Origin of the sequence: Actinomycetospora lutea (assembly GCF_028737205.1) — a bacterium.
In the GTDB taxonomy this organism is placed as follows: domain Bacteria; phylum Actinomycetota; class Actinomycetes; order Mycobacteriales; family Pseudonocardiaceae; genus Actinomycetospora; species Actinomycetospora lutea.
This window is the reverse complement of sequence record NZ_JAQZAL010000002.1, coordinates 112,442-333,685: the sequence shown is the minus strand read 5'-3', so window position 1 is coordinate 333,685 and position 221,244 is coordinate 112,442. Positions and strand designations below refer to the sequence as shown.

Below are 221,244 nucleotides of genomic sequence, written 5' to 3'. Positions count from 1 at the left end.
GCGTCTGGCGGTCGGCGTCTGGCGGTCGGCGTCTGGCGGTCGGCGTCTGGCGGTCGGCGTCTGGCGGTCAGCAGAGCCGGGCGCGGTGGACGAACGCGTCCGCCGCGTCGCCCGACCAGGCCGCCGCGCCGGTGGCCGCGAGCGACTCGGCGCGGCGCCGGCCCGCGAGCAGGAGCAGCAGCGCGTCGGCGTCGATGTCGACGACGTCCGGCTCGGCGTCGCCGGGCCCGGTGCAGCGCCCGCCGACCACGTGCACGGTGCGCTCGAGCGCGGGGCGCCGCCCGGCGTCGGGGCGGCGGACCACGAGGCGCACCGTCGCGTCGCGCGCCCCGAGGGCGGACACGAGCAGGCGCGGCGCCATGTCGATGACCAGCCGGCAGGCCTCCACGGTGGCCGTCGCGTGGTCGGCGAGGTCGACGGGCGCGGCCAGCGCGGTCGTGAGGTCGTGGGCGTGCAGGCACAGGTCCAGGCAGTGCGCACCGAGCACGCGGTCGCCCGCCGCGCGCCCCTCGAGCAGGAGCGCGGTGTGCCGCCGGGCGCCGGCGAGGGAGGCCCGCAGCTGGTCGGGGCCGGCGTAGTGGACGCCGAGGTGGATGCCGGCGAGGTGGGTCACGAGGTCGCCGACCGTCGGTTCCGGGCCGGGGGCGGGGCGCGTCCAGTCGGCGACGGCCAGCCCGTCGACGGCCTCCTCGGCGACGTCCCAGAGCTCGAGCACGGCCCGCGTCGCGTCGTCCATCGGCCTCGCCGCCCTACCGCATCGCTTGTCGGACCGCTCGCTCCGGAGGACACTATGTGACCGTCACCACACGGGCAACGGTCCCTCCACCACCCTGGGGACCGGGGCGGGGGGTCGCCATGGGCGAATGCGAGCCGCGGAACTTCCTCCGACCCTGTCTGCTGCTCCTCCTGCAGGAGCGTCCCGCGCACGGTTACGACCTCGTGGAGCGCCTGCACAGCTCGTTCATCGACGACACCGACGCCGGCGGCGTCTACCGCACGCTGCGGTCGTTCGAGCGCGAAGGTCTCGTGTCGTCCTCCTGGTGCCTGTCGGCGTCGGGGCCCGCTCGGCGCACGTACGCCCTGACCGCGGACGGCAAGGAGGCGCTGCGCCACCAGGTCGAGACCCTCGAGGCGACCCACCACCTCGTGCACACGTTCCTCGAGCGGTGCGGGGCGCTGCCGGCGGGGTCGCGGTGACCACCCGCGCCTGCGACGGCAGCGACGACGGGGACGTCTGCCTGACGTGCTCGGACGAGGCGCTGCCCGGGACGGTGGTCGCCGTGGACGGCGACCTCGCCCGGGTCGACACCCGCGACGGGCGGGCGGAGGAGGTCAGCATCGCCCTCGTCGACGCGGGCGTCGGCGACGTCGTGCTCGTGCACGCCGGGGAGGCCATCGCCCGGCTCGACCGGGGCGCCACGCCGTGACGCTCGCCGCCGGGACGGTGCGCGCCCGCCTGGCGGTGACCGGGATCGTCCAGGGCGTGGGCTTCCGCCCGTTCGTCCACGCGCTGGCCCACAACCTCGGCCTGGCGGGATTCGTCGGCAACGACGCGGCGGGGGTGGTCGTCGAGGTGGAGGGTCCGCCCGCGGCGGTCGACGCCCTCGCCACGGCGCTGCGGGAGGGCGCCCCCGCCCTGGCGACCGTCGAGACCGTGGTCCGGGAGGACCGGGCGCCGACGGGCCGGGACGGCTTCACGATCGCCCGCAGCGACCCCGCCGCGCCCGGACCGCGCACCCTCGTCCCGCCCGACACCGCACCGTGCGCCGACTGCCTCGCCGAGCTCACCGACCCCGCCGACCGCCGGTACCGCCACCCGTTCGTCAACTGCACGAACTGCGGCCCGCGGCTCTCCATCATCGGCGACGTCCCCTACGACCGGGCGACGACCACGATGGCCGGCTTCGCGATGTGCCCGGCCTGCGCCGCCGAGTACCACGACCCGGCCGACCGCCGCTTCCACGCCCAGCCGGTCTGCTGCCCCGACTGCGGCCCGCGCCTGCGCCTCGACGGGACGACCGACGACGCCCTGGGCCGCGCCGTGCGCAGGCTCGCGGCCGGGGAGATCCTCGCCGTGAAGGGCCTGGGCGGCCACCACCTCGCCGTGCGCGCGGACGACGAGGCGGCGGTGGCGCGGTTGCGCGCGGCCAAGCACCGCGAGGACAAGCCGTTCGCCCTGCTCGTCGCCGACCTCGCCGCCGCGGAGCGCCTCGTGCACACCGACGCCGTGGCGCGCGACGTGCTCGCCGGCCGGCGCCGCCCCATCGTGCTGCGGCCGCGCCGGTCCGGGGCGCCGGTGGCGGCGTCGGTGGCGCCCCACACGCGGGAGCTCGGGGTCATGCTCCCGGCCACTCCGCTGCACCACCTCCTGGCCGCCGACCTCGGGCACCCGCTCGTGCTCACCAGCGGCAACGTCTCCGACGAGCCGATCGCCCACCGCGACGACGACGCCGCGACCCGCCTCGCCCCGCTGGTCGACGGCTTCCTCGGCCACGACCGGGCCATCCGCACGCGCGTCGACGACTCGGTGGTGCGCACCGCCCGCGGGCGGGTCGTGCCGGTGCGCCGGGCGCGCGGGTACGCCCCGGAACCCGTGCCCCTCGGCGTCACCGTGGGACGCCCGGTGCTGGCGTGCGGGGCCGAGCAGAAGGTGACGATCACGCTCGCGTCGGGCCGGCGGGCCGTCGTGTCGTCCCACATCGGCGACCTGGAGAACCTCGCCACCCTCCGCGCCTTCCTCGACGCGATCGACCACCTCGGCCGGCTGTCCGGGATCACGCCCGAGGTCGTCGCCCACGACCTGCACCCCCAGTACCGCTCCACGGCGTACGCACTCGACCGGGACGACCTCGAGCCGGTCGGCGTCCAGCACCACCACGCGCACGTCGCGGCCTGCCTGGCCGAGCACGGGTGGGGGCGCGACGACGGGCCGGTGCTCGGGGTGGCGTTCGACGGCACGGGCTGGGGCACCGACGGCACGGTGTGGGGCGGCGAGCTGCTCCTGGCCTCGCTGCGGGAGTCCCGCCGCGTGGGGCACCTGCGCACCGTCGGGCTGCCCGGCGGCGCCGCGGCGGTCCGGGAGCCGTGGCGGATGGCCGCGGCCTGGTGCGCGGCGCTGGGTCTCGACGCCGGGGCCCTCGCGCGGCGGCACGCGCAGCGGTGGGAGCCGGTCGTGGCGCTGGCCCGCGCGCCCTCGACGCTCGTGACCTCCAGCGCCGGGCGGCTCTTCGACGCCGTGGCCGCGCTGCTCGGCGTGCGGGACACCACCACCCACGAGGGTCAGGCCGCGGTCGAGCTCGAGCAGTGGGTCGACCCCGACGAGCGCTCCGCCTACCCGGTCCCGGCCGCCCGCGCCGGGGTGCTGGCCGTCGACGCGCTGATCGCCGGTGTGGTCGAGGACCTCCGCGCCGGGATCGACCCCGGCCGGATCGCCGCCCGGTTCCACCACGGGCTCGCCGACGCGACGGTGGCCGCGGCCGCCGCGGCGGCGCAGGAGCACGGCGTCGGCACCGCGGCGCTGTCGGGCGGGGTGTTCGTCAACCTCGTGCTGCTCGAGCGGGTCCGCGCGGGCCTCGAGGCCGCCGGGCTCCGCGTGCTCGTCCACGAGCGGGTGCCCTGCACCGACGGCGGGATCAGCCTCGGTCAGGTCGCTGTCGCGGCGAGCCGCACGTCACCCGAGGGGGAGCGATGAGCACACTGACCCGGCAGGACGCCATCGACGCGTTCGCCCGGCGCCGGGCCGCGACGCGCGCGCTCGCGGACGACGCCGACCGGATCGCCGCCGCCTGCCACGACGTCGCGGCGCGGTTCCACCGCGGCGGCCGACTGATCACCTTCGGCAACGGGGCGGCCACCGCCGACGCGGCGCACCTCGCCGTGGAGTTCGTGCACCCGGTGGTCGTCGGCAAGCGGGCCCTGCCCGCGATCTCGCTGGTCACCGACCCGGCCACCCTGACCGGGATCGCGCGGCGCACCGGCTTCGACGACACGTTCGCCGCGCAGCTGCGCACCCAGGCCCGTCCCGGCGACATCGCGGTCGGTCTCTCGGTGGACGGGCACTGCGCCAACGTGGTCCGCGCGCTGGCCGAGGCCCACGAGCGGGGGCTGCTCACCGTCGCGCTGGTCGGTGGGGACGGGGGAGCGGTGGCGGACGTCCCGGGGCTCGACCACCTCCTGCCGGCCCGGTCGTCCGACCCGGCGGTGATCAAGGAGATCCACGTGACGACCTACCACGTGATGTGGGAGCTGGCGCACGTCTTCCTGGAGAGGCCGGGCGCGCTCGGCGGGGGAGGCACCCCGTGAGCGGCCTGGAGGCGCTGTACCCCTTCCTCTACGGGGACGGCGACGACGGTGCCGACGGGCACGTCCTCGAGGAGGTGCGCCGATCCACCCGGGAGAAGGTCGCGGAGATCGCCGCGCTGCGCGAGCAGGTGATCGCGACCCATGCGGAGGCGCTGGTCGCGTGCGCCACGGCGATGGCCGGCGCGTTCGCGGCCGACGGGCGGGTGTTCGCCTTCGGCAACGGGGGCAGCAGCACCGACGCCCAGGCCGTCGCCGCGATGTTCGCCGCGCCCGAGGACGGGGGCGCCGGGCTGCCGGCGATCGCGCTGACCGCCGACGTCGCCGTGCTCACCGCGCTGTCCAACGACGTCTCGTTCGACGTCGTCTTCGCCCGGCCGATCGCGGCGGCCGGACGCCCCGGCGACGTCGCCCTCGCGCTGTCCACCAGCGGCAACTCGACCAACGTCCTGCGGGGACTCGCCGAGGCGCGCCGGCGGGGGATGCTCACCGTCGGCCTCGCCGGCTACGACGGCGGGGCGATGGCCGAGACCGGCGCCGTCGACCACCTGTTCGTCATGCCCTCGACCTCGGTGCACCGCATCCAGGAGGCGCAGACCACCGTCTACCAGGTGCTCGGCGAGCTCACCCGCCGCGTCCTCGCCGGGTGAGACGGGTCCACGGCTCGTCTCAGCAGATGCGCGGCAGGGGGTCGCCGACGAGCAGGTCGACGATCCGGGTGCCGCCGAACGTGGTGCGCAGCAGCACCATCCCGGGCGGGTCCTCGGCCACGTGCCCCACGACGGCGGCACCGGCGCCGAGCGGGTGGGCGTGCAGCGCGGCCATCACCGCACCGGCGCGCGACGGGGCCACGACGGCGACCAGCCGGCCCTCGCACGCCACGTAGAGCGGATCGATCCCGAGCAGCTCGGAGGCGCCCACGACCTCGTCGCGCACCGGGACCGCCGCCTCGTCGACCACCACCGCCACCCCGGAGCTGCCCGCGATCTCATTGAGGATCGTCGCGACGCCGCCTCGCGTCGCGTCACGCAGCACCCGGACCCCGTCGCCGCCGGCGTCGAGCAGGTCGGCCGTCACGCCGTGCAGCGCGGCGGTGTCCGAGACGATGTCGGCCTCGATGTCGAGCTCCCCGCGCGCCAGCATGACCGTGATCCCGTGGTCGCCGATCGGGCCGGACACGATCACGGCGTCGCCGGGCCGGGCGGAGGCCGCGCTCAGCGTGATCGGTCGCTCGCGGACGCCGATCCCGGCCGTGGTGACGAAGCAGCCGTCGGCCTGGCCGCGGCGCACGACCTTGGTGTCGCCGGTGACGATCTCGACGCCGGCCGCGGCGGCGGCGCGGGCCATCGAGGCGGCGATGCGTTGCAGGTCCGCGACCGGGAACCCCTCCTCGAGGATGAACGACGCCGAGAGGTGCCGCGGGCGGGCACCGCACATCGCCAGGTCGTTGACGGTGCCGTTGACGGCGAGGTCGCCGATGTCGCCGCCGGGGAAGAACAGGGGCGACACGACGAAGGCGTCGGTGGTGAACGCCAGCCGCGCGCCGCCGGCGTCCAGCGCGGCGCCGTCCTCGAGGGCCTCGAGCACCGGGTTGCGGAACGCCTCGAGGAAGACCGCCTCGATGAGGGTGTGCGTGGCCTTGCCGCCGGCGCCGTGGGCGAGGGTGATCCGGTCCTCCCGCACACGCGGGCGACGGCGGCGGGTGCGCTCGATGCGTTCGAGCACCTGCTCCTCGCTGCGCAGGTGCTCCGCGCCCGCGTGCCGGGCCACGGCGTCCTCGGCCCAGCCGGCGCTGCGGGTCCCCCCGCCGGCGTGCTCCCCGTCCAGCGCGGTCATCGCGGCATCACCGGGTCGGCCAGCGGCGTCGGGCCGGTGGCGCCGGCGCGCACGCGTTCGCGGCTGAAGCGCCCGAAGTTGTAGTAGGCCGCGCAGGCGCCCTCGCTGGACACCATGCATGTGCCGATCGGGGTCTCGGGCGTGCACGCCGTGCCGAAGACCTTGCACTGCCAGGGCTCAAGGACCCCCTTGAGCACCTCGCCGCACTGGCAGGCCTTCGGGTCGGCGACCCGCACCCCGGGGACGGCGAAGAGGCGCTCCGCGTCGTAACGGGCGTACGCCTCGCGCACCTGCATCGCGGAGTGGGAGATGAACCCCAGCCCGCGCCACTCGAAGTAGGGGCGCAGCTCCATGACCTCGCCGATGACCTCGAGCGCCCGCCGGTTGCCGTCCCACGGCACGACCCGGCTGTACTGGTTCTCGACCTCGCAGCGCCCCTCGGCGAGCTGGAGCATCAGCTGGTACACCGACTGCAGGATGTCGAGCGGCTCGAAGCCGGCGACGACGAGCGGCTCGCCGTGGCGGGCGGCGATGAACTCGTAGGGCCGGCACCCGATCACGGTCGACACGTGCCCCGGGCCGAGGAAGCCGTCGAGGCGCAGGTCCGGGGAGTCCAGGATGGCCTTGATCGCCGGGATGATCGTGACGTGGTTGCAGAAGATCGAGAAGTTCTCGATCCCCTCCCGCGCGGCGCGCAGGACCGTCATCGCGGTCGAGGGCGCGGTGGTCTCGAAGCCGATCGCCATGAACACCACGCGCCGGTCGGGGTTCGCCCGGGCGATCTTGAGCGCGTCGAGCGGCGAGTAGACCATCCGGATGTCGGCGCCCGCGGCCTTCGCGTCGAAGAAGGACCCGTCGCCTCCCGGGACACGCATCATGTCGCCGAACGCGGTCATGATCACGTCGGGCTGGGCGGCGATGGCGATGGCGTCGTCGACGCGGCCCATCGGCAGCACGCAGACCGGGCAGCCGGGCCCGTGCACCAGGCGGATCGCGTCGGGCAGGTGGTCCTCGAGACCGTGCTTGTAGATCGTGTGGGTGTGCCCGCCGCAGACCTCCATGAAGGCGTAGCGGCGCCCGGGCTCGCACAGCGCGGCGATGCGGGCGGCCAGCGCCCGCGCGGTGTCGGCGTCGCGGAACTCGTCGACGAACCTCACAGCCCCTCCCTCCCGACCGCCGAGCCGGTGAAGTCGGCGAGCTCCTGGTCGTAGGCCGGTCCGAGGCCGTGGAGCATCTCCAGGGCCGCCTGCGCCTCGGCCTCGTCGATCTTGGCCAGCGCGAAGCCGACGTGGATGAGGATCCAGTCGCCGACGGCGAGATCCTCCTCGTCGGTGAGCAGCCCGACGTTCACGCGGCGCCGGACCCCGGCCACCGAGACCAGCGCCAGGTCGGTCTCGTCGACCGGCATCTCGACCAGCTCACCCGGGATGCCCAGGCACATCAGCGCACCTCCTGCGCGTCGGTCACCGTGATCGATTCCAGGACGAGGTCGTCGCCGCGCACGAGCTCGAGGTCGTGGCCCCGGCAGCGCCCGCACGCGACGACCAGCTGGTCGGCCGTCGTGGTGGCGTCGCAGTCGCGGCACCGGACCTCGACGGGCACCTCGACGACCTCGACGCTCGCCCCGTCCGCCACCCCGCCGCCGCCGACGAGGGCGAAGGCCTGGTCGAAGACCGGACGGTCGAGGCGCTGCAGGGCGCCGACGTGCACGCGGACGCACCGCACGGCGCGCCCGGCGGCACGAGCCTCCACGGCCTCGAGCACCGCGGCGGCCACCCCGAACTCGTGCACCGGGACCTCACATGTCCCGGATGCGGCGGTAGCGCGCGATGTCGTCGCGGGAGCTCTTCCAGGCCACCCACGCGCCGCCGCCGAGCGCGGCGAGGATCAGGATCTTCATCATCGGACGGCTCCGCTCTGCGTGACGGCGGTGAAGGGTTCGTCCGCGCGCAGGCGGGCGACGATGCGGGCGACCGCCTCGACGGCGTCGTCGACGGCGGCGGCCACGGGCGGGCTGAGCCCCATGCCCGCCCCGGTCCCGGCGGGCTCGCAGCCGAGCACGAGGACCCGGCGCAGCTCGTGGGCGCCGACCCCGCGCGCGAGCGCGCCGATCAGGTCGAGGACGGCGTCGGGCTCCATGCCGTGCGGGTCGAACGCCGCCCCGGCCCCGGCGGCGGCCCCCGCGTCGGCCATGTCGTGCTCGAGCAGGCAGAGCGTCCCCGGCGCCCGTCCGCCCGCGTGGGTGTCGACGAGGAGGAGCACGTCGTAGCCGTCGAGGACCCGGTAGGCGAGGTGCATCCCGCGGATGCCGACGTCGACGACCTCGACGTCGGGGGGCAGGCGGCGCGCGCCGAGCAGCCGGCGGGCCACCTCGGAGCCGAAGCCGTCGTCGGAGAAGAACACGTTGCCGACGCCGGCGACGAGGATCCTGCTCACCGGATCACCTCCAGCTCGTCCGGCCGGAAGTAGCGGTGGCGGCCGTGCGTGGCCTGGAGGTCGGCGCCGGGGTCGTCGTCGAGGGAGACCGCGACGTGGGTGCCGCCGTCGACGTCGCGCAGCACGGCCTGCACGGTCGCGGTGGCGCCGGCGAGGAAGGCGTCCTGGGCGTCGCCGCCCGGTCCGGGGCGCAGGACCACGCTGCTGCCCCGCGCCACCGGCGTACCGCCGACCAGCGCGGTGTCGGTCGCCGGGTCGACCGAGGCGTCGGCGCCGGGGTCCCACCAGGGAGTGCCCGGGGCGAGGAAGCGATCGGAGGAGCACGCCGAGAGGGGCGCTCGACCATCGGGAGGCGTGGTGAGGGTCGGGATCGGGTCGGCGGCGCGCCCGTCGGTGCGGAACGTCCCGTGCAGACGCTCGAACATCGCCGGGCCCATGGCCTCGAGGGCGTCGAGGAGCTCGGCGGCGCGCGGGTCGGTGGCCCGGGCCTCGCGCTTCTCGGCCTCGGTGAGCGCGAGGGTGCGCAGGCTGAGGATCTCGTCGTTCTCGGTGCCGTCGAACAGGTCGGTGGTGCTCTCCGGCGCCAGCTGCGGGTGGTCGGAGAGGATGATCGGCGACGCCAGGACGAGCCGGGCGGTGCCCGGCGGGCCGGCGAGCACCGGCCAGCTGTGCTCGTTGACGCACCCGGCGACCGCGGGCGCGGCCCACTCCGGGGGATCGGCGCTGGAGAGGAACGCGCCCGTGTCGAGGCCGAGGACGGTGTGCGCGGCGACCATGGCGGTGTGCAGTGCCGTCGTCCGCGGCAGGCCGGGCGGGCCCGGGGTGTCGTTGACGACGTCGAGGCGCAGGCGCAGCGCGCCGTACGGCCCGGGCACCGGCTGCGCGGTGAGCCGGGCGTGCCCCGCGATCGCCCGGGTGCGGCGCAGGTAGGCCCCGTGCGCGGTGCCCTGCGCGTCGACGATCGGTGTGCGCGTCTCCGCGGCCGGGCCGGTGATCGAGAGGGTGATCGGGTGCCGGGCGAGCTCGTCGACGGGGATCGCGGCGTGGACCTCCCGCACCACGCCCTCCTCCCAGCCGAAGTGCGGGACCCCGTCGACGGTGATCTCGTCCCGGACCCGGCCGGCGGCGTCGACGAGCACCCGCTCCTGGACCTGCAGGAACCGGACGCGGACGCGCAGCACGGCTCGCGGCCGCGGCTCCAGCAGGAGCTCGGTGCGGCTGCGCGACGGCTCGGCGAGGTCCTCGGCGGCGGCCGGGGGCACGAGGACGCCGAACTGCCAGCGCAGGGCGTTCTTCTGCGCCGACGCCCGGTAGGGGTAGAGCAGGTAGCCCTCGAAGAGCACGGCGTCGGCGACGGCGGTGACGTCGGTGAAGGGGTCGGTCGGCGCGGTCACGGCCCACGCTCCTCGGCCGCCGCGAGCAGCGCCGCGACGGTCTGTTCCCAGCTCGGCAGGGCGTGGGCCGCGCGCCAGGCCGCCAGCGCGGCGTGGGTGTCGGCGGGGAGCCGCACCCAGACCGTGCCGCCGAAGTGGGCCTCCATCATCGAGGTCCACACCGCCAGCGGGAGCCGGAACGCCGCTTCCGAGCTCCACGGCACGAGCCCGACCTGCACCCCGGGCTCGCCCTCGTAGAAGACGGTGCCGCTGAAGAGCAGCAGCAGCGGCACCTCGCCGCCGTCCAGGCCGCGGAAGTAGCGGGTCGCGGCGATGTCGGCGTCGGCGGTCAGCGGGACCTCGAGGACGAGCTCGTGCGCGCCGGTGAAGCCGGGGGTGGTGCTCGCGACCGTGGCGAGCTGCATCGGGTTGAGCGTGCGGCCCCAGCGCTCGGGCTCGCCGAAGAGCTCGACGAGGCGGGCCTGCTCGTCGGGCGCGTAGCGGCGGCGGCCGGGTTCGATCCGGATCTGCGTCCGCAGGGCCAGCGCGTGGACCCGGGTCCCGGTGGTCTCGGCGACCGCGACGTGCAGCCGCAGGGTGGGCGCGAGCGCCGACGGGTCGTGGTCGGCGCCGGTGACGGTGAACCGGAACGCGGGGCCGGGCGCGGCGCGGGGGAAGGGCAGGGTCACGGGCGCACCTCCCGGGCGCGGGCGCGCAGGTCGTCGAAGAAGCCGTCGATCCGCTCCCACGCCTCGGCGCCGCCGTCGAAGCCGCGCCAGTACCGGCGCACGAGCCCGACCAGCCGGTAGCAGGCGTCGACGGGCACGAGCAGGCACTCGGTCCCGGCCCCCCGCCGCACGAGCAGGGCCTCGACGTCGGGCTCGAGCACGGCGGCGAGGCGGCCGGCGCCGACGCCGTCGGACCAGTGCGCGAGGTCGAGCTCGCTCTCGGTGGCGCCCGCGGGGCTCGGGTAGCAGGCGAGGACGCCGCCGACCGTCGTGCTGTGCAGGAAGAACGCCAGACCCACCGGGATCTGCAGCGAGTCCCACTGCGCGTCGGTGAGGACGAAGCCGGGATCGCGCAGGTACCGGTCGGGGACGGTGCGGTGGCCGTCCTCGCGGTCGGTGAACAGCAGCGCGCAGGCCCGGCAGGCGCAGCGCAGGGAACGGTCGCCCGTGTGCACGAGGTGCGGGTGCTCGGGCGGCACCTCCTGGGCGCAGAGCTCGCAGCGCTCGGCCGGCGCGGGGGTCGGGTCGGCGCGCGGGGTGAGGAACCGGCGCAGCCCCGCGACGGTCATGAGCCCGCCGCCGGCTCCGGGGGCCGGATGCCGAGCTGCAGCAGGGTCGGCCCCGGCTCGGGGGCGGCGAACTCGACGGCCGCGATCTCGGGCGCCAGCTCGGCGACGGCGGAGCGGACGACGTCGCGGACGGTCTCCGACCCCGCGCCGCACCCGGTGGCGAGCGTGACGTGGACCGTCCCGGTGTGGGTGTCGACGCGGTCGAGCGCGATCCCGGCGCCGTGGTGGCCCAGGCGCCGCCGGGCGGTGTCGAGCGCGTGGCCGACCCGGGTGGGCAGGTCGACGGGGTGCAGGCCGTGCAGGGCCAGCAGCGCGGCGACGAGCGGGTCGGCGCCGAGCCGGTGCACGAGCGCGTCCCCGGCGCCGAGCCGGACGATCGCCACCATCTGCGCGAGGCCCGCGCCGTAGAACTCCATGAGCACGCGCACCAGGTCCTCGCCGACCTCGCGCGCGGCGGGGTCGGCCGCCAGCTCGTCGAGCAGCACGGCGATGCTCTCGGCGACGGCGCCGGGGTCGGTGGCCGCCGCCTCCGGCGGCGCCATCAGGGCAGGTTCAGCTGGGTCGGCGAGGTCTCCTTGTGCACCTGTCTGCCGTTGCCGAGGTACATGTGCACCCCGCAGGGCAGGCACGGGTCGAAGCTGCGGACCGCGCGCATGATGTCGATGCCCTTGAAGTCGTCCGGGCCGTTCTCCTCGAAGATCGGCGTGTTCTGCACCGCGTCCTCGTACGGGCCGGGCGTCCCGAACTTGTCGCGGACGCTGCCGTTCCACGGCGTCGGCGGGTAGGGGTGGTAGTTCGCGATCTTCCCGTCGCGCACCACCATGTGGTGCGACAGCACCCCCCGCACGGCCTCGGTGAACCCGCAGCTCACCGACTCGTCGGGGACGACGAACGACTCCCAGGTCTTCGAGTGACCGGCCCGGACCTCGGCCAGCGCCTTCTCCAGGAAGTGCAGCGCGGCCGCGGCGGCGTAGGCCTGGAAGTAGGTGCGGGCCCGGTCGCGCTCGATCGCGTTGGACAGCGGACGTCCCTGCCCGTCCGTCGGCGGGGTCCAGGTGAACGTGCGCTCGCCCCGGTTCACCGTGCGCGGCAGGTTGATGTCGACGCTGTGGCCGGTGGCCCTGACGTAGCCGATGTCCACGAGCCCGGCGAGCGCGGTCGCCCAGAGCCGGGCGATCGGTCCGCCGCCGGTGTCGAGCGGGAGGTGGTCGGTGCCGTCGAACCAGCGCGGCGACATCGTCCACGAGTACTTGTCGTCGAAGTCGCGCTTCTGCGGGGCGGGGATCGTGTGCTGGTTCCACGGGTGGTCCTGCGAGACCGGGTTGCCGAGCGGGTCCTGCCGCACGAACACCGGCTGGTCCTCCCAGCCGCGGTAGAACGAGCTGCCGAGCAGGATGCGGATACCGAGGTTGATCTCCACCAGATCCGTGGTGACGAGCTCCCCGTCCACCACCACGCCCGGGGTGACGAACATCCTCCGGCCCCAGTCGGTCATGGTCCGGTAGTCGAAGTCGCAGTGCTCGGGGTCGTTGAGCGAGCCCCAGCACCCGAGCAGCACCCGCCGTCGTCCCACTTCCTCGTAGCCGGGCAGCGCCTCGTACATGAAGTCGAACAGGTCGTCGTGCATCGGCACGACGCGCTTCATGAACTCGACGTACCACATGAGGCGCGTCATGTAGTCGGTGAACAGCTGGATCGTCGCGACCGTCCCGACTCCGCCCGGATAGAGCGTGGAGGGGTGCACGTGACGGCCCTCCATCAGGCAGAACATCTCGCGCGTGTAGCGGCTGACCTGCAGCGTCTCGCGGTAGAACTCGCCGGTGAACGGGTTGAGCGCCCGCATGATGTCGCCGATCGTGCGGTAGCCGTGCTCGGCGGCGCCGCGGGCCTCGGTGCGGTTCGCGAGCTCGAGGACGCCGGGATTGGTCTCCGCGATCATCTTCTCGCAGAAGTCCACGCCGACCAGATTGTCCTGGTACAGGTTGTGGTCGAACATGTACTCGGCGGCCTCGCCGAGATTGATGATCCATTCTCCGAGGTGCGGCGGGCGCACCCCGTAGGCCATGTTCTGGTTGTAGACCGAGCAGGTCGCGTGGTTGTCCCCGCAGATCCCGCAGATGCGGCTCGTGATGAAGTGCGCGTCGCGCGGGTCCTTGCCCTTCATGAAGATGGAGTAGCCGCGGAAGATCGACGACGTGGAATGGCACTCGACCACGCGCTTCGCGGCGAAGTCGATCTTCGTGTAGATGCCCAGGCTGCCGACGATCCGCGTGATCGGGTCCCACGCCATCTCGACGAGGTCGGTCTTCCGGCCCGTGCTCTGCTTCGGCGCTGTGGCGGTCATGGCTGCGACCTCTCAGGGCTGTCGGGGTCAGAAGGCGGTGGGCTGGTAGCCGGTGCGCAGCTGGCGGCCGGGTGTGCGCCAGCGCGGTTCCTTGTCGACGGTCTTCGCGGTGATGTCGCGCAGCTTGCGGATCGCCACGCCGTAGGCGCCGCTGGCCGCGCCGGAGATCTTGCTGCCGGGCGGGGCGTCCATGAACGGCATGAACTTGTCCGGGAAGCCCGGCATGGTGCAGCCGATGCAGATGCCGCCGACGTTCGGGCAGCCGCCCACGCCGTTGATCCAGCCCCGCTTGGGCACGTTGCACTTCACGACCGGGCCCCAGCAGCCCAGCTTGACCAGGCACTCGGGGGAGCCGTACTCGGAGGCGAACTGGCCCTGCTCGTAGAAGCCGCCGCGGTCGCAGCCCTCGTGCACCGTCATGCCGAACAGCCACGTCGGCCGGCCCGCCTCGTCGAGCGGGATCATCGGCGCCGACCCGACGGCCTGGTAGAGCAGGTAGAGGATCGTCTCGGAGAGGTTGTCCGGGTGCACCGGGCAGCCGGGCACGTTGACGATCGGCAGCCCGGCCGACGATCTCCAGTCCCGGCCGAGGTAGTCCGCGACGCCCATCGCCCCGGTGGGGTTGCCGGCCATGGCGTGGATGCCGCCGTAGGTCGCGCACGTGCCCACGGCGAGGATGCCCAGCGCCTTGGGGGCGAGGCGGTCGATCCACTCGCTGGTGGTCATCGGCTGACCGGTCGCGGGGTTGTTGCCGAAGCCGCACCAGTAACCCTCGGCCTTGATCGCCTCGTTCGGGATCGAGCCCTCGATGACCAGCACGAACGGCCCGTCGAGCTCGCCCCGCTCGGCGCGGAAGAACCACTCGATGAAGGTGTCGGCGCCCTTGTCCGGGCCCGACTCGAAGTCGATGAGCGGCCAGTGCACGGCGACCTTCGGCAGCCCGGGCAGCGCGCCGAGCGCGATCTCCTCGATGCTCGGCTGGGTGGCCGCCGTGAGCGCGACCGAGTCGCCGTCACAGCTGAGCCCGGCGTTGATCCAGAGGATGTGGACCGTCGTGTCGTCGTGCGAGGCGAAAGTGCTCACCGCTTCCCCCGACCGCTCCACGGCGGTAGGGCAGGTGGTGGTCCGCCGAGGTCAGCCAATCTGCCAGCGGGGTGTGGGCCCGGTAAGTGACCCGATCACGTAGGAGCCCGGCGCAGTGTGGACACCCTCAATTCCCCGGGGTGGCCCTCGTCGCCGGGGGCTGTCCAGGGGGCCGCGCGGGTGTAGGGGTGGGGCATGAGCACCGCTGACAGAGCAGCTGAACTCCGCCGGTTGCACGAGGCCCCCGACCTGCTCGTCGTCGTCAACGTGTGGGACGCGATCACGGCGACCACGGTGGCGAACACGCCGGGCACGAAGGCCCTCGCCACCGCGAGCCACGGTATCGCCGCGTCGCGCGGCTACCCGGACGGCGAGGTGATCCCCCGCGACGAGATGATCGGCGAGGTCGGGCTGATCGCCCGGCAGACCGAGCTACCGGTCACCGCCGACCTCGAGGGCGGCTACGGCGACCCGGGCGGCACGATCGCCCGCGCCATCGACGTGGGGATCGTGGGCGCGAACCTCGAGGACCAGCTCAAGCCGCTGTCCGAGTCGGTGAAGGCGGTCGAGGCGGCCGTCGCCGCCGCGGAGAGGGCCGGCGTGCCGTTCGCGCTCAACGCCCGCACCGACGCCTGGGTGCGCGGCGGCGACCGCGACCCGCAGGTGATCCTCGACGACGCGATCGAGCGCGGCCGCGCCTACCTGGAGGCGGGCGCCACCAACGTCTTCGTCCCCGGCAAGCTCTCCGAGGAGACGATCCGGGCCTTGGTCGCGGCGCTCGGGGAGCGCAAGGTCAACGTCATCGGCGTGCCCGGGATGCCCGGGACGGGCCGCCTGGCCGAGCTGGGCGTGGCCCGCTGCTCGTTCGGGCCGTGGAGCCAGAACGTCGCGCTCACGGCCCTGGCCCGGCTCGCCGAGGACGCCTACGCGGGCGGCGGCCTGCCCGAAGGCACCCGCAAGCTGAACTGAGCCGTCCGGAGTCCGTGAGCGGACTTCGGGGCCATAGCCCCGAAGTTCGCTCACGTACGGGCGGCGAGGAAGCGGCCCATCCGCTCGAGGGCCTCCTCGAGCAGGGGGAGCGCGGTGGCGTACGAGCAACGGACGTGGCCCTCGCCGGACGGGCCGAACACGTCGCCCGGGACCACGGCGACCTTCTGCTCGCCCAGCAGTTGCTCGGCGAAGTCCTGCGACGACAGCCCGCTGGCCCGGATCGACGGGAACGCGTAGAACGCGCCGCCGGGCTCCGGGCACGTCAGCCCGAGCTCGTCGAGGCCCTTGACGAACAGCCGCCGGCGCCGGTCGTAGTCGGCGACCATCTCGGTGACGTCCGGCTCGGCGCTGCGCAGGGCCTCGATCGCCGCGACCTGGCTGACGTGCGGGGCGCAGAGCATCGTGTACTGGTGGATGCGGTGCATCAGCGCCGCCAGCGGCTCCGGCGCGCACACGTAGCCGACCCGCCAGCCGGTCATCGCGTAGGCCTTCGAGAACCCGTTGAGCAGCACCGTCCGGTCCCAGGCGCCCGGGATCGCCGCGGTGCTCGTGTGGGTGCCGGTGTAGGTCAGGCGGTCGTAGATCTCGTCGCTGACCAGCCAGAAGTCCTCGCGCTCGGCCAGGGCCACCAGCGCGGTGAGGTCCTCGGCCGACTGCGCCGCGCCCGTCGGGTTGGACGGTGAGCCGAACAGCACCGCCTTGGTCCGCGGCGTCACCGCCGCCGCGATCCGGTCGGCGTCGAGCCGGTAGCCCTCCGCCGGATCCATCGGCACCGGCACCCCGACACCGCCCGCGAACGCCACGCACGGCTGGTAGGCGACGTACGACGGCTCGGGGACGATCACCTCGTCACCCGGGTTGACCAGCGCGCGCAGCGCCAGGTCGAGGCCCTCGGAGACCCCGGAGGTCACCAGGCACTCGTCGGCCGGGCGGTAGGTGGTGCCGTTCCGCGCGGCGAGGTCGGCGCAGATCAGCTCGCGCAGCTCGAGCAGCCCCGAGTTGCCCGTGTACGTCGTCGCGCCGCGGGTCAGCGCGTGGATCGCCATCTCGCGCACGCCCCACGGCGTCGGGAAGTCGGGCTCGCCGACGCCGAGCGTGATCACGCCCTTCATGGTCTGCGCCAGGTCGAAGAACTTGCGGATGCCCGAGGGCGGGCAGGCCTCGACGACCCGCGACAGCGGCTTGCGGGAAGGTGCCATCAGGGCATCACCGACAGGCGCTGGTCGGGCTCGGGGTCGGTGAGCAGCTGGCCGTCGTCCTTGTAGCGGCGCAGCAGGAAGTGGGTGCTCGTCGCGGTCACGCGCTCGACGCCCGAGAGCTTCTGGGCGACGAAGTCCGCGACCTCCTTCATCGAGGAGCCCTCCACCTCGACCCGCAGGTCCTGCGCCCCGCTCACCAGGTGCACGGCCCGGATCTCCCGGAACCGCGCGATCCGCTCGGCCACGTCGTCGAAACCGCGACCCCGCTCCGGCGCGACGGTGACGTCGACGAACGCCGTGACGCGGTCCTCGCCGAGCCGGTCGCGGTCGATCACCGTCTTGTACCGGCGGATGACGCCGTCCGCCTCCCACGCCGCGATCGCCGCGCGCACCTCGTCCTCCGCGATCCCGGTGAGCGCCGCGATCCGTTCGGGGGTCGCACGGGCGTCGGACTCGAGCACGCTGAGGATCTCGCGCATGGGGGAACCCTAGTCGTCGACCGCCGTGGTCGTCGGGAGGAGCAGTCGTGACCAAGGAAATCTTCGTCGCGTTCGGGGTGGACGTGGACGCCGTGGCCGGCTGGCTCGGCTCCTACGGCGGGCAGGATTCGCCCGACGACATCTCGCGGGGCCTGTTCGCCGGCGAGGTCGGCGTGCCCCGGCTGATCGAGCTCTTCCGCCGGTACGGGCTGACCCAGACGTTCTTCTGGCCCGGCCACTCCGTGGAGACCTTCCCCGCCGAGTTCGACGCGTGCGTCGCGGCGGGCCACGAGACCGGCGTCCACGGCTACAGCCACGAGAACCCGCTCGCGATGAGCCGCGAGCAGGAGGAGACGATCCTCGACTACTGCGTCGACCTCATCGAGCGCCGCAGCGGGACCCGGCCCACCGGCTACGTCGCGCCGTGGTGGGAGTTCAGCCGGGTCACCAACGAGATCCTGCTCGACCGCGGCATCCGCTACGACCACTCGCTGATGCACCGCGACGTCACGCCCTACTACGTGCGGGTGGGCGACTCGTGGACGCCGATCGACTACGACCGGCCCGCGCAGACGTGGATGAAGCCGCTGGTGCGGGGCACGGAGACCGACCTCGTCGAGATCCCGGCGAACTGGTTCCTCGACGACCTGCCGCCGATGATGTTCATCAAGGGCAGCCCGAACAGCCACGGTTTCGTCAACCCGCGCGACATCGAGCAGATGTGGCGCGACCAGTTCGACTGGACCTACCGCGAGTGCGACGACGCGGCCTTCACGATGACGATCCACCCCGACGTCTCCGGCCGCCCGCAGGTGCTGCTCGCCCTCGAACGGCTCATCGAGCACATCAACGGCCACGACGGGGTGCGCTGGGCGACCTTCGACGAGATCGCGCAGGACTTCGTCGCGCGGCACCCCCGCCACTGATGGACGCCGTCTGATGTGCGGGGCCTGCGGGTCCGGCCGGGTGCGCGCGCCGTGGGAGGACACCCTCGGCCCGCCCGACCCCGGCGCGGCCCGGCGCCGGGCGGCCGCGCTGACCCGGTGGCTCGCCCCGCGGCGCTGGCGGGTCGCGGCCTGGGCCGGCGGCTACACCGTCGCCGGCCCGCACGGCGCGCTGCCACCCGCCGGATGCGTCGACGAGATCGTGGCGCGCGCGGGCGGGACCCCGCCGGTGATCGACGGGGACACCCTGGCCGACGCGATCGTCCGCCTCTCGGTCGCCGCGTTCCACGACGCCTCGCCGCTCGTGCTGGCCGGCCCCGACCCGGGCGCCCCGCGGCGGCTCCTCGTGCACGGCACCGTGCCCCTCGACGTCGTCCCGGTGGCCGCGTCCTGCTGGCGGGTGACCCGTCGGCCACATCAGGAACGTCGGGGGGCGTCAGTACCGTTCGGGGCATGAGCGAGGAGGGCCTGTTCGAGGTCGCGGCGCCGGAGCCCGTCCCCGAGGGCCCCGACCCCGGCCCGGAGGAGTTGCGCAGGCCGGTGACGCGCGGGGTCGTGGAGGACCGTCCGGCGCCCACGAGCGGCGTCGCGGCGCCGCTGGCGGTCCGGATGCGCCCGGCGAGCCTCGACGAGGTGGTCGGGCAGCAGCACCTGCTCGCGCCCGGTGCCCCGCTGCGCCGCCTGGTCGAGGGCGCCGCGCCGGCGTCGGTGCTGCTCCACGGCCCGCCCGGCACCGGCAAGACCACGCTCGCGCGCCTCATCTCGCAGGCCACCGGCCGCGCGTTCGAGGCCCTCAGCGCCCTGAACGCCGGCGTCAAGGAGGTGCGCGGGGTCATCGAGGTCGCGCGCCGCCGCCTCGCCGCGAGCGAGCCTCGGCGCACCGTGCTGTTCATCGACGAGATCCACCGCTTCTCGCGCACCCAGCAGGACGCCCTGCTCGCCGCGGTCGAGGACCGCGTGGTGCTGCTGGTCGGCGCGACCACCGAGAACCCGTCGTTCTCCGTGGTGGCGCCCCTCCTGTCGCGGTCGTTGGTGCTCGGCCTGCACGCCCTCGACGACGAGGCCGTCGGCACCCTGCTCGACCGCGCCGTCGCCGACCCCCGCGGCCTCGGCGGCGCGGTGACGCTGCACGAGGACGCGCGCGCCCACCTCGTCCGGCTCGCCGCGGGCGACGGGCGCCGCTCGCTGACCGCCCTGGAGGCGGCCGCCGACGCGGTGGGCGGGCAGGGCGGGAGACGAAGCGAAGCGGAGCTCGACCATCGGGTACCGATCACGCTCGCCGACGTCGAGCGCGTCGTCGACGAGGTCGCCGTGCGCTACGACCGCGCCGGCGACCAGCACTACGACGTCATCTCGGCGTTCATCAAGTCGATCCGCGGCTCGGACCCCGACGCCGCCCTGCACTACCTCGCCCGCATGATCGTCGCGGGGGAGGACCCGCGGTTCATCGCCCGGCGGCTGGTGGTGCACGCCAGCGAGGACATCGGGCTCGCCGACCCCACCGCGCTGCCCGCCGCCGTCGCCGCCGCCCAGGCCGTGCAGCTCATCGGGCTCCCCGAGGCGCGGATCAACCTGGCCCAGGTGACCATCCACCTCGCCACCGCGCCGAAGTCCAACGCGGTGATCACCGCGATCGACGAGGCGATGGGCGACGTGCGCTCCGGCGCGGCCGGGCCGGTGCCGCCGCACCTGCGCGACGGGCACTACGCGGGCGCCCAGGCCATGGGCAACGCCGTCGGCTACGTCTACCCGCACGACGACCGCGCCGGGGTCGTCACCCAGCAGTACCCGCCCGACGAGCTGGTCGGGCGCGACTACTACCGCCCGGGCGGGCGCGGCGACGAGCGCGACCGCGCCAACCGGCTCGCGCGCCTGCGCGAGGTCGTCCGGGGCGGCGGCGGGTAGGGGCCGGCCGGAGGCGGGGCGGCGCGGGGAGGGGTGCCGCGGGCACGCCCCCCGGCTGCCCGCGGCACCCCGCTCGCGGGGCCACCGCCCCCCGACGGTCCGGTGGCCTCGTCCGCATCTTCGTGTGCGGCACCGACGGGGTTTCCGGGGACGCGTCCGCGGATGTCCGGAGGCCGTCCGGGCGCCGTCCCGGACAGCGGCCGGACGGCGGCTGGGCATCGGGCCCGCCGTGCCGGACGATCACGCGTGGGGTCCGGGGGGACCACAGGGGTACCTGAGGGGGACGTCATCGACGGCGAGGGTGTGGCACCACAGGCGGGGGAGCCCGGGGGACGGGACTCCCCGGCGCGCTTCTGCACCGACTTCCGCGAGACGTTGCGCGCGCACGACGTGTCCTTCCGGCGCGCCGAGGAGCTCTCCGGGTGGGGCAAGTCGACCATCGCCGCGGCGACGCGGGGACCCGGGCTGCCCAACGCCGACCTCGTCACCGACGTGCTCGGCGCCATCGGGCTGACGTCCGACGAGGTGGCGGCGTGGCGGGCGCGGCACGACCGGCTGCGCGAGCCCGGGACCCCGCGCGCGGAGCCGCTCCCCACCCCGGCCGCCGTCCCGGCCACCACCCCGGCCACCACTCCGGCCACCACTCCGGCCCCCGTCGCGCCCGCGCCCGTGCCGCACCGCTCCACCCGCCGCCGCGTCGAGATCGTGGCGTTCGCCGTGCTCCTCGCCCTCGTCGCGGCCCTCGCGACCGCCCTCGTCGTGGTCCTCGACGCCGCGCCGGACCCGCCGGCCGTGCGCACGGTCGTCGTCCAGAACCGGGTGGCGATCGGCGACGGGGCGCTGGTCGAGGACCGGACGCCGTCGTACCTGTCGTCCCGGCCGGTCGCGCGCTGCGCGAGCATCCCCGGCTGCAAGATCCCGGGCACCGACGTGGCCAGCGGCTTCACGTTCCTCGCGGTCTGCCAGCTCACCGGCGAGGTCATCACCAACGCCGACGTCACCTCGACCAACATCGGGCAGAACCCGAACGCCGCGGTGTCCGCGCTCTGGCTCGGGGCCCGCGCCCCCGACGGGCGGATCGGCTACATCTCCGAGGTGTACCTCGCGCCGGCCTACCGCGGCGGGCTCGGGCTCCCGGCCTGCTGATCGGAACCGGCCTGCTGATCAACAGTGGGCGCCCGGGGTCGGACGAGGGCCGGATGGCGCACGGTAACCTGCCGCCACCTGCGCCAGGTGTCGTCCGCGACGCCGCCTTCACCGGTGGTGTCGCCGGGCGTCGGTCCGGGGACCTGCACCGCATCCAGCACTTCGAGGAGGACCCGTGTCGGTCGGCCAGATCGCGGCGATCGTCGCCGCGGTGGCGTTCGTGATCCTGGTGGTGCTGCTCGCCATCCCGTTGATCAAGCTCGGACGCACGCTCGACGAGGCGACGATCGCGATCCGCAAGGCCCACGAGGGCACCGAGCCCCTGCTCTCCGACGCCGGGGTCACGCTCACCACCGTCAACACCCAGCTCGAGCGGGTCGACGGGGTCACCTCCAGCGCCCAGGCCGTCGCGGCCAACACCAAGGCGCTGAGCACGCTGTTCACGGCGACGCTCGGCGGGCCGCTCGTCAAGGTCGCCGCGCTGTCCTACGGGCTGCGCAAGGCCCAGCAGGCCCGCCGGCTGAAGAACGCGCCGCCCCCGAAGAGCCGGAAGTCGAAGCGGAGTGTGCGCGCATGAGACGTCTGTTCTGGGTCGGCGTCGGTGTCGCGGTCGGCGTCACCGCCACCCGCAAGGTCAACGAGCTGACGCAGAAGGCCACGCCCGCCGGCATGGGCGCGAGCCTCGGCGAGGGCCTGCGCGAGCTCGGCGCGGGGCTCGGGGCGTTCGGCGCCGAGGTGCGCGCCGGAATGAACGAACGCTCCGAGGAGCTGTACGCGATGGTGGAGGACACGACGGAGATCCCGGTGCGGCCCGAGTCGCCGTCGTCGGCCCGTCACGCGCGAGCGCCCCGGCGGGGAGACTCGCACGCACGCTGAGCACGTCCCCGCGCCTCGCGCCCCCTACCCGCACCTCCTCCCGAGCAGGACACCGTGCAGACCCACGAGATCCGCCGCCGCTTCCTCGCACACTTCGAGGACGCCGGCCACACCCCCGTCCCCAGTGCCTCGCTGATCCTCGACGACCCGACGCTGCTGTTCGTCAACGCCGGGATGGTGCAGTTCAAGCCGTACTTCCTCGGCGACGCGCCGGCCCCGTGGCACACGGCCACGTCGATCCAGAAGTGCGTGCGCACCGGCGACATCGAGAACGTCGGCCACACCACCCGCCACAACACGTTCTTCCAGATGGCGGGCAACTTCTCGTTCGGTGACTACTTCAAGGAAGGCGCGATCCGCCACGCCTGGAAGCTGGTGACCGGCAGCGTCGAGGACGGCGGGTTCGGCTTCGACCCCGACCGCATCTGGGTCACCGTCTACGAGAACGACGACGAGGCCGAGCGCATCTGGCGCGACGAGGTCGGGCTGCCGGCCGAGCGCATCCAGCGCCGCGACGGCCGCGACAACTACTGGGACATGGGCGTGCCCGGCCCCGGCGGCCCCTGCTCGGAGATCTACTTCGACCGCGGGCCGGAGTTCGGGCTCGAGGGCGGGCCGGTCGCCGACGAGGACCGCTACCTCGAGATCTGGAACCTCGTGTTCATGCAGGACGTGCGGGGGGACGAGAGCCCGAAGTACGGCGCCGCCCCGATCGGCGAGCTGCCCCAGAAGAACATCGACACCGGGCTCGGCATCGAGCGCGTCGCCTTCCTGCTGCAGGGCGTGGAGAACGTCTACGAGACCGACCTGCTGCGCCCGACGATCGACCGCGTCCAGGAGCTGTCGGGGCGCTCCTACGACGGGGGCACCCCCGAGGACGGCGTGCGCTTCCGCGTCATCGCCGACCACATCCGCACCGGCACGATGATCATCGGTGACGGCGTGACCCCCGGCAACGAGGGCCGCGGCTACGTCCTGCGGCGCCTGCTGCGCCGCGTCGTGCGCAACGCCCGGCTGCTGGGGATCACCGAGCCGGTGCTCGCCGACCTCACCGCCGTGGTGCGCGACGCGATGGGGCCGTCGTACCCCGAGATCGTGTCCGACTTCGATCGCATCGTCTCGGTGATGCGCGCCGAGGAGGACGCCTTCCGCAACACCCTGACCACCGGCTCGCGGCTGTTCGACGACGCCGTGGCCACCACGCGCGCGGCGGGGAGCTCGGTGCTCTCGGGCGAGGACGCCTTCACCCTGCACGACACCTACGGCTTCCCGATCGACCTCACCCTCGAGATGGCCACGGAGGCCGGGCTCGACGTCGACGAGGGTGCCTTCCGGTCGCTGATGGACCAGCAGCGCGCCCGGGCCAAGGCCGACGCCGCCAGCCGCAAGCAGGGCAGCGCCGACCACTCGGTCTACCGGCGCCTGCTCGAGGAGCACCCGCCCGGCGAGTTCCTGGGCTACACCGACCTCCAGGCCGCCGCGCGCATCGTGGGGCTGCTGGTCGACGGGCAGCCGGTGCCGGTGGCCCGCGAGGGCGACGTCGTCGAGGTCGTCCTGGACAACACCCCGTTCTACGGCGAGTCGGGCGGCCAGCAGGCCGACACCGGCACGATCCGCACCGGCGACGGGACGATCCACGTCGACGACGTCCAGATCCCCGTGCCCGGCCTGCGGATCCACCGCGGCGTCGTGACCGGCGGGACGGTCGCGGTGGACACGGCCGCCGACGCCGAGGTCGACGTCGCGCGCCGGACCGCCATCGCGCGCGCCCACACCGGCACCCACCTCGTCCACGCCGGGGTGCGCAACGCGCTGGGCCCGGCCGCGGCCCAGGCCGGCTCGCTCAACGCGCCCGGGCGCCTGCGCTTCGACTTCACCTCGCCGTCGGGGGGCATCCCGCCGGCGCTGCTGCTCGAGGTCGAGGACGAGGTCAACACGATCCTGCAGGAGGACCGCGACGTCGACTGGTACGTGACGTCGATGGACCGGGCCCGCGAGCTCGGCGCCATGATGCTGTTCGGCGAGAAGTACGGCGACCACGTCCGCGTCGTCGACATGGGGGAGTACTCCCGCGAGCTGTGCGGTGGCACCCACGTGGCCCGCACCGGCGAGCTCGGCATGGTCAAGGTCATCACCGAGGGGTCCATCGGCTCCGGGGTGCGCCGTGTCGAGGCCCTCGTCGGCCTGGACGCCTTCCGCCACCTCAACCGCGAGCACGTGCTGGTCAACCAGCTCGCCGAGCAGCTCAAGACGCCCAGCGAGGAGCTGCCCGAGCGCGTCTCGGGCATCGTCGAGCGCCTGCGCGCGGCCGAGAAGGAGCTCGAGACCATCCGGGCCCGCGAGGTCCTGTCCTCGGCCGGGTCGCTGGCCGACGGCGCGCAGGACGTCGACGGCGTCGCGCTCGTCGCGGCCCGCACGCCCGAGGGCGTCGGCGGCGGCGACCTGCGCTCGCTCGCGGGCGACGTGCGCGGGCGCCTGCAGGCCCGTCCCGGCGTCGTGGCGCTCTTCGCGCCCGACGGCGACAAGGTGTCGTTCGTGGTCGCCACCACCGAGGCCGCCCGCGAGCGGGGCCTGGGTGCCGGCGACCTCGTCAAGGCGTTCGCCCCCGCGGTGAACGGCCGCGGCGGCGGCAAGCCCGACCTCGCCCAGGGCGGCGGGAGCGGGGCCGCCGGGATCGACGACGCCATCGCCGCCCTCCGCGCGGAGGTGGCCCGCGCTGGCCGGTGACTCTTCTGCCGTGCCGGGGCGGCGTCTCGGCGTCGACGTCGGCAGCGTGCGGGTGGGCGTGGCGCTCTCGGATCCGGCCGGGGTGCTCGCCTCCCCGCTCGTTACGCTCGCTCACGATGATGCCGGCACCGACCTGGGCCGGCTGGTGGCGCTCGTCGACGAGCACGAGGTGGTCGAGGTGGTCGTGGGGCTCCCCCGGACGCTCGCCGGTCGCGACGGCCCGGCCGCGCAGACCGCGCGTGCCTACGCCGAGGCCCTCACGGGGCGGCTCGCGTCCCGCGAGGTGCCCGTCGTCCTGTCCGACGAGCGCCTGACCACCGTCACGGCCGCCCGGACGCTCTCCGACCGCGGGGTCAAGGGCCGCAAGCAGCGCCGGGTGATCGACCAGGCCGCCGCCGTGGAGATCCTGCAGGGATACCTCGACACCCGCCGGGCGCGCCGGACGCCCGACACCGCGGAGGACTCGTGACCGGACGTCACCCCGGGCGCGGTCGGCCCGACGGTCGGCAGCACGGCGGACGCCGGGTCATCCGGATGTCGGCGACGACCGGGCGGTCCGTGGCGGGGTCGGGGTCCTCGGGATCCTCGGGGTCGTCCGTGTCGCGGGACCGGTACGTCGCGCACCCCGACGCCGAGACCGACCGGCACTACGCGGCCGCGTGGCGCGTCCCGGCGGCCGAGGCGCCGGACCCTGCCCCGCCGTCGACGCCGCGGGAGGACACCCCGGAGGCGGACCCCGGGTGGCTGCTCGGGGACGACGAGCCGAGCCGCGGCGGCGACGCCGTCACCGAGGCCCTGCCGCAGGGCCGGCCGCCGCGCCGCCGCCGCTGGCTGTGGCCCGGGGTGGCCGCGGTGCTCGTGCTCGCGCTGGTCGGCGGGGTGTTCTTCGCCCGCGACCTGTGGCCGGTCCTCTTCCCGCCCGACTACGACGGCCCCGGCACGGGCCGGGTCGTCGTCGAGGTCGCCGACGGCTCGTCGACCCGCGCGATCGGCGAGGAGCTCGTGGCCGCCGACGTCGTCGCCTCGGCCCGGGCGTTCGGCGACGCCGCGGAGGAGAACCCGAACGGGCGCGCCATCCAGCCCGGCTTCTACGAGCTGCGCCGCCAGATGTCCTCGGCGGGCGCGGTCGCGGCCCTGCTCGACCCGGCCACCCGCGTCGGTCGCCTGGACATCCGCAGCGGCACCCAGCTCGACGACACCGTCGGCGTGGGCACCGAGGTCGTGCCGGGCGTCCTGTCGCAGATCGCGCGGGCCACCTGCACGGTCGACGAGTCGGGCGCGGAGCGCTGCGCGACGGTCGACGAGCTGCGCGCGGCGATGGCCGGCACCGACCCCGCCGAGCTCGGGGTGCCCTCGTGGGCGCAGGAGGGCGTCAGGCGCGCCGAGCCGAACCGCCGCCTCGAGGGCCTGCTGGCCCCCGGGCCGTACGACATCGCGCCGGGCACCGGCGCCCGCGAGGCCCTCGAGGCCGTCGTCCGGGCCTCGGCGCCGCGCCTCGAGGCCGGCGGGCTCGTCGAGGAGGCCCGCGCCGCCGGCCTGCAGCCCTACGACGCGCTCATCGTCGGTTCCCTGGCCGAGCGCGAGGGCGTGCCGGCCGACTTCGGCAAGGTCACGCGGGTGATCGTCAACCGGCTCGCGGTGCCCATGCGCCTGCAGTTCGACTCGACGGTCAACTACCCCCTCGACCGCCAGACGCTGCTGACCAGCCCGTACGACCGGGCGCGCCCCGGCCCGTACAACACCTACCTCAACCTCGGGCTGACCCCGACCCCCATCGGCGCGGTCAGCCCGGACGCGCTGCGGGCCGCGCTCGACCCGGAGCCGGGGCCGTGGGTGTACTTCGTGAAGTGCCAAGCGGACGGCATCTCGTGCTTCGCGGTGACGCCCGCCGAGCACGACGCCAACCGGCGGCTGGCGCAGGAGCGCGGGGTCTACTGAGGCCGTGTCGACGGGTCGAGCTCCCCTCCCGGCGTGCTCCGGTGCACGCCGCGTCCCCCGTCGCGCCGCCGTCCTGGGCTCGCCGGTCGCGCACTCGCGCTCGCCGGTGCTGCACCGCGCCGCCTACGCCGCGCTCGGGCTCGACGGGTGGACCTACGAGGCCGTCGAGTGCACCGCCGAGGAGCTGCCGTCCTTCGTGCGCGGCCTCGACGGGTCCTGGGCGGGGCTGTCGGTGACGATGCCGGGCAAGCGGGCCGCACTGGAGACGGCGTCCTCGGCCTCGTGGCGCGCGCGGCGCGTGGGGGCGGCCAACACGCTGGTGCCGCGCGAGGGCGGGTGGGTCGCGGACTGCACCGACGTGGACGGCGTCGCGGGGGCGCTGCGCGCGGCGGGGGTGCGGGACGTTCCGCCGACCGTGTCCGCCGCCGACGCGGTGGTCCTGGGCAGCGGGGCGACGGCGTGCGCGGCCCTCGGCGGGCTCGACGACATCGGCTGCGAGGGGGTGACGCTCGTGGTGCGCGACGCGCAGCGGGCGGCCGGCACCCTCGCCGTCGCCCGGGACTTCGGGCTCGCGCGACGCGCGGTGACCTGGGCCGACCTCGCCCCGCGCGACCTGGCGGACGCCAGGGCACTGGTGAACACGACGCCGGCGGGGTCGATCGACGCCGAGCTGGCGGACCGCCTCGTGGCGGACCTGCCCTCGTTCGCGGTCGTGCTGGACGCGGTCTACCACCCGTGGCCGACGCCGCTGGCCGCCGCGGCCGCGACCCGGGGGCTCACCGTGGCGACGGGCCTCGACATGCTCCTGCACCAGGCGTTCGGGCAGGTCGAACAGTTCACCGGCCTCCCGGCCCCGCGCGAGGCGATGCACCGCGCCCTCGCGGCCACCACCGACACCCCGCTCCTGCCCTTGCCCGTGCCCCTGCTGTGAGGTCGCCGAGGTTCGAGCGATGCGGCATCGCTGGCGTGTGACGCCAGGATCGCCACATCCTCGCCGGCGCGACACGCCGGGGCGGGCATGGTGCGGGGTGCTGTCAGCGTGGCGGCCACGGCGGCGTTCAACGCCAAGAAATCCGCCGGCCCGATCCGGCCGTCGCGGCGTCCTGGCCCGTTCGCCGTCCCCATCGACCGGATGCGTCCACAGGCTCACGAGGACGTGCGTGACGGATCGCTGCTGGTCGGGCCACCCTCGAGCACGTGGTCAGGGACGTGGTGCTCGCCGCGACGGCGGGCGGGGGAGCGGGCGCGCTCGCCGGGTGCGCGATCCGCGCGTGGCTGGCGCGCCTGCGGCGTGGCGCGCTGGTGTCCGCGTCGTGGTGCGCGGGATCGTCGGCGGCGCTCTGGGCGCTCGCCGCGGCGCTCGTCGCGGGGGCGGCGGTGCCGGTGAGCTGGCTGCCCGCGCTGCTCGTGCTCGGCGCGCTCGTGGTCGCCGGGAGCGCGGTGGACCTCGCGACGGGCCGGCTCCCGAACGCGCTCACCGGGCCGGCGGCGCTGGCCTCGCTCGCCGGCCTGCTCCCGCTCGGGGCGCCCGCGGTCGCCACGGGAGTGGTGGGCGCGCTCGTGATCGGCGGGTCCTTCGCGGCGGTGCACCTCGCCGTCCCCACGGCGCTCGGCGCCGGCGACGTCAAGCTGGCTCCCGCGCTCGGTGCGCCCCTGGCCGCCGCCTCCTGGACCGCACCGGTGCTCGCCGTCCTCCTGGCGGCGCTCGGCGTGCTCGCCCTCGCCCTCCGCCGGCGCGCACGCCGTGTCCCGTTCGGGCCTCCGCTGCTGGTCGCGGCGTGGGTGATCCTCACCGTGTCCCTGACGGGCGGGTGAGGGGAGGTGACGTGGAACGATGGACGCGTGTTGCGGTGGCTGACGGCGGGAGAGTCGCACGGGGCGGCGCTCACGGCCGTGCTCGAGGGCATGGTCGCAGGCGTGTCGGTGAGCTCGAAGGAGGTGTCGGCCGAGCTGGCGCGGCGTCGCCTCGGGTACGGGCGTGGTGCCCGGATGGCCTTCGAGGCCGACGAGATCGAGCTCTCCGGCGGTCTGCGCCACGGCGTGACGCTCGGCAGCCCGATCGCCATCCGGATCGCGAACTCCGAGTGGCCGAAGTGGGAGACGGTCATGTCGGCCGATCCCGTCGACCCCGCCCTCATCGAGGGCCGGGCGCGCAACGCGCCGCTCACGCGTCCCCGCCCCGGCCACGCCGACCTCGCGGGCATGACGAAGTACGACTTCGACGAGGCCCGCCCGGTGCTCGAGCGGGCCAGCGCGCGCGAGACGGCCGCCAAGGTGGCGCTCGGCGCCGTCGCCAAGGCGTTCCTCGCGCAGGCCCTGGGGGTCGAGGTGCTCTCCCACGTGGTCAGCCTCGGCACCGCCGAGGCCACACCCGGCGCGATCCCGATGCCCGGCGACGGCGAGCGCATCGACGCGAGCCCGGTGCGCGCGGTCGACGACGCCTCGACGCAGGCGATGGTGGCCGAGGTCGACGCCGCCAAGGAGGACGGCGACACCCTCGGCGGCGTGGTCGAGGTCGTCGCCCACGGTCTCCCGGTGGGGCTCGGGTCCTACGTGCAGGCCGACCGGCGCCTCGACGCCCGCCTGGCCGGCGCGCTGATGGGCATCCAGGCGATGAAGGGCGTCGAGATCGGCGACGGGTTCACCACGGCCCGGCGTCGCGGGTCTGCCGCCCACGACGAGATGCACGTCGCCGAGCCCGGCATCAGCCGCGCCTCCAACCGTGCCGGCGGCATCGAGGGCGGCATGACCAACGGCGAGCCGCTGCGGGCCCGCGTGGCCATGAAGCCGATCTCGACGGTGCCCCGCGCGCTCGCGACCGTCGACACCGCGACCGGCGAGGCCGCCGTCGCCCACCACCAGCGCTCCGACGTCTGCGCCGTGCCCGCGGCCGGGGTCGTCGCCGAGGCGCTGGTCGCACTGGTGCTCGCCGACGCGGCGCTCGAGAAGTTCGGCGGCGACTCGCTGCGCGAGACCGCCCGCAACCTCGAGGCCTACCGCGGCGCGATCGACCCGCACCTGCTGCGGAGCGAGCCGTGAGCCCCGTCGTGGTCCTCATCGGTCCGCCGGGGGCGGGCAAGTCGACGGTCGGCGAGCTGCTCGCGCAGCGCCTCGGCGTGCCCTTCACCGACAGCGACACGATCGTCGAGGCCGCCCAGGGCCGGGCGATCAGCGACATCTTCCTGTCCGACGGCGAGGCCGCCTTCCGCGTCATGGAGCGCGAGGCGGTGGCGAGCGCGCTCGCCGAGCACGACGGCGTCCTCGCCCTCGGTGGCGGAGCCCCGATGACCGAGGGCGTGCGCGCCGACCTCGAGGGCCACCCGGTCGTCTTCCTCGCGGTCGGGCTCGCCGCCGGCGTCCGGCGGGTCGGCCTGTCCACGGCCCGTCCGCTGCTCGCCGGCGTCAACCCGCGCGCAACGTTCTCGGCGCTGCTCCAGGAACGCCTGCCCGTGTACCGGGCGGTCGCCCGCCACGAGATCAGCACCGATCACCTCGAGCCCGAGGCCGTCGTCGACGCGGTGCTCGCCGCGCTCTCCCCGGAGGCCGACCGTGCCGGCCGGTAGCCCCGTCACCGAGCAGCGGCTGCACGTCGCGAGCGCGTCGCCCTACGACGTGGTCGTCGGCCGCGGGGTCACCGGCGCGGTCGCGGAGACCCTCGCCGGCACGGCCACGGTCGTCGTCTGCCACCAGCCCGCCGTCGCCGGCGTCGCGACGGCGATCCGCGACGAGCTCGACGCCGCCGGCACCCGCACCCACCTGCTCGTCCTGCCCGAGAGCGAGGACGGCAAGGACCTCGCCACCGCGGGCGCGTGCTGGGAGGAGCTCGGGCGGCTCGGCGTCACCCGCTCCGACGCCCTCGTGGCGGTCGGCGGGGGAGCGGCCACCGACCTCGTCGGCTTCGTCGCCGCGGCCTGGATGCGCGGGGTCCGGGTGGTGCACGTGCCGACCACGCTGCTCGCGATGGTCGACGCCGCGGTCGGCGGCAAGACCGGGATCAACACCGGCGCGGGCAAGAACCTCGTCGGCGCGTTCCACGAGCCCGCCGCGGTGGTCGCCGACCTCGACACCCTGGCCACCGTCAGCCGCCCCGAGCTCGCCGCCGGCATGGCCGAGGTGATCAAGACCGGCTTCATCGCCGACCCGACGATCCTCGACCTCGTCGAGGCCGACCCCGACGCGGCCCTCGACCCGGCGAGCGACGCCCTGGGCGAGCTGGTGCTGCGGTCGGTGCGGGTCAAGGCCGACGTGGTGGCCGCGGACCTGCGCGAGTCCCACCTGCGCGAGATCCTCAACTACGGCCACACGTTGGGCCACGCCGTCGAGCGCCGCGAGGACTACCGCTGGCGCCACGGCGAGGCGGTGTCGGTGGGCCTGGTGTTCGCCGCCGAGCTCGCCCGCCGCGCCGGGCGCCTCGACGACCCGACGGCCGACCGCCACGCGGCGACCCTGCGCTCCGTCGGGCTCCCGACGACCTACCCCGCCGACGCGTTCGACGACCTCGTCGCCACGATGCGCCTGGACAAGAAGTCGCGGGGCGCCCTGCTGCGCTTCGTCGTGCTCGACGGCCTCGCCGTCCCGGGCCGTCTGGAAGGCCCGGACCCCGCGGACCTCGCCGCGGCCTACGCCGCGCTCGCGAGCTGACCCTGCGAGCGAAGATCAGGAGTGCGCTGAGCACCTCCGACCGACCCGCGAGGCGATCTCCGCGCTCCTGATCTCCCGGGGCCGAGACCCCCGGCACGCGCACAGGAGCCGCGCGAGGTCGACACCCCGAGGTCGGCGCCCCGAGGTCGGCACCCCGAGGTCGGCACCCCGAGGTCGGCGCCCCGAGGTCGGCGCCCCGAGGTCAGCGTCCGTGCCCCGCGGAACGAACGGCGCCCTCGCTGCTTCCGGAGCAGCGAAAGTGCCGGTCGTTCGTCCCGCCCACGCGCGCCCGACGCCCGGAGCCCGTGCGACAGGAGCAGACAGCGCGCCGGAGTCAGCCCTTCGGGCGGCGCAGCCCGAACTTGCGCCGCGGCCCGCGCTCCGGCTCCTGGTCACCGGGTGCCGCGACATCGGGCTCACCGAGCGCGTCCGGGTCGACGGCGGGCTGGGATCCGGTCGGGTCGAGCGGTCCGCCGGGGCGCGGGAACGCGGGCAGCACGGCGACGACCGGCGGCTCGAGCGACTCCGGCACGTCGCCGGCCGGCTCGGGCGAGGTGTCCGTCCCGAACGGCGAGGACACCGGCTCCGGAGGCGGCGCCGCCGGCCGCACGGTCGACGCCCGGCGATGGCCCGCCAGCCGCGACGCCTCGGGCATCCTCTCGCGCTCCGCGACCTCCGGCCCGCCCCCGGGCACCGTCTCGGGCACGCGCTCCGGCGAGCGGCGCCGCGGCGTGCGGACGCCTGCCACCGCCGGCTCCGCGGCCGGGACGACGCGCGCCGGCACCACCACGCCCACCCGGGCGGCGGCGCGCGCCGCGGACGGGGCGCGCTCCTCGGCGACCTCGCGGGCCACCTCGTCGTCGTCGGCGTCGAGCATCGGGTCGCCGGCGCCCTCGCCGTGGCGGCGCATCGACAGCCAGCCGAGGCGGTTGCCGACGAACACCGACGCGAGGACGAGCAGCGCGGTGAACGAGGCGCGGCCGAAGAGGGCCGCCTGGAGGTCGGCGACGCCGGTGCCGTCGACGAGCAGGGCCAGCAGGATCCAGCTCAGCAGCCCGGCGGCGGGGGCCGTGACCAGGGCTGCGAGGAACCAGGTCCACTCCGGCGGCCGCCGGTCGAGGACGATCTCCGCGCCCACCCAGCCGATCACCACCGCGACCACGACGAGCAGGAGCACGATGCTCCAGAGCCCCATGAGGTCGGGCGACCAGGACCGCAGGGCCACGAACAACGCCTGGGCGACGCCGTAGACCGCGGTGAGGACGAGGGCACGCAGGACCCACGGACGCGGAGCGAAGCGGAGCCGGACCGAGGTGTCGTGGAGGGGAGCACGCCGATAGGCCACCCCGACACCGTACGACCCCCCGTCTCCTACGCTCACGGGTGTGGAGCCCACCCGCCCGGAGCGCGCGCCCGGCGGGCACGCGCGGCGCCGCGACGCGCTGCGTGACCTGCTGCGCGAGGCCGGACTGGACGCGCTGCTCGTCACCGATCTGGTCAACGTCCGGTACCTCACCGGCTTCACCGGCTCCAACACCGCGCTGCTCGTCGACGCCCGCGACGACGCGGACCGGGGCGAGGACCGCACCGTGCTCGCCACCGATGCCCGCTACACCACGCAGGCTGCGACCCAGACGCCCGATCTCCCGGTGCTCGTCGAGCGGGCCTGCGCCCCGGCGCTCCTGGACGGCCGCGCGGGCGCGGTCGGCTTCGACAGCGCGCACGTCACCGTCGACGGCCACACCGACCTCGTCACCGCCCTGCCGCACGGGGAGCTGCGGCGGGCCCCCGGCCTCGTCGAGACCCTGCGCGCGGTCAAGGACGCCGGCGAGATCGACGCGCTGCGCCAGGCGTGCGCCGTCGCGGACCTCGCGCTGACCGGGCTCCTCACCGCGGACGGGCTGCGCGCCGGCCGCACCGAGCGCGAGGTCGCGCGCGAGCTCGAGGAGCGCATGCGCGAGGCCGGCGCCGAGGCCCCGTCGTTCGACACCATCGTCGCGGCCGGCGCCCACGCGGCGATCCCGCACCACCACCCGACCGACGCGCCGCTGGCCGACGGCGACCTGCTGACCATGGACTTCGGTGCGCTCGTCGACGGCTACCACTCGGACATGACGCGCACCCTGGTCGTCGGCACGCCGGCCGACTGGCAGCGCGACCTGCACGCCCTCGTCGCGGAGGCGGCCGCGGCGGGCCGGGCGGCGCTGGCACCGGGCACCGCGACGCGCGACGTCGACGCCGCCGCGCGTGACGTCATCACCGCCGCGGGTTTCGGCGAGCAGTTCGTGCACGGCCTCGGGCACGGGGTCGGCCTCGTCATCCACGAGGCTCCGGCGGTCTCCGCGACGGCGACCGCTACCCTGGAGGCGGGCATGACGGTCACCGTCGAGCCGGGGGTCTACCTGGCCGGGCGGGGCGGGGTCCGGATCGAGGACACGCTCGTCGTCACCGACGGCGGGGCCGTGCCCCTCACGCAGAGCCCCCGGGACCTCGTTCCCGAGTCCCGAGACGAGAAGTAGGAGAGAGCGCTCCCGTGGCGACGACGAACGACCTGAAGAACGGCCTCGTGCTGCGGATCGACGGCAACCTCTGGACCGTCACCGAGTTCCAGCACGTCAAGCCCGGCAAGGGCGGCGCCTTCGTCCGCACGACGCTGAAGAACGTCATGACCGGCAAGGTCGTCGACAAGACCTTCAACGCGGGCACCAAGGTCGAGACCGCGAACGTCGACCGCCGCGACATGACCTACCTCTACCGCGACGGCGACGACTTCATCTTCATGGACGCCGCCGACTACGAGCAGGTGCCGGTGCCGGCGGCCACGGTGGGCGACCAGTCGCGGTTCCTCCTGGAGAACCAGGAGGTCCAGGTCTCCTTCAACGACGGCGCGCCGCTCTACATCGAGCTGCCGGCCTCGGTCGAGCTGGAGATCACCCACACCGACCCGGGCGTCCAGGGCGACCGGTCCACCGGCGGCACCAAGCCCGCGACGGTGTCGACGGGTGCGGAGATCCAGGTCCCGCTGTTCCTCGAGACCGGCACCAAGGTCAAGGTCGACACCCGGGACGGGCGCTACCTGGGTCGCGTGAGCGGCTGACGTGAGCGGCCCTGCCTCACCCGCGACCCCGCGCAAGGGGTCACGCTCCAAGGCCCGCAAGCGGGCCCTCGACATCCTCTTCGAGTCCGAGGCCCGCGCCGAGGACGCGCAGGAGGTGCTCGCCCGGCGCATCGCCGGCGCGGACGCCCCGCCGGTGTCGGACTTCGCGGCCTTGCTCGTCGAGGGCGTCGTCTCCCACCGCGAGGAGATCGACGAGATCATCTCGTCCTACGCGCGCGGCTGGACGATGGAGCGGATGCCGGCGGTCGACCGGACGATCCTGCGGATCGGCGTGTTCGAGATCCGCTACTCCGACGACGTGCCGGACCCGGTGGCCATCGACGAGGCGATCGACCTGGCGCGCGAGCTGTCGACCGACGACTCGCCGCGGTTCGTCAACGGGGTGCTGGCCGGCGTGTCCTCGGGGCGCCCGGGCACGGTCGCGCCGCCGAGCCCCGACCGCGTCGACCTCCCGGCCGGTGTGGAGCTCGCGCCGGGGCAGGACGAGCCGAGCGGCGGCTGAGGCGGCGCCCGAACGCGGAGTCCGTGCGCCGAGATGCAGCGAGCAGCCGTCCGGACCCGGTCCCGGGTCCCTACTCGTCCATCGCCCGGGCGACGCGCGCCTCGGGCGGGAGGACACCCCAGTCGACGAGCTGGTCGGACAGCTCGCCCGGGCTCATGTCGTAGATGATCGCGAGCGAGCGCAGGTCCTCGTTGCGGATCGAGAGGACCTTGCCGTTGTAGTCGCCGCGCTGGCTCTGGATGGCGGCGGCGTAGCGGGCCAGCGGGCCCGCCTTCTCGGCGGGCAGCTGCTGCAGCCGCTCGAGGTTGATCACGATCTTGGCGGCGGGCTCCGAGCCGGAGGGCACGCGGCCCTCGGGGAGCAGCTCGGCCACGGGGACGCCGTAGAAGTCGGCGAGCTCGGCGAGCTTCTGCACCGTCACGGCGCGGTCGCCGCGCTCGTACGACCCCACGACGACGGCCTTCCACCGCCCGCCCGACTTCTGCTCGACCCCGTGCAGTGACAGACCCTGCTGCTGGCGGATGCCCCGGAGCTTCGACCCCAGCGCCTTCGCATAGTCACCCATCTGGCGGACACCCGTCCTCTCGCGTCGCCCGGCTCGCCCCGCCCGTGCACTCAGCGAAGTCGATACGGAGAGTGATGATGCGCCCAGTGACGTCGCATGGTCAAGCCGGGATCCGTACGGATCGTCGCCGGTGTGGCCCGTCGCACTCCGTCCGGACACGGACCACTGCGCGTAGTGCCGTGCCCGGAGCAGCGCGATGACGACCGTCACCCGGGCGCCGCCGGACCGGCGTGTCGTCGCTGATAGTGTCGGCGCGAGTCCTGACCGACATCCTTTAAGAGCCGTCCGGCGAGGCGGAGAAGGAGGGTCTCCCCGTGCCGTCGAGGCGCCGGGGCGAACCCGGGTCGGGTGGCGCGAGTGCCGAGGGTGAGCGCGAGCTCCTCTCGGCGGCCGACCTCGCGCGCACCGTGGCCCGCGTCGCCCACGAGATCATCGAACGCACGACCCCGGACGGCGGTTCCGCCCCGGTGGTCCTCCTCGGGCTCCCGACCCGGGGCACCTATCTGGCGCGGCGGCTCGCCGAGCGCATCACCGAGATCACCGGGGCGGTCGTGCCCACCGGAACGCTCGACCCCACGCTCTACCGCGACGACCTCCGCCTGCGCCCGACACGCGCGCTCGCGGAGACGGAGCTGCCGCCCGGCGGCATCGACGACGCGGTCGTGGTGCTGGTCGACGACGTCCTGTTCTCCGGGCGCACCGTGCGGGCCGCCCTCGACGCCCTGCGCGACCACGGCCGGCCGCGGGCGGTGCAGCTGGCGGTCCTCATCGACCGCGGGCACCGCGAGCTGCCCATCCGCGCGGACTACGTCGGCAAGAACGTGCCGACCAACCGCTCCGAGGACGTCGCCGTGCGCATGACCGAGGTCGACGGCGAGGACGGGGTGAGCCTGCGATGACCGGCGCGACGGACACCGGCATCGGCCTGCGCCACCTGCTCTCCACCGAGGGGCTGCGCCGCGAGCAGGCCGAGGCGCTGCTCGACACCGCCGCCGGTATGGAGCAGGCGCTGACGGGACGGGCGGTGCGCAAGCTGCCCACGCTGCGCGGGCGCACCGTGGTGACCCTGTTCTACGAGAACTCCACCCGCACCCGGGTGTCGTTCGAGGTCGCCGGCAAGTGGATGAGCGCCGACACGATCAACGTCAGCGCCTCGGCCAGCTCGGTCAGCAAGGGCGAGTCCCTGCGCGACACCGCGGCGACGCTGGGCGCCGCCGGCGCCGACTGCCTGATCGTGCGCCATCCCGCGTCGGGCGCGCCGCACCGCATCGCCGCCTGGCTCGACCGCGTCGGGCACTCCCACCTGGGACGGGAGGGGCACGTCGCGGTGGTCAACGCCGGCGACGGCACCCACGAGCACCCCACCCAGGCCCTGCTCGACGCGGCGACCCTGCGGGCGCGGCTCGGGCAGGTCGAGGGCACGCACGTCACGATCGTCGGCGACATCCTGCACAGCCGCGTCGCGCGCTCCAACGCGCACCTGCTGGCCACGCTCGGCGCGCGGGTGACGCTGGTGGCGCCGCCGACGCTGCTGCCGGTCGGGGTCGGCGACTGGCCGGTGACCGTGTCCCACGACCTGGACGCGACCCTGGCGACCGGGCCGGACGCGGTGATGATGCTGCGGGTGCAGGCCGAGCGCATGCACGGCGGCTTCTTCCCCTCGGCGCGCGAGTACGCGATCCGCTTCGGGCTCTCCCAGGACCGTGCCGACCGCCTGCCCGACCACGCGGTGGTCCTGCACCCGGGCCCCGCGGTGCGCGGCATGGAGATCGCGAGCTCGGTCGCCGACTCGAGCCGCGCCGCCATCGCCGAGCAGGTCACCGCCGGGGTCCACGTGCGGATGGCCGTGCTCTACCACCTGCTCGCCGGGGAGGACGTGGCATGACCACCACCCGGGAGACGAAGCGGAGCGAGAGCTGGACCATGAAGACGATCAGGATCCGTCATGTCCGGCCCTACGGCGAGGACCCGACCGACCTCCATGTCCGCGACGGGGTGCTGGTCGATCCCGTGAGCGACCCCGACGAGACGATCGACGCCGACGGGCTGATCGCGCTCCCGGGCCTCGTCGACCTCCACACCCACCTGCGCGAGCCGGGCGGCGAGGAGGCCGAGACCGTCGGGACGGGGTCGGCCGCGGCCGCGCTCGGCGGCTACACCGCCGTGTTCGCGATGCCCAACACCGACCCGGTGGCCGACTCCCCGGTGGTCGTCGAGCACGTGTGGCGGCGCGGGCGCGAGGTCGGGCTGGTCGACGTCCACCCGGTCGGCGCGGTCACGGTCGGGCTCGAGGGCGCCAAGCTCGCCGAGATGGGGATGATGGCCGCCTCGCCCGCCGGGGTGCGGATGTTCTCCGACGACGGCCGCTGCGTGAACGACCCCCTGATCATGCGCCGGGCGCTCGAGTACGCCCGCGCCCTCGGCGCCGTCGTCGCGCAGCACGCCGAGGACCACCGCCTCACCGTCGGCGCGCAGGCCCACGAGGGCCCGGTCGCGGCACGGCTGGGGCTCGCGGGCTGGGACCCCACGGCCGAGGAATCGATCATCGCCCGGGACGTGATGCTCGCCGCAGCGGCGGGGGCGCGCCTGCACGTGTGCCACCTGTCGACGGCCCGCTCGACGGAGATCCTGCGCTGGGGCCGCGAGACGCTGGACGCCGCGAACGGGTTCAGCGTGTCCGCGGAGGTCACGCCGCACCATCTCCTGCTCACGGACACGGCGGCCGAGGACTACGACCCGGTGCACAAGGTCAACCCGCCGCTGCGACCGGCGGCGGACACCGAGGCGCTGCGCCGCGCGCTGGCCGACGGGACGCTCGACTGCGTCGCCACCGACCACGCGCCGCACGCCGTGGAGGCCAAGGACTGCGAGTGGTCGGCCGCGCGGCCCGGCATGCTGGGTCTGCAGACCGCGCTGCCGGTGGTGGTGACGACGATGGTCGCCACGGGCCTGCTCGACTGGCGCGGCGTGGCGCGGGTGTGCAGCGAGGCCCCCGCGCGGATCGCCGGGCTGACCGACCAGGGACGCCCGCTGGTGGCGGGCGAGCCGGCGACGCTGACGCTCGTCGACCCGGACGCGGAGTGGACCGTGCGGGGCGCGGCGCTGGCGAGCCGGGCGGACAACACCCCGTACGAGGGGATGGAGATGCCGGTCTCCGTGGTGCACACCATGCTCCGGGGCCGGTGGACGGTGCGGGACGGAAAGGTAGTGGGCAATGAGCGATGACGCGGTCCTCGTGCTCGAGGACGGCAGCGTGCACCGCGGCGAGGCCTTCGGGGCCCGCGGGCGAACGCTGGGCGAGGCGGTCTTCGCCACCGGCATGACCGGCTACCAGGAGACCCTGACCGACCCCAGCTACCACCGCCAGATCGTCGTGGCCACGGCGCCGCACATCGGCAACACCGGCTGGAACGACGAGGACGACGAGTCGCGCCGCATCCAGGTCGCCGGCTACGTCGTGCGCGACCCCGCGCGCCGGCCGTCGAACTGGCGCTCGCAGCGCGACCTGACCGACGAGCTCGCGCGTCAGGGCGTGGTCGGTCTCGCCGGCGTCGACACCCGGGCGATCACCCGCCGCCTGCGCGAGGCGGGCTCGATGCGCGCCGGGATCTTCTCCGGCGACGCGCTGAGCGACGCGACCTCGATGCGCGCCACGGTCCTCGACAGCCCGGAGATGACGGGGGCGGACCTCGCCGGCGCGGTGACCACCCCCGAGCCGTACACGGTCCCGGCGATCGGGGAGACGCGCTTCCGCGTGGCCGCCCTCGACCTCGGGATCAAGGCCAACACGCCCCGGATGCTCGCCGAGCGCGGCATCGAGACCCGCGTGCTGCCCTCCACCGCGTCGATCGAGGAGCTCCTCGAGGGTGGGCCGGACGGCGTGTTCCTCTCCAACGGCCCGGGCGACCCGGCGACGGCCTCGCACGCGGTGGCCCTGACCGGCGAGGTGCTGCGTCGCGAGGTGCCGCTGTTCGGCATCTGCTTCGGCAACCAGATCCTCTCCCGCGCCCTCGGGCTCGAGACCTACAAGATGCGCTACGGGCACCGGGGGATCAACATCCCGGTCGTCGACCACACCACCGGCACGGTGGCGATCACCAGCCAGAACCACGGCTTCGCGGTCACGGGAGAGCCCGGCGCGCGCGTCGCCTCGCCCGTCGGCACGGTGCACCTGAGCCACTCCTGCCCGAACGACGGCACCGTCGAGGGCGTCACCTGCGAGGACGTGCCCGCGTTCAGCGTGCAGTACCACCCGGAGGCGGCGGCCGGTCCGCACGACGCCGCGGGCCTCTTCGACCGTTTCGCGGACCTGATGGGAAGCCGCTGATGCCGCGCCGCGAGGACATCCGCCACGTGCTGGTCATCGGCTCCGGGCCGATCGTCATCGGCCAGGCCGCCGAGTTCGACTACTCCGGCACCCAGGCGTGCCGTGTGCTGCGGGAGGAGGGCCTGCGCGTCTCGCTGGTCAACTCCAACCCGGCGACGATCATGACTGACCCCGAGATCGCCGACGCCACCTACGTCGAGCCGATCACGGTCGAGCACGTCACCAAGGTCATCGAGGCCGAGCGCCCGGACGCACTGCTCGCCACCCTCGGCGGCCAGACGGCGCTGAACACCGCGATCGCCCTGCACGACGCCGGTGTGCTCGAGCGCTACGGCGTCGAGCTGATCGGCGCCGACATCGACGCCATCCAGCGCGGCGAGGACCGGCTGAAGTTCAAGGAGATCGTCCGCTCGATCGGCGGCGACGTCCCGCGCAGCGAGGTCTGCCACTCGATGGACGAGGTGCGCGCGACCGTCGCCGAGGTCGGGCTGCCCGTCGTCATCCGGCCCAGCTTCACCATGGGCGGGCTCGGCTCGGGGCTGGCCTACACCCACGAGGAGCTCGAGCGCCTGGCCGGTACGGGCCTGTCCGCGAGCCCGGTGCACGAGGTGCTGATCGAGGAGTCGGTGCTCGGCTGGAAGGAGTTCGAGCTCGAGCTCATGCGCGACGGCAAGGACAACGTCGTCGTCGTGTGCTCGATCGAGAACGTCGACCCGATGGGCGTGCACACCGGGGACTCGGTGACGGTCGCGCCGGCGATGACGCTGACCGACCGCGAGTACCAGGTCATGCGCGACACGGGCATCGCCGTGCTGCGCGAGGTCGGCGTCGAGACCGGCGGCTGCAACATCCAGTTCGCGATCCACCCGACCACCGGGCGCCTCGTCGTCATCGAGATGAACCCGCGCGTGTCGCGGTCGTCGGCGCTGGCGTCCAAGGCCACCGGCTTCCCGATCGCGAAGATCGCCGCCCGGCTCGCCGTCGGCTACACGCTCGACGAGATCACCAACGACATCACCGGCGAGACCCCGGCGAGCTTCGAGCCGACGCTGGACTACGTCGTGGTCAAGGTGCCGCGGTTCGCGTTCGAGAAGTTCCCCGGCGCCGACCCCACCCTGACCACGACGATGAAGTCGGTGGGCGAGGCCATGGCGCTGGGCCGCAGCTTCCCCGAGGCGCTGAACAAGGCGCTGCGCTCGGCGGAGACCACGGCGCTCGGCTTCTGGACCCGCCCCGACCCCGAGGGGGAGACCCTCCAGGAGGCGCTGCACCAGGCCTCGCTGCCGCGGGACGGGCGGCTCTACGCCGTCGAGCGCGCGCTGCGCCTCGGCGCGAGCGTCGAGCAGGTCACCGAGGCCTCGGGCATCGACGGCTGGTTCGTCGAGCAGGTCGAGGGCCTGGTCGCACTGCGCACCGAGCTGGTCGACGCGCCGGTGCTCGACCAGGTGCTGCTGCGCCGGGCCAAGCGCGCCGGGCTCTCCGACGCCCAGATCGCGGCCGTGCGCCCCGAGCTCGCCGGCGAGGCGGGCGTGCGGGCGCTGCGCCACCGCCTCGACGTCCGCCCCGTCTACAAGACCGTCGACACCTGCGCGGCCGAGTTCGCCGCCCGGACGCCGTACCACTACTCGGCCTACGAGTCCGACCCCGCGGCCGAGACCGAGGTGGAGCCACAGACCGCGCGGCCCAAGGTGATCATCCTGGGCTCCGGGCCGAACCGGATCGGGCAGGGCATCGAGTTCGACTACTCCTGCGTGCACGCGGCGTTCAGCCTGCGCGCCGCCGGGTTCGAGACCGTCATGCTCAACTGCAACCCCGAGACGGTCTCGACCGACTACGACACCTCCGACCGCCTGTACTTCGAGCCGCTGACCGAGGAGGACGTGCTCGAGGTCGTGCACGCCGAGCAGGTCTCCGGTCGCGGCGGGCCCGGTCTCGTCGGGGTCGTCGTGCAGCTCGGCGGGCAGACGCCGCTCAAGCTCGCGGCCGGGCTCGAGGCGGCCGGGGTACCGGTGGTCGGCACGCCGCCCGCGGCGATCGACCTCGCCGAGTCCCGCGGCGCGTTCGGCCGGGTGCTCGACGACGCCGGGCTGCCGGCCCCGCCCTACGGCATGGCCACCAGCTTCGACGGCGCCCGCGAGATCGCCGCGTCGGTCGGCTACCCGGTGCTCGTGCGCCCGTCGTACGTCCTCGGCGGGCGCGGCATGGAGATCGTCTACGACGACGCGACGCTGGCCGACTACATCGCCCGCGCCACCGAGGTCACCCCCGACCACCCGGTGCTCGTCGACCGCTTCCTCGACGACGCCATCGAGATCGACGTCGACGCGCTGTGCGACGCCGAGGGCGACGTCTACGTCGGCGGCGTCATGGAGCACATCGAGGAGGCCGGGGTGCACTCCGGCGACTCGTCGTGCGCGCTGCCGCCGATCACGCTCGGGGTCGCCGAGCTCGAGACCGTGCGCGAGTCGACGGTCGCGCTCGCCCGCCGCCTCGGCGTGCGCGGCCTCATGAACGTGCAGTACGCGCTCAAGGACGACGTGCTGTTCGTGCTCGAGGCCAACCCGCGCGCGTCGCGCACCGTCCCGTTCGTCTCCAAGGCCACGGGCGTCCCGCTGGCCGGGGCGGCGTCGCGGGTGATGCTGGGCGCGACGGTCGCCGAGCTGCGCGCCGAGGGCGTCCTGCCCGCGACCGGCGACGGCGCCGAGCTGCCCCGCGAGCACCCCGTCGCGGTGAAGGAGGCGGTGCTGCCGTTCCACCGGTTCCGCCGCCCCGACGGCCGCGGCGTCGACTCCCTGCTCGGCCCGGAGATGAAGTCCACCGGCGAGGTCATGGGCATCGACCACGCCTTCTCGACGGCCTTCGCCAAGGCGCAGGCCGCGGCGTCGGGCCCCCTGCCGGTGAGCGGCAGGGTGTTCGTGTCGGTGGCCAACCGCGACAAGCGCTCGCTGATCTTCCCGGTGAAGCGGCTCGCCGACCTGGGCTTCGCGATCCTGGCGACGGCGGGCACGGCCAGCGTCCTCGAGCGCAACGGCATCCCGTGCGAGGTCGTGCGCAAGCACTTCGAGGGCCCGGACAACATCGTCGACCGGATCGCCGCCGGCGAGGTGTCCCTGGTCGTCAACACCCCGGTCGGGCACGCGGGCCCCCGCGTCGACGGCTACGAGATCCGCGCCGCCTGCCTCGACGTCGGCGTGCCGTGCGTGACGACCGTGCAGGGCGCGGCGGCCGCGGTGCAGGCGGTCGAGGCCGCGATCCGCGGGGAGGTCGCGGTGACGCCCCTGCAGGTGTTCCACGAGCGGCTGGCCAAGGCGCGCGCCCAGCTCGGGGCGAGCGAGCCGGTCGCGCTGGCGGGGTCGTGAGCCGGGCCCCGTTCCGCGCGCGGCTCGCCGACGCCGTCGCCGCGCACGGGCCGCTGTGCGTGGGCATCGACCCGCACCCGGGCCTGCTCCGGGCCTGGGGGCTCGACGCGGACGTCGCGGGGCTGGAGTGGTTCACGCGCCAGGTCGTCGAGGCGATGGCCGGGCACGTCGCCCTGCTCAAGCCGCAGGTGGCGCTGTTCGAGGCGTTCGGGTCCGCGGGGATCGGGGTCCTCGAGCGCGCGCTCGCCGACGCGCGGGAGGCCGGGGTGCTGACCCTCGCCGACGCCAAGCGCGGCGACATCGGCTCCACGATGGCGGCCTACGCGCACGCCTGGCTCGCCGACGACGCCCCGCTGGCCGCCGACGCGGTCACCCTCTCGCCCTACCTCGGCGTGGGGGCCCTGGCGCCGGCCCTCGACCTCGCGGTCGCCACCGGGCGCGGGGTGTTCGTGCTCGCCCGCACGTCCAACCCCGAGGCCGCCGGCGTGCAGTCGGCGCAGGCGTGGGTGGCCGGGTCGGGAGGCGCTCCCCGCGGGATGCGGGAGGTGGCCCAGTCGGTGATCGACGCCCTGGCCGACCACAACGCGGCCCACGCCGGCGGCCCGGGGGAGGGCACGGCGGGCGCCGTGGTCGGGTTGACCCGGGGCACGACGGGCCGCGACCACGGTCTGGACCTGTCCGCGCTCGGCGGTCCGGTGCTCGTGCCGGGGCTCGGCGCGCAGGGCGGCACGCCCGCGGACGTGGCCGCGGTGTTCGGCGCGCCCGGTCCGTCGGGGGCAGGGTCGGGGGCAGGGTCGGGGGCACTGGGCGCTGACGGGGGACCGGTCGTGCCCGTGAGCGCCCGCGAGGTCCTGACCTCCGGCCCCTCCCTCCGAGCGCTGAGAGCTGCGGTCGATGCGCTGAACGGGACGCTGACGGGGTAGCCGGGTGCGGGAGGCGCCGATGATCCGCGAACACGCTCCGGTGGGCGCGACCACCGGGGGTCACGTGCTCGGGCGCTCCCGGTGTGACGGGGCCCCGACCTGCGGACATCCCCGCCCCACGGACTGTCGGTGTCGGGCTCGCGCGGTACGTTCGCACCACTGGTCACCGATCGCCACCACGGGCCGGTCTCCTCGGAGCCGACCCGTCGTCACGACCCCCGGAGGAGAACGTGGCATTACCCGAGCTGACCGAGGAACAGCGGGCCGCGGCGCTCGAGAAGGCCGCCGCCGCTCGCCGTGCCCGGGCCGAGCTCAAGGAGCGCCTCAAGCGGGGAGGCACCAGCCTCTCCGAGGTGCTCGAGCAGGCCGACTCGGACGAGGTGCTCGGCAAGATGAAGGTCTCGGCGTTGCTCGAGGCCATGCCGGGCGTGGGCAAGGTGCGCGCCCAGCAGATCATGGAGCGCCTCGAGATCGCCCCGAGCCGCCGCCTGCGCGGCCTGGGCGAGCGCCAGCGCAAGGCTCTGCTCGACGAGTTCTCCGGCGAGTGAGCCCGTGAGTCCTTCCCCCGCCCGAGGGCCCGGCCGGCTGATGGTGCTGGCCGGTCCCTCGGGAGTCGGGAAGAGCACGGTGGTCGCCGAGCTCCGGCGCATCCACGCACCCCTGTGGTTCAGCGTCTCGGCGACCACCCGGGCCGCCCGGCCCGGGGAGGTCGACGGGCGCGACTACCACTTCGTCTCGGCCGCCGAGTTCAACCGCATGATCGCCGAGGGTGAGCTGCTCGAGTGGGCGGAGATCCACGGCGGGATGCACCGGTCGGGCACTCCGCGCGCCCCGGTGGACGAGCACCTCGCCGCCGGGGAGGCGGTGCTGCTCGAGCTCGACCTCGCCGGCGCGCGGGCCGTCCGCGGCCAGCGCCCGGACGCGCTGTTCGTGTTCCTCGAGCCCCCGTCGTGGGAGGTCCTGGTCGACCGGCTGATCGGCCGGGGCACCGAGGCCACCGAGGTCGTCGACCGCCGGCTGGCCACCGCGCGCGACGAACTGGCCGCGGCCAGCGAGTTCGACGTCACCGTCGTCAACCACGACATCGGGGAGACCGCACGCCGATTGGTAGAGTTGAGCGTCGGTCCCCCCGACGAACACGGCGGTCGGGCGGCCGACCCACCGACCTCATCCATGGCGACGGGCCGTTCTGCGTCCGGCGCGACCTCTGCAGGAGCGAGCGAGTGAGCATTCCCACCGGGCGGACCGGCAGCGTTCTCGAGGGGCCCGAGGGCATCACCAACCCCCCGATCGACGAGCTGCTGGAGACGGTGAGCTCCAAGTACGCGCTGGTCATCTACGCGGCCAAGCGCGCCCGCCAGATCAACGACTACTACGCCCAGCTGGGCGAGGGCCTCCTCGAGTACGTCGGCCCGCTGGTCGAGCCCGGCCCGCGCGAGAAGCCGCTGTCGGTGGCCATGCGCGAGATCCACTCCGGCCTGCTCGAGCACACCGAGGGCGAGTGACGACCGAGCGGGACACGCAGCATTCGAGGGAGCACGCCGATAGGGGAGCTGGACCCGTCGACGCTGCTCCCCGGGAGATCGTCCTCGGGGTCTCGGGCGGCATCGCCGCCTACAAGGCCTGCGAGGTGCTGCGGCGCCTGCGCGAGGCCGGCCACCACGTGCAGGTGGTGGCCACCCGGTCCGCGCTGGAGTTCATCGGCGCGGCCACCTTCGAGGCGCTCTCCGGGCGCCCGGTGCTCACCGGGGTCTTCGAGAACGTGTACGACGTCGAGCACGTCGCCCTGGGGCGGCGCGCCGACCTCGTGCTGCTCGTGCCCGCGACGGCCGACCTGCTGGCGCGGATGGCCCAGGGTCGCGCCGACGACCTGCTCACCTCCACGCTGCTCACCGCGCGCTGCCCGGTGCTCGCCGTGCCCGCGATGCACACCGAGATGTGGGAGCACCCCGCCACGGTCGACAACGTGGCGGCCCTGCGCCGGCGCGGCACGGTCGTGCTCGAGCCCGCGTCGGGGCGCCTGACCGGCGCCGACACCGGCCCCGGGCGCCTGCCCGAGCCGCCCGAGATCGCCGAGTTCGCCCGCCTGCTGCTCGAGTGGGGCGGCACCGGCGGCGCCGAACCGTTCCCGCTGCCCCGCGACCTCGAGGGCCGGCGGGTCGTCGTCTCGGCGGGCGGGACGGCCGAGCCGCTCGACCCGGTACGCACGCTGGGCAACCGCTCGTCGGGGCGCCAGGGCTACGCGCTGGCCCGCGTCGCCGCCCAGCGCGGGGCCGACGTGACGCTCGTCGCGGGCACGATCGCCGACCTCGACCCGCCCGCCGCGGTCGACCTGCGGCGCGTGCAGACCACCCGCGAGATGCGCGACGCCGTGCTCGACGCGTCCAAGGCCGCGGACGTCGTCGTGATGGCCGCCGCGGTGTCGGACTTCCGGCCGAAGGCGCTGTCCGCCGGAAAGATCAAGAAGGGCGAGGAGCCGCCCTCGATCCCGCTCGAGTTCAACCCCGACATCCTGCGCGAACTGGTCATCGAGGACGTCCCGCGCCGGCTGGTCGTGGGCTTCGCCGCGGAGACCGGGGACGAGCACGGCAGCGTGCTCGACTACGGGCGCGCCAAGCTCGAGCGCAAGGGGTGTGACCTTCTCGTCGTCAACGCCGTGGGGGCGGGCAAGGCCTTCGAGATGGAGGACAACGAGGGGTGGCTCCTCGGGGCCGACGGGTCGTCCTCGCGGCTGCCCATGGGATCGAAGGCTGCGCTGGCCGCGCGGGTGTGGGACGCCGTCGCCGAGCGGTTGCGCTGAATCGTTGCGCTGATCGGTGCATTCTCACGATTCGGCGGTGAGCACAACCGCTCTGTGACACGCTTGGCATTCAGCCAGGTCAGCCCCCTCGCGGCACCGCGAGATGCCGTTAGTGTGGACGGGTCCCATTGTCGAGGCAGGGAGTGATTGTGCCCGCTAGGCGTTTGTTCACCAGTGAATCCGTCACCGAGGGCCACCCAGACAAGATCTGTGACGCAGTCAGCGACGGCATCCTGGACGCCCTGCTGGCGCAGGACCCGAAGTCGCGCGTCGCGGTCGAGACGATGGTCACGACGGGGCAGGTGCACGTCGCCGGCGAGGTGACCACCAACGCCCAGGTCAACTACGTGGACGTCGTCCGCAAGACCATCCTGGACATCGGCTACGACTCGTCGGCCAAGGGCTTCGACGGCGAGAGCTGCGGTGTCTCGATCTCGATCGGTGCGCAGTCCAAGGACATCGCGCAGGGCGTCGACGAGGGCTACGAGTCCCGCGTCGAGGGCTCCGAGGACGAGATCGCCAAGCAGGGTGCCGGCGACCAGGGCCTGATGTTCGGCTACGCCGATGCCGACACCCCCGAGCTGATGCCGCTGCCCATCGGGCTGGCGCACCGGCTCGCCCGCAAGCTGACCGCGGTCCGCCGCGACGGCACGCTGCCGTACCTGCGGCCGGACGGGAAGACCCAGGTCACCATCGCCTACGACGGCGACAAGCCCGTCGGCGTCGAGACCGTGGTGCTGTCGACGCAGCACGCCGCCGACATCGACCTGGACAACCTGCTCGCGCCGGACATCCGGTCGAAGGTCATCAACCCGGTGCTCGAGGGGATCGACCTCGACTCGTCGAACACCCGCGTCCTGGTCAACCCGACCGGCCGCTTCGTCACCGGTGGCCCCATGGGCGACGCCGGCCTCACCGGCCGGAAGATCATCGTCGACACCTACGGCGGCTACGCCCGCCACGGCGGCGGCGCCTTCTCGGGCAAGGACCCGTCGAAGGTCGACCGGTCCGCGGCGTACGCGATGCGCTGGGTGGCCAAGAACGTCGTGGCCGCCGGCCTGGCCAAGCGGGTCGAGGTCCAGATCGCCTACGCGATCGGCAAGGCCGAGCCCGTGGGCGTCTTCGTCGAGACCTTCGGCACCGCCCAGGTCGACCCGGCGAAGATCGAGAAGGCGATCCACGAGGTCTTCGACCTGCGCCCCGGCGCGATCGTGCGCGACCTGCAGCTGCTGCGCCCGATCTACCAGCCGACCGCGGCGTACGGCCACTTCGGCCGCGACGACCTCGACCTCCCGTGGGAGCGCACCGACCGCGCCGACGCGCTCAAGTCGATCGCCGGCTGAGGTCCCGCGTACGAGCGATGCGGCATCGCTGGCGATCCAGCACAGCACGCATAGGGCCAGGATCGCCACGTCCTCGCCAGCACGACACGCCGGCCCGGCTGCCCCGTTCGCGGGGCGGCCGGGCCGTGCGCGTTCTCGGGGTCGTGTCAGCGCGCCGGCCACGCCGGCGCTCGGTCACGCGTGCGGTGCCCCGGAGATCAGCAGGTCGCCAGGCACCGCGACGGGCCCTCGGAGGTGCCTTTCCGCCTGCTGATCTCCGGGCGGCGGCGCGCACGCGCGTGGGTGGAGATCAGGAGCACGTCATCGGCCCGCGCATGCGCCCGGAGGTGGATGACGTGCTCCTGATCACTGCGCGGTCGCGGGCGGCCGGCCGGTACCGACCGAAGGGGCCCTTCGCCCGGATCGGGCGGCGGCGAGCGGCCGGGTCCTGGTGATCGCCCACCGGGGCGTCGCGGGGCTCTGGTAGACCGGGGCGCGTGGGCGAGACGGACGAGGCGCTGTTCGCGGCGCCGCCGCCCGTGGAGAAGGCGCCCGCGACGTCCCCCGCGACGTCCCCCGGGAAGAAGGCCGGCCCGAGGAAGCCCCACCGCAACGAGCGCCTCCCCGCCGAGGAGCGCCCGGTCGCGCGGGTGGCCGTGGACGTCAACCTCGCCCACCTCGACCGCGCCTTCGACTACCAGGTCCCCGAGCAGCTCTCCGCCGACGCCGTGCCCGGCGCGCGGGTGCGGGTCCGGTTCGCCGGGCGCCTGGTGGACGGGTTCGTGCTCGCGCGCGAGGACACGAGCGAGCACACCGGCCGCCTGGGCTGGCTCGAGAAGGTCGTGTCGCCGGAGCCGGTGCTGAGCCCCGAGCTCGCCGGCCTCTGCCGCGCCGTCGCCGACCGCTACGCCGGGACGCTCGCCGACGTCCTGCGCCTCGCGGTGCCCCCGCGCCACGCCCGCGTCGAGGCCGAGACGCCCCCGGAGCGCCCGGAACCCCGCGCGCCGGCCGGGCACGGCTGGGGCGCCTACCCCCGCGGACCCGCGCTCCTCGAAGCGCTGCAGCAGGGCCGCGGCGCCCACGCCGTCTGGCAGGCGCTCCCCGGTGAGGACTGGCCCGCCCGCCTCGCCGAGGCCGCCGCGACCACGGCCGCGGGCGGGCGCAGCGCCGTGCTCGTGGTGCCCGACCGCCGCGACCTCGACCGCGTCCAGGCCGCGTGCGAGGCCGTCGCGGGCGAGCAGGCCGTCGTCGCGCTCGCCGCCGACCTCGGCCCCGCCGAGCGCTACCGCCGCTGGCTCGCGGTGGCCCGCGGGCAGGCCCGGATCGTGGTCGGGACGCGGGCCAGCGCGTTCGCCCCGGTCGCCGACCCCGGGCTGATCGTCGTGTGGGACGACGGCGACGACTCGCACGCCGAGCCGCGCGCGCCCTACCCCCACGCGCGCGACGTCGCGATGACCCGCGCGCACCGCGACGGCGCCGCCCTGCTCGTGGCCGGGTTCGCGCGCACGGCCGAGGCCGCCCTGCTCGTGTCCAGCGGCTGGGCGCACGACGTCGTCGCCGACCGCGCCACCGTCCGCGTCCGCGGGCCACGCGTCACCGCGATCGGCGAGGACGACCGCCAGCTCCTGCGCGATCCCGCCGCGCGCGCCGCCCGCGTGCCGTCGGTGGCCTTCGAGGCCGCCCGCGCCGCGCTGACCGCCGGCGCGCCGGTGCTCGTGCAGGTGCCCCGCAAGGGCTACCTGCCCGCCGTGGCGTGCGCGCACTGCCGCGAGCCCGCCCGCTGCCGCCGCTGCGCCGGCCCGCTCGCCCTGCCGGGGAGGGGCGACGCCGCCCCCACCTGCCGCTGGTGCGGGCACCCCGACGCCGCGTACCGCTGCGGCGCCTGCGGGTCGACGAAACTGCGCGCGCTCGCCGTCGGGTCGGCGCGCACCGCCGAGGAGCTGGGCCGCGCGTTCCCGCAGACGGTGGTGCGCAGCTCGGGCGGCGGCGCCACGGTGCTCGACCACGTGCCCGGCGACCCCGCGCTCGTCGTCGCCACGCCGGGCGCCGAGCCGGTGGCCGACGGGGGCTACGGCGCGGCCCTGCTGCTCGACGGCGCGGTGCTGCTCGCCCGCCCCGAGCTGCGGGCGGGGGAGGAGACGCTGCGCCGCTGGTTCGGGGCCGCGGCCCTCGTCCGCCCCGCGGGCGAGGGCGGACGCGTGGTGGTCGTCGCCGACTCGTCGACCCCGGCCGTGCAGGCGCTCGTGCGCTGGGACCCGGCCGGGTCCGCGGCCACCGAGCTCGCCGCCCGCGACGAGCTCGCCCTGCCCCCGGCGATGCGCATGGCCGCCGTCGACGGGGCGCCGCCCGCGGTCGCCGACCTCCTCGCCGCCCTGCCCGACACGGTCGAGGTGCTCGGCCCGGTCGAGCTGCCCCCCGGCACCAAGCTGCCCGGCGCCGAGGAGCGCACCGAGGGCGCGGAGCGCTGCCTCGTGCGCGTCCCCCGCACGCAGGGCCGGACGCTGGCGAGGGAGCTGCACGCCGCCCAGGCCGTCCGCTCGGCCCGCAAGGAGCGCGAGCCCGTCCGGGTGCTGCTCGACCCCCTCGACCCGCTCTAGACACCGCCTCACCCTCCTGCCATTATTCAACCAACAGGTTGAGCAAGGAGGCGCACCATGACCGAGACCCCCGCCGACCGCCACCGCCGGGTCGCCGCCGGCTTCACCGAGCGCGTCCGCGGCACGCGCGACTGGGACGTCCCGACGCCGGTCCCGGAGTGGCGCGCCCGGGACGTCGTCGGTCACCTGACGGGCTGGTCGGCGGGGTTCCTGGCGGGCTCGGCCGGGGTGACGCTGCCGCCCGGCCCGGACGTGGCGGACGACCCGGTGGGCGCCTGGGAGCACCACGCCGCCGCGATCCAGGCCCTGCTCGACGATCCCGAGACCGCCGGGCGCGTCATCGACAACCCGCACATGGGCGCGATGGAGCTGGCGACGATGGTGGACAAGATCTACACCGCCGACGTCTTCATGCACACCTGGGACCTCGCGCGGGCCACCGGCCAGGACGACACCCTCGACCCCGGCTTCAGCGCCGCGCTGGTCGAGGGGATGGAGGGCATGGAGGAGGTCATCCGCGGCTCGGGTCACTTCGGCGTGCGGGTCCCGGTGCCCGACGACGCCGACGCCCAGACCCGGCTGCTCGGCTTCATCGGGCGGGATCCGGCCTGGCAGCCGTCGGTGGCGCGCCGGCCCTAGAGTGGACGGTCGAACGCCCACCCGGGAGTGAGCGCTCCCGCCCCGAGGGTCGAGCTCCGCTGCGCTACGTCTCCCGTCCCGAGGGTCGAGCTCCGCTGCGCTACGTCTCCCGCCGAGAGAGGACCGATGACCGTCCAGCCGTTGCGCCTGTTCGGCGACCCCGTCCTGCGGACGAAGGCCGACCCCGTCGTCGATTTCGACCGGGAGCTGCGCACCCTCGTCGCCGATCTGCACGAGACCATGCGCGAGCAGGGCGGCGCGGGCCTCGCGGCGCCGCAGATCGGCGTGGGGCTGCGGGTGTTCACGTTCCGCGCGGACGGCGTCGAGGGCCACATGGTCAACCCGACGTGGAACGCCGCGGACGACACCGAGCAGTTCGGCCCGGAGGGCTGCCTGTCCATCCCCGGGCTGCGCTTCGACTGCCGGCGCTTCGAGCACGTCGTGGCCACCGGGTGGGACATGCACGGCGAGCCGCAGACCGTCGAGGGCACCGCGCTGATCGCCCGGGCGATCCAGCACGAGACCGACCACCTCGACGGCGTGCTCTTCCTCGACAAGCTCGACCCGCAGACCCGCCGCGAGGCGATGAGGGCCATCCGCGAGGCGCCCTGGTTCGACGCGGGGGCACCGCCGACCGTGAAGACGAGCCCGCACCCGCTCTTCGGGCGAGCCCTGTAACCCGTGCGCGTCGTGTTCGCGGGGACGCCCGAGCCCGCCCTGCCCTCCCTCCGGCGCCTGCTCGACAGCGCGCGCCACGAGGTCGTCGCCGTCGTCACCCGGCCCGACGCGCCCGCCGGGCGCTCGCGCACGCCCCGGCGCAGCCCCGTGGGCGCGCTGGCCGACGAGGCGGGGATCCCCGTGCTCACCCCGGTGAGGGCGAACGAGCCGGACTTCCTCCAGCAGCTGAAGGACCTCGCCCCCGACTGCTGTCCCGTCGTCGCCTACGGCAACCTGCTGCGGCGCGAGGCCCTCGACGTCCCGCGCCACGGCTGGGTCAACCTGCACTTCTCGCTGCTCCCGGCCTGGCGCGGCGCCGCGCCCGTGCAGGCGGCGATCCGCGCCGGCGACGAGATCACCGGCGCGAGCACCTTCGCCCTGGAGGAGGGCATGGACACCGGACCGGTCTACGGCACGGTCACCGAGGAGATCGGCCGCCACGACACGGCCGGCACGCTGCTCGAGCGTCTCGCGGCGTCGGGCGCGGCCCTGCTGGCGAGCACGCTCGACGGCATCGAGGACGGCGAGCTCGTCCCCGTGCCCCAGCCCGCCGACGGCGTCTCGTACGCCCCGAAGATCACCGTCGACGACGCCCGCGTGCCCTGGACCCACCCCGCGCCCGCCGTCGACCGCCTCATCCGCGCGGTCACGCCCGCCCCGGGCGCCTGGACGACGTTCCGCGACGCCCGGCTCAAGCTCGGCCCCGTGCTGACCACCGGCGAGGGCGGCCTGGAGCCCGGCTCGATCCGCGTCGAGCGGGCCCGCGTGCTCGTCGGCACCGCGGGCGCCGCCGTCGCCCTCGGCGACGTCCAGCCGCAGGGCAAGAAGGCCATGCCCGCGGTCGACTGGGCCCGCGGCGTGCGTCCCGGGTCGGGGGAGCGGTTCGGGTGAGCGGGGCGAGCGAAGCGACGGGACACCGATGACCGACAGCTCCGTCCCGCCCGGCGGGCACCGCTCCGGGCGTGGTCCGCGCCGCAAGGGCGACCGCAAGGGCCGCAGCGGGCCGCCCCGCGGACGCCAGGGCCCGGCGCGCCCGCCGAGCGGCGACCCGGCGCGCGAGGCCGCCCTCGACACCCTGCGGGCGGTCCGCGAGGACGCCGCGTACGCCAACCTCGCCCTGCCCGCGCTGCTGCGCGAGCGGCGGATCACCGGGCGCGACGCGGCGCTCGCCACGGACCTCACCTACGGCACCTGCCGGGCCCAGGGGCTGCTCGACGCCGTCCTCGCCGCCTGCTGCGACCGCCCGCTCGACGAGCTGGACGGGGTGGTCCTCGACGCCCTGCGCCTCGGCGCCCAGCAGCTGCTGCGCACCCGCATCCCCCCGCACGCGGCGGTGAGCGCGGTGGTCGAGCTCGTGCGGTCCCGCGCCGGCTCGCGGCCCACCGGGTTCGTCAACGCCGTCCTGCGCCGGGTCGCCGAGCGCGACGAGGCGGCGTGGGTCGCGCGGCTCGCCCCGCCCGACGACCTCGGCCGCCTCGCGCTGACCCACGCCCACCCGCGGTGGATCGCCGAGGTGTTCGCGCGGGCACTGGGAGGCGAGGAGGAGCTCGCGGCGGCGCTCGCCGCCGACGACGCCCGCCCCGCGGTGCACCTCGCCGCGCGCCCCGGGGAGATCTCCGCCGAGGAGCTCGCCGCGATCACCGGCGGCGACGAGTCCCCGTACTCGCCGTACGGGGTCCTGCTCACCGAGGGCGGCGATCCGGGCGAGCTGGCCCCGGTCCGCGAGGGCCTCGCCGTGGTCCAGGACGAGGGCAGCCAGCTGGTCGCGCTGGTCGCTTCCCGGGCGCCGGTGGAAGGGTCCGACACGCGCTGGCTCGACCTGTGCGCGGGCCCCGGCGGCAAGGCGGTGATGCTGGGGGCGCTCGCCGCGATCGAGGGCGCCACCCTCGACGCCGTGGACCGCGCGCCGCACCGGGCGCGGCTGGTCGAGCAGGCCACCGAGGGCCTGCCGGTGCGCGTGCACACCGGGGACGCCCGGGAGATCGCCCTGCCCGAGGAGACGTACGACCGCGTCCTCGTCGACGCCCCCTGCACCGGGCTCGGCGCGCTGCGCCGCCGCCCCGAGGCCCGGTGGCGCCGGCAGCCCGAGGACGTCGCCGAGCTCACCGAGCTGCAGCGCGCCCTGCTGCGCGCCGCCCTGGAGCGCACCCGGCCCGGCGGGGTCGTCACCTACGCGACGTGCTCCCCGCACCCCGAGGAGACCACCGCCGTCGTCGCCGCCGTCGCGGCCGAGACCGGCGCCGAGGTGCTCGACACACCAGCGCTGCTCCCCGAGGTGCCCGACACCGCGGTGCCGCCCGGGCGACGCAGCGAGGCGGAGCCCGATCCGGAACACGGCCCCGGCGTCCAGCTCTGGCCGCACCGTCACGGCACCGACGCGATGTATGCCGCCGTCCTGCGGAGGTCCTGACACCGGACCACTACCATGCGTCACGTGGCGCGCGCCCCGATGATCGCTCCGAGCATCCTGTCCGCCGACTTCGCGCGCCTGAAGGACGAGGCGGACGCGGTCCCCGGCGCGGACTGGCTGCACGTCGACGTCATGGACGGGCACTTCGTCCCCAACCTGACGCTGGGCCTGCCGGTGGTCGAGGCGCTGGAGCGGGCCACCGACATCCCGCTCGACTGCCACCTCATGATCAACGATCCGGACCGCTGGGCGCCGGGCTACGCCGAGGCGGGCTCGCGGAACGTCACCGTGCACGCCGAGGCGGCGCACGACCCCCGCCGGGTCGCGCGCGACATCCGCGCCGCGGGGGCGCTCGCCGGCCTCTCGGTCAAGCCGCGCACCCCGCTCGAGGACTGGGTCGAGGTCCTGCGCGACTACGACACGCTGCTCGTGATGAGCGTCGAGCCGGGCTTCGGCGGGCAGAAGTTCATGCCCGAGGTGCTCGACAAGGTGCGCACCGCGCGGCGGCTGGTCGACACCGGCCACCTCCACGTCCTCGTCGAGATCGACGGCGGGATCAGCCGGGAGACGATCGAGCAGGCCGCCGAGGCGGGCGTCGACTGCTTCGTGGCGGGCTCGGCGGTGTACGGCGCCGACGACCCCGAGCGGGCCGTCGAGGCGCTGCGCGAGCAGGCGGTCCGGGCGTCCGCGCACCTCGGGCAGGGGTGAGAGCGGCGTCACGACGGTGGTGCTGCCGCCGGGGCGCGTCGTGAGGATGATGGCGGTCGGGTACGGGAGCCCCGGCAGCCCGGCAGGGCCGCGGGTGACGGAGCGCAGCGAGAGCTCGACCCAGGAGAGCTGAGGAGACCGCAGTGTTCACGGGGATCGTCGAGGAGGTCGGCGAGATCGTCGACGTCGTCGCCCAGGAGGACGCCGCGCGTCTGCGCGTGCGCGGCCCCGTCGTCACCTCCGACGCCCGCCCCGGTGACTCCATCGCGGTCAACGGCGTCTGCCTCACCGTCGTCGACCCCGCCACCGGCGAGTTCGGCGTCGACGTCATGGGCGAGACGTTGCGGCGCTCGTCGCTGGCGGGTGCGACCGCGGGCACGCGGGTCAACCTCGAGCGGGCCGTGGCCGCCGGCGACCGGCTGGGCGGCCACATCGTCCAGGGTCACGTCGACGGCACCGCCACCGTGGTCGAGCGCACCGAGCACGACCAGTGGACGACCGTGCGCTTCCGGGTGGACAACGACCTGACCCGGTACGTCGTGGAGAAGGGCTCGATCGCCGTCGACGGGGTCAGCCTGACGGTCACCGAGGTCGACGACGAGTCCTTCGCCGTCGGGCTCATCCCGACCACACTGCGCGAGACGACCCTGGGGGAGCGGACCGTGGGATCCACGGTCAACCTCGAGGTCGACGTGGTCGCCAAGTACGTCGAGCGCCTCGTGGGAGCCCACACCGCGGGCACGTCACAGGGGAAGTAGGAGCAGGTGGAGGGCTTCGAGCACATCGAGCGGGCGATCGCCGACATCGCCGCGGGCAAGGCCGTCGTCGTCGTCGACGACGAGGACCGCGAGAACGAGGGCGACCTCGTCTTCGCCGCGGAGTGCGCGACGCCGGAGCTCGTGTCGTTCATGGTGCGCTACACGTCGGGGTACATCTGCGTGCCGCTGACCGGCGAGACGTGCGACCGGCTCGACCTGCCGCCCGCGCACTCGATCAACCAGGACCGGCACGGCACCGCCTACACGGTCTCGGTCGACGCCCGCGAGGGCATCGGTACCGGCATCTCGGGCACCGACCGGGCGCACACCATCCGCGTGCTCGCCGACCCGGACTCGGCGCCCACCGACCTCTCGCGCCCCGGACACGTCGTGCCGCTGCGCGCCCGCGACGGCGGCGTCCTGCGCCGCCCCGGGCACACCGAGGCCGCGGTCGACCTGGCCCGCCTCGCCCGGCTGTCCCCGGCCGGCGCCATCTGCGAGATCGTGTCGCAGAAGGACGACGGCGACATGGCCCGCTTCGACGAGCTGCAGGTCTTCGCCGACGAGCACGAGCTCACGCTCATCACGATCAAGGATCTGATCGCCTACCGGCGGCGCTCGGAGAAGCAGGTCGTCCAGGTCGCGCACGCCAACATCCCGACCGACCACGGCACGTTCGTCGCGTACGGCTACGACTCGGTGCTCGACGGCATCGAGCACATCGCGCTGGTGCACGGCGAGATCGGTGACGGCGAGGACGTGCTCGTGCGCGTCCACTCCGAGTGCCTCACCGGCGACGTCCTGCGCTCCCGGCGCTGCGACTGCGGCCCCCAGCTCGACGCCGCGATGGCCGCGGTGGTCGCCGAGGGCCGCGGCGTCGTGCTCTACGTGCGGGGTCACGAGGGCCGGGGGATCGGCCTGATCCACAAGCTGCAGGCCTACCAGCTGCAGGACGCGGGCGCGGACACCGTCGACGCGAACCTCGCGCTCGGCATGCCCGCCGACGCGCGCGACTACGGCACCGGCGCGCAGATCCTCGCCGACCTCGGCATCACGTCCATGCGCCTGCTGACCAACAACCCCGAGAAGCGCGCAGGGCTCGAGGGCTACGGCCTGGAGATCCTCGGCCGCGTGGCGCTGCCGGCGCGCGCCACGCCGGAGAACCTGCGCTACCTGCGCACCAAGCGTGACCGCATGGGCCACGACCTCGAGGGCCTCGACACCGAGCAGGACGGCGTGGTCGCCCAGCCCCCGCAGGACGGCACCGCGGTCGGCGGGACCCGGGCGTGAGCGGCGAGGGGCGCCCGGAGGCCGAGGTCCCCGACGCGGCGGGCCTGACGCTCGGCATCGCCGTGACGCGCTGGAACGCGACGATCACCGACGTGCTGCTCGAGCGCGCCCGCGACGCGGCCGCGAAGGCCGGGGTGGCCGAGCCGACGGTGGTGCGCGTCGCGGGCGCCATGGAGCTGCCGGTGGTCTGCCAGGGCCTCGCCGAGCGCCACGACGCGGTCGTCGGGCTCGGCGTCGTCATCCGCGGCGAGACCCCGCACTTCGACTACGTGTGCGACGCCGTCACCGCCGGCCTGCTGCGCGTGGGCCTCGACGCCCGCACGCCGGTGGGCAACGGCGTGCTGACGGTCAACGACGAGGCGCAGGCGTGGGCGCGCGCCGGGACGCCGACCTCGAGCGAGGACAAGGGCTTCGAAGCGACCGTGGCGGCGCTGGACGCGGCGCTGACCCTGCGGGGGATCGCGCGATGACCGGGCCCGTCGTCCCGCCCGAGGCCCTCGACCTCGGCGAGGTGGAGCTGGAGGTCCGCCCGGTGCGCATCCGCTGGGTGGCCTGGATCCTCGCGGTCTTCCTGTTCGCGTTCTTCGGCTTCGGCGCACTGCTGGTCTTCGTGGAGGGGTCGGGGTTCAACTTCCGGCCCGCCGACCAGATCGCGATGGTCGTGCTCGGCACGATCCTTGCCGGCTGCGCGCTGCTGTTCACGCGTCCGCGCCTGCGGGCCGGGTCCGGCGGGGTCGAGGTGCGCGCCACGATCCTCATCCGCCGCGTGCCGTGGTCCGAGGTGCTGGCGGTGAGCTTCCCCGACGGCGCCCAGTTCGCCCGCCTCGAGCTGCCCGACGACGAGTACCTGACGATCTCGGCGCTGCAGGCCGTCGACCGGGGCCACGCGGCCCGCGGGGTGAGCGCGCTGCGCCGCCTGCACGCGCAGTACCACCACGCGAGCTGATGGGCGCCTACGAGCAGCTGTTCCGCCACGTCGCGACGCGGGTGCCCGCGGAGCTGACCCACCGCGTCGGCGTCACCGCGCTGCGCGCGGCCGCCCCGGTGCTGTCCGGCGCCGCGCTCGCGTCCCGGCCGGTCGAGGCGATGGGCCTGCGGTTCGCCAACCCGCTGGGCGTGGCCGCGGGGTACGACAAGGACGCCGAGGGCGTGCTCGGGCTCGCCCGCCTGGGGTTCGGCGCGGTGGAGGTCGGCACGGTCACCGCGCGCCCCCAGCCGGGCAACCCGCGCCCGCGGCTGTTCCGCCTGCCCGCCGACCGGGCGCTGGTCAACCGGATGGGCTTCAACAACGCCGGCGCCGACGTCGTCGCCGCCCGGCTCGCGGCGCTGCGGGAGCGGGGCGCCGGGACCGTCGTCGGGGTCAACATCGGGCGCTCGAAGACGGCCACCGACGCGGTCGCGGACTACCGGTACTCGGCGCGGATCCTCGGCCCGCACGCCGACTACGTCGTCGTCAACGTCAGCTCGCCGAACACGCCCGGCCTGCGCGACCTGCAGGGCGTCGACGCGCTCGAGCCGCTGCTCGCCGCGGTGCGCGCGGAGGTCGGCGCCACCCCGCTGCTGGTGAAGATCACCGCCGACCTCGACGGCGACGGCGTCGACGCCGTGGCGGACCTCGCGGTCGCCCAGGGTCTCGACGGCATCGTCGCCACCAACACGACCGTCGCGCGCACGGGCCTCGCCTCGCCCGCGGACGTCGTCGCGGCGGCCGGGTCCGGCGGGCTGTCCGGCGCGCCGCTGGTCGGCCCGGCGCGCGCGGTGCTCGCCCGCCTGCACGAGCGGGTGGGGGACCGGCTGACGATCGTCTCGGTGGGCGGGATCGACTCCGGCGCCGAGGCCCGCGCCCGCCTCGAGGCCGGCGCCACGCTGGTCCAGGCGTACACGGGGTTCGTCTACGGCGGCCCGGCATGGCCGCGCCGGGTGCTGCGCGAGCTGGACGGCGGCTGACGGGGCACGCTGTACGCCGTGACCGTCCCGCTGCGCGCCCCCGCCCGCCGGCCCCAGGTCGTGCTCTTCGACCTCTTCGAGACCTGCCTGCAGCTCGAGGGCCTGCAACCCCGGTTCGCCGCCCTCGGGCGCCCCGAGGACGAGGTCTGGCTGTTCTTCGCCCGGCTGCTGCACCAGGGGATGGCGATGACCCTGGCCGGCGAGGCGCCGCCGTTCGCGGTCGTGGCCGCCGACATGCTGCGCCGCACCAGCGGGCGCGACCTCACCGACGAGCAGGTCGCCTCGGTGCTCGACGGCTTCCGGGAGCTGCCCGTGCACCCCGACGTGGCGCCGGCGCTGCGCCGCCTCGCCGAGGCCGGGGTCCCCGCCTACGGGTTCACCCACGGCTCGGCGGAGGTCGCGGGCGCCGCCCTGGAGGCCGGCGGCGTCCGGGACCTGCTCGCCGACGTGATGTCGTGCGCCGAGCTGAAGCAGTTCAAGCCGCCGCCGACGGTCTACCACTGGGCGTGCGACCGGATCGCCACCGCGCCGGCGCGCACCGCGCTCGTCGCCGTCCACTCCTGGGACGTGCACGGCGCGGTCTCGGCGGGCATGGTCGGCGGGTTCTGCGAGCGCCTCGAGGGCCGGATCCCCGACGCGGTCGCCGTCCCGCACGTCACCGGCCCGTCGCTCGACGACGTCGTCGAGGGCCTCCTCGCCCTGCCGCTGGAGCCGTCGCCCTGACCCGTGTGAGCGGACGTCGGGGCCATGGCCCCCGACATCACCCGCAGACGCCCACGGGCAGACTGGGCGGTCCCACCACGATCACGGAGGTGTCGGTGCCCACCACCACCGGTCCCACCCGTCGCACGGTCCTGTGCGGGCTCGCGGTCGCCCTGACCGCCCCCGGCGCGCTCGCCGCGTGCTCCTCGGGCGGGACACCGAGCGGCGGTGCCCCCGCGCCCGCGCCGCCCCCCGGCCCGGCGACCTCGCCGACCTCGCCGACCCCGCCGCCGGCCGGCGGCGGCACGCCGATCGCGCAGATCCCGGTGGGCGGCGGCACGATCACCACGGTCGGCGACCGCCCGATCCTGCTCGTGCAGCCGACGGCCGGGCAGGTCAAGGCGTTCGACGCGTCGTGCCCGCACCAGGGCACCACGGTCGACCCGCCCGAGAACGGCGTCATCACCTGCCCCAACCACTTCAGTCAGTTCGACGCCGCCACCGGCGCGCTGCGCAAGGGCCCGGCGGACGCCGGGCTCACCGAGGTGCCCGTCAGCGTCGTGGACGGGACGGTGCAGGTGTCCTGACCGGCGCGCTCGCCCTGCACGCCCTGTGGTCCCCGGGGCGCGGCGTCTGTCTGTGGGCCGAGGACCCCGAGCTCCCGGCCCGCAGCACCAGCCGCGCCCGCCGGGGCGCCCGCCCGCACCCGTTCGCGGTGCCGGCCGAGCGCCTCGCCGCCGTGTGGGACGCGCCGACGGCCACCGCGGGCGTCGCGGTCCTCGCCCTGCCCTCGGACCCGGACGCCCCGCGCGACTCCGACGACCTCGACCGCGGCGAGGTCGCCCCCGGGCCGGGCGCGCCGGTCCTCGCCGACTGGAGTGTCCCTGTCCTCGAGCTCCCGCCCGGCATCGGGCCGCCGGCGCCACCGGACGGGACGCGGGCGAGCCCGTCGGTCGCCGCCCTGCGCGCCGTCGACGCGCTCGCCGCCGACCTCGTCACGCGCGGCCGGCTGCTGCCCGCCCCGGATGACGAGGACGGCGCGCTGGTCTGGCGCCCCGTGCTCCAGGGCCCCGACCTCGTCGCCGCCGACACCCTCGCCGCCGCCCTGCCGCCCGTGTGCCGGTGCGAGCGCGTGCCGGGGGAGGAGACGGCGAGCGCCTCGGCGGTCGTCGAGGCCGCGCTCGGCGCCGCGGTCGACGCGCACGCCCGCGCCCGGATCACCGGCAGCGAGGAGCTCGCCGCGGCCCCGGACTGGGCGCACGCCCTGGGCGACGCGCCGGTGCTCGGCGACCCCGCCCCCTCCGACGCGCTGGCCGCGGGGCTGCGCCGCTGGGCCGTCGTCGGCGCCCCGCACGCCGGTCCCGCACGCGCGTCGTTCCGCCTCGACGAGGTGATCGTCGACCAGCTGGGGCACGCGCTCGAGGAGCCCGAGCCGGTGTTCCGCCTGACCTTCGCGCTGCAGTCCGCCCAGGACCCCAGCCTCACCGTCGACGCCGACACCGTGTGGCGCGACCCCACCGCCCTGCGCCGCTGGCTCGACGACCCCGCCGAGGTCCTGCTCGGCGAGCTCGGGCGCGCCGCCCGCGTCTACCCGGAGCTCGGCGACGCGCTGCGCGTGCCGCGCCCCGGCGGGATGGACCTCGACCTCGCCGCCGCCCACCACTTCCTCGCCCACGTGGCCGCCGACCTCGACCGTGCCGGGTTCGGCGTCCTGCTGCCCGCGGGGTGGCGGGCAGGCCCGGCGCGGCTCGGGCTCGCCGGCGCCGGGGGACAGGCCCGCCCCGACGGCGTCGTCGACACCGGCGCGAAGATCGGCAAGGACGATCTCGTGGACTTCTCCTGGCGCCTCGCGGTCGACGGCGAGGAGCTCACGAACGCGGAGATGGACGCGCTGGTGCGCGCCAAGGCGCCGCTGGTGCGCCTGCGCGGCCGCTGGGTCGCGCTCGACCCCGACCGGCTGCGCGACGGGCTCGCCTTCCTGGCCGAACGGCGCGACCGCCCGACCGTCGGCGACGTGCTCCACCTCGCCACCACGCACCCCGACGACGTCCCCGCGCCCCTGCCCGTCGAGTCGCTGCGCCTCGACGGCGAGCTCGGCGACCTCCTCGCCGGCGGCAGCACCCTCGAGCCCCTCGACACCCCGTGCGGGGTGCGCGCCACCCTGCGGCCCTACCAGCGTCGCGGGCTGTCGTGGCTCGCGTTCCTCGCGGGCCTGCGGCTCGGCGGGGTGCTCGCCGACGACATGGGGCTCGGCAAGACCCTGCAGGTCCTGGCCCTGGAGGCCCACGAGCGCGCCGGGCAGGACCCGGGCCCGACCCTGCTCGTCTGCCCCACCTCGGTGGTGTCGACGTGGAGCCGCGAGGCCGCCCGGTTCGTCCCGGAGCTACGGGTCGCGGTGCACCACGGCGCCGCGCGCCGCGACCCCGCCGCGGCGGCCGCCGACGCCGACCTCGTCGTCACGTCCTACGGCACCCTCGTGCGCGACACCGACGCGCTCGCGGACGTCGCCTGGCACCGGGTCGTGCTCGACGAGGCGCAGATGGTCAAGAACAACCGCTCGCGCGGCGCGAAGGCCGTCCGCCGCCTCGACGCGCAGCACCGCCTCGCGCTGACCGGCACGCCGGTCGAGAACCGCCTCGCGGACCTCTGGTCGATCATGGACGCGGTCAACCCCGGCATGCTCGGGAGCGCCACCGCCTTCCGCGAGCGCTACGCCGTGCCCGTCGAGCGCCACGGCCGCACCGACGTCGCCGAGGACCTGCGCCGACGCACCCGCCCGTTCCTGCTCCGGCGCCTCAAGACCGACCCCGCCGTCGTCGACGACCTCCCCGAGAAGATCGAGACCGTCGAGCGCTGCGGGCTGACCGGCGAGCAGGCCTCGCTCTACCGCGTCGTCGTCGACGAGATGCTCGAGCGCCTCGACGACGTCCAGCCGGGCATCGAGCGCCGGGGCAAGGTGCTCGCCGCGATGACCAAGCTCAAGCAGATCTGCGACCACCCCGCCCTGCTCCTGCACGACGGGTCGCCGATCGGGCGGCGCTCGGGGAAGATCGCGCGCCTCGAGGAGATCCTCGCCGAGGTGCTCGCCGCGGGCGACCGGGCGCTGCTGTTCACGCAGTTCGCGGCGTTCGGCGACATGCTCGCCCCCCACCTCGCGGCCCGCTTCGACACCGAGGTCGCCTGGCTGCACGGCGGGGTGTCGCGGCGCGCGCGGGACACCATGGTCGAGCGCTTCCAGTCCGCCGGGAGAGATGGATCGAGTGGGCCCTCGCTCTTCCTGCTCTCGCTGCGCGCGGGCGGCACGGGGCTCACGCTGACCGCGGCCCAGCACGTCGTGCACCTGGACCGCTGGTGGAACCCCGCCGTCGAGGACCAGGCCACCGACCGCGCCTTCCGCATCGGCCAGCGCCGCACGGTGGGCGTCCGCAAGCTCGTCTGTGCGGGCACGCTGGAGGAGCGGATCGACGACCTGCTCGCCGACAAGCGGGCGCTGGCCGACCTCGCGGTGCGCGACGGGGAGGACTGGCTCACCGACCTGTCCACCGACGAGCTCGCGAAGGTCCTGCGCCTGGACGCGGAGCCCGAGGAGCTGGGGGAGGACGACGACGATGGTGCGTGAGACGCGCTCCGGTCCCCGGTTCTCCGAACGCTTCCCCGAGTTCGGCAAGCGCAAGCCCGTCGAGGACGGCATCGTCGCGCGCAGCCGCCGCGGCGACATCGGCGAGTCGTGGTGGTCGGGGCGCTTCCTCGCCGTGCTGCAGTCGCTCGGCGTCGGCGGGCGTCTCACCCGCGGCAAGACCTACGCGCGCGCCGGGCAGGTCGTCGACCTCGTCATCGAGCCCGGGGCGATCACCGCGACCGTCCAGGGCAGTCGCGACGAGCCCTACCGCGCCCGCCTCGGCCTGCGCACCTTCGCCGACGAGGCGTGGGACGCGGTGCTCGACGCGCTCGCCGCCGACTCCTGGTACGCCGCCGCCCTGCTCGCCGGGGAGGTCCCCGACGACCTCGAGGACGTCCTCGCCCGGGTCGGGCTCTCGCTCTTCCCGCAGGGCTCGGCGGAGCTGCCGATGGACTGCACGTGTCCCGACTGGTCGGTGCCCTGCAAGCACCTCGCCGCGGTGGCCTACCTCGCCGCCGAGGAGTTCGACGTCGACCCGTTCGCCCTGCTGCGCTGGCGCGGCCGCGACCGGGCGACCCTGCTCGCCGCGCTGCGCGACCGCCGCGACGCGGGTGCCGGTGCGCCCACGGCCCTCGCGGAGCTGCTCGACCGCTTCCACCGCCCCGGCGTGCCCGTGCCGGGCCCGCCGGAGCGTCCCGCGTCGGCGCCCGCGCCCCCCGTGGACGCCCTCCTGGACGAGCTGCCGCCCCTGGCCCTCGACGACGGGACCGACGCCCGGGAGGTGCTGCGCCCGCTCTACCGGCGCCTCGCCGAGCCGTCCGACCGGGGGTTGGGGTAGGACTGGAGGGGTGGAGCCCGATCAGACCCCTCAGGCCGATCAAGCCACCGACTCCCTGACGATCCTGATGATGGTCGCGCACCCCGACGACATCGACTTCGGCAACGGCGGATCGGTCGCCACCTGGACCGAGGAGGGGCACCGCGTCGTCTACTGCCTCATCACCGACGGCGACGCCGGCGGCTTCGACGAGGAGGTCAGCCGCACCGACATGGCGACGATCCGCCGCGAGGAGCAGCGCGCGGCCGGCGCGATCCTCGGGGTGGACGAGTTCCACTTCCTCGGCTGGCCCGACGGCCGCCTGTACGTGAGCCACGAGCTGCGCCGTGACCTCGCGCGCGTCATCCGGCGGGTCCGTCCCGACCGGGTGGTCACCCAGTCGCCGACGCGCAACCTGCGCTCGATGTACGGGAGCCACCCCGACCACACCGCGGCCGGCGAGGCCGTGATGTGCGCGGTCTACCCCGACGCCCGCAACCCGTTCGCCCACCCCGAGCTCCTCGCCGAGGAGGGCCTGGCGGCGCACACGGTGCCCGAGGTGTGGATCAGCCACATGGGCGAGGGGGCCGACCACTACGTCGACACCACCGCGGCCTTCGAGCGCAAGGTCGACGCCCTGCGCGCCCACAAGAGCCAGACCGCCCACATGGACGACCTGCGCGGGCGGATGTGGGGGTGGGGCCGTTCGCAGGCCAAGGCGGCGGAGTTCGGCCAGGACCGTCTGGCCGAGGGCTACGTCGTGCTCGACACCCGGTAGGGCGCGGCCGACCGGGTGATCCGCCCGACGAGGTGAGCTACACGACGTCGCCCGCTGTTTACCCACGGTGCGCGAGCGGTCAGCCTGGAGGAGCCGCGAGGGGCCGATGACGTTCCCACCTGAGCACGTCGGCACCGCTCCCCGGCCGTAGAGGAGAACCTCATGAGCGACCTCCAGTGGCTCGGCAACCGCGTCCAGGTCCAGGACATCGACGACACGGACCTCACCTACCTCCAGTGGCGGCGGCCCTGGCACGGCTCCCTGCGTGGCTACCTCGTGGTCAGCTCGCAGGAGCGCGCCCTGGTCGAGGCCGCGGTCGAGGAGGCGGCCGACGGCCGCCGCGACCACCCCCGCCTCGACGCCGCCGGTCGGCCCACCGACCTCGAGGCGTTCTTCACCGAGGTCCTCGGCCGACGTCCCGGCGAGCCGGCCCCGGTCGACGCCGCCCCGTCGGCCTGACCCGCACACGCACGTCACGGCCCGCGAGCCCCTCGGCTCGCGGGCCGTTCCTCTGCCGAGAACGCTTCGAGCTCCGGAGCGTTCTCGCCGACGCGACGACCTCCCCTCCGCAATCCCGGACACCGCGCGGCGCCGTGGACGTCCGGACACACGGCGTTCGAACCTGTACTCCAGTATTGATTCGGATCACGAGCTGGCCTAGGTTCCGGTGCTGAATCCGTACCCGAGTACGGGTTCGGAGACTCCCGGGAGAGGACGGCCGTGAGCGACCTGGACTACCGCAGAGGACTCCACGACCTCGGCGACGGCTGCCACGCGTGGCTGCAGCCCGACGGCAGCTGGGGCTGGAGCAACGCCGGTCTCGTCACGGGATCGGGGACCTCGCTGCTCGTCGACACGCTGTTCGACCTCCCGCTGACCCGGGAGATGCTCGAGGGCCTGCGGCCGGTCACCGACACGCACCCGCTGGGCACGCTGGTCAACACGCACTCGGACCCCGACCACATCAACGGCAACGAGCTCGTGGCCGCGCGGGACGTCGAGATCCTGGCGTCGGCCGCGGCCGCGGAGCTGATCACGCAGGAGACCGTCGACGCGGTGGCGCAGGTGGTGCGCCTCGACGGCACGCTCGGCGACTTCGCGCGCCACATCTTCGGGCCGTTCGCGCTGGACGGGATCACCGCGACCGGTGCCGACCGGACCTTCACCGGCGAGGAGAGCGTCGACGTCGGGGGGCGGGAGGTGCGGCTGATCCAGGTCGGGCCCGCGCACACGCCGGGCGACGCGATCGTCCACGTGCCGGACGCCCGCCTGCTCTACGCCGGCGACATCCTGTTCGTGGGTGGCACGCCGATCGCCTGGGCCGGGCCGATCGACCGCTGGATCGCCGCCCTCGACCTCATCCTCGACCTCGACGTGACGGTCATCGTCCCGGGCCACGGGCCGGTGAGCGGGAAACCGGAGGTCTCGCTGATGCGCGAGTACCTGGTGACGGTGCAGACCCAGGCCCGGCAGCGCTACGAGGACGGGCTCGACGTCGACGCGGCGATCGCGTCGATCGAGCTCGGCGAGTTCGCCGAGCTCCCGGAGCACGGCCGCCTCGCGCAGAACGTGCTCAACGTCTACCAGCAGCTCGACCCGTCGGTCCCGCGGCCGGACCGGCTGACGGTGCTCACCAAGATCGCCGCGCTCGAGGGCTTCGCGCCCGACACGTTCACCCAGGCCACGGCCTCCCCGACCTCCTGACCCGAAGGGCCCGACCATGACCGTGCGAACGACCCACGTGGGCAGCCTGCCCCGGCCCGAGGCACTGACCCGCCTGATGTACCGGCACCAGGAGGGCACGGGGGACGCCGCGGAGCTCGAGGCCGCGATCACCGACGCCGTGCACGACGTCGTGGCCATGCAGCACGGCGCCGGCATCGACGTCGTCTCCGACGGCGAGATGGGCAAACCGGGCTTCGTCAACTACGTCGGCGAGCGGCTCGCGGGGTTCGGCGGGCAGGCCGGGGCCTGGAGCATCGACGACCTCGAGGCCGCGCCCGAGCTGGCGATCGCGCAGTACGGCGGGGAGGCCGGCGCGCACATCATGCCGGCCAACTGCGAGGGCCCGGTGAGCTACGTCGGCGCCGCGGCCGTGCAGCGCGACATCGACACCCTGAAGATCGCGCTCGACAAGGTCGGCCACACGGGCTCCGGCGGCGCGTTCATGCCCTCCGCCTCGCCGGGCTGCATCGCGACCTGCAGCCCGAACCTGCACTACCCCGACTACGACGGCTACCTCGACGCGCTCGCCGACGCGATGGCGCAGGAGTACCGGGCGATCGTCGACGCGGGGCTGATCCTGCAGCTGGACTGCCCGGACATCCCCATGGCGGGCCACACGCAGTTCTGGTGTCGCGACGAGGTCCAGCGCCGCGGGCTGGTCGGGTTCGCCGAGCGCCACGTCGCCGCGATCGACCGGGCCCTCGAGGGCATCGACCCCGCGCGCGTGCGGCTGCACCTGTGCTGGGGCAACTACGAGGGCCCGCACCACCACGACGCCCCGCTCGCCGAGCTGCTGCCCCCGGTCCTCGCGGGCCGGCCCACGATGATCTCCTTCGAGGCCGCCAACCCGCGCCACGAGCACGAGTGGGCGGACGTCGCGACGCTCGCGATCCCCGACGACAAGGTGCTGCTGCCCGGGGTCGTGGACACGCTCAACAACATCGTCGAGCACCCCCGGCTCATCGCCCAGCGCCTCGAGCGCTACGCGGAGGTCGTCGGGCCCGAGCGGGTCGTCGCGAGCACCGACTGCGGCTTCGGCACCTTCGTCGGCTTCGGCCGTGTGGGTGCGCAGGTCGCCGAGATGAAGCTGCGGGCGATGGCGGAGGGTGCCGCCCTGGTGCGGGCCTGACGCGATCACGCGTCGTCGTGGCGTCCGCCGGTGGACACGGGCGCCACCACGGCGACACGCCGTGACACGCCAGCAACGACGCGAGACACGCCGCGCGACACGCCGATTCCACCCATCCGGGTGCACGCCGAACAGCCGGACGGACGCGCCTACGCTGGGGTCCATCATGGCCGACCCGCAGACGTACCGACCCGCGCCGGGGAGCATCCCGGAGGCGCCCGGCGTGTACCGGTTCTCCGACGAGGCCGGGCGCGTCATCTACGTCGGCAAGGCCAAGAGCCTGCGCAGCAGGCTGAACTCCTACTTCGCCGACGTGGCCGGGCTGCACCCGCGGACGCGGCGCATGGTCACCACCGCGGCCGCCGTGCAGTGGACCGTGGTCCACACCGAGGTCGAGGCCCTCCAGCTCGAGTACAACTGGATCAAGGAGTTCGACCCGCGGTTCAACGTCCGGTACCGCGACGACAAGACCTACCCGGTCCTCGCGGTGACCCTGAACGAGGAGTACCCGCAGCTGCGGGTCTACCGCGGCCCGCGCCGCAAGGGCGTGCGGTACTTCGGCCCCTACGCCCACGCCTGGGCGATCCGCGAGACGGTCAAGCTCCTGACGCGGGTGTTCCCGGCGCGCCAGTGCTCGGGCGGGGTGTTCAAGCGCCACGGCCAGATCGGGCGCCCGTGCATGCTCGGCTACATCGACAAGTGCGCGGCGCCCTGCGTCGGCCGCGTCAGCGCCGAGGAGCATCGCCAGATAGTCATGGACTTCTGCGACTTCCTGGGCGGCCACACCGATCAGCTCATCGGCCGCATCGAGAAGGACATGCAGGTCGCCGCGGCCGACATGGACTTCGAGAAGGCCGCCCGGCTCCGTGACGACGCCGGCGCGCTCAAGCGGGTGGTCGAGAAGCAGGCGGTCGTGCTCGGCGACGGCACCGACGCCGACGTCGTCGCCTTCGCCACCGACGAGCTCGAGGCCGCGGTCCAGGTGTTCCACGTCCGCGGCGGGCGCGTGCGGGGCCAGCGCGGCTGGGTGGTCGAGACCGAGGCCGACGCCGAGGTCCCCGACCTGGTCGGCCAGTTCCTCTCGCAGTTCTACGGCGAGCAGGCCGCGCTCGCGGGCTCGGCCGACGACGCCGCGCAGCCCGTGCCGCGCGAGGTGCTCGTGCCCGCCCTGCCCCCCGACGCCGCCGCGATCTCCCAGTGGCTCTCGGAGCTGCGGGGCTCGCGGGTGTCGCTGCGCGTCGCCCAGCGCGGCGACAAGCGCACGCTCGCCGAGACCGTCGAGCGCAACGCCACCGAGGAGCTGACCCGGCACAAGCTGCGGCGCGCCGGTGACCTCACCGCCCGCAGCGCGGCCCTCGAGGAGCTCCAGGAGCAGCTGGGCCTCGACACCGCGCCCCTGCGCATCGAGTGCACCGACGTCTCGCACGTCCAGGGCTCCGACGTCGTCGCGAGCCTCGTGGTGTTCGAGGACGGGCTCGCGAAGAAGGCCGACTACCGGCGCTACTCGATCCGCGGCGGGGCCGAGGGCGGCGACGTCGCGGCGATCGCCGAGGTGGTGCGCCGGCGCTTCGCCCGCTACCTCAAGGAGACCGCCGAGGACGCGCCCGACCACACCGACACGGCGTGTGCGGGGGAGACCAGCGACGGTTCCCCGGCGACGGGCGAGATCGACCCCACCGACGACGGGCCGCTCGCCCCCGATGGATTCCGGCACGGCATCGACCCGACCACCGGGCGCCCGCGGAAGTTCGCCTACCCGCCGAACCTGCTGGTCGTCGACGGCGGCGCCCCGCAGGTGGCGGCCGCGGCCGAGGTGCTGAGCGAGCTCGGCATCACCGACGTCGCCGTGGTCGGGCTGGCCAAGCGCCTCGAGGAGGTCTGGCTGCCCGGCGAGGAGGACCCGGCGATCCTGCCGCGCCAGAGCGAGGCGCTCTACCTGCTCCAGCGCATCCGCGACGAGGCGCACCGTTTCGCGATCACCTACCACCGCCAGAAGCGCTCGACGCGGATGACCGCGTCCGCGCTCGACGGCGTCCCCGGGCTGGGCGAGGCCCGCCGCACCGCCCTGCTCAAGCACTTCGGCTCGGTCAAGAAGCTGCGCGCCGCCTCGGTCGAGGCGATCACCGAGGTGCCCGGCGTCGGTCGGCGCACCGCCGAGGCCGTGCTGGCGGCGCTGGGGGACGACCAGGGGAGCACGCCGATAGGGGAGCGGAGCTCGACCACGAGCACCGAGGACGGGGGGACGACATGACCGGACGCGCGGACCTGCACCCCGCGCACCCGGGCGGGATCGAGGTCGCGATCGTCTCGGGTCTCTCGGGGGCCGGGCGCAGCACGGCCGCCAAGGTGCTCGAGGACCTGGGCTGGTTCGTCGTCGACAACCTGCCGCCCGAGCTGATCGAGACCATGGTCGACCTCGGCGCCCGGTCGTCGGGGCAGGTCACGCGCATCGCGGTGGTGATGGACGTGCGCAGCCGCGCGTTCACCGCGGACCTCGGCGCCGTCATCAAGGAGCTGGACGCGCGGGGCCACCGTCCGCGGGTGCTGTTCCTGGACGCCTCGGACGCCGTGCTGATCCGGCGCTTCGAGGCCAACCGCCGCTCGCACCCGCTGCAGGGCGACGGCCGCATCAGCGACGGGATCCGTGCCGAGCGCGAGCTGCTCGCCCCGCTGCACGACCAGGCCGACCTCGTCGTCGACACCTCGAACCGCTCGGTGCACCAGCTGCGCGGGGCCATCGAGGCGGCGTTCGGCGACGCCGCGGTCGACGTCGGCCACAGCGTCACGGTCGTCTCCTTCGGCTACAAGCACGGTCTGCCTCCCGACGCCGACCTGGTCGTCGACATGCGCTTCCTGCCCAACCCGCACTGGATCCCCGAGCTGCGCGAGCACGACGGTCGCGAGGCCGTCGTGCGCGACTACGTGCTCTCCCAGGAGGGCGCCGAGGAGTTCCTCGACCGCTACCTCGAGCTGCTGCGCCTCGTGGGCGCGGGCTACCGGCGCGAGGGCAAGCGCTACCTGACCGTCGCGGTGGGCTGCACGGGCGGCAAGCACCGCAGCGTCGCGGTCGCCGAGGAGCTCGCCCGCCGGATGTCCGGCGAGGACGGCGTGAGCGTGACGGTGTCGCACCGCGACGTGGGGCGCGAGTGAGCCCGCCGGGACCGTCGAGGCCGCTGCGGGCCGTGGCGCTCGGCGGGGGCCACGGGCTGCACGCGACGCTCTCGGCGCTGCGCCGGCTGACCGACGACATCACCGCGGTCGTCGTGGTCGCCGACGACGGCGGCTCGTCGGGGCGGATCCGCCGCGAGCTCGACATCCTGCCGCTGGGCGACCTGCGGATGGCCCTGGGCGCGCTGTCCGGGCAGGTGGACGCGGGCCCGGAGAACACGCTGTGGCAGCGGGTCTTCGAGCACCGCTACGGCGGCCACGGGGCGCTCGCCGGCCACGCCGTCGGCAACCTCGTGCTGGCCGGGCTGCTGGAGGTCCTCGACGACCCGGTGGCCGCGCTCGACCAGGCCTGCCGGCTGCTCGGGGTCAGCGGGCGGGTGCTGCCGATGAGCACGCAGCCCGTCGACATCGAGGCCGACGTCACCGGCATCCAGCCCAGTCGACCGGGTCCGAGCGGCGGCGATCAGGACCGCGACGTCGCCCACCGCATCCGCGGCCAGGTCGCGGTGGCGACCACGCCCGGCCGCGTGCAGCAGGTGCGCCTCGATCCCCGCCGGCCCAAGGCGTGCCCGGAGGCCTGCGAGGCACTGCGCGCCGCGGACGTCATCACCCTCGGACCGGGCTCCTGGTTCTCCAGCGTGCTGCCGCACCTGCTGGTGCCGGAGCTGTTCAGCGCGCTGGTCGAGAGCGAGGCCCGCCGCGTCCTCGTGCTCAACCTCGCCCCGCAGCCCGGCGAGACGGCGGGCTTCTCGCCCGAGCAGCACCTCGAGGTGCTCGCCGCGCACGCGCCTCGCCTGCGCCTCGACGTCGTCGTCGCCGACACCGCCGCGGTGCCCGAGCCCGACCTGCTGCGCCGCGGGGCCGAGGCCTTCGGCGCCGACACGCTGCTCACCACCGTCGGCACGCCCGACGGCAGCCCGAAGCACGACCCCGATGCCCTCGCCTCGGCCCTCGCCGACGCCGCCCACCACCGGGTGGACCAGACGCCGGCCGGTCCGACCGCCGGCCCGATGACGAACGGCGTGCACGACGGTGTCGCCGTCCCCGGGGCCGGCTCCGCCCACGACCCTGCCCGCCCGCACCAGGAGGAGGACCGAAGGTGGCCATGACCGCTGCGGTCAAGGACGAACTCAGCCGGCTCGCGGTGACGAAGACCTGTTGCCGTCGCGCCGAGGTGGCGGCCCTGCTGCGCTTCGGCGGGGGCCTGCACATCGTCGGCGGCCGGGTCGTCGTCGAGGCGGAGCTCGACACCGGCGCGGGCGCCCGCCGCCTGCGCGGCGAGATCCACGACCTCTACGGGCACAACCCCGAGGTGCACGTCCTGTCCCAGGGCGGCCTGCGCAAGGGCACCCGCTACGTGGTCCGGGTCGCCGCGGACGGCGACTCGCTGGCCCGCCAGACCGGCCTGCTCGACCCGCGCGGGCGCCCGGTGCGCGGCCTGCCGCCCCAGGTCGTCTCGGGCGGCGTGTGCGACGCCGAGGCCGCGTGGCGCGGGGCGTTCCTGGCCCACGGCTCGCTCACCGAGCCCGGCCGCAGCTCGGCGCTCGAGATCACCTGCCCGGGCATGGAGGCCGCGATGGCGCTGGTCGGCGCCGCCCGCCGGCTCGGCGTGGTCGCCAAGGCCCGCGAGGTCCGCGGGGCCGACCGGGTGGTGGTGCGCGACGGCGACGCGATCGGCGCACTGCTGACACGCCTGGGCGCCCACACCTCGGTGCTCGCCTGGGAGGAGCGCCGGATGCGCCGCGAGGTGCGCGCGACGGCCAACCGCCTGGCGAACTTCGACGACGCCAACCTGCGCCGCTCGGTCAAGGCGGCCGTCACCGCGTCCGCGCGCGTGAACCGGGCGCTGGAGCTGCTCGGCGACGAGGTGCCCGACCACCTCATCACCGCCGGGCGCCTGCGCGTCGAGCACGAGCAGGCCTCGCTGGAGGAGCTGGGCCAGCTCGCCGACCCGCCCATGACCAAGGACGCGGTGGCCGGGCGCATCCGGCGTCTCCTGGCGATGGCGGACAAGAAGGCCAAGGACCTCCGGGTGCCCGACACGTCCTCGGTGGTGACCGAGGAGATGGCGGAGATGGCGGACACCTGACAGAAAACGGTCTCACTAGTCCATCCGCGTCACTCTTCTTTCATCGGTCGCCCGCCGTTCTTACTCTGCGTAGATGGAGCTCGTTCTCATCTGCGTTGGGGGAACCGATGTTCGACGCGGCGCCGTCTGGTCAGCTCACGCTCGAGATCGTTCCCGGCGAGGATGAGTGGGGCACCCGTTCCGACGACCGATGGCGTGCTGACCTCCTCGGCCTGCGTCGGGAGATCGAGCGTTCTGTCCCGAGCGCAGTGGTTCCGCCGGCCGCGGCACCGGGCACCAAAGGTGTCGAAGTCCTGGACGTCATCGTCACTCTGGGTACGGCGGGGGTCTTCACCGCAACGGTCGAGGCATTTCGCGCGTGGCTCCAGCACAAGCCCGGTCGCCGGAGCATCGTCGTTCGCTGGACGAGCCGGGACGAGGACGGTCGCCTCCGGAGCGGAACCACCACGGTCACGGGGGAGAACGTCGACAGCAACGACCTCTCCGTGGTGAGCAGCGAGGTCTTCAAGGGTTCGCCGTGAGCGCGGCTCGGCGACACCGCGCCCTGCTCATCGGTAACTGGACCTACGACGATCGAGATGGTCGACTCGTCGGCCTCGACGGCCCGAAGCACGACGTCGCCGTTCTCCGCGAGGCCCTCACCGACCCCGACTTCGGACTGTTCGACGACGACCGTGTGCAGGTCGTCACCAACTGCACGTCCGGCGAGATGGCGGCCGAGGTCTACCGCTTCATCAAGCAGGCAGAACGAGATGATGATCTGCTCTTGTACTTCTCGGGGCACGGTGAGCGCGTCGCCGGAGGACGGCTCGGTCTCTGCGGCACCGACGTGCAGTACAGCGACTTCATCGCCACGTGCTTCAACAGCCACTCCATCCGGGAATGGCTCGACGAGTTCGGTCGAGCGCGCTCCACTGTGATCGTCTTTGACTGCTGCTTCGCAGGTCAGTTCAAGAGCGCGGACGTCGTGGAGACAGAACTCCTCTTCCGGTCTCTGGGGGAAGGCACGGCTGTCCTGAGCAGCTCCGGCAATGAGCCGAGTCGGGACAGCAGTGTCCCGGGGCAACCGAGTCCCTTCACCGGTGCTCTGAGCCGAATCCTCTGTGACCCGACGTTGGTCGGCAGCGACGGTGCACTCACCGTCGACCACGTCTTCGACGCCCTGGTCTCCGAGAGGCTTCCGACCCGTCCTGTGAAGAACATCCGGGATACAGGAGATCTCGCGCTCGCCCGCCGTAGACCGATCGAGTCGACGACCGAGACCCGATCACTGCGGGGTTGGAGCGAGCACGTGACGTTCAGGACGGTCGAGATCGCCGTGCGTGACGGGCGGATCGAGGCCGAGGTCGAGGGCGAGCACTTTCCACGAGAGTTCACCGAGTTCGACGACACCCGCCGCAACGCCGTACGACGGCTCAGTCAGCTCGCCGACGCCGTCGTCCAGACAAGCGGATACAACGGCGATACCGCGCGCCAGCGCGCGGCGAGGCGCGCCCTCGAGTGCGCCGGCCAGAACCTCTTCGAGGCCGCGCTTCCCGAGGCGGTTCGGGATCGGATCGCGACCATGCTCGTCGGTGGAGATCACCGGGTGCTGCGTCTGCGTCTCGTGTTCGACGAGGAGAGCTGCGGACTGGAGCAGTACCCGTGGGAGTTCCTCGCTCGCGGTAGTGGGCGGGACGATCCGCTCGGCCTCCGTAGCGAGATACTCGTGCAACGTGTGAGGACGTCATCGCTGCCCGTCCCGGACCTCCCAGCGGCCGACGGGCCGAGCAGGATCGGAATCGTGAACGGGCTCGCCCCGCCCTTCGACCGGGCCGGGTTTCGGCTCGCGGAGGAGCTGAAACCGCTCGCATCCGCCGAGCTCGTGTTCCAGGACGTCGGGGTCAGGGCGACCTGGAACAACCTGATCGACCATTGTGAGGACGACGAGCCGCACTACCTCGTCCTCTACCTACCGGTGGCGCGGCTCGACCGGAACGAGGTGCGGATCGGCTTCTCGTGGGGCTCCGGCGAGCCGGACTGGCGAAGTCCCGGTGAGCTGGCGCGGGTACTCCGAGGAGGGACGCGCGGTGTGGCGGTGGTCTCGGTAGCTTCGCCGCCTGGGCAAGATTGCTTCCGAGCGACCACCCAGTTCGTGCACGCCCTCGCCGGCTACACCTCAGCGCCGATCTTCTTCGTCTGCCACCAGCCCGGCTTCGAAGAGTTCATCAACGATCTCCCAGCGGGGCGCCCGGCGACGTTCTGGGGACTCCTCCTCGACGCTCTGACCCACGGCAAGGACGTCGAGCGAAGCTTTTGGTACGCACGGGACAAAGTGCTGCGCCGGATCTCCGATCGGCTTCGTCCCTTCTTCGGAGTCCCCGGGCTCTACTGGCGCGGGCACGAGCCTGGTCCTACGACGGCTCCTCGACGTGCGGCGGCGGGCACCCGGGGTCGCGTGGCAGATCCGCCGTCGCCGGGTCTGCACTGGACGACGTCGTGAGCGAGCACGGGTCCGTGAAGGAAGCCAGGGTGGGTCTGGCCAGGTGCCTGGCCGCTGAGTCACGACCGACGGAGGCCGCGGAGGAGCTCCGCCGTGCCTTGGTCGAGGACGGAGCAGTGCCGGCGGAGTGGGAGCTACTCGCGGAGCTCGCAGCCCTCGCCGCTGTCGACGGTCGCGGTCTCGCGGCCCGCTTGAGCGGGCTCGTCGACGCCATGCGGCACGCTCCCGTGGCCGCGCGAGACTCCCTGGCCCGGACGGCACTCGCGGCTCTCGACGAGGACGACGCCAGTGCTGAGGCCATCGAGGGCATTGAGGACATCGAGGACATCAAGGACATCGAGGACATCGAGGACATCGCCCTCGACGATCTCGTGTCGACGAGCGACGGCTCGGGAACGGACATCGCCCACCTCGCCGCTCGGCTCGCCGTCCTTCGGGGGGACATCGACAGCGCACAGCGCTTGCTGCGCGCCGTACCGGCCCTTCGCCAGCACCCCGACCTGCGTGGTGTGGCCGTCACCGTCCAGGCACGGGACCTCGTCGAGAGCCTCCGACCCGAGCTCGCGCGCGAGGTGCTGGACGGCGACGTAGATCACGCCGGGGAGCCCGTGGACACTGTCCTGCGGGCGCTGTCTCTCTACGTCGAGACGATCGATCACCGCGTAGTCCTGGACTACATCGAAGGGGTGCCGCCGCGGCCCGAGCTGACCGTGATCTCTGTGCTCGCCCTGCTACGGTCTGCTGCGGCCGAACCACCGGGTCGCGGGCGTCGCGCTCTGGTCGACCGAGCGCGCCGTGAGCTCACCCCGGTCGGAAGAGAGGACCGATTCCGCCCGGAGGCGCTCCTCCTGCGTGCCCAGGTCTTGCTCGAAGGCACGATCGACCTCGAGGAGGGACGCCGCGTCCTGGCGCGCGCCCTGCGACACCTGGGGTGGAACCCGAATCAGTTGCTGTGGTGGAGAGTCCAAGACCGGTTGCGCGACGATGACGTCTTCGACTACTTCCGCGTCGAGCTCGCGGCGGCCAACGGGGTGGTATGGGATGCGGTCGACGCAGCGACCCGGACGAATGGCGCGAGCCTGGACCAGCTCCAACGAGCAGCACTGTACGAGCGGTGGGGCGACGCACTGGAGTCGCTCGGCGAGACAGCCGACGCCGCGCGCCGACACGGTGCGGCCATCGAGGCTTTCACCGCGGCCGGTCGACCCGATCTTGCTCTCGGTTCCGCCCGCGAAGCGGCGCGGTTGGATCCCGCTCCTGCCGGCTCTCTCGCGTTGGTCGAGTTGCTGTGGGCCGCCAGCGAACGCTCGGACGGCGCTCAGGCAGCGTCGTTGCTGCGGGAAGCGATGGAAGAACTCGACCGACTCGACCCGCACCTCATCGCTGATGATGCGCCGCGCGCCTGCCTCTTGAGGGGCCTGGTGCTGGCACGTCGGGACGAAGAACTCGGGCGGTGCACGAACTGGAGCGCCCTGCCCTACCTACTCCTCGCCGTCCTCGCGCGCCCGGACGAGCCACGCTGGGCCGGACATCTCGCCGCGGCGCTCGATCGGTCGGGTCTGCACCGTGCCGCGAGCGCCTTCGGGGCTGCTGGTCGGCGGGACATCGAGACGGACCCGTGGATGCTCGAGACAGGGCTCGTGACGGCACTCGATTGGCGCGGATCGCTGGATGACGAGATGCATCAGCTCCTCGTACGACTGAGATCGGCCGGCATGTTCGACGCACCGGACTCTCGGCACTGGCCCGAGACTGTGGTCGGCATCGCGTCCGTCCTCTCCGGCGACCACGAAACGCTCGCTCGAAACGTCCACGAGATGGTCCTGGACACTCCGCTCGCGCGATTCCATCGCGCCTGCGCCATCCTCCTCACCCAGGGAATCGGGCGCGCGCGCCCTCACCTCGAGGAAGTGCGGCGTGAATCGCGCGCGACGGGCGCCCATGACTTGGCCGCGGCGAGTGGGCTGGTCCTGGACCCGGACAGTGTCGCGAGGGACCTCGACGCCGGCACGCGTTCCGGTTCGGTGGGACCCGCTGTTGCGGCCGAGCTACGCGCATTGGCCGTCCTCGCCTCTGAGGGCGACTCCCATGACCGAGCCCAGGAGCTGTGCGAGGGCGTCAGTGACCGCTGCCGGCCGTACGGCCTCCGAGAGCTCCGCAATCTGCACCTCGCAGGTGTGGTCGCCGCGGGGCTCCTCCCGCCGGACAGTCCGGTGGTCCTCCGCGTCCGGGAGGCCGTCGACGAGCGCCTCACGGAGATCGGCGACGGCGATCAGCTGCCGTTCGTCGCCGAGATCCGCAGCGGGGAGGCTGCTTCGTGCCAGCCGGGACTGCAGCACGCCGTCTTCGTGCTGTTGGAGCACGCTTGGATGCGGAAGATCGACGACCCCTCTGGACCCCCGGACCTGCGGCATCTCGCGTGCGACACATGGGAAGGACCCACCGCGAGTGTTCTCACCCGGGACGCCGCGGTCCATCGCGTCGGGGCATGACGTGACGTCGTCCGCGCCACCCGGACGGCGCGGTCGGATTCGTTAGGGTGCGCCCGAGAGGGGTGACCCCCTGGCGAGACGAGCGAGGCACGAGAGGCAGGGCGAGGTTCAGTGACGGTCCGCATCGGGATCAACGGGTTCGGTCGCATCGGACGGAATGTGTTCCGGGCGCTGGAGAAGCAGCGCGCGGCGGGCACCGCCGACATCGAGGTGCTCGCGGTCAACGACATCACCGACAACAAGACGCTCGGGCACCTGCTCAAGTACGACTCGGTGCACGGCCGCTTCGACGGCACGATCGAGGTCTCCGACGACGCCCTCGTCGTCAACGGCAAGACGATCAAGGCGCTCGCCGAGAAGGACCCGGCGGCGCTGCCGTGGGGCGACCTCGGCGTCGACGTCGTCATCGAGTCCTCGGGGATCTTCACCGACGCCGACTCGGCCGGGAAGCACCTCAAGGCGGGCGCCAAGAAGGTCGTCATCTCCGCCCCGGCCAAGGGCGAGGACCTGACGGTCGTCATGGGCATCAACGACTCGTCCTACGACGGCAGCCAGAGCATCCTGTCCAACGCCTCGTGCACCACGAACTGCGTCGCACCGATGATCAAGGTGCTGCACGACGCGTTCGGGCTCGAGACCGGGTTCATGTCGACGATCCACGCCTACACCGGCGACCAGCGGATCCACGACGCGCCGCACAAGGACCTGCGTCGCGCCCGCGCCGCCGCGGACAACATCATCCCGACCACCACCGGGGCCGCCCAGGCCACCGCGCTGGCGCTGCCGGAGCTCGAGGGTCGTCTCAACGGCCTGGCCTACCGCGTGCCGGTGATCGACGGCTCGGTCACCGACCTCACCGCCACGCTGAACACCGACGTCACCGTCGAGCAGGTCAACGCGGCGTTCAAGGAGGCCGCCGACGGCGAGCTGCGCAACGTGCTCGTCTACACCGAGGACCCGATCGTCTCCACCGACATCGTCGGCGAGCCGGCGTCCTGCACGTTCGACGCGGGCATGACCAAGGTGCTCGGCAACCGCACGGTGAAGATCGTCGGCTGGTACGACAACGAGTGGGGCTACTCCAACCGCGTCGTCGACCTGACCACGCTCGTCGGCTCGAAGCTCTGATGCGGGCGGGAGACGGAGCGGAGCGGAGCTCGACCTCATGAAGACAGTCGACGATCTCCTCGCCGAGGGCGTGCAGGACCGGTACGTCCTGCTGCGAGCGGACTTCAACGTCCCCCTCGACGGCTTCACGATCACCGACGACGGGCGCATCCAGGCCGCGCTGCCGACGATCACCAAGCTCGTCGGGGCCGGGGCCAAGCTGGTGATCGCGGCCCACCTCGGGCGCCCGAAGGACGGCGAGCCGGGCGGGCGCGACCGCAAGATGACGCTGACGCCGGTGGCCGGGCGGCTCGGTCAGCTGCTCGACCAGCGGGTCATGCTCGCCGACGACGTCGTCGGCCCGTCGGCCCGCAAGCACGCCGAGGACCTCGAGCCGGGCGGCATCGAGATGCTGGCCAACGTCCGCTGCGACCCGCGCGAGACCGGCAGCGCCGCGGAGCGCGAGCAGCTGGCGGCGGAGCTGGCCGGGCTGGTGCCCGGCCAGGATTCTTCTCGGGCGAGCGCGTTCGTCTCCGACGGCTTCGGCGTGGTGCACCGCGAGCAGGCGTCGGTGGTCGACGTGGCCCGCGAGCTGCCGGCGTACGCCGGCGACCTCGTCGCCCGCGAGACCGAGGTGCTGCGCCGGCTGGTCGGCGACCCGGCCCGGCCGTACGTGGTGATCCTGGGCGGCTCGAAGGTCTCCGACAAGCTCGGCGTGCTCTCCAACCTGCTGCCCAAGGTCGACAAGCTGCTGGTCGGCGGCGCGATGTGCTTCACGTTCCTCGCCGCGCAGGGCCACGACGTCGGCGGCTCGAAGCTCGAGTCCGACCACGTCGACACCTGCAAAGAGCTGCTGACGACGTACGCCGACACGTTGGTGCTGCCCACCGACGTGGTCGTGGCCTCCGAGTTCTCCGCGGACGCGCAGACCCGCACCGTGCCGGTGTCGGAGATGGCTGATGCCGGGAGGGGGGACTGGCTGGGTCTCGACGTGGGCCCCGAGACGGTCCGGCTCTTCGGCTCGCACCTGACCGACGCGGCCACCGTGTTCTGGAACGGCCCGATGGGCGTGTTCGAGATGGCCCCGTTCGCGGCGGGCACCACCGGGGTCGCCGAGGCGGTCGCCGACTCGGACGCGTTCAGCGTGATCGGCGGCGGCGACTCGGCGTCGGCGATCCGCGCGGCGGGGCTGGACGAGGGCCGCTTCGGCCACATCTCGACCGGGGGCGGGGCCTCGCTGGAGTTCCTCGAGGGCCACGTCCTGCCGGGCATCGCCGTCCTCGAGGAAGGCTCCTGATGGCGCGCAAGCCGCTCATCGCCGGCAACTGGAAGATGAACCTCAACCACCTCGAGGCCATCGGCGTGACGCAGAAGCTCGCGTTCGCGCTGCCGGGCAAGTACTTCGACGTCGTCGACGTCGCGGTGCTCCCGCCGTTCACCGACCTGCGCAGCGTGCAGACGCTGGTGGACGCGGACTCGATGCCGATCACCTACGGCGGCCAGGACCTCTCGCCGGAGGACTCCGGGGCGTTCACCGGTGACGTGTCGGGGGCGATGCTCGCGAAGCTCGGCTGCACCTGGGTGGTCGTCGGGCACTCCGAGCGCCGCACGATCCACGGCGAGGACGACGAGCTGGTCAACCGCAAGGTGCGTGCGGCCCTGCGCCACGGCCTCACCCCGATCCTGTGCCTGGGGGAGGGCGAGGAGGTCCGCGACGCCGGCGAGCACGTCGGCCACTGCACCGGGCAGCTCGACGCCGCGCTGAAGGGGCTCTCGGGCGACGACGTCGCGAAGGTCGTCGTGGCCTACGAGCCGGTCTGGGCGATCGGCACCGGCAAGAGCGCCGGGGTGTCCGACGCCCAGGAGGTGTGCCACGCGCTGCGCGAGCGGGTCCGCGAGGTGCACGGCGGCCCGGTGGCCGACGGGATGCGGATCCTCTACGGCGGCTCGGTGAAGTCGAACAACGTCGCGGACCTCGTGCGGTCGGACGACGTGGACGGCGCCCTGGTCGGGGGCGCCAGCCTCGACCCGGAGGGCTTCGCCGAGCTCTGCGCCCTGGCGGCGGGTGGACCGCTGCCCTGAGGCGAACGGGGCACGATGCCCCGTTCGGCGGCCGGGTCGTCGCCGGGCCGTCACAGCGGCGGGGTATCGTGCACCACAAGCGCCGATCCCGCACGTCGGGACGGCCAGAGCCCCGCTCACACCGGGCGGGGTCGGCACCCGGAGGTCACGGACACCGACATGCGACTGTTCCTCGACATCCTGCTCATCGCGTCCAGCGTGCTGCTGGTGCTGCTGGTGCTGCTGCACCGCGGGCGGGGCGGCGGGTTGTCGTCGCTGTTCGGCGGCGGTGTCCAGTCGAGCCTCGCCGGGTCGAGCGTCGTCGAGAAGAATCTCGACCGGCTCACCCTGTTCGTCGGTGCCATCTGGCTGATCTCGATCGTCGGCACCGGGCTGCTCGTCAAGATCGAAGGCTGACGGGCGGCCCGGGCCTGAAGTGCCGGGCCGCCCCTGGACGCGGAGGTACTCCGGCGATGGCGACTGGCAACGCGATCCGAGGCACCCGGGTGGGTTCGGGCCCGATGGGGGAGTCCGAGCGCGGGGAGAGCGCGGCGCGCACCGTGGTCTCCTTCTGGTGCTCGAACGGGCACGAGACGCGCCCGTCCTTCGCGGTCGACGCGGAGATCCCCACCTCGTGGGACTGCCCGCGCTGCGGTCTGCCGGCCAACACCGACGAGAAGAACCCGCCGCCCGCGAAGCGCACCGAGCCGTACAAGACCCACCTGGCCTACGTGAAGGAGCGCCGCTCCGACGCCGACGGCGAGGCGCTGCTCGACGAGGCGCTGGCAAAGCTGCGCGCCCGTCGCGGCGAGAGCTGACATGATGCGGGGTCATGGCGGCCCCAGCTGACACCACCGACACCCGCTTCTCCCTCCCGCAGTCGGCGCTGCCGACGGCCTGGTTCAACGTGGCGCCGCACCTGGCCTCGCCACTGGACCCGCCGCTGCACCCGGCCACGCGCGAGCCCGTCGGTCCCGACGACCTGGCCCCGCTCTTCGCGCAGGAGCTCATCGGCCAGGAGATGGCGACCGACCGGTGGATCGACATCCCGGGCGAGGTCCTCGACGTCCTGCGCCTGTGGCGGCCCACGCCGCTGGTGCGCGCCCGCCGCCTCGAGGCGGCGCTGGGCACCCCCGCGCGGATCTACTTCAAGGACGAGTCGGTCTCGCCCGCCGGGTCGCACAAGCCGAACTCCGCGGTGCCCCAGGCGTTCTACAACGCCAAGGAGGGCATGACACGCCTGAGCACCGAGACCGGCGCCGGCCAGTGGGGCACGGCGCTGGCGTTCGCCTGCGCGCAGTACGACCTCGAGTGCGCGGTCTACATGGTGCGCAAGAGCTTCGAGCAGAAGCCCTACCGCAAGGTGATCATGGAGACGTGGGGCGGCACCGTCGTGCCGTCGCCGATCGACGAGCCGGGACACCCCGGCTCGCTCGGCTCCGCGATCTCCGATGCGGTCCGCGACGCGGTCGGCCGCGACGACACCCACTACGCGCTGGGCTCGGTGCTCAACCACGTGCTGCTGCACCAGACCGTCATCGGGCTCGAGGCGCAGCAGCAGCTGGCGAACGCGGGGGAGACCCGCCCGGACGTCGTCGTCGCGCCCTGCGGGGGCGGCTCGAACCTGGGCGGTGTCGCGCTGCCGTTCCTGCCCGACCCGTCGGTGCGCCTGCTCGCCGCCGAGCCGGCGTCGTGCCCGACGCTGACCCAGGGCCGCTACGAGTACGACTTCGGCGACACCGCCGGGTTCACGCCGCTGATGAACATGTACACGCTGGGGCACGACTTCGTGCCGCCGGGCATCCACGCGGGCGGGCTGCGCTACCACGGCGACTCGCCGATCATCTCCAAGCTGGTCCACGAGGGCCGGATGGAGGCCGTGGCGCACCGCCAGCGCGCGGTGTTCGAGGCGAACGTGCTCTTCGCGCGCGTCGAGGGCAAGGTCCCGGCGCCGGAGGCCGGCCACGCGATCGCGTCGGTGATCCAGGAGGCGCACGACGCGACGCAGAAGAACGAGGAGCGCGTGATCCTCTTCAACTACTGCGGCCACGGCCTGCTCGACCTCGCCGCCTACCAGGAGTACCTGGCGGGCGACCTCGTCGACGAGCCCTGAGCGGCGCCGGCGCGCGTCCGGTTCTGAGCGAAGGGCCCCTTCGCTCGGATAGACAGGCGAGGTGCGCTCGTCGGCGGAATGATCGGCGGGGCGGTGGCGAGCTCGCGCCCGGTCAGCTCGTCCCCGGGAGCGGCTCCTGCCCGTCGTCGTAGACGAGCTGCTCCCCGGGCGGGAGACGCAGCGAAGCGGAGCTCGACCATGAGCAGAGCCGCACCCCGTCGGTGGCGCGGTGCTCCGGGGTCCGGCCGTCGTGCATCAGGTGGCGGACGGGCACGCCGCGCACGAGCAGGACGTGGTCGGCGACGAGTCGGCGGTGGCAGCGCCACCAGAGCGACTCCGAGCACAGGATCGCCGTCGGCTCCCCGCCCGCCAGCAGGTCCTCGACGGCCGCGGTGAACGCCGGCGTGCGCATGTGCGCGGCGTAGCCGGCGAACGCCCGGTCGCGCAGCGCCGTGTCCGGCGAGTCGGCGGGCCGGCTGCGGCGACCACCCAGGCGCTCGTCCCAGCGGTAGGCGACGCCCTGGTCGGCGAGGGCCGGCCCCAGCGCCTCGCGCGCCACGGACGGGTCGCGCCGGCTCCCGGGGTACCGGCGCACGTCGACCACCGCGGCGATCCCGGCGCCGGCGACGAGCCGGGCGACCGCCGGGCCGTCGAGCGTGCCGTGCCCGACCGTCCAGAGCGTGTCCACGCCTGCGGGGTACCCGGTGTTTCCGGGCAGCGGGAGGGCCCTCGCGGGTGGGGCGGCGGCGTGGTGGGCTGCGCGCATGACGACCGTGCGCGAGGCGTCCCTGGCCGTGCTGCGCAGCCACGGCATCACGACGATCTTCGGCAACCCGGGCTCGACCGAGCTGCCGATGTTCCGCGACTTCCCCGACGACTTCCGCTACGTGCTGGGCCTGCAGGAGTCGGTGGCGGTCGGCGCGGCCGACGGGTACGCCCAGGGCACCGGGCGGGCGGCGCTGGTGAACCTGCACTCTGCCGCCGGGGTCGGGCACGGGCTGGGCAACGTGTTCACCGCGTTCCGCAACCGCACGCCGCTGGTGCTCGTCGCCGGGCAGCAGGCCCGCTCGCTGCTCATCGGTGAGCCGTTCCTGTTCGCCGAGCGCCCGGCGGAGTTCCCCGAGCCGTACGTGAAGTTCAGTCGCGAGCCCGCCCGCGCAGCCGACGTGCCCGCCACGCTGGCCCGCGCGATCCACGTCGCCACCACGCCGCCGTGCGGCCCGGTGCTGCTCTCGGTGCCGGTGGACGACTGGGACGAGCCCGCGGCGCCCGTGCCCGCGCACGCGGTGGCCGGCACGGTGGCGGGCGACCCCGAGGTCCTCGCCGACGTCGCCGCCCGCCTCGCCGGCGCGCGGTCCCCGGCGCTGGTCGTCGGCGGCGAGGTGGACCGCGACGGGGCGTTCGACGACGTCGTCGCGCTCGCCGAGCGGCACGCCGCGCGCGTCTACGTCGCGCCGATGTCGCCGCGCTGCGGCTTCCCCGAGCGCCACCGGCTCTTCGGCGGCTTCCTGCCCGCCGCGCACGACGGCATCCGTGCCGCGCTCGACGCGCACGACGTCGTCCTGGTGCTGGGCTCGCCGGTGTTCCCGTTCCACACCGAGGGCGGAGTCGCGGGCGACACCGCCGTGCCCGAGGGCACCGAGCTCGTGCAGCTCACCGAGGACCCGGCCCACGCCGCGTGGACGCCCGTCGGCACCTCGGTGGTCACCGGCGTGCGCCACGGCGTGCGCGCGCTGCTCGCGGGACCGCCGCCGCCGGAGCGCCCGCTGCCGGCACCCGGATCCTCGGTGGGGCGCGTGGCGGCGGGCGGCGACGTCATCACCGAGGAGCTCCTGCTCCAGACGCTCGCCGACCTGCGGCCCGCCGACTCCGTCGTCGTCGAGGAGGCGCCGGCCACGCGCGGGCCGATGCACGCCCACCTGCCCTTCGACCGCGCCGGGAGCTTCTACACCTGCGCGAGCGGGGGCCTCGGCCACGGGCTGCCCGCCGCGGTGGGGATGGCGCTGGCCCGCTCCGAGCGCGTCGTGGCCCTCGTCGGCGACGGCTCGGCGATGTACGGCATCCAGGCGCTCTGGTCGGCGGCGCAGCTGGGCGTCCCGCTGACCGTCGTCGTCGTGCACAACGCCCGCTACCGCGCGCTCGACCAGTTCGCCGAGCACTTCGGCATCACCAAACCGGTGGGCACCGCCCTGCCCGGCCTCGACTTCGTCGCCCTCGCCGCCGGGCAGGGCGTCGCGGGCGTGCGCGTCGAGCACCCCGACCAGCTCGAGCCCGCCCTCGCCGAGGCGCTGCGCTCGCCGACGCCGGTGGTGCTCGACGTGATCGTGGGTTAGTCCCGCACCACGACGACCGTGCAGTCCGCGTGGATCACCGCGCTGAGCCCGACCGACCCGATGAAGCGGCTCGCCAGGCCGCCGCGCCCGCGGTGCCCGACCACGAGGACCGAGGCCCCGCGCGCGTGGTGGAGCAGGACCGTCGACGCCGGGCCCATCGCCACCTCGGTGCGGACCTCCGGCACCGGGCGACCGCGCTCGCGCCGCACGGCCGACACCTCCTGGACGGCGGCGGTCGCCTCGCGCTGCGCGGCGTCGTGGAGGACCCGCGCGTCGGGCACCAGGCCCTCGGCGGTCGACCAGACGTCCGGGCCGGCGTACGCCGTGATCGCGTGGACCCCGACACCGCGGCGCGCGGCCTCGTCCATCGCGTAGTCGAGCGCCGCCCGGGAACCCTCGCTGCCGTCGACGCCCACCGCGACCTCGCCGCCGGCCGCGGGCTCAGACATCGGTCGGCATGTTCCGCAGCTCGACCGGGCTGGACTTGACGACCGCCGTCACGGTGGCGGCGTGGTCCTGCCAGATCTCGAGGACGCGGTCGAGGTCGGCCACGTCGCGGACCTGCACGCGCATGAGCAGGCAGTCCTCGCCGGTGATCTTGTGGCACTCGACGACCTCGGGCTGCCGGGCCGCGAGCTGCTCGGAGATCTTGCCCTGGCCCAGCGCCGGACGGACGCGCACCCACGCGGCGATCGGGTAGCCGAGCGCCGCCGGGTCGATGTCGAGGCGGTAGCCCCGGATGACGCCCGTGCGCTCGAGGCGCTGGACCCGCTCGGTGACCGCCGGGGCCGACATCCCGACCCGCCGGCCCAGGGCCGACATGCTCTGCCGGGGGTCCTCCTCGAGGACCGCGAGGATGCGTCGGTTGGTCTCGTCGAGCAGCTTGTCGTTCTCCAGGCGCGCGGTGCCTCTGGCTTCCGAAACTGCAGTCATCTGGCCACTATCCCCGTGAGAACGCCATGGAGTCCAGAGCGTCCGCCTTCGACAATTGTCCCCAACGGCGAACGAGGTTGAGGGGATGATCGAGATGGTCACGTTCTTCGGCGTGCTCCTGGTCCTGGGCTTCCTGGCGGTCGCGCGCTACGGGGTCGACAGCCGCAGCGGCGAGGACCCCACGGGTCGCGACCCGGCCTGGCCGGTCACGCAGCGCCCGCACACGGTGCGCGGTGACGCGGTGCTGCTCGGCGAGCTGGCCCGCCGGGTGGCCGCCCACCGGCAGCTCTGGTCGGCCTACGAGCGCAGCCTGCGGCCGTGGGAGCAGGAGGCCGGGCCGCGCGAGCTCACACGACGGTCGTGAGCGTGGAGGTGTCGACGCCCAGCGTGTCCCAGGCCTCGGCGAGCCGGGCGACGGCGTCGTCCAGGGCGTCGGGGGAGAGGGTGTAGGGCAGGCGAAGGTACTGCTCGAAGGCCCCGCCGGTCGCGAAGCGGGGCCCGGCGGCGAGGTGTACACCGAAGCGTCCCGCCGCCTCGACCAGGGCGCTCGAGCGCGGGACGCCGAGGTCGACCCAGAGGCTGAAGCCGCCCGAGGGGTTCGGCACCCGCCACTCGGGCAGGGCCCGGGCCAGCGCCCCGCGCAGGTGGTCACGACGGTGGGCGAGGACCTGCCGGCCGGACTCGACCAGCTCGTCGAGGCGCTCGACGAGCCCGACCGCCACCAGCTGCTCGAGGACCGGCGTGGAGATGTCGTCGGAGGCCCGGGCGGCCGCGATCCGGCGCAGCAGCGTCCGCGGCGCGCGCAGCCACCCGATGCGCAGCCCGCCCCACACGGTCTTCGACAGCCCGCCCGTGGTGATCACCGGCGTGCCGCCGGCGCCGGCCCACGCGCCCAGGGGCGGCGGCACCGGGGTGTCGAGCCACATCTCGCGCAGGCAGTCGTCGACGACCAGCGTGACGCCGTGCCGGCCCGCGGCGGCGACGACCGCGGCCCGCGTCTCCGGGCTCATCACCGCGCCCGTGGGGTTCTGGTGGTCGACGACGAGGTAGCCGAGCGTGGGCGTGGCCGCGCGCATCGCGGCGGACAGCGCGTCGAGGTCCCAGCCGGGCCGGCCGCTGGCCGCGTCCTCGACCATCGCGACCGGCACGGCGCGCGCCGAGGCGTGGCGGCACAGGTCGATCGCGCCGGGGTAGGTCGGCTGCTCGATGAGCACGCGGTCGCCGGGGCGCACCAGCGTGCGGGCGACCAGCGAGTGGGCGTGCTGCGCGCCGGCGGTGATCATGACCTCGTCCGCCGAGGTCCGCAGGCCCTGCGCGGTGAGGCGCGCGGCCACGGCCTCGCGCAGGGCGGGCAGCCCGAGCACGTCGTACCCGGTGGAGGCGAGGTGCATCGGCAGCTCGGCGAGCGCGCGGGCCGCGGCGGCGCTCATCGCCTCCATCGGCGCCCAGGGGGCGGCGTGCGCGAGGTCGATCACCGCGCGGTCACCGGCCTGCCCGGGCGGCGAGCCCATGGGGGCGAACGGGGCGAAGCCGGTGGAGCCGACGTGCAGCGAGCCGTCGAGGGGCGCCGCGCCAGCCGCGCCCGGCGCGCCCGGCGCCGCTGCCGGGGTCGCGGGCGACGCGGTCCAGGTGCCCGACCCGCGGCGCCGCACGAGGTACCCGTCCTCGCGCAGGTCCTCGTAGGCGGCCGCGACCGTCCCGCGCCCGACGCCGAGGGCCACCGCGAGCTCGCGCTCGCTCGGCACCCGCGTCCCCACCGCGAGCCGCCCGTCGGACAGCAGCGTGGCGATCCGGCCGGCGAGCGCGCCCTGCGCGCTCACCCCCGGACCGGCGCCCTCGCGCCACCCGCCGAGCAGGCGGGCCAGGCTCCCGGCGCCGAGGTGGTCGTCCATGCCGCAGAGTCTGCCACTTCTGCCACAAGGGGTGCCACTTCCTCGTCAGTGGCAGTGGCAGGAGCTGCCACTGGCGGCCACCCTGGAGGGCGTCCAGCCACTTCTCCCCGAGGAGCTCCCGATGGTCCTCACCGTCACCGTGCTCGGCGTCGTCGTCGTCGCCGGGCTCCTGCTCGTCGCGCGCTACGGCGCCGACTCCCGCGTCACCGGCGACCCGACCGGCCGCGACCCGATGTGGCCGTCCCGCCCGGTGCGCGATCACACCCCGGCGTCCGACCTCCGGCTCGTGCGCGCCTGGCTCGCCCGCGTCGACGCCCACCGCCGCTGCTGGGACCTCTTCGAGCGCACCCTGCGCCCGTGGGAGGCGCCGTCGGTGGAGCGGACGCGTCGTTCGGTCGCCTAGACGCGGCGGGGCCCGCTGAGCACGCCGAGAGGGCGTTCGCTGCGGCCCGGGCGGCGGCGCGGCGGCGCGATGGTGCCCGCGACCTAGAGGCGCGCGGCCGCCGCCTCGTCGAGCAGCCACAGCGTCCGTTCGGTCCCGCGCAGGCCCGCCAGCGGGACGTCGACCTCGGACGCGCCCCCGTGCGCCCGGGCGAGCGCCTCGGCCTTGCCCTCGCCGGCGGCCACGAGCCACACCTCGCGGGCGTGGCGGGCGGCCGGCAGCGTGAGGGTCACGCGGGTGGGCGGGGGCTTGGGGCAGTCGCGCACCGCGACGACCCCGGCCCCGCCCGCGTGGACCGCGGGGGAGTCGGGGAAGACCGACAGCACGTGCCCCTCGGGCCCGCAGCCCGCGAGCAGCACGTCGAAGGCGGGGATCGCGGCGGCGGCACCGCCGAGCCGGGTGGCCGCCGCGGACAGGGTCTTCGCGTAGACGTCGGCGGCGAGGTCCGGATCGCCGCCGCCGGCGTCCTCGGGCGCGTCGGCGGCCGGCATCGGGTGCACGCGCGCCGGGTCGAGCGGCAGCGCGTCGAGCAGCGCCTCGCGGGCCTGGGCGTCGTTGCGCTCGGCATCGCCGGCCGGGACGAAGCGCTCGTCGCCCCAGAACACCTCGACGCCGCCCCAGTCGACCTCGTCGCGACGCGCGGAGGCGGCGACCTCGCGCAGCATCCCGATCCCGATGCCGCCGCCGGTCAGGACCACCGACGCCGACCCGCGCGCGGCCTGGGCCGCCGCCAGCGCGCCGAGCAGGCGGTCGGCGGCCTCGCGGGCCGTCGTGTCCTCGTCGGCGTGCACGACGACGGTCGGTGCCCCACCCACCGAGCTCATGCGGTCACCTTCCTCGACGACGACCGCGAGCGACCGGTCGGCATCGCCTCGAGCGCCTCGGCGAAGATGTCGTCGGGGTCGAGCCGGCGCAGCTCCTCGGCCAGGCACTCGCGGGTCGTGCGCCGCGAGAGGGCCACGCGGCGGTCGGGCTGGCCGGCCTGCGAGAGCACCGCGCTCTTCGCGTCGAGGCGACGCAGCTCCACGGGGCCGCTCGCGCGGTCCAGGCGCACCGCGGCGATCTGGCCGCCCTGCCCGCCCGGCACGTCCTCGTTCTTCCGCGACACCGGGCAGTGCAGGCGGGAGGACAGCCAGCCCGCCAGCAGGTCGGTCGACGCGGAGTCCGGCGCGCCGGACACGGTCGCCGCGGTGATCCGCTCGTGCGGGGGCTGGTCGAGCGCGGCGGTGAGCAGCGCGCGCCAGCTCGTGATGCGGCTCCACGCGAGGTCGGTGTCGCCGGGGTGGTAGCGCTGGCGCAGCTTGCCCAGCGCCTTCGACGGCGACTTCGCCGAGGCGGCGTCGGTGATCCGGCGGCCGGCGACGCTGCCCACCGGGTCCTCCGCCGGCACCGAGGGCGCCTCGCCCGGCCACCACGCCACGATCGGCGCGTCGGGCAGGAGCAGCGGCACGACGATGGCCCCGCCCTGGTCGGCGAGCGGCCCGTACATGCGCAGCACGATGACCTCGCTCGCCCCGGCGTCGCCGCCGATGCGGATCTGCGCGTCCAGGCGCGACGCCGCCCTGCGCACGCCGCGGGCCAGCACGAGCACGCGGCACGGGTGCTCGCGGCTCGCGTCGTTGGCGGCCTGGATGGCGGCCTCGGCCTCCGGGCCGTCCTCGGTGATGATCAGCAGCGTCAGGACGCGCCCGAGCGCCACCGCGCCCGCGCTCTCGCGCAGGTCGACCATCGTGCGGTTGACCGCCGACGTGTCCGTCGACGGCAGGTCCACGATCACCGTTGTCTCCTCCGTCGCGGTGGGTCTAGGGACGGCGCCACTGGCGGCCGGTGCGCCCGAGGAGCGCGTCGGCCGAGGGCGGGCCCCAGGTGCCGGCCGAGTAGGTGTCGGGGGAGCCCTCGCGGTGCCACTTCTCGATCACGGGGTCGAGGATCCGCCAGGACAGCTCGACCTCGGTGTTGGTCGGGAACAGCGACGGCTCGCCGAGCAGGACATCGAGCAGCAGACGCTCGTAGGCCTCCGGGGAGGCCTCGGTGAACGCCGTGCCGTAGCCGAAGTCCATGGTCACGTCGCGGACCTCCATGCCCGAGCCCGGCACCTTCGAGCCGAACCGCAGGGTGACGCCCTCGTCCGGCTGCACGCGCACGACCAGCGCGTTCTGGCCGAGCTCCTCGGTCATGGTCTGGTCGAAGGGCAGGTGCGGGGCCCGCTTGAACACCACGGCGATCTCGGTGACACGCCGACCCAGGCGCTTGCCGGTGCGCAGGTAGAACGGGACGCCGGCCCAACGCCGGGTGTTCACCGAGCAGGTGATCGCCGCGTAGGTCTCGGTGACCGAGTCGGGCGGGAAGCCCTCCTCCTGCTGCAGGCCCTTGACCTCCGAGCTGCCCTGCCACCCCGCCGCGTACTGCCCGCGGGCGGTGGTCTCGCCGATCGGCTCGGTGAGCGTCGTGGCCGACAGCACCTTGATCTTCTCCTCGCGCAGGTCGTGCGGCGAGAACGAGACCGGCTCCTCCATCGCGGTCAGCGCGAGCAGCTGCAGCAGGTGGTTCTGGATGACGTCGCGGGCCGCGCCGATCCCGTCGTAGTAGCCGGCGCGCCCACCCACCCCGATGTCCTCGGCCATCGTGATCTGCACGTGGTCGACGTGGTGGGCGTTCCAGATCGGCTCGAACAGCTCGTTGGCGAAGCGCAGCGCGAGCAGGTTCTGGACGGTCTCCTTGCCGAGGTAGTGGTCGATCCGGAAGACCGAGTCCTCGGGGAAGACGTCGTTGACGATCCCGTTGAGCTCCTGCGCCGAGCGCAGGTCGTGCCCGAACGGCTTCTCGATGACGACGCGGCGCCACACGTCGCCGTCGTCGTCGGCGAGCCCCGAGCGGGAGAGCTGCTTGCACACGGTCGGGAACGCCGACGGCGGGATCGACAGGTAGAACGCGTGGTTGCCGTTGGTGCCGCGCTCGGAGTCGAGCTCGGCCACGCAGGCCGCGAGGTTGTCGAACGCCTCGTCGTCGTCGAACGTGCCCTGCACGAACCGCAGGCCCTCGGCCAGGCGGTCCCACACCTCCTGGCGGAACGGCGTGCGCGAGTGCTCGCGCACCGCGTCGTGCACGACCTCGGCGAAGTCCTGGTCGGCCCAGTCGCGGCGTGCGAACCCGACGAGCGCGAACCCCGGCGGGAGCAGCCCGCGGTTGGCGAGATCGTAGATCGCCGGCATCAGCTTCTTGCGCGCCAGGTCGCCGGTCACGCCGAACAGCACCAGGCCCGAGGGCCCGGCGATGCGCGGGAGCCGCTTGTCGCGGGCGTCCCGCAGCGGGTTGACCCAGTCCCCGGGTGTGTCACTGTGCCCCGTGGCTGGGGTCACCGGCTCACCTCCCCGTCGGATGGTCGAGCTCCCCTATCGGCGTGCTCCCCTGAACGCTGCGTCTCCCGCACCGCGTTCGCCAGCGCCACCAGCCCGGCCGCCCGGTCGGCGAGGTGCAGCCGCAGCACGGGCCGCCCAGGAATCTCGCCCTCTGGCCGTCCGTTCTTGGCCGCCGCGAGCACCCCGGCGTCGCCGCGGGCCTGCGCGTGCTCGAGCGTGCCGAACGAGAACGGCTGCCCGGGGATCGCGAGGTCGTCGGCGACCGAGCCCGTGATCTGCAGGAACACCCCGTTCTGGTGCCCGCCCTTGTGGTACTGGCCGGTCGAGTGCAGGAACCGCGGACCCCAGCCGAACGTCGTCTGCAGCCCCGTGGCCTTCGCGAGCTCGGGGCGCAGCGTCGCGAAGGACGCGTCGTCGAGCCGGTCGAGGTAGGCCTGGATCGCGATGTAGCCGCGGTCCGGCGCCGCGGTCACCAGCGCCTGGATCGCGTCGATGACCGTGGCCGGCTGCCCCAGCCAGCTCGCGTCACCGGCCGCGCGGATCTCGATGACCCCGTCGGTCACGATCGGCGCGTCGTCGCCCGAGGCCCCACCGTCGCGGCCGCCACCGTCCTCGGCCGAGGCGAGCAGGTCGCGCGTGGCCTGCTTGGCGGACTCCACGTCGGGCTGGTCGAACGGGTTGATCCCGATGAGGCGCCCGGCCAGCGCGACCGCGTGCTCCCAGAGCAGGAACTGCCCGCCCAGCGTGCCGGTGACCGACACCTGCGCGCCGGAGCCCGCCGGGCCGAGCGCGACGGGCGTGGCGTCGCTGCCGTGGTCGGAGAAGCCGGGGGCAATCCCAGGATCTCCATGGGGGCGGCCCTCGACGACCACCGGGAGCAGGCCGGTGCCCTGCTTGCCCGTGGACTCGGCGATGAGCTGCTCGGCCCAGTTGCCGAACCCGACGAGCCCGGAGCCGGTGTCGGCGAGGACGAGCTTCTCCGCGCCCGCGTTGTGCGCCGCGGCCATGGCGGCCGCGAGCACGACCGCCGGGTTGTCGGCGCTGTCGCGGGCGAGCTCTGGGGCCACCGCGGCGGCCTCGTCGAGCAGGGCCCCGACGTCGACACCGGTGAGCGCCGAGGGCACCAGCCCGAACGCGGTGAGCGCCGAGTAGCGCCCGCCGACCCCGGGGTCGGCCTCGATCAGCTTGCGGTAGCCCTGGTCGCGGGCGAGGTCGCCCAGCTTCGTGCCCGGGTCGGTGACGACGACCATCCGCGATGCGGCGTCGATGCCGTTCGCCTCGAAGACCTCGGCGAACACCCGGCGCTGGCTGTCGGTCTCGACCGTGCCGCCGGACTTCGACGACACCACGAGCACCGTGCGCGTGAGATCGCCGGCGAGCGCGTCGGAGACCTGCATCGGGTCGGTGGTGTCGAGCACGACCAGCGGGAACTCGCCGCCGACCGGACCGCCCGAGCGGGTCGCGCAGATGACCTCGGGCGCGAGCGACGAGCCGCCCATGCCCGCGAGCACGACCCGGTCGACGCCGTCGTCGTGCAGCTCGCGGCGCAGGGCCGCGAGTTCGTCCACCAGCGGGCGCGAGGTGTCGTGCAGGCTCACCCAGCTCAGCCGCTTGCTCGCCTCGGGCTCGGCGTCGGGTCCCCACAGGGTGGGGTCCCCGGCGGAGAGCTTGGACGCCGCGGCGTCCCCGACGAGCTTCTCGACCAGCGCGTTCGCGGAGTCCGCGAGCGCCTGATCGACGATGCGGACGTCCGCTCCGTCGCTCACTTCGCCTGCTCCGGGCTGCGGCGGCTCAGCTGGTCGGACACGGTCTCGGTGAGCTCGGCCCACGAGTCGTCGAACTTCTTGACGCCCTCGTCCTCGAGGACCTGGTAGACGTCGTCGACGTCGATGCCGACGTGCGCGAGGCTCGCGAACACCTCGCGGGCGGCCTCCTCGGTGCCGCTCACGGCGTCGCCGTGCAGCTCGCCGTGGTCGGCGAAGGCCCTGAGGGTGGCCTCGGGCATGGTGTTCACCGTGTTCGGCGCGACGAGCTCGGTCACGTAGAGCGTGTCCGGGTAGGCCTTGTTCTTCACGCCGGTCGAGGCCCACAGCGGGCGCTGGGGCTTGGCGCCCGCGCCCTTCAGGGACGCCCAGCGCTCGGTGCCGAACACCTCGAGGAACGCGGCGTAGGCGAGGCGCGCGTTGGCGATCGCCGCGGTGCCGCGCAGGTTCAGCGCGGCCTCGGTGCCGATGGCGTCGAGGCGCTTGTCGACCTCGGAGTCGACGCGCGAGACGAAGAACGACGCGACCGAGGCCATGCCGGTCAGGTCGTGGCCGTTGGCGCGGGCCTGCTCCATGCCGGTGAGGTAGGCGTCCATCACCTCGCGGTAGCGGTCCACCGAGAAGATCAGCGTGACGTTGACGCTGATGCCCTGGGCGAGCGTGCGGGTGATCGCCGGGATGCCCTCGCGGGTGGCCGGGATCTTGATCATCAGGTTGGGCCGGTCCACCGTCTTCCAGAGGTCGGCGGCCTCGGCGACCGTGGCCTCGGTGTCGTGGGCCTTGCCCGGGTCGACCTCGAGCGACACGCGCCCGTCGACGCCCCCGGTGCGCTGCCACACGCCGCGGAACACGTCGCAGGCACGACGCACGTCCTCGGTGGTGAGCTCGCGGATCGCGTCCTCCACCGAGGCGCCGCGGGCGGCGAACCCGTCGAGGTCCTCGGCGTAGTGGTCGGCGTCCGCGAAGGCGCTCGCGAAGATCGTCGGGTTGCTGGTGACGCCGACGACCTCGTCGTCCTCGATCAGCGAGGAGAGGTTGCCGGACTCGATGCGCTGGCGGGACAGGTCGTCCAGCCAGATGGAGACGCCGGCCGCGGAGAGGTCGGCGAGGGGGGTGTTGGTGGCCATGAGGGTCCTCCTCGGACTCAGGCGGAGTGCTCGGCGGCGCGCGCGAGCGTGCGACGCCCGGCCTCGACCACGTGCTGCGTCGTGAAGCCGAACTGCTGGAACAGCGTCTTGTAGTCGGCGCTCGCGCCGAAGTGCTCGATCGAGACGCACTCGCCGTCGTCGCCGACGAACTGGTGCCAGGTCAGGGCGACCGCGGCCTCGACGGACACGCGCGCCTTGACCTCGGGCGGGATGACGTGGCGGGTGTACGAGCGGTCCTGCTGCTGGAACCACTCCACGCAGGGCATGCTCACCACCCTCGTGGGAACGCCCTCGTCCTCGAAGACCTTCCGGGCCTCGACCGCGAGCTGGACCTCGGAGCCGGTGGCGATGAGGATCAGCTGCGGCTGACCGTTGCTCGCGTCGGCGAGCGTGTACCCGCCGCGGGCGACGCCGTCGGCGTCGGTGCCCTCGAGGATGGGCAGGTTCTGCCGGGTCAGCGCGAGCCCGGCCGGGCCGGTCGGGTTGTCGAGGATCGCGCGCACGGCCGCCGAGGTCTCGTTGGCGTCGGCGGGACGCACGATCGACAGCCCCGGCACCGCGCGCAGCGAGGCGAGCTGCTCGATCGGCTGGTGGGTCGGTCCGTCCTCGCCGAGGCCGATCGAGTCGTGGGTCCAGATGTAGGTGGTCGGCAGCTTCATCAGCGCCGCGAGCCGGACCGCGGGCCGCATGTAGTCCGAGAAGATCAGGAACGTGCCGCCGTAGACCCGCGTGCCGCCGTGCAGCGCGATCCCGTTGAGGATCGAGCCCATCGCGTGCTCGCGGACCCCGAAGTGCAGGGTGCGGCCGTAGGGGCTCATCTGGCCCCACAGGTTCGTGGAGACCGTCGACGGCCCGAACGAGTCGGCGCCCTTGATCGTCGTGTTGTTGCTCTCCGCGAGGTCGGCCGACCCGCCCCACAGCTCGGGCAGCTCCGGCCCGATCTCGCCGAGGATCTTCTGCAGCGCCTTGCGGGTGGCGACGGCGTCGTCGCCGACCTCCCAGCTCGGGAGCTTGGCGTGCCACCCGTCGGGCAGCTGCCGGCGGGCCATGCGCTCGAGCAGCGCACGGCGCTCGGGGTTGGCCTGCGCCCAGTCGGCGAACTGCTTGTCCCACTGCTCGTGCTCGGCCTTGCCCCGCTCCGCGACCGAGCGGGCGTGGGCGAGCACCTCGGGGTCGATGGCGAAGTGCTGGTCGGGGTCGAAGCCGAGCGCCTCCTTGACCGCCCGGACCTCCGGCTCGCCCAGGGCGGCACCGTGCGCCGCGCCGGTGTTCATCTTCTCCGGCGCGGGGTAACCGATGATCGTCCGCAGCGCGATGAAGCTCGGCCGCCCGGTCTCGGCCTTCGCGTTCGCCAGCGCCTCGCGGATGCCGACGAGGTTCTCGCCACCGCGCACCACCTGGGTGTGCCACCCGTAGGCGTCGTAGCGCTCGACCACGTCCTCGTCGAGGGCGACCGAGGTGTCGTCCTCGATCGAGATGTGGTTGTCGTCGTAGATCACCACGAGGTTGCCGAGCTGCTGGCGCCCGGCGATCGACGACGCCTCGGCCGTCACGCCCTCCTCGATGTCGCCGTCGGAGGCGATGACGAACACGAAGTGGTCGAAGGGGCTCTCGCCCTGCGGGGCGTCGGGGTCGAACAGCCCGCGCTCGCGGCGGGCCGCCATCGCCATGCCGACCGCGGACGCGAGGCCCTGCCCCAGCGGGCCGGTGGTGATCTCCACGCCGGGGGTGTGGCTGTACTCGGGGTGACCCGGCGTCGCCGAGTCCCAGGTCCGCAGCTCCTCGAGGTCGCGCATCTCGAGGCCGTAGCCGGCGAGGAAGAGCTGCAGGTAGAGCGTGAGGCTCGAGTGCCCGCAGGACAGCACGAAGCGGTCGCGCCCCTGCCAGCCCGGATCGGAGGGATCGTGGCGCATCGTGTGCTGGAAGAGCTCGTAGGCGAGGGGCGCGAGCGACATCGCGGTGCCCGGGTGGCCGTTGCCGACCTTCTGCACGGCGTCGGCGGCGAGCACGCGGATGGTGTCCACGGCCTTCTGGTCCAGCTCGGACCAGTCGTCGGGCCGGTGTGGGGTCAACAGCGCCTGGATCTCGTCGGGGTCCTCGCTCGCGGGCTGCGTGTTGCTCACATCGGTGGCGGTCACGAGCTGCCTTCCTGCGCGTCTACGGGCGCCATGAGCCGTCGATTCACAGCGCGTTGGTCCAGTGGGCAGCGATGCTCCCACGGGATCGATTCAAGCCCTGACGGACCTGCGTCGATCCTCCACGACCGGACCGCTCCGGAGATACCCTCGCCGCCCGCCACGGACACCGGCCACCTATCATCGGCGCGTCGTCCGGCGTGACATGGCGGACACTGCACCGGCCGGGGGACGCCCCCCGCGAGCGGGCGGGGCCGCGGGGGTGCAGACTCTTCCGACGACAGCGTGTAGGAGACGCGGGTCGTGCCCGAAGAACGTTCGTCCACCACAGCGAGGTGCCACCGAGTGAGCACGGCGGTCGGCGGGGTCCCCGCGACGCGGCGGGGCGGCCTGCTCACCACCGTGCGGGCCTATCTGGCGCTGACCAAGGCCCGGATCATCGAGCAGCTGCTCGTGGTCACGGTGCCGGCGATGATGCTCGCCGAACGGTCGGTGCCGTCCCTGTGGCTCGTGCTCTCCGTCCTGGTCGGCGGTGCCGGCGCGGCGGCCAGCGCCCACGCGCTGAACTGCGTCGTCGACGCCGACATCGACGCGAAGATGGCGCGCACCCGCAAGCGCCCGCTGGCCCGCGAGGCGGTGCCCCGCTCGCACGCCCTGGTGTTCGGGCTCGTGCTGGGCGCCCTGTCGGCCGTGTGGCTCGGGTTCACCGCGAACTGGGTGGCCGCGGGCCTCTCGGTCGCCGCGATCGCCTTCTACATCCTCGTCTACACGCTGCTGCTCAAGCGCCGGACCGCCCAGAACATCGTCTGGGGCGGCGCCGCGGGCTGCATGCCCGTGGTGATCGGCTGGGCGGCCGTGACGGGCACCGTGGGCTGGCCCGCCTGGGTCCTCTTCGCGATCATCTTCTTCTGGACGCCGCCGCACTTCTGGGCCCTCGCGATGCGCTACCGCGACGACTACGCGGCCGCGGGCATCCCGATGCTCCCGGTCGTCGCCTCGCCCCGGCGCGTGAGCCGCCAGATCGTCGCCTACTCGTGGGCGATGGTGGCCTGGTCGGCGCTGCTGATCCCCGCGACGTCGTGGATCTACCTGGGCACCGCGGCCCTCGGCGGCACCTGGTTCCTCGTCGCGGCGCACCGCCTCGACGGCGCGGTGAAGCGCGACGAGGTCGTGCAGTCGATGCGCCTGTTCCACCTCTCGAACACCTATCTCACCGGCCTGTTCGTGGCGGTGGCCGTCGACTCGGCCGTCGGCTGGCCGGTCTTCGGCTGGCCCTTCTAGGCCCCGACCTCTCTAGACCCAGACCCTCGGCCGGCTCGGTCGGCGCGGGAAGCGCCCCCGGAGGTCCGGCAGGTCGCGCCACCGCAGCCGGTCGACGCGTCCCAGGAAGGTGGCGACGTCCGCCACCACCTGTGCGACGGGCTGCCGGCCCTCCCGCCCCAGCGACACCACCTGCCATCCGTGCTCGAGGAGCTCCTGCGCGCACAGGCGGGCCTGGGCGGGGTGCCGGTCGACGAGCACCCCGGCGGCCGTCCCGGGCCAGCCCAGGTCCAGCGCTCCGACGGTGGCCCCGGTCGCGGCCCGCGTCACCAGCGCGTCGACCGTCGGCGCGGGCAGCCGCGCCAGCAGCACGCCGAGCCGCACCCGCGTGCGCCGCGGGGTGTCGGCGCGCGGGTCCATCAGTGCGGCGGCCGCCCGCACCCGGGCCATGCCCCGCTCGCCGGTGTGCCGGTCGGCGAGCGCGACGACGTCGGCGGCGGCGATCCCGGTGCGGCGGGCGACGGCGTCCGCGACGACCACCGCCTCCACGGTCGGCAGCCGGCGGGCGACCTCGAGCACCGTCCGCGCCGGCGAGGTCAGGCGCAGCAGGCGGCCGTCGGCGCCGTCGCGCCACGAGACGACCTCGTCCTCAGCGAGCTCGGCCCGCCGGACCTCCACCGCACCCCGTGACCGGAACCCGGCGCCGGGGACCAGCACCTCCGTCGCGCCGGTCGGCCTGCCCGCCTCCGCGAGGCTCACGTCGACGTCGGCGACGGCCGTCCCGGCGCCCCAGAGCACGGACGCGGCCAGACCCGTCACGGCGCCCTGGGGGTGCCGCAGCATCCCGGCCCGCGCCAGCGACACCTGGTCCACACCGACGCCCGCGGCCTGGTAGAGGTCGTAGCCCAGGCACACGACCCCGGGGCCTCGCAGCTGCCCCTTGGTGACCTCGCCGCGGGCCACCGCCTCGGACCCGCGGAACGGTCGATCGAGTTCCATGCCGGGTTCGACGCCGGTTGCGCGCCGCCGGTTCCATCGCGTCGGTGCTCGCCGGTTCGATCGTTCGGGAGTGTCATGCGCCGCGCCCCCTCCGGCTCCCGGACTCGGGGGACCGGGGCTCGGGGGACCGGGGGCGGGCGGCCCCCGACCTACGGTGTGCTCGCCGGTTCGATCTCTCGGGGGTGCCACCAGTGCTGTGCACCAACGGCTTCCTCGAGAGATCGACTTGGAGAGGTGCCCGGGGACGCCCTCGGCGCCGCTCAGGGCCGCAGCAGGAGCTTCCCGGTGGTGCGGCGGGACTCGAGGTCGCGGTGGGCCGTCGCCGCATCGTCGAGGGCGTAGCGCCCGCCGATGCGGACCGCCAGGTCGCCGGCGGCCACCGCCGAGAACACCGCCGCGGCGCGGGCGGCGAGCTGCTCGGGGGTGCGCACGTGCCAGTGCAGGGAGGGGCGCGTGAGGTACACGGAGCCGGCGCTGTTGAGGCGCTGCGGGTCGACCGGCGGCACGGGGCCGCTCGCCGCGCCGTAGAGGGCGAGCACGCCGCGGATGCGCAGGCTGGCGAGGGAGGCGTCGAAGGTGGACGCGCCGACGCCGTCGTAGACCACCGCTACCCCCTCGCCGCCGGTGAGGGCGCGGACGCGGTCGGCGAGGTCCTGGGGAGAGGAGCCGTAGCGCAGGGTCTCGTCCGCGCCGGCCTCGCGGGCCAGGGCGTCCTTCTCGGGCGAGGAGGTCGTGGCGATCACCCGGGCGCCCAGCGAGCGGGCCATCTGGCAGAGCAGCAGGCCCATGCCGCCCGCGCCCGCGTGCACGAGGACGTCCTCGCCCGGCGCCACGGGGTGGGTGTCGTGGAGCAGGTAGTGCGCGGTCATGCCCTGCAGGGCCACGGCCGTCGCGGTCTCGAGGTCGACGCCGTCGGGGACGGCCACGAGGTCGGTCACCGGGACCACCGCGAGCGTCGCGTAGGACCCGAGGGTGTTGGTCCACACGACGCGGTCACCCGGCGCGACGGCGGTGACGTCCGGCCCCACGGCGCGCACGGTGCCGCCGCCCTCGACGCCGGGCACGTACGGCAGCTCGTGGGGGTAGAGGCCGGTGCGGAAGTAGGTGTCGATGTAGTTGACGCCCACCGCGGCGAGCTCGACGAGCGCCTCGCCCTCGCCCGGCTCGGGGTCGGGCAGGTCGGCGGGCTCGAGGACCTCGGGCCCGCCGAGGCGGGACACCCGGACGGCGTGCATCAGCCCCTCGCGGCGAGCGCGGGGGCGGGGGTGTCGACGGGGTCGGGCGCCGGGTCGATCTCCGCGGTCGCCGACCAGAGCCAGGCGGCGGCGGCGACGGTGACGACCGCTCCGAGGACGTGCAGGGCCACGAGCAGCTCCGGCACGCCGAGGGCGTACTGGATGCCGCCGAGCGCGCCCTGGGCCAGGGTCAGCACGACCAGCACCCGCAGGCGCACGATCACCGCGCGGGGCACGGCGACCGCGTGCGCCAGGAAACCCACGCCGACGAGCAGGCCGAGGAAGGCGAAGAGCAGGTGCGCGTGGGCGGTCGCGAGCGTCGGGAGCGGGACCGCCTCGAGGCGCGGGGTCGCCGCGTCGCCGCCGTGCGGGCCGGCCGCGGTGACGAGCGTGCCCGCCACGAGCAGGGCCACGAGCACCACCGAGGTCACCGCGAGCAAGCCGCGCAGCGCGTGCGGCACGGCGGGGGTCCAGGGCGTGCCGGGTGGCGCGGCCAGGGCGGCGGGGGAGGACTCGCGCACGAGCAGCACGGCGAGCCAGATCAGCGGGATCGTCACGAGGAAGTGCGGCGCGACGGTGTACCAGGCGAGGCCGGTGAGCACGGTGATGCCGCCGATGACGGCCTGCGCGACGACGCCGAGGGGCATCGTCGCGGCGAGCAGCACGAGGCGCCCGCGGCGGGGCCGGACGTTGAGGGCGGCGAGCAGGCACGCCCCGGTGATCAGCACGAGCGCGATCCCGAGCAGGCGGTTGCCGAACTCGACCCACTGGTGCAGCACCGCGATCTCGGGGTGCGGCACGGGGACGAGGCTGCCCGGGAAGCACTCGGGCCAGGTCGGGCAGCCGAGCCCGGACCCGGTCACGCGGACGACGGCACCCGTGACCGCGATCCCGGCCTGGCCGACGACGGCGGCCATCGCGAGGCCGTTCATCAGCCGGGGCGGTGTGGCGGGGAGACGCTCCAGCACAGGGCTGATCCTACGTCCCGTCGTAGGGGGACTCAGCTCCAGCGCACGGTGCGGGTGGCGATGCCGCCGGCCACGACCGCCCAGACGAGCAGGACGACGACGTGGCCGAGTGCGGGCGTGCCGCCGGCCAGCGCTGTGCGCAGGCCCTCGGCGAGCGCCCCGGAGGGCAGCAGCTGCACGACGGTGGCGAGCGGGCCGGGCAGCGCCGACGCGGGCACGAGCACCCCGCCCGCGAAGAGCAGCACGAACCAGATGACGTTGGCGAGGGCGAGCACGATCTCGGCGCGCACGCTGCCGCCGAGCAGCACCCCGACGGCGCCGAACGCCGCGGTGCCGAGCACGACGAGCAGGAGCACCCAGCCCGGCGAGCCCGCGCCCGGCCGCCAGCCCAGCGCGATCGCGACGGCGCCGAGCACGACGACCTGCACGAGCACCACGGCGGCCATCCCGCCGAGGCGCCCGCACACGATCAGCCAGCGGGGGACCGCGGTGGCCGCGAGGCGGCGCAGCACCCCGTAGCGGCGGTCGAAGCCCAGGGAGATGGCCTGGCTGGTGAAGGCGGTCGACATGATCGCGAGCGCGAGCACCGTGCCGAGGGCGGACGTCGCCCGCGGCTCGGGCAGCGGGACGACGCGCAGGAGCGTGAGGCCGACGAGCAGCGCCAACGGGATGATCAGGGTGAGCAGCACCTGCTCGCCCTGGCGCAGGGCCAGCTTGGTCTCGAGCGCGACCTGCGTGGCGAGCATGCGCCCCAGCGGCCCGCGTCCCGGCGCCGGGGTGAAGGTGCCGGCCTCGAAGCTGGGCGTGCTCACGACCGGAGCTCGCGTCCCGTGAGCTCGAGGAACACGTCCTCGAGGCTGCGGCGCGCGACGCGCAGGTCGTCGGCGAGCACGCCCTGGCGGGCGCACCACGACGTCACGGTCGAGAGCACCTGCGGGTCGATGGACCCCTCGACGAGGTAGCTGCCCGGCGTCGGCTCGGACACCGAGCACCCCTCGGGCAGGGCGTCGGCGAGCAGGCGCAGGTCCATGCCCGCGGCGGCGCGGAAGCGCAGCTCGCGGTCGGCGCCCGCGGCGGTCAACGTGTCCGGGCTGCCCTCGGCGACCGCGCGCCCGTGGTCGATGATCACGATGTGGTCGGCCAGCGTCTCGGCCTCCTGCATGAGGTGCGTGGTCAGCAGCACCGCGACGCCGTCGGCGCGCAGGGCGCGCACGAGGTCCCACACCAGGCGGCGGCCCTGCGGGTCGAGGCTCGCGGTGGGCTCGTCGAGGAAGACCAGCTCCGGGCGCCCGACGACCGCGCACGCGAGCGCCAGGCGCTGCTGCTGGCCGACCGAGAGGCGCTTGTAGGGCTTGCGGGCGCAGGAGGCGAGGCCGAGCGTGTCGACGAGCCAGTCGGGGTCGAGCGGGCGCGCGGAGCAGGCGGCCACGAGCCCGACCATCTCGCGCACGCGGACCCCGGGGTAGGCACCGCCGCCCTGCGGCATGACCCCCAGGCGGGCGCGCAGCGCGTCGGGCGCGCCGGCCGGGTCGACGCCGAGCACCCGGACGCGGCCCGCGTCTCGGCCGCGCAGGCCCTCGCACACCTCGACCGTCGTGGTCTTGCCCGCGCCGTTGGGTCCGAGCAGGGCGAGCACCTGGCCCGGCGCGAGGTCGAGGTCGAGGCCGTCCACGGCCGCCTGGCCCTGGTAGCGCACGACGAGGTCGCGCACCTCCAGTGCGCCCGCGGATCCCGACACGGCCGCCAGCCTAGGTGGCCGGTGTCTTGGGGACGCGCCCGCGCACCACGGCCAGCGGGACCAGCGCGAGCAGCGCCGCCGCGGTGATGGCCATGGGCAGCTGGTAGGTGCGGAACGAGAAGTCCGCGCCCGTCGGCGGCACCAGCAGGGCGACGATCGCGCACACCGCGACGGCGAACCCGCGGATCCTCGGGTTGCGCACCGACGCGGCCAGCGGGACGACGGCCCACAGCAGGTACCAGGGGTGCAGCACGGGGCCGGCGAGGAACACCGCGCCGAACCCGTAGCCCATGCCCGCGACGGCGTGCAGGCGCCCGTTCAGCACCATGAACACGAGCAGTACGCACACCAGGGCGGCGACACCGAGCCCGGCGGCGCGGGTGAGGTCGAGGACGGCGTCGGTGTGGTCGCCGAGGCCGAGGATCCCGCCGAGCCAGCCGCCGAGCACGCCGAGGTCGGTGGTGACCGAGAGCCAGCTGCGCAGCAGGTTGGGCACGGCGAGCGCCTGGATCCACCCGAAGCCCAGGCCGCTGCCGACCGAGACGGCGGCGACCATGCCGAGCCCGAGCGCCGAGCAGGCCGCGCCGTACCGGACCAGGCGCGCGAACCCCCCGCCCCGTTCGTGGGCGACGTGCGCGGCGAGGAAGCCGAGAGCCACCACCGCGGGGATCTTCCCGGAGGCGCCGAGCCCGATGAGCAGCGCGCCGAGCACCCACGAGCGCCGCATGCCGATCTCCATGCCGGCGAGGACGACGCCCAGCATGATCGCGTCGTTGTGGATGCCGCTGACCAGGTGGAACAGCACCAGCGGGCTGATCGCGAGCCACAGCGCGGCGATCGGCTCGACGCCGGCCCGGCGGGCGAGGTGCGGCACCGCCCAGATGACGAGGCCCAGCGAGGCGAGCGCGAGGACGCGGTGCAGGTAGACGCCGAGCACGATGTCGTCGCCCGCGATCCCGGTGATGAGGCGCCCGAAGGACAGGAAGCCGGGCCCGTACGGCGACGGCGTGGTGCGCCAGATCGTCGGGATGCTCGCGACCAGCGGGTCGGAGAGCCCGAGCGCCTGCGCGGCGCCGTAGATGTAGGGGTCGAAGCCCCGCGAGACGACCTCGGCCTGGGAGAGGTAGCCGTAGACGTCGGTGGAGAACAGCGGCGGGGCGACGGCCAGCGGCGCCATCCACATGACGAGGATGCGGGTCAGCTGGCGCACCGACAGGCGCACGCGGCCCGGCCAGGCGAGGCGGCCCAGCCACAGCCAGGCCAGCACGAGCATGCCCATGCCGATGTAGGCGAGCGTCAGCGACACCGTCGGCATCCGGCCCCACAGGCCGAGCACGCGGGTGCCGAGCAGCGGGTTGTACGCGGGCGCGGGCGTCGCCCCGCACCCCAGGGCGCCGATCGCCATGAGGAGCGAGCCGGTGGTGCCGAAGCGGCGCACGGTCCGCAGGCGGCGGCGCTCGTCCGGGGTCGGCGGGGGCGGCTGCGCTCCAGGGGGCGTCACCGCGGGCGACACGGCAGGGGGCACCGGCGCGGGGGCCTCCGTCGTGCCGGTCACGGACGGGGACGATACCGAGGCCGGTCGCGGGTCCCGGCCGCCGTACCCCACCAGCCGGTAAGGGTAGGTAACCCTGCGTGAGTGCGATCACCTCGTCCGGTCCGGGGGTCCGCTTTGCCCGGCGGCGACAAATAAGCAAGACTGGTGTTGTCAAAAGAAGGCGTACCCGACCGAGCACGTGCAGGAGGTGAGGACCATGAGCGTCGACGGGCACGACGGCCGGACGCGGGACCTCATCGTCCGCCGGCTCCTGGAGCACGGCCCCACGACGGCGAAGGACCTCGCCGGGGTGCTGGGGCTCTCCGGAGCGGCGGTCCGCCGCCACCTCGACGCCCTGATCGCCGAGGACGCGGTGACCACCCGGGACGCGCCGCGCGCCGGGCGCGGACGCGGTCGTCCCGCCCGCCAGCACCTGCTCACCGAGCGAGGCCGCCGGCGGGCCGGGGGCGACGAGGACGACGTGGCCGAGCTCGCCGTCGCGGTGCTGCGCGAGCTGTCCGACGTGCTGGGGCCCGACGCGGTCCGCGCGTTCGCCCGGCGGCGCGTCGAGGGCATGCTCGCCGAGCACCGCGAGGAGATCGGCACCCACGCCGACCACGCCGAGCGGGTGCACGCGCTCGCCAGCGCCCTCTCCCACGAGGGCTACGCGGCCTCGTCGCACGCCACCACGGCGGGCGAGGCCCTGTGCCAGCACCACTGTCCGGTGGCCGGTGTGGCCGCCGAGTTCCCGCAGCTGTGCGAGGCGGAGACCGAGGTCTTCGCCGAGCTCCTGGGCACGCACGTCCAGCGGTTGTCCACCATCGCCCGCGGCGACGCCGCGTGCACGACCCACGTGCCCCGACAGCAGGGCCCCACCACCACCCCGACCTCCAACGACGTCAAGGGAAGGCAGGTCGTATGACCACCTCCGCGGAGCGGACGACTCCCACCGCCCCGACCGAGCTCACCCAGGAGGAGACCCTCGCTGCGCTCGGGCAGTACCAGTTCGGGTGGCACGACAGCGACGTCGCCGGGGCGAGCGCGCAGCGGGGCCTCAACGAGGCGGTCGTGCGTGACATCTCGGGCAAGAAGAGCGAGCCGGACTGGATGCTCCAGGCGCGTCTCAAGGCGCTGAGCACCTTCGAGAAGAAGCCGATGCCGCAGTGGGGCTCCGACCTCTCGGGCATCGACTTCGACAACATCAAGTACTTCGTGCGGTCCACGGAGAAGCAGGCGGCCTCCTGGGAGGACCTGCCCGAGGACATCAAGGCGACCTACGACAAGCTCGGCATCCCCGAGGCGGAGAAGGCGCGCCTCGTCGCCGGCGTCGCGGCGCAGTACGAGTCCGAGGTCGTGTACCACCAGATCCGCGAGGACCTGGAGGCGCAGGGCGTCATCTTCATGGACACCGACACCGGGCTGCGCGAGCACCCGGAGCTGTTCGAGGAGTACTTCGGCTCGGTCATCCCGGCCGGCGACAACAAGTTCTCCGCGCTCAACTCGGCGGTGTGGTCCGGCGGCTCGTTCATCTACGTGCCCAAGGGCGTCCACGTGGACATCCCGCTGCAGGCCTACTTCCGGATCAACACCGAGAACATGGGCCAGTTCGAGCGGACGCTGATCATCGTCGACGAGGACGCCTACGTCCACTACGTCGAGGGCTGCACGGCGCCGATCTACTCGAGCGACTCGCTGCACTCCGCGGTCGTCGAGATCGTCGTGAAGAAGGGCGGCCGCTGCCGCTACACGACCATCCAGAACTGGTCGAACAACGTCTACAACCTGGTCACCAAGCGCGCCAAGGCCGAAGAGGGCGCGACCATGGAGTGGGTCGACGGCAACATCGGCTCCAAGGTGACCATGAAGTACCCGGCCGTCTGGCTCACCGGGCCGCACGCCAAGGGCGAGGTGCTCTCGGTGGCGTTCTCCGGCGAGGGCCAGCACCAGGACGCGGGCGCCAAGATGGTGCACCTCGCGCCGCACACGTCGTCGACGATCATCTCGAAGTCGGTGGCGCGCGGCGGCGGGCGCACCAGCTACCGCGGCCTCGTGCGCGTCAACAAGGGCGCGCACCACTCGCGGTCGACGGTGAAGTGCGACGCGCTGCTGGTCGACACGATCAGCCGCTCGGACACCTACCCGTACGTCGACGTCCGCGAGGACGACGTGACGATGGGCCACGAGGCGACGGTCTCGAAGGTCAGCGAGGACCAGCTCTTCTACCTGATGTCCCGCGGCCTCACCGAGGACGAGGCCATGGCGATGATCGTGCGCGGGTTCGTCGAGCCCATCGCGCGCGAGCTGCCCATGGAGTACGCGCTCGAGCTCAACCGCCTGATCGAGCTGCAGATGGAGGGCGCTGTCGGATGACCGACACACCTGCCGCTTCCACCGGGGGCGGTTCGACGACCGCCCCCGGCGCCGCGGTCCTCGACGTGGACCCCGGCATCAAGACCGCCTCGTCGCCGAAGATCGCGCCCTGGGAGGAGCGGCACACCTCGTACGACGTCGAGTCGTTCGAGGTCCCGCGCGGGCGCGAGGAGCAGTGGCGCTTCACGCCGCTGCGCCGGCTGCGCGGCCTGCACGACGGCTCGGCGAGCATCGACGGCGCGATCGGTGTGTCGGTGCGCGCCGGGTTCGGCGACAGCGCCACCGACCTCACGGGGTCGGGCACGCGGCACGAGACGGTCGGCCCGGACGACCCGCGGCGCGGCGACGGCGGCATCCCCGCCGACCGCGTGGCCGCGCAGGCCTGGTCGTCGGTCGAGCAGGTGCACGTCGTGACGGTGAACGAGGCGCGCTCGGACGACGAGCCGCTGACGATCACCGTGACCGGCCCCGGCGCGGGCTCGACCGCGTACGCGCACCTGCAGCTGCGCCTCGAGCGCCACGCCGAGGCGGTCGTCGTCCTCGACCACCGCGGGTCGGGCACGATCGCGGCCAACACCGAGTTCGTCGTCGCCGACGGCGCGAAGCTCGAGGTCGTCGAGGTGCACGACTGGGCCGACGACGCCGTGTACGTGGGCGCGCAGCACCTCTCGGTCGGGCGCGACGCCACGATCCGGCACACCTCGGTGACGCTCGGCGGCGACCTCGTGCGGCTCTCCCCGGTCATCAACTACCGGGCGCCCGGCGGCGACGTCGAGCTCGACGGGCTGTACTTCGCCGACGGCGGCCAGCACTTCGAGCAGCGCCTGCTCGTCGACCACTCGATCCCGCACTGCCGCTCGCGCGTCATGTACAAGGGCGCGCTGCAGGGCGCGGAGAGGGGCACCGCGGCCCACACCGTCTGGATCGGCGACGTCCTCATCCGCAAGGCGGCCGAGGGCACCGACACCTACGAGCTCAACCGCAACCTGCTGCTCACCGACAACGCCCGCGCCGACTCGGTGCCGAACCTCGAGATCGAGACGGGCGAGATCCTCGGCGCCGGCCACGCCAGCGCCACGGGAAGGTTCGACGACGAGCAGCTGTTCTACCTGATGGCGCGGGGGATCCCCGAGGCCCAGGCACGTCGACTGGTCGTCCGCGGCTTCTTCGGCGAGGTCATTCAGAAGGTCCGCGTGCCGGCGCTGCGCGACCGTCTCGAGGCGGCCATCGAGGCCGAGCTCGAGGTCGTCGGCGTCTGAGCCGCCCGTTCCCCGCCACCACCACGTACTGCTGAAAGAGGCTTGATGTCCACCCTCGAGATCCGCGACCTCCACGTCGAGGTCGAGACCGAGTCCGGCCCCAAGGAGATCCTGCGGGGCGTCGACCTCACCGTGAGCTCGAACGAGACCCACGCGATCATGGGTCCGAACGGCTCCGGCAAGTCCACGCTGGCCTACTCGATCGCGGGCCACCCGAAGTACACGGTCACGAAGGGCCAGGTGCTCCTCGACGGCGAGGACGTCCTGGAGATGGCCGTCGACGAGCGGGCGCGCGCCGGGCTCTTCCTGGCGATGCAGTACCCCGTCGAGGTGCCCGGCGTGTCGATGTCGAACTTCCTGCGCTCGGCGGCCACCGCCACCCGCGGCGAGGCCCCGAAGGTGCGGCACTGGGTCAAGGAGGTCAAGGGCGCGATGTCCGACCTCGACATCGACCCGGCGTTCGCCGAGCGCAGCGTCAACGAGGGCTTCTCGGGCGGCGAGAAGAAGCGCCACGAGGTCCTGCAGATGGCGCTGCTCAAGCCGAGGATCGCGGTGCTCGACGAGACCGACTCCGGCCTCGACGTCGACGCCCTGCGCGTCGTCAGCAAGGGCGTCAACGACTACAAGGCGACCTCGGACGTCGGCATCCTGCTGATCACGCACTACACGCGGATCCTGCGCTACATCGCGCCGGACCGGGTCCACGTGTTCGTGAACGGCCGCGTCGCCGAGTCCGGCGGCCCGGAGCTCGCCGAGGAGCTCGAGACGAACGGCTACGAGCGCTTCACGGACACCGCGGAGTCCACCAAGGAGGAGCAGCCGGCATGACCGCCCTCGCACCCACTGGCCCGGGTGCGACCCTGGATGTCGCGGAGATCCGTGCGGACTTCCCCATCCTGAGCCGCACCGTCCGCGACGCCAAGCCGCTGGTCTACCTGGACTCGGGCGCGACCTCGCAGCGCCCGCGCCAGGTGCTCGACGCGGAACGCCGGTTCCTCGAGACGTCCAACGCCGCCGTGCACCGCGGCGCGCACGCGCTGGCCGAGGAGGCCACCGACGCCTACGAGTCCGCCCGCGAGCGGATCGCGGCGTTCGTCGGCGCCGACATCGGCGAGATCGTCTTCACCAAGAACGCGACCGAGGGCATCAACCTCGTCGCGTACGGGATGAGCAACGCGTCCGTCGGCGACGGTGTCGAGGCGGCCGCCGAGCGCTTCCGGATCGGGCCGGGCGACGAGATCGTCACCACCGAGATGGAGCACCACGCCAACCTCGTGCCCTGGCAGGAGCTCTGTCGGCGCACCGGGGCGACGCTGCGGTGGTTCTCGGTGACGCGCGACGGGCGGCTCGACCTCGACTCCGACGAGGCGCGCTCGGTGATCAACGAGCGCACCCGGGTCGTCGCGTTCACCCACCAGTCCAACGTGCTGGGCACCGTCCCGCCGGTGGAGGAGCTGGTGCGCCGGGCCCGCGAGGTCGGCGCCTACACGCTGCTGGACGCCTGCCAGTCGGTGCCGCACGCGCCGGTCGACCTGCACGCCCTCGGCGTGGACTTCGCCGCGTTCTCCGGGCACAAGATGCTCGGGCCGTCGGGCATCGGCGTGCTCTACGGACGCCGCGAGCTGCTCGAGGCCCTGCCGCCGTTCCTCACGGGCGGCTCGATGATCGAGCTGGTCCGCATGGAGCGCTCGACCTACGCGCCGCCGCCCGCGCGGTTCGAGGCGGGCGTGCCGATGACCTCGCAGGCGATCGGTCTCGGCGCGGCCGTGGACTACCTGTCCGCGATCGGCATGGACACCGTCAAGGCCCACGAGAACGAGCTGACCGGCGCCGCGCTGGTCAAGCTCCAGGACCTGCCCGGCGTCACGATCATCGGCCCGCGCACCACCGAGGCCCGCGGCGGGGCGGTGGCCTTCGAGATCGAGGGCATCCACCCGCACGACGCCTCGCAGGTGCTCGACGACTCCGGCATCGCCGTGCGCGTCGGCCACCACTGCGCGTGGCCGCTGCACCGCGCGTTCGGCGTGCAGTCGTCGATCCGCGCGAGCTTCCACGTGTACAACACGATGGAGGAGATCGACGCGCTCGTGGCCGGGGTGCGTCGGGCGCAGGAGTTCTTCGGGGTGGCGGGAGACGGAGCGCGGCGGAGCTCGACCCGGGGTGGTGAGCTGACGCCGTGAAGCTCGACTCGATGTACCAGGAGATCATCCTGGACCACTACCGCAACCCGCACGGCCGCGGGCTGCGGGACCCGTTCGAGGCCGAGGTCCACCACGTCAACCCGACGTGCGGCGACGAGGTCACCGTGCGCGTGCACCTCTCGGGCGGCGAGGGGCGCGACGCCAAGGTCGAGGACCTCTCCTACGACGCGCTCGGCTGCTCGATCAGCCAGGCGGCGACGTCGGTGGCCTACGACCTGCTCGTCGGGCACACCGTCGGCGAGGCCTTCGAGACCCTCGACGCGTATCAGGAGATGGTGCAGGGTCGCGGCAAGGTGGAGCCCGACGAGGACGTGCTCGACGACGCCGTGGCCTTCGCCGGCGTGGCCGCCTACCCGGCGCGCGTGAAGTGCGCGCTGCTCGGCTGGCTGGCGTTCAAGGACGCGGTCGCCCAGGCTCAAGCTGGAGGTAGCTCATGACCGACACCGACGAGACCGTTCAGCCCACGGTGCAGCGAGGTGCGGCCGGCATGCCCGAGGCCCCGGCCCCGAGCGCCGACCTGCCCTCCTACGACGACCTCGAGGAGGCGATGCGCGACGTCGTCGACCCCGAGCTGGGGATCAACGTCGTCGACCTGGGCCTGCTCTACGGCATCGACGTCCACGGCGGTTCCGAGGACGTGGCCGGCCCCGTGGTCACGCTCGACATGACCCTGACCTCGGCGGCCTGCCCGCTGACCGACGTCATCGAGGACCAGGCCCGCGCCGCCCTGACCCAGGGGCCCGGTGGGGGACTGGCCAAGGACGTGCGGATCAACTGGGTCTGGATGCCGCCGTGGGGTCCGGACAAGATCACCGACGACGGTCGCGAGCAGCTCCGCGCGCTCGGCTTCACCGTCTAGATGGAGTAGCGCGCCCGGCCGATCGCTGCCTACTTCTCGCGCACCACGTGCGGGCGCAGGTGCCGGTAGCCCCGGACGGCGACGCTCGGCACCGAGCGGATCTCCAGGTCGAGGTCGGTGGCGCGCAGGGCCTCGGTGAGGTCCTCGTCGACGAGCACCGTGCCCGGGCGCGCCTCCGAGGTCAGGCGGCTGGCGATGTTCACGACCGGCCCGTACACGTCGCCGTAGCGGGGGAGGACCTCGCCGAGCGCGAGCCCGACGCGCAGCGCCAGGCGCTCGTCGTCGCCGGGCACCTCGTCGTGCAGGCGGAACGCGATGTCGACGGCGTCCTCGACGCGCTCGCAGACGAAGAGGATCTCGTCGCCGAGGGTCTTGACGATCCGGCCGCGCCGGCGCGCGACGACCTCGGCGGACACGGTCTCGAAGCGTTCGAGCAGTGCGCGCAGCTCGACCTCGTCGATCGTGCGGGACAGGCTCGTGAACCCGACGATGTCGGCGAAGCCCACGACGACGCGGTTCTCCGCCGCCCCGTCGCCCTCCGGGCGGGCGAGGGTCGAGAGCATCCGCCCGGCGGTCACCGCGAGGTGGCGGCGCCAGACGTAGGACTGGAGCTTCTCGAGGGTCGGGACGAGCGCCTCGACGGCCTCGACGATCGCGTCCGGGTCGTGGGCGAGGCCGGCGTCGGCGATCGTGCGCCGCACCAGCGTCGCCTGCCACTCGGCGAGACGACCGAGGCCTTGGCCGAGCGCGCGGGCGACGGCCAGCTCCTCGGCCTCGTCGAACGTGTCCTCGTCGAGCAGGCGCCCGGAGAGCTCGAGGGCGTCGACGTCGGCCTCGGCGAACCCGCGGACGTCGTCGGGGGTCGCGGGGAAGCCGAGCGAGCTCCACAGCCGCGACGTGTGCTCCGGGGTGAACCCGGTGCGTTCCTGGACCTCGCCGCGCGTCATGGTCCGGGGGCCGCGCAGCAGCAGGTCCTCGATCCGCTCCTGCGCCCGCGCCCACCGCTCCGGGTCGGAGGCGGCGGGATCCGGACCCGCCGTCACGTGGTGTGGACGATGAGGACGTCGCTGCCGGCGCGCCGGGAGATGCCCTGCGGGACCGAGCCGAGCAGGCGGCCCGCGAGGCTGTTGAGGCCCCGGTTGCCGACGACGACCAGGTCGGCCTTCCGGTCCGCCACGACCTCGATGACCCGCTCGATCGGGTCGCCCTGCACGGCCACGGTGTCGATCTCGACCGAGCCCCTGGCGGCGGCGCGCTCGCGGGCGTCGCGCAGCGTCTCCTCGGCGGGTGTCGAGCCGACCACGTGGAAGGCCGCGTCCTCGCCCAGCGCCTGCTCGGCCTCACCGGTCGACTTCGCCGGCTTGTAGGCGCAGATGATGAGCAGCAGGGCCTTGCTGTCGGCCGCGATCGTCGCCGCGCGGTCGACGGCGCGGAACGACGACTCCGAGCCGTCCGTGCCGACGGCCACGGTCTGGTAAGCACCCATCGCGGAGAATCCCTCCTCCTCGGTGGCGGGTCACGAACCCGTCACGATTACGGTTCGCGAGCGTACCGCTACTGCTCCGTTCGGACGCTCCGGGCCCCGAGCAGCGTTCCCCTGATCAGGTGGCCGCGCAGCCGGGGTGTCAGTCGTCCGAACAACGAGGTCATGGCCGCCACCGATGCGCCGACGTCCTCACGGGCGTCGAGATAGGCGCGCCGGTGGGTGGGCGGCAGCGAGAAGAACCGGTCGAAGAACGCGGGGACCTCGCCGGGCGGCATCGCGAGCAGCGTCTCGAGGCCGCGGCGGCGCAGCGCGTGCACGGTGACCGCGGCGGGGGAGCGCACCACCCGCCGGGCCGCGCGGGCGACGCCGATCGGCTCGGTGCCGCCCCGCAGGGCGTCGGCGAGGACGGTGGCCACGCGGGGCGCCAGGCGCAGCGAGGTCGCGAGGCTGAACCCCGACGCGGGGTGCACGAGCGGGTCGGCCGCGCCGACCGCGATCACGCCCGACGGCGAGCGGTGCCGCGGCGAGTCGACGGGGAAGCGGACCTTCTCGACCTCGGCGGGGTCGTCGGGGATCTCCGCGTCGGTCAGCCCCGCCGCCCGCAGCCGGCCGCGCAGCCGGGCCCGCAGCTCGGGCATCGGCAGCCCGGGGCGGCGGGCCAGCGAGGTCTCCTCGAGCAGCACGCGGTCGTCGTCGAGGGGCACCGCGTAGAGGAACGTCGGCCAGCCGGGACGTCCGTGGGCGGGGCGCCAGTCCATGAACAGCAGGCGGTCGCCGCTGACCCGGGCCGCCACCTCCTTGGGGACGACCACCCCGAACGCGGTCTGCTCGGCGCGGGGGCGCGCGCTGTCGAGCTCGCGCGCGGTCCCGCGGCGGGCGAGCGCCTGGCGGGCGCCGGTGGCGTCGACGACGACCCGGGCGGTGACGGTGCTGCCGTCGTCGAGGACCACGGCGGGGTGGCGCCCGACGCCGGCCGGCGTCGCGCCGACGGCCCGGGCCCGGCGGACGGCCACCGCGGGGTCGGTGAGGTGCGCCTGGAGCGCGCCGGTGTCCAGCACGGCGTACTCGTCGTCGAGCACGTGGGTGCGCTGCGCGATGGCCACGCCGTGCCCGCGGGCGGCGACGATCTCGCCGGGCAGGTCGTCGGGCAGTTCGTGGACCCAGGCGCCGTAGGTGTGGGTCCACTCCCGGTGCGGGCGCGGGTCGACGAGCAGGGTGCGCAGGTCGCGCGCGGCGCAGGCGCGCGCGAGCGACCGGCCGGCGGGTCCCGCGCCGGCCACGACGACGTCGGCGACCGGGGCGGAGGGGCTCACCGGTCGCGTTCGTCGTCGGTCTCGGCGCGGGCCATCTCCTCGAGCGCGGCCCGGTCGGCCTTCGCGCGCGCGTTCCACCGTCGCATCTCGGGCGGGTACCCGGTGACCGTGACGTCGTGGCAGGCGACCTTCACCGAGCGCGCCAGCTTCTCCGCGGCGCGGGGCGTGCCCACCCGGCGGCGGGTCCACTCGCCGTCGAACGCCACGGCGACGACCGTCGTGTCGGTGGCCGTGGTCTCCGGCTCGACGTAGAACGCGACGCCCTCACGGCTCTTCGCGAACGCCCGGAGGTGCTCGAGGTCGGCGGGCCCGCCCTCCCGGTCGAGCACCTGGCGCTGCCCGCCGGACCCGACACCGCTGCCGCCCCCGCGACGCCACCTGCTGAAGAGACCCATGCTGCGGACCACCTCCCGATCACGTCCATTGTGCCGGTGTCCGGTTGAGGTGCCCGTGGGGTTCACGTGCTCCCCGTGGCGAGCATCCCGCCGTCGACGCGCACGGTCTCGCCGGTGATCCAGGACGCGGCGTCGGACACGAGGAAGCCGACGAGGGCCGCGACGTCCTCCGGGGTGCCGAGCCGCTTCATGGGGTAGCGGGACGCGACCTCATCCTCGCCGTGGGCGTAGAGGGCCTCGGCGAAACGGGTCTTCACCACCGCCGGGGCCACGGCGTTGACGCGGATCCGGGGCCCGAGCTGCCAGGCGAGCTCCTCGGTGAGGCGGATGAGCGCGGCCTTCGAGGCCCCGTAGGCGCCGATGACCCCACTGCTGCGCAGCCCGCCGACCGAGGCCATGTTGACGATCGCGCCGCCGTGCTCGCCCATCCACGCGCGGTGGGCCTCCTGCACGAAGCCCAGGGCGGCGACGACGTTCACCTCGAAGATCTTCGACACCGCCGCGAGGTCGGCGTGGACCAGGGGCCCGTACTGCGGGTTGATGCCCGTGTTGTTGACCAGCACGTCCAGCGAGCCGAAGCGCTCGACGGTGGCGTCGACGGCCTCGGTGCGCGACGCGGCGTCACCGGAGTTGCCGGCCAGCGCCAGGACGCGGTCCGGCGCGCCCAGCGCCGCGGCCGCCTCGTCGAGCTCGGCCTGCTTGCGGGCGGTGATGGTGACCGCGGCGCCGCGCTCGAGCAGGTGGCGGGCGATCCCGTACCCGATGCCGCGGCTCGCGCCCGTGACGAGCGCCGCACGGCCGGAGAGGTCGCGGGGGACGGGGGGCGTGGCGTCGGTCATGCGCGCACCCTAGATCGGGGTCGGGCGCCGGGGGCCGCCTACACTGGGGTCAGTCAGCGAGGCCACGTCCGCCCGCACCGACCACCTCCCGCGAGGACTTCCCCAGTGATCACCGCCTCCGATCTCGAGCTGCGCGCCGGCTCCCGCGTCCTGCTCGCGGGGGCGACGCTGCGCGTCCAGCCCGGCGACCGGATCGGTCTGGTCGGGCGCAACGGCGCGGGCAAGACGACGACGCTGCGCAGCCTCGCGGGCGTCGGCGAGCCCTACGGCGGCACCATCCGCTCGACCGGTCCGGTGGGCTACCTGCCCCAGGACCCGCGCGAGGGCGACCTCACCGTGCTGGCGCGCGACCGGGTGCTCTCGGCGCGCGGGCTCGACGAGCTGCTGCGCGAGATGGAGAAGACCCAGACCGCGATGGCCGAGCTCGCCGACGACGCCGAGCGCGACCGCGCCATCGCGAAGTACGGGCGTCTCGAGGAGCGGTTCGCCGACCTCGGCGGCTACGCCGCGGAGAGCGAGGCCGGGCGGATCTGCTCGAACCTCGGCCTGCCCGGACGCGTGCTCGCCCAGCCGCTGCGCACGCTGTCGGGCGGTCAGCGCCGCCGCGTCGAGCTCGCCCGCATCCTGTTCGCGGCCAGCGGTGACGGCGCCGGATCGAAGGGGGGAGGGAACTCGGGCACCACGCTGCTGCTCGACGAGCCGACCAACCACCTCGACGCCGACTCGATCGGCTGGCTGCGCTCGTTCCTGCAGAACCACGAGGGCGGCGTCGTCGTGATCAGCCACGACACCGAGCTCATCGACGCCGTGGTGAACAAGGTGTGGTTCCTCGACGCCACCCGCGGCGAGCTCGACGTCTACAACATGGGCTGGAAGAAGTACCAGCAGGCGCGCGCCGACGACGAGGCCCGCCGGCGCCGCGAGCGGGCCAACGCCGAGAAGAAGGCAGGCGCCCTGCAGGCCCAGGCCGCGAAGATGGGCGCGAAGGCCACCAAGGCCGTGGCGGCCAAGCAGATGGCGCGCCGCGCGCAGGCGATGCTCGACGGCCTCGACGAGCAGCGCGTCGACGACAAGGTCGCCCACATCCGCTTCCCGGCCCCGGCGCCGTGCGGGCGGGTGCCGATGACCGCCGAGGGGCTGTCGAAGACCTACGGCTCGCTGGAGGTGTTCACCGGCGTCGACCTCGCGGTGGACCGCGGCTCGCGGGTGGTCATCCTCGGGCTCAACGGCGCCGGCAAGACCACGCTGCTGCGCATCCTCGCCGGGGCCGAGACGCCCGACACCGGTGAGGTGCAGGCCGGCCACGGGCTGCGGACCGGCTACTTCGCCCAGGAGCACGACACGCTCGACATGGAGCGCACCGTCTGGGAGAACGCGCGCAGCGCCGCCCCGGACACCCCGGAGCAGCAGCTGCGCACGCTGCTGGGCGCGTTCATGTTCTCCGGCGAGCAGCTCGAGCAGCCCGCGGGGACGCTGTCGGGCGGCGAGCGCACGCGTCTCGCGCTGGCGGGCCTCGTGTCGAGCGCGGCCAACGTCCTGCTGCTCGACGAGCCCACGAACAACCTCGACCCGGCCAGCCGGGAGAAGGTCCTCGACGCCCTGCGGCGCTTCGAGGGGGCGGTGGTGCTCGTCACGCACGACCCGGGCGCGGTCGAGGCGCTCGAGCCCGAGCGCGTCATCCTGTTGCCGGACGGCACCGAGGACCATTTCTCGGCCGATCACCTGGAACTCGTCGAGCTGGCCTAGTGAACGTCCATTCAGCGACGAGTTAGTGCAGCTCCCGAAGGATCAGACAAACGGACGTCGATCACTCCGATCGGCCGAACCGCTTACCGATCACGGGAAATGTGCGATGGCGCACACTCCCCTCAACGATCATCATGGTTCGACCGGACCTGCGGTGGGACGAGGGGTGGACACGAGATGGCCGACCTGAAGAAGGGTGCGCGGATCACCGGCACCCAGCGCGACAAGCTCGCCAACGACCTGAAGAAGAAGTACGAGAAGGGTGCGAGCATCCGTTCGCTGGCCGAGTCCACCGGCCGCTCGTACGGATTCGTGCACCGGGTGCTCTCGGAATCGGGTGTCACGCTGCGCGGGCGCGGTGGTGCCACGCGTACCAAGAAGAAGTAGCCGCCCTTGACCTCGACCATCGTCGAGGTCGCACGCTCGGACGGCACACGGTCCTGACGAGCGACGGGAGCGGGCGATGGACGCCTGGTCGTTGATGCACTCCGCGGCGCAGGCGGACACGGTGCCGCGGTCGGTGCCGCGGGGGACGCTGCCGCGCATCTGGCGCTTCGCTGCGCGCCACCACCGGACGCTGGCGGTGTTCCTGCTGCTGGCCACCGCCTCGGCGGTCATCGGCGTCGCCGTTCCCGTCCTGGCCGGTCGCGTGGTCACGGCGATCACCGACAGGTCCGCGCCGTCGGTCGTGGTCACCCTCGCGCTGGTGATCGCCGGGCTGGCCGTGCTCGACGCGGGGCTGACGCTCGGCGAGCGCTGGCTCTCGGCGCGCATCGGCGAGGGGCTGATCTACGACCTGCGGCGGGCGGTGTTCGCGCACGTCCAGCGCATGCCGCTGGCGTTCTTCACCCGCACGCGCACGGGCTCGCTGGTCAGCCGGCTCAACAACGACGTGATCGGGGCCCAGCGCGCCTTCACCTCGACGCTCTCGGGTCTCGTCACCAACGTCATCCAGCTCGTGCTCGCGGTCGTCGTCATGGTGGCGCTCGCCTGGCAGGTGACCCTGCTCGCCCTCCTGCTGCTGCCGATGTTCCTGCTGCCCGCCCGGCGGATGGGCCGGCGGATCGCGGCGCTGCAGCGCGAGTCGGCGGACCTCAACGCCGCGATGACCGGCCAGATGACCGAGCGCTTCTCCGCGGGCGGCGCCACGCTGGTCAAGCTCTTCGGGCGCCCCGAGGTCGAGGCCGACGAGTTCGGGGAGCGCGCCGACCGGGTGCGCGGCGTCGGCGTGCGCACCGCGATGGTCAGCCGCGTCTTCCTGACCTGCCTGACCCTCGTCGCCGCGCTGGCCCAGGCACTGGTCTACGGCCTCGGCGGGTGGCTCGCGGTCACCGGCCGCCTCGACGCCGGCACGGTCGTCAGCCTCGCGCTGCTGCTGACGCGCCTGTACTCGCCGCTGACCTCGCTGGCCAACGCCCGCGTCGACGTCATGAGCGCCCTGGTCAGCTTCGAGCGGGTCTTCGAGGTGCTCGACCTCGAGCCCGCCCTGAAGGAGCCCGAGCGGCCGACGCCCCTGCCCGCCGGCCCGCTCGGGGTGAGCGCCCGCGCCGTGCGCTTCACCTACCCCTCGGCGTCGGCGGTGTCGCTGGCCTCGCTCGAGGAGGTCACCCGCCTCGACGACCGGGCCGGCAACGAGGTCCTCCACGGCGTCGACCTCGACGTCGCGCCGGGCCGGATGCTCGCGCTGGTCGGGCCGTCGGGGGCGGGCAAGTCCACGATCGCCTCGCTGATCCCGCGGCTCTACGACGTCGACTCCGGGGCGATCACGGTCGGCGGGGTCGACGTGCGCGAGCTGTCGTTCGCCGACCTGCGCGACGGCGTCGGCGTCGTCACCCAGGACGGGCACCTGTTCCACGACACCGTGCGGGCCAACCTGCTCTACGCGGCGCCGGACGCCACCGAGGCCGATCTGCGTGACGCGATGGCCCGCGCCCGGCTGGGCGAGCTGCTCGACGAGCTGCCCGCCGGGCTGGACACGGTGGTGGGGGAGCGGGGGCACCGGCTCTCGGGCGGCGAGCGCCAGCGGCTGACGATCGCGCGGCTGCTCCTCGCGTCGCCGCGCGTCGTGATCCTGGACGAGGCGACCGCCCACCTCGACTCGGAGTCCGAGCACGCCGTGCAGGAGGCGCTCACCGAGGCGCTCGTGGGGCGCACGTCGGTGGTCATCGCGCACCGCCTCTCGACGGTCCGTGCCGCGGACACCATCGCCGTCGTCGAGCACGGGCGCGTCGTGGAGCAGGGCACCCACACGTCGCTGCTGGAGCGCGGCGGGCGGTACGCGGACCTGTACCACACGCAGTTCGCGCCGTCGTCGACCGCCGCCTGAGCGATCACTCACTGTGATGTTCGCATCCGGGACACTTGCCGCTCGACCCCCTGCGGGCCGTCGTACCCGCGTGTAGCGTCGCTGAGCGTCCGTGCGCGTCTGCAGCAGCGACCTCGGCGTTCGCCGCCGGTGTCGGGTCGATCAGGGAGGCTCCGTGGCGGCTCCGACGCCCTCCGTGCGCCCTGGGGACACGGGACGGCCGGGGATCGCCCTCGACCCGGCCGCGCCCCTCACCGAGCGGGCGGTCGCGGAGGCCTACGTCGCCTCGGTGTGCTTCAAGCACGGCCCGCCGCGCCTCGTCGGCACCGAGCTCGAGTGGCTCGTGCGCCACGACGACGACCCCACCCGACCCCTCGACCCCGCCGTGCTGGTCCATGCTCTCGGGCCGCACGCCCCCACCACCGTCGCGCCCCGTCACCCGCGCAACGGCTCCGGTCCCGCCCCGCTCCCCGCGGGCGGCACGATCACCGTCGAGCCCGGTGGCCAGGTGGAGATCGCGAGCCCGCCCCTGCCGTCGGTCGCCGGTCTCGTGCACGCCGTCCGCACCGACGTGGCGGGGCTGCACACGCTGCTCGCCGCCGAGGGCCTGACGACCGTCCCGCGGGCGAGCGACCCGCTGCGTCCCCCGCGCCGGCTGCTGCGGATCCCGCGCTACGCGGCGATGGAGGCGACGTTCGACCGCATCGGTCCCCACGGCCGCACCATGATGTGCTCGACGACCGCCGTGCAGGTCTGCGTCGACGCCGGGGAGGGTGACGAGGTCGCGCGCCGGTGGGCCGCGCTGCACGAGCTCGGCCCGGTCCTGCTCGCCGCGTTCGCCAACTCACCCGCGGTGCACGGCCGGCGCACCGGGTGGAAGTCGTCGCGGTGGGCGGCGTGGATGGCCCTCGACCCCGAGCGCACCGCCCCGCCCCGCACGCTCGAGGGCGACCCGGCCACCGCGTACGCGCGCCGCGCGCTCGACACCCGCCTGCTGTGCCTGCGGCGCGAGGGCGCCGACGGGGTGTCGTGGGACGCGCCCGACGTCACGTTCGCCGAGTGGATCGACGGGCGGCTGGACCCGGCGCCCACCCGGGCGGACCTCGACTACCACCTGACGACGCTGTTCCCGCCGGTGCGCCCGCAGGGCCACCTCGAGGTGCGCTACCTCGACCAGCAGGCCGGCGACGAGTGGGTCGTCCCGCTGGTCGTCGTGGCGGCGCTGATGCACGACCCGGACACCGTCGCCCGCGCCCGCGCCGCCGCCGAGCCCGCCGTCGACCGCTGGACCGCCGCGGCCCGCCACGGCCTCGCCGACCGCGTCCTGCGCCGCGCCGCGGGCGACGTCTTCGCCCAGGCCCACCGCACCCTGGCCGGTCCCGCCTTCGCCGACCTGCCGGCCGACGTGCACGAGCTCGTCGACCGCGTCATCAGCGAGCGGGTGCTGCGCGGGCGGTGCCCGGCCGACGACCCGCTCGACGCCGCCGAGGCGGGCCTCGCGCCCGACGACCACCCCGACGACCACCCCGACGACCACCCCGACGACAACCCCGACGACACCGACGGCGTCGCCGGGCCCCCGACCCTCCTCGGAGGTGAGCGTCCATGACCGCGCCGACCCCCACCCCGCAGGACCGCGCCGCACTGCGCACCCGCCTCGCCGCCGAGCTCGCCGCCGCGCGCGCGCGGACCCGGGCGCTGACCCACGACGTCTTCGCCGGCGACGACCCCGACTTCACCCGGCAGCACTCGCCGCTGATGTCGCCGTTCCACTGGGACGTGGCGCACATCGCGAACATGGAGGACTACTGGCTGGTGCGGCGCGGGGCGCCCGACAGCGACCTGGTCGCCGGGGTGCGCGAGGACGTCGACCACCTCTACGACGCGTTCACCAACCCGCGTGCCGGCCGGCCCGCCCTGCCGCTGCTCGACCCGGCCGAGGCGCGGGTCTACGGCGACCGGGTGCGCGAGAAGGCGCTCGAGCACCTCGAGGCCGGGGCGTTCGACGAGCGCCGCACCCTCGCCGACGGTTTCGTCTTCTCGATGATCGTGCAGCACGAGCAGCAGCACGTGGAGACGATGCTCGCGACCCACCAGCTGCGCGCGGGGGCGCCCGTGCTGCACGCCGACCCGCCGCCCCGGTCCGTCGTGCCGGGCCTCGCGGGCACCGAGGTGTTCCACCCGGGGGCGGAGTTCCTCCTCGGCACCTCCGTCGAGCCCGCCGCGCTCGACAACGAGAAGCCCGCCCACCCCGTGCACGTCGCCGACTTCTGGCTCGACGCCGCCCCGGTGACCAACGCCGAGTACGCGCGGTTCGTCGACGACGGCGGCTACCGCGACCGCTCGCTGTGGTCGGGGGCCGGCTGGGAGCACATCACCGCCGAGGGCTGGACCGCGCCGATGACGTGGGAGCGGGTCGGGGACCGCTGGCACCGGACCTCGTTCGGGGTGCGCGAGGCCGTCGACGAGGTCGCCGACCAGCCGGTGCTGCACGTCTGCTTCCACGAGGCCGCGGCCTACGCCGCCTGGGCCGGCAAGCGCCTGCCCACCGAGGTCGAGTGGGAGTTCGCCGCGCGTTACGACCACGCCACGGGCACCACCCGGCGCTTCCCGTGGGGCGACGAGGACCCGACGCCCGAGCACGCCAACCTCGACCAGCGCCACCTGCAGCCCGCCGCCGTCGGCGCCTACCCGGCCGGTGCGTCGCCGCTGGGCGTGCACCAGCTGATCGGCGACGTGTGGGAGTGGTGCGACTCGGGGCTCGAGGGCTACCCGGGCTTCGAGCCGTTCCCGTACAAGGAGTACTCCGAGGTCTTCTTCGGCGGCGACTTCCGGATGCTGCGCGGCTCGTCGTTCGGCGTCGGCACCCCGAACGCCCGCGCGACCTTCCGCAACTGGGACCTGCCGATCCGCCGCCAGATCTTCTCCGGGTTCCGCTGCGCGCGCTCCGACGGTCCAGCTCCCTTCTCGGCGTGCTCCCCCGATCGCTCCGTGTCGCGGGACGCCTGACCCCGTGTGCCGCCACCTGGCCCACGTGGGCCCGACGCCGGTGACGCTCGCGTCGCTGCTGGTCGAGCCCGCGCACTCCCTGCTCGTGCAGAGCTCTGCGCCCGCCGACATGCGCGGCGGCGGCACCGTGAACGCCGACGGCTTCGGCGTCGGCTGGTTCACCGCGGCCGGCGAGCCCCTGCTCTACCGGCGCGACGACCCGATGTGGACCGACGCGTCGTTCCTCGACCTCGCGCGCGGGGTCGCGACGACGGCGCTGGTCGCCGCCGTGCGCTCGGCGACGGTGGGGATGCCGGTGTCGACGGCGGCGTGCGCGCCGTTCCGCGACCCCGGCGGCCGGCTGTTCAGCCACAACGGCGTCGTGCGCGGCTGGCCGCACAGCATGGCCGACCTCGCCGCCGCACTGCCCGCGCTCGACCTGCTGACCCTCGAGGCCGCCACCGACTCGGCCCTGCTCTGGGCCCTGGTGCGCGCGCGGCTCGCCGCCGGCAAGGACATCGCCGACGCGGTGGCCGGCGTCGTCGCCGACACGCTCGCGGCGGCCCCCGGCTCGCGGCTCAACCTGCTGGTCGCCGACGGCGAGCAGATCGTCGCCACGGCCGTCGACCACGCCCTGTCGTACCGGACGCATCCCGACGGTGCGGTCACCGTCGCGTCCGAACCCCTGGATCCCGACCGCGCGTGGGTCCCGGTCCCCGACGGTTCCCTGCTCGTCGCCCGGGCGGGCGGCGGGCACGACCGGCCGGCCGTCGCCATCTCGCCGTTGTAGCGCTCCACCGTTCCCGACGCCGTGAACGCCGCGCGCGCCCGACCGGCGCGCGCCCCGACCCCAGGACGTGACCCCGCACCGATGAGCCTGCCCGCGCTCGACGTACACCTCACCGCCGACGACGCCGACACCGCCCTGCGCGCGGACGCGCGCCGGGGCCTCACCGCCAGCCCGAAGGTGCTCACCCCCCAGTGGCTGTACGACGCCCGGGGCAGCGAGCTGTTCGAGCAGATCACCGCGCTGCCCGAGTACTACCCCTTCACCGCCGAGCGCGAGGCCCTGACCGAGCACGCCGACACCATCGCCCGCGCGGCGGCCGCCGACACCTTCGTCGAGCTCGGCTCGGGATCGTCGTCGAAGACGCCGGTGCTGCTCGACGCCCTGCAGCGCGCCGGCACGCTGCGCCGCTACGTCCCGGTGGACGTGTCGCCTGCGGCGCTCGAGGAGGCCGTGCCGGGGCTGGTCGAGGCCTACCCGGGGCTCGACGTGCACGGCGTCGTCGCCGACTTCACCAGCGACCTGCGCAGCGTGCCCCACGACGGGCGCCGTCTCGTGGCGCTGCTGGGCGGGACGCTCGGGAACTTCGAGCCCACCCATCGGCAGACGTTCCTCGCCGCCCTTTCCGACGCGCTCGACCCGGGAGAGGCGTTCCTCGTCGGCACCGACCTCGTCAAGGACGAGGCGACGCTGGTGGCGGCCTACGACGACGCCGCGGGCGTGACGGCGGCGTTCGACCTCAACGTGCTCGGGGTGCTCAACCGGGTGCTGGGCGCGGACTTCGACCCGGACGGGTTCGAGCACCTCGCCGTGTGGGTGCCGCAGGCCAGCCGGATCGAGATGCGGCTGCGGGCGCGGCGGGCCATGCACGTGCGGGTGCCCGAGCTGGACCTGGAGATCGACTTCGCCGACGGCGAGGAGATGCGCACCGAGATCTCGACCAAGTTCACGCGCGAGCGCATCCGCGACGAGCTGGCCGTCGCGGGCTTCTCCCACGACGGGTGGTTCACCGACCCGCAGGGCCGGTTCGCGCTGTCCCTCGCCGTGCGTCTCCCGGCCTAGCGTCACTCAGCGGCACCAGGCGCGAGGAGAGACCCCCGGAGAGACGCCCGGAGAGACCCCCGGGGAGCTCCGTGGCCAGCGAGGACGCGACCGAGGACACCGTCGCCGACGGCGCCCTGTCCGCCGTGGGCGCGGCGGGCGCGGTGACGCCGTGCGGCGCCATGGCCGAGAGCGGCGCGCCGCCGGACGCCGGGACGTCCGCCGGGGCGTCGCGGCCGGCGGTGTCGTCCTCGGTGTCGTCGTCGGTGTGGTCCTCTGTGCCGTCCGTGGCGGTGCTCTCCGGCGTCGGGTCGTCGACGACCCAGCTGCCGTCGACCGGACGGCGGGCGAGCGTGGGCCCGGCGGTGAGCGCCTCCACCGAGACCGTGCGCAGGCGCAGCCGGGCGCGGGTGACGTGGCGCGGGGCCCCGCGCACGACGACGGCCACCACCAGCCGCTCGCCGTGCGGGTCGGGCACGGCGTGGAGCACATGGTGGTGGCCGTCGTCGGTGCTCACGGTGAGCTCCGCGAGGGTGGGGGCCAGGACCTGGGCGGCCTTGACCATGTCGGCGTGGGACGCCCCGAGCAGCTCGAGGTCGGCGAGCCCGGGCTGGTCGCCCGGGTCGTCGACGTAGCCGTCGAGGATCAGTCCGCTGTCGACGTCCACGAGGGTGGCGGCGACGATGCGGCGGTCGTCGAGCAGCGGGCGCAGGACCGCCGACAGCCCGTCCGAGCGCACGCACGTCAGGTGGCGATGTCGGCCACCTCGACGGGTCGAGCTCCGCTCTCCCGTCGGCGTGCTCCCCGCACCGTCTCCCACCCCCGCGGCTCCCCTCCGGTGACGGGCGTCAGCGCCGTCCGGCCTGCTGGTAGTAGCCCTGGTCCTGGGCGGGGACGGCCGGCGCCGACGACGGGTCGTCGAGGTAGAAGCGCTGACCGATGACCTTGAGGTCCCGGCGGGCCATCGCGAGGTTGGCCTGCTGGCGGTTGAGGACCAGGTAGAAGAACAGCTTGTCGTCGCCGTTCGAGTAGATCGGCCGGATGAGGTGGTACTGCGTGTCGAGCGTGATCAGGATGTCCTCGATCGTCTCGCGCAGGCCCAGCTTCTGCATGACGTCGAACTTCGCGCGCACGACCTCGCTGTTGCCGGGGGCGGCGACGTCGAGGTCGAACTCGGCGCTGCCGCCGCGTGACCCGAGGGTCATGCCGCTGTCGTAGTCGACGATCGCCACGGCGAACGCGCCCTTGATGTTGGCGGCGGCGTTCAGGGCGTACTCGACATCACTCATGGGTTCCTCCGTGTCGGGGTCGCTCCGGGGGAGCGGGTGGTCGGTTCGGGGCCGCCGGCGACGGCCGCCCGGGGCGTGCGCCCCAGGCGGAGCAGGCCGGCGAGGACGCGCCGCAGGGTCTCGGGGTCGGAGCGCCAGCGTTGGCCGAGCACGCCGGCCGAGCCCTGTGGTGCTGCCGTGCCGTCGCCCGGCCCGGCGTCCGGCGTGGCCGGGATCGCGGGCAGGGCGGACGCGGCCGGTGGCCGGCGGGGCCGGGGGAGGTCCGGAGCGGTGTCCGGGACCCCACGCCTCGGCGACGGTGCCGACGACGTGTCCCGCGAGCTGTCGCGCGGCGTGCCCCGTGCGGGCCCCGCGGCCCACGGCGTCGCCGGGGGCCGGGCGGGTGCCCGTGCGGGCGGCCGCGAGGTGGCCGGCGGGCTCGACGCGGCGGGCAGCGCGGCCGGGACCGGGGCTGCCGGGGACGCCGGCCCGGACGGCGCGCTCGCCGGCGTCGCTGCCGGCGGGCGGATCGGGGGTGGGCTGATCGTGCTCGGTCCGCGGTCCGGCCAGCTCCGCGACCCGACCGCAAGGGGAGAGGCCGCCGACGGCGTCCGGGACGGGACGCGGGGCGCGGACGTCGACGACGGGCCCGGGGGGAGCTCGGCCCGAGCGGCCGGCGCCGGGGTCCTGGTCACCGCGGGGGTCCGGGTGGTGAGCGCGGCGAGACGCCGGCGGGCGAGGGCGAGGTTGCCGCCGTCGCGGTGGACGCGGACGTAGATCCAGCCGGCCGACGGCGTACCCACGGCGCGCAGCAGGTGGTGGGCCGTGTCGGTGGTGACGATGACGTCGTCGAGTGCGAGATCCCGGTCGGTGGCGACGGCGGCGGCGCGGCGGCCCCAGGCGAGCACGGCGGCGGCGGTGCCCTCGTCGGTGCCGATCTCGGCGACCACGCGGCGGTCGTGGCCCTCGGGGTCGGTGTCGGTGAGGAGCGCGTGGGCCAGGCCCGGGAGATCGCGCAGCGACTGGAGCGAGAGGGACGAGGCGGGCGGCGTGGTCACCTCGGCGGCGGGGCTCAGAGGAGCTCCCGGGACGGGCCCCGTGGGGGTCGCCGTACACGTCGCCGCCGTGATCACGGAATCCTCTCGTTCGCAACTCGGTCGGGTCACAGCGTAGGGCCGGGGGTTACGGAGAGCAATTGGCCGTTCGGATGAGGTCACCTGACTGAGGGATGCAGCCATTAGTCCGAGGACGGAGTGATTACTCTACGCCGAACGGTCGGATTCCTCAGTATTCGGACGAGTGACGACGCATGAGGGTGACACAGCGACCGGAACGGCCGATCACGCCGATCAGGCCGAGGCGCGCGACACCAGCCGCGACCACAGGCCCCCGCCGCGCCGGTCGGCCGGCGCCGCGGTCGGCTCGCCGGCCGCGGTCGCGCACGACTCGCACCGGGATTCCGGAGGAGCCGAGAGCGACGAGGCCCAGACGGTCGCCCGGCACAGCGCCTCGAAGCGTCCGTCGCCGCCCTGGGCGGCCAGGAACGCGGCGTCGGAGACGGCGTGGTCGGCACCGTCCACGGCGCAGGTGAGCCACATCAGACGGTTGCGCTTCACGACGCCACCCCCGCCACGCCGTCGGCGCCCAGCAGGTCGTCGAACGCCCCGCCCTTGATGTCGGCGAGGAAGTCGCTCATCTCCGCGACCGAGAACACGAGGGCCGGACCCTCGGGGAACCGCGAGTTCCGCACCGCCACGCCCTGCGAGCGCACGGAGGCGAGCTCCACGCAGTTGCCCTGCTTGCCGGAGCGGGCGCTCTTGCGCCACGTCACGTCGGGCAGAGCGTCGTGTGCATTCGGCACCTGGCCCATGCGACCGCCTCGATCGTCTGCACGTGCATCCGTCGCCGTCGACAGTAGCAACTGCCCGGGGCGTCTGCACGTGCATGTGACGTGGGCGGGTCGTCCCGTCACGGACGGTCCGGTCGCGGACCCCGGGGCTCAGCGCTCGGCGGCGAGCTTCGTGAGGTACTGGCGGGTCTCGTCCGGCGTCAGCGCGTCGACGGCCACGCGGTCCATGACGCGGCTGTACTGCTCGACCTCGGGCCGCTTGTCCAGGTACGTCGCGTGGGTGAGGTGCTCCTGGTACACGAGGTCGGGCAGCTCGGGCTCGGAGAAGCGCAGGATCGAGAAGGTGCTCTCCGCGGCGTAGCCGGACAGCGCGAACGGCAGGACCTGGATGACGACGTTCGGGAGCGCGGCCACCTCGAGCAGGCGCTCGATCTGCCCGACGAGCACGGCGTGGCCGCCGATCGGGCGGTGCAGCACCGACTCGTCGAGGATCGCCCACACCGTCGGCGAGTCGCGGCGCCCGAGCATCTGCTGGCGGCGCATGCGCACGGTCAGGCGGCGCTCGTCGTCGGCGGTGGCGCGGTCGGGGTGGCCGGACGTGATGATCGCGCGGGCGTAGTCCTCGGTCTGCAGGAGGCCCGGGACGAACATGAGCTCGTAGGTCTGGACGCGCGAGGCGCTGGTCTCCAGGCCCACGTAGTCCTCGAACCAGTCGGGCAGGACGTCGCCGTAGGGCTGCCACCAGCCCGGCTCGTTGGAGCGGCGGGTCATGTCCAGCAGGAGCTCGCGCTCGGAGTCCTCGGTGATCCCGTACATCGTCAGCAGGTCGGCGACGTCGCGCTCCTTGAAGCCGACCTTGCCGGCCTCGAGGCGGCTCATCTTCGAGTCGGACCCGCGGATCGACCAGGCGGCGTCCGAGCGCGCGACGCCGGCCCGCTCGCGCAGGCGTCGCAGCTGGGCGCCGAGGATGATCCGCCGCGCGGTGGGCCCGGTGCCCTCCGGCTCGGTGTGCTCCTGCTCGGCCACGTCTGGTGCGCTCCCCGCTGTCCTCGGGCCCGCTTCTTCACGCCGCTCACGGCCCCCGCCCGGCACCGGCCCGTGCCGCCGAGCCCGAGACGTTACACGGGCCCCTGCTTGCGTGTCGGCTGTCGGATGTCCGCTGATCGACCCGCACCGGGTCGGACATCAGTACTCTCCTAGGGTGAGCCACCGACCGTGACGTACCTCCCGATGGGAAACCGATGACCGCTGCGCACTCGTCGTCCCGCTCGGGATCGGCTCCGGCCTTCATCGACACCTCGAAGGCGAGCATCGCGCGGGTCTACGACACGGCGCTCGGCGGCAAGGACAACTACCCCGCCGACCGCGAGGTCGTCGACAAGCTGCGCCAGGTGGCGCCCGAGATCGGGCAGTTCACCGTCGACCACCGGGCATTCCTCGTGCGCGCCGTGCGCTTCCTCGCGGGCACCGCCGGGATCGACCAGTTCCTCGACCTCGGCTCGGGCCTGCCCACCGCGGAGAACACCCACCAGGCCGCGCAGCGACTGCGTCCCGAGGCCCGTGTGGTCTACGTCGACAACGACCCGTCGGTCGTCGCGCACGGGCGCGCGCTGTTGGAGGAGAACGACCGGACGTTCTTCTCGCCGGGCGACCTCACGGTCCCGAGCGAGGTGCTCGCCGACCCGGTGGTCACCCGCACCCTCGACTTCGACCGGCCGATCGCGCTGCTGCAGCTCGGCACGCTGCACCACTACGACGAGAACGAGCTGACCTGCGTCGAGATCATGCAGCAGTACATCGACGCGCTGCCCTCGGGTTCGTACGTGGCGCTGAGCCACTTCATGGACCCCGAGAACGAGCACAGCGTCGTCGCCCGCCGCATGGAGGACGTCTTCCTGCACAGCCCGCTGGGCACCGGCGTGTTCCGCACCCGTGAGCAAATCCTCGCGATGTTGCCGGGCCTCGAGCTCGTCGACCCGGGCCTGGAGCTGTGCGTCAAGTGGTGGCCGGACGGCCCGCAGCTCGCCCCGCTCCTGCCCGCGCAGCAGTGCATCGCGGGCGTGGTGGGCCGCAAGCCCTGACCCGTCGGTGAGCGCGTCCGACCGCGAGCGCTGGGACGCCCGCTTCACCGGCCTCGGCGCGGGCGAGCCCGGTCCGCCGGCGGCGCTCGCCGGCCGCGAGGACCTGGTGCCCACCGCCGGGCGCGCGCTCGACCTGGCGTGCGGGCGCGGCACGGTGGCGGTCTGGCTGGCGCGCCGCGGCCTGGTCGTCGACGCGGTGGACGTCTCGCCGGTGGGCCTCGCCGCCGGCCGCGCCCAGGCCCCCGAGGTGCGCTGGATCGAGGCGGACCTCGACGACGGGCTGCCGGTCACGGGGCCCTACGACGTGATCGTCTGCCAGCGCTTCCGCGAGCCTGCGCTCTACCCCGTGCTCGTCGACGCGCTCGCCCCGGGCGGGCTGCTCGTGGTGTCCGTGCTGTCCGGGGCGGGTGACACCGGCGGACCGTTCCGGGCCCCGCCGGGCGAGCTGCTCGCCGCGTTCGGCGCGCTCGACGTGCTCCACCACGCCCAGGGGCAGGGGGAGGAGAGCGTCGTCGCACGCCGGTGACCGGTCCGTGCCGCCCGCCCCTGCACCGACCGTGGCGACGCGTGTGGCCTCTGTAAGGCATGGTGCCGACGTGGCGAGAGGTCGATACTCGGACGGTCGGTCGTCAGGGCCGACCGGGTGAATGCGGACGAGGAGGCGCCAGGCGTGGGGCAGCTGTTCATCGACGGAGCGTGGACGACAGCGGTCGACGGGGGCAGGCGGGAGATCCGTTCTCCCGCGGACGGACACCTGGTCGCGGAGGTCGACGAGGCGGGCGCGAAGGACACCGAGCTCGCCATCGCGGCGGCACGACGGGCGTTCGACGACCACCGCTGGTCGTCGGTGCCCGCACCCGAGCGCGGAGCCCTGCTGCTGCGCGTCGCCGACCTCCTCCAGCGCGACAAGACCCGCCTCGCGCAGGCCGAGACCGACGACACCGGCAAGCGGATCGCCGAGTCCGAGATCGACATGGACGACATCACCCACTGCTTCCGGTGGTTCGGGCACCTCGCCGCCACCGACGACGGGCGGCTGGTGGACACGGGCATCGCCACCGCCCGCAGCAAGGTCGTGCACGACCCCGTCGGGGTGTGCGGGCTGATCACGCCCTGGAACTACCCGCTGCTGCAGACCGCGTGGAAGGTCGCGCCGGCGCTCGGGGCGGGCTGCTCGTTCGTGCTCAAGCCCAGCGAGCTCACGCCGCACACGGCGATCATCCTCATGGAGCTGCTGGCCGAGGCCGGGGTGCCCGACGGGGTCGCGAACCTCGTGCTCGGCGCCGGGGCGAGCGCGGGCGCGCCGCTGTCGACCGACCCGCGCGTCGACATGGTCAGCTTCACCGGCGGGCTGGTCACGGGCCGGCGGATCATGGAGTCGGCGGCGGCCACGGTGAAGAAGGTGGCCCTCGAGCTCGGCGGCAAGAACCCGTTCGTGCTGTTCGCCGACGCCGACCACGAGACGGCCGTCGACAACGCCCTCACCGCGATCTTCCTGCACTCCGGGCAGGTGTGCTCCGCCGGCGCGCGGCTCGTCGTCGAGGAGTCGGCGCACGACCGCATCGTCGACGACCTCGTCGCGCGCGCACAGCGGATCCGCCTGGGCGGGCCCGACGACCCGGACACCGAGACCGGCCCGCTGATCTCCGCGGCGCACCGCGAGAAGGTCGAGGCCTACGTCGCGGCCGGCGTCGCCGAGGGCGCCGTGCTGCGCTGCGGCGGCGAGCGCCCGAGCGATCCGGAGCTGGCGAACGGGCACTACTACCCGCCGACGATCCTCGACCGCTGCACCCAGGACATGAGCGTGGTGCACGACGAGTCGTTCGGCCCCGTCCTCACCGTCGAGACCTTCACCGACCTCGACGACGCGGTCCGCATCGCCAACGACACGGAGTACGGCCTGGCCGGCGCGGTCTTCTCGTCCGACCACGGCACGTGCGAGGAGGTCGCCGCGCGCCTGCGCCACGGCACCATCTGGATCAACGACTTCGGCCCGTACGTGCCGGCCGCCGAGTGGGGCGGCTTCGGCCACTCCGGGATCGGGCGCGAGCTCGGCCGCGCCGGCTTCGCCGAGTACCAGGAGCCCAAGCACATCTGGACCAACACCCGGCCGGGCCCGACCGGGTGGTTCCCCTCATCGACCAGCCGTTCCACACCGAGCCAGAACACGATCAAGGGCAGTGGTTCATGAGCACGAGTCACGAGAAGACGCACAAGCAGGCCAGCGCGGCGGACGCCGAGGACATCGACGAGTTCGGGTACAAGCCGACGCTCGTGCGGTCCCTCGGCAGCTTCCACACCTTCGCCGCGGGGATCAGCTACATCTCCATCCTCACCGGCACGTTCCAGCTCTTCTACTTCGGGCTCGGGTCCGCGGGCCCGGCGTACTGGTGGTCGTGGCCCCTGGTGTTCGTCGGACAGCTGATGGTCGCGCTGTGCTTCTGCGAGCTCGCCGCCCGGTACCCGGTCGCCGGGTCGATCTACAACTGGAGCAAGCGCCTCTCCCACCACGGCGTGTCCTGGCTCGCCGGCTGGACGATGCTGACGGCGTCCATCGTCTCCCTCGCGGCCGTCGCCCTCGCGCTGCAGGCGACGCTGCCCGAGATCTGGTCCGGGTTCCAGTTCATCCCGGAGGACGTGTCCAACGCGGAGGCGCTGAACGGCGTCATCCTCGCCACGGCCCTCATCGTGTTCACGACGCTGATCAACGCCTTCGGCACCAAGCTCATGGCCCAGATCAACTCGACCGGTGTGTTCCTCGAGCTGATCGCCGCCGTCGTCCTGATCATCCTGCTGGCGATCAACATCGTGCGCGGGCCGCAGATCGTGTTCGACACCGGCGGGATCGACGCGAGCGGGCGGCCGCTCGGCTACGCCGGTGCGTTCCTCGTGGCGATGTTCGCGTCGCTCTACGTCATGTACGGCTTCGACACGGCCAGCTCGCTGGCCGAGGAGTCGCACGACCCGCGGCGCAACGCCCCCAAGGCGATCCTGCGCGCCCTGTTCTTCTCGTTCGTCCTCGGCGGGCTCATCCTGCTGTTCGCGATCATGTCGGCGCCCGACCTGTCCGACCCGGCGCTGAGCTCGCTGGGCGGTCTGCAGACGCTGATCCTGCAGGTGCTCGGAGGCGGTGTCGGCACGGTCATCCTCATCGCCGTCGTCATCGCGGTCGTCGTCTGCGACCTCGCCGTGCACGCCGCGGCGATCCGGCTGGCGTTCGCGATGAGCCGCGACAACAACCTGCCCGCGGGCTCGAAGCTGTGCACGATCAGCCCGCGCTTCGGCACGCCGGTGGTCTCGTCGGTGACGATCGGGATCATCGCGATCGTCCTGCTGCTGGTGACCTTCAGCCCGCAGATCTACACGGTGGTCACGTCCATCGCGATCATCATGATCTACACGGCGTACCTGCTGGTCACCGTGCCGATGCTGATGCAGCGGCTGCGCGGCACCTGGCAGCCCCGGCCGGACGGCTTCTCGCTGGGCCGGTGGGGCCTGCCCGTCAACATCCTCGCGATCATCTGGGGCGGCTTCATGACGGTGAACCTCGCCTGGCCGCGCAACGAGGTCTACAACGCCAGCGAGCCGTTCCACTGGTACCTGCAGTGGGGCGGCGTGCTGCTGCCCGGGGTCATCCTCGGCGCCGGATTCGCGTACTACTGGACCGTGCAGCGCCACAAGACCGGCGTCGTGGCCGAGCACGCCCGCGTGGAGACCCCCGTCGACAAGCCCGTCCAGGAGGCGTGATGGCCGAGAGAGAGTTCGACTACGTCGTCGTCGGCGGCGGGACGGCGGGGTGCGCCGTCGCCGCCCGCCTCTCCGAGGACCGGGACGTGTCGGTCTGCCTCATCGAGGCCGGACCCTCGGACGTCGGCGACGACCAGATCCTCGACCTGAGCCGCTGGATGGAGCTGCTCGAGTCCGGCTACGACTGGGACTACCCCATCGAGCCCCAGGCCTCCGGCAACTCCTACATGCGCCACGCCCGCGCGAAGGTGCTCGGGGGCTGTTCCTCGCACAACTCCGCGATCGCCTTCTGGGCGCCGAAGGAGAACCTCGACGACTGGGCCGCCGGCGGCGCGACGGGCTGGAGCGCCGAGGAGTGCTACCCCTTCTACCGCAAGCTCGAGACCGCGCTGGACACGACGGAGGAGGCCGAGGCCCCGGGCCGCGGGACCGACGGGCCGGTCACCATCCGCACCGTCGGGGACCACGACCCGTGCGGTGAGGCGCTGCTCGCCGCGTGCGAGCAGGTCGGGCTCCCGACGACGCCGTTCAACACCGGCCGCACGGTGGTACGGGGCGCGAACTGGTTCCAGGTCAACGCGAAGCCCGACGGGTCGCGGTCGTCGGCGTCGGTGGCCTACATCCACCCGAACCTCGACCGCCCCAACCTCACGCTGATGACCGGCTACCGGGCCGAGAAGCTGAACCTCGACACCTCCGGGTCGCGTCCCCGGGCCACCGGCGCGCGCCTGCGCACCCCGGACACCCGGCACGCGATCGACGTGACCGCCCGGCGCGAGGTCATCCTCTCGGCGGGGGCGATCGACGGCCCGAAGCTGCTGATGCTCTCGGGCATCGGGCCGGCCGCGCACCTGCGCGAGACCGGCATCGAGGTCGTCGTCGACGCCCCGGGTGTCGGGGAGAACCTCCAGGACCACCCCGAGGGGCTCGTGCAGTGGGAGGCCCTGCAGCCCATGCCGACGGCGTCGACGCAGTGGTGGCAGATCGGGATCTTCGCGGGGTCCGAGGGCCGCAGCACGCCGGACCTGATGTTCCACTACGGCTCGGTGCCCTTCGACATGAACATCGTGCGCTACGGCTACCCGACCGCCGACAACACCTTCTGCCTCACGCCGAACGTCACCGGGGCCCGGTCGACGGGCACGGTCCGGTTGTCGACCCGCGACTACCACGACAAGCCGAAGGTCGACCCGCAGTACTTCACCCACGAGCACGACCGCGAGGTGATGATCCGGGGCATCCGCGTCGCCCGGGAGATCGCGGCGGCGCCGGCGCTGAAGGAGTGGGTGGGCAAGGAGCTCGCGCCGGGGGAGCAGGCCTCCACCGACGAGGAGCTCTTCGAGTACATCCGCAAGACCCACAACACCGTCTACCACCCGTCGTGCACGGTGAAGATGGGCGCGGACTCCGACGCGATGGCCCCCGTCGACGCGCAACTGCGGGTCAAGGGCGTCGACGGCCTGCGCGTGGCCGACGGGTCGATCATGCCGGACCTGATCACCGTCAACCCCTGCATCACCACGATGATGATCGGGGAGCGCTGCGCCGACTTCATCAGGAACCCACGCTGACGTGCAGTATCCGGCCTCCGGCGCGGCAGCTCCGCTGCGCTGCGTGCCGCTGGGCCCGTCCTGACCTGATGGACGGGGCGGGCCCGGCGTGATCGTCGCTACGGTTGCCTCCCGTGGCACCCGGGGGAGATGTCGTCGACGCCGCGCGCTACCCCCTCGACGACCCCGGTGATCCGGCCTGGGGCGAGGTCGTCGCCCGGGCGCGCGCGGAGCTGCGGGCGCAGGGGTGCACGGTGCTGCGCGACGTGGTGGCCCCCGGGCACCGCGACCGACTGCGCGCCGAGGGCGACGCGGTCGCCGGCCACGCGCACGCCGACGTCGCCGAGGTCAACGTCTACAACACCGACCCCGACCCGGCCCTGCCCGCCGACCACCCGGCGCGGGTCGTGCTGCACCGGCGCAACGCGTTCGTGGCGCGCGACCACATCCCGGCCGACCACCTCGTCGCGCGCCTCTACGCGCACCCGGGCCTGCACCGGCTGATCGCGGCCTGCGTCGAGGTGCCCGCGGTGCACCCGCTCGCCGACCCCTACGCCGGGCTGACGCTCAACGTCGTGGCGCCGGGCGACGACCACCCCTGGCACTTCGACACCAACGAGTTCGCCGTCAGCCTGCTGACTCGCGCGCCGGAGAGCGGCGGCGAGTTCGAGTACTGCCCGGGCCTCCGGACCGTCGGGGCCGAGAACCACGCGGGCGTGCGGGCGGTGCTCGACGGTGACCGCGGGCCGGTCCGGCGCCTCGTCCTGCGCCCCGGTGACCTGCAGCTCTTCCGCGGCCGCTTCTCGCTGCACCGCGTGACGCCCGTCGGCGGGACGACACCGCGCCACGCCGCGATCCTCGCCTACAGCGAGCGCCCCGGTGTGCTCAACTCCCCGACGCGCAGCCGCCAGCTCTTCGGCCGCGTCGCTCCCGAGCACCTCGCGGCGGCCACCGTCCGCGGTGACACGCTGCAGGACTGATCCCCACCCCCGGAGGACCGCCCATGACCGGCACGTTCGACGCCGAGGACGACCTGCCCCGGGTCCCGGTGCCGACCCTCGCCGCCAGCGCCGCGCAGTTCCTCGCGTGGAGCGAGCCGCTGCTCGACGCCGAGCAGCGGGCGGCCACGCGCGAGGCCGTCGACCAGCTGCTGCGCCCCGACGGGCCCGGCCCCGTCCTGCAGGCCGCGCTCGAGGCCTACGACGCCGACCCCGCCACCCACAGCTGGCTCGACGACTTCTGGGAGTCGCGCTACCTGGGGCGCCGGGACCGGATCGCGCTCAACGCCAACTTCTTCTTCCTGTTCGCCGACGACCCCGACGCCACCGACCAGGCGTCGCGGGCCGCGGGGCTCGTGCTCGGCGCGCTCGACCACAAGCACCGGGTCGACACCGAGACGCTGCCGCCGGCGACCCGCAAGGGCGCGCCGATGACCATGGAGCAGCACAAGTTCCTGTTCTCCGCCACGCGCATCCCCGGCGACGACCAGGACACCGCCCGCACCCCGTACACCGACGCCTGGCCCGGGCCCTCCCGCGCGCGCCACGTCGTCGTGCTCGTCCGCGGGCACGCGTTCCGGATGGACGTGCTCGGGCCCGACGGCACCGCGCACACGGCCGACGAGATCGCCGAGGGGCTGCGAGCGATCCGGGCGCGGGTGGGGGAGAGCCGCGGCCCGGGCGTCGGGCGGCTGACGACCAAGGCCCGCGCGGCGTGGGCGGCGAGCCGGCGGGCGCTGCTCGCGGAGGGCAACGAGGCCGCACTGGACGACCTCGAGACCGCGCTGTTCTGCGTGGCGCTCGAGGACAGCCGGCCGGAGGACGACGTGGCGGTGGGCAAGCAGCTGCTGGGCGGGGACAGCGCGGACCGGTGGTTCGACAAGGCCGTCACGTTCATCGTGTTCCCGGACGGCACCGCCGGCATCAACACCGAGCACTGCCGCCTCGACGGCACGACGGTGCTCGCGCTGGTCGACGGGATGCTCGGGGCGTCCACGGCGGAGCACGCGGCGAACCTCGGGGCGCGCGCGCAGGGCGTCCCGGCCGCCGAGCCGCTGCCGTTCGTGGTGACCGAGGAGCGCGCCGCCGACATCCGGGCCGCGGGGGAGGACTTCGCGCGGTTCACCGCGTCGGTCGCCACCCGGCTCGTGGTGTTCGACGACCTCGGCGCCGACCGCGTCAAGACGCTGGGTGTCTCGCCCGACGCCTTCGTGCAGATGGCCTACCAGCTCGCCCACGTGCGCGCGAAGGGCTTCGTGGGCGCGACCTACGAGTCGATCGCGACGCTGCAGTTCCACCACGGGCGCACCGAGGCCATGCGGGTGGTGACGCCGGAGATCCTGGCGTTCACCGCCGCGATGGAGGACCCCGGTGCGGACGACGCGCGCCGCCGGGAGGCGTTCGACGCCGCCGCCGCGGCCCACGTCGGGCGGGCCCAGGAGTGCCAGGCCGGCCACGCGCCCGAGCAGCACCTCTGGGAGCTCTCGCTGATCCAGCAGCGCCGCGGCGGCGAGATCGGGGCGAGCGAGCCGCTGGCCGTCGTCGACTCGCCGGGCTGGCGGGTCATGCGCGACGACTACCTGTCCACCAGCTCGGCGCCCTCGCAGCACGTGCGGGTCTTCGGGTTCGGGTCGACGAGCACCCAGTGCATCGGGGTCGCCTACGTGCTCCTGCCCGAGCGGCTGGTGGTGCACCTGAGCACGCCGGCCGCCGTCGGCGAGCAGATGGAGCGCTTCGCGACCGAGCTGCGCCGGGCCGTCGACGAGATCGCGGCGCTGCTCGGTCCCCGCGCTCCCCGGCGCGCCTGATCACCGGGTCCTCAGGAGGCGGCGCGCTCCTCGTCGGCGCTCCACTCGCCGCGGTTCGCCGCCCCCGTGAGGTGCAGCCGCTCGGCGAACGCGTGCTGGGCCGCGGCGACGTTCTCCTCGGCGCCCGCCCAGATCGCCATCGGACGGCCCTGCAGCGCGCGGGCGTAGGAGAAGCTCACGGTCCAGGGCTGCGACCCGCGCCGGGCGATCGCGTCGAGGTTCGCGTTGGCCTGCGCGTCCTCCTGGCCCCCGGAGAGGAACACGACGCCGGGCACGGCGGCCGGGATGGTGCGGTACAGCACCGCGAGGGTGCGGTCGGCGACCTCGTCCGGGCCGGCCTGGTCGGGGCCGGCGTAGCCGGAGACGACCATGTTGGTCTTCACCAGCACGCCCTCCAGCGCGACCCGCTGGCGGCGCAGCGCCTCGATCGTCGCCGCGAGCACCAGCTCGGTGACCTCGGCCGAGCGCTCGATCCCGTGGTCGCCGTCCATGATCGACTCGGGCTCGACGATCGGCACGAGGCCCGCCTCCTGGGCCAGCGCGGCGTAGCGGGCCTGACCGGTGGCGTTGAGCTCGATCGCGGTCGCGCTCGGCAGGGTGTCGGACACCGAGATCACCGAGCGCCACTTGGCGAAGCGCAGCCCGAGGTCGGCGTACTCCGCGAACCGTTCGCGCAGCCCGTCGAGGCCCTCGGTGACCTTCTCGCCGGGGAAGCCGGCCAGGTCCTTGGCGCCCGCGTCGACCTTGATGCCGGGCACGATCCCGCGCCGGCGCAGGAGGTCGACCATCCCCGTGCCGTCGAGCGCGTCCTGCCGGACGGTCTCGTCGTAGAGGATCACGCCGCCGAGGCGCTGCTCGACGTCCTCGGTGGTGAACAGCAGGTCGCGGTACCGGCGGCGCGTCTCCTCGGTGGACTCGATGCCGACCGCGTCGAGCCGCTTGGTGATCGTCCCGGTGCTCTCGTCGGCGGCGAGGATGCCCTTGCCGTCGGCGAGGATCTCGCGCGCGGTCTCCTGCAGTGTCATCGCTACTCCTTCCCTCTGGGGCGAGGGTTGACCGGCGCGTCGATCGGCATGCGCGAGTTAGGGTGACCTCACCTGGCGGTGACGGAAGGGGAGCGAGTGACGGCGGCGTCGACACGTCCGGAGGTCCGGTTGCGGCGCGCGGTGGTCCGGGCCGTGGCCCGTCCGACCCCCCGGGTGCTGCGGGTGACGGTGGCGGGCCCCGAGCTCGCGGATCTCCCCGTCGTCGCCCCCGACGGCTACATGAAGCTGTTCTTCCCGCGTCCCGACGAGGTCGAGCCCCACCTGCCCCCGCTCGTCGACGACGACGGCGACGCGCCCGACATCACCGGCTGGTTCCGCCGCTACCTCGCCATGCCCGACGACCTCCGCCCGCCCATGCGCACGTTCACCCTGCGGCAGCGCCGCGAGGACCCGGTCGAGATCGACGTCGACTTCGTCCTGCACGACGAGGGCCCGGCGCGCGACTGGGCGCTGCGCGCCGCCCCCGGCGAGCACCTCGCCTTCACCGGCCCCTACGGCCTCTACGCGCCGCGCGACGAGCACGACGGCATCGTGCTGGCGGGCGACGAGACCGCGGTGCCGGCGATCGGCGCGATCGTCGAGGCCCTGCCGCCCGGCCGGCGCGCGACCGTCCTCGCGAGCGTCCGGGACGTCACCGAGCAGCAGACGTGGGCGAGCGCCGGGGACGTCACCACCCACTGGACGACGCCCGACACGCTCGCCGAGCGGCTCCGCGCGCTCACCTTCCCCGGCGAGCGCCCCTACGTGTGGCTGGCCGGCGAGGCCTCGGAGGTCAGGGCGATGCGCCGCCACGTCGTGCGGGAGCGCGGCGTCGACAAGCGCGACGTGTGCTTCACCGGCTACTGGCGCCGCGGACGCACCGAGGAGCAGGAGGTGCGCGCCGCGATCGACGGCACCGCCGAGTCCGCCGAGGACTGAGCTCGCCCGCCCGCAGGAGCGCGAGCACCCGGACGCGCCGACCCGGAGGGACGAACGGCGCTCTCGCTGCTCGCCAGCAGCGAGAGCGCCGTTCGTTCGTCGCGGGGGCGCGCAGGAGGACCTGCGCGCGACCGCCGTCAGCCCAGCATCTTGCGCAGGACGTAGGGCAGGATGCCGCCGTTGAGGTAGTACTGCGCCTCGCCCGGGGTGTCGATGCGCAGGCGCGCGTCGAACTCGATGGCGTCGCCCGACTCCGGCTGCGCCGTCACGTGCACCGTGTCCGGGACCTCGCCGTCGTTGAGCGCCGTGACCCCGCTGATCGAGAACGTCTCGGTGCCCGTCAGGCCCAGCGAGTCGGCGTTCTCACCGTCGGGGAACTGCAGGGGCAGCACGCCCATGCCGACGAGGTTCGAGCGGTGGATGCGCTCGTAGGACTCGGCGATGACCGCGCGGACGCCGAGCAGCGTCGTGCCCTTGGCCGCCCAGTCGCGCGACGAGCCCGAGCCGTACTCCTTGCCCGCGAGCACCACCAGCGGCGTGCCCTGCGCGGCGTAGTTCTGGGCCGCGTCGTACACCGCGACCTGCTGGCCGCCCTGGGTGTAGTCGGCGGTGTTGCCGCCCTGGTCCAGGGCGCCGCCGTCCCCGGTCGGCAGCAGGTTGCGCAGGCGGATGTTGGCGAACGTGCCGCGGATCATGACCTCGTGGTTGCCGCGCCGCGAGCCGTAGGAGTTGAAGTCCTTGCGCTCGACGCCGTTCTCCTTGAGGTACCGGCCGGCCGGCGAGTCCTCCTTGATGGACCCGGCGGGGGAGATGTGGTCGGTGGTCACCGAGTCGCCGAGCTTGAGCAGCACCCGCGCGCCCTCGATGTCGTCGACCGCCGAGGGCTCGCGCGACATGCCCTCGAAGTACGGGGGCTTGCGCACGTAGGTGGAGCCCGCGTCCCACGTGAAGGTCTCGCCCTCCGGGGTCGGCAGCGAGGTCCACCGCTCGTCGCCGGCGAACACGTCCGCGTAGCCCTCGGTGAACTGCTCCGGGGAGAGCGCCGAGGAGATCGTGTCCTGGATCTCCTGGGGCGAGGGCCAGATGTCGGCGAGGGTCACCGGGTTGCCGTCGGTGTCGTGCCCGAGCGGCTCGGTGGCGAGGTCGAGGTCCATCGTCCCGGCGAGCGCGTAGGCCACGACCAGCGGCGGGCTGGCCAGGTAGTTCATCTTCACGTCGGGGTTGATGCGGCCCTCGAAGTTGCGGTTGCCCGAGAGCACCGCGGTGACCGCGAGGTCCTCGTCGTTGATCGCCTTCGAGATCTCTTCGGGCAGCGGGCCCGAGTTGCCGATGCAGGTGGTGCAGCCGTAGCCGACGAGGTTGAAGCCGAGCTTCTCCAGGTAGGGCAGGAGCCCGGAGCGCTCGTAGTAGTCCATGACGACCTTGGACCCCGGCGCCAGCGACGTCTTCACCCACGGGCGCCGCTCGAGGCCCTTGTCCACGGCGTTGCGGGCCAGCAGCGCCGCGCCGATCATCACCGACGGGTTCGACGTGTTGGTGCACGACGTGATCGCGGCGATCGTCACCGCGCCGTGGTCGAGCTCCAGCTCGACGCCGTCGGCGGTGGTGACCGGGGTCGGGTGCGACGGGCGGCCGGCCGGGTCGACGGGCTGCTTGTGCACCGAGGGCTTGTCGGCCTCCTGGTCCCGCGTCTCGGCGGGCGGGTCGGACGCGGGGAACGACTCGGAGTACCACTCCTCGGAGCCCGCCTGCGGCTCCGCGCCGTTGTTCACGTAGTCCGGCAGCGCCTGGCGGAACGACTCCTTGGCGGCGTCGAGGCGGATGCGGTCCTGCGGACGCTTGGGGCCGGCGATGGAGGGCACCACCGTCGAGAGGTCCAGCGACAGGGTCTCGGAGTAGTCCGGCTCGTGCGCCGGGTCGTGCCAGAGGCCCTGCTCCTTGGCGTAGGCCTCGACGAGCGCGACCTGCTCGTCGTCGCGGCCGGTGAAGCGCAGGTAGGTCAACGTCTCGTCGTCGATGGGGAACATCGCCGCGGTCGAGCCGAACTCCGGGCTCATGTTGCCGATCGTCGCGCGGTTGGCCAGCGGCACCGCGCCGACGCCCTCGCCGTAGAACTCGACGAACTTCCCGACGACGCCGTGCTCGCGCAGCATCTCGGTGATCGTCAGCACGAGGTCGGTGGCGGTGGCGCCCGCGGGCAGCTCGCCGGAGAGCTGGAAGCCGACGACCTTGGGGATGAGCATCGACACCGGCTGGCCGAGCATGGCCGCCTCGGCCTCGATGCCGCCGACGCCCCAGCCGAGCACGCCCAGCCCGTTGACCATCGTGGTGTGCGAGTCGGTGCCGACCAGGGTGTCGGGGTAGGCCCTCATCACATTGGACCCGGGCGCGCCCCGGGTCATCACGACGCGCGCGAGGTGCTCGATGTTGACCTGGTGCACGATGCCGGTGCCCGGCGGCACGACCTTGAACTCGCTGAACGCCGTCTGGCCCCACCGCAGGAACTTGTAGCGCTCCTCGTTGCGCTGGTACTCCAGCTCGACGTTGCGCTCGAACGCGTCCGGGGTGCCGAAGAGGTCGGCGACGACCGAGTGGTCGATGACGAGCTCGGCCGGGGCCAGCGGGTTGACGTTCTGCGCGTCGCCGCCCAGCTCGGTGACCGCCTCGCGCATGGTCGCGAGGTCGACGATGCAGGGGACGCCGGTGAAGTCCTGCATCACCACGCGGCCCGGCACGTACTGGATCTCCGAGTCCGGCTCGGCCGTCGGGTCCCACTCGGCGAGCGCCCGGATCGAGGCCTCGGTGGTGACGACACCGTCCTCCGTGCGCAGGAGGTTCTCCAGCAGCACCTTGAGGCTGAACGGCAGGCGCTGCGAGCCCTCGACCGCGGACAGTCGGAAGATCTCATACGACTGCCCACCGACCTCGAGCGTGCCTTTCGCTCCGAAGGAGTCGGCGGACTGGTCTGACGAGCTCACGGACACGTTCCTCCTCGTTCCTCGCGGTCGCGGCGAGTGGTGGTCGGCCGCGTCCCGGGGTCGCTGCGGTCCCGGCGGCGGCGCCGGAGCAGGCCGGGCCGGTCCGGGTGGTGGTCCGGTCGGCGCAGTGACGACGCGTGACCCGGGGGTCGGGCGGGAGTCTTGCGCACCCTCTCGACTGCCGCACTCCCGCCTCACCAGCCTACGACCGGCCACCCCTCCGTGGTCGTCCCGACGCCGCCGGTGAGCCCTCCGGATGCCCCACGAGCGGGCGATTCACGCCACACCACCGCGTGTCGGAGCCCGGCCGCGGGGCGACGGGCCGCGAGGCTCCTCGCGGCCGTGTCATGGGCGCGGCCGCACCGGGGGAGCGATCGGGGGAGCGGAGGACGGCGTGCGGGGTGTGGTCCGCGGCGTGCTCGCGGCCCCGGCCGTGGTCGCCGCGGTGCTCACGACGACGCTGACGCTGATCCCACCGGCCCTCGCCGCGCCGCCGACCCCCACCCCGACCCCGACGCCGAGCCCGACGCCGAGCGCGACGCCGGAGCCTGGGGACCCCGCCGACGAGGCCGGCTCGCTCGTCGCGCGCATCGCCACCGCCCGCGCGGATCTCGACCGCCTCACCGCCGACCTCGGCAAGCGCCAGGAGCTCGCCAACCGCGCCCTCGCCGACGACGCCGCCGCCCGCCGTCAGGCCGACGACGCCCGCCGGGCCGCCGAGGAGCGCCGCCGCGGGGCCGACGCCGCCGCCGCGGCCGCCGAGCGGGCCCGCGTCGAGGTCGACGCCTGGATCGCCGCGTGGTTCCAGCAGGCCGACGTCCTCGGGCCGCTCTCGGTGCTCTCGGGCTCCTCGGGCCCCGCCGACGTCGCCGCGCGGGCGCACCTGCGCGACGTCGTCACCGCCGACCAGCGGGCCGCCCTCGACGGCGCCGAGCGCGCCCGGATCGAGGCCGCCAACGCCGACTCCCGGGCCCGCGCCGCCCGGATCGCCGCCGATGACGCCGCCGCCCGCGCCGCCGCGGCCAGGGAGGCGGCCGACGCCGCGCTCGGCCGGGTCCGCGCCGACACCGACGCGCAGCAGGCGCAGCTGCGCGACCTCACCGCCCGGCGCGGCGCCGCCGAGGCCCGCCTGCGCACGCTCGAGGACGCCGACCCCGCGCTCGCCGCCCAGCGCGACCGCGCCGAGGCCTTCGACGCGGCGGCGACCGCCCGCGACGCCCGGGTCCGGCGGGCCGCGACGGCGGGGCTCGCGGCCCGGGCCGGCACCGACGAGGACCCGCTGGCCGCCGCCGGCATCGCCACCGACGGGATGACCGACGAGGTGCGCACGGTCCTCGAGCGCGCGCTCTCGCAGCTCGGCGTCGTCTACGCCTGGGGCGGCGGGGACGCCGCCGGGCCGACCCAGGGCATCCGCGACGGCGGGGTGGCCGACGCCCACGGCGACTACGAGAAGACCGGCTTCGACTGCTCGGGGCTGATGATCTACGCCTTTGCGGCGGCCGGGAAGGACCTGCCGCACTACAGCGGCTACCAGGCCGACGCCGGGCAGCGGGTGGCGCTCGAGGACCGCCGGCCGGGAGATCTGCTCTTCTGGGCCGACGACGACGGGCAGGGCGCCGTGCACCACGTCGCCCTCTATCTGGGCGGCGACCAGATGGTCGAGGCCCCCGAGTCGGGCGCGACCGTGCGGATCGCGTCCGTGCGGTTCGACGACGAGATCGTCCCGACGGTCACCCGGCTGGTGTGAGCTGGTCACGGCGTGCGGCGCGGCAGCTCCGCTGCGCTGCGTGCCGCATTCACCGCGCCCTCACCGGCCGACGAGTTGCCTGGTGGACCGGCGGGTAGCGTGCCGCCCCGGAGGCACCCGCCCGGCGGGTGCGGAGCGAGCGCCGACCAGAGAGGGACAGCGGTGACCGAGCCCACGGAGACGGGGCCGACCGGCCGACAGGGCCCGTCGGGATCGCCGACGCCCCCGGCGTCACCGGGCTCCGGCTCGGGCGCGCCCTCGACCCCGGCCCACGACGCCGAGCAGCTCGAGCGCACCGTGCTCGAGGTCAAGCGCGTCATCGTCGGCCAGGACCGCCTGGTCGAGCGGATGCTCGTCGGCCTGCTCGCCAAGGGGCACCTGCTGCTCGAGGGCGTGCCCGGCGTGGCCAAGACCCTCGCGGTGGAGACGTTCGCGCGCGTGGTGGGCGGGTCGTTCGCCCGCATCCAGTTCACGCCCGACCTCGTGCCCGCCGACATCCTCGGCACGCGGATCTACCGGCAGGGCCGCGAGGAGTTCGACGTCGAGCTGGGCCCGGTGGTGTCCAACTTCGTGCTCGCCGACGAGATCAACCGCGCGCCGGCGAAGGTGCAGTCGGCGATGCTCGAGGTGATGGCCGAGCGCCACGTCTCCATCGGCGGCGAGACCCACGCGATGCCCGACCCGTTCCTCGTGCTCGCCACCCAGAACCCGATCGAGAACGAGGGCGTCTACCCGCTCCCCGAGGCGCAGCGCGACCGCTTCCTGTTCAAGATCCTCGTCGAGTACCCGACGGCCGACGAGGAGCGCGAGATCGTCTACCGGATGGGCGTGAGCCCGCCGTCGCCGCACCGCGTCCTCGACCCCGTCGAGCTGCGCCGCCTGCAGGACGTGGCGTCCCAGGTGTTCGTCCACCACGCGCTCGTCGACTACGTCGTGCGCCTGGTCGTGGCGACGCGCTCGCCCGCCGAGCACGGGATGGGCGACGTCGGCGGCTGGGTGGCCTACGGGGCCTCGCCGCGCGCCTCGCTGGGCATCATCGCCGGCGCGCGGGCCCTCGCGCTGGTCCGCGGCCGCGACTACGTGCTGCCGCAGGACGTCGTCGACATCGCGCCGGACGTGCTGCGCCACCGCCTCGTTCTCTCCTACGACGCGCTCGCCGACGGCGTGCCGGTCGACCACGTCGTCACCCGCGTCCTGCAGACCGTCCCGCTGCCGCAGGTGTCGGCCCGCCCGGTCGGGATGGGTCCGGCGCCCGTGCCGGCGGCGGGGCGGTGACGTCCCCGGGGGACCCGCCCGACGAGACACCCTCCGCGCAGGTCCCCGAACCCGGGCCGCGACCGCCGGCCGCGCCGCCGGCGGAGAGCCCGGCCGGCGGTCCGCGCCCGTCGTGGGCGCCGCCGCCGACCTCGCCGGTGCCGTCCGGCCCGGGCGAGGTGGCCGGGGAGCGCACCCAGGCGCGGCTCTCGGCGTCCCTGCGCACGCTCGAGCTCACCGTCCGGCGCCGCCTCGACGGGCTGCTGCAGGGCAACCACCTGGGCCTCGTCCCCGGACCGGGCACCGAGGCCGGCGAGCCGCGGGTCTACCAGCCCGGCGACGACGTGCGGCGCATGGACTGGTCGGTCACCGCGCGCACCACCGAGCCCCACATCCGCGAGACGATCGCCGACCGCGAGCTGGAGACCCAGCTCGTCGTCGACCTCTCGCCGAGCCTCGACTTCGGCACCGCGGCCTGCGAGAAGCGCGACCTCGCCGTCGCCGCCTGCGCCGCCGTCGCGCACCTGACCCGGGGCGGCGGCAACCGCATCGGCGCCGTCGTCGCCACCGGCGCCGAGACGCTGCGCCTGCCCGCCCGCGGCGGCGACGCGGCCACGCGCGACCTGCTGCGCCGGATCGCGTCCACCCGCCCCGCACCGGAGGGCACGCGCGGCGACCTGCCCGGCGCGCTCGAGGCCCTGCGCCGCCCGCCGCGGCGCCGGGGGCTGGTCGTCGTCGTGTCGGACTTCCTCGGCGACGTCGACTGGGAGCGCGCGATGCGGGCCCTGCGCGCGCGCCACGACCTGCTCGCCGTCGAGGTCGTCGACCCGCGCGACGAGGAGCTCCCCGACGTCGGCACGGTCGTGCTCGCCGACCCCGAGACCGGGCGGCACCGCGAGGTCACCACCACCCCCACGCTGCGCCGCCGCTTCGCCGCCGAGGCCGCCGCCCACCGCGAGCGCGTCGCCGCGGCCCTGCGCGCCTGCGGCGCCGGGCACCTCGTGCTGCGCACCGACCGCGACTGGATCGCCGACGTCGTGCGCTTCGCCGTGGCCCGCAAGCGGGGCTGGTCCGGCGGGGCGACGACGGGGCGCGTGCCCGAGACGGTGGGGACCGGCACGGGGGTGAGGCGCTGATGTTCGCGCACCCCTGGTGGTTCCTGTTCCTGCTGGTCGTGGCCGCGCTGGCGGTCGGCTACTGGTGGATCAACCGGCGCCGGCAGCGCTACACGATGCGCTTCACCAACCTCGCGCTGCTCGAGCGCGTGGCCCCGAAGGGCCCCGGCCGGTGGCGCCACGTCCCGATGGCGCTCGTGCTGGTCGCACTGGTGCTCATGACGATCGCGCTGGCCGGCCCGCAGGGCACCGCGCAGGTGCCCCGCAACCGCGCGACGGTGATGCTGACCATCGACGTGTCGCTCTCGATGCGCGCCACCGACGTCGAGCCCTCGCGCCTGCAGGTCGCCCAGACCGCCGCCTCCGCGTTCGCCGACCAGCTGCCCGCCGGGATCAACCTCGGGCTCTCGTCGTTCGCGGCGACGCCGAGCACGCTCGTCACCCCGACCACCGACCGGCAGGCGGTGAAGAACGCGATCGGCAGCCTCCAGCTCGCCGAGTCGACGGGCACCGGCGACGCGATCCGCGCGAGCCTCGCCGCGATCCGGGCGTTCGGCACCCAGATCCGCGGCCCCGAGGGCCCGCCGCCGGCGCGGATCATCCTGCTCTCCGACGGCAAGCAGACGACGCCGACCACCGACCCCGCCGACGACCGGGGCGCCTTCCCGGCCGCCGCCGAGGCCCGGGCCGCCGGCGTGCCGATCTCGGCGATCTCGTTCGGCACCGAGTACGGCGAGATCGAGATCGACGGGCGGCCGGTGTCGGTGGCCGTCGCCGACGACCAGATGCGCGAGATCGCCCAGCTCTCCGGCGGCGACTTCCGCCGCGCGTCCACCGAGCTCGACCTGCGCGAGACCTACGCCAACCTCGCCGAGCAGGTGGGCTACGAGGAGCGCACGGTCGACCTGTCCGGGCGCTGGTTCCTCGCGGCCACGATCCTCGTCGTGCTCGGGGCCGCCACGGCGATCGTGACGGGGCAACGGCTCCCCTAGCTAGATGTGGTCCACCGTCAACCGGTCGACGAAGGCCCGGATGTCGGCGATCGCCGCGCGGTGCTCGGCATGCAGCGCCTGCCGGAAGATCATCTCGGCGCCGTGGGTGATCCCCAGGTTCACGCGTCCCTCGGCCGGCACGCCGGCGGCGAGCAGCTTGCGGTAGTAGGCGAGCCCCTCGTCGCGCAGCGGGTCGAGCTCGTTGACGGTGATGACGTGCGGCGGGAGGCCGGCGAGGTCGTCGCCGGTCGCGAAGTACGGCCAGGCCAGCGGGTCCTCGGCGTGCCGCGCGTGGGGGTCGTACTGGGCGACCAGCAGGTCCATCAGCGCGGAGTTGATGAAGTACCCGTCGTTCTCGATCATCGACGGGAGCTCGCGGAGCTTGCGGGCGCGGTCCCACGCGTACCCGCCGCTGACGTAGGGCACCGAGGCGTACACGCCGTCGATGGCGTCGAGGTCGCCGGAGCGCTTGGCCCGCAGCGTGGTGGCGAGCACGAGGTTCGCGCCGCCGGACTCGCCCTGCAGCACCAGGCGGGTCAGCCCCAGCTCGCCGCGCTGGTCGTCGAGCCAGCGCACCGCCGTCGCGCAGTCGTCGAGGCCCGCGGGGAAGGGGTGCGGGCCCAGCTCGGTCCACGCGTTGCGGAAACCGACCCGCGCGGCGGCGACGCCGGTCAGGGCGAGCTCGCGGCACCAGCGGTCGTGCACGCGGGTCTCGGCGTCGAGGATCGTCATGCCGCCGCCGTGGATGTAGACCACGCAGGGCAGCGGGCCGGCCACCCCGGCGGGGCGGTAGAGGCGCAGGGGGACGAGGTGCCCGTCGGGGGACGCCACCGACGTGTCGGTGACCTCGACGGCGTCGTCGGGCGCGTCGCCGGGCAGGTCGAGCGGGAGGGTCGCGTAGAGGCCGCTGAACGCGGCGTGGAGCCCGCCGACGGCCTCGGAGACCGCCTCCGGACCGGCCGCGCGCGTCACCGGGGGCTCGGCGGCAGGACCGTCCAGCCCGAACGCGGCGAGGGCGGCGACGAGGTCGGGCTTCGCTCGCGGGTCGGTGCGCAGGTCGAGCGAGGGATCGCCGAGCCGGCCCGGGAGGGTCGGGGGGACGTCGGTCGCGGTCATGGATACAACCTGTGGGCGCGATCACATCACCGGAAGGCGCCGTCCGGTCGCGCTGCCGCAGGAGGGGCGCAAAGCGGATACCCTTCCGCCGCCGTATCGATGGAGGGTCGAGCTTCGCTGCGCTTCGTCTCCCGTCGCCCCGAGGAGAGGAGTCGCGTGAGCCGCGTCGCGCTGGTCACGGGAGGCAACCGCGGGATCGGGCTCGCCACGGCGCGCGAGCTCGCCGACCGCGGGTACACGGTGGTGGTGACCCACCGCTCGGGCGAGCCGCCGGAGGGGCTGCACGGGGTGCAGGCGGACGTCACCGACTCCGCCGCCGTCGACGCGGCGTTCTCACAGGTGGAGTCCGAGCACGGGCCGGTCGAGGTGGTCGTCGCCAACGCCGGCATCACCCGCGACGGCCTGCTCATGCGCATGCCCGAGGACGCGTTCACCGAGGTCGTCGACGCCAATCTCACCGGCGCCTGGCGGGTCACGCAGCGCGCGGTCCGCGGCATGATGAAGGCCCGCTTCGGCCGGCTGATCTACATCTCGAGCGTCGTCGGGCTGACCGGGGCGCCCGGCCAGGCGAACTACGCGGCCTCGAAGGCGGGGCTCGTGGGCCTGGCGCGCTCCACCGCCCGCGAGCTGGGCGGGCGCGGGATCACCGCGAACGTCGTCGCGCCCGGCTACGTCGACACCGACATGACCGCGGAGCTGACCGACAAGCGCCGCGAGGAGATCCTGAACTCCATCCCGCTGGGGCGCACCGCCACGCCCGAGGACATCGCCAAGGCCGTCGCCTGGCTGGCCTCCGACGACGCCGGCTACATCACGGGCGCCGTGCTGCCGGTCGACGGCGGCATCGGCATGGGCCACTAGAGACACCCACACGGACGGAGCCACAGTGAGCCTGCTCGAGGGCAAGCGGATCCTGGTCACCGGGATCATCACCGACGCGTCGATCGCCTTCCACGCGGCGAAGGCGGCCCAGGAGGCGGGTGCCACCGTCGTCCTCACCGGCTTCGGGCGCCTGTCGCTGGTCAAGCGGGTCGCGCAGCGGCTCCCGCAGGAGGCGCCGGTCATCGAGCTGGACGTGCAGAACCAGGAGCACCTCGACGGCCTCGCCGACCGGGTGCGCGAGCACGTCGACGGCCTCGACGGCGTCCTGCACTCGATCGGTTTCGCGCCGATGGACGCCCTGGGCGGCAACTTCCTCCACACCGAGTGGTCCGACGTCGCGACGGCGGTCGAGGTCTCGGCGTACTCGTTCAAGTCGCTCGCGATGGCCTGCAAGCCGCTGCTGGGGCGCGGCTCGTCGCTGGTCGGCATGGACTTCGACAACACCGTCGCCTGGCCCGGCTACGACTGGATGGGCGTCGCCAAGGCCGCACTCGAGGCCACCACGCGCTACCTGGCCCGCGACCTGGGGCCCGAGGGCATCCGCGCGAACCTCGTCGCCGCCGGCCCGGTGCGCACCATGGCCGCGAAGTCGATCCCGGGCTTCGACACCTTCGAGGAGGCCTGGGTGCAGCGCTCGCCGCTGGGCTGGGACCTCGAGGACCCCACGCCCGTCGCGAGGACGATCTGCGCGCTGCTCTCGGACTGGCTGCCCGCCACCACCGGCGAGGTCGTGCACGCCGACGGCGGCTACCACGCGATGGGCGCCTAGCTGGGTCGGTCTCGTCGTGTAGCTCCCGGCGTCCGGGGGGATGCTGGACCTCGTGAGTGCTGAGGCCCCCTACGACGCCGTGCTCGTCCTGTCCTTCGGCGGTCCGGAGGGCCCCGACGAGGTCCGCCCGTTCCTCGAGAACGTCACGCGGGGCCGCGGGGTGCCGCCCGAGCGGCTCGACGTCGTCGAGGAGCACTACCAGCACTTCGGGGGCGTCAGCCCGATCAACGAGCTGAACCGCCGCCTCGTCGCCGACCTCTCCCGCGCGCTGCGCGAGTCCGGGCGCGACCTGCCCGTCTACTTCGGCAACCGCAACTGGCACCCGCTCGCCGAGGACACCGTCGAGGCGATGGCCCGCGACGGCGTCCGGCGCGCGCTGGTGTTCGCGACCAGCGCCTACGGCGGGTACTCGGCCTGCCGCCAGTACCACGAGGACATCGCCCGGGCCCGCGAGGCGGCGATCGACCGCACCGGTTCCGCGCCCGACCTGGTGAAGCTGCGCCACTTCTACGACCACCCGCTGTTCGTCGCGTCCGTCGCCGACGGGGTGCGGGCCGCCCGGGAGCGCCTCGACGCGGGTCACCGGGCACGGCTCGTGTTCACGGCGCACTCCATCCCCGAGTCGGCCGACCGCACCGCCGGGCCGCCCGAGGAGAGCGGGCACCGCTACTCGCGGCAGATGAGCGAGGCCGCGCGCCTGGTCGCCGAGGCCGTGGACGCGCCCGAGCACGACCTCGTGTGGCAGTCGCGCTCCGGGCCGCCGCAGATCCCGTGGCTCGAGCCCGACATCGTCGACCACCTCGACGACCTGCACGACCGCGGCGTCGGCGAGGTCGTCGTCAGCCCGGTCGGGTTCGTGTCCGACCACCTCGAGGTCCTCTGGGACCTCGACAACGAGGCCGCCGAGCACGCCGAGAAGCTCGGGATGGGGTTCGCCCGCGCCGCGAGCGCCGGCTCCGACCCCCGCTTCGTCGAGATGGTCGTCGAGCTGATCGCCGAGCAGGTCGACGGCGCCACGCCCCGCGAGCTCGGGACGGCGCCGCGGGCGGGGGTGGGCTGCAACGGCGCCCTGTGCCACCCGGGGTGCTGCGAGCCTGCGAAGCGCCCCTCCCGCTAGTCGCCGCCCAGATGACTCTGATCACCCCGATGGAGCAGCAGGGGGAGACGCAAAACTCGCGAAACGCTCGGACTTCCTACCGTTTGCCGATGATCGTGAGCGTCGCTAGTGTCCGCCATCACGTGGTCGGTGATGCATGCATCATCGGTGCGGCGTCCCGGCCGCGTCCCCCGATCGGCACGCGGCACGCGGAGGAGCGCTGATGGCGGCGAGTGGCGAGATCAAGGTGAGCATCCTGGACTGCGGCATGATGACCGCGGACCTGACGTGGTTGCTCCTCAAGCCGGGGCGCTCGATCCGCCCCCGGCAGATGCGGGACCAGCCCACCGAGTGGGCCGACGTCCCTACGCACACGGTGCTCGTCGAGACCCCCGACGGCACCCTGCTCTGGGACACCAGCTGCCCCCGCGACTGGGAGGAGCGCTGGGGCCCGACGGGCCTGCAGGACTTCTTCCCCTACGAGAAGGTCAACGAGGACGAGTACCTCGACTCGCGACTGCGCCAGCTCGGCATCGGTGTCGACCAGATCGACTACGTCGTGCTCTCGCACCTGCACTTCGACCACTGCGGCAACGCCGACATGTTCAAGGACTCGTCGGCCAAGCTGATCTGCAGCGACAAGGAGAAGGACTGGGCGTTCGGCTTCGACGGCCTGTTCAACGGCGCCCACCTCAAGACGGACTACGAGGAGCTCGACTGGGAGACGGTGTCGGGCGACACCGAGTTCCTCCCCGGCGTGACGCTGCTCCAGACCCCGGGCCACACACCGGGCACGATGTCGATGCAGGTCGACCTGCCCGACACCGGCACGATGATCTTCACCTCGGACGCCGTCTACATGGGCGAGAGCTACGGCCCGCCCACCACGCCCGCCGCCATCGTCAACGACATGGGGCAGTTCTACTCGTCGGTGGAGAAGATCCGCGGCGTCGCCGAGAAGACCAACGCGACCGTCGTCTTCGGGCACGACGCCGAGCAGATCCACCAGCTCAAGACCGTGGGCAACGGCGGCGGCCACTACACCTGATCGAGGAGCTCACCGGTATGACCGTCCCCCCGGTTCCCACCGAAGAATCGGTGTTCACGTGGGGCGCCCCGCCGCTGAAGTTCGGCGCGGGCGCCTGCGACGAGATCGGATTCGACCTCGCCCAGTACGGCGCGAAGCGGATCCTGCTGATCACCGACCCCGGCATGCAGCAGACGGGCCTGCCCGACCGCATCGCCGACCAGATCCGCCGCTACGACATGACCGTCGAGATCTTCGACGGTGTCCACGTCGAGCCCACCGACGACTCGATGAACAAGGCCGTCGGCTACGCCACCGAACAGGGCCCGTGGGACGGGTTCGTGGCGGTGGGCGGCGGGTCGGCGATCGACACCGCCAAGGCCGTCAACCTGCTGACCACCCACCCCGGCGACCTGATGGACTACATCAACAAGCCGGTGGGCAAGGCGCAAGTGCCGCCTGGTCAGCTCAAGCCCCTCATCGCGGTGCCCACCACCGCGGGCACGGGCTCGGAGTCCACGGCGATGTGCATCCTCGACGTGCTCTCGCTGCGCGTGAAGACCGGCATCAGCCACTGGCGGCTGCGCCCGACGATGGCCGTGGTCGACCCGCTGCTGACGATGACGCTCCCGCCGGAGGTCACCGCGGCGTCGGGGATGGACATCGTCTGCCACGCGCTCGAGTCGTACACGGCGCGCTGGTACACGACGTTCGACCGCAAGAAGCCCGAGGAGCGGGTGACCTACTGCGGCTCCAACCCGGTCTCGGACCTGTGGTGCGAGAAGTCGATGTCGCTGCTGGCCCGCTCGTTCCGCACCGCGGTCGAGCGCGGGGAGGAGGACGTCGACGCCCGGATGGACATGATGATGGCGGCGACGTTCGCCGGGATGGGATTCGGCAACTCGGGAGTGCACATCCCGCACGCCAACGCCTACCCGATCGCCGGGCAGGTGCGGGACTTCCACCCGGCCGGCTACCCGCAGGACGAGCCGATGGTCCCGCACGGCATGTCGGTGTCGCTGACCGCGCCGGAGGCGTTCCGCTTCAGCTTCGAGGCGGCGCCCGACCGGCACATGGCGGCGGCGCGGATGCTCGGGCCGAACGCCGAGACGCAGAACGACGCGTCGGAGCAGCTGCCGTACGTGGTCACCGAGCTGATGCGCGACATCCACATCCCCAACGGGATCGGCGAGGTCGGCTTCGGTGAGGGCGACATCCCCGACCTGGTGGACGGGACGATGAAGCAGCAGCGGCTCCTGGCCACCTGCCCCAAGATGCCCACCGAGGACGACCTCGCGGACATCTTCCGCAAGTCGATCGAGAACTGGTAGCCCGAGAGGGGGTGACACCGTGCCGATCTACGACTACCGCTGCGACTGCGGCCTGCGTTTCGAGCGGTTGATCGGCCGGGACGCCCCCGCGCCGGCGTGCCCGGAGTGCGGTGGCGAGACGCGCAAGGTGCCGTCCCGCCCCGCCCTGCACGGGACCGCCGACCCGGGGCCGTCCAAGGAGTACATGCCCCAGACCTGGAAGGGCACCTACCGCGGCGACCGGGAGTACGTCACCGGTCTGCAGCGGCAGTGGGACCAGCGCCAGAAGCTCGAGGCCAAGCACCCCGAGCTCCGCGGGGACACCCGTCCCGTGGCGGCCCACGAGGGTCGCTACGAGCAGGCGCCCCTGCGGGCGGGGGAGCCGTACATCGGCCACTCCTCGCCCGATCCCGCACCGACGAAGGAGTCCGGGGGCGGGGCCTCCGGCCACGGTCACGGTCACGGCCACGGGCACGGCCACGGGCACTAGGTGCTGACCGCCGCCCGGCCTGCGGGTCAGGCGGCGGTCAGCGCCCGCACGGTCTCGGCGACGGCCGCCACCCGAGCCGCGCGCACCGCGGTCGCGAGCGGGCGCAACGCGTCGGTGCGGGCCAGCGTCGCCGAGGCGGACACCGCGCCGCCCGGGTCGTCGCCGGACGCCGCCACGAGGATCGCCTCGACCTCGTCGGCGTGCTGGAGCACCCGTAGCGGGCGTCCGGGCGTGCCGGCGGGCCAGGTCGCGTGCGGCCGGCGCCGCAGCGCGGCGGCGATCTCCTCGCGCACCCCGGCCCGCGGGCGCGCCACGTCCATGGCGGCGAGGGTGTCCGCGGCGTCGCGCACCGAGCCGCGCAGGTCGTGCTCGGCGTCGGAAAGGCTCGGGTGCGCGGCGGGCGGCACCTCGTCGACGAGGTGCACGGTCCAGCGCAGGACACCGTCGGCGACCGGGGCCGGCACGGTGGCGAGCCCCGCCCCGGCCAGCACCGCGCACTCGCCGGCCTCCATCGCCGCGACCCGCAGCGCGTCGGGCCCGGGCAGCCCGCGGACGTCGCCGGGCGCGGGCATGACGAGCCGCGCGTCGGGTCCGATCGGCGACACCCGCTGACGGGCGAGCACGAGGAGGGTCGCGAGGCCGGCGCCGGGGTGGTCCGGGGTCGGCAGGTCGGTCACCGCCGCGGTCGCGGCATCGGCGGCGACGACGTCGTGCGCCTCGGACCACGGACCCAGCGCGTCGAGGACGTCGTCGGCCGCGGCGGAGCCGGCGAGCCACGCCGCGGTCCACACGGCCAGGGAGGCACTCGCACAAGGCACCCGATCCACGGTACCGGGGCCCCCGAGACGTCGTTCCCCCCGAGGCGAGCGGCACGTTCCGCAGCCGTCGAGGCCGTGGATCCTGCGCTACGTGCCTCTCGTGACACGCGAGCTCGCCACCTTGATCTCTCGAGAGTGTCGCGAGCGTCGCCGCGCCGTCAGCACCCTCGCGAGGTTCACCGGCGAGCGAGGGACTCCCTCGCTGCGTCCCACGCAGCCAGGGTGACCCTCGCTCCACAGAGAGGCGAGGGCGCGCGGGCGTGTCGACCCCGGACGATCACCGTGCGCGGATAGCTTCCCTCCGTGGCGAGAACGCAGGGCCGGGGGATGCACGGCTCCACCGGCGACCCCGGATTCCGTTCGACCGGCGGGGCGGTGCGCGCGCCGTCCCGGGGTGGCGGCGGTCCGTCGTCGGGTGCCGGGCGCACCGGCGGGCTGCCGGGGCTCGCGCCGCACAGGCCGGCCCGCGAGGTCGTCACCGTCGTCGCCGAGCCGGGGCTGGTCGTCGAGGACGCCGCGGAGACCTTCTGCGGCGCGGTGATCCGCGCCGACATCCGCGAGGTCGTGCTCGAGGACGCCGCCGGGCGCCGCCGGCTCTTCCCGAACAAGCCCGCCGCGTTCCTCCACGAGGGGCGCCCGGCGACCCTCGTCCCGCCCCAGCGGTCGGCGGCCACCGAGAAGGCCCCGCAGCGCTCGGCGTCGGGGTCGCGGCGCGTCGAGGACGTCCGCGCGAGGACCGCGCTGCCGCACCGGATCTGGGTCGAGGGCCTGCACGACGCCGAGATCGTCGAGCGGGTCTGGGGCCACGACCTGCGCGTCGAGGGCGTCGTCGTCGAGCCCCTGCACGGTGCGGACGTGCTCGTCGAGGCCGCGCGGGAGTTCGGGCCCGGCCCGGACCGGCGCCTCGGGGTGCTGGTCGACCACCTCGTCACCGGGTCCAAGGAGTCGCGCATCGCCGAGGGGCTGCGCCGCGAGCTCGGCCCGGCGGCCGCCCACGTGCTCGTGCTCGGCCACCCCTACATCGACATCTGGGAGGCCGTGAAGCCCGCCACCGTCGGCATCCGCGCCTGGCCCACGATCCCGCGCGGGATCGAGTGGAAGCGCGGGGTGTGCGAGGCGCTGGGCTGGGGTGACGAGCGGGCCGGGGCCCGCCGGGTGCTGTCGGCGGTGTCGAGCTGGAACGACCTCGAGACGCCCCTGATCACGGCGATGGAGCAGTTGATCGACTTCGTCACCGTCGATCCCTGAACTCACGCTCGCGGCAAGTGGTCTCTGGCACACTCGCCGGTGTGATCCCGCTGCTGTGGGCGATCGCGGGGGTGGTGCTCGTCGCGGTCGAACTCGTGACCGGCACCTTCGTCCTGCTCATGCTCGGGCTCGCCGCGCTCGTCACCGCCGGGGCCTCCGCGCTCGGTGCCCCGCTCGGGGTCGACGTCGCCGTCTTCGGCCTGTCCGCCCTGGTGCTGATCCTGCTCGCGCGCCCCGCGCTGCAGCGCCGCTTCCGCACCGACCGCCCCGAGGGCGTGAACGCCGGCCCGCAGGCGCTGCTCGGTGTCGACGCCGAGGTCGTCGACGCGATCACCGCGGGCGACGCCGGCACCGTGCGCATCGGCGGCGCGCTGTGGACGGCACGTGCCCTCCACGACGGCGACGCACTGGCCACCGGCGACCCCGTGGTCGTCGTCGACATCCGCGGGGCGACCGCCGTGGTCACCGGGCCGTCGTCCGGCCCGCACCACCCGTCCCGCCCGCCCCTCCAGGGAGAGAGCTGATGGAGCCCGCGACGCTCGTGCTCTACGTGGTCATCGCCGCGGCGCTGATCCTCATCATCACGGCGGTGGTCAAGAGCATCACGGTGGTCCGCCAGGCCGAGGCCGCGGTCATAGAGCGGCTCGGGCGCTACCAGCGCACCGCGGCCCCCGGGCTGACCTTCCTCGTGCCGTTCATCGACCGCATCCGCGAGCGGGTGGCGCTCTGGGAGCAGGTCGTCTCGTTCCCGCCGCAGCCGGTGATCACCCAGGACAACCTGACGGTCTCGATCGACACCGTCGTCTACTACCAGGTCACCGAGCCGAGCAACGCCGTCTACGAGATCTCCGACTACATCAACGGCGTCCAGCAGCTCACCACGACGACGCTGCGCGACGTCGTCGGCGGCATGAGCCTGGAGGAGGCGCTGACCTCCCGGGAGACGATCAACTCGCGCCTGCGCCGCGCCCTCGACGACGCCACGGGGCCGTGGGGCCTGCGGGTGGTGCGCGTCGAGCTCAAGGCCATCGACCCGCCGCCGTCGATCCAGGACTCGATGGAGCGGCAGATGAAGGCCGACCGCGAGAAGCGGGCGATGATCCTCACCGCCGAGGGCCACCGCGAGGCGGCGATCGCCCAGGCCCAGGGCAACAAGCAGGCCGCGATCCTCTCCGCCGAGGGCGCGAAGCAGGCCGCCATCCTCGAGGCCGAGGCCGACCGGCAGTCCACGATGCTGCGCGCCCAGGGCGAGCGGGCGGCGCAGTACTACCAGGCGCAGGGCGAGGCCAAGGCCATCGAGAAGACCTTCGCCGCCATCAAGGCCGGCCGCCCGACCCCGGAGATGCTGGCCTACCAGTACCTGCAGACGCTGCCGCAGATGGCGCAGGGCGAGGCCAACAAGGTCTGGATGGTGCCCAGCGACTTCGGCAAGGCGCTCGAGGGCTTCACCAAGATGCTGGGCGCGCCCGGCGAGGACGGCGTCTTCCGCTACACGCCCTCGCCGGACGACGGCACCCCGATCGCGCGGCCCGGCGAGACCGACGCCGACGTCGCCGACTGGTTCGACACCAGCACCGACCCGGAGATCGCCAAGGTCGTCGCCGCCGCCGAGCAGCGCGCCGAGGCCGCGACCTCCGCGGAGCCCCCGGAGGTGGAGCGCAGCGGAACCCGACCCTCGGCGGAGTCGAACGGCGCCGCGGGACGCCACGCCACCGGGGACCTGCCCGACACCGTCTGAGGGCGCCGGCACCTCGTAGGATCGGGCCTCATGCTCGATCGCGCCCTCGTCGACGGCCTGTTCCCGGCCGACCTGCCCGAGCCCGCCGAGCTCGAGGAGCGCTATCCCCCCCGCGCGCTGGCCGACGGCGCGCTGGTGACGCGCTTCGGCCCGAGCCCGACGGGGTTCGTGCACATCGGCGGCCTGTACACCGCGATGGTGTCGCGCGACCTCGCGCACTCGACCGACGGCGTCTACGTGCTGCGCATCGAGGACACCGACCAGAGCCGCGAGGTCGAGGGCGCCGACGAGCAGTTCCGGCGCGCGTTCGAGGCGTTCGACCTGGTGCCCGACGAGGGCGACCTGGAGATCGGAGCGCTCGCGGCCCCGCGCGGCGACTACGGCCCCTACCACCAGTCGGCGCGCGCGGCGATCTACCAGGCCTACGTCCGCGAGCTCATGCGCCAGGGGAAGGCCTACCCGGACTTCGCCACCAAGGACGAGCTCGCGGAGATCTCCGGCGCGCAGCGCACGCTCAAGCTGCCCACCGGCTACTACGGCCGCTGGGCACCGTGGCGGGACGCCTCGCCCGAGGACGTCCAGGCAGCTCTCGACGCCGGCAAGCCCTGGGTGGCGCGGTTCCGGTCCGAAGGCAAGGTGGGGGAGCGGTTCGCGTTCACCGACCGCCTGCGCGGACGCGTCGAGATGGAGGACAACCACAACGACGTGGTCATCCTCAAGACCTCGGAGAGCCCCGTACGCCTCCCGACCTACCACTTCGCGCACGCCGTCGACGACCACCTCATGCGCACGAACCTGGTCGTGCGCACCGAGGAGTGGCTCTCGTCGGTGCCGACGCACCGTCAGCTGTTCGCCGCGCTGGGCTTCGAGCCGGTCGACTACGCGCACCTCGCGCCGCTGATGAAGCAGGAGGGCGGGTCGAAGCGCAAGCTGTCGAAGCGCAAGGACCCCGAGGCGTCGGTCGACTTCTACCTCGAGGCCGGGTTCCCGGTGCCCGCGGTGCAGTACTACCTGCGCGGGCTCGCCAACCCCCGCCTCGCGGACATGCCGCTGCCCGAAGCACTGGTCACGCCGCTGCGCCTCGACGAGTTCGGGCTCGCCGGCCCGCTGGTCGACACAGTGAAGCTCTCCGACATCTCCGCCGACCACATCGCCGCGCTGCCCGGGCCGGACGTGCTCGCCGGCGTGCGGGTGTGGGCCGCGGAGTACGACCCCGAGATCGTCAAGGTGCTCGACGCGAACCCCGAGCTCGCGGCGGCCGCGATCGACGTCGAGCGGGTCGGCGTGGAGAACCCGCGCAAGGACCTCGCGAAGTGGTCGGACTTCCGCGAGGCCTACGGCTTCTTCTTCCCCGAGCTCTTCACCGACGTCACCGACCCCGCCGACGAGCGCTTCGGCGGCCTCGACCCGTCGCTGGTGCGCACCGTCGCCGCGGATCTGGCGGACACCTACACCCACGACGGCGACCAGCCGACCTGGTTCCAGCAGATCCGCGACCTCGCGAGCCGGCACGGCTTCGCCCCGAACCCGAAGACGTACAAGAAGGACCCGGACGCCTACCCCGGCATGCTGCGCGACGCCGCCAACGTGGCCCGCGTGGCGATCACCGGGGCGCAGCGCAGTCCGGACCTCTACGAGGTCACCCGAGCGCTCGGTGCCGACGAGGTCGTCCGCCGGTTGCGGGCCCTGGCGAGCTCGGCGGGCTGAGGTGTACGTCCGCACCGACGACGGGCGCCGGATCGCCTACGACCGCGAGGGGTCGGGCGGTCGCCCGCTGGTGCTCGTCGGCGGGCTCGGCCAGATGCGGGTCACCGACCCGGCGACGCGCGCGCTGACCAGCGAGCTCGCCGGCCGCGGCCTCGACGTCGTGCACCACGACCGGCCCGGCCGGGGCGAGTCGACCGGCGAGGCCCCGTTCACGCTCGCCGGGGAGATCGCGGCGATCCGGGCCCTGGTCGACGAGCTGGGCGGGCGGGCCGCGCTCTACGGCAGCTCCTCGGGCGGGGCGATCGCGCTGGCCGCCGCGGCGCAGATGCCGGGCGTCGACGCGCTGGTGCTGTGGGAAGTGCCGGTCGGCACCGACGGCGGCGACGAGGCGCGCGCCTGGCACGACGGCATCGTCGAGCGCGCCGCGGCGGGCGAGCACGAGGCCGCGCTGCGCTTCGCCATGGACGGCATGCCCGCGGAGTGGCTCGACGCGATGCTCGCCGGGCCCGACCGCGAGCGTTACCTGCGGATCGCGCCCACGATGGCCGCGGACGCCGAGGCGCTGGCGTGGGCGGGCGACGCGCTGGCCGACGGCACCCTGGCGCGGGTGACCGTGCCGACCACCGTGCTCACCGGCAGCACCGCCTGGCCGTTCCTCGTCGAGGCCGCCGACGCGCTGGCCGCCGCGCTGCCCGACGCGGAGCGCGGCGAGGTGCCGGGCGCCGAGCACGGCTGGGAGCCGGCGGACCTGGCGCGGGTCCTGGTCGACACGCTGACCTGATCCGCCCGGAACATTCCGGCCGGCTCGGACCGTCACAGCGGGCATGATCGCCCCCTTCGGTTCCCCCGCCGGCGCGCTGGCCCTCGTCGTCCTCGCGGGCAGCCTGCTCGCCGGCTGCAGCGGCGGCAGCAGCACCTCGGTGAGCTGCAGCGGCGCCACGTGCCGGGCGACGGTCAGCGGCGCCCCGGTCGAGGTCTCCCAGCCCGACGCGAACCAGTCGACCCGGACGCGCAGCAGCAGCACCACACGGCGCCCGGCGCGGAACAATGACGGCGTGGACTTCGGAGTGAACGCCATCGGGCCCGGTTGGGTCGACGTCGAGGACGACGGCACCGTCACGCGCATCCCGCAGGGCGGGTCGTTCGTGGAGGACGGGTCGACCGTGCGCCTCGAGTCGTCCGACGGCCGCACGGCCGTCTTCACGTTCCAGAAGCGCTGAGGTGGACGCGATGAACCCGCTGCCGGTGCGCCTGGAGCTCGGCGCCTACGCCCCGACCGCCGGCGTCGACCTGTCCGGCGTCGCGGTCACGGGCGACACCATGTTCCTCGCCCCCGACGAGGGCTCCGCCCTGCTGCGGCTGCGTCGCGAGCCCGGCGGCGGGTCGCTGGGCTGGGAGGCGCCCGAGGAGGTCCCGCTCACCGAGGCGGTGGCGCTGAAGGGCGAGCCCGAGGACGAGGTCGACGCGGAGGGCCTCGACGTGGTCGACGGCTGCCTCTGGGTCGCCGGCTCCCACAGCGCCAAGCGCAAGCGGGTCCGTCCCGGTACCCCGCCCGACGAGGTCGGGCCGAGGATCGCGGACGTCTCCCCGGAGCGCTCCCGCCGGGTGCTCGCCCGCCTGCCCCTGCGCGACGGCCCGGACGGGCCGCGGACCGTGCGCGCGGGCACGGAGGTCCCCGGGCTCGGCGAGGCCGCGCGGCTGCCGTCGGGCCGGCGGGGGCTGTGGGGCGCGCTCGCCGACGACGAGCACCTCGGGCCGTTCCTCGGCATCCCGGGCAAGGACAACGGGTTCGACATCGAGGGCGTCGCGGTGCGCGCGGCGCACCACGGCGGGGGCGTGGTCCTCGGGCTGCGCGGCCCGGTGCTGCGCGGGTGGGCGGTGCTGCTCGAGGTCGCGGTGCACGCCGAGGGCCCGAAGCTCGTGCTCGACGGCCTGAGCAAGCACTTCGTGGACCTCGAGGGACTCGGCGTGCGCGACCTGGCGCGTGACGGCGACGACCTGCTCGTGCTGGCCGGGCCGACGATGGTGCTCGACGGCCCGGCGCGCGTCCTGCGCCTGCGCGGGGCGGCGGCGACCCCCCTCCCGCCGGCGATCACCGCGGGCGAGGTCGAACTGGTCACCGAGGTGGCGGTGGGCCGCGGCTGCGACCGCCCCGAGGGGCTCGCCGTCCTGCCGGAGGGCCTGCTCGTCCTGCACGACACCCCGGCGCCCCACCGCCTCGAGGGCGAGTACCTCGTCGGCGACCTCTTGCCCGGGCCCGGAGCCGCTCCTACCGTGTGAGCTGGGCCACTTCCACACCTCGTTATCCGTCGCCGGGACCGAGGAGCTCTGCCGACCATGGCGACCACCGCACGCCGGGCACCCACGCCGATCGTCACCACGCCCTACCCGGCGCGCAGGGCGAGACGCGGGACGGGGTTCGCGCACTACCTGCGCACGACGGACCCCAAGGACATCGCGATCCTGTACCTCGTCACGTCGTTCGCGTTCTTCATGGTCGGCGGGCTCATGGCGCTGCTGATGCGCGCCGAGCTGGCCCAGCCGGGTCTCCAGATCCTGTCGGTGGACCAGTACAACCAGCTGTTCACCATGCACGGCACGATCATGCTGCTGCTCTACGCGACACCGATCCTGTTCGGCTTCGCCAACTACATCGTCCCGCTGCAGATCGGCGCCCCCGACGTCGCGTTCCCGCGGCTCAACGCCTTCTCGTACTGGCTGTTCCTCTTCGGCGGGACCATCGTGCTGACCGGGTTCTTCACCCCGGACGGCGCCGCCGCCTTCGGCTGGTTCGCCTACACCCCGCTGTCGGGCATCACGCACTCGCCGGGCCTCGGCGCCGACCTGTGGTTGCTCGGCCTGGTCGTCGCCGGTCTGGGCACCATCCTCGGCGGCGTCAACTTCGTCACCACCATCGTCTGCCTGCGCGCCCCGGGCATGACCATGTTCCGGATGCCGATCTTCACCTGGAACATCCTGGTGACGGTCATCCTCGTGCTGATGGTGTTCCCGATCCTCACCGCGGCGCTGCTCGGTCTGGAGGCGGACCGGCACCTCGGCGCCCAGCTGTTCGCGCCCGAGCACGGCGGGGCGATCCTGTGGCAGCACCTGTTCTGGTTCTTCGGGCACCCCGAGGTCTACATCGTCGCGCTGCCGTTCTTCGGCATCGTCACCGAGGTCTTCCCGGTGTTCAGCCGCAAGCCGATCTTCGGCTACAAGACCCTCGTGTTCGCCACCGTGGCGATCGGGGCGCTCTCGGTGGCCGTGTGGGCGCACCACATGTTCGCCACGGGGGCGGTGCTGCTCCCGTTCTTCGCCTTCACGACCTACCTCATCGCCGTGCCGACCGGCATCAAGTTCTTCAACTGGATCGGCACCATGTGGCGCGGCCAGCTGACGTTCGAGACGCCGATGCTGTTCGCGGTGGGCTTCCTGGTGACGTTCCTGTTCGGCGGCCTCACGGGCGTGCTGCTGGCCAGCCCGCCGCTGGACTTCCACGTGTCGGACTCGTACTTCGTGGTGGCGCACTTCCACTACGTGCTGTTCGGCACGATCGTGTTCGCCACCTACGCCGGGATCTACTTCTGGTTCCCGAAGATGACCGGCCGGATGATGGACGAGCGCGTGGGCAAGTTCCACTTCTGGCTGACGTTCATCGGGTTCCACATGACGTTCCTGGTGCAGCACTGGGTGGGCAACGAGGGCATGCCGCGCCGCTACGCGGACTACGCGGCCACCGACGGGTTCACCGTCCTGAACACGATCTCCACGATCGGGGCGTTCATCCTCGGGGCGTCCACGTTGCCGTTCCTGTGGAACGTGTTCCACAGCTACCGCTTCGGGCGCCCGGTGGAGGTCGACGACCCCTGGGGGCACGGCAACTCGCTGGAGTGGGCCACCTCGTGCCCGCCCCCGCGGCACAACTTCACCGAGCTGCCGCGCATCCGCTCCGAGCGCCCCGCGTTCGAGCTGCACTACCCGCACATGGCCGAGCGGCTCCGGCTCGAGGGTCACATCGGGACCTCGGCCCCCGCCGTCGGCGAGGCGGCGGCCGGGGCTGCCGGTCCCGAGCACCTCCCCGAGGGCGACCCCCGGAACCGGTGAGGCGGCTTCACTCCACGGTCATCGCGACGTACTTGATCTCCAGGTACTCCTCGATACCGACGCTGCCGCCCTCGCGGCCCAGGCCCGACTGCTTCCAGCCGCCGAACGGCGCGCCGGCGTTGGAGACCATGCCCTGGTTGAGCCCGACCATGCCGGCCTCGAGCCGCTCGGACAGGCGGACCGCCCGGCTGAGATCGCGGGTGTACAGGTAGCTGACCAGGCCGAACTCGGTGTCGTTGGCGGCCCGGATCGCGTCGTCGTCCTCGGTGAACGTGAAGATCGGCGCCACCGGGCCGAAGATTTCCTCCTTGGCCAGGCGCGCCGAGGTCGGCACGTCGGCGAGCACCGTCGGCGGGTAGAAGTAGCCCGCGCCCGAGGGCACCTCGCCGCCCGTGCGGACGACCGCCCCCTTCTGGACGGCGTCGTCGACGAGCTCGGCGACCTTGTCGCGCTGGTCGGCCTCCACCAGCGGGCCGACCTCCACGCCCTCCTCGGTGCCGCGGCCCACCCTCATGTCGCCCATGCGCTCGGTGAGCTTCTTCGTGAACTCCTCGGCGATGTCGGCGTGCACGTAGAAGCGGTTGGCCGCGGTGCACGCCTCGCCGATGTTGCGCATCTTGGCGAGCATCGCGCCCGCCACGGCCTCGTCGACGTCGGCGTCGGCGCACACGACGAACGGGGCGTTGCCGCCGAGCTCCATCGAGGTCTTGAGCACCTGCTCGGCGGACTGCTCGATCAGCCGGCGCCCGACCTCGGTGGACCCGGTGAACGAGAGCTTGCGGATGCGCCCGTCGCGGATCAGCGGCTCCATCACCTTGCCGGTGGAGGACGTGGTGACGACGTTGAGGACGCCGTCGGGCAGACCGGCCTCGGCGAGGATGTCGGCGAGCTTGAGGATCGTCAGCGGCGTGAGCCCGGCCGGCTTGATCACCATGGTGCAGCCCGCCGCGATCGCCGGGCCGATCTTGCGGGTGCCCATGGCCAGCGGGAAGTTCCAGGGCGTGATCAGCAGGCACGGTCCGATCGGCTGGCGCATCACGAGCACCCGGCCGCTGCCCGTCGCGTTGACCTTCCACTCGCCGGCGATGCGCACGGTCTCCTCGGAGAACCAGCGGAAGAACTCGGCGGCGTAGGTGATCTCCGCCTTCGACTCGGCGAGGGGCTTGCCCATCTCGAGGGTCATGAGCAGGGCGATCTCGTCGGCCCGCTCGGTGACCAGCTCGAAGGCACGGCGCAGGATCTCGCCGCGCTCGCGCGGGGCGGTGGCCGCCCAGGAGGGCTGGGCGGCCGCGGCGGCGTCGAGCGCGGCCATCCCGTCCTCGGGCGAGGCGTCGGCGACGTCGCAGAGGAGCTCGCCGGTCGAGGGGTCCTCGACACCGAACGTCCGCCCGTCGGTCGCGTCGCGCACCGACCCGCCGATGATCAGGCCCTTGGTGACCTCGTCGATCACTCGGCGTTCGCGGTCCGTCTCGGCCATGGGTCCCCTCCCGTCAGCTGCCCCGACGCGCGGGGCCGGTCGGACGGCGGAGTGCCCTGGGGACAGGAGGGCTACGCGTGCACTCCTGTCAGAGCGACATGCGGTGCCGGTCCGGGCCCGCCCAGCCCTCGCTGACCGGCACCGAGTAGTAGATCTCCAGCGCGACGCGCGCGAACAGCCACGCGCCGGCGACCCGCGTGTAGGTGTCGGCGAAGCGCCCGGCCAGCACGAAGCTCTGCCCGTGGTAGATCGGCGTGGCGAACAGGAAGCTCGTGCCCGTCGCCGTGTCGCCGTCGATCGCGACGTCGTGGCCGTGGATGAACTGGCGCACGAACGGCTTGCCCGCCTCCTGTCCCGGGCCGGCGGGGAGCAGCCGCGGGATCGCCGCGAAGAACTCGGTGATCGCCGCGCGCCCGGACGCCGCCCCCAGGTAGGAGTAGTCGAGCTCGGCGTCCGGCGCGAACAGGCCGCCGATCTCGTCCCACCGGTCGGTGTTGACGTACTCGTGGAATCGGTTGCGCAGCCGGTGCAGCGCCGACTCGGCCTCGAGGACCTCGAGTCGGCGCTGCAGGTCGGCCAGGTCCGCGCTCACCGTGCCCTGAAGGTCAGCGGCAGGTGCTGCATCCCGTGCATGATGTAGCTCGGGTCGTACCGCGGCACGAAGTCCGGCTCGGCGAGCGCGATGTCATCGAGGCGCTCGACGAGGACCTCGAAGGCGATCCGGGCGACCGACCGGGCCAGCGGCGCCCCGATGCACGAGTGCGGCCCGTGACCGAACGCCTGGTGCGAGCGCAGGCGCTCACGGGACGGGTCGAAGGTGTCGGGCTGCGCGAAGACCTCCTCGTCCCGGTTGCCGGAGGCGTAGACGACCCAGACGTGCGCGCCCGCCGGGATCGCGACGCCGCCGAGCTCGGTGTCGGCGGTGGCCACGCGGAAGAGCCCCTGCACCGGCGACTCGAGCCGCAGCGCCTCCTCGAGGTAGCGGCCGAGTTCCTCGGGGTGGGCCCGCACCTGCGCCATGAGCTCCGGGCTCTCGCAGAGCATCAGCATGAACGAGGAGATCAGCTTCGTGGTGGTGTCCGCCCCGGCGCCGATGAGCTGGCTGCAGAACCCGACCATCTCGTTCGGCGTCAGGGGCGCGTCGCCCTCGTTGCGGGCCTGCACGACCGCGGTCAGCAGGTCGTCGCGCGGGTTCTGGGTGCGGTCGGCGATCTCGTCCTCGAAGAAGGTCCAGAACTCGATCTGGGTCTCCAGCGTCGCGAGCAGCGCCTCGTCGGTCATCGCCGTGCCGATCGCGGCGTTGATCGCGTCCGCCCAGCGCGCGAAGTCACCCGAGTTCTCCACCGGGACCCCGAGCAGGGTCGCCAGCGCCTGCACGGGCGCGGGGGAGCAGTAGGCCGGGACGAGGTCGACCTCGCCCTCGTCGCCGGACACCGCGAAGCCGTCGACGAGGCCGTGGCACAGCTCCCGGATGCGCGGCTCGATCCGCGCGACCGAGCGCGGCGTGAGCGCCTTGTTGAGGATGCGCCGGTGCCGGCTGTGGTCGGGCGGGTCCTGGGTGAACAGGACGTCGCCGCGGCTCATGACGACCCGGACGCGCTCGGCGAACTCCGGGGTCACGTCGGAGAGCGCCCGGCCGACCGCCGCGATCGCGCCCGACACCGTCGGCCCCATCGGGTTCTGGCTGGAGAACAGGCGGGGCTGGGTGTTGACCTTCTCGATGTCCGCGTGCCGGGTCACGACGTAGATGTGGTACTCCGGGTCGTGGAACACCGGCGCCTCACGGCGCAGCTGCGCGTACTGCGGATACGGACACCGCATGGCGTCCTGGTCCTGGTCGAAGATCGGCTTGGTGGGGCGCGTCCCGGTGGTCATCGGCTACTTGGCCCCCTGCCCGGCGTCGACGCGCAGGATGTGCCCGGTGATCTGGTCGGCGTTGTCGGAGGCCAGGAACAGCACCGCGTCGGTGATGTCGGAGACCTCGGTGCGCCACTTGTCGCCGGGCATGTTGCCCGCCGCGGAGAACATCTCGTAGGCGTCGTCGGGGGTCATGCCGACCTCGCCCGCGAGGCCCAGCACCATGCCCGAGCCCTGGCCCTCGCCCGGCTTGATGGTGGCCGGCGCGATGGCGTTGACGTTGATGCCGAACTCCGCGAGCTCGAAGGCCCACGCCGAGGTCAGGCCCTGGATCGCGTGCTTGGCGGCGACGTAGTGCGAGAGCTGCGCGTGCCCGGAGCCGGTGACGCCCGAGGAGATGTTGATGATCTTGCCGGAGCGCCGGCCGATCATGTTCGGGACCACGTACTTCGCCACGTACATGTGGCCCTTGAGGATCGTGTCGATCACGGCGTCCATGACGTGGCTGCGCATGCCCTGGATGGTGTCCAGCGCGGCGACGCCGGCGTTGTTGACGAGGATGTCGATGCGGCCGTCGAAGTGGTCGAGCGCCTTGGCCACCGAGGCCTCGACCTGGCTCTCGTCGCGGATGTCGCAGGACAGCGGCAGGCAGCGCCGCCCGCGGCCCTCGACGGCCTGCACGGTCTCCTCGAGCATCTGGCCCGTGGCGAGGGGATAGATGTCGGGGATCGGGTCGGTGATGTCGAGGGCGGCGATGTCGGCCCCGGCGTCCGCGAACGCCAGCGCGTGGCTGAGCCCCTGGCCCTTCGCCGCGCCCGTGATCAGGACGTTCTTGCCCTCGAGCCCCCGCAGTACCGCCGCCATCGGACCCTCCGCTCTCCTCGTCGAGTGACGCCGGTCATGCGTCGTGAGGACGCTAACGCCGCACGTCCCGGCGCGGCAAGGCTCAGCCGTGCTCCGGCTCGCGGCGGGCGATCCACGTCCACCCCTCGCGCGGGCCGTCCTCGACCAGCGCGGCCTCGATGCGGCGCTCGGCGATCCGCCACGTCTCCTCGCGGACCAGCACGTCGACGTAGCGCAGGCCGATCCGCCACTGCGTGCCGTCGTGGCGCTCGTGGCCCGCCGAGCAGGACGACACCCGTGCGCCCGCCCATCGGCGGCCGCGGTCAGCCGCACCTGGCCGAGGTGGTGGTGGGTCCGCCGGAAGCCCGCCTGACCGCCCGCGAACCGGGCCCGCAGCGCCTCCCGGCCGCGCAGCACCCCGCCCCGCCCCGGACCGAAGTCCATGACGGCGTCGGCGGTGAACAGGTCCACGACGGCGTCCATGTCGTACTCGTCGATCCGCTCGCAGTACAGCGCGAGCACGTCGGTGATCGCGACGCGGTCGTCGGGGTCCAGGCTCTCCACGGGCTCTCCTCAGCGCAGGTGGGGGAGGACCCGCTCGCCGAAGGTCGCGACGCGGGTCCGGGCGGTGTCCAGGTCCGGTTCGGCGAACAGCAGGCGGACCACGAGGTGGACCCGCGACCACGCCGCGAGCGACGCCACGACGGCGCGCAGCCCGGCGACGACGTCGTCGACGTCGCCGCGGACCTGGAGGTGGGCGTCGACGTCGGTCGCCGCGACGGGGTCCGCGAGCCCCGCGTAGACCGCCCGCCCGCGCTGGATCGCCTCGTAGGCCTGCTGGGCGCGGGCGTATCCGGCGCGGGCCTGCGAGGCGCCGCCGCCCGGCGCGTCGAGCACGCAGGTGACGACGACGCCGCGGACGAAGGCGGGGTCGCCCGGGTCGCGGACGGTCGCCAGGGTCCGCGAGGCGGCGTCGACGATCCCGGGCTCGCCCCGCCCGACCAGGTGCCCGTCGGCGAGGCGCCCGGCCCGGGCGACGGCGCGGTCGGCGTACCCGCCGAGCCAGAGCGGGATCGGGCGCGACGGGGTCGGGGTGACCCGCACGTCGTGCAGCCCCAGCGCCGGCGCGGAGAAGGGCTCGCCGGTCCCGGCCGCCCGCAGCGCCGCGACCAGGGCCTCGAGGCGCGCCCCGCGGGTGGCCGGGTCGACGCCGAACGCGCGGTACTCGTGCTCGGCGTACCCGAGCCCCAGGCCGAGCAGCAGCCGCCCGCCGCTGAGCCGGTCGACGAGTGCGGCGTCCTCGGCGAGGCGCAGCGGGTGGTGCAGGGGCGCCAGCACCACGCCCGTCGCCAGCTCGATCCGGCGCGTGACGGACGCGCAGGCGGCGAGCACCGTGAGCGGCGAGGGCAGGTAGCCGTCGGGCAGGCCGTGGTGCTCGGTGACCCAGAAGGCGTCGAACCCGGCGTCCTCGCCCGCCCGCGCGAGCGCGACGGCGTCGGTGGGGTCGCCGTGCTGCCCGCTCCACAGGCCGAGGCCGATCCGCAGCTCGTCGGTCACCGCTGCAGGACGGTGCCGAGCCGCGCGCGCCACTCGCCGAGGTCGACGTAGTCGCGGAAGTCGGTGATCAGGTCGCGATCCGGGTCCACCTCGACGACGCCGTGGCACGCGACCGCGTACTCCGTGCCGTCGATGCCGAAGCGGTCGACCCGCTCGAGCCACGAGCGCTCCGGAGTGTGCGCGGCGGTGACGATGTCCCAGCGCACCCACTGCGAGCGCGCCAGGATCGGCGCGAGCATGCCCCGCACGCCCGCGGGCCCGACCACCGGCGGGTGCGGCACGTTCGCCCACGTCCCGTCCTCGGTGAAGCAGGCCCCGGCCGCGTCGGGGTCGCGCGCCTCGACCGCGGCGAGGAACCGGGTGACGACCGGCGGGGCGGTCACTGCGGGAACACCACCGGGTAGGACGCGAAGTGGTCCCGCGCCGAGTGCGGGTCGCGCACCGGCGGCGCCGCCGGGTCGGGGCGCGCACCGGCCGCGAGCAGGGCGTCGAGCATGAGGGTGACGGTGCCGAGGACCTGGGCGCCCTCGCGGTCCGAGGCCGCCGGCACCCCGCCCGCGAGCTCGGTGCCGATGCAGGCGTGCATCCCGCCGCCGAAGGCGTGGCCCCAGCGCGGCACGTCGGCGGGGACGTCGCGCGCCGGGTCGTACTCCGCGGGCCGGTCGAAGATCGCCGGGTCGCGGTTGGCGGCGGCGATGTCGAGCACGACCTCGGCGCCCTCCGGGATCTCGGTGCCGCCGCGCAGGGCGATCGGCGCGAGGGCCCGGCGCCGCGCCACGGGGCTCGCCGGGTGCAGGCGCAGCGTCTCGTACACGCAGGCCTGCAGCAGGGCCGGGTCGTGGCGGGCCTCCTCGGCCGCCTCGGGGTCGCGGGCGGACCAGGCGAACCAGTCGTCGACGGCGTGGGAGAAGGCGTCGGCGGTGCTGTGCGAGCCGGCCTGCAGGTAGAAGGCGACCTCGCGGCGCAGCATGTCCCGGTCGAGGCCGAGCTCCTCGGTGTTGCGCAGCAGCGCGGTGAGGACGTCGCGGGGCAGGTCGTCCTCGGTGATCTCCCCGGCGGCCAGCTGCGCCAGCAGGGCCTCGCGGCGGGCGATCGAGGGCGTCAGGAAGATCCGGTCGAACTCCTGGAGCGCGTCGGCGACCTCGGCGCGGACCTCGTCGGGGTCCCGGGTGGTGTGCACGAGCGTGGCGCCCTCGGAGAACTTCTTCGCGAAGCGGTAGAGGGCGTCGGTCTCGGCCGTGTGGTCGTCGCCGGCGGTGGTGGAGCGGTCGACGCCGGCGACCATCGCGGTCAGGTTCATCACCGTGCGGTAGCCGAGCTCGAGCAGGTCGGCCCGGCCGGCGGCGACGAACGGGGCGAGGGTGTCGGTGACGACGTCGCGCAGGAACGTGTGCTCCCAGTGCCGGAACGTCCCGCGGCGGAACAGCCGGTTCTCCACGCGGCGCCGGGTGCGGTGCGCGGCGCCGTGCAGCACGAGCAGGCAGTCGGCCATCACCACGCCGCCGGCGTCGTAGAGCGCCTGCTCGAGGTCGTGCTGGCGGTAGGCCTCGCGGACGTCGGCGTAGCGGTCCAGCGTGATCGTGGGCAAGGCACACTCCCTCGGCGTGGCGTGACTAACGACGCTAGCAACGCGCCCCGGCCGGGTCGAGTAGGCCGGACGTCGTCAGGTGCTTGACGCCGCTCGGTGATCTCCCCACTCTGTGACCCGCCCCACCACCGGACCCAACCTAGCGGGAGACGCCGTGCCCGAGGTCGAGACGCTCGCCGCCGACGTGGTCGTGCTCGGCGCCGGTCCCGCCGGCATGGCGGCCATCGCGGCCGCGGCCGACGAGGGCGCGTCCGTCGTCGTGCTCGAGGCGATGGACCACATCGGGGGCAACGCGGTCTGGTCCACCGGCTACCTGGCCTTCGTCGACTCCGCGATGCAGCGCGACCAGGGCATCACCGACGACGAGGAGACCTTCGTCGCCGACGCCCGCGCGATGGTCGAGCAGGCGCACGACCGGTTCGGTGTCGAGTGGGACGAGGACCTGGTGCGGCTGTTCGCCCGGGAGAGCGCCGAGACCTACCGGCAGCTCACCGAGCGCGGCGTGCGCTTCAGCCGCTTCATCCCGCGCCCGCGCCAGCACACCGTCGACCGGATGGCCGCGGTGGAGGACAGCTGGATGCTCGGCCGGGCCTTCCGGCGCGACGTGGAGCGCCCCGGCGTCACGGTCCGGTACGGCACGGTGGCCGACCGGCTGGTGGTGCGCGACGGCCGCGTCACCGGGGTCCGGGCCCACCGGCTCGCCGACGGCGCGCCCCTCGAGATCACCGCCCGCCGCGGTGCCGTGCTGGCGACCGGGGGCTACCAGGCCAACCCCGAGCTGCGGCGCCGCTTCCAGCCGGTGGCGGTGTCGCGCGCGCCCTACCTGGGCATCGACACCTGCCGCGGCGACGGCCACCTGCTCGGCCAGGCCGTCGGCGGTGACCTCGTGAACATGACGTTCGTGCCGCCGCTGGTCATCGTCTCCTCCTCGGTGGTGGAGGACGCGATCGCGGTGAACGTCGGGGGCGAGCGGTTCCACGACGAGGCCGGGCCCTACGAGGAGCGCGTCGACCGCCTCCACGAGCAGCCCGGTCGGCGCGCCTGGTACGTCGTCGACGACGAGGTCTTCCGGGAGAAGGCCACCCTGATCAGCCAGATGCCCGAGCCGCCGGTCTCCGCGGGCAGCCTCGCCGAGCTGGCCGCGGCCATCGACGTCCCGGCGGCCGCGCTCGAGGGCACCGTCGCGCGGTGGAACGACTTCCTCGCGGGCACGTCGGCCGACCGCGACCCGGACTTCGGCCGCGTGGTGCTGCCGCCCGGGCGCCGGACGTGCACCCGGCCGCCGTTCACCGCGGTCCCCATGGTCGAGGGCATCAACTTCTGCTGCGGGGGCTTCCGCGTCACCACCGACCTGCAGGTCCTCGACGTCTTCGGCGACGCCATCCCGGGCCTGTTCGCCGCCGGCGACTGCGTGGGCGGGCTCAACCCCGTCTCCGACCTCGGCGGGATCCACATCAGCGGCGGCTTCACGCTCGGGCGGGTCGCCGGGCGCGCCGTGGCGCGGGACGTCACGGGCGGCGGCGGCCACGGGTCGGTCCTGCACGCGGGCCTGCCGAGCATGCTCGACACCCGCATCGCCCTCGTGCACCTCGACCCCGACCCCGAGCCCGCGCCCGACCCCACCTCCTGACCCCAGCTGAGCACGGCCCCCACCCTCGAGGAGACGACGATGTCGGTCGGAGTGTTGTTCACGCAGGGCCAGGTGACCGGCGAGCCGCAGACCACGCTCGCGGAGATCCTGGAGCAGGCCGAGGCCGCCGACCGGCTCGGTTTCTCGGCCGCGCTGACCACGGAGCACAAGGACTCCGAGGAGTACTTCGGTGCGCCGCTGCACCTCGCGTTCGCCATCGCCGCCCGCACGCAGCGCGTCCGGGTGGGGACGGCGATCGCCATCGCGCCGCTCTACGCGCCGGTCGTCCTCGCCCAGGACGCCGCGATCCTCGACCAGCTCTCCGGCGGGCGCGCGTGGCTCGGGCTCGGCGCCGGCTACATGCCCGTCGACTACACCGCGGCCGGGGTGCCGTGGGACGACCGGGCCCAGCGCTTCGACGAGACCGTGCGCATCGTGCGGGCCGCCCACACCCAGGAGCGCTTCTCCTTCGACGACCAGCTGCACCACTTCGCCGACCAGGCCGTCCTGCCCCGCCCGCTGCAGCCCGACGGCGTCCCGCTGCACCTCGCGGCCTGGACGCCCGGCGGGCTGCGCCGCGCCGGGCGCCTCGGTGACGGCTGGATCACCAACGCGCTCATGTCGCTGGACACCATGACGGCGATGGCCGCGGACTACCGCGCCGCCGCGCTGGCCGCCGGGCGGCGTCCGCACGTCACCGCCATCCGCTTCTGCTGGCCCTACACCTCGCGCGAGCAGGCGCTCGAGCTCTTCGGCGACACGGCGCTCGCGATGGCCCGCACGCTCTTCGACTACGGCGCCATCACCGACCTGCCGGGCGTCACGAGCGCCGACCAGATCACCCTCGAGGAGTTCGTCCGCGACCGGTTCGTGTTCGGCACGCCCGAGGAGTGCGTCGAGACGATCGGGCGCTTCCAGGACGGGGCGGGCGTCGACGACTTCCTGATGATCTTCCGGTACCCCACCGGCCCGGACCACCGTTCGGTCCTGGCGGCCATGGAGCTGTTCGGGAACGAGGTGCTGCCCGCGGTCGACCGACCCGCGGTCCCCGCATGACGCCGCTGCGCGTCGGGGTCGTCGGCCTGCACTACGCGGCCGCCACCCACCTGCCGGTCTACGCCGCCCTGGCGCGCGAGGGAATCGTCGAGCTCGCGGCGGTCGCCACCGCGCACCGCGAGACCGCCGACGAGGCCGCCCGCACCCACGGCGTCCCGCGGGCCCACGTGGGCTTCGAGGCCCTCTGCGCCGACCCCGGGGTCGACCTCGTGGACGTCGCGACCCGCCCGAGCCGGCACGCGGCGATGGTCGGCGCCGCGCTGGGGGCCGGCAAGCACGTGCTGTGCGAGGCCCCGCTGGCCCGGTCGACCGAGGAGGGCCTCGAGATGGCGGCGACGGCCGACGCCGCCGGGCGGGTCGCCGCGGTCGACATGCAGTCCCGGTTCTGGCCGGGCCTCGCCGAGCTGCGCCGCCGGGTGCAGGACGGCTGGATCGGCCGGGTCGACAACGTCGCGGTGCAGGCGTTCTACCCGACGTTCACGAACCCCGCCGCCGTGCGCGGGTCGGGATGGTGCGCCGACGCCGCGCACGGGGCGAGCTCGCTGCGGGTGCACGGCCTGCACACCGCCGACATCGTGCGGTGGGTCTTCGGCGACCTCGGCGACGTCCGCGGGCTGGTGGCGCGCCGCGCGCCGACGTGGCCGGGCCCGGACGGGCCGCTGCCGGCCGACAGCGTCGACTCGGCCGCGTGGACCGCGCGCACGGCCGACGGCGCCCTGTGCTCGGTGCACAGCTCCTGGGTCGCGCCCGGGGGCGGGGGGTGGCGGCTGGTCGCGCACGGCGCCGAGGGTGTCCTCGTCGCCGAGGCCGCCGGGCACACCGGCCACTTCCCCGTGCGGCTCTCCGGGGCGCGCACCGGCGAGGAGACCGGGGAGCTCGTCGCCGCCGAGGGCACGGCCACCGAGCCCTTCACCCGGCTCGTCCGGACGCTGGTCGCGCACGTGGCCGACGGCGCTCCGGCCGCGGACCTGCCGACCTTCGCCGACGGCGTCGCCGCCCTGCGGATCGCCGACGCGGTGGACGGCGGTTTGACGTCAGTAGACTGACGACTACCGTCCAGGGACCCGCCCGGTCGATGGAGGACACCGTGACCACAGCCGCCACCGGGGAGTCGGCCGTCGTCACCCTGAGCACGTTCGCCGACGCCAAGGACGCCTACCGCAGCCGCGACCTGCGCCAGTCGCTCTACGACGAGGGCGAGGTCGTGATGGCCGACGTGCTGGTGAACCTGCACGGCACCGAGCACCGCGACCGGCGCCGCGTGGAGAACCGCATGTTCCGCCGGGAGGTGTTCGAGCGCTACGAGCGCGACCTGTTCCCCGGCGTCACCGCGGACACGCTCGCCCCGTACGTCGCCGCGGGCCGGGTCGACCTCGTGCACCTGGGCCACGAGCTGATGCTCAACCTCGCCGCGCTCACCGCGGGCATCGACCGCCCGGAGGGCACGGCGGCCGAGACGGCCCGGCTGCACGCGCACATGATGCGGTTCATCGAGGGCGCGACGCTGGCGCACGCCACCGGGGACAAGGCCGCGAAGGCCGCCGAGGTGGCCCGCGCGCTCGAGGACTGGGACGCCGAGTTCCTCGCGCCCTCGATCGCCCGGCGACGGGAGATGCTGGACCAGGGGGTGGAGCTGCCCCGCGACGTGCTCGCGACCCTGCTCCGGCACGCCGACGAGCTCGGCCTGCCGCACCACGTGGTCCGCCGCGAGGTCGCGTTCTACCTGCTCGCCGGCGCGCACACGAGCGCGACGGCGTTCGTCCGGACCGTCGACCACATGTTGGGCTGGTTCGCCGAGCACCCCGAGCGCGCCGACGCCCACACCGACCCGTTGTTCGTGCAGCGCTGCGTGCACGAGACCGTCCGCCTCAACCCGTCGAGCCCGGTCGGGATGCGGCGCGCGCTCGCCCCGGTGACGCTGCGCTCGGGCACGACGATCCCCGAGGGCGCCACCGTGGTGATCGACCTGCAGGCGGTGAACCGCGACGTGACGCTGTTCGGTCCCGACGCGGCCGCCTTCGACCCCGACCGGACGCTGCCGCCGGGCGTCGCCCCGTTCGGACTGAGCTTCGCGGCCGGCATGCACGTCTGCATCGGGCAGGACCTGGCCGCCGGGGTCGTGGCCCGCGGCGACACCGATCCCGACACCCACCTGTTCGGGCTCGTCACCGGCGCCGTCGGCCAGCTGTTCGCCGCCGGCGTCCGCCCCGACCCGGACCACCCGCCGGAGCGCGACACCACCACCGCCCGCCCCTACTGGGCGACCTACCCGGTGCTGCTCGGATGACGTACCGCATCGAGGTCGACGGGGAGATCTGCATCAGCTCGGGCCGCTGCGTGGCCGAGTACCCCGACCGGTTCCGGTTCGACGACGAGGAGGTCGCGCAGGGTGTGCCCGGCGCGCCACCGCTGCCCGACGACGCCGCGCTCCGCCTGGCCCGCGCCTGCCCGTCCGGGGCGCTGCTGGTGTTCGATGCCGACACTGGCGACGAGATCGACATCTTCGCGACCTGAACGGTCGGGGGAGCGGTCGGGGGAGCGGGAGGGCACGTGGACCTGGGAATCCGGGGACGGCGCGCGGCGGTGGCCGCGGGCACGGCGGGGCTGGGACGGGCGTGCGCGGCGGCGCTGGTCGCCGAGGGGGCCGCGGTGACGATCTGCGGCTCCGACGCCGGGCGTGCCGAGGCCGCCGCCGCCGAGCTGGGCACCGACTGGGTCGTCGCCGACCTCACCGACCCGGAGGCCGCGGCCGGGTTCGTGAGGGACGTCGAGGCGCGCCACGGTGCGCCGGACATCCTCGTCGTTAACGGCCCGGGGCCCCGCCCGGGACGCGTCGCCGACACCGCGCTCGGCGACTACCAGGCCGCGCTGGACCGCAGCCTGCTCGCCGTGGTCGGGATGTGCCTGGCCGCGGTGCCGGGCATGTGCGAGCGCGGCTGGGGCCGGGTCGTCGCCATCACCTCGCTGGGTGTGCGCCAGCCCTACCCGAACCTCGCGCTGTCGAACACCGCCCGGGCCGGCGCGACCGGCTTCCTGCGCACGCTCGCCCGCGAGGTGGCCGCCGACGGGGTCACGGTGAACTCGGTGCTGCCCGGCCTGCACGACACCGACCGGGTGCGCTCGGTCTACGCCGACCCCGACCTGCGCGCGGCCGCCCTCGCCGACGTCCCGGCCCGGCGCCTCGGCGACCCGGGGGAGTGCGCGGCGCTCGTCGCGTTCCTCTGCGGGCAGGACGCGGGCTTCGTCACCGGCGCGGCGATCCCGGTGGACGGCGGCGCGTACCAGGGCCTGCTCTAGCCGCGACTCTTTACACGAGCGTCGTCAGCTCCCTAACGTCTAGCCACCCGCCACGACGACGTCCGGGAGCGCCATGTCCACGGAATCGACCGCCCTCCCCGCCGCCGAGGACCCGGCCACCCGCCGGGCGCTGCGGCGCCTGCTCGCCGGCGGCGTCATCGGCTCGCTCGTCGAGTTCTACGAGTTCTCGGTCTACGCCGTGCTCGCCACGACGCTCGCGGCGGTGTTCTTCCCGTCGGTCGCCCCGACGACCGCGCTGCTGTCCACGCTCGCGGTGTTCGCCGTCGCGTTCTTCGCCCGCCCGCTCGGCGGGTTCGTCTGGGGCGCGGTGGGCGACCGGATCGGGCGCAAGCGCACGCTCGCGCTCACGGTGCTGCTGATGTCCGCGGCGACGGCGCTCATGGGCCTGCTGCCGGGCTACGCGGCGATCGGGCTGGCCGCGCCGGCGCTGCTCGTGCTCCTGCGCTTCGTGCAGGGGGTCTCGGCCGGCGGCGAGATCTCCGGGGCGGTCTCGTTCGTCGCCGAGCACGCGCCGGCGAACCGCCGGGGCCTGTTCGTCGGGATGATCTCGGTCGGCGCGGTGGTCGGGACGCTGCTCGGCAGCCTGATCCCCGGGGTCATGCTGCTGACCCTCTCCACCGAGCAGATGCAGTCGTGGGGCTGGCGGATCCCGCTGCTCGTGGCGCTGCCGCTCGGGCTCATCGGGCTCTACATCCGCCAGAAGCTCGACGAGACGCCCTACTTCCTCGCGCTGCGCGAGGAGCGCACCCGCGCCGCGAACCCCGTCCGCGCGGCGCTGGCCGGGCGCGAGCAGCGCCGCCTGCTCGCCATCGCGTTCTTCCTGGTCGCGGCGAACGCGTCGTCGTTCTACATGATCGTCGGCTACCTCCCGAGCTTCGCGACCCGCAGCCTGCAACTGAAGGGTCTCCAGGCCTTCGCGCCGTCGGTGATCGCGCTGGCGGCCTGCCTGGTCGCCGAGGTCGGCGGGGCCTGGCTGTCCGACCGGGTCGGGCGCCGGACCGTGCTGCTGACCAGCCTCGTCGGGCTGCTCGTGCTGTCGTACCCGAGCTTCCTGCTCATCACCTCGGGCACGTTCGGGCTGATCGCCTGCGGCCTGGTGCTGTTCGGGCTGCTCGCCGGCGCCTACGCCGCGGTGATCAACGCCGCCCTCGTCGAGCTCTTCCCGACCCGGGTCCGGGTGAGCGGCCACGGCATCACCTACAACCTGTCGGTCGCGCTCTTCGGCGGCTCCGCGCCGTACCTGCTGACCTGGCTCGGCGGTGCCACCGGGTCGACGATGGTCGGCGCGTACTACGTGATGATCCTGGCCGTGGTCTCGCTGCCCGCCGTGCTGGCGCTCCGGGAGACGGCGCGGCGCCCGCTGCCTAGCTGAGCCGCAGCAGGCGCTCCGCGTTGGCGGTCAGCTCCTGCGCGAACGGGCCGGTCGGGGTGTCGTCGGCGTCGGAGTCCCAGCCCGCGAAGTTGGTGCCGAACACCAGGTGGGCCGGGTCGGCGCGCTCGCGCAGCAGGGCCACCGAGCCCTCGTCGTGCACGTGGACGTCGAACCACAGCCGCCGGAACCACGGCGCGAAGCCCTGCTCACGCAGCGCCTCGGACGCCCACGGCCGCTTGCGCGCCGCCCGGGCGAACCGGCCGGCGAGGAAGGCGGCGGCGCCGCCCCCGTGCGACAGGCACACGTCGAGGCCGGGATGGCGCTCGAGCACGCCGCCGAAGACGAGCGCGGCGACCGCGAGCGTCTCGTCGTACGCGAAGCCGCACTGCAGGTCGAGGTCGAAGCGGCGCAGCCGCGGATCGGCGGGCGGGCCGTCCGGACCGATCGGCGAGGGGTGCACGAACAGCGGGACGTCGAGGTCCACGACCGCCTCGTACAGCGGGTCGAGCGCCGGGTCGTCGAGGGTGCGCCCGGCCGGGTCGGTGTCGAGGTAGATCGCGCTCATGCCGAGGTCGCGCACCGCGCGGCGGGCCTCGGTGATGCTGTCGGCCACGTCCTGGACGGGCAGCTGGGCGGCCGCGAGCAGCCGGTCGGGGTGCTCCGCGACGAGCGCGGCGAGGCCGTCGTTGTGCCGGCGGGCGAAGGAGACGGCGTCGTCGACGGGCAGGTCCCCGAAGTAGGTCAGGGGGTTGGGGGAGAGGAGCTGGCGCCCGATCCCGGCCGCGTCCATCGCCGCGAGGCGCAGGTCGAGGTCCATGAACGGGCTGCCCTCGTAGCGCACGCCGTGCAGGACGTAGTCGCCGACCCGGTAGAACGGCCGCCCGTCGTCGGACGTCCCGAGCTCCGGCCCGGCCGCCCCGGCCGCGCCCTCCGACGAGCGCAGGACGGCGTGGGCGTGGACGTCGAGGACGCCGCCCCCGCCGCCCGGCCTAGACATGCGACATGCGCTCGAGGTCCTCCTCGGTGAGCGCGAGGGAGCGCGTCAGCGGGCACGCGGCGAGGAAGCGGACCTGGTCGGAGGCGCGCTGGCGGTGCTCGGGGATCGGCGTGACCAGGTCGGTCCGCCGGCCCTCCTTGATCACCTCGACGATCCGCTCCTTGTCCTGCAGCACCGTGACGTCGCGCAGCGGGTCGCCGTCGACGACCAGGACGTCGCCGATCCGGCCGGTCTCGAGCGTGCCGACTCCGCCATCGGGGCCCTCCATGCGCATCGCGAACGCGCCGTTGCGGGTGGCGGCGACGATCGCCTCCATCGGCGTCATGCCCATGTAGTCGACGAACATCTCCAGCTCGCGGGCGTGCCACTCGCCGACCGGGGTGACCGCGAAGCCGGTCTCGGAGCCGGTGAGGAACCGGACGCCGGCGGCGTGCGCCTTGGTGAGCTGCTTCGCCGTCACCTCGATCTCGGCGCGGAACACGTCGAGCAGCTCGGGCGCGGTGCCGATCCGCGCGCCGTAGTCGGCGAGGTTGCCCAGCAGCGTGAACGTCGGACACATCGACGCGCCCGCCTCGACGACGGCCTCGATCGCCTCGTCGTCGAGGTAGGAGGCGTGGTAGATCAGGTCGACCCCGGCCCGGGCGGCGTCACGGGTGGAGTCGGAGTTGCGGCAGTGGGCGACGACCTTGGTGTTGAGCTCGTGCGCGGTGTCGCAGACGGTGCGCAGCTCGTCGATGTTCCAGACCTTGACCTCGGGGCCCTTCATCGACGGGATCAGGCCGGTGACCATGATCTTGATCCAGTCGACCCCGTACTTGATCTGCCGGCGGATCTCGTTGACCATCACGTCCCGGCCGGTGACGACGGTGGCGTACCCCGTGGTGCCCTCGTCCTTGATCATCCGGCCGGCCGTGCCGCCCAGCATGGTCATGAGCGCCTGACCCCCGGCGCGCATCCGCGGGCCCTCGACGATGCCGGCCTCGATGGCGTCCCGGAGCTCGCAGCCGATGTTCCACAGGCAGTCGGCGTCGAGGACGCTCGTGACGCCGGCGCGCAGCACCTTGCGCGCGTTGTAGGCCGAGAGCATCGAGCTGTAGGCCTCGGTGCGGTGGTTGAAGAGCTCGTCGTTGCCGGTGGGCTCGCCGAAGGTGAGGTGGGTGTGGGCGTCGATGAGTCCGGGCATCACCGTGCGACCGGTCGCGTCGACGCGCTCGGTGGCCTCGTCGGCGCCCGCCGCGGCGTCCGCGCCCAGGGCGGCGATGCGGCCGTCGCGCACCAGGACGTCCTCCCCGGGACGTGCCGGCGCGCCGGTGCCGTCGACGACCGTGCCGCCGTGGATCAGGATGCTGGCCATCTCCGCGCCTCCCCGGAGGATTCGCCGTCAGGCTGCTGACGACTATCGGTGCCGTGCGTCTCAGTCTCGCACAGCCGTGAACCTCCGCGAGGTGATGGACGCGACCGATCAGCGGCACTAGCGTCGTTACCGTGACGACGACGTGGGCAGTGATCACCGGGGCCGGCCGCGGGATCGGGGCCGTCCTGGCCCGACACGCGGCGAAGGAGGGCTACCGCGTCGCGGCGTGGGACCTCGACGGCGAGGCCGTCCGCGCCGTCGCGGCGGAGATCGGCGAGGCGTGCGTGCCGCTGGCCGTGGACGTCACCGACGAGAGCTCGGTGCGCGCGGCGATGGGCGAGCTCCCCGCCGCCCCGGCGCTCGTGGTCAACAACGCCGGCATCGTGCGCTTCGGCCCGCTGCTCGAGCTGGCGGCGGCCGACTGGCGCGCCGCGCTCGACGTCAACCTCACCGGCACGTTCCTCGTCGCGCGGGTGGCCGCCGAGCGGATGATCGCGGAGTCGGCCGGCGGGGCGATCGTCAACATCTCCTCGATCAACGGGCTGGCCGCCGCCCCCGGGGCCGGCGCGTACACGTCGTCGAAGGCCGGCGTCGTCATGCTCACCGAGCACATGGCCCTGGAGTGGGGCGCCCACGGGATCCGCGCCAACGCCGTCGCGCCGGGCCTCATCGACGCCGGGATGTCGGACGCGATCTACGCCGACCCCGAGGTCCGGCGCCTGCGCTCGGGCCGCGTGCCGCTGGGGCGCCTCGGCACCGCGCAGGACGTCGCCGAGACCGTGCTCTTCCTCGGCTCGGAGAAGGCGGCCTACATCACCGGCCAGACCCTCGCGGTCGACGGCGGCATCACCCGCGGCGCCCTCAACGCGATGCCGCGGGCGCGCAGCGACGCGCCTGCCGAGTGACCGCCCCCCGACCTGGAACGATGGAGCCATGTCGCAGCAGAGCGTCATCGACGAGCTCGGGCGTCTCGGCATGTCGGGCTACGAGGCCAAGGCCTACGTCGCCCTGGTGGCCGCCGGGACCCCGCTGAACGGCTACGAGGTCGCCAAGCGGTCGGGCGTGCCGCGTAGCACCGTCTACGAGACGCTCGGCAAGCTCGTCGGCCGCGGCGCCGCGTACGAGGTGCACACCGGCGAGAGCAGCGTCGGCTACCTGTCGCTGCCGCCCGCGTCGCTGCTCGAGCGGATGCGCCGGGAGTTCGACGCGTCGATGGACGCGCTCGGCACCGAGCTGCCCCGGCTCGCGGCGCCGCCGCAGGTGCGCATCGTCCACAACCTCACCGACCGCGACTCCCTGCTCGCGCGCGCCGAGGACGTCGTCGGCGCGGCCCGCAACGACCTGTTCCTCTCCGGCTGGCCCGCCGAGCTCGCGCCGCTCAAGGCCGCGGCCCGGCGGGCGGAGAACGAGGGCGTCGACGTCTCCGTGGTGAGCTTCGGCGAGGACGCCGAGCCGGTCGGCACCACGACCGTGCACCGCTTCTCGAGCCCGGAGGTGGCGCTGGAGAACCTGGGCTGCCGGCTGCTGGTGGTCGCCGCCGACCGCGAGCAGGCCGTCATCGGCGGCGTGGTGGGTGAGGACGCCTGGGGCGTGTTCACCGACGACCCCGCGGTCGTGCTCGTGGCCGTCGAGTACGTGCGCCACGACATCGCCATGCACCTCATCGCCGAGAAGCTCGCGCCCGAGGACTTCGAGACGTTCTGGGCCAACGACCCCGCGATCCAGCGCCTGCGCGCCGACCACGGCATCCCGGCGGCGCTGCTCCAGCTCGGCGGGCGCGGCGCGCCTGCCCGCCGCCGCCGTAGGTAGGCCTCCCGTCGGTGGGCGTCAGGCCTGGGTGACGCCCAGGCCGAGGCCGCCGTCGACGGTGAGCACGTTGCCGGTGACCCACTCCGCGCCGAGCAGGTACTCGACGGCCTCGGCGACCTCGTCGGTGGTGCCCGGCCGGCCCAGGGCGTGCGCGGGGCCGAGGGACTGCATCCGCTCGGCGGCCGTGGCGTCGTCGAACAGGCCCGCCCGCTGGTTGATCTCGGTGAGCACGCCGCCCGGGCGCACGCAGCTCACCCGCACGCCCTGCGGGCCCAGCTCGGCGGCGAGCACCCCGGTCAGCGTCTCCAGCGCGCCCTTGGTCGCCGCGTAGGGGGCCGCGCCGGGGAAGGCGCGCTGGGTGTGCACGGACCCGAAGAACACGACCGCCCCCCGCGCGGCGACGAGGTGGGGGAGCGCCAGGCCCGTGAGCAGCATCGGCGCCACCGTGTTGGAGGCGAAGACGTCGTGCAGGCCCTGCTCGGTGAGCTCGGCGAGCGGCCCCCGGTACATGTTGCCCGCCGCGTGCACGACCGCGTCGAGCCCGCCGCCGTGCTCCACGGCGGCGTCGACCATCGCGCGACGGTCGGCGTCGACGGTGACGTCGCCCGCGACCGGCCGCGCGCCCGACCGCTCCGCCACCGCCGCGATCTTCTCCGCCCGGCGGCCGGTCAGCGTCACCCGCGCGCCGGCGGCGGCCAGGCGCGTCACCACGGTCTCGCCGATGCCCGAGCCCCCTCCGGTGACGAGCACGGACATGCCGGCGATCGGTCGTGCCATCAGGGGGTCCCTCCCAGGACGGTGCGGGCGGCGCGACACAGCAGCAGCGCGCGCTCCAGGGGTGCGGTGGTCGCCCGCAGCCGGTCGGACTGGACCTCGACCGCGAGCGGGACGGCCGGAGGCAGGCCCGCCACGAAGCCGCGCAGGTCCAGCCCGCCCTCGCCGGGCGGGACCCGGTCGTGGCGGGCCTCGTGCGCGAGGTCGTCCGGCGTGGTGGCCGGCGCGGCGACGTCGGTCAGCTGCGCGTACCCGGTGAGGGCCGGGTCGGCGGGGCGGGCGAGGTCGTCGCCGGTGCGGTGCAGGTGCAGCGGGTCGAGGAGCACGGTGGCACCCGCCGCGCGCGCGATCCGCTCGGCCGCCTCGCGCGTGCGGACGCCGGTGAACCGCATCGGCTCGAGGGCGACGCGGGTGGGCGCGCCGCGCAGGAGGGCCGCCAGCTCCGCGACGCGCGCGGTAGTGACGTCCTCGTCGGGGTCGTCGGAGACGGTGAGCAGGAACCGCGCGCCCAGCTCGGCGGCGACGTCGGCGAGGGCGCGGTCGTGGTCGCTCAGGGGGGCGGCGCCGAGCCGGACGACCTCGACGTCGAGCAGGCCGACCGGGTGCTGCGCGAGGGCGCGGACGACCGCGGGGCGCTGGGCGCGGGGGTCGGCCAGGCGGACCCCGGCCAGGTCGTAGCCGCCCGCGGCCGCGAGGGCCACGACCTCGGCGGGCTCGACGTCGAGGACGCAGCCGGCCGAGAGCGACAGGGGGTGATCAGCCACCTCGGCCACCGAGGGCCCACCGCGCCGCCCGGGTGACGATCTCCGCGTGCTCGGGCACCGCGTACGACGGCGGGTGGTGCCCGAGCGCGTCGTAGACCACGCGCCCGCCGCCGTGCTCGCGGGCCCACAGCAGCGGCATGGTCCGGCCGTCGGTGACGGGCTGGGGCGCGGCGAGCTGGGGATCGAGGTCGCCGGCGAGGTCCATGTCGCCGTAGACCTCGTCCACCAGCGAGAAGCCCTCCACACCGCCGACGAGGTCGCCGTCGCCGACCACCGACACGTCGATCTCCGGGCCCAGCGGCGGGTGCTGGGAACGCCCCCAGACCCAGCGCGCACCGAGCGCGGCACCCCACTCCGGCCAGTCGTCGAAGCACAGGGCCGCCGTGTGCACCGCGAGCACGCCGCCGCCGCCGGCCAGGTGGTCGGCGAACGCCGCGCGCGCCGCCGCCGAGGGGCTCGCGCCCTCCGCGTCGGCCTGCTCGCGGTAGCGGTCGGGGACGCCGGGCCCGGTCATCGTCCAGCGCAGCGCGTTGACGACGAGGAGGTCGGCGCCCGGCAGGGCGAGGAAGGCCTCGTCGACGCCGTCGACGCCCTCGTGGACCTCCGACGCGACACCCAGCGGGGCCAGCAGCGCGGTCAGGCAGGACGTGGTGGCGGGGAAGTCGTGCGTCAAGCCTCCGGACAGCACCACAGCACGCACGAGGGGACTCCCGTCGTCGGGACCTTAACGACTAGTGAGGTGGACTCTACGAGCACCGCGCTCATCCGGAACAGTGCGACCCGCGCGGTTAGGGTCGCGCTCGTGTCCGCCTCCCGCCACCTCCACCAGCACGTCCCTCCCCGCCCCGACCTCCCGCAGCGTGTCGGGCCGGACGCCACGGCGGTGGTCGTCGGCGGCGGCATCGCCGGGGTGAGCGCCGCGCTCGTGCTCGCCGAGCGGGGCGTGCAGGTCGAGCTGCTCGAGGCGGCGCCGCACCTGGGCGGGCGCCTGGGCACCTGGGACCGGCGGCTGTCCGACGGCAGCGAGGTGGTGGTCGAGCACGGCTACCACGGATTCTTCCGGCAGTACTACACGCTGCGCGACGTCCTGCGCCGCCTCGACCCCGACCTCGGCTTCCTGCGCGACGTCGGCGGCTACCCGATCGCGAGCCGCCCGTCGGTGGGCTGGGAGTCCGAGGACTTCACCGCGCTGCCCCGCACGCCGCTGCTCAACCTCGTCGCGCTCGTGCTGCGCAGCCCCAGCTTCAAGCTGCGCGAGCTGCGCCACGTCGACCCCGACGAGGCGCTCGCGATGCTGCGCTACGACCCCGTGCGCACCTACGCCGAGCACGACCACCGCACCGCCGCGGAGCTCCTCGACGGCCTGGGCTTCTCCGACCGCGGGCGCGCGATGCTCTTCGAGGTCTTCGCGCACTCGTTCTTCAACGTCGAGCAGCGCTACTCGGCGGCCGAGTTCCTGGCCATGTGCCACTTCTACTTCACCGCCAACCCCGAGGGCCTGGGCATGGACGCCCCGGTCGAGGACTACCGCACGGCGCTGTGGGAGCCGTTCACCCGCCTGCTGGAGAAGCACGGGGCGGGCGTCACGACCGGCGCGCGGGCGGTGTCGCTCCGTCCCGACGGCGCGCGGGGCTGGGCGGTCGACGTCGAGCACGAGCCCGCCCGCCACGCCCGCCACCTCGTGGTGGCCACCGACGTGCCCGCCACCCGGGACCTCGTCGCCGCCTCGCCCGAGCTGGTCGCGGCCGCGCCGGGCCTCGCGCGGCGGATCTCCGCCCTGCCCAGCGGCGAGCCCTACGTCGTGGCGCGCCTGTTCTGCGAGGGCGACGTCGACCCGGGCCGGGCGGTGTTCACCGGCGTCACCCGCGAGCGCGTCCTCGATTCGGTGACGCTGTTCCACCGCCTCGAGGGCGGGTCGGCGCGCTGGGCGGGTCCCGGGCGCTCGGTGCTGGAGCTGCACTCCTACGCCTGCCCGCCCGGGGTGTCGGTCGACGAGCTGGTGGCGATGATGCGCGAGGAGCTCGCGGCCCTGTGGCCCGAGGCCGCCGACCTGCGCGTGCTCGACGCCGAGTCCTACTGCTACACCAACGCGCCGGGCTTCGACCCCGGCTACCACCTGGTGCGCCCCGGCGTCCTCACCGACGCGCGCGGGCTGCGCCTGGCCGGGGACTGGGTGGCGTGCGACGTGCCGTCCGCGCTGATGGAGCGGGCCGCGGTCACGGCGGTCACCGCCGCCAACGACGTCCTGCGCGAGGAGGGCGTCGCGCCCGAACCGATGCGCTCGATCCGCCCGCGCGGGATCCTGGCTCCCCGGTCCTCGTGAGCGATGTTCGGGGCGATAGCCCCGAAGATCGCTCACATGGGGCGAGGACGGCGACGGGGGCGGCGACGCGATACCGTCTGCGCGCCGCCGGCGGAGGACCGGCGGGGGAGCCGGGAGGACCTGCAGTGGCGAACCGACGGACGGCCGGGCGCACGGCGGCTCTGGTGGGCGTGCTGCTCGCCGCGGGCGTGGCCCTGAGCGCCTGCGTGTTCCCCGCCGAGCCCGCCCCGGGGTCGCCGTCGAGCCCGAACGACTACTCGACCGAGGGCTTCCCGCCGCCCGGTCCCGCGCCCCAGCCCGGCGTCATCACGCCCGACCCGCTGGCCCCGATCGCGCCGTCGAACGAGCCGCGCCCCGAGGAGGGCCCGCGGCCGACCGAGGGCCCGCGGACCAGCGTGGGCGAGGCGCCCCAGCCGCCCACCGAGCCCGCGCCGCCGCCCGGGAGCTGACGGCCCTCAGGCCTCGTCGGGATCCACCGGCTCGACGGGTGTGCGCGCGCAGAGGGTGACGCCGAGGACCCCGAGCGTGCCGCTGACCGCGAAGACGGCCAGCAGGCCCGGGGACAGCGAGCCGGTCACCGCGTCGCCGAAGAGCACGACCGCCGCGGTCCCGGGCACCAGCCCGATCGCCGTGCCGACCAGGTAGTGCCGCCACCACACGCTCGTCACCCCGAACGTGTAGTTCAGCGGGGCGAACGGGATGAACGGCACGAAGCGCGCCGAGATCACCGCGAGCAGGCCCCGCGAGCTCAGCCGTTCCTCGAGCATGCGCACCCGCCCCGGCCCGAGACGGCGCACCGCGCGGCCCCCGAGGCGCCGCGAGATCGCGAACCCCGCCGCGGCCGAGACGACGCTCGCGACGAGGCACAGACCCACGCCCAGCCACGGGCCGAACAGCAGCCCGGCGGACAGCGAGAACGCGGTGCGCGGCACCGGCGTCGTCGTCACCAGGGTGTGGACCAGCAGGAACGTCACCGGGGCCCACGTCCCCAGCGCCGCGACGCGGTCGCGCACCTCGAGCGGCGCGGGCACCGGGACGGTGAGGGCGACGGCCACCAGCGCGAGCAGCACGGCGGCCAGCAGGAACCACCGGGCGGGGCCGGAGGGGAGACGCAGCGGGGCCACGATCCAGCGCGCTCCTGTCGTCCTGCTGCGGGTGTCCCGGTCGACGGTACTCAGGCCACCCGCGTGAACAGGCCCTGATACGCGATGACCATCCCCACCGGGTCGACGGTGACGCCGAACTCGCCGTAGGTCGGGTCGGCGTAGGTGTAGGTCGCGAGCCCGCGGGCGTCGTCGGGGCCCCGCCGGTAGACCTGGCGCACGCGGTGCACGGCGAGCGAGGGCACGTCGAGCCAGGCCACGTCGATGGCCGCCTCGCCGCCGACCGGGAGGTCGAGGCGGCGGACGGGCAGCGTGTTCGTCAGCGGCGAGGCCGAGACGTCGATGTCGGTGCAGCCCCGCAGGTCGGGCCAGGGGCGGCCGTCGAGGGACCACTCGCCGCGCGGGTCGACCTCGAGGGTGACCCGCTCGAGCCCGTCGTCGGCGAGCACCTCCACGAACACCGTGCGGGTCAGCCAGGACCGGTCGGCGATCACCGAGTACCGCAGCGACCACGCCCCCGCGTCGTCGCGCATGACCGCCGAGCCGTCGAGCAGGTGGGCGCCGTCGCGGTGCGTCGCGTCCGGGGTGTAGTCGGAGAGGGCGCCGTGCGCCAGGCCGTCGGAGATGTCGAGCCGTCGCCACATCGCGGAGTGCAGGGCCACCGGAGGATCGTGGCAGACACACGGTGGCGGTCGTTCACGCGTGCCGTGCGCGCACGCGTGGCACGATCACCGCGTCATCGGTCCGGCGCGGGGAGTCACCGGCGCAGAGAGGGGAGCGTGCCCTGGTGAGTGGTCCGTCGTCGTCCGACCCGACGCCCGAGTCGTCGGGCTCCAGCTCGTCCGGCTCGTCCAGCGGCAACGGTGAGAACGGCGAGCCGACCCCGCCGCACGGCACGCCCGGCCCGTCCTCGGTCCCGGCCTGGGATCCGGGAGGTGGCGGCGACCAGCCGACCGCTGCGGGGCCGCCCGGCGGCGAGCAGCCCGGCCCGGGCCAGCAGCCCGGCCCGGGCCAGCAGCCCGGCTACGGCGGGGCGGGCTACGGGCAGCAACCGGGCTACGGGCAGCAACCGGGGTACGGGCAGCAGCCCGGGTACGGCGCCCCCGGTGGCCAGCCGGGCTACGGCCAGCCCGGGTACGGGCAGCAGGCCGGCTACGGACAGCAACCCGGGTACGGCGCCCCCGGTGGCCAGCCGGGCTACGGCCAGCCCGGCTACGGCCAGCCCGGCTACGGCCAGCCCGGCTACGGCCAGCCCGGCTACGGTCAGCCCGCCGGTCAGCCGGGGTTCGGTCAGCCGGGCGGCGGTATGCCGCCCCGCGCGCCGAAGCCCGGGATCGTGCCGCTGCGCCCGCTGGGGCTCGGCGAGATCCTCGACGGCGCGCTCGGCTACATCCGCGCGCACCCGAAGATCGTGCTGGGCTGGTCGGCGGTCGTGGCCGTGATCAGCACGCTGGCCCAGCTCGTGCTGACGCTGCTGGTCCCGAACGCGACGCCGACGCCGCTGGGTGGCTCGCCCGACCTCTCCCGGGTCACCGGGCAGATCGCCGGCACGGGCGCGTCGTCGCTCGGCGGCGGGATCGTCACCCTCGTCGCGACGTCGGTGCTCACCGGCATCCTCATGGTGGTCATCAGCCGCTCGGTGCTCGGCGCCCCGGTCGACGCGGGAGAGACCTGGCGCGCCGCGCAGCCCCGCATCCTGGGCGTCATCGGGCTCTCGCTGCTCATCGCCCTGATCGCGATCGGCATCCTGCTCGTGGGCGCGATCCCGGGGCTCCTGCTCCTGCTCGTCGACCCCACGCTCGGCTGGGTCGTCATCGGCATCGGCGTGCTCGCCGCCCTCGTGGTCCTGATCTGGGTCGGGGTCTCGCTCTCCCTGGCCGCGCCCGCCTACGTCCTCGAGGGCGTCGGTGTCACCGAGGCGCTGCGCCGGTCGTGGTTCCTCGTCAAGGGGCGGTGGTGGCCGGTGCTCGGCATCCAGCTGCTCGGGGCGATCATCGCCGCCTTCGTGGCCTTCGTGATCACGATCCCGTTCTCGATCGTGGGCGGCGTCGCCGCGTTCAGTGCGGGCGGCGGCCTGTCGGGCGCCTCGGGGATGCCGCTCGGGGTGCTGCTCGCGACGGCGCTGGGGTCGATCATCGCGAGCACGCTCACGACGCCGTTCCAGGCCGGGGTCACCGGCCTGCTCTACGTCGACCAGCGCATGCGCCGCGAGGGCTTCGACATCGAGCTGCAGCGGGCCGCGGTCGGGCCCCGCTGATGAGTCGCTGATGGCTCCGGTGGGGCCCGCGGTGCCGGGGCCCGGGGCGCCGGCGCCCGGGGCCGTGCCGATCGACATCGGCGCCGACCCCGCCCGCGAGCTGGCCCGCGAGGAGCTCTCCGGACGCGTCTACCAGGAGGCGGCGCCCGATCCGGTGCAGGAGCTGCTGCGGTGGATCACGCGGCGCCTGGAGGATCTGCTGCGCGCCGCCTCCGGGATCTCGCCCGGCGGCGGGTGGGGGCTGCTCGTGCTCCTGGTGCTGCTCGTGGTCGTGGTCGTCGTCGTGCGCCGGCGGTTCGGGCGGATCGCGCGGACGGCGGCGGCTCGGGCCCCGGTGCTGGGCGACAGCGAGCGGAGCGCCGACGAGCACCGCCGCCTCGCCGACGGGCACGCGACGGCCGGCGCGTTCGACGACGCGGTCCGCGAGCGCATGCGCGCGATCGTCCGGTCGCTCGAGGAGCGCACGATCCTCGAGCCCCGGCAGGGCCGCACCGCCGGCGACGCCGCGCGCGAGGGCGGGCGCGCGCTGCCCGCCGTCGCCGACGACCTGCTCGAGGCCGCCCGCCGGTTCGACGAGACGGTGTACGGGGGGCGCGGTGCCGATGCCGCCGCCGACGCCCGCCTGCGCGAGATCGACGCCGCCGTGACCGCCACCCGCGCGGTGGGCGCCGCGTGATCACCGGGGACCTCGCGCGCGGCGACGCAGCGAACGGCGCGTTCGCGGCGAGGGCCCGGCGCTGGCGCGGGCCGGTGCTGATCGTCGCGCTGGTGCTCGGCGCCGCGCTCCTGGTCGCGGTGCTCACCGCCGCCCCGCGCGTCGGCGACCTCAGCCCCGAGGGCGCCTCGCCCGACGGCGCGCGGGCGCTGGCCCGGCTGCTCGAGGACCAGGGGGTGCGGGTCCGGGCGGTCGACGACCTCGACCCGGCCACCGCCGCACCCGGCCGCACGGTGTTCGTCGCCTTCCCCGAGCGCATGAGCACGCGCCAGCGCGACGCCCTCGCCGCGTCGGGGGCCGACGTCGTGCTCGTGCGCCCCGACGAGCGCTCCCTGGCCGCGCTGGCCCCCGGCGTGCGCACCGAGCTCATCGAGCTGCCCGAGCCCACCGAGCCGGCGTGCGCCCTGCCCGCCGCCGTGCGCGCCGGGCCCGTCGACCTCGCGGGCGCGGCCTACGGCGTCGACCCGGCGGTCCCCGCTGCCGTGCGCTGCTACCCCACGGACGGGCCGACCGGGGCGGCCTCGCTGGTCGGCGTGCCCGAGCGCGGGCGCACGGTGACGGTGGTGGGCGACGCGACCCCGTTCACCAACGACGCCCTCGACGAACGGGGCAACGCCGCGCTCGCGCTCAACCTGCTCGGCGCGCACCCCGAGATGCTCTGGTACCTGCCGGTCCCGCCGCCCGCGGAGCCCGGCCAGGAGCGCAGCACCTCCGAGCTCCTGCCGGCCGGGTGGATCTGGGGTCCGCTGCAGCTGCTCGTCGCCGGGATCGCGGTCGCCCTGTGGCGGGGCCGGCGGCTCGGGCCCGTCGTGACCGAGGACCTGCCCGTCGTCGTGCCCGCCGGGGAGACCGTGCGCGGCCGCGCCCGGCTCTACCGCCGCGCCGGGGCCCGCGACCGTGCCGCCGCGGCGCTGCGGGCCGAGGCGGTCCGCGAGCTCGCCGCCCGTCTCGGGGTGCCGCGCGGCGGCGGGACCGCGGCCGTGGTGGACGCCGTCACCGCCCGCACCGGGAGGCCGCCGGCCGACGTCGCGGCCCTGCTCGAGGGTCCGGTCCCGCCCGACGACCCGGCGCTGGTCGCGCTCGCCGGCGACCTCGACGGGCTGCGCCGCGCCGTGCGGGACACGGCCGCCGACTCCTCCGGGGGGTCCGCGTGATCGGATGGCCGACGTGACCAGCAGCGAGGACACCGACACGACGGTCGTGGCGACCGACACCGCGGTCGGCGGCGACGAGGCCCGCGAGGCCCTGCTCGCCCTGCGCCGCGAGGTCGCCAAGGCCGTCGTCGGCCACGACGCGGCCGTCACGGGCCTGGTCATCGCGCTGCTGAGCCGCCGTCACGTGCTCCTCGAGGGCGTCCCCGGCGTCGCGAAGACGCTGCTGGTCCGGGCCGTGGCCGCGGCCCTGTCGCTCGAGGACCGCCGGGTGCAGTTCACCCCCGACCTCATGCCCGGCGACGTCACGGGCTCGCTGGTCTACGACTCGCGCAGCGCCGAGTTCTCGTTCCGCCCCGGCCCGGTGTTCACCAACCTGCTGCTCGCCGACGAGATCAACCGCACCCCGCCGAAGACCCAGGCCTCGCTGCTGGAGGCCATGGAGGAGTTCCAGGTCTCGGTGGACGGCGTGCCGCGCCCGCTGCCCGACCCGTTCGTCGTCGCGGCGACCCAGAACCCCGTCGAGTACGAGGGCACCTACCCGCTGCCCGAGGCGCAGCTCGACCGGTTCCTGCTCAAGCTGGTGCTGCCCCTGCCGCCCCGCGACGACGAGATCCGCATGCTGGGCCGGCACGCCGAGGGCTTCGACCCCCGCGACCTCGCCGGCGCGGGCGTCCGCCCCGTGGCCGGGCCCGAGCACCTGCGCGCCGCGCGGGCGGCGGTGTCCCGGGTGACCGTGCGGCCCGAGCTGCTCGCCTACGTCGTCGACCTGTGCCGCGCGACCCGGTCGTCGCCGTCGCTGCGCCTCGGGGTCTCTCCGCGCGGGGCGACGGCGCTGCTGCTCGCCGCCCGGTGCTGGGCGTGGCTGTCGGGGCGCGAGTACGTCACGCCCGACGACGTGCAGGCCCTCGCCCTGCCGGTGCTGCGCCACCGGGTCGCCGTGCGCGCCGAGGCCGAGCTCGAGGGCGTGACCGCCGACGGCGTGGTGTCCGGGGTGCTCGCCGCCGTGCCGGTCCCGCGCTGAACCATGGCGGTCACCGGGCGCCTCGCGCTGCTCGTCGCGCTGGGCGCGCTGGTCGTCGGCCTGCTCTGGCCGTCGGGGACCGGGGTGCTCGTCGTGTCCGGCGTGCTCGCCCTCGCGGCGATCGCCGACGCGCTGGCCGCGGTGCCGGTGGGGACCCTGCGCCTCGACCGCGAGCAGGACCCCGACGGCGTGACCAGCGTGCGCCTCGGCGAGTCGGTCCAGGTCGCGCTGCGTGTCGCGAACCCGGCGCGGCGCCGCGCGGTCGTGCTGCTGCGCGACGCCTGGGAGCCCTCGGCCGGTGCGACGCCCGCACGGCACCGGCTGGTCGTGCCGGCGGGGGAGCGGCGCCGGGTCGTCTCCACCCTGGCCCCGACCCGGCGCGGCGACCGCGACGCCGTGCGGGTCACCCTGCGCTCGCTCGGACCGCTCGGGCTCGGCGCCCGCCAGGGCCGGCGGGTCGTGCCGGCGCGGGTGCGCGTGCTCCCGGGCTTCGGCTCGCGCCGCCACCTGCCCTCGCGGCTGGCCCGGCTGCGCGAGCTCGACGGGCGCCGCGCGATCCAGGTGCGGGGGCAGGGCACCGAGTTCGACTCGCTGCGCGAGTACGTCGCGGGCGACGACGTCCGCTCGATCGACTGGCGGGCCTCGGCGCGCTCGCACGACCTCGTCGTCCGGACCTGGCGCCCCGAGCGTGACCGCCACGTGCTCGTCGTCATCGACACCGGGCGCAGCGCCGCGGGGCGGGTCGGTGACGCGCCCCGGCTGGATGCGGCGCTCGACACCGCCCTGCTGCTCGCCGCCCTGGCCTCGCGCGGCGGCGACCGCGTCGACCTGCTCGCCCTCGACCGCGAGGTGCGCGCGTCCGTGCTGGGCGCGACGCAGCGCGACCTGCTGCCCGCGCTGGTCACCGCGATGGCGCCGCTCGAGCCGCGCCTGGTCGAGACCGACATGCGCCTGCTCGCCGCCGCGGCCCTCGCGCGCGCCGGGCGGCGCAGCCTGGTCGTCCTGGTCACCGGACTGGAGGAGGCGGCGGTGACCGAGGGCCTCGACCCGGTCCTGGGCGCGCTGCTGCGCCGGCACACCCTGCTGCTGGCCGCGGTCGCCGACCCGGAGCTCGCGACGATGGCCGCCGGGCGCGGCGACGCCGAGGCCGTGTATACCGCCGCCGCGGCCGGCACCGCCCGCGACGCCCGCCGCCGCACCGCCGAGCGCCTGGCCCGCCGCGGGGTGGAGATCGTCGACGCGGCGCCCGACGACCTGCCCCCGGCCGTCGCCGACCGCTATCTGGCGCTCAAGGCGGCGGGCCGGCTCTGAGTCACGCCTGCGCCCACAGCAGCCAGCACTTCGCCGTGAACCGGATCTCGCCCTCGGAGCGGAACTCGTCGAACGCGGGCCGGACGTGCTCGAGGACCTGCGCGCGGGTCGCCGCGTCCCGCCCGGCCAGCGCGCGGCCCACCGGTCCCATGGTGCCGACGTAGTCGTCGAGGTCGCGCTCCGCGAACCCGCACGGGAGGTCGACCGGGTCGGCGGTCGCCGTCGCCCAGCCCGCGGCGCGCAGCAGGCCCAGGGTCCGGTCGGGGTCGGCGAGGGCGAACGGACCGGGGGCGTCGGGCACCCACGGCGGCACCTCGAGCAGGGGCGGGGCGGCCTCCCCGGCGCGCGTCATGAACGGGTTCTCCCGCGGCGTGCGCCAGACGACCGCGCGCAGGGCACCGCCGGGGCGGGTGGCGGCGCGCAGGTTCGCGAACGCCGCCACCGGGTCGTCGAAGAACATCACCCCGAACCGCGACGCGATCACGTCCGCGCCGCCCGGGGCGAACGGGTGGCGCCCGGCGTCGGCCACGAGGAACTCGACCGCGCCGTCCCCGGCCCGTCGGCGGGCGAGCTCGATCATCGGCTCGGAGAGGTCGACCCCGACGCAGCGCGCCGACGGGCCGAGCCGCCGCGCGAGCGCCAGGGTCGTCGCGCCGGTCCCGCACCCCACGTCGAGGACCGTCGGCGACGAGCCCCCCGCCGCGGCCGCCACCCGGCCGACGAGCAGCTCCTCCACCGGGGCGTACGTCGCGTCGAGGAGGGGCTGGAGGCGCACCCAGGCGTCGCCGCCGGTGCCGTTCCAGGCCGCGGTCTGCTCCGCCTGTGCGTCCACGACCCCAGAGGTTGCCAGCTCGGCGGGGCCGGCCGAAGCCGCTCAGCCGAAGTCGGCCGGGCTGAACTCCCGGGGCTCCACGAGGACCAGCCAGTTGCCGGAGTTGTCGCGCATGACGGCCTCGATGCCGTAGGGCCGCTCGGAGGGCTCCTGGGTGAACTCGACGCCGAGCTCGGTGAGGCGCTCGTACTCGCCGCGGCAGTCGTCGGTGGTGAGCCCGAAGCCGCCCATGCTGCCGCTCGCGAGCGCGCGGCGGACGGCGCCGGCCATCTCCTCGTTGAGCGGCGGGCCCGGGACCATCAGCGTCACCTCGAGCTCCGGCTGCCGCGGGTGCTTGACGGTCACCCAGCGGAAGCCCTCGCCCATGCTGACGTCGGTGCCCTCCACGAACCCCATCACGTCGCAGTAGAACTTCTTCGCGTCGTCCTGGTCGGTGACGTACAGCGTGAACAGCGAGATGTTGGTGATCATGCGGAGGATTGTCCCGGCGGGCGGGCCCCCACCGGCTTCTCCGGAATTGCGCGGTCGCGGTCGGAGTCGATGGACCGGCTCCGCTCCGCTGCGCGGTCGGAGTCGACGGACCGGCTCCGCTCCGCTGCGCGGTCGGAGTCGACGGACCGGCTCCGCTCCGCTGCGCGGTCGGAGAGCCCGTGCATCATCACGAAGCACCCCGGGATGCGCGGCGGGCCCGTCGCCGCCCAGCGCGCCTGGTACTCCGACGGGCTGCAGCCCACGAGGCGGCGGAAGCGCGTCGAGAACGACCCGAGGCCCGAGTAGCCGACGAGCCAGCACACCTCGGTGACCGTGAGGTTGGTGGCGCGCAGCAGGTCCTGCGCGCGCTCCACGCGGCGCTCGGTGAGGTAGGCGTGCGGGGTGAGGCCGTAGGTGCGGGCGAAGCAGCGCAGGAAGTGGTACTTGGACAAGCCCGCGGTCGCGGCGAGGGCGTCGAGGTCGAGCGGGTCGGCGTAGTGGCGGTCGATCCGGTCGCGGGCGCGGCGCAGCCCGACGAGCAGGTCGTCGTGGACGGTGCCCATCGGTTCAGCCCGCGGCTGGGAGGACGGCGCCGCGCCGATCGGCGGCGAGGTCGGCGAGCGACGGCGCGGTGGCCCCGTGGCGCCGCACGAGGGCCGCACCCCAGAGCACGTAGGCGACGAAGCCCAGCTCGGCGAGCACCCCGATGCCGATGCGGGCCGCGGTCGGCAGCCCCGAGGGTGTCACGAACGCCTCGATGACGCCCGAGATCGCCAGCAGCACCGCCACGCCGAGCGCCATGCCGACCGTGGTGCGTCCCTGGCGGGCCAGCGACTCGGAGCGCGGGAGCGGCCCCGGATCGATCCACGCCCACCCGAGCCGCATCCCCGCCCCGGCCGCGACGAACAGCGCGGTGAGCTCGAGCAGGCCGTGGGGGGTGATCAGCCCGAAGAACAGGTCGGCGCGGCCGTTGGCGGCGAGGATGCCGCCGGAGACCCCGATGTTGACGACGTTCTGGAGCATCACCCAGAGCACCGGGAGGATCAGCACGCCCGAGACGAGGCAGATGGCGGCGATCCAGGCGTTGTTGGTCCACACCCGGGCGGCGAACGACGACGCCGGGTCGGAGCTGTAGTAGGACGCGAAGTCCTCCTCGACCAGCCGCCGGGTCTCCTCCGGGGGCAGCAGCGCGGCCTGGACGTCGGGGGAGCGGGCGACCCACACCCCGACCGCCACCATGACCACCGACGACACCGCCAGCGTCGTCAGCCACCACCGCCACGAGGCGGCCAGCGCCACCGCGAACCCGACCGTGGCGAACCGGGTGAGGTCCCGCCACGACGCCGTCGTCGACCCGGTGATCGCCGTGCGGGCCCGCGCGACCAGCGTCGACAGCCGGGCGACCAGCGCCGGGTCGGGCGAGGTGGAGCGCACGACCGAGAGGTGGGTGGCCGTGCGCTCGTAGAGCGCCACCGCCTCGTCGACCTCCGCGCCCGTCCACCGGCGGCGGTCGAGCAGGTCCGCGAGGCGGTCCCACGCGGGCCGGTGCGCGGCCACGTAGGCGTCGACGTCCACGACCGCGATCCTCCCACCGGCCCCCGACGGGCGCTGGCACGATGGCGCCGTGGACCGGGTGGTGATCGGCGAGGCCGTCGAGCTGGACGTGCGCACCGCCCGCCTGCCCAGCCGGGCGCTGGCGATCGGCCTCGACATCCTGATCATGCTCGTGCTGCTGCTCGGCGTGCTGCTGGTGGTCGAGCTGGCCGGCTCCGAGGTCGACGACGCGCTGGCCGCCGCCGCGGGCCTCGCGATCGTCGTCGGGGTGTTCGTGGGCTACCCGCTGCTCTGGGAGACGCTGACCCGCGGCCGGTCGCCCGGGAAGTACGCGATGGGCCTGCGGGTGGTCCGCACCGACGGCGGCCCGATCGTCTTCCGCCACGCGCTGGCCCGCGCGCTCGCCGGGTTCATCGTCGACTTCGGGCTGCTCTCGTTCTTCACCGGCGTGATCGGCATCGTCGTGTCGGCGAGCACGGCCCGCGGCCAGCGGGTCGGCGACCTGCTGGCCGGCACCGTGGTCGTCCGCGAACGCCTCCCGCGCACGGGGCTGCCCGGCCTCCCGCCGCCGGATCCCCGTCTCGCCGGCTGGGCGCAGCGCTGCGAGCTCGCCGACCTCCCCGACGACCTCGCCCTCGCCGCCCGCCAGTTCCTCGTGCGCGCCGCCCAGCTCGCCCCGCCGATGCGCGCCCAGCTCGGCGGGCGGCTCGCCGCCGACGTCGCCGCCCGCGTCGCGCCGCCCCCGCCGCCCGGCACCCCGCCCGAGGCCTACCTGCTCGCCGTGCTGGGCGAGCGCCGGCGCCGCGAGACCGAGCGGCTGGGCGGGTCGCCGTGGGCCGGGGCTCCGGCTCCCGTCCCCCCGCCCTCGTCCGGCGCACCGGTGAACGGCCCGGCCCCGCCCTCCGCACCGGCCCCGCCCTCCGGACCGGCCCCGGCGCCGACGTCGCCCTGGTCCGGCGCGGCGGCGGGCGCTTCGCCCGCGTCGCGGTGGGCCCCGGGCGCCCCGCCGGGGTCGTCGGCGCCGCCGGGCTCGGCGGGACCGTCCTCGGGCTTCGCGCCGCCGGGCTGAGGGCCCGGCGCCGAACACTCCGGACGCCGCCGCACTTTCCGGACACCGACCACCCGCGGCGGCACCCCGGGGCCGGGGACACGGCGCGCTCTTGCCACGATCGGAGCGTGCCCCCGGAACCCGACGCGACGACGGCCGCCGAGCGCCGGCGCCCCGGGATCGTCGTCGCGGCGCCCGTGCTGGGCGTGATGGCGCTGGTCAGCGCGTGGACGGGGTGGGGCGGACTGGCGCTGGGGCTGGTCGCGGTGGCCGTGGCCCTGGTCGCCGTCGCACGCCTGCGCGGCCGGGACGGCTCCCGCCGGGGGCCGCTCACGGGGCTCGCCCTGGGACTCGTCGCCGTCGCGATCGCGGTGGCCGTCGAGTGGAGCACCCTCGCCGGCGCCGTCACCTACCTCGAGACCGGCGGCGTGCGCACGCTCGACGAGTGCATGCGCCAGGCGCAGAACGAGAAGGAACAGCACGTCTGCAAGTCCCAACACCTCGACGAGTACCGCGCCCGCTACCCGAGCGAGATCGACCCGTGAGACGCGGCGCCGCCCTCGCCGCGGGCGTGGGCCTGGTCGCCGCGGCCGTCGCGGTGCTGGTCCGCGGCCCGGTCGGCTATCCCGACCTCGGCCTCGCCGACCCGGGCGTCCTGGTCCGCGTGCTCGTGCCGGTGCTGCGCACGGTCGTCGACCTCGCCGGCGCCGCGACCGTCGGCGGCCTGCTGGTGGCGCTGGTCGTCGCCACGCCGGCGGTCGGCACCACCGCGTTCAGCCCGACCGGGCGCCGCGCCCTGGCCATCGCCCGGTGGGCGGGCTGGGTCGGGGCGGCGGGCGCGGCGCTGTCGGTGCCCGCGTCGCTGGCCGACTCGCTGGGCGGGCACGTCCCGCTCGGCCCGGATCTCGTCACGACCATGCTCGCGCGCGGCGAGCCGGTCGGCTGGCTGGTCGCCGCCGTGCTGGGCGTCGCGACGGCGGTGGCGGCCGGCGAGGTCCGGTGCTGGAGCGGCGGCGCCGGGGTGCTCGCGCTCGCGGTGGCCACGGTGCTGGTGCCGGTGGCCACCGGGCACGCCGCCGACGGCGTGGGCCGCGACCTCGCCCTGTCGAGCACCGCGTTCCACGTCGTGGCCGCCGCGGTGTGGCTCGGCACGCTCGGGGTGCTGGTGGTCGTGCGGGGCGGTGCTCGCGAGTGGTGGCGCGCCGCGCGGATCGGCACGGCCGCCGGCATCGTCACCGTCGCCTCGGGGGCCCTGGCCGCGATCGTCGCCCTGAGCGGTCCGGGCGGACCCGGCGCGGGCCTCGACTGGACGGTCCTCGTGCTGCTCGGCGCCGCCCTGTCCCTCGTGGCCGGCGGGGTGCTGTGGCGCCGCCGCACCGGGCGGGTGGCGTGGCCGGTGGAGCTGGCGGTGCTCGCCGCCGTGGTGGGCCTGTCGGCGGTCGCCACCCGGGCGGTGCCGCCGGTGCAGGCGCCGGGCGCGACGAGCACCCCGACCGCGCTCCTCGGCTACGGGCTGGCGGCGCCGCCGACGCCGGCGGTGCTCGCGACCTCCTGGCGCCCCGAGCTCACGACGCTGACCCTGGCCGTCGTCCTCGCCGCGCTGTACGCCGCCGGGCTGCGCCGGCTGGCCCGCGAGGGGGCGCGCTGGCCGCGGGGGCGCGCGGTGGCGTGGTTCGCGGGCTGCGCGCTGCTCGTCGTCGCGACCTCGTCGGGGCTGGGGCGCTACGGGCCGGCGGTGCTCAGCGTCCACATCGCGGGACACATGCTCGTCGCCACCGCCGTCCCGCTGCTCTGGGCGCTCGGCGCGCCGGTCGTCCTGGCCCGGCGCACGCTGCCCGAGGGCTCGCGGGAAGGACCCGCGGAGTGGCTCGAGCACCTGCTCGCCGCGCCGACGCCGCGCCGGGCGAGCCACCCCGCCGTGGCGCTGGTGCTGGTCGTCGGGTCGCCGGCGCTGCTCTACCTCACCCCCGTGTTCGCGCTGACCCAGCCGCTGGGCTGGCTGCAGCCGCTGATGACCCTGTGGTTCCTGCTGGTCGGGGTGCTGTTCCTCGGCCCGCTGGTCGCCGGGCCGCCGGACGGGCCGGGCCTGCCCCCGATCGCCCGGCTGACGTTTCTCCTCGCCTCCATGCCGGTGCACGCGCTCGTCGGGCTGGCCCTGCTCGCGGCCGACCACCCGGTGTCGCGCACCCCGGTGCTCCCGGCGGACGGGGGGAGCGGGCAGGTCTTCGTCGACGACTTCTTCGTGCGCCTGCGCCTGCCGTGGGCGCCGGACCTGCTCGCCGACCAGCACCTCGCCGGTGCCCTGGCCTGGCTGCTGGGCGACCTGCCGCTGCTCGGCGCGGTGATCGCGGTGCTCGTCGCCTGGTCGCACCACGCCCGCGCCGAGGACGCCGACCGGCGCGCCGACCTCCTCGTGGGACTGACGTCACGCTGACCGTTCTCACGATGTGGGACGGTTTTCCTGCAACGTGGGCGCGGGAGGCGTAGAACAGGGAGCCGTGCCATCCCGCCGACGCTGGGCCGTCCTCGCCGCGGGCGTCGCCGCGCAGACGGCCGCGTCCGCCGTGGTGTACGGCGTCCCGTTCCTCGTGCCGAGCCTGCGCGACGAGCGCGGCCTCTCGCTCGCCGCGGTCGGGATCGTCGTGGCCGCCCCGACGCTGGGGCTGCTGATGGCGCTGATCGCCTGGGGCGCGGTGGTCGACCGGGTCGGCGAGCGCCTGCCGATGGCCGTCGGGCTCGGCGCCTGCGGCGTCGTCACCGGGGCGCTCGCGCTCCTCGCGCCGCCGTCGCTCGCGGCCACCGTCGGGCTGCTCGTGCTCGCGGGCGTCGGCGCCGCCTCGGTGAACGCCGCCAGCGGACGCCTGATCATGGGCTGGTTCGACGTCGACGAGCGCGGCCTGGCGATGGGGATCCGCCAGACCGCGCAGCCGCTCGGGGTGGCCGCGGCCGGGCTGGTGCTGCCGACGCTCGCGGCGCGCGAGGGCCCGCTGCCCGCCCTCGGCGGGCCGGCGCTCGCCTGCCTCGTGTGCGCCGTGGTCGTGGTGCTCGTCGCCGCCGACCCGCCGCGGGTGTCGCGCGCGCCGGGGGAGGCCCCGCCGGCCTCGCCCTACCGCACCGCGGTGCTGCCCCGCGTCCACGCGGCGAGCGCGCTGCTCGTGCTGCCGCAGTTCGCGGTGTCGGCGTTCTCGCTCGAGTACCTGGTGCGCGAGCAGGGCTGGTCGCCGGGCGCCGCCGGCGTGTTCGTCGCGTCCGCCCAGATCGCGGGCGCGGGCGGGCGCATCGCGAGCGGCTGGTGGTCCGACCGCGTGGGCTCGCGCCTGCGCCCGATGCGCCAGCTCGCGGTGGCCAGCGCCGCGGTGCTGCTCGTGTTCGCGGCCGGCGACCTCACCCTCGGGCTGATCGCGGTCGCCGGGATCGCCGCCGGCTCGGTGATCACCGTCGCCGACAACGGCCTCGCGTTCACCGCGACCGCCGAGATCGCCGGGCACGGGTGGTCGGGGCGCGCGCTCGGCGTGCAGAACACCACCCAGAACATCGTCGCCACCGCCGCCCCACCGGCGCTGGGCGCGCTGATCGGCGTCTCGAGCTACGCGGTCGGCTTCGCCGTCGCCGCGCTCGCCCCGCTCGCGGCGATCGCCGTCACGCCCGTCGCGTCGGAACCCGGGCCGGAGCGCGTCGCCGCCGCCCGCGCGGCCGTCGGCCAGGACTGATCGCGTGCAGACTGATCTCGTGCGCTGGACCATCCGCCGTGCGGTCGAGGCCGACGCCGACCGGATCGGCGAGATCACCGTCGCCGGCTGGCGGCACACCTACCGCGGCATCGTCGCCGACGAGCGCCTCGACGCCCTCGACGCGGCCGAGATCGCCGAGGTGCGCCGCACCGCGATCGCCGCGCCCGAGCCGATGGCGGTGTTCGTCGCGGACGACGCGCAGGGCCGGGTGCGGGGCTACTGCACCGTCGGCCCGTCGCGCGACCCCGAGCTCGCCGGGGACACCGTCGAGGTCAGCGGCGTGCTGTACACGCTCTACCTGGACCCCGAGGTGATCGGTACCGGCGCCGGCGGCGCGCTGCACGACGCCGGCGTCGCGCACCTCGCGGCGGCGGGCTTCGCCCGCGCGACGCTGTGGGTCTACACCGCGAACACCGGCGCCCAGGCGTTCTACGCCCACCGCGGCTGGCACGTCGACGGCGAGCCGTACCAGGGGCCCGGGTGGTCGGCGCCCGCCACGCGCTGGGCCCTCGACCTCTAGACGGGTCCCTCAGACGAGGAACCGGAACGCCGGCGAGCCGGGCTCCAGCGCCTCGATCTCCAGCGGCGAGCGCGCCATCCGCTCGAGGAGGGGCTCGAGGTCGTCGCGCGCGCCGATCTCCACGCCGACGAGCGCGGGCCCCGACTCGCGGTTGTCCTTCTTGACGTACTCGAAGCGGGTGATGTCGTCGTCGGGCCCGAGCACCTCGTCGAGGAAGCGGCGCAGGGCCCCGGGCTCCTGGGGGAAGTCGACGAGGAAGTAGTGCTTGAGGCCCTGGAAGCGCAGCGAGCGCTCGATCACCTCGGCGTACCGGGAGACGTCGTTGTTGCCGCCGGAGAGGACGACGACCACCGTCTCGCCCGGCACGAGGTCCACGCCCGGCCCGTCGGGACGGATCGCGGCGCCGGCCAGCGCGCCCGCGGGCTCGGCGATGATGCCGTCGGACTGGTAGAGCGCGAGCATCTCGGTGCACACCAGGCCCTCGTCGACGGCGACGAGCTCGGCGCCCGACCGGCGGATCAGCGGGTAGGTCACCGCGCCGGCCTTGCGCACCGCGGCGCCGTCGACGAAGCGGTCGAAGCCGTGCTCGTCGAGCACCACCGGGCTGCCGGCGTGCAGGGCGGCGGCGACGTTGCGCGCGCCGGCGGGCTCGACCCCGATCACGCGGGTGCGCGGGTGGGTGGCCTGCAGCCAGGTGGCGGTGCCGGCGAGCAGGCCGCCGCCGCCGACCGGCACGACGATCGTGTCGGGCGCCTCGCCGAGCTGGTCGACGATCTCGGCCACGACCGTCGCCTGGCCCGCCACCGTGCGGGTGTCGTCGAAGGCCGGGACGAGCGTCGCGCCGGTGTCCTCGGACCACCGCGTCGCCGAGGCCGAGGACTCGTCGTAGGTGTCGCCGTCGACCACCAGGTCGATCATGTCGCCGCCGAGCGCGACGATCCGCTCGCGCTTCTGGCGCGGCGTGGTCGACGGGATGACGACGCGGCCGGGGACGCGGTGCGCCGCGCAGGCGAACGCGAAGCCCTGGGCGTGGTTGCCCGCGCTCGCGCACACCACGCCGGCCGCGCGGGCCTCGTCGTCGAGCTGGCTGATGAGGTTGTAGGCGCCGCGCAGCTTGTAGGAGCGCCCGACCTGGAGGTCCTCGCGCTTGAACCACACCTGGGTGCCCGTGGCGCCGGACAGGCGCGGGTTGCGCTGCAGCGGGGTCCGCTCGGCAATGCCGCCCAGACGCTCCGACGCCTCGAGCACCTGCTTCTCGAAGGTCGTACCGCCGTCGCGCGCCATGGGTGTCCCGCTCCTCGTCGTCCGGGGGTGATCCCGCGATGGTAGGTGCCCCCGAGGCCGGGCACCGGCGCGACCCCGACGGATCCCCGGGTCGCGTACGTCCCGACGCTGACGACAGCGCCCCCGGCGGCCCCTAGCGTCGCCGGGGTGAGGATGGATGTCCGATCGTGGCGACCGGCCGGCACCGACGTGGCGCTGGCCGCCGCGCTCGGCGCCTTCTGCGTCGCGGGCACCGCGCTCGCCGCGACCCCGACCGACCGGCCGTGGTGGCCCGGCGGCGCCCTGCTGATCGCCGCCGCGGCCCTCGTGCTCGCCGGGCGGCGCCGCGCCCCGCTGGTGGTGCTCGCGCTGACCCTGGCCTCGGTCGCGCCGTACTACTGGCTCGCCTACCCCGACGGCCCGGCGTCACTGATGGTCGCCGTGGCGATGTACACGGTCGCGACCCGCCTGAGCTGGCCCCGCTCGCTCGGCGTCGGCGTGCTGCTCTTCGTGGTCTGGGTCGGGCTCGAGCGCGTCATCGACGGCCGCCCGGTGGCGAGCGCCCCCGAGCACGTCATGTGGATCGTGGTGACGGTCGCGATCGGCGTCGCGGTCGGCGGCCTGCGGCGGGCCCAGACCGCGGCGGTCGAGCAGGCGCAGGAGCAGGCGCGGCGCCGCGTCGAGCAGGAGCGGCTGCGGGTGGCCCGCGAGGTGCACGACGTCGTCTCGCACAGCCTGGCGATGATCGCGGTGCAGGCCGGCGTCGGCGCGCACGTCGCCGACCGCCGGCCCGAGCAGGCCGTGGCGGCACTCCTGGAGATCAAGCAGGCCAGCAGCGCCGCCCTCGCCGAGCTGCGCAACGTCCTCGGCGTGCTCCGCGACGCCGAGCCCGCCGGCACCCCGGGCCTGCACCGCCTCGACGAGGTCGTGCGCGTCGCGGGCCTCGCCGGGGTGGACGTCGAGGTGCGGGGGAGCCCCGAGGTCGTCGGGCGCCCCGCCCCGGCCGTCGACGGCGCGGCGTTCCGCATCGTGCGCGAGGCGGTCACGAACGCGGTGCGCCACGCGCGCCGGGGGCACCGGGTCGTGGTCGAGCTCGCTCCGTCCGCCGACGAGCTGCGCGTGCGGGTGGCCGACGACGGCGGCCCGACCGACGCGCTGACCCCGGGCCACGGGCTGCGCGGGCTGGACGAGCACGCCGCCGCCGTCGGCGGGCGCTGCGCGGTGACCGCGACGCCCGTGGGCGTCGTCGTCGAGGCGTGGCTGCCGGTCGGCGGGGCGCGGACGCCGGTCGGCGCGCCGTGATCCGGGTCGCCCTGGCCGACGACCAGCAGCTCGTCCGCGCGGGCCTGCGCGTGCTGCTCGAGACCGAGGACGGCTTCGGCGTCGTCGGCGAGGCGGCGGACGGGGCCGCGGCCGTGGCGCTCGTGCGCGAGAACCGCCCCGACGTGGTCGTGATGGACGTGCGCATGCCCGGCGTCGACGGGCTCACCGCGCTGGAGACGATCGTCGCCGACCCGGCGCTCGCGGGGACGGCGGTGCTCGTGCTCACGACCTTCGACCTCGACGAGTACGTCTACCGCGCCCTGCGCGCCGGGGCGGCGGGCTTCCTGCTCAAGGACGCCGAGCCCGCCGACCTCGTCCGGGCGATCGCGCTCGTGGCCCGCGGCGACGCGCTCCTCGCCCCGGCCGTGACCCGCCGCCTCATCGCCGAGTTCGCCGCCCGCCCGCAGCCGCTGGTGAGCGCGACGCACCTCGACGTCCTCACCCGCCGCGAGCGCGAGGTGCTCGCGCTCGTCGGCGCCGGGCTGACCAACGACGAGATCGCCGCGCGCCTCGTCATCAGCGCCGCGACCGCCCGCACCCACGTGGGCCGGCTGCTCACCAAGCTCGACGCGCGCGACCGGGCGGCCCTCGTGGTGATCGCCTACGAGTCGGGGGTCGTCGTCCCGCGCGCGGCCGCGTCCCGCTGACCGCGTCCCGGGGTCGCTACGCCCGGGCGCGTACGCCGCGGACACGTCGTGACGCCGACGCCCCGGCACCCTCCGGCTCGCGACGCTGCGTGCCGTGCCCCTCTCCCGCCGCCGCTTCCTCGGTGCCACGCTCGCCGCCGGCGCCGTCGTCGGACTGGCCGCGACGGGCTGCGCGTCCGGTGCCCCGCCGGTGGTCCGCCGGCCCGCGCAGCGCCCGCTCGCGATCCCGCCGCTCGCGCCGGTGCGGCGCGAGGCCGGGCACGTCGTCGTCGACCTCACCGCCGCGCCCGGCGAGAGCGCGTTCCTCGACGGCCCGACCACGCCGACCTGGGGCTACGGCGGCCTCGCGTTCGGCGGCCCGACGATCCGGGCCCGGCGCGGCGACGAGGTCACCGTGCGCGTGACCAACCGCCTGCCCGAGACCACGACGACCCACTGGCACGGCATGACCCTGCCGGCCGCCGTGGACGGCGGTCCGCACCAGCCGATCGCGCCCGGCGCGAGCTGGGAGGCGTCCTGGCGCATCGACCAGCCCGCCGCCACGCTCTGGTACCACCCGCACCCGCACGGGGCGACCGAACGGCACGTGCACCGCGGGCTCGCCGGGCTCTTCCTCGTCGACGACGACGTCCCGGTCGACCTGCCCGACCGCTACGGCGTCGACGACGTGCCCGTCGTGCTGACCGACCGCAGCTTCGCCCCGGACGGGAGCTTCGACACCGCGCACCGCAACGCGGTCGGGCTGCTCGGCGACACGGTGCTGGTCAACGGGACGGTCGCGCCGTACCTCGACGTGCGCACCACCCGCGTCCGCCTGCGGGTGCTCAACGCGTCGCCGGCGCGCAGCTACCGGGTGTCCGCGGGCGACCCGGTCACCCTCGTCGGCACGGACGGCGGCCTGCTCCCGTCGCCGCGCGTGGTGCCCGACGTCCTGCTCACCCCGGGGGAGCGGGCCGAGATCGTCGTCGAGTGCGCGCCGGGCCGCCGGACGGTGCTGCGCTCGCTGCCCGACGACCTCGGCGCCGTCAACGGGATCGCGGCCGCGGCCGGTGGGCACGACACCCTCGACCTGCTCGAACTGCGCCCCGCCGACCGGCTGGAGTCCTCGCCCGCGGTGCCGGCGGTGCTGTCGCGCGAGGCGCCGCTCGCGGAGTCCGCCGCGCTGCGCACCCGCCGCTTCGACCTGTCCGGCAACCGGATCAACGGGCTGGCGATGGACGTGCGCCGCGTCGACGAGGTGCTCGAGACCGGCGCGACCGAGGTCTGGGAGCTCACCAACCGGCACACGCTGCCGCACAACGTCCACGTGCACGACGCCCGGCTGCAGGTGCTGTCGCCGGGGGAGCGGGCGTGGAAGGACACCGTCGCGGTCCCGCCCGGGCGCACCGTCCGGGTGCTCGTGCGCGTCGGTCCGTACGCCGACCCGGAGGTGCCGTACATGATCCACTGCCACATGCTGCGTCACGAGGACGACGGCATGATGCTCCAGTTCCTCGTCCTCGCGCCGGGGCAGCGCCCCGGGACGGTCACGGGCCACGACCATGGTTGAGGCGCTGGCGGTCGGCGCCTTCCGGGTGGTCGCGGTGCTGCACGCGGCGATGACCGTCGCCCAGGCGTTCGCCGCCGGCGCGCTGCTGCAGGCGTCGGCGGCGGGGCTGGTCGTGCACCAGGCCGTCGGCGGCACCCTGCTGCTCGTGGCGATGCTCCAGGTCCCGCTCGCGGTGCTGGCCTGGCGCCCGGGGCGACTGTCGCCCTGGCCGATCGCGGTGTCGGCGGCGCTCGTGGTCGCGGAGGTCGCGCAGGTGGCGATCGGCTACACCGGCGTCCTCGCCGCGCACGTCCCGCTCGGCGTGGCGATCGTCGCGACGGCCGTGGCCCTGGCGTGGTGGGCCGTGCGCGCGCGGCCCGTGATCGTCCCGGGTGCTCCGCGAGCCCGCTGACATCGGGCGGCCCGAGCACCGGGGCGGATCATGCCGCCGCGGCCGTCGCCGTCGCGATGCTCGCGAGACCGCGTCCGGGTCGGCCTCGAGGGCGTGCCGTCCACCCGCAGCACCGTCCTCCACCCCGCGAGCACGAGGGCGAGGCGGGCGGCACCACGGGGTCGGACGGCCGGCCCGGCGGGCCCGGTCGCGGCGGTCGATATCCTGGGCGGGAACGGCCACGCACCAGGGAGAGGACGCATGAGCGAGACGATCGAGTTCCAGGCCGAGGCCCGTCAGCTGCTCCAGTTGATGATCCACTCGATCTACTCGGACAAGGACGTCTTCCTGCGCGAGCTGATCTCCAACGGATCCGACGCGCTGGACAAGCTGCGGCTCGCCTCGTACCACGACAAGGACCTCGAGGTCGACACCTCGGACCTGCGCATCGAGCTGGAGCAGGACGCCGAGGCCCGCACGCTGACCGTCCGCGACAACGGCATCGGCATGACCCGCGACGAGGTCGTCGAGCTGATCGGGACGATCGCGAAGTCGGGCACCGCCGAGATGCTCGCGCAGATGCGCGAGGCCCAGGACGCGCAGCAGGCCGAGGACCTCATCGGCCAGTTCGGCATCGGCTTCTACTCGAGCTTCATGGTCGCCGACCGGGTCGAGATGGTGACCCGCAAGGCCGGCACCGACGAGGGCGTGCACTGGGAGTCCACCGGCGAGGGCACCTACACCCTCGAGCCGGTCGCGGACGCCCCGCAGGGCACCGCCATCACGCTGCACCTCAAGCCCGAGGACGCGGAGGACAGCCTCCACGACTACGCCAGGCCCGAGACCGTGCGGCGCATCGTCAAGCGCTACTCGGACTTCATCACCTGGCCGATCCGGCTGGTCACGAGCGAGTCGGCCGAGGACGGCGACACCGAGCCGATCAACTCCCGCCAGGCGCTGTGGGCCCGGCCGCGCTCCGAGGTCACCGACGAGGAGCTCACCGAGTTCTACCGCCACGTCAGCCACGACTGGCAGGAGCCGCTGGAGACCATGCGGCTCTCGGGCGAGGGCACGTTCGAGTACCAGGGCCTGCTGTTCCTGCCCTCGCACGCGCCGATGGACCTGTTCATGCGCGAGGCCCGGCGCGGCGTGCAGCTCTACGTCAAGCGCGTGTTCGTCATGGACGACTGCGAGGCGCTCGTCCCCGAGTACCTGCGCTTCGTCAAGGGCGTCGTCGACGCGGCCGACCTCTCGCTCAACGTCTCCCGCGAGATCCTCCAGCAGGACCGCCAGATCCAGGCCATCCGCAAGCGGCTGGTCCGCAAGGTGCTGCAGACCGTCGCCGCGCTGCAGGAGAACGAGCCCGAGAAGTACGCGACGTTCTGGCGCGAGCTCGGCCGGGCCTTCAAGGAGGGCCTGCTCACCGACCCGGACAACCAGCAGGCGATCCTCGCTGCCAGCGCGTTCCCGTCCACCCACTCGCCGGACGGGACCACGACGCTCAAGGCCTACAAGGAGCGCATGCCCGAGGGCCAGGAGTCGATCTACTACCTCACCGGCGCGTCCCGGGCGAGCATCGAGAACTCGCCGCACATCGAGGCGTTCCGCGCCAAGGGCTACGAGGTCCTGCTGCTCACCGACCAGGTCGACGAGGTCTGGACCGACGCCGTCAGCCAGTTCGACGGCACCCCGATGGCCTCGATCGCCAAGGGCGACGTCGACCTCGGCGAGGGCGACGACAAGCCCGAGGGCTTCGACGACCTGCTGACCTGGATGGGCACCGAGCTCGCCGACGACGTCAAGGAGGTGCGGCTCTCCACGCGCCTGACGAGCTCGCCGGCCTGCCTCGTCGGCGACCCCGGCGACCTCTCGCCGACCCTGGAGAAGATGTACCGGGCGATGGGCCAGGAGCCGCCGGTGACCAAGCGGATCCTCGAGCTCAACCCGCAGCACGCGCTGGTCAGCGGCCTGCGCGACAAGCAGGAGGCCGGCGAGGCGGACCCCGACGTCGCGCGGCTGCTCTACGGCATGGCGCTGCTGGCCGAGGGCGGCGAGCTCAAGGAACCGACGGCGTTCGTCAACACCCTGGCCGAGCGACTGCAGAGGACCCTGTGACCGAGCCCGTCCTGCTGGGTGTCGACAGCTTCGTCGCCCGCGTCACCGACCCCGCCACCGAGCGGGTCATCGGCCCGGAGGAGCGCTTCGAGCACCTGCTGGAGGAGATCGCGCTGGCCGACCGCGTCGGCCTGCACTCCTACGGCATCGGCGAGCACCACCGCAGCGAGTACTTCGACGCCGCGCCGCCGGTGATCCTCGCGGCCGCGGCGGCGCGCACCCAGGACATCCGCCTGCGCAGCGCCGTCACCGTGCTCTCGGCCGCCGACCCGGTGCGGGTGTTCCAGGAGTTCGCGACGATCGACCTGATCTCGCGCGGCCGGGTCGACCTGGTCGTCGGGCGCGGCTCGTTCACCGAGGCGTTCCCGCTGTTCGGGCTGGCGTTCGAGGACTACGACGACCTGTTCACCGAGAAGCTCGACCTGCTGCTCAAGATCAACGAGTCGCCGGTCGTGACGTGGTCGGGCCAGCACCGCCCGGCCCTGCGCGAGCAGCCCGTCTACCCGCGGCCCAGCCAGGAACGGCTGCCGATCTGGGTCGGGGTCGGCGGCACGCCCGAGTCGTTCGCCCGGGCCGGGCTGCTCGGGCTGCCGCTCATGATCGCGATCATCGGCGGGGAGCCGCGGCAGTTCGCCCCGCTCGTCGACCTCTACCGGCGCGCGGGCGAGCACGCCGGCCACCCGCCGGAGGCGCTGCGGGTCGGCCTGCACTGCTTCGGGTTCGTCGGGGACGACGTCGCGAAGGCGACCAACGCCTTCTACCCGGGCTGGCAGGAGATGTTCACGCAGGTCGCCGCGGAGCGCGGCGGGATGCCGCCGACCCGCCGCGCGTTCGACGCGATGCGCGGCCCCGACGGCGCGTTCTTCGTCGGCGACCCCCAGACCGTGGCCGAGAAGGTCCTGCGGGTCTCCGAGCAGCTCGGCGGCGTCGAGCAGATCAACCTGCAGATGACCAACCCGCGCCTGTCCCACGCCGACCTGCTGCACTCGATCGAGCTGCTCGGCACCGAGGTCACCCCGCTGGTGGCGAAGGGCTGACCTCGGTGAGCCGGGTGGCGGCGCTCTACGTCGCGCCGGAGCGGAAGGCCCCGATGAGGTCGGTGCCGCGGGTCGAGGCCGAGGCCGGACGCGGGCTGGTCGGCGACCGCCACCACGGCACCCGGCACCGCCACGTCTCGGTGCAGAGCCGTGACGATCTCGCCGCCGCGTCGGAGGCCTTCGGCGCCCCGGTGCCCGAGGAGCTGACCCGGCGCACGCTCACGCTCGACCACGGCACGGTCCCGACCGAGCCCGGCGCGCGGCTGGTCGTCGGTGAGGTGGTGCTCGAGGTCGTCCGCCGCGCCGCCCCCTGCCGGGTGATGGACACCGAGATCGGGCCCGGTGCCGCCCGGGCGCTCCACGACCGCGGCGGGGCGATCTTCCGCGTGCTGACCTCGGGCACGATCGCGGTGGGGGACGAGGTCAGGGCGGGCTGATCGCGCAGGGCCCGACGGTGGCCGCGATGGCGTCGTGGTCCGATCCGGGCAGCTCGATGCGGTGCGCGCCGTCGCCGCACCAGCCGCGGCTGACGAACAGGTGGTCGATGCGCAGGAGGAAGGCGCGCCACTGGGTCACCGATGTCGGTCCGGCCCAGCCGTCGCGCACGGCGTCGACGAGGTCCGCGTCGAGCAGGCGGTAGTCGCGCGCCCGGTCGGTGGAGTTCAGGTCGCCCGCCACGACCACCGGACCGGGCTCGCGGGCCACCCGCGCGGCGAGCGCCTCGACCAGCCGGTGGTGCTCGGCCGGCGTCGACTGGTAGCCGAAACCACCGGTCCACCACGGGCGCGGGACGTGCAGGCCGTACAGCACGAACGGCGTCGGCGCGTCGACGGCCGCCCGCACGCCGGGGAAGCCGGGGCTCGGCGGGTCGAGCAGGCGGAGGGGGAAGCGGCTGTAGACGCCGACGGCGGGCGTCCCGCCGGCATCGAGGTGGTAGCGGTGGGTCGCGGCGAGGGCGGCGTCGATGCGCCGGTCGTTCTCGACCACCACCAGCACGTCGGCCCCGGAGGCCTGCAGCGCGGGCAGCGTCGCCGTCGTCGCGGTGACGTTGGCGCTCGCGACCGTGATCCCCGCGCCGGGGCGCACGGTGCCGGCGTCCTGCGGCGTCCAGGGCCCGACGACGGCGACGGCGGCCGCGAGCAGCACCGAGACCGCGGTGGGCAGGCCCCACCAGGTCCCGCGGCGCCGGCTGAGCACCAGGGCCCCGAGCGCCGCCAGGACCGCCAGGACGGGGAGCACGATGGCGAGGACGTCGCCGACCAGCGCCAGCTCGTCGCGCAGGGGGAACCAGGCCCACGGCAGCGCCGCGAGGAGCAGCCAGAGCCAGGGGGAGGAGCGGGTCGGGCGAGGCGGCACCACCACGACGGCGTCCCGCTCCACGTTCGGCCCTCCCCGGCGCAGCCCGCCCCCGACCGTACCGATCCGGAGGCCCCGGGCGCCGACTCAGGCGATCTCGAGCACCCCGAAGCGGGCCCCGCCCGGGTCGGTGAGCGTCGCGTGCCGCCCGCGGGGGCCGCTGTCGACGGGGGCCACGACCTCCCCGCCGGCGTCCTCGGCGGCACCGACGGCGGCGTCGGCGTCGTGCACCGCGAACACCGGCAGCCAGTGGGGGAGCGCGTCGCCGGCGAGGCCGAGCCCCGCGAGCGGCCCGTCACCGGCGTCGCCGGCGAGGTGGCCCGGCCCGGCGCCGTCCTCCGCCCAGCGCCAGCCCAGCAGCTCGCCGTAGAAGGTGCGCGTGGTGCCCGGCTCGGCCGACGCGGCCTCCGCCCAGCAGAGCCGGCCGGGCCCCGGCGCGGGCACGTCGTGGTCGGACTCCCACAGCCCGACGACCGCGCCGCCGGCGTCGAGGGCGACGAGGAGGCGCCCGCCGCCGAGGTCGTCCTCGGGCCCGTGCAGCACCTGCCCGCCGAGCTCCTCGAGGCTCGCCGCCGCCGCGTCGACGTCGTCGACGCGCAGGTACACCGTCCAGGCCGGCGGGGCCGCGACGCCGGGGGAGCCGAGCGCCGCCACGGCGTGCTCGTCGCACCGCACGATCCGGTGCTGGTGCTCGGCGACGACCCCCTCGCCCACCGACCACCCGAGCACCGCGGCGTAGACCGCCGTCACCGTCCCCGGATCCTCGACGTCGAGCTCGGCGAAGTACGGCGCCCCGGTCATGGTGCGCAGTCTGCCCGGGACGTCGACCGAGGCCCTGGAGGCCCCGGAGGACCCACCGGGACGGGGTCCGCGCGCGCGGGCGCGACACGGAATGCGAGGAAGGGTGTCCGAGGGGGGACTTGAACCCCCACGCCCTACTAGGGCACTAGCACCTCAAGCTAGCGCGTCTGCCATTCCGCCACTCGGACTTGCGTGACGACAGCGTAGACGACAGCGCGCAGACCGATCACGGTGGGTGGCAGGATGCGACGCATGGGTCGTGCCGAGGACGAGGTCGTGACGCTGACCAGCGAGCTCATCCAGATCGACAGCCAGAACACCGGTGACCTCGCGACCACCACGGGCGAGGCCGAGGCCGCCGCGTACGTGGACGCGAAGCTGCGCGAGGTCGGGTACGAGACCGAGGTGATCGAGTCCGGCGCTCCCGGACGCCACAACGTGTTCGCCCGGCTCGCGGGCGCCGACCCGGACCGGCCGGCGCTGCTGGTGCACGGGCACCTCGACGTCGTGCCGTTCGACGAGAGCGAATGGTCGGTCCACCCGCTGTCGGGCTCGGTGCAGGACGGCTACGTCTGGGGCCGGGGCGCGGTGGACATGAAGGACATGGACGCGATGATCCTGGCGCTGGCGCGCCAGTTCGCCGCGGAGGGCACGGTGCCGCCGCGCGACATCGTGTTCGCGTTCCTCGCCGACGAGGAGGCGGGCGGCGCCTACGGGTCGCACTGGCTCGCCGAGCACCGTCCCGACCTGTTCGAGGGCTGCACCGAGGCGCTGGGCGAGGTCGGCGGGTTCTCGCTGACGCTCGGTGAGGACGTGCGCGTCTACCCGGTGATGACCGCGGAGAAGTCGATCGCCTGGATGAAGCTGCGCGTCCGGTCGCGCCCCGGGCACGGGTCGATGGTCCACGACGAGAACGCCGTGACGATCCTCGCCGAGGCCGTCGCCCGGCTGGGCCGCCACCGGTTCCCGCTGGTGCTCACCGAGTCGGTCCAGGGGTTCTTCGACGAGATCACCGAGCTGACCGGCATCGAGTTCCCCACCGATTCGGCGGCGGCCCTCGACGGCGCCGTCGCGAAGCTCGGCGGGGTCGCCCGCGTCGTCGGTGCCACCACCCGCGACACGGCGAACCCGACGATGCTGCAGGCCGGCTACAAGGCCAACGTCATCCCGTCGGTGGCCGAGGCGACCGTCGACTGCCGCGTGCTGCCGGGCCGTCAGGAGGCCTTCGAGCGGGAGCTCGACGAGCTGCTCGGCCCGGACGTCGAGCGCGAGTGGATCCGCAACCTCGAGGCCGTCGAGACCTCCTTCGACGGCGACCTGGTGGACGTGATGACCCGGGCCGTGCAGGAGGAGGACCCGCGGGCGCACACGCTGCCCTACATGATGTCGGGCGGCACCGACGCCAAGGCGTTCGTGAAGCTGGGGATGCGCTGCTTCGGGTTCGCGCCGCTGCGCCTGCCCCCGGACCTCGACTTCACCGCGCTCTTCCACGGCATCGACGAGCGGGTGCCGGTCGACGCCCTGACCTTCGGCACCCGGGTGCTCGAGCGCATCCTGCTGCGCGCGTGAGCATGCGGGCCTGGCGCGTGCCGCGCTACGGGCCGTTCGCCGAGGTGCTGGAGGTCGCCGACGTGCCGCGCCCGGAGCCCGGGCCGGGGGAGACCCGGGTGCGGGTGGCGGCCGCGGCGCTCAACTTCGCCGACATCCTGCACTGCGCCGGCGAGTACCAGGAGCGGATCCCGCCGCCGTTCACGCCGGGCCTCGAGGTGGCGGGCACGACCGACGACGGCCGGCGGGTGTTCGGCCCGGTGTCGCTGCCGCACGGCGGGTTCGCGCAGGAGGCGCTGCTGCGCACGACGTGGCCGTGGCCCGCGGGGATGAGCGCCGCGCAGGCCGCGGGGTTCTTCGTCTCGTACCAGACCGGGTGGTGCGCGCTGCACCACCGCACGTCGCTGCGGGCGGGGGAGACGCTGCTCGTGCTCGCCGCCGCGGGCGGGGTCGGCCTCGCCGCGGTGCAGCTGGGCCGCGCGGCCGGGGCGCGCGTGATCGGCGTCGTGGGTGACGAGGCGAAGGCGTCCGTGGTCCGCGACGCGGGGGCCGAGGTGCTGGTCGCACCGGGGGACACGGCTCCTCGGGGCGAGCACGCCGAGCGGGGAGCCGGACCGTCCGGGACGGACCTGGTGGCCGCGGTGCGCGAGCTGACCGACGGGCGCGGTGCCGACGTCGTCTACGACCCGGTCGGCGGCGACTCCTTCGACACCGCCCGCCGCGTGGTGGCCTGGGAGGGCCGGCTGCTCGTCATCGGGTTCGCCGGCGGGCGGATCGCCGACGCCCCGACCAACCACGCGCTGGTGAAGAACTACGCGGTGGTCGGCGTGCACTGGGCGGCGTACCGGGAGCGGGCCCCGGAGCTCGTCGCGGCGTGGCAGCGCGAGATCGAGGCGCTGTGGGAGCGGCGGGCGATCGACCCGCTCGTGGGCGCCGAGTACGCCTTCGACGACCTGCCGACCGCGATGGCGCAGCTGCAGGCGCGCCGGACGACCGGTCGCGTGGTGCTGCGCGCCCCGGACCGTTAGCCCGCGGCGATCCGCGGCACCCCGGCCCCCCGGAGGCCCGGGAGCGCGGCGTCCCTTCGCCCGGTGAGCAGGAGCAGGAGATCGCGGACCGGCCCGCGCACCGGGGCGCCGCGCCCGCGCACCCAGTCGGTGTCGGTGGCGGAGAGCTCCAGCCCCCGGAACCGGCGGCGGGCCCAGAACGGCCAGCCCATGCGCCACACGCGCTCGGCACCCTCGCGAGCGGCCTCCCGCGGCACGGCGACCTCGAGGCCGAGGGGCACCGCCACGTCCTGGACGTGCACGAGCGTGTCGAAGAGCAGGTTGTCGACGGTGGTGATCGCGGGCCGGCGACGGCTGGAGGCGACCGCCCGCAGCTCGTCGGCCAGCGCCGGTCCGAGCCGCTCGGCGTGGGCCACCGCCATCGCCCGGTTGACCTCGTCGAAGTCGCCGCGGGCGCGCACGGCGGCCACCAGGATCCCGGCCACGCCGGGGGAGCGGGGGGTCAGCGCGACGTGCGCGGCGACGTCGCGGATCCGCCAGCGCGCGCACAGCGAGGGACGGTCGAGGTCCGCGGGCGACGCACCCGCCAGCAGGTCGGCCAGCACGAGGCGCTGGGCGGAGATCGTTCGCCACTTCTCGTCGAGGTCCATCGGGCACTCCGTCAGGGAGACTGACCAAACATGTCAGATTCTCTTACCATCTTCTACGCTGGTCAACATGCCCGAGGACCTCAACACCGGACTGCTGCTCTTCCTGCCCTACCGCGCGATGGAGACGCGGGTCCTCGAGGAGCTGGCCGCGGCCGGCTTCGACGACCTGACGCCGTCCCAGGCACGCGTGTTCCAGCGCATCGCGCCGGGCGGGAGCCGGCTCAGCGACCTGGCCCGCCAGGCGGGGATCACCAAGCAGAGCACCGGCTTCCTCGTCGACCAGCTGGAGCGCCTCGGCTACGTCCGCCGCGTGCCCGACCCCGACGACGGGCGGGCGCGGCTCGTGCAGATCGCCGACCGGGGGCGCCGCGGGGTGGAGGCGTCGCGCGCGGTCGTGGCCCGGGTGGAGGCCGAGTGGGAGGCCCACCTCGGCAAGCGCCGGATGACGCAGCTGCGCGACATCCTCGCCGACCTGCGCGAGATCACCGATCCCTGGCGGTGAGGCCGGGACCTAGGTGGCGAGACCGGCGACCAGCGAGCGGGAGAGCCGGCGGCGCAGCCACACCTTCCGGCTGCCGTCGGCGTAGAGCAGCGTCCGGGCGAGCTCCCAGCCCCCGAACTCCGCGCGGATGCCGAGCTGGACCGTCGCGGAGATCCGCGTGACGTCCGGGGGCAGCCGCACGGGCTGGTACTCCCAATCCCCTTCGACCACCGGCGCTCCGACGAGCGCCCCGCCCTCGCTGCCACCAGCGTTCACGAGCCGACCACCTCCGGGACACCTGACCCAGCCGCACCACCGTACGCACAGCGACACACCCCGCGCACCCGTCGCGGTGCCCGGTCGTCCGGCGGTGGATCACTCCCAGGGCGGGACGTCGGGCTCCTCGGCGCCGTCGTCGAGGACCGAGGTGCCCGAGGGCCCGGACGGGGAGCTGACGTCGTCGAGCGCCCCGCGGATCGCCGAGGGCAGGACGAGCTCCTCGGCGGCGAGCGAGCCGAGCAGCTGGGCGCCGTCCCGGGCCCCGACGACGGGGGCCACGACGCCCGGCCGGTCGCGGACCCAGGCCAGCGCCACGGCCAGCGGCGAGGTGCCGAGCCCGTGGGCGGCGGTCACGACGGCCTGCACGATCCGGGCGGTGCGCTCGGTGCGGTGGCGGTTGACGTAGCCGGCGAGGTGCTCCGAGGCGCCGCGGGAGTCGGCGGGCACGCCCTCGCGGTACTTGCCGGTGAGGACCCCGCGCCCCAGCGGGCCCCAGGGCATCAGCCCCAGCCCGTGGTGCTCGGCGGCCGGGAGCACCTCGGTCTCCACCGACCGCTCGAGCAGCGAGTACTCCGACTGCACCGACACCAGCGGCAGCGAGGTCAGCGCCTGGCGCGTCGCCGCCGACGCGACCTGCCAGCCCGCGTAGTTCGCGATCCCGGCGTACCGGGCGCGCCCGGTGGTCAGGGCCACGTCCACCGCGGCGAGCGTCTCCTCGAGCGGCACGTCGTCGTCCCACTCGTGCAGCTGCCAGAGGTCGACGTAGTCGGTGTTCAACCGGTCCAGCGAGTCGTCGAGGGCCGCGAGCAGGGCGCCGCGCGAGGCCCCGCCGCCGAACGGGCCGTCGTCGCGCCGGGCGCCGGCCTTGGTGGCGACCACCACCTCGTTGCGCGGGATCACGTCGTCGAAGAGGCCGCCGAGGATGCGCTCGGCCTCGCCGCCCGAGTAGACGTCGGCGGTGTCGACGAGCGTGCCGCCGGCGTCGAGGAACGCCAGCAGCGACGCGCCCGCCTCGTCGGCGTCGGTGTCGCGGCCCCAGCTCATCGTGCCCAGGGCCAGACGCGAGACCCGCAGCCCGCTCGTGCCCAGGCGTCGCTGCTCCACGGGGAGGGAGCTTACGAACAGGTCACGGGACAGCCCCGGGGGGCACGCCGAGCCGAGACCCGAGGGGGCTACCGTCCGTCGCCGTGACAGCCGGCGCGCCGATGGGATGGCTCGAGGCGGTGGTCCTCGGCATCGTGCAGGGACTGACCGAGTTCCTGCCCGTGTCGTCGTCGGCCCACCTGCGGATCACCTCGGCGTTCTTCTTCGGCAACGACGCGGGCGCCGCGTTCACCGCGGTCACCCAGCTCGGCACCGAGACCGCCGTGCTCATCTACTTCTTCTCCGACATCTGGCGCCTGCTCCGGGCGTGGTTCGTGGGGCTGGCGCGGCGCGACGAGCGCGGCTACGACTACAAGCTCGCCTGGTACGTGATCCTCGGCTCGATCCCGATCGGGGTGATCGGTCTGCTGTTCGAGGACGCGATCAAGGGCCCGGCCCGCAACCTGTACCTCAACGGCACCGTGCTGATCCTCGGCGCGCTCGCCCTGGCCGCGGCCGAGCACTACGGCCGCCAGCGCCGCGGGCCCGACCAGCTCACGCTGCGCGACGGGCTGGTCATGGGCGGGGCGCAGGCGCTGGCGCTGATCCCCGGCGTCTCGCGCTCCGGCGGCACGATCACCGCGGGCCTGTTCCTCGGCCTCGAGCGCGCCGTGGCGGTGCGGTTCTCGTTCCTGCTGGCCCTGCCGGCGGTCTTCGCATCCGGGCTGACGCAGATCCCCGACATCCTCGACCCGACCGCCGCCGACACCCAGGGCGCGCTCGTCGTGTTCCCGAGCATCCCGCAGATGATCGTCGCGACGCTCATCGCCTTCGCCCTGGGCTACGCCTCGATCGCCTGGCTGCTGCGGTTCGTCGAGAACCACACCATCTACGTCTTCGTCTGGTACCGGGTCCTGCTGGGGCTGGTCGTCCTGCTCGCCGTCAGCAACGGGGTCGTCGCCGCCACGTAGGGTCGACCGCGTGACGACGGTGATCCTGCTGCGGCACGGACGGTCCACGGCCAACACCTCGGGCGTGCTCGCCGGCCGCACCCCCGGCGTCGGTCTCGACGACCACGGGCGCGCGCAGGCCGAGAAGCTCGTCGACCGGCTCGCCGAGCTCCCGCTGGCCGCGGTCGTGACCTCGCCGCTGCAGCGCTGCGAGGAGACGCTCGCGCCGCTGCTCACCGCGCGCGGCCTCGGGGCAGAGGTCGAGGACGACCTCGCCGAGGTCGACTACGGCGACTGGACCGGCCGCAAGCTCGGCGACCTGGGCAAGGAGGACCTCTGGAAGGTCGTCCAGGCCCACCCGTCGGCCGCGGTCTTCCCCGGCGGGGAGGGGCTGGCCGCGATGCAGGCGCGGGCCGTCGCCGCGATCCGCCGCCAGGCCGCGCGCATCGGCGCCGAGCACGGCGAGAAGGCGCTGTGGGTCGCCTGCAGCCACGGTGATGTGATCAAGGCCGCGGTCGCCGACGCCCTGGGCCTGCACCTCGACTCGTTCCAGCGGATCGTCATCGACCCGTGCTCGGTGAGCGTCATCAGCTACACGCCGACGCGCCCCTTCGTGGTGCGGGTCAACGACACCGGCGGCGACCTGTCCGCGCTGGTCCCGAAGCCGGACTCCGAGGCCGGTGCGGAGGGGGAGGAAGCACCCCCGGCGACCGACGACGCCGTCCCCGCGGAGGCCACCGTCGGGGGGTCGACCGGAGTACCATGAGGGTTCCGCCGACGCCGGAGGACACCGTCCTCCAGCGGTGCGCTGCCCGGAGTCCTACGATCGAGATGTCATGCCCAGGGTGATCCACGTCTTCCGCCAGCCCGACCGGTTCGTCGCCGGCACCGTCGGGCAGCCCGGCGAGCGCTCCTTCTACCTCCAGGCCACCGAACAGGCGCGGAAGGTGAGCGTGCTGCTCGAGAAGCAGCAGGTCTCGGTGCTCTCGGAGCGGATCGGCACCCTGCTCGAGGAGGTCTCGCGGCGCTTCGGGGCCGAGGTCCCCGTCACCGTGCCCGAGGACGAGGTCGACACCTCGCCGCTCGAGGTCCCGGTGGAGGAGGAGTTCCGGGTCGGCACGATGGGCCTGGGCTGGGACGCCGAGTCGCGCAACGTCGTCGTCGAGCTCCTCGCGGTCACCGAGGAGGAGATCGACGAGTCGGTCGTCCTCGACGACACCGACGAGGGTCCCGACGCCCTGCGCGTGTTCCTCTCGCCGGCCGGGGCGCGCGCGTTCGCCACGCGCGCCGAGCGGGTCGTGGGCGCCGGGCGCCGCCTGTGCCCCCTGTGCACCCAGCCGCTCGACGCCGCCGGCCACGTGTGCCCGCGCCAGAACGGCTACCGCCGCGTGACGACCCCCGAGTAGGCGCGTGGACCGGGAGACGAACGGCGCGGGGCCGCGAGACGCGGAGCGCAGCGGAGCCGGACCATCTGGTTCGGACCAATCCACCGAGGACGCCCTGGAGCTGCTGCTCCACGGCCGGATCGAGGTGGAGGGCCGCCTCACCGAGGCGTCCAACACCACGCTGCTGTGCTCGATCTCGACCA

The 221,244-nt window shown here is 74.5% G+C and carries 218 protein-coding genes, 1 tRNA gene and 1 pseudogene (1 of these 220 running past the window's edge); 145 read left to right on the top strand and 75 right to left on the bottom strand.

Annotated elements, in window-relative coordinates:
- Positions 1-67: 67 nt before the first annotated feature.
- Positions 68-736, bottom strand: coding sequence for a hypothetical protein (locus PHK61_RS04220; RefSeq protein WP_274279698.1), 669 nt, complete (start codon positions 734-736; stop codon positions 68-70).
- Positions 737-855: 119 nt separating this feature from the next.
- On the opposite strand from PHK61_RS04220, the gene PHK61_RS04215 reads away from it, so the two are divergent.
- Genes PHK61_RS04215 through PHK61_RS04195 form a run of 5 tightly spaced genes read left to right on the top strand, consistent with a single transcriptional unit; the run spans position 856 to position 4,949 of the window.
- Complete coding sequence (locus PHK61_RS04215; RefSeq protein WP_274279697.1) at positions 856-1,197, top strand: helix-turn-helix transcriptional regulator; 342 nt, start codon at positions 856-858, stop codon at positions 1,195-1,197.
- Positions 1,194-1,427: a HypC/HybG/HupF family hydrogenase formation chaperone gene (locus PHK61_RS04210; RefSeq protein ID WP_274279696.1), complete on the top strand. Its 234-nt coding sequence runs from the start codon at positions 1,194-1,196 to the stop codon at positions 1,425-1,427. The genes PHK61_RS04215 and PHK61_RS04210 overlap by 4 nt, the downstream gene beginning before the upstream one ends.
- Positions 1,424-3,691, top strand: coding sequence for a carbamoyltransferase HypF (gene hypF, locus PHK61_RS04205; protein WP_274279695.1), 2,268 nt, complete (start codon positions 1,424-1,426; stop codon positions 3,689-3,691). Before PHK61_RS04210 ends, hypF begins: the two co-directional genes overlap by 4 nt.
- A complete protein-coding gene (locus PHK61_RS04200; RefSeq protein WP_274279694.1) occupies positions 3,688-4,302 on the top strand; it encodes a D-sedoheptulose-7-phosphate isomerase in 615 nt (204 codons plus the stop codon). Before hypF ends, PHK61_RS04200 begins: the two co-directional genes overlap by 4 nt.
- Positions 4,299-4,949 (top strand): D-sedoheptulose-7-phosphate isomerase, encoded by a 651-nt coding sequence (locus PHK61_RS04195; RefSeq protein ID WP_274279693.1) that lies wholly within the window; start codon positions 4,299-4,301, stop codon positions 4,947-4,949. Before PHK61_RS04200 ends, PHK61_RS04195 begins: the two co-directional genes overlap by 4 nt.
- A 19-nt stretch (positions 4,950-4,968) precedes the next feature.
- Here the strand turns inward: PHK61_RS04195 and hypE are convergent, their stop codons facing one another.
- The 12 genes from hypE to PHK61_RS04140 all read right to left on the bottom strand — a co-directional run bounded on the left by hypE (position 4,969) and on the right by PHK61_RS04140 (position 14,668).
- Positions 4,969-6,042, bottom strand: a complete 1,074-nt coding sequence (gene hypE, locus PHK61_RS04190; RefSeq protein WP_274279725.1) for a hydrogenase expression/formation protein HypE — start codon at positions 6,040-6,042, stop codon at positions 4,969-4,971.
- Between the two features lie 89 nt (positions 6,043-6,131).
- On the bottom strand, positions 6,132-7,292 hold the full coding sequence (gene hypD, locus PHK61_RS04185) for a hydrogenase formation protein HypD (protein WP_274279692.1): 1,161 nt from the start codon (positions 7,290-7,292) through the stop codon (positions 6,132-6,134).
- Positions 7,289-7,576: a HypC/HybG/HupF family hydrogenase formation chaperone gene (locus PHK61_RS04180; RefSeq protein WP_274279691.1), complete on the bottom strand. Its 288-nt coding sequence runs from the start codon at positions 7,574-7,576 to the stop codon at positions 7,289-7,291. Before PHK61_RS04180 ends, hypD begins: the two co-directional genes overlap by 4 nt.
- On the bottom strand, positions 7,576-7,926 hold the full coding sequence (locus PHK61_RS04175; RefSeq protein ID WP_274279690.1) for a hydrogenase/urease maturation nickel metallochaperone HypA: 351 nt from the start codon (positions 7,924-7,926) through the stop codon (positions 7,576-7,578). The genes PHK61_RS04180 and PHK61_RS04175 overlap by 1 nt, the downstream gene beginning before the upstream one ends.
- 7 nt (positions 7,927-7,933) lie before the next feature.
- A complete protein-coding gene (locus PHK61_RS32005; protein ID WP_420791344.1) occupies positions 7,934-8,038 on the bottom strand; it encodes a DUF6893 family small protein in 105 nt (34 codons plus the stop codon).
- Positions 8,035-8,571 carry a hydrogenase maturation protease gene (locus PHK61_RS04170; protein WP_274279689.1) on the bottom strand — a complete coding sequence of 179 codons (537 nt, stop codon included), beginning with the start codon at positions 8,569-8,571 and terminating at the stop codon, positions 8,035-8,037. Before PHK61_RS04170 ends, PHK61_RS32005 begins: the two co-directional genes overlap by 4 nt.
- Positions 8,568-9,965: a hypothetical protein gene (locus PHK61_RS04165; RefSeq protein ID WP_274279688.1), complete on the bottom strand. Its 1,398-nt coding sequence runs from the start codon at positions 9,963-9,965 to the stop codon at positions 8,568-8,570. Before PHK61_RS04165 ends, PHK61_RS04170 begins: the two co-directional genes overlap by 4 nt.
- Positions 9,962-10,633 carry a DUF6084 family protein gene (locus PHK61_RS04160; protein ID WP_274279687.1) on the bottom strand — a complete coding sequence of 224 codons (672 nt, stop codon included), beginning with the start codon at positions 10,631-10,633 and terminating at the stop codon, positions 9,962-9,964. Before PHK61_RS04160 ends, PHK61_RS04165 begins: the two co-directional genes overlap by 4 nt.
- Complete coding sequence (locus PHK61_RS04155; protein ID WP_274279686.1) at positions 10,630-11,241, bottom strand: DUF5947 family protein; 612 nt, start codon at positions 11,239-11,241, stop codon at positions 10,630-10,632. Before PHK61_RS04155 ends, PHK61_RS04160 begins: the two co-directional genes overlap by 4 nt.
- The gene (locus tag PHK61_RS04150) at positions 11,238-11,783 is read right to left on the bottom strand and encodes a NifU family protein (protein WP_274279685.1); all 546 of its coding nucleotides are present in this window, start codon (positions 11,781-11,783) and stop codon (positions 11,238-11,240) included. The genes PHK61_RS04155 and PHK61_RS04150 overlap by 4 nt, the downstream gene beginning before the upstream one ends.
- Positions 11,783-13,585 carry a nickel-dependent hydrogenase large subunit gene (locus PHK61_RS04145; RefSeq protein WP_274279684.1) on the bottom strand — a complete coding sequence of 601 codons (1,803 nt, stop codon included), beginning with the start codon at positions 13,583-13,585 and terminating at the stop codon, positions 11,783-11,785. Before PHK61_RS04145 ends, PHK61_RS04150 begins: the two co-directional genes overlap by 1 nt.
- 27 nt (positions 13,586-13,612) lie before the next feature.
- The gene (locus tag PHK61_RS04140) at positions 13,613-14,668 is read right to left on the bottom strand and encodes an NADH-quinone oxidoreductase subunit B family protein (protein WP_274279683.1); all 1,056 of its coding nucleotides are present in this window, start codon (positions 14,666-14,668) and stop codon (positions 13,613-13,615) included.
- A 195-nt stretch (positions 14,669-14,863) separates the two neighbouring features.
- On the opposite strand from PHK61_RS04140, the gene PHK61_RS04135 reads away from it, so the two are divergent.
- Positions 14,864-15,637 carry an isocitrate lyase/PEP mutase family protein gene (locus PHK61_RS04135; protein ID WP_274279682.1) on the top strand — a complete coding sequence of 258 codons (774 nt, stop codon included), beginning with the start codon at positions 14,864-14,866 and terminating at the stop codon, positions 15,635-15,637.
- 50 nt (positions 15,638-15,687) lie between these two features.
- Here the strand turns inward: PHK61_RS04135 and PHK61_RS04130 are convergent, their stop codons facing one another.
- Positions 15,688-16,857 carry an aminotransferase class I/II-fold pyridoxal phosphate-dependent enzyme gene (locus PHK61_RS04130; protein ID WP_274279681.1) on the bottom strand — a complete coding sequence of 390 codons (1,170 nt, stop codon included), beginning with the start codon at positions 16,855-16,857 and terminating at the stop codon, positions 15,688-15,690.
- The gene (locus PHK61_RS04125) at positions 16,857-17,336 is read right to left on the bottom strand and encodes an Lrp/AsnC family transcriptional regulator (RefSeq protein WP_274279680.1); all 480 of its coding nucleotides are present in this window, start codon (positions 17,334-17,336) and stop codon (positions 16,857-16,859) included. Before PHK61_RS04125 ends, PHK61_RS04130 begins: the two co-directional genes overlap by 1 nt.
- A gap of 47 nt (positions 17,337-17,383) precedes the next feature.
- Between PHK61_RS04125 and PHK61_RS04120 the strand changes: the two genes are divergently transcribed.
- From PHK61_RS04120 to aroB, 14 genes are all read left to right on the top strand, one after another.
- Positions 17,384-18,262: a polysaccharide deacetylase family protein gene (locus tag PHK61_RS04120; RefSeq protein ID WP_274279679.1), complete on the top strand. Its 879-nt coding sequence runs from the start codon at positions 17,384-17,386 to the stop codon at positions 18,260-18,262.
- A gap of 13 nt (positions 18,263-18,275) precedes the next feature.
- A complete protein-coding gene (locus tag PHK61_RS04115) occupies positions 18,276-18,737 on the top strand; it encodes a hypothetical protein (RefSeq protein WP_274279678.1) in 462 nt (153 codons plus the stop codon).
- Positions 18,734-20,185 carry a replication-associated recombination protein A gene (locus PHK61_RS04110; RefSeq protein WP_274279677.1) on the top strand — a complete coding sequence of 484 codons (1,452 nt, stop codon included), beginning with the start codon at positions 18,734-18,736 and terminating at the stop codon, positions 20,183-20,185. The genes PHK61_RS04115 and PHK61_RS04110 overlap by 4 nt, the downstream gene beginning before the upstream one ends.
- Positions 20,186-20,488: 303 nt before the next feature.
- A complete protein-coding gene (locus PHK61_RS04105; protein ID WP_274279676.1) occupies positions 20,489-21,331 on the top strand; it encodes a hypothetical protein in 843 nt (280 codons plus the stop codon).
- A gap of 175 nt (positions 21,332-21,506) precedes the next feature.
- The gene (locus tag PHK61_RS04100) at positions 21,507-21,908 is read left to right on the top strand and encodes a DUF948 domain-containing protein (RefSeq protein ID WP_274279675.1); all 402 of its coding nucleotides are present in this window, start codon (positions 21,507-21,509) and stop codon (positions 21,906-21,908) included.
- Positions 21,905-22,207 carry a hypothetical protein gene (locus PHK61_RS04095; RefSeq protein WP_274279674.1) on the top strand — a complete coding sequence of 101 codons (303 nt, stop codon included), beginning with the start codon at positions 21,905-21,907 and terminating at the stop codon, positions 22,205-22,207. Before PHK61_RS04100 ends, PHK61_RS04095 begins: the two co-directional genes overlap by 4 nt.
- Positions 22,208-22,261: 54 nt before the next feature.
- On the top strand, positions 22,262-24,934 hold the full coding sequence (gene alaS, locus PHK61_RS04090; protein WP_274279673.1) for an alanine--tRNA ligase: 2,673 nt from the start codon (positions 22,262-22,264) through the stop codon (positions 24,932-24,934).
- A gap of 10 nt (positions 24,935-24,944) precedes the next feature.
- Positions 24,945-25,403, top strand: a complete 459-nt coding sequence (gene ruvX / locus PHK61_RS04085) for a Holliday junction resolvase RuvX (RefSeq protein WP_274279672.1) — start codon at positions 24,945-24,947, stop codon at positions 25,401-25,403.
- 128 nt (positions 25,404-25,531) lie between these two features.
- Positions 25,532-26,872, top strand: a complete 1,341-nt coding sequence (locus tag PHK61_RS04080; RefSeq protein ID WP_274279671.1) for an endolytic transglycosylase MltG — start codon at positions 25,532-25,534, stop codon at positions 26,870-26,872.
- 4 nt (positions 26,873-26,876) lie between these two features.
- A complete protein-coding gene (locus PHK61_RS04075; RefSeq protein WP_274279670.1) occupies positions 26,877-27,803 on the top strand; it encodes a shikimate dehydrogenase in 927 nt (308 codons plus the stop codon).
- A gap of 266 nt (positions 27,804-28,069) precedes the next feature.
- Complete coding sequence (locus PHK61_RS04070; RefSeq protein ID WP_274279669.1) at positions 28,070-28,687, top strand: prepilin peptidase; 618 nt, start codon at positions 28,070-28,072, stop codon at positions 28,685-28,687.
- A gap of 27 nt (positions 28,688-28,714) precedes the next feature.
- Positions 28,715-29,911, top strand: coding sequence for a chorismate synthase (gene aroC, locus PHK61_RS04065; protein ID WP_274279668.1), 1,197 nt, complete (start codon positions 28,715-28,717; stop codon positions 29,909-29,911).
- A complete protein-coding gene (locus PHK61_RS04060) occupies positions 29,908-30,435 on the top strand; it encodes a shikimate kinase (RefSeq protein WP_274279667.1) in 528 nt (175 codons plus the stop codon). Before aroC ends, PHK61_RS04060 begins: the two co-directional genes overlap by 4 nt.
- A complete protein-coding gene (gene aroB / locus PHK61_RS04055; protein ID WP_274279666.1) occupies positions 30,422-31,513 on the top strand; it encodes a 3-dehydroquinate synthase in 1,092 nt (363 codons plus the stop codon). Before PHK61_RS04060 ends, aroB begins: the two co-directional genes overlap by 14 nt.
- Positions 31,514-31,847: 334 nt before the next feature.
- Here the strand turns inward: aroB and PHK61_RS04050 are convergent, their stop codons facing one another.
- A complete protein-coding gene (locus PHK61_RS04050; RefSeq protein ID WP_274279665.1) occupies positions 31,848-32,858 on the bottom strand; it encodes a hypothetical protein in 1,011 nt (336 codons plus the stop codon).
- A gap of 40 nt (positions 32,859-32,898) precedes the next feature.
- On the opposite strand from PHK61_RS04050, the gene PHK61_RS04045 reads away from it, so the two are divergent.
- Genes PHK61_RS04045 through nusB form a run of 3 tightly spaced genes read left to right on the top strand, consistent with a single transcriptional unit; the run spans position 32,899 to position 35,133 of the window.
- A complete protein-coding gene (locus PHK61_RS04045; RefSeq protein WP_274279664.1) occupies positions 32,899-34,032 on the top strand; it encodes a M24 family metallopeptidase in 1,134 nt (377 codons plus the stop codon).
- Between the two features lie 14 nt (positions 34,033-34,046).
- Entirely contained in the window at positions 34,047-34,610 is a 564-nt protein-coding gene (efp, locus tag PHK61_RS04040) for an elongation factor P (protein WP_274279663.1), read from the top strand.
- A gap of 1 nt (position 34,611) precedes the next feature.
- Complete coding sequence (nusB, locus tag PHK61_RS04035; RefSeq protein WP_274279662.1) at positions 34,612-35,133, top strand: transcription antitermination factor NusB; 522 nt, start codon at positions 34,612-34,614, stop codon at positions 35,131-35,133.
- 70 nt (positions 35,134-35,203) lie between these two features.
- Here nusB and bldD read toward each other — a convergent pair whose 3' ends face one another.
- Positions 35,204-35,698, bottom strand: a complete 495-nt coding sequence (gene bldD / locus PHK61_RS04030; RefSeq protein ID WP_133830245.1) for a transcriptional regulator BldD — start codon at positions 35,696-35,698, stop codon at positions 35,204-35,206.
- Between the two features lie 314 nt (positions 35,699-36,012).
- On the opposite strand from bldD, the gene pyrR reads away from it, so the two are divergent.
- From pyrR to PHK61_RS03815, 43 genes are all read left to right on the top strand, one after another.
- Entirely contained in the window at positions 36,013-36,597 is a 585-nt protein-coding gene (gene pyrR / locus PHK61_RS04025; protein ID WP_274279661.1) for a bifunctional pyr operon transcriptional regulator/uracil phosphoribosyltransferase PyrR, read from the top strand.
- Between the two features lie 26 nt (positions 36,598-36,623).
- The gene (locus PHK61_RS04020) at positions 36,624-37,583 is read left to right on the top strand and encodes an aspartate carbamoyltransferase catalytic subunit (RefSeq protein WP_274279724.1); all 960 of its coding nucleotides are present in this window, start codon (positions 36,624-36,626) and stop codon (positions 37,581-37,583) included.
- 38 nt (positions 37,584-37,621) lie between these two features.
- Positions 37,622-38,923 carry a dihydroorotase gene (locus PHK61_RS04015; protein ID WP_274279723.1) on the top strand — a complete coding sequence of 434 codons (1,302 nt, stop codon included), beginning with the start codon at positions 37,622-37,624 and terminating at the stop codon, positions 38,921-38,923.
- Entirely contained in the window at positions 38,913-40,025 is a 1,113-nt protein-coding gene (carA, locus tag PHK61_RS04010; protein WP_274279660.1) for a glutamine-hydrolyzing carbamoyl-phosphate synthase small subunit, read from the top strand. The genes PHK61_RS04015 and carA overlap by 11 nt, the downstream gene beginning before the upstream one ends.
- The gene (carB, locus tag PHK61_RS04005) at positions 40,025-43,384 is read left to right on the top strand and encodes a carbamoyl-phosphate synthase large subunit (protein ID WP_274279659.1); all 3,360 of its coding nucleotides are present in this window, start codon (positions 40,025-40,027) and stop codon (positions 43,382-43,384) included. The genes carA and carB overlap by 1 nt, the downstream gene beginning before the upstream one ends.
- Positions 43,381-44,307: an orotidine-5'-phosphate decarboxylase gene (gene pyrF, locus PHK61_RS04000; protein ID WP_274279658.1), complete on the top strand. Its 927-nt coding sequence runs from the start codon at positions 43,381-43,383 to the stop codon at positions 44,305-44,307. Before carB ends, pyrF begins: the two co-directional genes overlap by 4 nt.
- A gap of 230 nt (positions 44,308-44,537) precedes the next feature.
- A complete protein-coding gene (gene mihF / locus PHK61_RS03995) occupies positions 44,538-44,855 on the top strand; it encodes an integration host factor, actinobacterial type (protein WP_133830239.1) in 318 nt (105 codons plus the stop codon).
- A 40-nt stretch (positions 44,856-44,895) separates the two neighbouring features.
- Positions 44,896-45,534, top strand: a complete 639-nt coding sequence (gmk, locus tag PHK61_RS03990; protein ID WP_274279722.1) for a guanylate kinase — start codon at positions 44,896-44,898, stop codon at positions 45,532-45,534.
- Positions 45,531-45,812, top strand: a complete 282-nt coding sequence (rpoZ, locus tag PHK61_RS03985) for a DNA-directed RNA polymerase subunit omega (RefSeq protein WP_274279657.1) — start codon at positions 45,531-45,533, stop codon at positions 45,810-45,812. The genes gmk and rpoZ overlap by 4 nt, the downstream gene beginning before the upstream one ends.
- A gap of 77 nt (positions 45,813-45,889) precedes the next feature.
- Entirely contained in the window at positions 45,890-47,107 is a 1,218-nt protein-coding gene (coaBC, locus tag PHK61_RS03980; RefSeq protein ID WP_274279721.1) for a bifunctional phosphopantothenoylcysteine decarboxylase/phosphopantothenate--cysteine ligase CoaBC, read from the top strand.
- Between the two features lie 164 nt (positions 47,108-47,271).
- Positions 47,272-48,450 carry a methionine adenosyltransferase gene (gene metK, locus PHK61_RS03975; RefSeq protein ID WP_274279656.1) on the top strand — a complete coding sequence of 393 codons (1,179 nt, stop codon included), beginning with the start codon at positions 47,272-47,274 and terminating at the stop codon, positions 48,448-48,450.
- Positions 48,451-48,926: 476 nt separating this feature from the next.
- Positions 48,927-51,026, top strand: coding sequence for a primosomal protein N' (locus PHK61_RS03970; protein ID WP_274279655.1), 2,100 nt, complete (start codon positions 48,927-48,929; stop codon positions 51,024-51,026).
- A gap of 57 nt (positions 51,027-51,083) precedes the next feature.
- Positions 51,084-51,665 carry a TIGR03086 family metal-binding protein gene (locus PHK61_RS03965; protein WP_274279654.1) on the top strand — a complete coding sequence of 194 codons (582 nt, stop codon included), beginning with the start codon at positions 51,084-51,086 and terminating at the stop codon, positions 51,663-51,665.
- Positions 51,666-51,791: 126 nt separating this feature from the next.
- Positions 51,792-52,343, top strand: coding sequence for a peptide deformylase (gene def, locus PHK61_RS03960; protein ID WP_274279653.1), 552 nt, complete (start codon positions 51,792-51,794; stop codon positions 52,341-52,343).
- A gap of 3 nt (positions 52,344-52,346) precedes the next feature.
- Positions 52,347-53,273, top strand: a complete 927-nt coding sequence (fmt, locus tag PHK61_RS03955) for a methionyl-tRNA formyltransferase (RefSeq protein ID WP_274279652.1) — start codon at positions 52,347-52,349, stop codon at positions 53,271-53,273.
- A 28-nt stretch (positions 53,274-53,301) separates the two neighbouring features.
- Positions 53,302-54,792 (top strand): RsmB/NOP family class I SAM-dependent RNA methyltransferase, encoded by a 1,491-nt coding sequence (locus PHK61_RS03950; protein ID WP_274279651.1) that lies wholly within the window; start codon positions 53,302-53,304, stop codon positions 54,790-54,792.
- Between the two features lie 39 nt (positions 54,793-54,831).
- Positions 54,832-55,500 (top strand): ribulose-phosphate 3-epimerase, encoded by a 669-nt coding sequence (gene rpe, locus PHK61_RS03945; protein WP_274279720.1) that lies wholly within the window; start codon positions 54,832-54,834, stop codon positions 55,498-55,500.
- Between the two features lie 143 nt (positions 55,501-55,643).
- Positions 55,644-56,258 carry a riboflavin synthase gene (locus PHK61_RS03940; protein WP_274279650.1) on the top strand — a complete coding sequence of 205 codons (615 nt, stop codon included), beginning with the start codon at positions 55,644-55,646 and terminating at the stop codon, positions 56,256-56,258.
- A gap of 6 nt (positions 56,259-56,264) precedes the next feature.
- Entirely contained in the window at positions 56,265-57,548 is a 1,284-nt protein-coding gene (locus PHK61_RS03935; protein ID WP_274279649.1) for a bifunctional 3,4-dihydroxy-2-butanone-4-phosphate synthase/GTP cyclohydrolase II, read from the top strand.
- Positions 57,545-58,018 (top strand): 6,7-dimethyl-8-ribityllumazine synthase, encoded by a 474-nt coding sequence (gene ribH / locus PHK61_RS03930; protein WP_274279648.1) that lies wholly within the window; start codon positions 57,545-57,547, stop codon positions 58,016-58,018. The genes PHK61_RS03935 and ribH overlap by 4 nt, the downstream gene beginning before the upstream one ends.
- Positions 58,015-58,494 (top strand): PH domain-containing protein, encoded by a 480-nt coding sequence (locus PHK61_RS03925; RefSeq protein WP_274279647.1) that lies wholly within the window; start codon positions 58,015-58,017, stop codon positions 58,492-58,494. Before ribH ends, PHK61_RS03925 begins: the two co-directional genes overlap by 4 nt.
- Positions 58,494-59,495, top strand: coding sequence for a quinone-dependent dihydroorotate dehydrogenase (locus PHK61_RS03920; RefSeq protein ID WP_274279646.1), 1,002 nt, complete (start codon positions 58,494-58,496; stop codon positions 59,493-59,495). Before PHK61_RS03925 ends, PHK61_RS03920 begins: the two co-directional genes overlap by 1 nt.
- A gap of 18 nt (positions 59,496-59,513) precedes the next feature.
- A complete protein-coding gene (locus PHK61_RS03915; protein WP_274279645.1) occupies positions 59,514-60,218 on the top strand; it encodes an HAD family hydrolase in 705 nt (234 codons plus the stop codon).
- A gap of 95 nt (positions 60,219-60,313) precedes the next feature.
- Positions 60,314-60,784, top strand: coding sequence for a Rieske (2Fe-2S) protein (locus PHK61_RS03910; protein WP_274279644.1), 471 nt, complete (start codon positions 60,314-60,316; stop codon positions 60,782-60,784).
- 128 nt (positions 60,785-60,912) lie between these two features.
- Entirely contained in the window at positions 60,913-63,816 is a 2,904-nt protein-coding gene (locus PHK61_RS03905; RefSeq protein ID WP_274279643.1) for a DEAD/DEAH box helicase, read from the top strand.
- Positions 63,806-64,654, top strand: coding sequence for an SWIM zinc finger family protein (locus PHK61_RS03900; RefSeq protein ID WP_274279642.1), 849 nt, complete (start codon positions 63,806-63,808; stop codon positions 64,652-64,654). Before PHK61_RS03905 ends, PHK61_RS03900 begins: the two co-directional genes overlap by 11 nt.
- Before the next feature lie 10 nt (positions 64,655-64,664).
- On the top strand, positions 64,665-65,411 hold the full coding sequence (locus tag PHK61_RS03895; protein ID WP_274279641.1) for a PIG-L deacetylase family protein: 747 nt from the start codon (positions 64,665-64,667) through the stop codon (positions 65,409-65,411).
- Between the two features lie 162 nt (positions 65,412-65,573).
- The gene (locus PHK61_RS03890; protein WP_274279640.1) at positions 65,574-65,870 is read left to right on the top strand and encodes a hypothetical protein; all 297 of its coding nucleotides are present in this window, start codon (positions 65,574-65,576) and stop codon (positions 65,868-65,870) included.
- A 261-nt stretch (positions 65,871-66,131) separates the two neighbouring features.
- Positions 66,132-67,115, top strand: a complete 984-nt coding sequence (locus tag PHK61_RS03885; RefSeq protein ID WP_274279639.1) for an MBL fold metallo-hydrolase — start codon at positions 66,132-66,134, stop codon at positions 67,113-67,115.
- A gap of 16 nt (positions 67,116-67,131) precedes the next feature.
- A complete protein-coding gene (locus PHK61_RS03880; protein WP_274279638.1) occupies positions 67,132-68,265 on the top strand; it encodes a cobalamin-independent methionine synthase II family protein in 1,134 nt (377 codons plus the stop codon).
- A 166-nt stretch (positions 68,266-68,431) separates the two neighbouring features.
- The gene (gene uvrC, locus PHK61_RS03875; protein ID WP_274279637.1) at positions 68,432-70,516 is read left to right on the top strand and encodes an excinuclease ABC subunit UvrC; all 2,085 of its coding nucleotides are present in this window, start codon (positions 68,432-68,434) and stop codon (positions 70,514-70,516) included.
- On the top strand, positions 70,513-71,415 hold the full coding sequence (gene rapZ, locus PHK61_RS03870; protein WP_274279636.1) for an RNase adapter RapZ: 903 nt from the start codon (positions 70,513-70,515) through the stop codon (positions 71,413-71,415). Before uvrC ends, rapZ begins: the two co-directional genes overlap by 4 nt.
- Positions 71,416-71,438: 23 nt before the next feature.
- Positions 71,439-72,542 carry a gluconeogenesis factor YvcK family protein gene (locus PHK61_RS03865; protein ID WP_274279719.1) on the top strand — a complete coding sequence of 368 codons (1,104 nt, stop codon included), beginning with the start codon at positions 71,439-71,441 and terminating at the stop codon, positions 72,540-72,542.
- Positions 72,533-73,522: a DNA-binding protein WhiA gene (gene whiA, locus PHK61_RS03860; protein ID WP_274279635.1), complete on the top strand. Its 990-nt coding sequence runs from the start codon at positions 72,533-72,535 to the stop codon at positions 73,520-73,522. Before PHK61_RS03865 ends, whiA begins: the two co-directional genes overlap by 10 nt.
- A 107-nt stretch (positions 73,523-73,629) precedes the next feature.
- On the top strand, positions 73,630-74,043 hold the full coding sequence (locus PHK61_RS03855; RefSeq protein WP_274279634.1) for a hypothetical protein: 414 nt from the start codon (positions 73,630-73,632) through the stop codon (positions 74,041-74,043).
- The gene (locus PHK61_RS03850) at positions 74,040-76,004 is read left to right on the top strand and encodes a caspase family protein (RefSeq protein WP_274279633.1); all 1,965 of its coding nucleotides are present in this window, start codon (positions 74,040-74,042) and stop codon (positions 76,002-76,004) included. Before PHK61_RS03855 ends, PHK61_RS03850 begins: the two co-directional genes overlap by 4 nt.
- Positions 76,001-78,496: a hypothetical protein gene (locus PHK61_RS03845; RefSeq protein WP_274279632.1), complete on the top strand. Its 2,496-nt coding sequence runs from the start codon at positions 76,001-76,003 to the stop codon at positions 78,494-78,496. Before PHK61_RS03850 ends, PHK61_RS03845 begins: the two co-directional genes overlap by 4 nt.
- A 111-nt stretch (positions 78,497-78,607) precedes the next feature.
- Positions 78,608-79,624 carry a type I glyceraldehyde-3-phosphate dehydrogenase gene (gap, locus tag PHK61_RS03840; protein WP_274279631.1) on the top strand — a complete coding sequence of 339 codons (1,017 nt, stop codon included), beginning with the start codon at positions 78,608-78,610 and terminating at the stop codon, positions 79,622-79,624.
- 37 nt (positions 79,625-79,661) lie between these two features.
- Positions 79,662-80,900 carry a phosphoglycerate kinase gene (locus tag PHK61_RS03835; protein WP_274279630.1) on the top strand — a complete coding sequence of 413 codons (1,239 nt, stop codon included), beginning with the start codon at positions 79,662-79,664 and terminating at the stop codon, positions 80,898-80,900.
- Positions 80,900-81,685, top strand: coding sequence for a triose-phosphate isomerase (tpiA, locus tag PHK61_RS03830; RefSeq protein WP_274279629.1), 786 nt, complete (start codon positions 80,900-80,902; stop codon positions 81,683-81,685). The genes PHK61_RS03835 and tpiA overlap by 1 nt, the downstream gene beginning before the upstream one ends.
- Positions 81,686-81,844: 159 nt before the next feature.
- Positions 81,845-82,081, top strand: coding sequence for a preprotein translocase subunit SecG (secG, locus tag PHK61_RS03825; RefSeq protein ID WP_116707491.1), 237 nt, complete (start codon positions 81,845-81,847; stop codon positions 82,079-82,081).
- Between the two features lie 56 nt (positions 82,082-82,137).
- Complete coding sequence (locus tag PHK61_RS03820) at positions 82,138-82,482, top strand: RNA polymerase-binding protein RbpA (protein WP_274279628.1); 345 nt, start codon at positions 82,138-82,140, stop codon at positions 82,480-82,482.
- A 14-nt stretch (positions 82,483-82,496) separates the two neighbouring features.
- On the top strand, positions 82,497-83,777 hold the full coding sequence (locus PHK61_RS03815) for a TrpB-like pyridoxal phosphate-dependent enzyme (RefSeq protein WP_274279627.1): 1,281 nt from the start codon (positions 82,497-82,499) through the stop codon (positions 83,775-83,777).
- Between the two features lie 112 nt (positions 83,778-83,889).
- Here the strand turns inward: PHK61_RS03815 and PHK61_RS03810 are convergent, their stop codons facing one another.
- The gene (locus PHK61_RS03810) at positions 83,890-84,465 is read right to left on the bottom strand and encodes a DUF488 domain-containing protein (protein ID WP_274279626.1); all 576 of its coding nucleotides are present in this window, start codon (positions 84,463-84,465) and stop codon (positions 83,890-83,892) included.
- Between the two features lie 76 nt (positions 84,466-84,541).
- Here PHK61_RS03810 and mdlC point away from each other — a divergent pair, with 76 nt between their 5' ends.
- On the top strand, positions 84,542-86,110 hold the full coding sequence (gene mdlC, locus PHK61_RS03805; RefSeq protein WP_274279625.1) for a benzoylformate decarboxylase: 1,569 nt from the start codon (positions 84,542-84,544) through the stop codon (positions 86,108-86,110).
- Here mdlC and PHK61_RS03800 read toward each other — a convergent pair.
- The gene (locus PHK61_RS03800; protein WP_274279624.1) at positions 86,107-86,559 is read right to left on the bottom strand and encodes a universal stress protein; all 453 of its coding nucleotides are present in this window, start codon (positions 86,557-86,559) and stop codon (positions 86,107-86,109) included. The genes mdlC and PHK61_RS03800 overlap by 4 nt on opposite strands.
- Entirely contained in the window at positions 86,552-87,043 is a 492-nt protein-coding gene (locus tag PHK61_RS03795; RefSeq protein WP_274279623.1) for an Lrp/AsnC family transcriptional regulator, read from the bottom strand. Before PHK61_RS03795 ends, PHK61_RS03800 begins: the two co-directional genes overlap by 8 nt.
- An 85-nt stretch (positions 87,044-87,128) precedes the next feature.
- On the opposite strand from PHK61_RS03795, the gene PHK61_RS03790 reads away from it, so the two are divergent.
- The gene (locus PHK61_RS03790) at positions 87,129-87,407 is read left to right on the top strand and encodes a hypothetical protein (RefSeq protein ID WP_274279622.1); all 279 of its coding nucleotides are present in this window, start codon (positions 87,129-87,131) and stop codon (positions 87,405-87,407) included.
- Here PHK61_RS03790 and yczR read toward each other — a convergent pair.
- Positions 87,391-88,935 carry a MocR-like transcription factor YczR gene (gene yczR / locus PHK61_RS03785; RefSeq protein ID WP_274279621.1) on the bottom strand — a complete coding sequence of 515 codons (1,545 nt, stop codon included), beginning with the start codon at positions 88,933-88,935 and terminating at the stop codon, positions 87,391-87,393. The two genes, PHK61_RS03790 and yczR, sit on opposite strands and share 17 nt — an antisense overlap.
- 121 nt (positions 88,936-89,056) lie before the next feature.
- Between yczR and PHK61_RS03780 the strand changes: the two genes are divergently transcribed.
- Entirely contained in the window at positions 89,057-89,338 is a 282-nt protein-coding gene (locus tag PHK61_RS03780) for a hypothetical protein (protein ID WP_274279620.1), read from the top strand.
- A gap of 83 nt (positions 89,339-89,421) precedes the next feature.
- On the opposite strand, the gene pgl is transcribed toward PHK61_RS03780, so the two are convergent.
- From pgl to tkt, 6 genes are read right to left on the bottom strand one after another with little or no spacing between them, the layout of a single operon-like run.
- A complete protein-coding gene (gene pgl, locus PHK61_RS03775) occupies positions 89,422-90,201 on the bottom strand; it encodes a 6-phosphogluconolactonase (RefSeq protein ID WP_274279619.1) in 780 nt (259 codons plus the stop codon).
- Positions 90,198-91,154, bottom strand: a complete 957-nt coding sequence (locus PHK61_RS03770) for a glucose-6-phosphate dehydrogenase assembly protein OpcA (protein WP_274279618.1) — start codon at positions 91,152-91,154, stop codon at positions 90,198-90,200. Before PHK61_RS03770 ends, pgl begins: the two co-directional genes overlap by 4 nt.
- A gap of 25 nt (positions 91,155-91,179) precedes the next feature.
- Positions 91,180-92,736 (bottom strand): glucose-6-phosphate dehydrogenase, encoded by a 1,557-nt coding sequence (gene zwf / locus PHK61_RS03765; protein WP_274279617.1) that lies wholly within the window; start codon positions 92,734-92,736, stop codon positions 91,180-91,182.
- On the bottom strand, positions 92,733-94,502 hold the full coding sequence (locus PHK61_RS03760) for a glucose-6-phosphate isomerase (protein ID WP_274279616.1): 1,770 nt from the start codon (positions 94,500-94,502) through the stop codon (positions 92,733-92,735). The genes zwf and PHK61_RS03760 overlap by 4 nt, the downstream gene beginning before the upstream one ends.
- On the bottom strand, positions 94,499-95,626 hold the full coding sequence (gene tal / locus PHK61_RS03755; protein WP_274279615.1) for a transaldolase: 1,128 nt from the start codon (positions 95,624-95,626) through the stop codon (positions 94,499-94,501). Before tal ends, PHK61_RS03760 begins: the two co-directional genes overlap by 4 nt.
- 17 nt (positions 95,627-95,643) lie before the next feature.
- Entirely contained in the window at positions 95,644-97,785 is a 2,142-nt protein-coding gene (tkt, locus tag PHK61_RS03750) for a transketolase (protein WP_420791343.1), read from the bottom strand.
- A 342-nt stretch (positions 97,786-98,127) separates the two neighbouring features.
- Here tkt and PHK61_RS03745 point away from each other — a divergent pair, with 342 nt between their 5' ends.
- Positions 98,128-99,063 carry a heme o synthase gene (locus PHK61_RS03745; protein WP_274279614.1) on the top strand — a complete coding sequence of 312 codons (936 nt, stop codon included), beginning with the start codon at positions 98,128-98,130 and terminating at the stop codon, positions 99,061-99,063.
- A 12-nt stretch (positions 99,064-99,075) separates the two neighbouring features.
- On the opposite strand, the gene PHK61_RS03740 is transcribed toward PHK61_RS03745, so the two are convergent.
- The 6 genes from PHK61_RS03740 to mptB form a co-directional block, all read right to left on the bottom strand.
- Positions 99,076-100,041, bottom strand: a complete 966-nt coding sequence (locus tag PHK61_RS03740; RefSeq protein ID WP_274279613.1) for a hypothetical protein — start codon at positions 100,039-100,041, stop codon at positions 99,076-99,078.
- A 260-nt stretch (positions 100,042-100,301) separates the two neighbouring features.
- Positions 100,302-101,279 (bottom strand): quinone oxidoreductase family protein, encoded by a 978-nt coding sequence (locus PHK61_RS03735; protein ID WP_274279717.1) that lies wholly within the window; start codon positions 101,277-101,279, stop codon positions 100,302-100,304.
- Positions 101,276-102,244, bottom strand: coding sequence for a COX15/CtaA family protein (locus tag PHK61_RS03730; protein WP_274279612.1), 969 nt, complete (start codon positions 102,242-102,244; stop codon positions 101,276-101,278). The genes PHK61_RS03735 and PHK61_RS03730 overlap by 4 nt, the downstream gene beginning before the upstream one ends.
- Positions 102,245-102,276: 32 nt before the next feature.
- On the bottom strand, positions 102,277-102,990 hold the full coding sequence (locus tag PHK61_RS03725; RefSeq protein ID WP_274279716.1) for an ABC transporter permease: 714 nt from the start codon (positions 102,988-102,990) through the stop codon (positions 102,277-102,279).
- 62 nt (positions 102,991-103,052) lie between these two features.
- Entirely contained in the window at positions 103,053-103,982 is a 930-nt protein-coding gene (locus PHK61_RS03720; protein WP_420791342.1) for an ABC transporter ATP-binding protein, read from the bottom strand.
- Between the two features lie 10 nt (positions 103,983-103,992).
- On the bottom strand, positions 103,993-105,537 hold the full coding sequence (mptB, locus tag PHK61_RS03715) for a polyprenol phosphomannose-dependent alpha 1,6 mannosyltransferase MptB (protein WP_274279611.1): 1,545 nt from the start codon (positions 105,535-105,537) through the stop codon (positions 103,993-103,995).
- A 73-nt stretch (positions 105,538-105,610) separates the two neighbouring features.
- Between mptB and PHK61_RS03710 the strand changes: the two genes are divergently transcribed.
- From PHK61_RS03710 to PHK61_RS03680, 7 genes are read left to right on the top strand one after another with little or no spacing between them, the layout of a single operon-like run.
- The gene (locus tag PHK61_RS03710) at positions 105,611-106,438 is read left to right on the top strand and encodes a helix-turn-helix transcriptional regulator (RefSeq protein ID WP_274279714.1); all 828 of its coding nucleotides are present in this window, start codon (positions 105,611-105,613) and stop codon (positions 106,436-106,438) included.
- A complete protein-coding gene (gene sufB / locus PHK61_RS03705; RefSeq protein WP_274279610.1) occupies positions 106,435-107,886 on the top strand; it encodes a Fe-S cluster assembly protein SufB in 1,452 nt (483 codons plus the stop codon). The genes PHK61_RS03710 and sufB overlap by 4 nt, the downstream gene beginning before the upstream one ends.
- On the top strand, positions 107,883-109,145 hold the full coding sequence (sufD, locus tag PHK61_RS03700; RefSeq protein ID WP_274279609.1) for a Fe-S cluster assembly protein SufD: 1,263 nt from the start codon (positions 107,883-107,885) through the stop codon (positions 109,143-109,145). The genes sufB and sufD overlap by 4 nt, the downstream gene beginning before the upstream one ends.
- 45 nt (positions 109,146-109,190) lie before the next feature.
- Positions 109,191-109,973, top strand: a complete 783-nt coding sequence (gene sufC / locus PHK61_RS03695) for a Fe-S cluster assembly ATPase SufC (RefSeq protein ID WP_274279608.1) — start codon at positions 109,191-109,193, stop codon at positions 109,971-109,973.
- Positions 109,970-111,325, top strand: coding sequence for a cysteine desulfurase (locus PHK61_RS03690; protein ID WP_274279607.1), 1,356 nt, complete (start codon positions 109,970-109,972; stop codon positions 111,323-111,325). The genes sufC and PHK61_RS03690 overlap by 4 nt, the downstream gene beginning before the upstream one ends.
- Positions 111,322-111,783 (top strand): Fe-S cluster assembly sulfur transfer protein SufU, encoded by a 462-nt coding sequence (gene sufU, locus PHK61_RS03685; protein ID WP_274279606.1) that lies wholly within the window; start codon positions 111,322-111,324, stop codon positions 111,781-111,783. The genes PHK61_RS03690 and sufU overlap by 4 nt, the downstream gene beginning before the upstream one ends.
- A complete protein-coding gene (locus PHK61_RS03680; RefSeq protein WP_274279605.1) occupies positions 111,780-112,205 on the top strand; it encodes a metal-sulfur cluster assembly factor in 426 nt (141 codons plus the stop codon). Before sufU ends, PHK61_RS03680 begins: the two co-directional genes overlap by 4 nt.
- Positions 112,206-112,234: 29 nt before the next feature.
- Here PHK61_RS03680 and PHK61_RS03675 read toward each other — a convergent pair whose 3' ends face one another.
- The 5 genes from PHK61_RS03675 to PHK61_RS03655 form a co-directional block, all read right to left on the bottom strand.
- Complete coding sequence (locus tag PHK61_RS03675) at positions 112,235-113,248, bottom strand: adenylate/guanylate cyclase domain-containing protein (RefSeq protein ID WP_274279604.1); 1,014 nt, start codon at positions 113,246-113,248, stop codon at positions 112,235-112,237.
- Positions 113,245-113,691, bottom strand: coding sequence for a universal stress protein (locus tag PHK61_RS03670; RefSeq protein ID WP_274279603.1), 447 nt, complete (start codon positions 113,689-113,691; stop codon positions 113,245-113,247). The genes PHK61_RS03675 and PHK61_RS03670 overlap by 4 nt, the downstream gene beginning before the upstream one ends.
- Before the next feature lie 68 nt (positions 113,692-113,759).
- Positions 113,760-115,004 (bottom strand): lycopene cyclase family protein, encoded by a 1,245-nt coding sequence (locus tag PHK61_RS03665; protein ID WP_274279602.1) that lies wholly within the window; start codon positions 115,002-115,004, stop codon positions 113,760-113,762.
- Entirely contained in the window at positions 115,001-115,399 is a 399-nt protein-coding gene (locus tag PHK61_RS03660; RefSeq protein WP_274279601.1) for a hypothetical protein, read from the bottom strand. Before PHK61_RS03660 ends, PHK61_RS03665 begins: the two co-directional genes overlap by 4 nt.
- 62 nt (positions 115,400-115,461) lie before the next feature.
- Positions 115,462-116,238, bottom strand: a complete 777-nt coding sequence (locus tag PHK61_RS03655) for an SDR family oxidoreductase (RefSeq protein ID WP_274279600.1) — start codon at positions 116,236-116,238, stop codon at positions 115,462-115,464.
- A gap of 105 nt (positions 116,239-116,343) precedes the next feature.
- On the opposite strand from PHK61_RS03655, the gene PHK61_RS03650 reads away from it, so the two are divergent.
- The 7 genes from PHK61_RS03650 to egtD all read left to right on the top strand — a co-directional run bounded on the left by PHK61_RS03650 (position 116,344) and on the right by egtD (position 125,126).
- Entirely contained in the window at positions 116,344-117,984 is a 1,641-nt protein-coding gene (locus tag PHK61_RS03650) for an ABC-F family ATP-binding cassette domain-containing protein (RefSeq protein ID WP_274279599.1), read from the top strand.
- A 177-nt stretch (positions 117,985-118,161) separates the two neighbouring features.
- Positions 118,162-118,371, top strand: coding sequence for a helix-turn-helix domain-containing protein (locus PHK61_RS03645; RefSeq protein ID WP_133828818.1), 210 nt, complete (start codon positions 118,162-118,164; stop codon positions 118,369-118,371).
- 76 nt (positions 118,372-118,447) lie between these two features.
- Positions 118,448-120,310 carry an ABC transporter ATP-binding protein gene (locus PHK61_RS03640; protein ID WP_274279598.1) on the top strand — a complete coding sequence of 621 codons (1,863 nt, stop codon included), beginning with the start codon at positions 118,448-118,450 and terminating at the stop codon, positions 120,308-120,310.
- Positions 120,311-120,464: 154 nt separating this feature from the next.
- The gene (egtA, locus tag PHK61_RS03635; RefSeq protein ID WP_274279597.1) at positions 120,465-121,898 is read left to right on the top strand and encodes an ergothioneine biosynthesis glutamate--cysteine ligase EgtA; all 1,434 of its coding nucleotides are present in this window, start codon (positions 120,465-120,467) and stop codon (positions 121,896-121,898) included.
- Positions 121,895-123,298 carry an ergothioneine biosynthesis protein EgtB gene (gene egtB, locus PHK61_RS03630; RefSeq protein WP_274279596.1) on the top strand — a complete coding sequence of 468 codons (1,404 nt, stop codon included), beginning with the start codon at positions 121,895-121,897 and terminating at the stop codon, positions 123,296-123,298. Before egtA ends, egtB begins: the two co-directional genes overlap by 4 nt.
- Positions 123,299-123,302: 4 nt before the next feature.
- Positions 123,303-124,067, top strand: a complete 765-nt coding sequence (gene egtC / locus PHK61_RS03625; protein WP_274279595.1) for an ergothioneine biosynthesis protein EgtC — start codon at positions 123,303-123,305, stop codon at positions 124,065-124,067.
- Positions 124,068-124,148: 81 nt separating this feature from the next.
- The gene (gene egtD / locus PHK61_RS03620) at positions 124,149-125,126 is read left to right on the top strand and encodes an L-histidine N(alpha)-methyltransferase (RefSeq protein ID WP_274279594.1); all 978 of its coding nucleotides are present in this window, start codon (positions 124,149-124,151) and stop codon (positions 125,124-125,126) included.
- On the opposite strand, the gene PHK61_RS03615 is transcribed toward egtD, so the two are convergent.
- The 6 genes from PHK61_RS03615 to PHK61_RS03590 all read right to left on the bottom strand — a co-directional run bounded on the left by PHK61_RS03615 (position 125,071) and on the right by PHK61_RS03590 (position 129,248).
- The gene (locus PHK61_RS03615; RefSeq protein ID WP_274279593.1) at positions 125,071-125,844 is read right to left on the bottom strand and encodes a hypothetical protein; all 774 of its coding nucleotides are present in this window, start codon (positions 125,842-125,844) and stop codon (positions 125,071-125,073) included. The two genes, egtD and PHK61_RS03615, sit on opposite strands and share 56 nt — an antisense overlap.
- Before the next feature lie 109 nt (positions 125,845-125,953).
- On the bottom strand, positions 125,954-126,394 hold the full coding sequence (locus PHK61_RS03610; protein WP_274279592.1) for a hypothetical protein: 441 nt from the start codon (positions 126,392-126,394) through the stop codon (positions 125,954-125,956).
- Positions 126,391-127,431 (bottom strand): hypothetical protein, encoded by a 1,041-nt coding sequence (locus PHK61_RS03605; RefSeq protein WP_274279591.1) that lies wholly within the window; start codon positions 127,429-127,431, stop codon positions 126,391-126,393. Before PHK61_RS03605 ends, PHK61_RS03610 begins: the two co-directional genes overlap by 4 nt.
- A 291-nt stretch (positions 127,432-127,722) precedes the next feature.
- Complete coding sequence (locus tag PHK61_RS03600; protein ID WP_274279590.1) at positions 127,723-127,989, bottom strand: hypothetical protein; 267 nt, start codon at positions 127,987-127,989, stop codon at positions 127,723-127,725.
- Positions 127,986-128,234 carry a DUF397 domain-containing protein gene (locus PHK61_RS03595; protein ID WP_337993914.1) on the bottom strand — a complete coding sequence of 83 codons (249 nt, stop codon included), beginning with the start codon at positions 128,232-128,234 and terminating at the stop codon, positions 127,986-127,988. Before PHK61_RS03595 ends, PHK61_RS03600 begins: the two co-directional genes overlap by 4 nt.
- Before the next feature lie 138 nt (positions 128,235-128,372).
- Complete coding sequence (locus PHK61_RS03590; RefSeq protein WP_274279588.1) at positions 128,373-129,248, bottom strand: helix-turn-helix domain-containing protein; 876 nt, start codon at positions 129,246-129,248, stop codon at positions 128,373-128,375.
- A 215-nt stretch (positions 129,249-129,463) separates the two neighbouring features.
- Between PHK61_RS03590 and PHK61_RS03585 the strand changes: the two genes are divergently transcribed.
- From PHK61_RS03585 to PHK61_RS03555, 7 genes are all read left to right on the top strand, one after another.
- Positions 129,464-130,303 (top strand): SAM-dependent methyltransferase, encoded by an 840-nt coding sequence (locus PHK61_RS03585; RefSeq protein WP_274279587.1) that lies wholly within the window; start codon positions 129,464-129,466, stop codon positions 130,301-130,303.
- A 7-nt stretch (positions 130,304-130,310) separates the two neighbouring features.
- Positions 130,311-130,829, top strand: a complete 519-nt coding sequence (locus PHK61_RS03580) for a class I SAM-dependent methyltransferase (RefSeq protein ID WP_274279586.1) — start codon at positions 130,311-130,313, stop codon at positions 130,827-130,829.
- A gap of 144 nt (positions 130,830-130,973) precedes the next feature.
- A complete protein-coding gene (locus PHK61_RS03575) occupies positions 130,974-132,494 on the top strand; it encodes an aldehyde dehydrogenase family protein (RefSeq protein WP_274279585.1) in 1,521 nt (506 codons plus the stop codon).
- Positions 132,491-134,050 (top strand): APC family permease, encoded by a 1,560-nt coding sequence (locus PHK61_RS03570; protein WP_274279584.1) that lies wholly within the window; start codon positions 132,491-132,493, stop codon positions 134,048-134,050. The genes PHK61_RS03575 and PHK61_RS03570 overlap by 4 nt, the downstream gene beginning before the upstream one ends.
- On the top strand, positions 134,050-135,621 hold the full coding sequence (locus PHK61_RS03565) for a GMC family oxidoreductase (protein WP_274279583.1): 1,572 nt from the start codon (positions 134,050-134,052) through the stop codon (positions 135,619-135,621). The genes PHK61_RS03570 and PHK61_RS03565 overlap by 1 nt, the downstream gene beginning before the upstream one ends.
- A 113-nt stretch (positions 135,622-135,734) precedes the next feature.
- Entirely contained in the window at positions 135,735-136,580 is an 846-nt protein-coding gene (locus PHK61_RS03560) for a HalD/BesD family halogenase (RefSeq protein ID WP_274279582.1), read from the top strand.
- Between the two features lie 23 nt (positions 136,581-136,603).
- Positions 136,604-138,406: a choline/carnitine O-acyltransferase gene (locus tag PHK61_RS03555; protein ID WP_274279581.1), complete on the top strand. Its 1,803-nt coding sequence runs from the start codon at positions 136,604-136,606 to the stop codon at positions 138,404-138,406.
- A gap of 11 nt (positions 138,407-138,417) precedes the next feature.
- On the opposite strand, the gene PHK61_RS03550 is transcribed toward PHK61_RS03555, so the two are convergent.
- On the bottom strand, positions 138,418-139,431 hold the full coding sequence (locus PHK61_RS03550) for a class I fructose-bisphosphate aldolase (protein ID WP_274279580.1): 1,014 nt from the start codon (positions 139,429-139,431) through the stop codon (positions 138,418-138,420).
- Positions 139,432-139,584: 153 nt separating this feature from the next.
- Here PHK61_RS03550 and PHK61_RS03545 point away from each other — a divergent pair, with 153 nt between their 5' ends.
- Positions 139,585-140,370 (top strand): siderophore-interacting protein, encoded by a 786-nt coding sequence (locus PHK61_RS03545; RefSeq protein ID WP_274279579.1) that lies wholly within the window; start codon positions 139,585-139,587, stop codon positions 140,368-140,370.
- 137 nt (positions 140,371-140,507) lie between these two features.
- Here the strand turns inward: PHK61_RS03545 and PHK61_RS03540 are convergent, their stop codons facing one another.
- Positions 140,508-143,348 carry an aconitate hydratase gene (locus tag PHK61_RS03540; RefSeq protein ID WP_274279578.1) on the bottom strand — a complete coding sequence of 947 codons (2,841 nt, stop codon included), beginning with the start codon at positions 143,346-143,348 and terminating at the stop codon, positions 140,508-140,510.
- Between the two features lie 394 nt (positions 143,349-143,742).
- Between PHK61_RS03540 and PHK61_RS03535 the strand changes: the two genes are divergently transcribed.
- The 4 genes from PHK61_RS03535 to PHK61_RS03520 all read left to right on the top strand — a co-directional run bounded on the left by PHK61_RS03535 (position 143,743) and on the right by PHK61_RS03520 (position 148,456).
- A complete protein-coding gene (locus PHK61_RS03535; RefSeq protein ID WP_274279577.1) occupies positions 143,743-145,095 on the top strand; it encodes an NlpC/P60 family protein in 1,353 nt (450 codons plus the stop codon).
- Between the two features lie 162 nt (positions 145,096-145,257).
- Positions 145,258-146,370 carry an AAA family ATPase gene (locus PHK61_RS03530; RefSeq protein ID WP_274279576.1) on the top strand — a complete coding sequence of 371 codons (1,113 nt, stop codon included), beginning with the start codon at positions 145,258-145,260 and terminating at the stop codon, positions 146,368-146,370.
- A gap of 137 nt (positions 146,371-146,507) precedes the next feature.
- Positions 146,508-147,485, top strand: coding sequence for a DUF58 domain-containing protein (locus PHK61_RS03525; protein WP_274279713.1), 978 nt, complete (start codon positions 146,508-146,510; stop codon positions 147,483-147,485).
- Positions 147,485-148,456: a VWA domain-containing protein gene (locus PHK61_RS03520; RefSeq protein WP_274279575.1), complete on the top strand. Its 972-nt coding sequence runs from the start codon at positions 147,485-147,487 to the stop codon at positions 148,454-148,456. Before PHK61_RS03525 ends, PHK61_RS03520 begins: the two co-directional genes overlap by 1 nt.
- Here the strand turns inward: PHK61_RS03520 and PHK61_RS03515 are convergent, their stop codons facing one another.
- Entirely contained in the window at positions 148,457-149,572 is a 1,116-nt protein-coding gene (locus PHK61_RS03515; protein ID WP_274279574.1) for an alpha/beta hydrolase fold domain-containing protein, read from the bottom strand.
- Between the two features lie 156 nt (positions 149,573-149,728).
- Between PHK61_RS03515 and PHK61_RS03510 the strand changes: the two genes are divergently transcribed.
- From PHK61_RS03510 to PHK61_RS03485, 6 genes are all read left to right on the top strand, one after another.
- On the top strand, positions 149,729-150,433 hold the full coding sequence (locus PHK61_RS03510; RefSeq protein ID WP_274279573.1) for a beta-ketoacyl-ACP reductase: 705 nt from the start codon (positions 149,729-149,731) through the stop codon (positions 150,431-150,433).
- A 25-nt stretch (positions 150,434-150,458) separates the two neighbouring features.
- Positions 150,459-151,223 (top strand): enoyl-ACP reductase FabI, encoded by a 765-nt coding sequence (gene fabI, locus PHK61_RS03505; protein WP_274279572.1) that lies wholly within the window; start codon positions 150,459-150,461, stop codon positions 151,221-151,223.
- Positions 151,224-151,275: 52 nt separating this feature from the next.
- Positions 151,276-152,340: a ferrochelatase gene (locus PHK61_RS03500; protein WP_274279571.1), complete on the top strand. Its 1,065-nt coding sequence runs from the start codon at positions 151,276-151,278 to the stop codon at positions 152,338-152,340.
- Positions 152,341-152,542: 202 nt separating this feature from the next.
- Positions 152,543-153,367, top strand: a complete 825-nt coding sequence (locus PHK61_RS03495) for an N-acyl homoserine lactonase family protein (RefSeq protein WP_274279570.1) — start codon at positions 152,543-152,545, stop codon at positions 153,365-153,367.
- Positions 153,368-153,384: 17 nt separating this feature from the next.
- Positions 153,385-154,677, top strand: a complete 1,293-nt coding sequence (locus tag PHK61_RS03490) for a hydroxyacid-oxoacid transhydrogenase (protein WP_274279569.1) — start codon at positions 153,385-153,387, stop codon at positions 154,675-154,677.
- A gap of 19 nt (positions 154,678-154,696) precedes the next feature.
- The gene (locus PHK61_RS03485; protein ID WP_274279568.1) at positions 154,697-155,146 is read left to right on the top strand and encodes an FmdB family zinc ribbon protein; all 450 of its coding nucleotides are present in this window, start codon (positions 154,697-154,699) and stop codon (positions 155,144-155,146) included.
- A 26-nt stretch (positions 155,147-155,172) separates the two neighbouring features.
- Here the strand turns inward: PHK61_RS03485 and PHK61_RS03480 are convergent, their stop codons facing one another.
- Complete coding sequence (locus tag PHK61_RS03480) at positions 155,173-155,964, bottom strand: hypothetical protein (RefSeq protein ID WP_274279567.1); 792 nt, start codon at positions 155,962-155,964, stop codon at positions 155,173-155,175.
- Between the two features lie 303 nt (positions 155,965-156,267).
- Here PHK61_RS03480 and PHK61_RS03475 point away from each other — a divergent pair, with 303 nt between their 5' ends.
- From PHK61_RS03475 to ctaD, 8 genes are read left to right on the top strand one after another with little or no spacing between them, the layout of a single operon-like run.
- Positions 156,268-157,212 carry a DUF3097 domain-containing protein gene (locus PHK61_RS03475; RefSeq protein WP_274279566.1) on the top strand — a complete coding sequence of 315 codons (945 nt, stop codon included), beginning with the start codon at positions 156,268-156,270 and terminating at the stop codon, positions 157,210-157,212.
- Between the two features lie 41 nt (positions 157,213-157,253).
- The gene (locus PHK61_RS03470; protein ID WP_274279565.1) at positions 157,254-157,736 is read left to right on the top strand and encodes an NfeD family protein; all 483 of its coding nucleotides are present in this window, start codon (positions 157,254-157,256) and stop codon (positions 157,734-157,736) included.
- Entirely contained in the window at positions 157,736-158,950 is a 1,215-nt protein-coding gene (locus tag PHK61_RS03465; protein WP_274279564.1) for an SPFH domain-containing protein, read from the top strand. The genes PHK61_RS03470 and PHK61_RS03465 overlap by 1 nt, the downstream gene beginning before the upstream one ends.
- Positions 158,951-158,980: 30 nt before the next feature.
- Complete coding sequence (locus tag PHK61_RS03460; RefSeq protein ID WP_274279563.1) at positions 158,981-160,657, top strand: glutamate--tRNA ligase; 1,677 nt, start codon at positions 158,981-158,983, stop codon at positions 160,655-160,657.
- A 1-nt stretch (position 160,658) separates the two neighbouring features.
- Positions 160,659-161,438 (top strand): alpha/beta fold hydrolase, encoded by a 780-nt coding sequence (locus PHK61_RS03455; protein ID WP_274279562.1) that lies wholly within the window; start codon positions 160,659-160,661, stop codon positions 161,436-161,438.
- A gap of 43 nt (positions 161,439-161,481) precedes the next feature.
- Positions 161,482-161,877: a hypothetical protein gene (locus PHK61_RS03450; RefSeq protein ID WP_274279561.1), complete on the top strand. Its 396-nt coding sequence runs from the start codon at positions 161,482-161,484 to the stop codon at positions 161,875-161,877.
- A gap of 10 nt (positions 161,878-161,887) precedes the next feature.
- Entirely contained in the window at positions 161,888-162,937 is a 1,050-nt protein-coding gene (locus PHK61_RS03445; protein ID WP_274279560.1) for a DUF3616 domain-containing protein, read from the top strand.
- 57 nt (positions 162,938-162,994) lie between these two features.
- Entirely contained in the window at positions 162,995-164,761 is a 1,767-nt protein-coding gene (ctaD, locus tag PHK61_RS03440; protein ID WP_274279559.1) for an aa3-type cytochrome oxidase subunit I, read from the top strand.
- 7 nt (positions 164,762-164,768) lie between these two features.
- Here ctaD and PHK61_RS03435 read toward each other — a convergent pair whose 3' ends face one another.
- From PHK61_RS03435 to PHK61_RS03400, 9 genes and pseudogenes are all read right to left on the bottom strand, one after another.
- Positions 164,769-166,238 (bottom strand): NAD-dependent succinate-semialdehyde dehydrogenase, encoded by a 1,470-nt coding sequence (locus tag PHK61_RS03435; RefSeq protein WP_274279558.1) that lies wholly within the window; start codon positions 166,236-166,238, stop codon positions 164,769-164,771.
- 88 nt (positions 166,239-166,326) lie between these two features.
- Entirely contained in the window at positions 166,327-166,830 is a 504-nt protein-coding gene (locus PHK61_RS03430) for a nuclear transport factor 2 family protein (RefSeq protein ID WP_274279557.1), read from the bottom strand.
- The gene (locus PHK61_RS03425) at positions 166,827-168,113 is read right to left on the bottom strand and encodes a cytochrome P450 (protein WP_274279556.1); all 1,287 of its coding nucleotides are present in this window, start codon (positions 168,111-168,113) and stop codon (positions 166,827-166,829) included. Before PHK61_RS03425 ends, PHK61_RS03430 begins: the two co-directional genes overlap by 4 nt.
- A 3-nt stretch (positions 168,114-168,116) precedes the next feature.
- On the bottom strand, positions 168,117-168,959 hold the full coding sequence (locus PHK61_RS03420; protein ID WP_274279555.1) for an SDR family NAD(P)-dependent oxidoreductase: 843 nt from the start codon (positions 168,957-168,959) through the stop codon (positions 168,117-168,119).
- Between the two features lie 82 nt (positions 168,960-169,041).
- Positions 169,042-169,233, bottom strand: a complete 192-nt coding sequence (locus PHK61_RS03415) for a hypothetical protein (RefSeq protein WP_274279554.1) — start codon at positions 169,231-169,233, stop codon at positions 169,042-169,044.
- Between the two features lie 56 nt (positions 169,234-169,289).
- A pseudogene (locus PHK61_RS32000) lies at positions 169,290-169,421 on the bottom strand (nuclear transport factor 2 family protein); the annotation flags it as partial.
- A gap of 90 nt (positions 169,422-169,511) precedes the next feature.
- The gene (locus PHK61_RS03410) at positions 169,512-170,495 is read right to left on the bottom strand and encodes an LLM class flavin-dependent oxidoreductase (RefSeq protein ID WP_274279553.1); all 984 of its coding nucleotides are present in this window, start codon (positions 170,493-170,495) and stop codon (positions 169,512-169,514) included.
- Entirely contained in the window at positions 170,492-170,878 is a 387-nt protein-coding gene (locus tag PHK61_RS03405) for a nuclear transport factor 2 family protein (protein ID WP_274279552.1), read from the bottom strand. The genes PHK61_RS03410 and PHK61_RS03405 overlap by 4 nt, the downstream gene beginning before the upstream one ends.
- Positions 170,875-172,083: a cytochrome P450 gene (locus PHK61_RS03400; RefSeq protein ID WP_274279551.1), complete on the bottom strand. Its 1,209-nt coding sequence runs from the start codon at positions 172,081-172,083 to the stop codon at positions 170,875-170,877. The genes PHK61_RS03405 and PHK61_RS03400 overlap by 4 nt, the downstream gene beginning before the upstream one ends.
- A 154-nt stretch (positions 172,084-172,237) precedes the next feature.
- Here PHK61_RS03400 and PHK61_RS03395 point away from each other — a divergent pair, with 154 nt between their 5' ends.
- The 7 genes from PHK61_RS03395 to PHK61_RS03365 all read left to right on the top strand — a co-directional run bounded on the left by PHK61_RS03395 (position 172,238) and on the right by PHK61_RS03365 (position 179,459).
- The gene (locus tag PHK61_RS03395) at positions 172,238-173,713 is read left to right on the top strand and encodes an FAD-dependent oxidoreductase (protein WP_274279550.1); all 1,476 of its coding nucleotides are present in this window, start codon (positions 172,238-172,240) and stop codon (positions 173,711-173,713) included.
- Positions 173,714-173,752: 39 nt separating this feature from the next.
- Positions 173,753-174,769, top strand: coding sequence for an LLM class flavin-dependent oxidoreductase (locus PHK61_RS03390; protein WP_274279549.1), 1,017 nt, complete (start codon positions 173,753-173,755; stop codon positions 174,767-174,769).
- Positions 174,766-175,815 carry a Gfo/Idh/MocA family protein gene (locus PHK61_RS03385; protein WP_274279548.1) on the top strand — a complete coding sequence of 350 codons (1,050 nt, stop codon included), beginning with the start codon at positions 174,766-174,768 and terminating at the stop codon, positions 175,813-175,815. Before PHK61_RS03390 ends, PHK61_RS03385 begins: the two co-directional genes overlap by 4 nt.
- A gap of 41 nt (positions 175,816-175,856) precedes the next feature.
- Positions 175,857-177,056 carry a cytochrome P450 gene (locus PHK61_RS03380; RefSeq protein WP_274279547.1) on the top strand — a complete coding sequence of 400 codons (1,200 nt, stop codon included), beginning with the start codon at positions 175,857-175,859 and terminating at the stop codon, positions 177,054-177,056.
- Positions 177,053-177,283 carry a ferredoxin gene (locus PHK61_RS03375; protein ID WP_274279546.1) on the top strand — a complete coding sequence of 77 codons (231 nt, stop codon included), beginning with the start codon at positions 177,053-177,055 and terminating at the stop codon, positions 177,281-177,283. Before PHK61_RS03380 ends, PHK61_RS03375 begins: the two co-directional genes overlap by 4 nt.
- A 36-nt stretch (positions 177,284-177,319) precedes the next feature.
- Positions 177,320-178,066, top strand: a complete 747-nt coding sequence (locus tag PHK61_RS03370) for an SDR family oxidoreductase (protein WP_274279545.1) — start codon at positions 177,320-177,322, stop codon at positions 178,064-178,066.
- Between the two features lie 73 nt (positions 178,067-178,139).
- A complete protein-coding gene (locus PHK61_RS03365; RefSeq protein ID WP_274279544.1) occupies positions 178,140-179,459 on the top strand; it encodes an MFS transporter in 1,320 nt (439 codons plus the stop codon).
- On the opposite strand, the gene PHK61_RS03360 is transcribed toward PHK61_RS03365, so the two are convergent.
- Both PHK61_RS03360 and PHK61_RS03355 read right to left on the bottom strand, forming a co-directional pair.
- A complete protein-coding gene (locus PHK61_RS03360) occupies positions 179,452-180,456 on the bottom strand; it encodes an amidohydrolase family protein (RefSeq protein ID WP_274279543.1) in 1,005 nt (334 codons plus the stop codon). The genes PHK61_RS03365 and PHK61_RS03360 overlap by 8 nt on opposite strands.
- Entirely contained in the window at positions 180,449-181,810 is a 1,362-nt protein-coding gene (locus tag PHK61_RS03355; RefSeq protein ID WP_274279542.1) for a metal-dependent hydrolase family protein, read from the bottom strand. The genes PHK61_RS03360 and PHK61_RS03355 overlap by 8 nt, the downstream gene beginning before the upstream one ends.
- Before the next feature lie 131 nt (positions 181,811-181,941).
- On the opposite strand from PHK61_RS03355, the gene PHK61_RS03350 reads away from it, so the two are divergent.
- Both PHK61_RS03350 and PHK61_RS03345 read left to right on the top strand, forming a co-directional pair.
- Positions 181,942-182,715: an SDR family NAD(P)-dependent oxidoreductase gene (locus tag PHK61_RS03350; RefSeq protein WP_274279541.1), complete on the top strand. Its 774-nt coding sequence runs from the start codon at positions 181,942-181,944 to the stop codon at positions 182,713-182,715.
- Positions 182,716-182,743: 28 nt separating this feature from the next.
- Entirely contained in the window at positions 182,744-183,619 is an 876-nt protein-coding gene (locus tag PHK61_RS03345) for a TrmB family transcriptional regulator (RefSeq protein WP_274279540.1), read from the top strand.
- Positions 183,620-183,637: 18 nt separating this feature from the next.
- Here the strand turns inward: PHK61_RS03345 and PHK61_RS03340 are convergent, their stop codons facing one another.
- The 3 genes from PHK61_RS03340 to PHK61_RS03330 are packed head-to-tail and all read right to left on the bottom strand — an operon-like array spanning position 183,638 to position 185,830.
- On the bottom strand, positions 183,638-184,396 hold the full coding sequence (locus PHK61_RS03340; RefSeq protein ID WP_274279539.1) for an SDR family NAD(P)-dependent oxidoreductase: 759 nt from the start codon (positions 184,394-184,396) through the stop codon (positions 183,638-183,640).
- The gene (locus tag PHK61_RS03335) at positions 184,396-185,157 is read right to left on the bottom strand and encodes a sugar phosphate isomerase/epimerase family protein (RefSeq protein ID WP_274279538.1); all 762 of its coding nucleotides are present in this window, start codon (positions 185,155-185,157) and stop codon (positions 184,396-184,398) included. The genes PHK61_RS03340 and PHK61_RS03335 overlap by 1 nt, the downstream gene beginning before the upstream one ends.
- Positions 185,150-185,830, bottom strand: coding sequence for a ThuA domain-containing protein (locus PHK61_RS03330; RefSeq protein ID WP_274279537.1), 681 nt, complete (start codon positions 185,828-185,830; stop codon positions 185,150-185,152). Before PHK61_RS03330 ends, PHK61_RS03335 begins: the two co-directional genes overlap by 8 nt.
- Before the next feature lie 129 nt (positions 185,831-185,959).
- Here PHK61_RS03330 and PHK61_RS03325 point away from each other — a divergent pair, with 129 nt between their 5' ends.
- Both PHK61_RS03325 and PHK61_RS03320 read left to right on the top strand, forming a co-directional pair.
- Positions 185,960-187,480: an FAD-dependent oxidoreductase gene (locus PHK61_RS03325; protein WP_274279536.1), complete on the top strand. Its 1,521-nt coding sequence runs from the start codon at positions 185,960-185,962 to the stop codon at positions 187,478-187,480.
- A gap of 125 nt (positions 187,481-187,605) precedes the next feature.
- Positions 187,606-187,929, top strand: a complete 324-nt coding sequence (locus tag PHK61_RS03320; RefSeq protein WP_274279535.1) for a hypothetical protein — start codon at positions 187,606-187,608, stop codon at positions 187,927-187,929.
- Between the two features lie 6 nt (positions 187,930-187,935).
- On the opposite strand, the gene PHK61_RS03315 is transcribed toward PHK61_RS03320, so the two are convergent.
- Together PHK61_RS03315 and PHK61_RS03310 are read right to left on the bottom strand one after the other, a co-directional pair.
- Positions 187,936-188,604, bottom strand: coding sequence for a TVP38/TMEM64 family protein (locus PHK61_RS03315; protein ID WP_274279534.1), 669 nt, complete (start codon positions 188,602-188,604; stop codon positions 187,936-187,938).
- 50 nt (positions 188,605-188,654) lie between these two features.
- A complete protein-coding gene (locus tag PHK61_RS03310; protein WP_274279533.1) occupies positions 188,655-189,245 on the bottom strand; it encodes a putative glycolipid-binding domain-containing protein in 591 nt (196 codons plus the stop codon).
- 125 nt (positions 189,246-189,370) lie between these two features.
- On the opposite strand from PHK61_RS03310, the gene PHK61_RS03305 reads away from it, so the two are divergent.
- Genes PHK61_RS03305 through PHK61_RS03285 form a run of 5 tightly spaced genes read left to right on the top strand, consistent with a single transcriptional unit; the run spans position 189,371 to position 195,041 of the window.
- Positions 189,371-190,840 (top strand): DUF7847 domain-containing protein, encoded by a 1,470-nt coding sequence (locus tag PHK61_RS03305; protein WP_274279532.1) that lies wholly within the window; start codon positions 189,371-189,373, stop codon positions 190,838-190,840.
- 10 nt (positions 190,841-190,850) lie between these two features.
- Positions 190,851-191,516, top strand: coding sequence for a DUF4129 domain-containing protein (locus PHK61_RS03300; RefSeq protein ID WP_274279531.1), 666 nt, complete (start codon positions 190,851-190,853; stop codon positions 191,514-191,516).
- On the top strand, positions 191,513-192,709 hold the full coding sequence (locus PHK61_RS03295) for a DUF4350 domain-containing protein (RefSeq protein WP_274279530.1): 1,197 nt from the start codon (positions 191,513-191,515) through the stop codon (positions 192,707-192,709). The genes PHK61_RS03300 and PHK61_RS03295 overlap by 4 nt, the downstream gene beginning before the upstream one ends.
- A gap of 46 nt (positions 192,710-192,755) precedes the next feature.
- Positions 192,756-193,730, top strand: a complete 975-nt coding sequence (locus PHK61_RS03290) for an AAA family ATPase (protein WP_274279712.1) — start codon at positions 192,756-192,758, stop codon at positions 193,728-193,730.
- A 3-nt stretch (positions 193,731-193,733) separates the two neighbouring features.
- The gene (locus PHK61_RS03285; protein WP_274279529.1) at positions 193,734-195,041 is read left to right on the top strand and encodes a DUF58 domain-containing protein; all 1,308 of its coding nucleotides are present in this window, start codon (positions 193,734-193,736) and stop codon (positions 195,039-195,041) included.
- Between the two features lies 1 nt (position 195,042).
- Here the strand turns inward: PHK61_RS03285 and PHK61_RS03280 are convergent, their stop codons facing one another.
- Genes PHK61_RS03280 through PHK61_RS03265 form a run of 4 tightly spaced genes read right to left on the bottom strand, consistent with a single transcriptional unit; the run spans position 195,043 to position 197,919 of the window.
- The gene (locus PHK61_RS03280) at positions 195,043-195,873 is read right to left on the bottom strand and encodes a class I SAM-dependent methyltransferase (protein ID WP_274279528.1); all 831 of its coding nucleotides are present in this window, start codon (positions 195,871-195,873) and stop codon (positions 195,043-195,045) included.
- Positions 195,874-195,915: 42 nt separating this feature from the next.
- On the bottom strand, positions 195,916-196,344 hold the full coding sequence (locus tag PHK61_RS03275; protein WP_274279527.1) for a VOC family protein: 429 nt from the start codon (positions 196,342-196,344) through the stop codon (positions 195,916-195,918).
- Complete coding sequence (locus PHK61_RS03270; protein WP_337993913.1) at positions 196,341-196,907, bottom strand: helix-turn-helix domain-containing protein; 567 nt, start codon at positions 196,905-196,907, stop codon at positions 196,341-196,343. Before PHK61_RS03270 ends, PHK61_RS03275 begins: the two co-directional genes overlap by 4 nt.
- 4 nt (positions 196,908-196,911) lie before the next feature.
- Positions 196,912-197,919: a stage II sporulation protein M gene (locus tag PHK61_RS03265; protein WP_274279526.1), complete on the bottom strand. Its 1,008-nt coding sequence runs from the start codon at positions 197,917-197,919 to the stop codon at positions 196,912-196,914.
- Between the two features lie 49 nt (positions 197,920-197,968).
- Between PHK61_RS03265 and PHK61_RS03260 the strand changes: the two genes are divergently transcribed.
- From PHK61_RS03260 to PHK61_RS03240, 5 genes are all read left to right on the top strand, one after another.
- Positions 197,969-198,967: an RDD family protein gene (locus PHK61_RS03260; RefSeq protein WP_274279525.1), complete on the top strand. Its 999-nt coding sequence runs from the start codon at positions 197,969-197,971 to the stop codon at positions 198,965-198,967.
- A 107-nt stretch (positions 198,968-199,074) separates the two neighbouring features.
- Positions 199,075-199,491 (top strand): hypothetical protein, encoded by a 417-nt coding sequence (locus PHK61_RS03255; RefSeq protein ID WP_274279524.1) that lies wholly within the window; start codon positions 199,075-199,077, stop codon positions 199,489-199,491.
- Positions 199,488-201,380, top strand: coding sequence for a cytochrome c oxidase assembly protein (locus PHK61_RS03250; RefSeq protein ID WP_274279523.1), 1,893 nt, complete (start codon positions 199,488-199,490; stop codon positions 201,378-201,380). Before PHK61_RS03255 ends, PHK61_RS03250 begins: the two co-directional genes overlap by 4 nt.
- A gap of 64 nt (positions 201,381-201,444) precedes the next feature.
- Positions 201,445-202,656: an MFS transporter gene (locus tag PHK61_RS03245; RefSeq protein ID WP_274279522.1), complete on the top strand. Its 1,212-nt coding sequence runs from the start codon at positions 201,445-201,447 to the stop codon at positions 202,654-202,656.
- Positions 202,657-202,660: 4 nt separating this feature from the next.
- Positions 202,661-203,197 (top strand): GNAT family N-acetyltransferase, encoded by a 537-nt coding sequence (locus tag PHK61_RS03240; RefSeq protein ID WP_274279521.1) that lies wholly within the window; start codon positions 202,661-202,663, stop codon positions 203,195-203,197.
- A gap of 9 nt (positions 203,198-203,206) precedes the next feature.
- On the opposite strand, the gene ilvA is transcribed toward PHK61_RS03240, so the two are convergent.
- Positions 203,207-204,481 carry a threonine ammonia-lyase IlvA gene (gene ilvA, locus PHK61_RS03235; RefSeq protein ID WP_274279520.1) on the bottom strand — a complete coding sequence of 425 codons (1,275 nt, stop codon included), beginning with the start codon at positions 204,479-204,481 and terminating at the stop codon, positions 203,207-203,209.
- A 153-nt stretch (positions 204,482-204,634) separates the two neighbouring features.
- On the opposite strand from ilvA, the gene PHK61_RS03230 reads away from it, so the two are divergent.
- The 7 genes from PHK61_RS03230 (at position 204,635) to PHK61_RS03200 (ending at position 211,938) form a co-directional block, all read left to right on the top strand.
- Positions 204,635-205,762 carry a sensor histidine kinase gene (locus PHK61_RS03230; RefSeq protein WP_274279711.1) on the top strand — a complete coding sequence of 376 codons (1,128 nt, stop codon included), beginning with the start codon at positions 204,635-204,637 and terminating at the stop codon, positions 205,760-205,762.
- Positions 205,759-206,430, top strand: a complete 672-nt coding sequence (locus tag PHK61_RS03225; RefSeq protein WP_274279519.1) for a response regulator — start codon at positions 205,759-205,761, stop codon at positions 206,428-206,430. The genes PHK61_RS03230 and PHK61_RS03225 overlap by 4 nt, the downstream gene beginning before the upstream one ends.
- A gap of 94 nt (positions 206,431-206,524) precedes the next feature.
- Positions 206,525-207,979 carry a multicopper oxidase family protein gene (locus PHK61_RS03220; protein WP_274279518.1) on the top strand — a complete coding sequence of 485 codons (1,455 nt, stop codon included), beginning with the start codon at positions 206,525-206,527 and terminating at the stop codon, positions 207,977-207,979.
- The gene (locus tag PHK61_RS03215; protein WP_274279517.1) at positions 207,972-208,370 is read left to right on the top strand and encodes a hypothetical protein; all 399 of its coding nucleotides are present in this window, start codon (positions 207,972-207,974) and stop codon (positions 208,368-208,370) included. Before PHK61_RS03220 ends, PHK61_RS03215 begins: the two co-directional genes overlap by 8 nt.
- A 240-nt stretch (positions 208,371-208,610) precedes the next feature.
- Positions 208,611-210,464, top strand: a complete 1,854-nt coding sequence (gene htpG, locus PHK61_RS03210) for a molecular chaperone HtpG (RefSeq protein WP_274279516.1) — start codon at positions 208,611-208,613, stop codon at positions 210,462-210,464.
- Entirely contained in the window at positions 210,461-211,501 is a 1,041-nt protein-coding gene (locus tag PHK61_RS03205; RefSeq protein WP_274279515.1) for an LLM class flavin-dependent oxidoreductase, read from the top strand. Before htpG ends, PHK61_RS03205 begins: the two co-directional genes overlap by 4 nt.
- Before the next feature lie 5 nt (positions 211,502-211,506).
- Complete coding sequence (locus PHK61_RS03200; protein WP_274279514.1) at positions 211,507-211,938, top strand: MOSC domain-containing protein; 432 nt, start codon at positions 211,507-211,509, stop codon at positions 211,936-211,938.
- Here PHK61_RS03200 and PHK61_RS03195 read toward each other — a convergent pair.
- The 3 genes from PHK61_RS03195 to PHK61_RS03185 form a co-directional block, all read right to left on the bottom strand.
- On the bottom strand, positions 211,925-212,881 hold the full coding sequence (locus PHK61_RS03195) for an endonuclease/exonuclease/phosphatase family protein (protein WP_274279513.1): 957 nt from the start codon (positions 212,879-212,881) through the stop codon (positions 211,925-211,927). The genes PHK61_RS03200 and PHK61_RS03195 overlap by 14 nt on opposite strands.
- Before the next feature lie 63 nt (positions 212,882-212,944).
- A complete protein-coding gene (locus PHK61_RS03190; RefSeq protein WP_274279512.1) occupies positions 212,945-213,658 on the bottom strand; it encodes a VOC family protein in 714 nt (237 codons plus the stop codon).
- Between the two features lie 104 nt (positions 213,659-213,762).
- Positions 213,763-213,846 (bottom strand) — tRNA-Leu (locus tag PHK61_RS03185).
- A gap of 64 nt (positions 213,847-213,910) precedes the next feature.
- Between PHK61_RS03185 and PHK61_RS03180 the strand changes: the two genes are divergently transcribed.
- Both PHK61_RS03180 and PHK61_RS03175 read left to right on the top strand, forming a co-directional pair.
- A complete protein-coding gene (locus PHK61_RS03180; protein ID WP_274279511.1) occupies positions 213,911-215,227 on the top strand; it encodes a M20/M25/M40 family metallo-hydrolase in 1,317 nt (438 codons plus the stop codon).
- Between the two features lie 2 nt (positions 215,228-215,229).
- Positions 215,230-216,234, top strand: a complete 1,005-nt coding sequence (locus PHK61_RS03175; protein ID WP_274279710.1) for an NADPH:quinone oxidoreductase family protein — start codon at positions 215,230-215,232, stop codon at positions 216,232-216,234.
- On the opposite strand, the gene PHK61_RS03170 is transcribed toward PHK61_RS03175, so the two are convergent.
- On the bottom strand, positions 216,231-216,863 hold the full coding sequence (locus PHK61_RS03170; protein ID WP_274279510.1) for a maleylpyruvate isomerase family mycothiol-dependent enzyme: 633 nt from the start codon (positions 216,861-216,863) through the stop codon (positions 216,231-216,233). The genes PHK61_RS03175 and PHK61_RS03170 overlap by 4 nt on opposite strands.
- A 67-nt stretch (positions 216,864-216,930) precedes the next feature.
- On the opposite strand from PHK61_RS03170, the gene PHK61_RS03165 reads away from it, so the two are divergent.
- Positions 216,931-217,365 (top strand): MarR family winged helix-turn-helix transcriptional regulator, encoded by a 435-nt coding sequence (locus PHK61_RS03165; RefSeq protein WP_274279509.1) that lies wholly within the window; start codon positions 216,931-216,933, stop codon positions 217,363-217,365.
- A gap of 9 nt (positions 217,366-217,374) precedes the next feature.
- Here PHK61_RS03165 and PHK61_RS03160 read toward each other — a convergent pair whose 3' ends face one another.
- Positions 217,375-217,620 (bottom strand): DUF5703 family protein, encoded by a 246-nt coding sequence (locus tag PHK61_RS03160; RefSeq protein ID WP_274279508.1) that lies wholly within the window; start codon positions 217,618-217,620, stop codon positions 217,375-217,377.
- 99 nt (positions 217,621-217,719) lie between these two features.
- Positions 217,720-218,727, bottom strand: a complete 1,008-nt coding sequence (locus tag PHK61_RS03155) for an aldo/keto reductase (RefSeq protein ID WP_274279507.1) — start codon at positions 218,725-218,727, stop codon at positions 217,720-217,722.
- A gap of 101 nt (positions 218,728-218,828) precedes the next feature.
- Between PHK61_RS03155 and PHK61_RS03150 the strand changes: the two genes are divergently transcribed.
- The 4 genes from PHK61_RS03150 to PHK61_RS03135 all read left to right on the top strand — a co-directional run.
- Complete coding sequence (locus PHK61_RS03150) at positions 218,829-219,677, top strand: undecaprenyl-diphosphate phosphatase (RefSeq protein ID WP_274279709.1); 849 nt, start codon at positions 218,829-218,831, stop codon at positions 219,675-219,677.
- Positions 219,678-219,687: 10 nt separating this feature from the next.
- Positions 219,688-220,422, top strand: a complete 735-nt coding sequence (locus PHK61_RS03145; RefSeq protein ID WP_274279506.1) for a histidine phosphatase family protein — start codon at positions 219,688-219,690, stop codon at positions 220,420-220,422.
- A 70-nt stretch (positions 220,423-220,492) separates the two neighbouring features.
- Positions 220,493-221,062 carry a DUF3090 domain-containing protein gene (locus PHK61_RS03140; protein WP_274279505.1) on the top strand — a complete coding sequence of 190 codons (570 nt, stop codon included), beginning with the start codon at positions 220,493-220,495 and terminating at the stop codon, positions 221,060-221,062.
- Positions 221,063-221,156: 94 nt separating this feature from the next.
- Positions 221,157-221,244 carry the start of an SCO1664 family protein gene (locus PHK61_RS03135; RefSeq protein ID WP_274279708.1) on the top strand. It continues 695 nt past the right edge of the window, so only the first 88 of its 783 coding nucleotides appear in the window; it begins with the start codon at positions 221,157-221,159; the stop codon falls past the right edge of the window.

Coding starts and splice junctions, on each gene's coding strand:
- PHK61_RS03215 (WP_274279517.1), top strand. CDS start 207,972: ATGGTTGAGGCGCTGGCGGTCGGCGCCTTCCGGGTGGTCGCGGTGCTG.
- tal (WP_274279615.1), bottom strand. CDS start 95,626: ATGGCCACCAACACCCCCCTCGCCGACCTCTCCGCGGCCGGCGTCTCC.
- PHK61_RS04215 (WP_274279697.1), top strand. CDS start 856: ATGGGCGAATGCGAGCCGCGGAACTTCCTCCGACCCTGTCTGCTGCTC.
- PHK61_RS03725 (WP_274279716.1), bottom strand. CDS start 102,990: ATGCTCGCCACGCAGGTCGCGCTCGAGACCAAGCTGGCCCTGCGCCAG.
- PHK61_RS03880 (WP_274279638.1), top strand. CDS start 67,132: ATGACCGTGCGAACGACCCACGTGGGCAGCCTGCCCCGGCCCGAGGCA.
- PHK61_RS32005 (WP_420791344.1), bottom strand. CDS start 8,038: ATGATGAAGATCCTGATCCTCGCCGCGCTCGGCGGCGGCGCGTGGGTG.
- PHK61_RS03460 (WP_274279563.1), top strand. CDS start 158,981: ATGCTCGATCGCGCCCTCGTCGACGGCCTGTTCCCGGCCGACCTGCCC.
- PHK61_RS03925 (WP_274279647.1), top strand. CDS start 58,015: ATGACCGGGCCCGTCGTCCCGCCCGAGGCCCTCGACCTCGGCGAGGTG.
- mdlC (WP_274279625.1), top strand. CDS start 84,542: ATGACGACCGTGCGCGAGGCGTCCCTGGCCGTGCTGCGCAGCCACGGC.
- PHK61_RS03445 (WP_274279560.1), top strand. CDS start 161,888: ATGAACCCGCTGCCGGTGCGCCTGGAGCTCGGCGCCTACGCCCCGACC.
- PHK61_RS03375 (WP_274279546.1), top strand. CDS start 177,053: ATGACGTACCGCATCGAGGTCGACGGGGAGATCTGCATCAGCTCGGGC.
- PHK61_RS03390 (WP_274279549.1), top strand. CDS start 173,753: ATGTCGGTCGGAGTGTTGTTCACGCAGGGCCAGGTGACCGGCGAGCCG.
- PHK61_RS03175 (WP_274279710.1), top strand. CDS start 215,230: ATGCGGGCCTGGCGCGTGCCGCGCTACGGGCCGTTCGCCGAGGTGCTG.
- PHK61_RS04095 (WP_274279674.1), top strand. CDS start 21,905: ATGAGACGTCTGTTCTGGGTCGGCGTCGGTGTCGCGGTCGGCGTCACC.
- egtB (WP_274279596.1), top strand. CDS start 121,895: ATGACCGCGCCGACCCCCACCCCGCAGGACCGCGCCGCACTGCGCACC.
- PHK61_RS03435 (WP_274279558.1), bottom strand. CDS start 166,238: ATGGCCGAGACGGACCGCGAACGCCGAGTGATCGACGAGGTCACCAAG.
- PHK61_RS03670 (WP_274279603.1), bottom strand. CDS start 113,691: ATGGGTGCTTACCAGACCGTGGCCGTCGGCACGGACGGCTCGGAGTCG.
- uvrC (WP_274279637.1), top strand. CDS start 68,432: ATGGCCGACCCGCAGACGTACCGACCCGCGCCGGGGAGCATCCCGGAG.
- PHK61_RS04110 (WP_274279677.1), top strand. CDS start 18,734: ATGAGCGAGGAGGGCCTGTTCGAGGTCGCGGCGCCGGAGCCCGTCCCC.
- htpG (WP_274279516.1), top strand. CDS start 208,611: ATGAGCGAGACGATCGAGTTCCAGGCCGAGGCCCGTCAGCTGCTCCAG.
- rapZ (WP_274279636.1), top strand. CDS start 70,513: ATGACCGGACGCGCGGACCTGCACCCCGCGCACCCGGGCGGGATCGAG.
- PHK61_RS03450 (WP_274279561.1), top strand. CDS start 161,482: ATGATCGCCCCCTTCGGTTCCCCCGCCGGCGCGCTGGCCCTCGTCGTC.
- PHK61_RS03570 (WP_274279584.1), top strand. CDS start 132,491: ATGAGCACGAGTCACGAGAAGACGCACAAGCAGGCCAGCGCGGCGGAC.
- sufC (WP_274279608.1), top strand. CDS start 109,191: ATGTCCACCCTCGAGATCCGCGACCTCCACGTCGAGGTCGAGACCGAG.
- gmk (WP_274279722.1), top strand. CDS start 44,896: ATGGTGCTGGCCGGTCCCTCGGGAGTCGGGAAGAGCACGGTGGTCGCC.
- PHK61_RS03780 (WP_274279620.1), top strand. CDS start 89,057: ATGGTCCTCACCGTCACCGTGCTCGGCGTCGTCGTCGTCGCCGGGCTC.
- sufD (WP_274279609.1), top strand. CDS start 107,883: ATGACCGACACACCTGCCGCTTCCACCGGGGGCGGTTCGACGACCGCC.
- PHK61_RS03520 (WP_274279575.1), top strand. CDS start 147,485: ATGTTCGCGCACCCCTGGTGGTTCCTGTTCCTGCTGGTCGTGGCCGCG.
- PHK61_RS03465 (WP_274279564.1), top strand. CDS start 157,736: ATGGAGCCCGCGACGCTCGTGCTCTACGTGGTCATCGCCGCGGCGCTG.
- PHK61_RS03820 (WP_274279628.1), top strand. CDS start 82,138: ATGGCGACTGGCAACGCGATCCGAGGCACCCGGGTGGGTTCGGGCCCG.
- bldD (WP_133830245.1), bottom strand. CDS start 35,698: ATGGGTGACTATGCGAAGGCGCTGGGGTCGAAGCTCCGGGGCATCCGC.
- PHK61_RS03425 (WP_274279556.1), bottom strand. CDS start 168,113: ATGACCACCGGGACGCGCCCCACCAAGCCGATCTTCGACCAGGACCAG.
- PHK61_RS04220 (WP_274279698.1), bottom strand. CDS start 736: ATGGACGACGCGACGCGGGCCGTGCTCGAGCTCTGGGACGTCGCCGAG.
- PHK61_RS03655 (WP_274279600.1), bottom strand. CDS start 116,238: ATGACCGACGCCACGCCCCCCGTCCCCCGCGACCTCTCCGGCCGTGCG.
- PHK61_RS03680 (WP_274279605.1), top strand. CDS start 111,780: ATGACCGACACCGACGAGACCGTTCAGCCCACGGTGCAGCGAGGTGCG.
- PHK61_RS03150 (WP_274279709.1), top strand. CDS start 218,829: ATGGGATGGCTCGAGGCGGTGGTCCTCGGCATCGTGCAGGGACTGACC.
- def (WP_274279653.1), top strand. CDS start 51,792: ATGACCGTCCAGCCGTTGCGCCTGTTCGGCGACCCCGTCCTGCGGACG.
- PHK61_RS03385 (WP_274279548.1), top strand. CDS start 174,766: ATGACGCCGCTGCGCGTCGGGGTCGTCGGCCTGCACTACGCGGCCGCC.
- egtD (WP_274279594.1), top strand. CDS start 124,149: ATGAGCCTGCCCGCGCTCGACGTACACCTCACCGCCGACGACGCCGAC.
- PHK61_RS04125 (WP_274279680.1), bottom strand. CDS start 17,336: ATGCGCGAGATCCTCAGCGTGCTCGAGTCCGACGCCCGTGCGACCCCC.
- PHK61_RS03345 (WP_274279540.1), top strand. CDS start 182,744: ATGTCGCAGCAGAGCGTCATCGACGAGCTCGGGCGTCTCGGCATGTCG.
- PHK61_RS03950 (WP_274279651.1), top strand. CDS start 53,302: ATGACCGACAGCTCCGTCCCGCCCGGCGGGCACCGCTCCGGGCGTGGT.
- secG (WP_116707491.1), top strand. CDS start 81,845: ATGCGACTGTTCCTCGACATCCTGCTCATCGCGTCCAGCGTGCTGCTG.
- PHK61_RS03365 (WP_274279544.1), top strand. CDS start 178,140: ATGTCCACGGAATCGACCGCCCTCCCCGCCGCCGAGGACCCGGCCACC.
- sufB (WP_274279610.1), top strand. CDS start 106,435: ATGACCACCTCCGCGGAGCGGACGACTCCCACCGCCCCGACCGAGCTC.
- PHK61_RS03855 (WP_274279634.1), top strand. CDS start 73,630: ATGTTCGACGCGGCGCCGTCTGGTCAGCTCACGCTCGAGATCGTTCCC.
- PHK61_RS03360 (WP_274279543.1), bottom strand. CDS start 180,456: ATGTCTAGGCCGGGCGGCGGGGGCGGCGTCCTCGACGTCCACGCCCAC.
- PHK61_RS03690 (WP_274279607.1), top strand. CDS start 109,970: ATGACCGCCCTCGCACCCACTGGCCCGGGTGCGACCCTGGATGTCGCG.
- PHK61_RS03585 (WP_274279587.1), top strand. CDS start 129,464: ATGACCGCTGCGCACTCGTCGTCCCGCTCGGGATCGGCTCCGGCCTTC.
- PHK61_RS03285 (WP_274279529.1), top strand. CDS start 193,734: ATGGCGGTCACCGGGCGCCTCGCGCTGCTCGTCGCGCTGGGCGCGCTG.
- PHK61_RS03900 (WP_274279642.1), top strand. CDS start 63,806: ATGGTGCGTGAGACGCGCTCCGGTCCCCGGTTCTCCGAACGCTTCCCC.
- PHK61_RS03140 (WP_274279505.1), top strand. CDS start 220,493: ATGCCCAGGGTGATCCACGTCTTCCGCCAGCCCGACCGGTTCGTCGCC.
- PHK61_RS03170 (WP_274279510.1), bottom strand. CDS start 216,863: ATGGACCTCGACGAGAAGTGGCGAACGATCTCCGCCCAGCGCCTCGTG.
- PHK61_RS03515 (WP_274279574.1), bottom strand. CDS start 149,572: ATGACCGCGACCGACGTCCCCCCGACCCTCCCGGGCCGGCTCGGCGAT.
- carB (WP_274279659.1), top strand. CDS start 40,025: ATGCCGCGCCGCGAGGACATCCGCCACGTGCTGGTCATCGGCTCCGGG.
- PHK61_RS03660 (WP_274279601.1), bottom strand. CDS start 115,399: ATGGGTCTCTTCAGCAGGTGGCGTCGCGGGGGCGGCAGCGGTGTCGGG.
- PHK61_RS03965 (WP_274279654.1), top strand. CDS start 51,084: ATGACCGAGACCCCCGCCGACCGCCACCGCCGGGTCGCCGCCGGCTTC.
- PHK61_RS04015 (WP_274279723.1), top strand. CDS start 37,622: ATGAAGACGATCAGGATCCGTCATGTCCGGCCCTACGGCGAGGACCCG.
- PHK61_RS03420 (WP_274279555.1), bottom strand. CDS start 168,959: ATGGCGGCGGTACTGCGGGGGCTCGAGGGCAAGAACGTCCTGATCACG.
- PHK61_RS03270 (WP_337993913.1), bottom strand. CDS start 196,907: ATGGGCACCGTCCACGACGACCTGCTCGTCGGGCTGCGCCGCGCCCGC.
- PHK61_RS04200 (WP_274279694.1), top strand. CDS start 3,688: ATGAGCACACTGACCCGGCAGGACGCCATCGACGCGTTCGCCCGGCGC.
- PHK61_RS03275 (WP_274279527.1), bottom strand. CDS start 196,344: ATGATCACCAACATCTCGCTGTTCACGCTGTACGTCACCGACCAGGAC.
- PHK61_RS03890 (WP_274279640.1), top strand. CDS start 65,574: ATGAGCGACCTCCAGTGGCTCGGCAACCGCGTCCAGGTCCAGGACATC.
- PHK61_RS03740 (WP_274279613.1), bottom strand. CDS start 100,041: ATGGAACTCGATCGACCGTTCCGCGGGTCCGAGGCGGTGGCCCGCGGC.
- PHK61_RS04155 (WP_274279686.1), bottom strand. CDS start 11,241: ATGACCGTCGCGGGGCTGCGCCGGTTCCTCACCCCGCGCGCCGACCCG.
- PHK61_RS03165 (WP_274279509.1), top strand. CDS start 216,931: ATGCCCGAGGACCTCAACACCGGACTGCTGCTCTTCCTGCCCTACCGC.
- carA (WP_274279660.1), top strand. CDS start 38,913: ATGAGCGATGACGCGGTCCTCGTGCTCGAGGACGGCAGCGTGCACCGC.
- PHK61_RS03610 (WP_274279592.1), bottom strand. CDS start 126,394: ATGAGTGATGTCGAGTACGCCCTGAACGCCGCCGCCAACATCAAGGGC.
- PHK61_RS03340 (WP_274279539.1), bottom strand. CDS start 184,396: ATGGCACGACCGATCGCCGGCATGTCCGTGCTCGTCACCGGAGGGGGC.
- PHK61_RS03790 (WP_274279622.1), top strand. CDS start 87,129: ATGATCGAGATGGTCACGTTCTTCGGCGTGCTCCTGGTCCTGGGCTTC.
- PHK61_RS03555 (WP_274279581.1), top strand. CDS start 136,604: ATGACCGGCACGTTCGACGCCGAGGACGACCTGCCCCGGGTCCCGGTG.
- PHK61_RS04150 (WP_274279685.1), bottom strand. CDS start 11,783: ATGGCGCCGCCGGAGGCGGCGGCCACCGACCCCGGCGCCGTCGCCGAG.
- PHK61_RS04145 (WP_274279684.1), bottom strand. CDS start 13,585: ATGACCGCCACAGCGCCGAAGCAGAGCACGGGCCGGAAGACCGACCTC.
- PHK61_RS03230 (WP_274279711.1), top strand. CDS start 204,635: ATGGATGTCCGATCGTGGCGACCGGCCGGCACCGACGTGGCGCTGGCC.
- PHK61_RS03795 (WP_274279623.1), bottom strand. CDS start 87,043: ATGACTGCAGTTTCGGAAGCCAGAGGCACCGCGCGCCTGGAGAACGAC.
- PHK61_RS03495 (WP_274279570.1), top strand. CDS start 152,543: ATGGCGGCGAGTGGCGAGATCAAGGTGAGCATCCTGGACTGCGGCATG.
- PHK61_RS03565 (WP_274279583.1), top strand. CDS start 134,050: ATGGCCGAGAGAGAGTTCGACTACGTCGTCGTCGGCGGCGGGACGGCG.
- PHK61_RS03550 (WP_274279580.1), bottom strand. CDS start 139,431: ATGACACTGCAGGAGACCGCGCGCGAGATCCTCGCCGACGGCAAGGGC.
- PHK61_RS04180 (WP_274279691.1), bottom strand. CDS start 7,576: ATGTGCCTGGGCATCCCGGGTGAGCTGGTCGAGATGCCGGTCGACGAG.
- PHK61_RS04135 (WP_274279682.1), top strand. CDS start 14,864: ATGAGCACCGCTGACAGAGCAGCTGAACTCCGCCGGTTGCACGAGGCC.
- yczR (WP_274279621.1), bottom strand. CDS start 88,935: ATGGACGACCACCTCGGCGCCGGGAGCCTGGCCCGCCTGCTCGGCGGG.
- PHK61_RS03300 (WP_274279531.1), top strand. CDS start 190,851: ATGGCTCCGGTGGGGCCCGCGGTGCCGGGGCCCGGGGCGCCGGCGCCC.
- PHK61_RS03355 (WP_274279542.1), bottom strand. CDS start 181,810: ATGGCCAGCATCCTGATCCACGGCGGCACGGTCGTCGACGGCACCGGC.
- PHK61_RS04115 (WP_274279678.1), top strand. CDS start 18,276: ATGTGCGGGGCCTGCGGGTCCGGCCGGGTGCGCGCGCCGTGGGAGGAC.
- pgl (WP_274279619.1), bottom strand. CDS start 90,201: ATGAGCTCGGTGGGTGGGGCACCGACCGTCGTCGTGCACGCCGACGAG.
- PHK61_RS03920 (WP_274279646.1), top strand. CDS start 58,494: ATGGGCGCCTACGAGCAGCTGTTCCGCCACGTCGCGACGCGGGTGCCC.
- rpe (WP_274279720.1), top strand. CDS start 54,832: ATGATCGCTCCGAGCATCCTGTCCGCCGACTTCGCGCGCCTGAAGGAC.
- ilvA (WP_274279520.1), bottom strand. CDS start 204,481: ATGGCGCGCGACGGCGGTACGACCTTCGAGAAGCAGGTGCTCGAGGCG.
- PHK61_RS03190 (WP_274279512.1), bottom strand. CDS start 213,658: ATGACCGGGGCGCCGTACTTCGCCGAGCTCGACGTCGAGGATCCGGGG.
- PHK61_RS03645 (WP_133828818.1), top strand. CDS start 118,162: ATGGCCGACCTGAAGAAGGGTGCGCGGATCACCGGCACCCAGCGCGAC.
- PHK61_RS03815 (WP_274279627.1), top strand. CDS start 82,497: ATGGCGGCCCCAGCTGACACCACCGACACCCGCTTCTCCCTCCCGCAG.
- tpiA (WP_274279629.1), top strand. CDS start 80,900: ATGGCGCGCAAGCCGCTCATCGCCGGCAACTGGAAGATGAACCTCAAC.
- PHK61_RS03800 (WP_274279624.1), bottom strand. CDS start 86,559: ATGTCTGAGCCCGCGGCCGGCGGCGAGGTCGCGGTGGGCGTCGACGGC.
- PHK61_RS03640 (WP_274279598.1), top strand. CDS start 118,448: ATGGACGCCTGGTCGTTGATGCACTCCGCGGCGCAGGCGGACACGGTG.
- ctaD (WP_274279559.1), top strand. CDS start 162,995: ATGGCGACCACCGCACGCCGGGCACCCACGCCGATCGTCACCACGCCC.
- PHK61_RS04130 (WP_274279681.1), bottom strand. CDS start 16,857: ATGGCACCTTCCCGCAAGCCGCTGTCGCGGGTCGTCGAGGCCTGCCCG.
- PHK61_RS03835 (WP_274279630.1), top strand. CDS start 79,662: ATGAAGACAGTCGACGATCTCCTCGCCGAGGGCGTGCAGGACCGGTAC.
- PHK61_RS03180 (WP_274279511.1), top strand. CDS start 213,911: ATGGGTCGTGCCGAGGACGAGGTCGTGACGCTGACCAGCGAGCTCATC.
- PHK61_RS03490 (WP_274279569.1), top strand. CDS start 153,385: ATGACCGTCCCCCCGGTTCCCACCGAAGAATCGGTGTTCACGTGGGGC.